This is a genomic window from Aeromonas sp. XH (assembly GCF_033348475.1).
Taxonomy (GTDB): Bacteria; Pseudomonadota; Gammaproteobacteria; order Enterobacterales; family Aeromonadaceae; genus Aeromonas; species Aeromonas sanarellii.
The window spans coordinates 3,650,001-3,872,301 of the sequence record NZ_CP137630.1 but is presented as its reverse complement, the minus strand read 5'-3'; the positions used below and the strand labels follow the sequence as shown (position 1 = coordinate 3,872,301).

The following is a 222,301-nucleotide window of genomic DNA, read 5'->3' as shown; positions in this document are numbered from 1 at the left end:
GCCTCATCACCAGGCACCAGATGTGCCTGGCCATGGGGCTGACCGCCCTGGCGGCCGTGGTGAGCGGGCTCACCCTGCTGGCCTGCGCCTTCGGGGAGGCGTGGCAGCAGATCCTGACCTTCATCCTGCTGGGAGGCGCCGCCATCGTCGCGGCCATCACCTACACGGTGGGCAAGACTCCATACGGCTATCGCGGCTTCGGGGATATCTCGGTGTTCCTGTTCTTCGGCCTGCTGGGGGTGCTCGGCTCCTACTACCTGTTCACCCACACCCTGCAGTGGGATCTGCTGCTGCCCGCCACCGCCTGCGGCCTGCTGGCGACCGCCGTGCTCAACATCAACAACGTGCGCGACATAGAGACGGACGCCGCCAGCGGCAAGATCACCCTGGCGGTGCGGCTCGGCCGCAACCGCGCCATCGCCTATCACTGGGGGCTGCTGGGGGCGGCGCTGCTGGCCACCGTCGCCTTTCTGCTGACCCAGCCCGCGAGCCTCTGGCCCTGGATCTTCCTGCCCGCCATGAAGCCCCTCGCCGATGCCGCCCGCACCCTGCGCCAGAGCTTCGATGGGGAGGTGTTGACCGGCGCCCTCAAGAAGACCGCCATCAGCGCCTTCCTCTACAGCCTGCTGCTATCCATCGGCCTCGCCCTCTCCTGAGGGCTGCCTGAAGGGCCCCGCAAGGGGCCTTTTTTGTGGGGCCATCGCCAGTTTTTCCTGCCAATTCAATCCCATCCATGTCGCCTCTCCCCACAGGGCCGTGATCCGTCCGGCAATATTGAGAAATTCCCGGGGCAGGCTTCCGAGTTGTGACGGGCTCCGATTGTGGCGCCTGCCTGATTGCTATAGAGATGTAACCGTACTTGGTTGCACATGTAAAAATCGACGGCAGGGACACACTTATGGACAAGTTAGGGAAACACCTGGGATGGGGGCTGCTGGCGCTGCTGGGCGCAGGCTCCCTCGGTTACATCGCCCTCAACCGGGGTGAACAGATCAACGCGCTCTGGATAGTGGTGGCGGCGGTGTGCGTCTATCTGATCGCCTATCGCTACTACGGCCTCTACATCGCCAGCCGGGTGCTGGCGGTGGACGGCAGCCGCATGACCCCGGCGGTGCGCCACAACGACGGCCTGGACTATGTGCCGACCGACAAGAAGGTGCTGTTCGGCCACCACTTCGCCGCCATCGCCGGTGCCGGCCCCCTGGTGGGCCCCGTGCTGGCGGCCCAGATGGGCTATCTGCCCGGCATGCTCTGGCTGCTGGCGGGGGTGGTGCTGGCGGGGGCGGTGCAGGACTTCATGGTGCTGTTCGTCTCCACCCGCCGCGACGGTCGCTCTCTCGGCGAGCTGATCAAGTCGGAGATGGGCCCCGTCGCCGGGGTCATCGCCCTGGTGGCCACCTTCATGATCATGGTGATCATCCTGGCGGTGCTGGCGATGATAGTGGTCAAGGCGCTCACCCACAGCCCCTGGGGCACCTACACGGTCGCCTTCACCATACCGCTCGCCATCTTCATGGGGATCTACACCCGCTACCTGAGGCCGGGCCGCATCGGCGAGGTCTCCATCATCGGCCTGGTGTGCCTCGTCTTCGCCATCGTCTCCGGTGGCTGGGTGGCCGGGAGCGAGACCTGGGCGCCCTACTTCGATTTCGACGGGGTGCAGCTGACCTGGATGCTGGTGGGCTATGGCTTCGTCGCCTCCGTGCTGCCGGTCTGGCTGCTGCTGGCGCCACGGGACTACCTCTCCACCTTCCTCAAGATCGGCACCATAGTCGGCCTGGCCATCGGCATTCTGGTGACCCAGCCGACCCTGCAGATGCCGGCGCTGACCCAGTTCGTGGACGGCACGGGTCCGGTCTGGGCCGGGGATCTCTTCCCCTTCCTGTTCATCACCATCGCCTGCGGCGCCGTCTCCGGCTTCCACGCGCTCATCTCCTCCGGCACCACCCCCAAGATGCTGGCCAACGAGAACCAGGCCTGCTTCATCGGCTACGGCGGCATGCTGATGGAGTCCTTCGTCGCCATCATGGCCCTGGTCTCCGCCTGCGTCATCGATCCGGGCGTCTACTTCGCCATGAACAGCCCCCTGGCGGTGCTGGCGCCGGCGGGCACCGCCGACGTGGTGGCCTCCGCCGCCGCCGTGGTGAGCGGCTGGGGCTTCCAGATCACCCCGGAGACCCTGACCCGCATCGCCGGCGAGGTGGGCGAGCAGAGCATCATCGCCCGCGCCGGCGGCGCCCCGACCCTGGCGGTGGGCATGGCCTACATACTGCACGGCGCCCTCGGTGGCCTGATGAACGTCGCCTTCTGGTATCACTTCGCCATCCTGTTCGAGGCGCTCTTCATTCTCACCGCGGTGGACGCCGGCACCCGGGCCGCGCGCTTCATGCTGCAGGATCTGATGGGGGTCATCTCCCCGTCCCTGAAACGCACCGACTCCCTGCCGGCCAACCTGCTCGCCACCGCCCTGTGCGTGCTGGCCTGGGGCTACTTCCTCCATCAGGGGGTGGTGGACCCCCTCGGCGGCATCAACACCCTGTGGCCGCTGTTTGGCATCGCGAACCAGATGCTGGCTGGCATGGCGCTGATGCTGTGCGCCGTGGTGCTGTTCAAGATGAAGCGTCAGGCCTACGCCTGGGTGGCCCTGCTGCCCACCAGCTGGCTGCTGATCTGCACCCTGTCGGCGGGCTGGGAGAAGACCTTCAGCGACAATCCCAAGCTCGGCTTCCTGGCCATCGCGAACAAGTTCCAGGCCATGATCGACAGCGGCACCATACCGGCCCAGTACACCGAGTCCCAGCTGGCCCAGCTGGTGTTCAACAACCGGCTGGATGCGGGGCTGACCATCTTCTTCATGGCGGTGGTGGTGGTGCTCGCCTTCTTCTCCCTGAAGACGGCCCTCAAGGCGCTGCAAAATCCGCAGCCGACCGCGAACGAAACCCCTTATCAGCCGATGCCGGCGGGCAAGGCGGCTCAGCCCGACGCTGATGACGACGGCGATCTGGCCCCCAGCCTGAAGTAAGTCAGCAGGCCGGCACCCCGGGGTGCCGGCCCCTCATCGACGGCGAACGAGGAGCAAGCATGTTCGATACCCTGGCCAAGGCGGGCAAGTATCTGGGACAGACCGCCAGACTCATGGTGGGCGTGCCCGATTACGACAACTATGTGCAGCACATGCGGCTGACCCATCCTGAGCAGACCCCCATGAGCCACGACGAGTTCTTTCGCGAACGCCAGGATGCCCGCTATGGCGGCAAGAATGGCGGGCGTTGCTGCTAGGTTTCACATCACAGGACTCCAACATGACACAGGCTGTAGCTGTCACTCTTTATTGAACGGTTTTCTCGGTTTTGGCGAGAGATACGATCCCCATCTCACAGGATTTCCAACATGACACAAGCTGTAGCTGTCACCCTTTACTGAGAGGTTTTCTCGGTGCCAGCGAGCGATAGCGGGCACTGCAATTCATTCCCTTACTATAGGACTCCCATCATGACGCAAGCTGTAGCGGTCACCTTGCTGACCGGTTTTCTCGGCGCCGGCAAGACCACCCTGCTCAACCACTTCCTGCGCCACCATGGCGACGCCTCGGTGGCCATTCTCGAGAACGAGTTTGGCGCCGCCAATATCGACGGCTCCCTGCTGGAGGGAGGCGCCGGGGTCAGCGTGGTGGAGCTCAGCAACGGCTGCGTCTGCTGCAGCGTACGCGGGGAGTTCGGCGCTGCCCTGAGGGATCTGCTGGCACGGCGGGCGACGGGGGAGTTGCAGTTCGAGCGGCTGATCGTCGAAACCACGGGGCTCGCCGATCCCGCCCCCATCATTCAGACCTTCTTCGTTGAAGAGGCGCTGCGGGATGCCCTGCGCCTGGATGCCGTCATCACCCTGGCCGACTGTGAACATATCGGCCGTCAGCTGGATGAGCATCCGGTGGCGGCGGCCCAGCTCGGCTTCGCCGACCGTATCCTGCTCACCAAGACCGACAGGGTGGACGAGACGACGCGGGAAGCCGCCATCGCCCGGCTCCACAAGATCAATCCCAGGGCCCAGATCCTCGACATAGTGCGGGGGGAGTGCCCGGCCGCGCTCTGGCTGGATCTCGATGCCTTCACCCTGAGCGACGAGCTGAGCCTGAGCCAGGGCATCAGGATAGTGCGCGGTGGCGACCTGGGCCTGGAGGCATTTGGTCCCCTCTCGGCCCGTCCCCGCTCCTGGCACGACGCCATCTCGGCCCAGCTGTTCGAGGGGGGCGAGCTGGACTTGAAGAAGATAGGCGCCTTCATGGAATCCTGCATCGAGCGGCATGGCAACGACATGCTGCGCTACAAGGGGGTGCTGGCCATCGCGGGTGAGCCGCGCCGCCTGATCGTGCAGGGGGTGCACAGGGTGGCGGGGTTCGATTACGGCTCCCCCTGGGGGGATGAGACGCCCCGGTCGCGTCTGGTGATCATCGGCCGCTACCTGCCCGTCGAGGCGCTGCGGGCAGACTTTCTGCAGACACAGGAGTGAGGGAGAGCCGCCGATGCGCGCATCGCTGAGAGAGAAGATGATCCAGGTTTGCCAGAAGAAAATCGCGCAGAAGGGGGAGGAGGTCGGCGTCTCCTTCTACGCGTTTTTCGCCAACAGGAATGATGATCCCGATCTGCTGATGGAGGCCGCGACCTGGTGGATCCAGACCCATCGACTAGACCACTTCGAGAAGGCGAGGAAGATAATCAGGCTGGTTGAGAGCATGGAATGACGGTGCTATGAGACAGGAAGGGCTGCTGACAAGAAGCCCTTCCTTCGTCAGTCCCGGCGTCTGGCCTCACTCGGCCTGCGCCAGTTCCCTCGAGCGGCGGGAGAAGATCAGGCTGTCCAGCAGCCAGATGACCACCATGGAGGCACCGACCAGGGGGAAGGCGGCTCCGAGCAGCACCTGCACGGCGATGGCACCGCGCATGGGGGGCAGCCTGGCGGGCAGGGGGGGCGCGGCGAGCCGGCCTGTCGGGCGGCGGCGCCACCAGATCCAGAGCCCGCTTGCCGAGCTTGCCAGGATCATCAGGCAGATGAGGAGCATGACGAGCTGGTGAGGCCAGCCATACATCTTGCCCATGTGCAGCATGACGCCGGTCTCCACCGTCTTGGCGATCGGGCCGTAATCCTGCCAGCGCACGTCCGCCAGCACCTTGCCGCTGTACTGATCGATGTGCAGGGTGGCGTCGTTGCGGGGATCGTCGGCAAAGACAGCGATGGTGTAAACGCCGTGCTCGCCGGTCGGCGGTGTGATGCTGTAGCCCGGGGTGACCCTGCGCTCCCTGGCGATCTCCACCACCTGCTGCAGCGGGATGCGGTGGCTGGCCATCACCATGCCCTCGTGGCCGCCGCCATGGTTCATGGCGCCGTGGTCGTGGTTCTCGGTGACAGGCTGCGAGCTCGGCATGGGCAGGGTCTCTGCCCCCCAGGGCACGGTCTGCTCATGGGCATGGTTGAGGCTGCGGGTCAGGGGGGCGGATTTGGGCACCTCGTTCCACATGGCTGCGGGGAAGCGGTTCCAGAGGTTGGCGAACTGATCCCCCCAGAAGCCGGTCCAGGTCATGCCGCTCAAGAGCAGCAGCAACAGGAAGCCCGCCCCCCAGAAGCCGACCACGGCGTGCAGATCGCGCCACCAGAGGCGTCCCTTCTGGTTCGCCCTGGGCCAGAGGATGCCGCCCACCCCGGGACCCTTGCGCGGCCACCAGAGATAGAGACCGCTGACGAGCAACACTATTCCCCAGCCGGCGGCCAGCTCTATCAGGCGATCCCCCGTGGTGCCGATCAGCAGATCGGCGTGCAGGGCCCGCGCCACCGCCTGCAGGTTCCACAGGTTATTCTGGGTGCCGAGCAGGGCGCCGCTGGCGGGATCCATGAACAGGGTGAACTCATGACCCTGCTGGCGGACGATAAACTGGGCGCTCTGGTCCGGGGCCGCGGGGGGCAGGTACTTGCTCAGGCTGGCGTCCGGCATGGCCATCATCGCCTTGACCAGCAGCTGGTCGGCGCTCAGGGTCTGAGTGCTGGGGGCCACCTTCATCAGCTCGGGGTACATCAGATTGTCGAGCTGGGGCTTGAACAGATACACCATGCCGGTGAGGGAGAGCAGGATCAGAAAGGGGGAGACGAAGAGCCCGGCATAGAAGTGCCAGCGCCAGATCCTCTGGTAGTGGTTCGCATCTCGGGTTTTCATCTCGGATCCTTGCGGCAAGGGCAAACATTGCGGTTGGTGGAAGGTTTGTCGGCGCGGATGATAGCAGCAACGTTTTGTTAACTGCAACAGAACATGGCACGGGCGTCGCCGGGGGGCAGAAAGGCGAAACACATGGGGTATTGCGGCCGGGTGGGTGTGGTCGAGAGCGCGGGACAGCCGCCGCCAAAATGGACTTTCTGCAGATAAATCCTTACCTTGTTGCAACATGCCACCCTCTGGGTGAAGTCGGGAAGGATCCAAGGAAGGAGACTGGCGTGACGTTGAAACCACACGGCCATTTCGAGATGCAGCGACGGGGGCAGGTGCTGATCTGCCGTCCGAGCGGCCCCTTCAATCTGGCGGGGGCCATGGCCTATGAGGCGCAGTTCAGCCAGCAGATCGCCAGCCTGCATGCCGCGCCCTGGGGCATAGTCGAGGTGGCGACCGAGTTCGAGGCAGCCGGGCCCGAGGTGCTGGCGCGCTTTCGCCGCCAGTTTGGCTGGTGTGCCACCCACGGCTGTGCCTTTCTGGCGGTGGTGGTGACGGGCGGGTTCAAGCGCTATCTGGCGGATCGGGTCTTTCACGAGTTGCCGTTTCAGGGGATCCGCTACTTCGAGCAGACTGATGAGGCGCTGCTCTGGCTGGAACAGCAGCTGGCCGAGGTTGTCTGAACGACATCAAGGGAGTGGCGGTCGAGCGCCCTTCAGCGGATTAACTCAACGTGATAAACCACTTGTCCCGTTCGTCGAGACAGTCGGGCTCACCCATCTCGAATTCGCGGCAGATCAGCGGGCATACCTCATGGATGCTGCACATCATTGCGGGGAGTGGCGGTCGAGCGCCCTTCAGCAGATTAACTCAACGTGATAAACCACTTGTCCCGTTCGTCGAGACAGTCGGGCTCACCCATCTCGAATTCGCGGCAGATCAGCGGGCGTACCTCATGGATGCGGCACATCATCGCGGGGAGTGGCGGTCGAGCGCCCTTCAGCAGATTAACTCAACGTGATAAACCACTTGTCCCGTTCGTCGAGACAGTCGGGCTCACCCATCTCGAATTCGCGGCAGATCAGTGGGCGTACCTCGTAGATGCGGCACATCATGGTGTTCCGGTCGAGCGCCGCGCACCAGCCATCTTCCAGCCGGTGCATCACGGGCACCTCGCCTTCCCGCTCTTCGACATAGCGGTCCGGCACGCCGGTATCGGTAAACAGCATCACCTCGAGACGGCAGCAGCACGCCTCGCAGTTCTGGCAGCTTACTTCGGGAGTTGTCCGGGTCATGGCACCTGCCTCGCCGTCATGGGCACGGAAGAATAGGAGACAGGCGCCGGTGCGGCGCCTGTGGTCTGAACCTTAGCCCAGTTTGCGGGCACGGTAGCTGCGCCCCTTGATCTTGCCTTCCTGCAGTCGCTTGAGCGCCGCCTTGGCCGCGCCCTGTCTGACCGCGACGTAGGAGTACTGCTCGGCGATCTGGATCTTGCCGACGTCGGCCCCGGCAATGCCGCCTTCGCCGGTCAGGGCACCCAGGATGTCGCCGGCCCGCACCTTGCTCTTGCGGCCCGCGTCGATGGAGAGGGTCACCATCTGCGGCGCGATCGGCTTGATCTCGCGGCCTATCCCGTCGAGATCGCCAAGCGGCATCGGCGCTTTCTGGTACTCCTCGATAAAGTTGACGCGCTGGGCCTCGTTGGGCTGGTAGAGGCTCAGGGCCAGGCCCTGCTGACCGGCGCGACCGGTGCGGCCGATGCGGTGCACATGCACTTCCGGGTCGTAGGTCAGCTCGTAGTTGATGACGGCGCCCAGCTCCTTGATGTCCAGCCCGCGGGCGGCCACGTCGGTGGCCACCAGTATGGTGGCGCTGCCGTTGGCGAAGCGCACCAGCACCTGATCCCGCTCGCGCTGCTCCAGATCGCCGTTCAGCGCCAGGGCCGAGAAGCCCTTGGCGGCCAGATGGTCGGCCACCTCGTTGCAGGCGCGCTTGGTGTTGCAGAACACCACGCAGGAGCCCGGCTGATAGTGGCTCAGCAGCCAGGTGAGCGCGTCCAGGCGTTGGCCGGCCGGCACTTCGTACAGCGTCTGCGCGATGGCGCTCTCTTCATGGAGCGACTCCACGCTCACCTCGACCGGGTTGCGCTGCACGCCGCGGCTCATCCGGGCGATCCCCTCCGGATAGGTGGCGGAGAACAGCAGGGTCTGACGCTCGTGCGGGGCATAGCTGATGACACGGTTGATGTCCTCGCCAAAGCCCATGTCCAGCATGCGATCCGCCTCGTCCAGCACCAGGGTCTGGAGGCCGTCGAGCACGAGCGTGCCCTGCTCCAGGTGCTTGAGGATCCGGCCCGGGGTGCCGACGGCGATGTGGGCACCGAAGCCCAGGGTGGCCGATTGCGGGGCGGTCGGGGTGCCGCCGCACAGTGTCACCAGCTTGACGTTGGGCAGGGTGCGGGCGAGACGGCGGATCTCGGTGGCTACCTGATCCGCCAGTTCGCGGGTCGGGCAGAGCACCAGGGCCTGTACCTCGAGCCGGTTGACGTCGAGGCGGGAGAGCAGGCCGAGGCCGAAGGCGGCTGTCTTGCCGCTGCCGGTTTTTGCCTTGGCGATCAAGTCTTTGCCATCGAGTACCAGGGGCAGGCTCTGGGCCTGGATCGGGGTCATCTGCAGATAGCCCAGGCTGACGAGGTTCTCTTGCAGGGCGGGGGAGAGGGTGAGGCTGCTAAATTCGCTGTTGTTCACAAAAGGACTCTATATCGGAGAAAACGGGCTGCGCCGGGCGCAGGGGCGCGCATTGTACCAGAATCCCCCGCCGGATGTGGCGCAAATTTGAGCGACAGTGCGGGTGCCTGCCTTCCCGCCCCGGCAGGGGAGTCTGGGCGGCCAGCCGGGCAGGGATCATGTGAGTCACCGTTCCGCAGTCGTGGAAATAGGTTGATGGCGTCGCCATCATTCATTGCAAATAAGATAAACGTTTGTCATTTCGCCTTGATTAAATAAACCGGCCGTAAATTTGACAGGTTGGCTCCGACACCACTGTGCGAATTTTAAAGGGATGTAATGCGGCTGTGAAAATAAGCCTTTAAAGTGAAATGGACTATCATTAAGTGATTGTTTTATAATGATTTAATTGTTTATTTAACTGCAGTTTGATTTCGGCGAAATTGTTTAATTAATTTAAAAACGTTTGTATTATCCTGCATGCATATTTTTGCCGCGGATTGTGATGGCTATCAGATTTTTAAATGTGCAAATGTCTATGATGGCGCCGGTCAAAAATTACAATTCACTCAGGTGCTACAGGTATGGAATACGTTCACTTTGTGCTCGGACTCGTGATGGTCCTGGCTCTGGCGTTGCTGGCAAACCGCCGCAACTGGAAACAGATCAAGCCGCGCTACATCGGTCAACTGCTGGTGGTCGAGCTGGCGCTCGCCTGGTTCATGCTGAACTCCGAAGTGGGTCTGGCCGTCATCGGCGGGTTCGCCGCCGGTTTCACCAAGCTGATGGAGTTTGCCAAGCAGGGGACCGACTTCGTGTTCGGCGGCCTGATGAACGAGGGGGCCTTCTCCTTCTTCCTGATGGTGCTGATGCCCATCGTCTTCATCTCAGTGCTGATCGGCATCCTGCAGTACATCCGCCTGCTGCCCATCGTCATTCGCGGCATCGGCACCGTGCTGGCCAAGATCAACGGCATGGGCAAGCTGGAGTCCTTCAACGCCATCAGCTCCATGATCGTCGGCCAGTCCGAGAACTTCATCGCGCTGAAAAACGTGCTGCCGCACCTGAACGAGAAGCAGATGTACACCCTGGCGGCGACCGCCATGTCCACCGTCTCCATGTCCATCGTCGGCGCCTACATGCAGATGATCGAGCCGCGCTACGTGGTGGCGGCCCTGGTGCTCAACATGTTCAGCACCTTCATCGTGCTGTCGCTGATCAACCCCTACGAGCCGGACAATACCGTGACCGACGCCAAGGCGCTGGCCGAGGGTGACGAGCACCACACCCCGAAGCAGGAGAACTTCTTCGAGATGCTGGGCGAGTACATCATGGCCGGTTTCACCGTGGCGGTCATCGTCGGTGCCATGCTGGTGGGCTTCATCGCCCTGATCGCCCTCATCAACTTCCTGTTCGAGGCGGCATTTGGGGTCAACTTCCAGCACGTCATGGGCTACATCTTCTACCCCATCGCCTGGATCCTGGGCATCCCGAGCGGTGAGGCGCTGCAGGCCGGCTCCATCATGGCGACCAAGCTGGTGACCAACGAGTTCGTGGCCATGATGGATCTCGGCAAGATCGCCGCCGAGCTCTCCCCGCGTACTGTCGGCATGCTCTCCATCTTCATGGTGTCGTTCGCCAACTTCAGCTCCATCGGCATCATCGCCGGTGCAGTGAAGGCGCTGAACGAAGAGAAGGGCAACATGGTCTCCCGCTTCGGCCTGAAGCTGGTCTACGGCTCCACCCTGGTGAGCCTGCTCTCCGCCGTCATCGCCGGCGTAATGCTCTAACTCATCCCTCCGCGCTCGCGCTGACAACCCCCTGCCCCGGCAGGGGGTTGTTTTTTCTGTACCGGGTGTTTCTATTGTTTGTTCCGTCCCGTCTGAATTAAGAAGAGAGGGGGAGGATACGGTGACGATATGCTGGCCCTGGACATCGCCAGTGCCGCGGACGGCTGTGTCGCCAAAGGAGGATGCGCTGGCTGCGTGTGCTGGGCCGACGATGAGCCAGTCGCCTTGGCCAAGGTGCGGGCCGGACCGTGACGCAGTCGCGTTGTGAACCCTGGATGACAGAAGGGCCGCCCGGCAGGGTGGCCCTTCTGTTTTGGAAAGGGAGCCAGTCGTCGACTCCCGAGTTTCTCCTCAAGGGCAGGTAATGCTGTTGCTGGTCACGCCATTGAGGCTGGCCTGGTAAGTCACCGACTGGGTCAGCAACAGTATGTCGGTGTTGTTCAGGGTGACCCCGATGACCACGCCGTTCTTGCTCCAGGTCACGCTGTTGCTGACATCCAGGGTGCTGGAGTCCGAGAAGGTGGCGACGGCCTTGCGTGTCACTAGGTTGGCGACCGGGATACCGAGTGCCCCCAGCTGGACCTGTGTGGTGCAGCTGACAGCCAGGCTACCCAGAGTCGCTGCCGTGACGGTGACGGGCTTGCTGTCAGTGCCGGTCAGGAAGCTGGCACCGATGTTGGCCGTGCCTGCCGCAACCCCATATGCCAGCCCGCTGCCGGAGACGGTCACCACCCCGGTGTTGTCACTCTGCCAATTGACCAGGCCGGTGACATTCTGGCTGGTCAGGTCGCTGAAGGTGGCCGTTGCCTTGAGCTGCACCTGGTTTCCGCTCGCGAGGTTGGGGATGGGATCTATGGTGAGCCCGGTCAGGGTGGCAGCCGTCGCCGCAATGTTGATGTTGGCGGTGGCGCCTCCCAGGCTGCCACTGATGGTGGCGGAGCCCACGGTCAGCGCCTTGATCTGGCCGCTGGCATCGACGCTGACCAAGGCGGGGGCGCTGCTGCTCCAGCCGACCTGGCTGGTGACATCGAGCACCGTATTGTCGGAGTAGGTCGCAATCGCCTTGAGTTGGCCATTGGTTCCCAGTGCCAGCGACGTCAGGGGAGTGCTGATCTGGATGGCACTCACCGTTGCCGCCGTGACCGTGATGGTCAGGGTGCTGGTTTGCCCGCCGAAGCTGCCGGTGATGGTCGCGGTTCCCGGAGCAACGGCGGTGATCTGGCCGTTGGTATCCACGGTGGCGACGCCGCTGTCACTGCTGCTCCAGGATACCAGGCCGGTAATATCCTGGCTGGAGCCATCGGAATAGGTGGCGATGGCGGTCAGCTGGGTCTTGGTTCCCGCCGCCAGGGTGGATGCCGTTGCCGACAGGTCGATCTGGCTCACGCTGGCATTGGTCACGGTCAGGCTGACCCCGTTGCTGCTGACGCCACTCTGGCTGGCGGTCAGGGTTGCGCTGCCATTGCTGACGGCACTGACTTCGCCGGACTGGTTGATGGTGGCGACGGCGATATTCGAGCTGTTCCAGACGACCTGGCTTGAAACGTCCTGGGTCGTGCCATCGCTATAGGTGGCGGCTGCCGTCAATTTACCCTTGGTTCCTTTGGCCAGTGAAAGGCTGGGTGGAGTGATCTGGATCTGGCTGATGGTGGCATTGGTGACCGTCAGCAGGGTGCCGGCACTGGTCACGCCGTTCAGGCTGGCGCTGATGGTGCTTGAACCAGCAGCAACCCCTGTCGCAAGCCCTTGAGCATTAATGGTGACCTTGGTCTGATCGCTGCTGAACCATGCTGCCTGGTTGGATATATTCAGCGTACTCCCGTCACTCAACACGGCTTGCGCCTTGAACTGGACCGAACTGCCCTTGGCCAGGGTGCCACTGCCGCCGTTCAAGACGATCTGGATGCTGTCTATGGTGGCATTGGTGACCACCAGCGTCACGGTATTGCTGGTAACCCCCTGGAATCTGGCCGAAATGTTCGAGCTGCCTTCACTGAAGGCGGTCGCCTCACCGTTCAGGTCCATGGTGGCCACGCTGATATCCGAACTGTCCCAATCCACCTGACTGGTCACATCCTGCGACGAGTTGTCGCTGAAGGTGGCGATGGCCTGGAATTGCAGCTTAGTGCCCTTGGGCAAGGAGGCGGCAGGCGGGATGACCTGTAGCGACGTCGTAATGGCATCAGTGACCGTCAGTGTTGCACTGCGACTGATGACACCCAGGGTCGCGGTGATGAGCGCCTGACCTATGCCCTGACCCGTGACCAGACCGAGGCTGTCGACACTCGCAACAACGGGGTCGCTGCTGCTCCATTGGACCTGACTAGACACATCCTGGGTGGAACCATCGGCAAAGGTCGCGATGGCCTGCAATTGGTTCTTGGTGCCGATGGCCAGGGTGCCCACGGCTGGGATTACCTGCAAGGATGTGGCGCTGGTATTGTTGACCTGAATACTGGTGCTGGCCGTGACGCCCAGCAGACTGGCTGATAGGGTGACAGAACCGGCTGCGATGCCGCTGACCAGGCCGGTGTTGTCCACGGTGGCGACAGCCGTATTGCTGCTCAGCCATGCCACCTGGGAAGAGACGTCCTGAGTGCTCTGGTCGGCAAAGGTGGCGACGGCGGTGAGCCTTGTCTTGGTGCCAATGGCCAGTTGCACCGTGGCCGGAATGATCTGGATCTGGTTGATCGCCAAATTGACCGCCGAGACGCTGACCTGGCCGGAAACGCCCTGCAAGGTGGCAGTCACTGTGGCGTCCCCCAGTTCGAGTGCGGTGATTTTTCCCTTGGGATCGACACTCAATGCGGTCGGGTTGCTGCTCTGCCAGGTGGCCTGGGTCGACACATCCCTGGTGCTGTCGTCAGAGAGGGTAGCGATGGCCTGCAGTTGCAGAGTCAGCCCCTTGGCCAACCTGGTCGTCGGAGGAATGACGGAGATCTTGGTGGTGATCGCATCCGTGATGGTCAGGGTGGACGTGTTGCTGGTCACCCCCGCATAGCTGGCCGAGATCTGGGTACTGCTGAGCTTTAGTGCCTTGACCAAGCCCTTCTCGTTGACAGTTGCAACGCTGGGATCGGCGCTGCTCCAGGTGGCCAGATCGGTAATATCGGACGTGCTGTTGTCACTGTAGGTGGCGATGGCCAGATACTGGGTGCTGAGACCAAGGGGAATTCTGGGATTGACCTCAGCCCTGGCCTGGGTGCCGGCAGTGTCGGCAGAGATGTCTATCCTGGTCAACGTCTTGGCCGAGGGATTGGTGGGAGTGGTTGGCTTGGTGCCCCCTCCTCCGCCCCCTCCACCGCAGCTGAATAAGAAGAAGGTCAGGAAAAGCGAGAGAAATACGTTTATCGACTTGCTCATGGATATTCCCCTTTTATCTCTGTGCTTAATATGGGATCTGGATTGCCCTGTTTCGGGGATGACAAACCCCACAGAGACGACAGTCTCTGCTATGAAGCCTTTTTGGTTTTCATATACTCTATTGATATTTAATGATTTTATGTTCTCTCATTATTGTTGTGCATATATTTTTAGGCATTTTTGTTTGTTCTTAAAATGCCACAAAAACACTAATGATATTTTTGTTATATTGTGTTTTTAATATGTCTAGGTGAGGGTAATGGTTATTGCAACTCTACTGACAAAAGTAATGTTATCGTCCGGCGAAAAGGCTAGAGGTGACCTTTATATCGGGATTTCCAGTTGACTGAGGTGGTTGGGGCTAGGTGATGGGGATGGCTGAGGCTCTCTTTATGCCCGGAGCATGTATGCCGGAGTCGGTTTCAGAAGTGGGGCAGACGGGGCAGGCAGAGAGGATGGTGTTTGCCGACGGCAGGATGATGGGGGCGCGCATGCTGCGCCTCCACACCTCTTTGTCTGCGTCGCGCGTTTGTGTTCGAGTGCTGGCTATGCGAGCTTGCCCCTGACCAGCCACTTGTCCAGCGCATTGGCGAAGCGCTGCTTGTCGGCGGCGTTGAGGGGGGCGGGGCCGCCGGTCTGAACCCCGGCTGAGCGCAGTTCTTCCATGAAGTTGCGCATGCCGAGGCGCGCCTTGATAGTTTCGCGGGTGTAGATCTCGCCGCGGGGGTTGAGCGCCTCGCCCCCGGCATCGATCACCCAGGAGGCGAGGGGGATGTCGCCGGTGATCACCAGATCGCCGGGTTTGACCTGCTGGGCGATGACATGATCCGCCACATCGAACCCCTTCTCCACCTGCTGGGTCTTGATGAAGGGGGAGGGGGGCACCCGCAACCCCTGATTCGCCACCAGGGTGGTGACGACCTGGGCGCGGTGGGCGGCGCGGTAGAGGATCTCCTTGATTGGGAGCGGGCAGGCATCGGCATCAACCCAGATGGGCATGGCATGGTTTCCTGTGTCTGAGGCGAGGCGGCATCTTAGCACGGCCGGTGCGGGGCGGCTGCCCCGGGGCTGAGTCGGGACCGGCTTTGGTGTAAGCTGGGCCGATGACCATGAGCGAGAAGGACGTGTGGATGGATCGGGTGCCCAGTGACGTGATTTATGGCCTGACCCTGGATGGCAAGGGGGGCATGCAGCCGCTGGCGGCGGGCAGCGAGATTCCGGCAGCCCAGCCCGGCTGGCTGCATCTGGATTACGGCAACCCGGAGGCCGCGCGCTGGCTGCTGCAGACCCCCTTGCTGGGGGAGGCGGCGCGCGAGGCCCTGCTCGGCCAGAGCAACAGGCCCAAGCTGGTGCGGATGGGGGAGACGGTGCTGCTGATCCTGCGAGGTATCAACCACAACAAGGATCACAGGCCCGAAGAGATGGTGGCACTGCGCATCTACATCACGCCGGATCTCATCATCAGCAGTCGCCGCCGTCCGCTGCTCTCCGAGAAGGACGTGTTCGAGCAGTTGACGCTGGGGGGAGGCGCCGACTCCCCCGCCGACTGGCTGGTGGAGATCTGCGATGCCCTGACCGACAGGGCCGGGGAGTTCGTCGAGGAGCTGCACGATCAGATCCTGGATCTGGAGGAGATGGTGCTGATGCGCGATCTGCCCCCCAATGGCCGGTTGGCACGGATCCGCAAGCAGCTCATCATGATCCGCCGCTACCTCTCCCCCCAGCGGGATCTGGTGGCGCGTCTGGCCAACGAGAAGATCAGCTGGCTGGACGAGGACGACAGGCGCCGTCTGCTCGACATCGCCGATCGGTTGCGGCGCTGGCTTGATGATCTGGATGCCGGCGTGGCGCGCACCGCCGTGCTGGCGGACGAGATCAACAACCTGATGGCGGAGGCGACCAACCGCCGCGCCTACCAGATGTCGGTGATGGCGCTGCTGTTCCTGCCCGCCAGCTTCCTGACCGGCCTGTTCGGCATCAACCTGGGGGGTATGCCGGGGGCCGAGAACCCGACCGCCTTCTGGGTCTTCTGTGGTTCCCTGCTGGCGCTGGCGACCGGACTCGCGGTCTGGCTCAAGCACAGGCGCTGGTGGTAAGGAGTGAACATGACGACATGGGAATCTTTTGGCTGGACCCTGCTGTTGCTGCTGGGTCACACCCTGATCCGCGGCCTCATCCACAAGAGCCTGATGGCCCTTGGCCAGAGCCGGCAGGTGAGCGAGAACCGGGTGATCTACGTGGAACACGTGTTCCACTTCCTGCTCGGCTGCGCCACCCTGCTGATCCTGGCGGGGGTCTGGGGGCTCGACTTCTCCCGGCTGGTGGTGCTCGCCTCCTCCTTCTTCGCGGTGCTCGGCGTCGCCATGGTGGCCCAGTGGTCGATCCTCTCCAACATCACCGCCAGCATCACCATCTTCTTCGCCTTCCCCTACAAGATCGGCGACCGGATCCGCATCCTGGACAAGGACGATTCCGTCACCGGCGTCATCACCGAGATCGGCCTCTTCTATGTGCGGGTGCGGGATGACAACGGCGATCTGGTCACCTACCCGGCCAACCTTATCCTGCAAAAGCCGGTCAGGCGGCTGGAGGGCAAGGAGGTTGAACCCCTGCAACCGGAATGAAGAAGGCTCCCGCGGGAGCCTTCTTGCTGGTCGGGGGTTCAACGCTCGAAGAAGCGGTAGAGGTGTTCGACCTGGATGGGGCAATCGGCCACCAGATGGATGTGGTCGCGAGCCTCCTCGGTGGAGGAGAAGTTCATGGGACACCCCAGGGTATCCGTCATCACATAGAGATGACCGTCCTGCCCCCGAAACTCCACGATCCAGCCGGGCGCGATGATGTCGTGCATGATCTCCGCCTCCCTGAACCTGTGCTGCTGGTGAAGCGCACGCAATTCGCTGACTGTCATGACATCCTCCTGTGACTCATGGCGCCACCCACAAGTCTAGCTCGCAGCCAAGGATGCGGCCCCTTCATCCCGCCTCCCTGGGCGGTTGCAGGGCGATCAGCAGCTCCCCTGCCAGGGGGGCGACGGGGCCGGTGACGACCCTGGGCCTGCCCCTGGGATCCAGCACGAACAGGGGGATGGCGCCCGGATTGGCGTCCTGGTACTGGCCCCAGTCAAAGGCGTCGCTCAGCCTGGTGGCCCTGATCTGGCCGCTCCGGCTCAGCAGGCCGCTCAGGCGGGCGAAATTGACGTCGGGGCCGAACAGGTGTTGGCGGGCGCGGAAGGTGGCGCTCTCCCGGTTCGCCTTGCCATGCTGCTCGCTGGAGCGCAGGGAGTGGACCTTCTCCTCCCCGTAGAGGTGGGCAAAATGCAGCACGCCGAGGGCGTTGTTGTGGCGGTTGGGGGAGAGGGCGAGCACCGTATTGATGCTGGTGAGGGGCAGGTGCAGCTCGGCGTGCTCCGACTGCGGGTTGCCGAAATAGCAGGGCAGACCGCTCATGCGGGCCAGCTTGCAGTGCTCCCAGGCCGGATCCGAGAGATGGACGGGGATGCCCTGATCCGCCAGCGCCCGGCCTATGGCCCGCGCCACCGAGTTGGCGCCGATCAGCAGCCAGATGTTGGGCGCGCTCTGGCGCATGCCGAGCAGCCGGGCCAGGGGGGTGGCCGTCAGGCTCTGCAACACCACGGTGAAGATGATGACGGCAAACACCAGGGGCACCAGCTTGTCGGCATCCGCGATGCCGGCCTGGTGCAGGCTGATGGCGAAGGAGGCGCTGACCGCCGCCGCCACTATGCCGCGGGGCGCTATCCAGCCGAGCAGGGCCCGCGCCCGCCAGGGGAGATCCGAGCCCCAGGTCGAGACCAGGATGCAGAGCGGGCGGGCGACGAACTGCACCACGCACAGCAGCGCCAGCACCATGGGGCCGAGCTGCCAGAGCTGGGCCAGATCGAGGCGGGCCGCCAGCAGGATGAAGAGGGAGGAGATGAGGATGACGGCGAGGTCCTCCTTGAAGGCCAGCACCTCCTCCAGATCCAGCCCCTCCTGATTGGCGAGCCAGATGCCGAACACGGTCACCGCCAGCAGGCCGGACTCGTGGCTGAGCCAGTCAGACAGGGTGAAGGTGACCAGCACCAGCGCCAGCACACCGAACTTGTGCAGGCTGACCGGCAACCAGTCCTTGCGGATCAGCAGGGTAGTGAGCCAGCCGGCGGCCGCCCCCATCAGGGAGCCGACCCCCACCGTCTTGGCCAGCGCCAGCAGGGTGTGGCTGAACACGTCGCTCTGGCTGCCGAGGCGCACCGCCTCGAACACCAGCACCGCGAACAGGGCGCCGATGGGGTCGATGACGATCCCCTCCCAGCGCAGGATCTTGTCCACCTCCCGCACCGGCCGGATCACGTTGAGCATGGGGGCGACCACAGTGGGGCCGGTGACCACCAGCACGGCGCCGAGCACCATGGCGACCCGCCAGTCCAGCCCGAGCAGGAAGTAGCTGGCGACACCGATGACGGCGAAGCTGGCCAGCATGCCCACCGAACAGAGGTTGCGCACCACCTTGCCGATCCCCTTGAGTTCCGCCAGATGCAGGGTCAGCGCCCCTTCGAACAGGATGATGGCGACCGAGAGGGAGACCAGGGGAAACAGCAGCTCCCCCAGCAACAGATCCGGGTCGAGCACGCCCGTGATCGGACCGAGCAGCAGGCCGCTCAGCAGCAGGAACAGGATGGCGGGGACGCGCAGCGACCAGGCGAGCCATTGGGCCAGCAGGGAGATCAGGGCGATCCCGGCGAGGGAGAGTGCAATCATGCCAACCTCGGGCAGATGATGGGGTTGGACCTAGTGTAGCGGGGAGGGAGGGCAAATTGACACCCTGTGGGTGGGCCCTCAGCGGACGGTCCCGATCAGATGGGACTCTCTTTGTGGAGCTCGGTGACACAGTCGGTCACCGCCAGCACCAGGGCCGAGCGCACCATCTGATCGAGCCGGTTGAGCTGCATCTGGTAGAGGGGCCAGTCCTCCTCGTTGGCCGGCGGATCCTGCGGCATCATGCTGCCCTGATTGATGCCATGGAGGCGAGCCAGCAGATCCCGGATCGGCTTGTCGCTGAAGCGGTAATCCTTGGGATCGCGCACCAGAAAATCGCGGATCTTCAGGTAGGCCTCGAGATCCTGATAGCGCTCGAGGGAGATGAGGCCGAGGGCGAAGATGAGCTTGAGGCGCACCTCCAGCTGGCCGAGGGGGCCGCTCTGGTTGAGCAGGGGCTCGATGGCGTATTTGACGGCATACTCCTCCTGGCGAAAGGCTCGCCGCATCAGGGAGTCGACCGCCTCTTCCAGGATGGTCACGACCTCGAGAAAGAAGCCGCGGGGGCCGTCCTGCTCGTTCAGTCGCTCCAGTACATCATCTTCCTGGTGTGTGGTCATAGGTCTCTAGGGTCCGGCTGACAGGGGGGAGAGCCAGGCTCCTCCCCGGTGTTATCGTATGGGGTGCCTCACTGGCCGGTCTGCGCTGACCAGCGGCGGTGAAGGCACCCCATAGGGTCACTTCAAGTTGTTGTAGCGGGCGACTATAGTGCGCACGACATCGCTGTTTTCATCCAGGCCGGTCACCCTGGCCAGGGCACGGGCCGGGCCCAGCTCCGCGAGCAGGGACTGGAGCTCCACCGCCTGGGGATCGTCGGCATTGTGGTAGTGCAGCGCCGCCGCGATGCCTTCCTGCAGGTGATCGCTCGGCAGGCCGTACTCCAGGGTGCCGAGCAGCGGCTTCACCAGCCTGTCCCCCGCCGACAGCTTGCGCAGTGGCTGGCGGCCGACCCGGTCGATCTCGTCCACCAGATAGGGATTGGCGAAGCGGGCCAGGATCTTCTCGATATAGGCGGCGTGCAGGCGCGGGTCGAAACCGTATCGCTTCACCAGTACGGCTCCGCTCTCCTCCATGGCGCGGCGCACCTTGCTGCGGATCAGCGGATCCTCGATCGCCTCGCGGATGGTGCCATAGCCCCTGAGCTTGCCGAGGTAGGCGGTGACGATGTGGCCGGTATTGAGGGTGAACAGCTTGCGCTCGACGAAGGCCATCAGGTTGTCGGTGGGCTCCATGCCCGCCACCTGAGGCAGCTCCCCCTTGAACTGGGTCTGGTCGACGATCCACTCGCTGAAACTCTCCACCGTCACTTCCAGGGGATCGTCGTTCGCCGCCGCCGGCGGGACTATGCGATCCACCGCCGAGTCGACGAAGCCGACACAGTTTTCGAGGGTGGCATGATACGCGACCGGCAGATACTTGAGTACCTCCTGCTTGAGGTGGCTGGTGCCGCGCACCATGTTCTCGCAGGCTATGACGTTGAGCGGGGTCAGGTTGCCGGCATCGAAGCGGGCCTGCAGCCCCTTGGCCAGGGTGCTGGCAATCTTGTCCAGGATGTTGGGGCCGACCGCGGTGGTCACCAGATCGGCGGTGATGATGCGGGCGATCACCTCGTGGCCGGCGGAACTGACCGCCGCCACGTTGCGCACCACGTCCAGCTTCTGATCCGTGCCCACCACGTGCACCTTGTACTCCTGGCGGTGGTTGAGCTGATCGATCAGGGTCTCGTTGACGTCGGCGAAGGTGACCTGGTGGCTGGCGTCCGCCAGCAGTTTTCCGATGAAGCCACGACCTATATTGCCGGCACCAAAATGCAATGTTTTCATGATATTAACCTCTATAACCAAAGACGATGACGGATGATCAGGCAGCCTGTTCGGCGCCCAGCAAGTCCAGGAACTCCTTAGGATCCTGGGTACTGGCCAGACGGTCGACGAGACCGGGTTCGTCCAGTGCATTGGTCAGGCGGGTTATGACCTGAATGTGTTCATCGTTGCGGGCGGCGATGCCGATAACCAGGCGCGCCACCTCGTCGGCGCCCTCGCCGAAGGCGACCCCGGCCGGGTACTGGCAGATGACGATGCCGGTGCGCTTGACGTGCTCTTTGGCGGCTATGGTGCCGTGGGGCACGGCGATGGACTCGCCGAGGTAGGTGGAGACCAGCTTCTCCCGCTCCAGCATGGCGTCGACATAGTCCGGTGCCACGTAGCCGCGCTCGGCCAGCAACCTGCCGGCGGCCAGGATGGCGGCCTCCTTGTTGTCGGCCTTGAGGCCCAGATGCACGTCCTGCAGGCTCAGGGTGAAGACCTCGCTGGCTTGCGGCTCGTAGCTGTCGTCGTTGGCCGCCACCAGCAGCTGCGGGTTGGCCACGTCGTCGTTGGCCGCGTTGGCCAGGGTGAGGTTCTGCACCAGCTCCTGATAGAGGGCATTGTCGAGGAAGTTGGAGAGGGAGATGTGACGGGCGTGCGGCGCGTGGCGACGGGCACGGTCGGTCAGATCCTTGTGGGTGATGACCAGATCCACCTGATCGTCCAGGTTGTTGATGGCACGGTTGGTGACACTGATGTCGAGGCCGGCGGCCTGCACCCGCTTGCGCAGCATGCCGGCACCCATGGCGCTGGAACCCATGCCCGCATCGCAGGCAACGACGATGTTGCGCACCGCAGTGAGCTCGGCACCCGGCTTCTTGGCCGCGGTGGTCTCGGGCTTGGCACCCTTCATGGCCTTCATCTTGCGGGTGGCTTCACCCAGGGCATCGGCCTCGTCGGCCTCCGGCTGCTGGGCACGGACGAACACGGCGGCGACCAGGAAGGAGACGGTGGCGGCGGCGATGATGGAGAGCAGCACCCCGATCAGGGAGGCTTTCGGCGTCATCAGCAACACGGCGAAGATGGAGCCCGGCGAGGCGGGGGAGACCAGGCCTGCGTTGAACAGGGTCAGGGTGAAGACCCCGGTCATGCCGCCGGCGATCACCGCCAGGATGAGGCGCGGGTTCATCAGCACGTAGGGGAAGTAGATCTCGTGGATGCCGCCGAAGAAGTGGATGATGGAGGCTCCGGCAGCGGACTGCTTGGCGGCACCGCGACCGAACACCATGTAGGCCAGCAGCACGCCGAGGCCCGGGCCCGGGTTGGCTTCAATCAGGAAGAAGATGGAGCGGCCCTGTTCGGTGGCCTGCTGGATGCCCAGTGGCGAGAAGATGCCGTGGTTGATGGCGTTGTTCAGGAACAGGATCTTGGCCGGCTCGACGAAGATGGAGGTGAGCGGCAGCAGGCCGTGGGCGACCAGGAAGTCGACGCCGCCGGCCAGGGCACCGGAGAGCACCTTGACGAAGGGACCGATCACGAAGAAGGCGAGGATGGCCAGCAGCATGCCGATGATGCCGGCGGAGAAGTTGTTCACCAGCATCTCGAAGCCGCTCTTGACGCGACCCTCCATCGCCTTGTCGAAGCGCTTGATGGCCCAGCCACCGAGCGGGCCGACCATCATGGCGCCCATGAACATGGGGATGTCGGTCCCCACGATGACGCCCATGGTGGTGATGGCGCCGACCACGGCACCCCGGTCACCCCCGATCAGCTTGCCGCCGGTGTAGCCGATGAGCAGGGGCAGCAGGTAGGTGATCATGGGGCCGACCAGCTTGGCCAGCGTCTCGTTCGGCAGCCAGCCGGTGGGGATGAAGAGGGCGGTGATGAAGCCCCAGGCGATGAAGGCGCCTATGTTGGGCATGACCATATTGGACAGGAAGCGTCCAAAATTCTGTATCTTGACTTTGGTATCCGGTGATAACATGTCGGGACCCCGTTTTAAGCCTGTGTGATTAAGGGTGGTAGTGGGGATGGTCGGTTTTGCAGAACCCCATCCCTGTCGTCTAAGCAACTTCAATCTACCAGCTTGTAATCAAATTAGGCTGAAAACGGGGGGTATTGTGACCCGCATCTCAAATACCCCGGCCTCCCCCCTCCATACACAGTGATGTTGATCACAATCATTCGCCGTATTTCGGTTACATTTCGATCTCCTCGCCTTTTCTCCCCGATTTTTTGTGATGTGAATCTCGTTTTGTTGTTTGCGCAAACCATGTGTCAACGTGATTATCGTCACATAATGGTGATTTGTACTCGATTGAAGCATGGCTTGTGTCATCCAATTGACAAGCTGCAACGATTGATCAGGCTCCATCACCCATTATTTATCGATGAATCAGTGATTCTGTAACCCACTTTCAGTTTTCGCCGCCGGGGGGATCGCCTCCGGCATGACTCATCCTGTTTCCTTCCTCTGTGCTTCCCGATGCTTCCTGTGGCTGCCATTCCCTTCCTGGCGGCATGGCAAAATGCGGGCGTTCGGCTGCGCCTTCCATCCCGCTGTGGTCCGCCTCTGCGGCGCGTCCATGAAAAAGCCCGCGGGAAGCGGGCTTTTTCGGGACAAGGCTGGCTGCGGGTTTATTCCGCCTTGGGTGCCTCGGCGGTCGGCGCCGCCTCTGCTTCGCTGGCCAGTGCCACCGGCGCCGGGCCCGGCACCAGATCCACAGCCGGCTTGGCGATGAGGGAGCGGGTCTCTTCCACCGCCTCGGTCAGCTTCACCTCGATGATCTGGCCGAGCTCGTAGACCACCTCGGTCTTGTCCAGATAGACGCGGCCGTTGTCCCAGTTGCACTCCAGCCTGTCCTTGTTGTCCAGGATATGGCGGGCGGGCATGAAGACCACGGCGCCGTTCTCCTGCAGGCGCAGCTTGAGGCCGGCGCGCATCACGTCGATGATCTCGGCGTTGAACACCTTGTCGGTGCCCGCATCGGCCTTGAGGTAGCGGACATAGAGCCAGTCGCCGATGTCGCGCTCCACCATGCGGTGCAGGCGGCGGCAGGCGGTCAGGTGCTCGGTCAGCTCCAGGCTTGGGCGCTCACCCGGGGTCTTGCCGGCGATGACGGCCTTGAGCAGGCGATGGTTGACCATGTCGCCGTATTTGCGGATGGGGGAGGTCCAGGTGGCGTAGGCGTCCAGCCCCAGGCCGTAGTGGGCACCGGGCTCGGCAGACATCAGCGCATAGCTCTGGAAGCGGCGGATCTTGCCGTCCAGCCAGCGGGTGTCCAGGCCGTCGATCCAGCGGCGCAGGGCGCAGAAACCGGAGAGGCTGGCGATATCGATCTTCTCGAACGGGGCCTCTGCGGTCTTCAGCAGCTCGATGGCGCCATCCAGGGACTCCTCGTCGAAGCCGGTGTGGACGTTGAAGATGCCGTAGCCCACCTGCTTGCCGAGCACGCGACCGGCGCAGATGTTGGCGGCGATCATCGACTCTTCCACCATGCGGTTCGCGATGCGGCGCGGCTCCACGTGGATCGCCAGCACCTCGCCGTCCTGACCCAGCTCGAAGTCGTAGTCGGGCCTGTCCGGGAACACCAGGGCGTGCTCGGTGCGCCACTTGATGCGCGCCTCCGTCATCGCCTTCATCAGGGGCAGCTGGGCCAGCACACCTGCGTCGATGGCCAGCTCCTTGCCGTGTTCGGCCCAGTCGGAGACGTCGTCATAGCTGAGACGGGCGTGGGAGACGATGCGGGCGGCGAAGAACTCGGTCTCCTCCAGCAGCAGGCCGTCCTCGGCGATGAGCAGACGGGCGCACAGGGTGTTGCGCTCCTCGCCCTCCTTCAGGGAGCAGAGCTCGTCGGAGAGGGTGCGCGGGATCATCGGCACGTTGCGCCCCGGCATGTAGACGGTGAAGGCGCGCTGGGCGGCCTCCTTGTCCAGCTCGCTGCCTTCGGCCACGTAAGCGGTCGGGTCGGCGATGGCCACCAGCAGCTCCCAGCCGTTCTCCAGCTTGGTGATGGCCAGGGCATCGTCCATGTCCTTGGTCTTGGCGCCGTCGATGGTGAAGAAGGGGACCTGGGTCAGATCGCGGCGAGGCAGCTCTTCCTCTTCGATCACCTTCCACTCCGGCAGGTCGGCCGGTTCAATCTGGGCCAGGTTGTGGCGCGCCAGCACTACCCACCAGGGCACGTTGTGATCTTCCTGGGTGGCGATGAGCTGGGTGATCTCGGCGGAGAAGTTGCCGTCCGAGAGGGCGTGGCGCTTGAGGGTGGCGACCACCCAGTCCCCTTCCTTGAAGGACTTCTCGTCCAGCCCCTTCTTGGCGCGGGCCTTGATGGCGTCCTTGATGAGGGGGTGGTCGGGCACCACGTTGAGGCGGTCGCGGAACATCTTCACGCGGCCGACGAAGCGGGTCACCGCCTGCTCCAGCAGGGCGTCGGGCTCCGCCACTTCCTTCTCTTTTTCGGTACGGATCAGGGCGCTCACCCGGTCGCCGTGCATCACCTTCTTCATGTAGGGAGGCGGCACGAAATAGCTGGTCTTCTCATCGACCTCCAGGAAGCCGAAGCCCCGATCGGAGGCGCGGATCACACCCTCTTTCTTGGGGATGTTTTCGCGGATTTGTTGCTTGAGCTGGGCCAGCAGCGGATTGTCTTGGAACATAAATGGGGAACCTGAGTGGAGACCTGATGGTTAATCGCCCAGCACTATACGTTTTTACCCCTCCAAAGCCAAGGTGAATGGCCCCCTCAGCGCGGTTGCAGTGCCCGGCGCCCCTGCTGGATCAGGCGTAGGGAGATCTGCTTGTGCAGCCCCCGTTCCAGCACCCAGCGGTGCCAGTAGAGTCGCTCTATCAGGTGGTGCTCCGGGCTGAGATCGAGCAGGCTGCCCTCGGCCAGCTGGCGGCGGATCTGCAGCTCCGGGATGAGGCAACAGGCCAGCCCCTGCTCGGCCATGGCGACGAAGGCCTCGGAGGATCGCACCGTGTGGCAGGGGTAGCCGCCGGGGGCGAGTGCAAAGTGACGGGCCATGAAGCTCACATGCATGTCGTCTCGTTGATCGAAGGCCACCGCCGGCGCCTTGGCGAGCGCCTCCGGGGTCAGGCCGCGGGGAAAGTGGCGGGCGACGAAGGCGGGGCTGGCGGTGAGCAGATAACGCATCTCGCCGAGCTCGTCGACGCAGCAGCCAGCCAGGGGCTGGGGTTGCAGGCTGACGGCGCCGAACGCCTGCCCCTCGCGCACCCGGTCCAGGGTGCGGCTCTCGTCGTCCACCAGCAGGTTCAGCTCTATGGGGTGCTGCTCCAGCAGAGGCGCCAGGGCGGGCAGGAACCAGGTGGCCAGGCTGTCGGCGTTGACGGCGATGCTGACCCGGATCGGCGCCTGGGGCTCGGCGGGGGAGAGCTCGCCTGCCAGCTCCAGCTCCAGCTGGCGCACCTGGCGGTAGTGGGCCAGCAGCTTCTGGCCGAGCGCGGTGGCCTGCAGCGGCTGGCTGCGGATGAGCAGCGGCTCGGCAAACTGCTGCTCCAGCTGCTTGATGCGCTGGGAGATGGCGGACTGGGTGATGTGCAGGCGCTGGGCGGCCCGCTCGAAGTTCTGCTCTTCCATCACCGCATCCAGCGCCAGCAGCAGCTTGTAGTCCAACGCCTTCATCAGCATTCCTTATAACAAGAGGATTGAGCAAGAATGCTACTGGAGCGACGGCGGGAGGACAACCCGGCCGCGGATCGGGTGGTGGGGAGGGACTGCCACTGTGAGATGTGACAGTAGAGACAAGGTGAGATTCATTAGATACTCATCCTGTCCGTTTTTGCATGGGGTGGAAACGGGCCATAGCGAACGTCTTGGTCCCGGGCACTGTCCCGGGACTTTTTTATGGGGTCAGGTCGTCGCGATCAGGGCGTCCGCAGGCCTGTATTCTCCCTGCAGGGGGCGGTGAACGGCGCGCTCGAAGCGCTCGTCCAGATGAAAACGGATCCCCACTCCGCGCACGGCACCCAGATCCACCGCCTGGCGGTGACCGAGCCGCTCGATGGGCAGACCGAGGCGGCGGAAGATGCGCTCCACCGGCAGGCTGACCACGGCCACCAGCTCGCGGATCTCCTGTTCCCTGGCGAAGGCCAGGACCTCGCGAAAGAGGACGCAGGTCAGCTCGCTGATGCCGTTGTCCAGGCGGGGAGCCCGGTCGGCGTCGATGGCGAGCCGGGTCAGCTCCCAGACATCGGCACCGCGCGGAGGCAGTTCACCCGCGAGGGCGATGGGGAAGATGCGGGGCAGCATATAGTCCTGGGCACAGCTGAGCAGGCGGATGCAGCCACACAACCCCTCTTCATCTTCAATCAGCACCCAGTGGGTATCGGGTTTGTCGAAATTGTCCCGCTCCAGCCCCCGGTGGGATTCCACATCCCAACCGAGTCGATCGGAGAAGACGTGCTTGCGAAAGCGATAAAGCTCGTTTTCGACCTCCCATCTGGGGTGTTCTCTCAGTTTTCCTTTGAAAACAAGCATTCATGTCTCTCCATTTCATGGTTAGGCGCTATAATCCAAGGCCTTGGCCAGGGGGGGCTAGCCTATGACACGCGACCAACTGCTTGAGTATCTGGAACATTTCACCCTGGTGACCGATGGCAACCGGCTGGCGGAGCTGATCGGCCGCTTCACCCTGGGAATGGGCTACGACTACTATAGGTTTGCGCTCATCCTGCCCATGTCGATGCAGAGGCCCAAGGTGGTGTTGTTCAACCAGTGCCCCGACTCCTGGGTACAGGCCTACACGGTGAACAACATGCTGGCCTGCGATCCCATCATCCAGCTTGCCCGCAGGCAGACCCTGCCCATCTACTGGAACCGGCTGGACGAGAGGGCGCGCTTCCTGCAAGAGGGGAGCATGGATGTGATGGGGCTGGCGGCGGAGTTCGGGTTGCGCAACGGCATCTCGTTCCCGTTGCACGGGGCGGCGGGGGAAAACGGCATACTGTCGTTTATCACCCGGGAGCGGGCGTCGAGCGATCTGCTGCTGGAGTCCTCGCCCATCCTCTCCTGGATGTCCAGCTACATCTTCGAGGCGGCGATCCGGGTGGTGCGCAGCGGCATGAGGGAGGATGCCCCCCAGGAGGCGTTGACGGAGCGGGAGACAGAGTGTCTGTTCTGGGCGAGCGAAGGGAAGACCTCGAGCGAGATCGCCTGCATCCTGGGGATCACCGAGCGCACCGTGAACTACCACCTCAATCAGGTGACCCGCAAGACGGGATCGATGAACCGTTATCAAGCCATCGCCAAGGGGGTGAGCAGCGGCATCCTGCTGCCGAACCTGGAGCAGGTGGTGGTCACCAACTTCCCCAAGCTGCTGCAGTGAGCCTCGACCGGGCGGCATTGCTCCGTCGCCCGGCATCTCCCCTGTCGCCATCGCCCGCTGTCCTGCGCCGCTCCCTCATCCCGCCGATTCTCGGGGTGGTGACCGGGGCCCCACAATTGTCAGATCCTGCAATTGACAACCTTCTTTGTGTGGTTTCGGCGCGAATATCATCAGTTTTATGAATGCATCAGAAAATGAATGAATTTCTCTGATTGCCTGCACCCCCTTATAGTGCGTCCAACTCTTTCACAGGAACGCATCCCATGTTTGCCACCACCCTGCAAGGCTTCACCCTCGGCCTCGCCATGATCATCCCCATCGGGGCCCAGAATGCCTTCGTGCTGAGTCGGGGCATTCACCGCAACCACCACCTGCTGACAGCGACCCTCTGCTGCCTGTGCGATCTCGTGCTGATCGGCATAGGTGTGTTCGGCGGTGCCAACCTGCTGGCGGCCAGTCCAGTGGGGCTGGCGCTGCTGACCTGGGGCGGCGTGCTCTTCCTCGGCTGGTTCGGTATGCGCTCCCTGCGCAGTGCCTGGCGCGGGCAGGGGGCTGCCCTGGCGGATTCCCCCCAGCTGATGGGGGTCAAGGGGGTATTGGCCATGACGCTCGGGGTGACCCTGCTCAACCCCCACGTCTATCTGGATACCCTGATGCTGCTCGGCTCCTTCGGCAGCCAGTTTGCCGAGGATCTGCGGCCCGCCTTCGCGGCTGGGGCCATGCTGGCCTCCCTGGTCTGGTTTTACGGATTGGCGTTCGGGGCGGCGGCGCTTTCCCCCTGGCTTTCTCGGGGGCGGGTACAGCAAGCCATTGATCTTGTTGTTGGTCTCATCATGCTGGTGCTGGCGGTCAAGCTGGCCAGCGGGGCACTGATGGCCTCATAAGGCTATTTTTGTGCCGCGCTTCATAAAAATGAGTCCCGGCTTCATATGCTGACATATTCGTCTGTTAAATTCCCAGCGCTGGTAAAGCGTTACTCATAATAAAAGGGAAAATACAGTGAAAAACACCATGAAGCTGGGGGCCATCGCCACCATAGTGCTGCTGTCTGCCTGCAGCAACGAAAACGACAGCAAGGCACAGCCGGGGACTGTCTCCCTGCGTCTGATCCAGACCTCCGACATCCACTCCAACGTGCTGGGGTATGACTACTACCAGGACAAGGAGGACCGCAAGTTTGGCCTCTCCCGCACCGCCCTGCTGATCCGCGCCGCCCGCGCCGAGAACCCCAACAACCTGCTGCTCGACAACGGCGACCTGATCCAGGGCACGCCGCTGGCGGACTACATCTTCGAGCAGTCCGGCGCCGGCTACCTGGAGAAGCAGGCCCACCCGGTGTTCAAGGCGATGAACGAGCTGGACTATGACGCCGGCAACCTGGGCAACCACGAGTTCAACTACGGTCTGGATTACCTCGGCAAGGTGCTGGCGGGGGCCGAGTTCCCCTATGTGAACGCCAACGTGTTCGAGGCGGCCGCCTTCAAGCGCGATGCGAAGGGGCAAGTAGACTGGAGCGGCAACAAGTTCACCCCCTACCTGCTGCTGGATCGCCAGGTGACCGATGACAAGGGCCAGCTGCAGACCGTCAAGGTGGGCATCCTGGGCCTGACCCCGCCCCAGGTGCTGCAGTGGGACAAGCGCCATCTGGAGGGCAAGGTGGTGGTGGCCGATATGGTCGAGACCGCCAACCACTATGTGCCCGAGCTGCGCGCCAAGGGTGCCGACGTGGTGGTGGTGGTGGCCCATACCGGCATCAATGCCAGCAGCTACGAGGCCATGATGGAGAACTCTGCCTGGCACCTGGCCAAGGTGAAGGGGGTGGATGCCCTGATGCTGGGCCACGCCCACAAGAACTTCCCCGGGGACTTCCCGGACCTGCCGGAGGTGGACAACCAGGCGGGCACCCTCGGCGGCATCCCGACCGTGATGCCCGGCTACTGGGGCAACCACCTCGGTATCATAGACCTCAAGCTGGAGCAGGTGGATGGCCGGTGGCGGGTGAAGCAGAGCCAGGCCAGCCTGCGCAAGATCGACTCCAGCGAGGGCAGCGCCGTGGATCAGCGGGTGGTGGACCTGGTGCAGGCGGACCACGACGCCACCAACCAGTGGCTGGACGAGCCCCTCGGCAAGATCACTTCCCCCATCCACAGCTTCTTCGCCCTGGTGCAGGACGACCCCTCGGTCCAGCTGGTGAGCGATGCCCAGCGCCGTCACGCCGAGCAGTTGCAACAAGACGGCCTGCTCAAGGAGCCGTATCCGATCCTGTCGGTGGCGGCCCCCTTCCGCGGTGGTCGCAACGGCATCAACGACTTCACCTACGTGGCCCAGGGTGACATCTCCCTGCGCAACGTCTCCGACCTCTACATCTATCCGAACACCCTGCAGGTGGTCGAGGTGAACGGGGCCACCGTCAAGGAGTGGCTGGAGATGAGTGCCGGCCAGTTCAACCGGATCGATGCCAGCAAGACAGAGGTGCAGTGGCTGGTGAACGAGAACTTCCCCACCTACAACTTCGACGTCATCGACGGGGTGAGCTACGAGGTGGACATCACCCAGCCGGCCCGCTACGGCAAGGACGGGACCAAGGTGAGCGACGGCCAGCGCATCAGCAACCTCACCTTCAACGGCCAGCCCGTCGATCCGGCCCAGAAGTTCTACGTGGTGACCAACAACTACCGCGCCAGCGGCGGTGGCCACTTCCCGGGTATCGACGGCAGCAACATAGTCCACGAAGACCCCTCCGAGACGCGGGAGATCATCGCCCAGTACCTGAAGGCCCAGTCTGCGGATAACCCGGCCGGCTTCAGCCCGGCGGCCAACAACAACTGGCACATGAAGGCGCTGCCCGCCAACGTGGACGTGCGACTCTACTCCTCGCCGACGGACGAGGCCAAGGCCCTGGCGGGGGCGGATCTGGCGTACCAGTCCACCCTGCCGATGGACGATGCCAAGCACCCCGGCTACGCCATCTACCGCCTGATCCGCCAGTAAGGCGGGCTCGGGCAGACAACAAAAAGCCCTCGCAGTGCGAGGGCTTTCTCATTGGGGCCGGTTGCTCAATCCCATCGGCAGCAGCCCGGATCCTCCGGGTCGAAGCGGGTCTTGGGTAGGTGATGAATGTCTCCCAGTAGTAACCGGCATCCTCCGGGTCGGAGCGGGTCTTGGGGAGGTGATGAATGTCTCCCAGTAGTAACCGGTATCCTCCGGGTCGAAGCGAGTCTTGAAGCAGCGGTGAATGCCTCTATCAGTAGTAACTGGGATCTTCCGGGCTGGGACGGGTCTTGAAGCGGCGGTGCAGCCACATGTACTGCTCCGGGGCCTTGCGCACGGCGGCCTCGATCTCGCGGTTGGCGCGGCTGGCGTCGGCCAGATCGTCGCCGCTCGGGTAGCCTTCCAGCGGCGCCCCTATATGCAGGGTGTAGCCCTCCTTGGTGCGGATGTTGTAGCAGGGCAGGGTGACGGTGTTCTTGACCCGCGCCAGGGTGGCGGTCCCCGTGATGGTGGCGGCCTGCTCGACCGCGAAGTAGGGCACGAAGACGCTGGCATGGCTGCCGTAGTCGTGATCCGGCGCGTACCAGAGGGCATCGCCGTTACGCAGCGCCTTGATCATGCCCTTCACGTCCATGCGGTCTACCAGGTACTTGTTGGAGGCGCAGCGGCCGTGGTACTGGGCGTACTCCAGCACCGGGTTGGTGTTGGGGCGATAGACGCCGACCCCGGGCCGCACCAGGCCGAAGCAGCGCGCGTTGAGTTCCAGGGTGAGGAAGTGGCAGGAGAGCAGCAGCATGCCCTGGCCTTGCTCAACGGCCCGGATAACATGCTCTTCCCCCTCCACCTTCATGAGGCGGCGCATCCGCCAGTCCGGCCAGAACCAGGCGATCCCCACCTCGAAGATGGCGCAGCCCACGCTCTCGAAGTTTTGCACCAGCAGGGCCTCGCGCTCATCCCGGCTCAGCTCCGGCATGGCCAGCTCCAGGTTGCGGCGCGCTATCTTGACGCGGGATTTCAGCACCTTGCGGGCCAGGGTCCCGAGCTGGCGGCCCAGCCACATCTGGCTGCGCCAGGGCAGCAACACCAGCAGCCAGAGCAGGCCGAGGCCGAACCAGCTGCCCCAGTAACGGGGATGGAACAGACGGGGTTCGAGGCGGGGAGCATGTTCTTGGGCCATGAAGAGTCTCTTGTTCACAAACGCAAAATAGGGGAGTCCAGCCGAACGGGGACGAGCCGTGCTTGTGCCTGGCCGTGCGGATGGCGCCACTCGCAATCTGGGGATTCTATCCGAAAAACAGGGGCGGGTGCGAATCAGCGTCGCCTGGTCAGAGGGGGCGGCAGGGGCGGATGGCGGTGGGCGGGGCCGCGCTTTTTTCACGCCGGGGAAAAGAGTGTGGTAAAATCGCCCGCTGAATTTTTCAGGTTTTGAGAGCCGATACAGATGAAGATCACCCTGCCCGAGTTTGAAAAAGCCCGCGTTCTGGTCGTTGGCGATGTCATGTTGGATCGCTACTGGCACGGCCCCACCGGCCGCATCTCCCCCGAGGCACCGGTGCCCGTGGTCAAGGTCGAACACATAGAGGAGCGCCCGGGTGGCGCCGCCAACGTGGCCCTGAACTCCGCCGCCCTGGGTGCCCAGGCCGTGCTGCTGGGGCTGACCGGCCAGGATGAGGCCGCCGACGCGCTGGCCGGCCAGATGGCGGGGGTCAAGGTCGCCTGTGATTTCGTTCGCCTGACCGACTACCCGACCATCACCAAGCTGCGGGTGCTCTCCCGCAACCAGCAGCTGCTGCGCCTCGACTTCGAGGAGGCCTTCCACGACGTGGACGCCAGCCTGCTGATGGGCAAGGTGGAGCAGGCGCTGCCCGAGGCGGACGTGATGATCCTCTCCGACTACGGCAAGGGCGCCCTGAACGACGTGCCGGGCATGATCCGCCGCGCCCGCGTCGCCGGCATTCCCGTGCTGGTGGATCCCAAGGGGACCGACTTCGAGAAGTACCGCGGTGCCACCCTGCTGACCCCCAACATGTCCGAGTTCGAGGCCGTGGTGGGCAAGGTGAAGGGGGAGGAGGATCTGGTCGCCAAGGGACTGGATCTGGTCAAGCGCTTCGAGCTGGACGCCCTGCTGGTGACCCGCTCCGAGAACGGCATGACCCTGATCCGCGAAGGCCAGCCCGAGCTGCACCTGCCGGCCCAGGCCCACGAGGTCTATGACGTGACCGGTGCCGGTGACACCGTCATCTCCACCCTGGCGACCTCCCTGGCCGCAGGCATGAGCCTGGACGAGGCCTGCGCCCTGGCCAACACCGCCGCCGGCATCGTCGTCGGCAAGCTGGGGACCTCCACCGTCAGCCCGGTGGAGCTGGCCAATGCGCTCTACACCGAGCAGGAGACCGGCTTTGGCGTCATGTCCGAGGCCCAGCTCAAGGTCGCCGTCCAGGCCGCCCGCCTGCGGGGCGAGAAGGTGGTGATGACCAACGGCTGCTTCGACATCCTGCACGCGGGCCATGTTTCCTATCTGGCCAATGCCGGCAAGCTGGGGGATCGCCTGATCGTGGCGGTCAACACCGACGAGTCCGTGCGCCGCCTCAAGGGGCCGGGTCGCCCGGTGAATCCGACCGAACGCCGCATGACGGTGCTGGCGGCCCTGGGCGCCGTGGACTGGGTGGTTCCCTTCTCCGAGGACACTCCCCAGCGCCTGATCGCCGAGATCCTGCCGGACCTGCTGGTCAAGGGTGGCGACTACAAGCCCGAAGAGATCGCCGGTTACGCCGAGGTGACCGCCAACGGCGGCGAGGTGCGGGTGCTGAACTTCGAGGACGGCTGCTCCACCAGCGACATCATCAAGACCATCCGCGAGCGCGGCTAAACCCATCCTATTAGGCTATTGTATTCGCCATTTTGAACCCGGGCAGTGCTCGCTTATGTGAAACCAAGGGCTCACGTACTCCAGTACGCTCCGGTTTCTGTGTGCTGTCCTGACTCAAACTGCCTTCAACAACGACGCCTACCGGGATAGGTTGGAAGTGAGCGGTTTGACTACTGTGCAGACATAAAAAAGGCGACCCCGGGGTCGCCTTTTCTCATGGTGTGCGCCTGGCTCAGGACTGCTTGGTGACCTGGGCCGCGGGCATCAGCCCCTGGTTGACCTCCTCCAGATCCTTCTGCTCCAGGATGCCGGCGGCCTGCTTCAGGGAGAGGATGCTGAGGATGTAGTTGTAGCGGGCCTCGGAGAGCTTCTGCTTGGCCTGATACAGCTTGCGGGTGGCGTCCAGCACGTCGACTATGGTGCGGGTGCCCACTTCGTACCCGGCCTCGGTCGCCTTCAGGGCGCTGTCGGCGGAGATGACGGACTGGCTGTAGGCGCGCACCGAGCCGATGCTGGCGTTCACGTTGTTGTAGGAGGAGCGGACCGTGCTCTGCACCGAGCGGAAGCTGCGCTCCAGCTGTTCGCTGGCGGCCACGTAGTTGAACTGCGCCTGCTTGACCTGGGAGGTGGTGGCCCCGCCGGTGTAGAGCGGCAGGTTGAAGTTCAGGCCGATATTGCCCTGGTTGCTGTTGCTCTCGGGGTTGCGGATCTCGTCCTTGTAATCGTTGTAACCGGCGCTGAGCCCGGCGCCGAGATCCAGGGTCGGCTCGTGGCCTGTCTTGGCCAGATCGATCTGCTCCTTGGCGATGTCCTTGCCGATGCGGGCGCTGTGCAGCTCCAGGTTCTTGTCCAGGGCCAGCTCCAGCCACTTGTCGGAGTTGAAGGCCGTCTTCTGCGGACTGAAGCGCTCGGTGTTGAGCACGTCCAGCTGACGGTGATCGATGCCGGTCAGCTCGCGCAGGCTCTCGTAGCTGTTGTCCAGGGTGTTCTCGGCATTGATCTCGTCCGCCAGCGCCTGGTCGCGCTCGGCCTCGGCCTCATGCACGTCGGTGATGGCGGTCAGGCCCACTTCGAAGCGCTGCTGGGTCTGTTCCAGCTGACGTTCCACCGCGGTCTTGTTGGCGCGCACGAATTCCAGGGTATCCATCGCCTTGAGCACGTCGAAATAGGCCTGGGCGGTACGCAGCATCAGGTTCTGGTACTCAAGGTTGTAGGCCACGTCGGACTGGGTGGCGCTCTTCTCGGTCAGGTCCAGGTTGACCCAGTTGCTGCGGCGGTAGATGGACTGATCCAGCGTCACTGAGCCGGTGGCGCCCGTGTTGGTCTGGGTATCGTCCTTGTTCTGCAGGTAGTTGAGGCCGGCACCCAGGTTGATCTGGGGCAGCAGGGCTGCGCGGGATTCGTTGATCTTCTCGAAGGCTTGGTCCCGTTTGGCCTTGGATTCCAACAGCTGGGTATCCTTGATCTGGGCTTGTTGGTAAATTTCGAGCAGGTTTTCGGCATGAGCGGCGCCGCTCACACCCAGCATCACCATGACTGACAAGAGTGTTCTTTTCATATGATATTTTTAACCTTATGTATCAACCCAAAGCTGTCCGCTGGATGAAGGGGGGGATTGTCACCGACCAAGCTTGATTTCAGCTTAACCACTCTACTATAAGCAGATTTCATTGCGAACTGTCTCTTTTCCAGTAACGGAAACGTCAAGAGGCAGGGCAGGTTTTCTCGGCAACCCGCCTAGCCAAATGTCCTGTGGCTGCTAAAATCCTTCCCTCATCATCGGCGAGAGCAAATGAATGAATGTTCATTCATGCCCCCGAATATTATGGTCAAACCAGGCCAAGTCAAGCTGGTAGGAGTCTCATATGTCACAGCAAGCCTTGCCTCAAACCCGTCACTACTCCGGCGATGATGTGAAAATCATCGGTAAATCAGCCGGATATAACGGCTTCTTCAAGGTGAACGTCTACCGCCTGCAGCACAGGCTGTTTGCCGGTGGCTGGAATGAGCCCATAGTGCGGGAACTGTTCGAGCGCGGCCATGCTGCCGCCCTGCTGCCATATGATCCGGTACGGGATGAGATCGTGCTGGTGGAGCAGTTTCGCATCGGCGCCATGGAGACCAGCGCCACCCCCTGGTTGCTCGAACTGGTGGCCGGCATCATAGATGAAGGGGAGACCGCCGAGGCCGTGGTGCGGCGCGAAGCGGTGGAAGAGGCGGGGATCGAGGTGGGCCGCTGTGAACACGCCATCAGCTATCTGGTGAGCCCGGGTGGCAGCACAGAGCGCATCGAAGTCTACGTTGGCGAGGTGGATGCGAGCCGGGCCGCGGGGATCCACGGTCTGGCGGAGGAAGGTGAAGACATCCGGGTGCACGTGGTGAGCCGCGAGCAGGCCTATGCCTGGTTGAAGGAGGGGCGCATCGACAACGCCGCCTCCGTCATCGCCCTGCAGTGGCTGGCCCTCAACCACGGCGAACTGCGGGCCCGCTGGCTGGCGGGGCGCTGAGGTGGCACTCGTTCAGGCCAGGGTCAGGTGCCCTGTGTCCGACTTGATCACCATGCAGCGGGTCCACCCTTCATGGACCCTGATTGATGGAGCCGCAACATGCCATTAGTTCAGAGCCCGATGAAGCGGTATGTGCCCGATCTGATGTCCTTGCAGCGCACCTGCGAGGTGAACTACCCATGGACCCTGATTGATGGAGCCGCGATATGCCATTAGTCCAGAGCCCGATGAAGCGCTATGTGCCCGACCTGATGTCCTTGCAGCGTACCTGCGAGGTGAACTATATGGCCTTGATGAAGCTGCTGCCCCCCGGCGGCTCCGTGGGGGCCGAGCGCCGCTATCAGGTGGGCAACGGCCTGCAGTTCCAGCTCACCGTCACCGAGGAGAGCCGCTTCACCAGCCAGGTGATCCTGGCCCAGCACAACCCGGAATTGCCGAGCTACTTGCAGGCTCGCATAGAGATTCGTTTGTATCACGATGTGCGGATGGCGGAAGTGTGTGCGGCGCAACAGATTTCGATGTTGCAACCACGTTATGATTATCCCAATCAAAAAATGCATCACAGGGATGAAAAAGAGCAGGTAAATCTATTCCTGGCCGATTGGTTAAGATTTTGTCTCAAACACGGCATCAGCCTGATCAACATCCTCTAGTTGAACCCATAAAAAAGAAGCGTGATTTTGGAAACAGAGCTACCTCAGGCGCCGGACGGCAGTGTGCGCCTGTTACAGATTACCGACACCCACCTCTTCGCGAGCGCCGAGGGGCGGCTGCTGGCCGTGCCCACGGCGCAGAGCCTGGCCGCCGTGCTGGAACAGGTGCAGGCCAATGACCACCCGTTCGATCTCATCCTCGCCACTGGGGATCTCTCCCAGGATCACAGCCCGGAGTCCTACCAGCGCTTCGCCTCCATGATGGCGCCGCTTGCTCGCCCCATCTACTGGCTGCCCGGCAACCACGACGACGGCCCCCTGATGACCGAATACCTGCATGCGGCCGGCATCAGCGAGGCCAAGCAACTGGTGGGGGAGCACTGGCAGATCATCCTGCTGGACACCCAGGTGCGTGGCAAACCCCACGGCGTGCTGGGGGATCACCAGCTGGCGGCCCTGGATCAGGCCCTGCGCCAGCACCCCGAGCGCCATGCCCTCATCGCCCTGCACCATCAGGCGGTGCCGGTGGGCTGCGCCTGGCTGGATCAGCACAACCTCAAGAATGCCGACGACCTGTTTGCCGTGCTGGCCCGCCACCCGCAGCAGAAGACCATACTGTTCGGCCACGTCCACCAGGAGTTTGACGAGGTGCATCGCGGCGTGCGGCTGATCGCCAGCCCCTCCACCTGCATTCAGTTCAAGCCGCTCTCCGACGGCTTCGCCCTGGACGAGTCCGGCCCGGGCTGGCGCTATCTCACCCTGCATCCGGACGGCAGGGTCGCGAGCCAGGTGTGGCGCCTGCCGATGGGGCAGTTCGTGCCCGACCCCGATGCCACCGGTTATTGAGGAGGCCTGCATGACCTCCGTTCTGCTCTACCTGCACGGTTTCAACTCCTCCCCCGGCTCGGTCAAGGCGCAACAGATGGCGGCCTGGGTGGCCGAGCACAGACCCGACATCGAGGTGGTGATCCCGGCCCAGCCCAATACGCCAGCGGCGGCCTGGTCCGCCATCGAGCAGGCCATCGCCGGCCTGAAAGCCCGTCACGGCAGTGCGTTCAAGCTCGGCGCCGTGGGCAGCTCCCTCGGCGGTTTTATGGCGACCAGGGTGAGCGAGCTGCATGGTTGCCGCGCCGCCCTCATCAACCCGGCGGTGCGCCCTCACGAACTGCTCTGCGACTACCTCGGTCCCCAGACCAACCCCTACAACGGCGAACGCTACGAGCTGCTGCCGGCGCACATGGATGAGCTGCGGGCGTTGGCGGTGCCGGTGACGGCCCCCGAGCGGCTCTGGATCCTGCAGCAGCAGGAGGATGAAGTGCTCGACTATCGCAAGGCGCTGGACGAATACCGCTTTGCCCGCCTGTCGCTGGAGTGCGGTGGCAACCACGCCTTCACAGGCTTCGAGCGCTACCCCGCCCAGATCGTCCGCTTCCTCGGGCTCTAGCCATGCAGCTGCCACTGGCCGCCTTCCTCGAACAGGTGCTGGCCACGGCGCAGGCCGGGCTTACCTACTCGAAAGATCCCTTCGATATAGCCCGCTTCGAGGCGCTGCGAGCCGCCACTGTGGCGCTCATCGCCAGCCAGAGCGAGCTGGCACCGGAAGCCATCGGCGACTGGATCGCCCTGGATAGTGGTTATCCCACCCCCAAGCTGGATGTGCGAGCCTTCATCCAGAACGATGCGGGCCATCTCCTGCTGGTGCAGGAGCGTTGCGACGGGCTCTGGACCCTGCCGGGGGGCTGGTGCGACATCGGCGACTCGCCGGCGGGGGCCGTGGTGCGCGAGGTGGTGGAGGAGACCGGCCTCGCCTGCCGGGCCGTGCAACTGCTGGCGCTGTTCGACAAGCTCAAGCATCCCCATCCCCCGCAACTGCCCCATGCCCACAAGGCTTTCTTCCTGTGCGAGGTGACGGGGGGCGCGCTACTCACCGAGACTAATGAGACCCAGGGCGCGGCGTACTTCCCCATCGACGACTTGCCCCCGCTTTCCCGCCATCGGGTGGTGGCATCCCAGTTGCGCACCCTGCACGCCCATCTGCGCGAGGGTCGGCGGGATACCCTGTTCGATTGAGGCGACGACGAGGGGAAGGAGTCACCCGCTTCTGTCGCCGCCGCCGGCTGTGTTAACCTTGGCGCACCCCTTCCTCCGCCCACAGGGAGCCCGTCATTGCCTATCTCTTCCGCTTTGCCCGACCTTGTCCTTGGCGCCTCTCTCTACTTTCCTCCCCTGTTCAAGGCCGTGCTGCTCGGCCTGCTGGGCTGGCTGCCCGTGCACCACCTGCTGCGTGACTGGCTCTACGGCGGGGATGTCTGGCACCCCCTGCTGATGGATCTCTCCCTGTTTATCCTCGCCGTCAGCGGCGCCCTATGGATATTGCTACATGGCTAAATCACCCCTCGCGACCCTCAAATACTTCTCTACCCTGCTGGTCTGCGCGCTGGCGCTGGCGGCGGGCTGGTGGCTGTGGAACTACTACATGCAGGGGCCCTGGACCCGGGATGGCAAGGTGCGGGCCGAGCTGGTCAGCGTCACCCCCGAGGTGTCGGGCAAGATCATCAAGATAGCGGTGAAAGACAACCAGCTGGTGAAGGCGGGGGAGGAGATCTTTACCCTGGATCCCGAGCCCTACCGGATCGCGCTGGACAACGCCCAGGCGGCGCTGGCCAAGGCCAAATCGGATCTCGACAAGGCGGAGCACGAGGCGAGCCGGCGCAGCGGCCTGTCGCGCAGCGTCATCTCCGCCGAGGCGGTGGACGAGGCCCGCCTCAACGCCCAGGCGATGAAGGCGGCCTACCAGGTGGCGCAGGCCAATCTGGAGCAGGCCAGATGGTCGCTGGCCAAGACCCGGGTTCATGCCGCGAGCGACGGCTACATCACCAACCTGCAGACCCGGGTCGGCAACTATGCCAGCGCCGGGGTGCCGCTGGTGGCACTGGTGGACATCCACTCCTTCTACGTGCAGGGCTACTTCGAGGAGACCAAGCTCAGGCACATAGCGCCGGGCAAACCGGCAGAGGTGGTGCTCTACAGCGGGGAGCAGCGGCTGCACGGCGAAGTGGAGAGCATAGGGCGCGCCATCCACGATCAGAGCGTGGAGGGGGCCGACAACCTGCTGCTGGACGTCAAACCCAACGTGCCCTGGGTGCGGCTGGCCCAGCGGGTGCCGGTGCGGATCAAGCTGCTGGAGGTGCCGCCCGGGCTGACGCTGATTGCAGGCACCACCTGCACCATCACCATAGGGGAGTAAGGTGGCCGCCTCGCTCTGGCGCCAGACCCCCTGGGGCAAGGCCAATGGCGGCCAGTGGCGCTACGCCCTGCGCAACAGCCTGGCCATGTGCCTGTCGCTCTGGCTGGCCTTCGTGCTGGAGCTGGACTCCCCCTACTGGGCGATGACCTCAGCCGCCGTGGTGAGCTTTCCCACCGTGGGCGGCGTCATCAGCAAGAGTCTGGGGCGGGTAGTGGGCAGCCTCATCGGCGCCATGGCGGCTGTGGTGATCACCGGCCTTGGCATCAGCGATCCCTGGCTGTTCAGCTTCCTCATCGCACTCTGGCTGGCGCTCTGTACTTACATCTCCAACCACCATCAGAACAACGTCTCCTACGCCTTTGCGCTGGCGGGCTACACCGCCGCCATCATCGCCTTCTCCTGCGTCAACCTGACCGACCCGCAGCACATCTTCGACATCGCCCAGGCGCGGGTGAGCGAGGTGATCATCGGCATCCTCTGCGGCGGCCTGTTGATGATGATCCTGCCCAGCACCTCGGATGGCGAGACCCTGCTGCAGTCGCTGAACAAGACCCAGGCCCGCCTGCTGGAGCATGCCCAGCTGCTCTGGCTGGGGGAGGCGAGCCCGGAGGTGCGCACCGCCCACGAGGGGTTGATCGGCCAGATCCTCACCATGAACGTGCTGCGTATCCAGGCGGTCTGGAGCCACCATCGGCTGCGCCGCCACAACCGGCTGCTCAACTTCCTGCTGCACCGCCAGCTGCGGCTCATCAGCCTCATCTCCAGCCAGCGCCGCATGCTGCACAACTGGCCGACGCAACCGGAGGGGCTGCAGGCGTTGCTGGAGCGCCTGCTGGTCGAGCTGGGCCAGCCCGGCTGTGACAAGTACCGCATCGCCCGGCTGCTGGCCCCCTTGGTGCCGACGGCAGCCAGCGACTACCGGCTGCACACCTTCTGGCGGCGGCTGCGCCACTTCTGCTGGAGCTATCTGGAGTGTCAGCGCTGGCTGGATCGGCTGGCCCGTTACGACGATCAGGAGTGGCCGGCGCCGCCGCGCCACTCTTCGCTCACCAGCCACACCGACACGCTGGAGGCGGCCTACAACGGCGGGCGCACCTTCCTCTGCGTGCTGCTGGGCTGCGCCTTCTGGATCCACAGCCAGTGGGATGCGGGCAGCTCGGCGTTGACCCTGCTCTCCATCTGCTGCGTGCTCTACTCGGCCACCCCGGCGCCCGCCAAGGGGGCCAACACCATGCTCAAGGCGATCCTGCTGCTCAGCCTCATCTGCTTCGCGGTCAAGTTCGGCCTGATGATCCGCCTCGACGACTTCTGGCTCTTCTGCGCCCTGCTGTTCCCCGCGCTCATCACCATGCAGCTGTTCAAGCAGCAACAACCCAGGCAGGCGGTGCTGTGGGGCCAGCTCATCGTGCTGCTCGGCTCCTTTCTCGCCATCACCAATCCGCCGAGCTACGACTACCTGCAGTACATCAACGGCAGCCTGGGACAGGCGCTGGGGGTGATGAGCGCCGGACTGGCGTTCCAGCTGCTGCGACCGAGCTCGGATCGGCGCAAGAGCCGCCGCCTCATCCGCTCCCTGCGCCGCCACTTCATGGATCAGCTGGCGCCGGCCCCGCGCCAGAGCGAGAGCCAGTTCGAATCCCTCATCTACCACTGCATCAGCCAGCTCAGCCAGAGCCAGGATCAGACCGCCCGCCTCTGGGTGCTGCGCTGGGGCGTGGTGCTGCTCAACTGCAGCCACATCGTCTGGCAGCTGCGCCAGTGGCGTGACGAGGATCAGCCCCTCTACCTGGTGCGCGACGCCTGTATCCGATCTCTGCAGGGGATCCTCACCGAGCAGGGGGTGCAGCACGCCTCCCTGGATCGCACCCTGGCCGAGCTGCAGCGGATCTGCGGGGCTCTGGCCAACCACAGGGAGCCGGCGGCGCGGGAGCTGGCCGGCATGGTGTGGCGGCTGCACAGCGCCCTCTCCCAGTTGCAGCAGGCGCTGCCGGTGGCGGTCGAGGCGAGCTGAACGGGGCGGGGGCGGCGGCTTATCCGGTCGGGATCAAGCTTTGCCGCCGACGGGTTTGTCCAATACCCTCCCAGCGAGTAAGATTCCCCCCAAACGTCAATTCGCAAGGCCCTCCATGTCTACTCAATACAATGCGGATGCCATTGAGGTCCTCAATGGCCTTGAACCGGTGCGTCGCCGCCCCGGCATGTATACCGACACCACCCGGCCCAACCACCTCGGCCAGGAGGTCATCGACAACAGCGTCGACGAGGCGCTGGCGGGCCATGCCCGCAATCTGGAGGTGATCCTGCACGAGGATCAATCCCTTGAGGTGATCGATGACGGTCGCGGCATGCCGGTGGACATTCACCCGGAGGAAGGGGTCTCCGGCGTGGAGCTGATCCTCTGCAAGCTGCACGCGGGGGGCAAGTTCTCCAACAAGAACTACCAGTTCTCCGGCGGTCTGCACGGGGTGGGCATCTCGGTGGTGAACGCCCTCTCCGATAGGGTCGAGGTGACGGTGCGCCGGGACGGCCAGGTCTATGACATCGCCTTCGAGCGGGGCGAGAAGGTGCAGGAGCTCACCATCACCGGCACCTGCGGGCGCCGCAACACAGGCACCCGGGTGCGCTTCTGGCCCCAGCCGAGCTATTTCGACTCGCCGCGCTTCTCGGTCTCGAAACTCGAGCACCTGCTCAAGGCCAAGGCGGTGCTCTGCCCCGGCCTCACCATCAAGTTTCTCGACAAGAACACCGGCATCCGGCTTGAGTGGTGCTACGAAGACGGCCTTAAGGACTACCTCATCGATGCGGTCAAGCAATTCACCTGCCTGCCGGAGCAGCCCTTCGTCGGCAGCTTCAGCACCGAGCAGTCGGCGGTGGACTGGGCCCTGTGCTGGTTGCCGGAAGGGGGCGAGTGCCTCGCCGAATCCTATGTGAACCTGATCCCTACGGCGCTGGGTGGCACCCACGTCAACGGCCTGCGTCAGGGCCTGCTGGACGCCATGCGCGAGTTCTGCGAGTTCCGCAACCTGCTGCCGCGCGGGGTCAAGCTGACCCCGGAAGATATCTGGGATCGCTGCGCCTACATCCTCTCGGTCAAGATGCAGGACCCCCAGTTCGCCGGCCAGACCAAGGAGCGGCTCTCGTCCCGCCAGAGCTCGGCCTTCGTCTCCGGCGTGGTGAAGGATGCCTTCAGTCTCTACCTCAACAGCAACACCGAGCTCGCCGAACAGCTGGCGGAGCTCTGCATCTCCAGCGCCCAGCGCCGGATGCGCGCCGCCAAGACGGTGGTGCGCAAGAAGATAACCCAGGGCCCGGCGCTGCCCGGCAAGCTCACCGACTGCGGCTGCGCCGATCCCATGCAGGGGGAGCTGTTCCTGGTGGAGGGTGACTCCGCGGGCGGCAGTGCCAAGCAGGCGCGGGATCGGGAGTTTCAGGCCATCATGCCGCTGCGCGGCAAGATCCTGAACACCTGGGAGGTGGAGGCCGGTCAGGTGCTCGCCTCCCAGGAGGTGCACGACATCTCGGTCGCCATCGGGCTCGACCCCGACTCCAACGACCTCAGTGGCCTGCGCTACGGCAAGGTGTGCATCCTGGCGGATGCGGACTCGGACGGTCTGCACATCGCCACCCTGCTCTGCGCGCTCTTTGTGAAGCACTTCCGCGCGCTGGTGGAGAAGGGGCACGTCTATGTGGCCATGCCGCCGCTCTACCGGATCGACATCGGCAAGGAGGTCTACTACGCCCTCGACGAAGACGAGAAGAACGGTGTGCTGGAGCGGGTCGAAGCCGAGAAGAAGAAGGGCAAGGTGATGGTGACCCGATTCAAGGGCCTGGGTGAGATGAACCCCAAGCAGTTGCGGGAAACCACCATGGATCCCAACACCCGCCGCCTGGTGCAACTCACCATGGGCGAGGAAGGGGAGGAGGGGGACGAGACCCTGCAGCTGATGGACATGCTGCTGGCCAAGAAGCGCGCCGGTGATCGCCGCGAGTGGCTGGAAGAGAAGGGCAACCTCGCCATCATCTAAGCCGTTGGCCGGCCCTGTCGGGGCCGGCAAGCATTTAGCCGGAGTCGCCTTGTGGCGGCTCCCGAACCGGAAGAGAATTTCACATGAGTGATGCTATCGAGCTCAGTCTGGACGGGGTCGAGCGCCAGCCAATGCGCACCTTTACCGAGCAGGCTTACTTGAACTACTCCATGTACGTCATCATGGATCGGGCCCTGCCGCACATCGGCGACGGCCTCAAACCGGTGCAGCGGCGCATCATCTACGCCATGAGCGAGCTGGGTCTGTCGGCGCTGTCCAAGCACAAGAAATCCGCCCGTACAGTGGGTGACGTGCTGGGTAAATATCACCCCCACGGCGACAGCGCCTGTTACGAAGCCATGGTGCTGATGGCCCAGCCCTTCTCCTACCGCTACCCGCTGGTGGATGGTCAGGGCAACTGGGGTGCGCCGGACGATCCCAAATCCTTCGCCGCCATGCGTTATACCGAGGCGCGGCTCTCCCGCTTCTCCGAGCTGCTGCTCTCCGAGCTGGGCCAGGGCACGGTGGAGTGGACGCCGAACTTCGACGGCACCATGAAAGAGCCGGTCGTGCTGCCCGCCCGCCTGCCCCACATCCTGCTCAACGGGGTGACCGGCATCGCGGTGGGGATGGCGACCGATATCCCGCCCCACAACGCGCGGGAAGTGGCCCACGCCTGCGTGGCGCTGCTGGACAACCCCAATGCCGGCCTGGATGCGCTGATGGCCCATGTGCAGGGGCCGGACTACCCGACCAATGCCGAGATCATCACGCCCCGGGACGACATCCGCAAAATCTACGAGACCGGCAAGGGCTCCATCAAGCAGCGGGCGGTGTGGAGCGAAGAGGATGGCGACATCGTCATCACGGCGCTGCCCCATCAGGCTTCAGGCGCCAAGATCATGGAGCAGATCGCCGCCCAGATGGTGGCCAAAAAGCTGCCCATGGTCACCGATCTGCGCGATGAGTCGGACCACGAAAACCCGACCCGTCTGGTCATAGTGCCGCGCTCCAACCGGGTGGATGTGGAGGGGCTGATGGCCCACCTGTTCGCCACCACGGACCTGGAGAAGAACTACAGGGTCAACCTCAACATCCTGGGTCTGGACAACCGACCCCAGGTCAAAGACCTCAAGACCATCCTCACCGAGTGGCTGAGCTTCCGTCGCGAGACGGTGCGCCGCCGCCTGCAGTATCGCCTCGACAAGGTGCTGGCCCGCCTGCACATCCTCGAAGGCTTGCTCATTGCCTACCTCAATATCGACGAGGTGATCGAGATCATCCGCACCGAGGAGGAGCCGGGCCGGGTGATGATGGAGCGTTTCAACATCAGCGAGACCCAGGCCGAGGCGATCCTCGAGCTCAAACTGCGCCACTTGGCGAAACTCGAAGAGTTCAAGCTGCGAGCCGAGCAGAACGAACTGGCGGAAGAGCGCGACAAGCTGGAGCTGATCCTGGGCTCCGAGCGCCGTCTCAGCACCTTGCTGAAGAAAGAGATCCTGGCGGACGCCGAGAAGTACGGCGACGATCGCCGCACCCCGCTGGTGGAGCGCGCCACCGCCGTGGCCCTGACCGAGAAGGAGCTCACCCCGAGCGAGCCGGTCACCGTGATCCTCTCTGACAAGGGCTGGGTGCGTGCCGCCAAGGGCCACGACGTGGATGTGGCGGGCCTCTCCTACAAGGCGGGGGATGGTTACCTCGCCCACGCCCATGGCCGCAGCAACCAGCAGGCGGTGTTCCTCTCCACCCTGGGGAGAACCTACTCCCTGGAGGCGCACACCCTGCCGTCGGCCCGCAGCCAGGGCGAGCCGCTCACCGGCCGCTTCGCGCTCGGGGCCGGGGAAGAGGTGCGCCATCTGGTGATGGGTAACGAGGGCGAGCCGTACCTGATCGCGAGCGACGCCGGCTACGGCTTCGTCTGCAACTACGACGACCTGACGGCCAAGAACAAGAACGGCAAGGCACTGCTCACCGTGCCGGAAGGGGGCCTGGTGATGGCGCCGCAGAAGATAGGCGCGCCGGACACCGATCTCTGCATGGCCATCTCCAACGAGGGGCGCATGCTGCTGTTCCCGCTCAGCACCCTGCCGGTACTCGGCAAGGGCAAGGGCAACAAGCTCATCAGCATCCCGTCAGCCCGCGTGAAGGCGCGGGAGGAGTTTATGGTGATGGCCGCCATCATCCCGCAAGGCCAGTCGGTCACCCTGTTCGCCGGCAAGCGCAAGCTCACGCTCAAGCCGTCCGATCTCGACTACTACCGTGGCGAGCGCGGCCGCCGTGGCGCCAAGCTGCCCCGCGGCTTGCAGCGAGTCGATCGCATCGAGATTGAACCCGTCGCCGGCGCAGAACCGGTAGCCGGGGAAAATCAGGAAGGGTGATAAACAAAGAGGGAGCAATTAATTGCTCCCTCTTTGTTACTAATAAACGTGTGAGGATTTATTCTATTTTATCCCACAACTCTGTTGCCGCAATTTCTATTTCTTTGTATGACTTTGGCACCAAAGGTGACCTAATTGGTGCTTTAGTTTTATCCCACTCTAAAATTGCCCCGCCTTTATCTTTTCGTTTTAATTTGGCCCCACCACCTAAACTCATAGAGAACAGATCAAGAAATCGACGTGGACCAATGCCAATAAATGGTTCAAAGGCTACAGTTTCTTTATTGTCTAGAGTGGATTCTTCAAGTTCAGACTTCAATGTAATCGACTCTGAATGAAAGTCTAAAGCTCGGCTTTTGGGATATGGCTCTACATAAACAACCCGCTCTACGCCACTGGCTATAATATGTTTTGCGCAGTTATGACATGGAAACGTAGTACAGTAAATAGTGGAGCCACTTGTAGGAATACCTGCTCTACCACAAGAAAGTAAAGCATCCATTTCTGCATGGACAACACGTCCAAACTCAGTGAGGTCAGAAATTTTGCTATCTTTTAGTATTTTAATTATTTCTAATTGACGCTCTTCTTTAAATAGACCGCTACCTAGAAGATTATTAGCGATTTCTTCTATGATCTCTGCTTGTGCTTGTTTATTAGAGTCTCGCTCTCGAGTGTAATCTTTTCCATCTGGATGATCTTCTACCTTTCCTGTTTTTTTGTCTACTTCTGCCCAATATAGTCCCCCACCAGATTTTGGTACATCATTAGCGCCAGTTGCAATTATTTGCTTTTCTCTACTAATTACAGCACCGACTTGACGTGATAAGTCACCAGAGCGAACGGAGCTGTTAAACGCCATGAACATTGCAAACTCGTCAAAGGTGGGGTTTTTATATGGATGAGAGAAAATTAATTCCAGAAAACGTTGTAGTCCATTTTTAACTTGATCGCTATTGCTACCAAAATTAAGGAAAAAATCAGAAAGATGGTAAGTGTCACGAGTTTTTTGACCATGATCTACGCTTTCATCTTCATCGATTTTAATTAACTCGTTGGCCTCGACTTGAGTCAATCCCTTGTCTTCGCATAGGTGCTGTCTTCGTCTTTTTTCATCAGCATGGATGCCAATTAAATAAAACCCATCACCATAAATCTTTCGTAAAAGCTCGACTTCACTCGGATGCTTTAATGAATTAACTATATATGCTGTTTTGAGAGTTCCAGTAGTTCTCGAGTTAGAGATTTCTTTAGCTACACCGGCAGATAAAATTGCATTATTTCCACTTTTATTTCTAAGAGCATCTCCAGCATTCATGTAATGCTTTATTCTTTCGTATTCATTTTTTCCATTGTATTTTGGTAGTATACTCGAGACACGGATCTCTTTAACTGTATAACCAAATCCTTGTAGCTTGTCAGTTAATGGCTCTGTTACTCTTTTGTATTCCGTCCCGACGGAACTGACAATTCCAATTATTAACTCACTTTCATTTATTCCTGTTGTTAAATATTGTAGCTCTAAAGATAATGGATTGTCCTGTTGAGACTTTTTCTCATTTTGTTCGCTGCCGGCGAATGTATCCATAGAGATACTATTGGTTTCTTTTAATTGTTGAGGTTCACTCGGGTATAAAAGTTTTGGTACTTCTGTCTCTAGTTTAAGTTTGTCGGGATCCTTGCCTTGAAAATTTATAGAGCCAGTGCTCTCAAACCAGTTCATGACGCCATGACCTAACCTCAATACTTTCTTATTAGGCTGGTTATTATCCCAAGCTCCACCTAAGGAAGCTAGCCGGCTTTCCAAGTCATCAAAAGTACCAGTGAACTTCAATGCCATGTTGTTTACCTCGCAAGTCCTATTTTAGGATTAAAACATAACCGGTATGTTCATAAAATTTACTCATCAGTATATCTGTAGAAAGGCTTTGTCCGAAGCCTTTGAAGTTAGAGGTGTGAGCATTATCTGTTTTATTGCTCATCGCTGTGTCCCCTCAATAAGGGCCGCAGGTTTGATTAGCGAAGAGTAATCGGACGTTCGCGCAAGCCGATTGCCGCTGTTATGTAGCTACCCAACTGCTTTTTCTTTTCTTTAATCGCCAAGGCCACTGGCACGGACATTCAGACCCCGCCCATGGTCCCCGCTCGCTAAGCTTAAAGGGAGCAGCACAGTGCCAGGAGGCCAATCATGGAGATCGACAAAGCCATCGGACTGATCGAGGCCCACGGGGCCTTTCACGGGGATCACTACAGCTTCAACAGCGACGAGTTCGTGCAGTGGTGCGAGCAGGATGCCCACCAGACCCTCAGCCTGGATCAGGCCAATCACGAGTTGGCGCCCTTCTGCATCCGGGTCGGCTACGCCGAGCCGGTCCGGTTGTGGCGCTACTATCTCACCTGACGCGGGCGGAGGGGCGCAACCGCCTCGCCTGCCATCTGCGGGGAGCATCGAAAAAGGAGCCGGCGAGGCTCCTTTCTTGTGATGATGAGGCGGGCGACCCCCTCAACGATTGAAATCCCACGCGATGGGCAGCTCGATATCGAAGAGAAGCGCATCCTCTTCGAGGCGAAAGGGCAGGTCGGTCTGGTGCTGTGAATATCTGTCGACGATAAGGCAACCCTCGAAGAAGTTGGATTCGTAGCCGAGGCGGACCAGCCCCCGGGTGCCGTCTCGCTCGAGTTCGATGCCCAGCACCCGGGGCGGGTGCTCCTGGCTCAGGTGGACGCCGGGATTGCCCTCATCCACCAGCCGCTCCAGCAGGGGGAAGAAGTCTGGCCTGTGGGCCTCTATCGTCCGGGCGATGGCCTGCTCCTGCTCGGCGCGGGTGGCAAAAGGGCCACCGAGGGGGTAGCGGGTCTGGATCCTCTCCTGGTTCATGGTCTGCTCCTTGATGCTATTGCCTGCCGGGGGTATCGCATCCTTGATGGGCGCTCAGGCGGGGATGCGGCCGTTCTTCACCAGCGCCCGGCGGATGTTCCTGCACATCTTGCCAAAACTATAGAGCTCGTCGAAGGTGGGCGGGATGCCGCGCTGGATCTGGTATTGCCAGTAGCAGAGCTCGCTGTCGACCATCTCCATCAGCTTCTTGGGGCAGCCGATGCAGCTGTTGTCAGGCCCGCACCTGAAGGTATCCGGCTGATAGAGCGGAAATTCCGCCTTCACGGCGTCGATGATCTGCTGCATCGCGGTAATGCGGTCCGGCTTTCTGCTCACGGCCTTGCTCCCCTGCGGCTTGTATGGGGGAGTCATTATATCCCTGACAAAATGTGGGACAATGACGCTTAGGGGGTAGTCAGGCCTGAATGGATAGCACAACGCCCGGCAAGCCGGGCGTTGGAATTCGGTGAAGGGGAGAGATCCGTCATCAGAAGTCGTGATAGAGCGGCCAGCCGAGCAGGGGGTGCTTGAGACCGGCGCGCATCTCCATGTTGTCGAGCTTCTCCGGCGAGGCGTCCTCTTTTTGCAGCTGCTGGTACTGGCGCACAAAGCCGAGGGTATGCAGCAGGTTCGGCACAAAGCCCGGGCTCAGCTCCTGGCGCAGGGCCGCGGCCATGTCTGCGGGCAGTTCGTTCAGCATCAGGGCGAGCTGGGCGGCGAGATAGTCGGTATCGTACCAGGCCTCGTCGAGCGCAATCTCCCGCGCCAGCTTGCGCTTGAGATCCTGCTTCACCTTGAGCGGGGCTGCGCCAGTGCCTTTGCCGCAGAGGATGCGGTAGAGCAGGGCCTCGGCCAGCTTGTCCTCCATGGTGGGGTGGTCGCTCTCGCAGGCAAAGTAGTGCTGATCGATGAGCGCCATCAGGCGGCTCTTGTTGTGCTCGGCCAGCGCCTTCTCGTACTCCTGCCACCCTTGCCATTCCTCGATATCGGGGGGGCTGGAGATCTTGTCCAGCAGCCGCGCATCCACGTCACCGTAGAGGCTGTTGCCAGCCTGCTTGGGGCTGACGGTGATGAGCATGGACCAGCCCTTCTGGAACGGCTTGATGGGGCCTTCCGGTGCCTGCAACAGGGCCAGCGCCTTGGCCGGATCCCGCTGGGATAGCTCCTGCAACCCTAAGCTCACCACGCCGATGACGTCGTGGGCGGCCTGCTCCAGCAGGTGCATCTTGTACTTGTTGTAGTACTTGTCGGCGAATTTGAGGCTCATCAGCACCGCCTTGCCCTTGATGGCGGCCAGCTGTTGCTCGCTCAGCCGTTCATTGTCGCGGCCAAAGCGCAGCACCTGGGTCAGAAAGGGGCCCTGGTTGGCATCGCGAATGACTAACTGCATGAATGGGCTCCTTAATCCAGAAAGCTGAACATGTCGTCGACGTCGCCGTACTCGTCTTCCTCGACCTTGTTCTTCTCTTTGGCCTGCATCACCAGCTCGGCGGCAAACTTGTTGATGATGCCGTCCCAGGTCGAGTGTTCGCTCCGTAGCAGCGACTTGATGGATTTTTCCACCTCGGGGGCCAGCTCGCGAATAAGCATCAAGAGGCTGCGCGGGTCGTCCAGGGCGTAGTCGTGGCTGTCTTCGGCCTGCTGGCGCTCGCTGTAGCGCAGGGACTCTTCGAGATCCTCCTCCTCGGCGTGCAGCACGTCGCGATAGCCTTCGTCCTCTTCATAGCGATCGCCGCGATAGAACTCGATAAAGGGGATGGCGAGGTAGAAGAGGCCTGCCGGGTCTTCGGCCACGCATTCGAGGATCTCCCGCTGCTTGGCTTCGCTATCCTGGGTGCGGATCAGGTAGTTGAGGAAGTCGAAGGTGTGCTGCTGCAGCTCGTCGGCGTTGTTCTTGATCGCCTCTTCCCAGTAGAGCGGCTGCTGGCAGACGATGTCGCGGATCCGCTCCGGGGTCATCAGCTCGGAGATGATGGAGGGGAAGGAGATGTCGTGCTGGCCGTTGATCTGGGTCAGGGTAACGATATCAATATTTTCAATCACTTCTGCCAGCTGGTCGTCAGACATGGTTTTGGCGATCAGCTCGAACTTCTCGCTGGCCTGCTTCGGCTCGATAACGGCCAGCTCTTTGATCTCGATGGCGGTAATTTCTATCAGACTGTTGCTCATGCCTTGCCCCAATTAGAAACGGACTTCGTCGTACATGTCCTGATCGTCTTCTTCGCCCTGACCGCCATGATAGTCGGCGTCGGCATCTTCCCCGTCATCTTCGTCCTCGTCCCGCAGCTCATAGTCGTCATCGGCACTGTGGCTGCCGCGGGGCTGCGGGTTATCGAGCAGAAACAGCACGGCGCAGGCTTCCATCAGCTGATCTTCGCTCTGGGCCCGTACCGCCTTGACCAGCGGCAGGGCGGCGTTGTTGAAGCCGACGCTCACCTTGAACTCGTCCCAGGAGGGCTGCTCGCCGCTGGCGAGCCACTTGTTCCACTGCCCCTTGGCCTTGGGGGGGAACTGCACCCGGCCATAGAGGGCGAGCGGCAGGTATTCGGGCATGAACTCCAGCATGCTCATGTCGGCCAGCAGCAGGGCCTTCATCTGGTCGGTGAACTGCTCGAGCCCCTTGGGGTCGTCCTGATCCCGGTAGGATTCGATATTCTCGCTGGCATCGCTTTGCAGGGCCTTGAGCCGTGCCTGGTCCCATTTTTTTTGCATAGTCGCTCTTCTTGCCTGGTGGCTCAGGGGTAGAACTGGTCCCACATCTCCTGCATGGCAGCAGCGGGATCGGTCACGATGACGTTGTTGAAATCCTTGATAAAGGCGGCCCGCTGTTTCGGATCGGACAGCACTTCATAAGCCTGCTTTACCTGGTGCAGCCTGAGAGCTGCCTGCTCTTTCTCTTCTTCGCTCGCCCCGTGCAGCTTGTCGGGATGGTACTGGTTCGACAGCCGACGATAGGCTTTTTTGATGTCGTTTTCACTGGCGTTGGACTTGACGCCCAGCACCCGGAAGTAGTTGTTCATGACGGATCCTGCCTCACTGGCATGGTGGAATTCATCCTGTGTCGGCCTGGTGGCGGAACGTCGGCAAACCAGGCTCGGCAAAAACCGGAGATTTTAACGGAAACCGCCCTCCATCGCCATGAATAGGAAGAAAAGTAACCAGAGGAATGCGCGGCGGGTGCGCCTTGGGATCCACCTCCCGGTGGGTGACCGTCTCGGGGCTACACTACAGGAGGCGTCGGGTCGTCCCGGGGAGCGGGGCCCGGCTCGGACCATCACAAGGAGTAGACAGCCATGTTCAAACAGTATCTTCTGTCCCTGGCGTTGTTGAGCGGCGCCGCCCTGGCCGCCGAGGATCCCCTCGACGAGCCCATGATGTTCATGAAGGGGGATATTACCAAGGCCCAGTTCATGGAAAGAGCCGAGCAGCGTTTCGCCCGGCAGGACACCGACAAGGATGGCACCCTGTCGGTGGCCGAGAGAGAGGCCGCCATGGCCAGGATGCACGAGGCTATGCAGCAGTCCGGCAAGGCCATGCCGGGCAAGATGGGGAACATGGGAAACATGAGGCCGATGCAGGACACCACCAAGGCACAGTTCATGGAGCGTCATGAGGCCGTCTTCACCAAGATGGACAAGAATGGCGATGGTGTGCTCGACGAGGCCGAGCGGGCCAGCGCCAGGGGGAGGCTCGGGCAGGGGATGATGGCGCCCGCGCAACAATAGGCTTGCCAGCCTCAAGATGGAAAAAGAGCCCGGTAGCGATACCGGGCTCTTTGCATTCCTTGCGTGGCGACGGCTTACCAGCGAGCCCACAGCAGCCGCAGCTTGAGCCCCCAGCGGCTGCTCCAGCCCGTGGTGCTGCTCACCAGCTTCCCATCCCTGATGATGAGAAAGCTGGGGGTGACTCCCACCTGCCAGCGGGCAGCCAGATCCCCCGACTCGTCGTTGTGGGTCGGGAAGGTCAGCCCCTTCTTGTCCATCCCCTGGCTCAGCTGTTCAGCGTTGCCGGAGCGCAGGGCCACCGTCAGCACGTTCTCGCCTTCCTGCCAGAGCTGCTCCACCGTGGGGGTGGTGAAGCGGCACACGCCGCACCAGCTGGCCCAGTAGTAGACCAGCAGCGCCCTGCCGCGGCTCTGTTCGGCTAGGTTGGTGATGGTGCCATCCTGCAGGGTGATGGGGGCCTCCATGGCCCCCGCCGGCAGGCTGGGGCCGCGCCACAGATCCAGCAGGGTGGAGACGACCAGCGCCATCAGCAGCAGCCAGAGCGCCTCCTTGCCCCAGCGTCGCCAGCGCGGTGCCTTTACAGCGACATCCTCAACCATGATTTAGCTCCGCCTGGCCAGCTCGGCTTTCACCAGCCGTTCCAGCTCGTCATAGGGGAGGGCGCCAGGCACCAGCTGGTTGCCGATAAGCGTCGCCGGGGTGCCCTGCACGCCCAGCAGGGTGCCGATGCGAAGTCGGTGTGGTCGCAGCTCCATCCATGGCCTCCTCATGCCCGTTTGGCCAGCTCGGCTTTCACCAGCTGCTCCAGCTCGTCATAGGGAATGGCACCCGGCACCAGCTGGTTGCCGATAAGCGTAGCCGGAGTGCCCTGCACGCCAAGAAGAGTGCCGATGCGCAGGCTGTTGCGCAGCTCCTCGGTGGCCTTGCCTTCCGGCTTGAGGGTCAGGTTGTCGGTGGCAGCCAGCGCCTTGTTGATGTCCGCCTCGGTCAGCATCCCCTGCTTGCTCATCAGCTTGTCGTGCAGGGGGAGGAAGCGGGCCGGATCCTGCTGCCACAGGGTGAGGCTGTACTGGGCCGCCTTGGCGGAGGTCTGCCCCTTGAACGGCAGCAGCTTGATCACCAGCCCCAGATCGTCGGGATAGGCCTCGAGCAGCCGGGTCAGCTGGGGATCGAACTGCTTGCAGTAGGGGCAGTTGTAATCGGTGAACAGCACCAGGGTCAGTTTGGGGTTCCTGGCCCCGAGGCGCGGGCTGGTGGCGCTGTTGAACAGCACCTCCTGGTTGCTCTTGATGAAGTCGCCGAGCTGGGCCTCCTGGGCGGCGGCGTTCTGCTTCTCCCAGGACTCGGCGGCCTCGTCCAGGATCTTCGGGTTCTGCACCAGAGTCTCGCGAATGAGCTCCTTGATGCGGGCCTCCTGCTCCGGGGTGAAGGGGGCGGCGTGCAGCAGTGGGGCGCTCAGGCCGCCGGCAACCAGGGCGGTACACAGGGTCAGGGTACGCAGGTTCATGGCATTCTCCTTAGAAATGGGGGCCGGGCTGGATGAGGCCGGCCTTGTTCAAGACGTTGAGCAGCTCGGCCTTGTCCAGCAGGGGGGAGAGGCTCTCCCCTTCGGGCAGGCCGGGCCCGTAGATCTGGTTGAAGGGGACGGCGGCGGCGCCGCGCTGGCGCAGGAAGGCGGCGATGGCATCGCTCGGCCTGCTCCAGTCGCCGCGCAGGGCCACCACGTCCGGGGCGGACAGGGCCTCCTGCACCTCGCCCTGCAGCAGCACGTTGTATTTGTTGGCCTTGCAGGTGACGCACCAGTCGGCGGTGACGTCCACGAAGACCCGCTTGTGCTGGGCCAGCGCATCGACGATGGCCTGTTCAGAGAGCGGCTGCCAGGCCACCCGGTCGACGCTGCCCGATCCTTGCGCCGTGAGGGCGCCCCCCAGCAGCAGGGCGCCGCCGATGAGGGCCGAGAGGGAGAGGGCCAGGGTGAAGCCGCGCATGCCGTAACGCCAGAGGATGCCCACCAGCAGCGCCAGCACCATGGCCACCATCAGCCAGCCGGTGGTCGTGCTGCCCAGATGGTTGCCGAGCAGGCTCGCCAGCCAGAGGCTGGAGCCCAGCATCATCAGCCCGAGCAGGATGCGCAGGTGCCCCATCCAGCGGCCCGGCTTCGGCAGCCAGAGGGCGAGGCGCGGCAGGGCCGCCACCAGCAGCCAGGGCAGGCTCATGCCAATCCCGAGGGCCGTGAAGATGAGCCAGAGCTGGCCGAGGGGGGCCGCCAGCGCGAACGCCACCGCGGTGCCGAGGAAGGGGGCCGAGCAGGGGGTCGCCAGCAGGGTGGCGAAGCTCCCCTGCAGGAAGTGGCCACAGAGACCCTTGCCGCCGCGGGTGGCGAGACGAGTGCTGAGATTGCTGGGCAGGCGGATTTCGAACAGCCCCAGCAGGTTGGCGCAAAACAGCAGGGTCACCGCCACCATGAAGCCGATGAAGCCGGCGCTCTGGAACTGGATCCCCCAGCCGACCGCCCCCTGGGTCGCGCGCAGCAGGCTGCTCATGGCCGCCAGCACCCAGAAGGAGGCGAGGATGCCGGCGCTGGCGGCCAGGAACTGCCTGCGCACCCGGCGCTGTTCGCTCTCCTGCTGTTGCAGCACAGAGCCGAGCTTCAGGGCCAGCACCGGCAGCACGCAGGGCATCAGGTTGAGGATGAGGCCGCCGAGCAGCGCCGCCCCCAGCAGCCAGAGAAGGGGCTGGTGCTGGGTCGGCAGGGCGATGGGCCCGGCGATGGGGGCGCGGGTCTGCCAGGCCTGATCGCCGCTGGTGAGTAGCAGGCCGAGGGACTGACCGCGCAAGTCGGGTGCATCCCCCTGCCAGCCGTCGCTCACCGGCACCCGGGCGATCAGGACATTGCCGTTCACCTCGAGCGCGGGCTTGCCGAACTCGGCCCCCTCCAGCGCATCGATGAAGAGGGCGGGCGACTGCCAGCCCTCTGCCCGCTCGGCGCGCAGCTGCAGCTGGTTGTGCTGGTAGCCGAGCTCGACCCGGGTGTCGGCGGGCAGGGGCTGGGGCAGGGTGCTCATGGCCCGGGCCCAGGCGAAGTCGAAACCGGCCGGCGCCTGCCCATCCGCCGCCAGGGTGAAGGGGTAGTCGGTCAGGATGCAGACATTGCTGCAGGTGGAGAGACGCAAGGTGCCCTTGAGCGGCTGCCCGGCCGGGTAGTCGAGGCTCAGGGGGAAGCGCACCTGCTCCTGATAGCCCTGGGTGCTGAGCCCGGCCACCTCGAAGGGGCGCGGCGTGGGCCAGTGCCACTGGAAGTCGCCGACCGGCTGATCCCACAGGATCTGGGGCGCTATGCCCCCTTCACCCGGGCTGTGCCAGTAGGTTTTCCAGCCGGATTCGAGGGCCACCTCGAGCAGGATGCGGGTGTGGTCAGGGGCGCTGCGGTCGGCCTGCAGCCTGACCCTGGCGTGATCGTTCCGGGGGCTGGTGAGCCACCCCGTATCGCTGGCCAATCCACTGGATTGCCACAGCAGGCTGCCCAGTAGCAGGACCGCCTTGAAGAGAGTTGACATGTTTTTGGTCTCGCAAAAAATGAGTGACAGCTAACGAAACAACGCGGCTGAACTCATTCCCGCCAGACACAGAGGGTGAGGTGGAGTCGTCGTTCCGGGGGCGAGACGGCCCGTGGCGGCGGCAGTGGCGGCGTGTAGCGCCAGAGCGGCGCCAGCAGGGCGATGAGCAGCGCCACCGCGAAGAACAGCTGCTCGACGCAGAGCAGGCTGGCGGCGCTCAGCCACTTGCCGTTGAGCTGGCAACCGTTGGGCTGGGGGCTGGAGGTGCTGGCCTTGTCGGCCTGGTCGTCGGGAGTCACGGAGGAGGGCAGGGCCTGGCAGCTGATGGCGTGATCGAGCAGGGCGAGTCGGGCCAGCGGCTGGGCCGCGCAATTGAGCACCAGCAGGCAGACCAGCAGCAGGAGTCGTGTCGCCCAGCGTTGTTGGTGAATCATGCTCGCCCCGTTCATCAAGATGGGCACATCCTAACGACCAACGGCGGGTGGGGCAAGCCGGAAGGCGAGGGGGACGTGCGAGGCTGGTCGGTTCTGTCTGGCGAACGCTTGTTCGCTAAAAGGGGGACCAGTATACTGCGCCGAGTCAAATTCCGAGGTGTTCGATGCTCAAACTTGCCCGTGTGCTGCTGCTGGCCCTGCTGCTCGTCTTCTGGTTCGTCTTCGGCCTGTTGCTCTGCCTGGTGCGCCCGCGCCACCCCAACAACGTCTATGTCTTCGCCCGCATGTACCACGCGGTCTGCCCGCTGATCGGGCTCAAGGTACGGGTGATCATTCCGGAGGAGGTCAAGTCGGTGGGCCCGGCCGTCTACGTCTGCAACCACCAGAGCAACTACGACATCTTCACCGTGACCGGTGCCGTGCGCCCCGGCGTGGTGGCGGTGGGCAAGAAGAGCCTGCTGTGGCTGCCTTTCTTCGGCCTCATCTTCTGGCTCTCCGGCAACGTGCTGATCGACAGATCCAACCGCTCCCGCGCCATCGGCACCATAGGCCAGGTGGTGGATCGCATCAAGCATCGCGGCACCTCCATCTGGATGTTCCCGGAAGGGACCCGCTCCCAGGGGCGCGGCCTGCTGCCGTTCAAGGCAGGGGCCTTCCATACCGCAGTGCAGGCCGAGGTGCCCGTGGTGCCCATCGTCTGCTCCAGCTACTTCGGTCAGATCGATCTGAACCGCTGGGACAACGGCGAGGTGCTGCTGGAGATGCTGCCCCCCCTGTGCAGTAAGGAGCACGGCGCCGCCGGGATCCGCGAGTTGTCCGACACCTGCCGGGAGAAGATGGAAGCCAAGCTGGTGGAGCTGGATGGCAAGCTGGGCCATAGGCCGGCGGCCTGAGCCGTTTGACTGCAAGGAGGGAGCCGCTGGCTCCCTTTTTTATTGGTGAAAATCACCATGTAGTTGGCTTTTTTCGCCACATGGCGTCCCTTCAATTCTCGTCATCAAGAGTCATCTATATGTAATAAAAGGAAAAAATATTCTGGCACGGCTCTTGTAATGTCATGGGAAGAGAGTGACATCCCATCAACAAGGAGCCAGACCATGAGCGTATTCAGCCGCCTGACCGACGTGATCAATGCCAACCTGCACAGCCTGCTCGACAAGAGCGAAGAGCCGGAGAAGATGCTGCGCCTGATGATCGAGGAGATGGAGCAGGTCCAGGTCGAGATGAGGACCCAGGCCGCCCGCGTCATCGCCGAACAGAAACAGCTGGAGCGCCATCAGCAGGCGCTGCGCCACCGGATCCAGGAGTGGACAGCCAAGGCCGAACTCGCCATCCAGAAGGGCCGCGAGGATCTCGCCCGTGCAGCCCTCACCGAGAAGCTGGCGGAGATGAAGCAGTGCGAGCGGCTGGAAGAGGACAAGGCGCGGGTGGCCGAGGTGCTGGCCCAGCTCACCGCCGACAGCGAGCGGCTGGCGGGCAAGCTGGCCGAGGCGCGGGAGAAGCAGAAGATGCTGACCCTGCGCGAGCAGACCGCCCATAGCCGCATTCGTGCCCGTGCCCAGGTGGACAACCAGCGCATGCACGAGCTGGTGGCCCGCTTCGATGGCTTCCAGAACCGGGTGGATCAGCTGGAAGCCCAACTGGAGGCGGCGACCCTGGGGCAGAATCCCTCCCTCGAGGCCCAGTTCCGCGAGCTGGAGCTGAACGACGAGATTGAGCGGGAGCTGGCCCGTCTGAAAGGCCACAAGGCGGAGGCCTAACCATGACACCCTGGCCCAAGGATCTCGCCCATCGCAAGCTGACCGGGGTCTGCGCCGGTCTTGCCAAGGGGCTGGGGGTGTCCAGGGTGACGGTGCGGGTCGCGGCCCTGCTGACGCTGATCCTGATGCCGCCCCTGGCGCTGGCCGCCTATCTGCTGGCGGTGCTGATCATGCCGCCCCGCCGTGAATTGAAGCGCTGGCTGGATTGACCCTGGTCACTCAGCGGCATTAACCCAGTGAGGAGCACAACATGCTGGAATTTATTGTCTTGATCCTGGTGCTGATCGGCATGGCGCTGACCGGATTCACCGTGTTGGCCATGCTGCTGGTGAGCGGGGTCTTTGTGCTGTTTGGCGCCCTGGCCGGCATGTTTGCCCTCATCATCAAGCTGGCGCCCTGGTTGCTGCTGGTGCTGGTGGTGTGCTGGCTGCTTGGCAACAGGCGCAGGCAGTCGAACACCTACCGTTAAGCCTCCCTGATCTCGCATCCTTCCTTGGCCACTGCTTGCAGTGGCCCTTTTTATGGGCGCGACACGGGTTCGGTGTGCGGGGTGGCAAGTCAGGAAAGGCTCCAGTCGTGCCACAGCGCCGGCTCTTGCACCAGACGCTCCTTGAACGCCTTGCTCTGCTGCTTGAGGCGGTACTCGAGGCGCAGCGCCTCGCGTTTGCCGGGAACCTCCTGCTGCCACGCCAGGGTCAGGGGCCCCTTGCCGCGCAGGGCTCTGGCCCCCTTGCCGCTCTGGTGCTGACGCAGGCGCCGCTCGGGATCCGTGCTGATCCCCGCATAGAGTGCCCCGGCGCCGGTGCGCACCAGATAGACAAACCAGGGGGAGGGCGTGCCGGTGGCGAGGGTCACGAGGTGCGCCACCTTGCCCGCCGACCCCCGAGCCGGTGCAGGGGCAGCAGGCTCACCAGCAGGCCGGCCCAGACGAAGGCGAAGCCAACGGATTTCACCGGATCCGGTATCTCGCCAAACCAGAAGAGGGCGAGCAGGAAGGCGAGGCTGGGCTCTATGTATTGCAACAGGCCCACGGTGCTCATGGGGGTGCGCGCCACCGCGTAGCAGAACAGCCCCACCGGCAGCAGGGTGGCGGGCGCACTGCCCATCAGCAGCAGGCGATCGCTCCAGTCACCGGCCATAAACTGGCTGGTGCCCTGCAAGGTCAGCCAGCCGATGACGAGCAGGGCGACGGGCAACTGCACCAGGGACTCCAGATAGAGGCTGGTGCCGGCGTCCAGTCTCACCTTCTTCTTGATGAGGCCGTAGAGGGCAAAGTTGGCCCCCATCACGAGGGAGAACCAGGGCAGCTCGCCGTAGGAGAAGAGCATGTAGGCGAGCCCCGCCAGGGCGAGCGCCACCGCCAGGTGTTTCTGCGGGGTGAGCCTCTCTTTCAGGAAGAGCACCGCAAAAGCGATGTTGAACAGCGGGGTCATGAAGAAGGCGAGGCTGGTGGCCAGCACCTGACCCGTGGTCAGGCACCAGGTGAACATGCACCAGCTGATGGACATCACGGGGCCCGCCAGCAGCACGAGACCGAGCTGACGGGGATCGCCGCGCAGGGCCCCCCAGGGCACCCGATGGCCGAGCAGCAGCAACAGGCCTCCCAGCAGCACCACGGACCAGAGCACCCGGTGGGAGAGCAGTTCCCACATGTTGATCTCGGGCATGAACTGGTAATAGAGGGGCAGCATGCCCCACAGCACGAATGAGAGGGCCGCGCTGCCGGTGCCCATCCAGTTCTTCATCTCTCTCCGTTTATTAAACTAAACAATGGCGGCTGCATGATAAGTATCCGCCGCCACTTTCACAAGCGGGAGCGGGGAGAAAACTCTGGTACTATCGGGTCCATGAACCGACTCGATATCCTGTTTGAACAGATCCGGGCCTGCCGCCTGTGCGAGGCCCACCTGCCGCTCGGCCCAAGGCCGGTGATCCGCGGCAACGAGCACGCCCGTCTGCTCATCATCGGCCAGGCGCCGGGGACCCGGGTGCACGCCAGCGGCATCCCCTGGGACGACCCCTCAGGCGATCGGCTGCGCCAGTGGCTCGGGGTGGACAAGAGCGTCTTCTACGACGAATCCCGCATCGCCATCATGCCCATGGGGCTCTGTTACCCGGGCCGGGGCAAGTCGGGGGATCTGCCCCCCAGGCCGGAGTGCGCCCCCACCTGGCACGACAAGGTGCTGATGCTGCTGCCCAACATCGAGCTGACCCTGCTGATCGGCCAGTATGCACAGGCTTACTACCTGCGGGAGGCGGCGAAAGGATCCCTCACCGAGACGGTGCGACACTGGGCGGACTATGGCCCGGCCTGGTTGCCGCTGCCGCACCCGTCCCCGCGCAACACCCTCTGGCTCAGGAAGAACCCCTGGTTCGAACAGGCCGTGATCCCCCATCTGCAGCAGAGGGTCGCCCCCCTGCTTGCCCCTGCCGGCTAGAGCGCCGGCTCGGCCTGGGGCTTGGGCTTGCTGCGGGCCATGGCGACCAGCGGCAGTATGATACACAGGCACCCCAGCAGCAGCGGCAGCCCTGGCTGCTCGTCAAACAGCCAGACCCCGATGGCGACTGCCATCAGCAGCCCGGTGTACTCCGCCGAGGCGATCTTGCTCGCCTCCGCCTTGCGATAGGCCATCACGCACAGCCCCGCATAGACCATGATGAGCGCCGAGGAGCCGAAGGCGGGCCACCACATCTGCCACTGCCACTCGCCCCCTTCCCACCAGGCCAGTGCCAGGATGAAGGGCATGCTCAGCACGTTGGTGAAGAACAGGGTCTGGGCGATGGGCTGCTGGAGCGGGATCCGCTTGATCAGCAGATTGTTGACCGCCAGGGAGAGCGCCACCCCCAGGGCCGCAAGGGCGGCCCAGTTCACCTCGGTGGGGCGCAGCACGATGAGCACGCCGACGAAGCCGAGCAGCGCAGTCAGCACCTTCTGGCGCGACAGCGCTTCCCCCGCCAGCCAGACTGCGAGCGGCACCATCAGGAGCGGCGCCGCATAGAAGAGGGCGTTGGCGGTGGCGAGCGGCAACCGGGTGAGGGCGACCACCATCAGGCAGACGCCGATGGCCCAGATGTGGGCCCGCAGCAGGTGCCACTTGAGCGCCACCGGCGGGTTGCGCCGCCATGACCAGAGCAGCCAGGGGGCGAGCAGCAGGGCGGCGGAGAGCTGGCGGAAGAAGACGAACTGGAAGAGGGGCTGGTCCGGCTCCAGCACCTTGACCAGGGCATCGGAGAAGACCGCCACCATGTTGCCCAGCACCAGATAGAGGATGCCTATTCCGACTGCATTCATACCACCTCCAGATTCAGATGAGGGGAGGGTAGCCCGCGGTCAGTTATCCAGTAAAATGATAAAAAGTCACCATGCATGAGAATTTTGGATAATGAAGCTGCCCCCCCTGCGCGCCGTTCAATATTTCGAGGTGGTGGCTCGCCTGCTGAGCTTTTCCCGTGCGGCCCTGGAGCTCAATGTCAGCCAGAGCGCGGTCAGCCACCAGATCCGCCTGCTGGAGGATTTTCTGGGGGAGCGGCTGCTGCTGCGCCAGGGTCGACTGCTCTCCCTGACGCCCCAGGGGGAGACCTATTTCGAGGGGATCTCCGCCGGGCTGGTCCAGATAGCCCAGAGCAGCGAGCAGCTGCGCGGCGGCGGCGAGATGCGGGTGCGGCTAGCTGTCTACAGCTCCTTTGCGGTGAAATGGCTGATCCCCCGCCTGGCCGGGCTGCGCCAGCTCCATCCCGAGCTGGATCTCAGTCTGGAGATGGTGGCGGAAGACCCCGAGCTCTCCGACAGGGTGGCGGACGGCTTCATCACCGTCTCCCCCGAGGGGCCCGGGTACCTGCACGATCTGCTCTATCGGGAGCGGCTGATGCCCGTCTGCAGCCGGCGCCTGTGGCAGCAGGTGGAGGGGGAGTGGCCCGCGACCCTGTGGCAGTTGCCGCTGCTCTCCATCCAGGCGATCTACAAGGAGAAGGGGGAGGACTGGCGGCGCTGGGCCGAGGTGGGGGGCCTGACCATTCCCCCCGAGGCGAGGGTGCACCATTTCAGCCATATCCTGCTGGCGCTGGAGGCGGCGAACTGGGACCAGGGGATGGCGCTCATCAACGACTACATGCTGCAGCCGGAGGACCCTCGCCTGGTGCGGCTGCCGCTGCACGCCCTCGAGACCGGCGACAACTTCTATTTCGTCTGCAAGCGCTCGCGCGCCCATGAACCCGCCATCAGTCGGCTGCGCCAGTGGCTGTGGCAGGAGTCGCAGGCGAGCCTGAGGCCTGGGGAAAACGAGCCCCTCAGGCGCGTCTGAACCGACTTAGTACGAAGAGGCTGGCGGCGCAGACCACGACGGACTGGCCTGGATTGCGGGGGCTGATGGCGCTGGCGAGACCAACGCCATCGATCTTCACGTTCGCTTGAACTGGCTCAGTACAAACAAGGTGGTGGCGCAAACTACCACAGATGGACCCGCCGGGGTGTCCTGATACCAGGAGAGGGTCAGCCCGCCGAGTACGGCGAGGCAGCCGATCAGCGCCGCAAGGCCGGCCATCTGCTCCGGGGTCTGGCTGAAGCGGCGGGCGGTGGCGGCGGGGATGATCAGCAGGGAGGTGATGATGAGCGCGCCGACGAACTTCATCGCCACGGCGATCACCAATCCGATCAACAGCATCAGCACGCAGCGCAGCACATCCACCCGCACCCCTTCCACCCGGGCCAGCTCTTCCGAGATGGTCATGGAGAGCAGCGGGTCCCAGAGCCGCCACAGGGTGAGCAGCACCAGGGCGCCGCCGCCGTAGATCCAGAGCAGGTCCATGGGCTGCACCGAGAGCAGGTCGCCGAACAGGTAGGCCATCAGATCCACCCGCACATTGTCCATGAAGCTCAGGGTGACCAGGCCGAGCGACAGGGCGCTGTGGGCCAGGATGCCGAGCAGGGTGTCGGTGGCCACCTGCTGGTTGCGGCTCATGATCACCAGCAACATGGCCATGGCGAGGCAGCAGACCACCACCGCCAGGGTTAGGTCCACCTGCAGCAGGATGCCGAGGGCGATGCCGAAGAGGCAGGCGTGGGAGAGGGTGTCGCCAAAATAGGCCATCTTGCGCCACACCACGAAACTGCCGAGGGGGCCGGCCAGCACGGCGATGCCGAACCCGGCCGCGAGGGCGTATAACAGAAAGCTGTCCACTTGATGATCCTGTTGCGTGCGTTACGGGTTGCGGGAGGGCAGGCGGATGACGGGAGCCTGCGGTTCATGGTGGTGATGCTCGCCATCGCAGTGGTGATGGTGGGTGTAGACCGCCAGCACCTCCTGCTCCGGCCGCCCGAACAGGCGGGCAAATTCCGGGTGGCGTGCCACGCTCTCCGGCTCGCCGTGACAGCAGACGTGGCGATTGAGGCAGATCACCTCGTGGGTGCTGGCCATCACCAGATGCAGGTCGTGGGAGACCATCAGCACGGCGCAGTGGAATTCGGCGGCGAGCTGGCCGATGAGGGCGTAGAGCTCGATCTGGCCCGTGATGTCTACTCCCTGCACCGGTTCGTCCAGCACCAGCAGCTCGGGCTTGACCAGCAGGGCGCGGGCCAGCAGCACCCGCTGCATCTCGCCGCCGGAGAGCTTCTGCATCCGGTTGTCCAGCAACTCCTGGGCGCCGACCCGCGCCAGGGCCTCCTCGATGGAGAGGCGGCCGTTCTTGCCGAGCTGCAGGAAGCGGCGCACCGTCAGCGGCAGCGTGGGGTCCAGGTAGAGGCGCTGCGGCACATAACCGACCCGCAAATCGCGGCGGCGAATGATTTCGCCCGAGTCCGGATTGAGCAAGCCCAGCACCAGCTTGCTCAGGGTGCTCTTGCCCGCTCCGTTGGGGCCGACCAGGGTGGTGATTTTGCCTTTGTTCAGGGTAAAGGAGACCTTGTCGAGCACGAGTCGTCCGTCAAATGAGAGACAGACCTCTTTCAGCTCCACCAGTTGGGTCATGACAGCTCCGGGGTTTACAGCCAGTGAGAGTTATAATATAACAGCGACGTTGGTTTGTTATATTATCACACACACACTCCCTGACGAGACCTCTATGCGAATTCTTGCCCTGATCACTGCCCTGCTGGCGGTGAGTCTGCCTGTCCGTGCCCTCGAGGTGCTGACCACCATCAAACCCCTTGGCTTCATCGCGGCGGCCATCACGGAGGGAGTGAGCGAACCCAAGGTATTGCTGCCGACGGGGGCTTCCCCCCACGACTATTCCCTGCGCCCCTCCGATATGCGCAGCATCAACGAGGCCGATCTGGTTGTCTGGGTAGGCCCCGAGCTGGAAAGCTTCATGGCAAAGCCGCTTGCAAAGCATCCCCATGCACTGACCCTGACTCTGGTGCCGGGCATGCCCTTGTTCAACTACGAAACCCAGGCGAGCCACGACGACCACGATCATGAACACGAGGCCCACGAGCACGGTGATCAGGATGATGGTCATGAAGGGCACCATCACGAAGGTGTGGATCCCCATCTCTGGCTGGGCCCGGCCCAGGCCAAGGCGATCGCCACCGCGATCGCGACCGAGCTTGGCAAGCAGGATCCGGCCAACCAGGCGCGTTATGCCGCCAACCTTGCTGTTTTCAAGGGCAAGGTCGATGCCCGGGACAAGGTGATCGCCGAGCAGATGAAGGCGGTGAACGAGAAGGGCTACTTCGTGTTCCACGAGGCTTATGGCTACTGGGAGCGTCACTACGGCATGAGTTCCAGGGGACACTTCACCGTGAGCCCTGAGCGTCGTCCCGGCGCCAAGACCCTGGTGGAGATCCGCAAGGCGCTGGAAGAGAAGCAGGCGAGCTGCATCTATGCCGAGCCGCAATTCTCGCCAGCGGTGATCGAGTCGGTTGCCCGCAACACCGGGGCCAGGGTGCTGCTGCTGGATGAGGTCGGCGAGCAGGTGCCGCTCGGCCCGGATGCCTATCTGCAATTCATGCAGCAACTGGCCGAGGCCTTTGCCCAGTGCCGTTGAGCTCTTCCCGGCTTTTCCGATGGGGCTGGCAGCGCCAACTATACTGACCTCCAGCATCTGATATGGAGTGTCTGCCATGAAATGGTTGTTCGCCCCCATCTGCATGCTGGCCCTATCCGGGGTCGGCGTGCAGGCGTCCCGCCTCTCTGAACACATCGCCAGCCCCGATCTGAGGGCAAAAATGCAGGCTGTCTACGGTGCCAGGGCGATCCAGCGCGCCGAGGCCTTTTCCCGCCTGCTCACCCCGAGGGCCGGCACGACGGATCAGCAGAAGCTGGAGCTGGTCAACAACTACTTCAACAATCTGACTTACAGCGAGGATCCCAGACTCTGGGGTGACGAGGATTACTGGGCCAATCCCCTGGAATTCATCGGGGCCCGGGGCGGGGATTGCGAGGATTACAGCATCTCCAAGTACTACACCCTGATGGAGCTCGGCGTCGACGAGAAGAAACTGCGGCTGGCCTATGTGAAGGCGATCCGCTACAACCAGTTTCACATGGTGACGCTCTATTTCCCGAGCACCAAGTCAGATCCCCTGGTGCTCGACAACATCAATGGCCGCATCCTGCCGGGCAGCCAGCGCAATGATCTGCAACCCGTTTACAGTTTCGATGCCAAGAGCATCTGGGTCATGAAGTCGCGTCGCGAGGGAACCCTGGCGGGGAGCGCCGATCGCCTGACCCAGTGGACCTCGATGCAGAGCCGCTTCTCCAGCGAGCACCTGCGCGCCCCCCGCCGCCAGCTATAGCTTGCCCGCGCTTTTCAACTCTTCGAAGTATCTTGCCGCCCCCGGGTGCTGCGGGACGCTCAGCACCGGGCCCGTCTTGTTGCGCGCCTTGTGGAACAGGTTGGCATAGCCATATGTCTGTTCGTTGAAACCGGTCTGCTGGCTCAGCATCGCTTTGGTCAGACGATAGACGTCTTCGTCTGGTGTAGCGGCATTGGTCACCAGAGTGGCGGCAATGGCGAAGGTCGGTGTCGCCTTGAGGTTGCCGGGATAGATACGAGCGGGTACCTGGCTGCGCTGATAATACTTGACCCCCTTGAGCAGTCGCTCCCGCGTCTCCCCCTCGATCGGCAGGAAGCGGATGGCGCAGCGCTTCGCCGTGGCCAGCACGATCCGGTTGGGGTGGCCCATCACCAGGCCATAGGCATCGATCTGCTTGCTGCACAGCGCCTCGGAGAGATTGGCCACGCTCTTCAGGTCGAGGTCCTGCTCTCTGGTGCCCAGTGCGTGGAACAGGGCCAATGCCGTCTGGCGGGTGCCCGAGTGCTTCAACCCCATGTCGATGGGGGACAGCTTGAGTTGCGCCAGGGTGGTGATGTCGCCATCGGCTCGCACCACTATGGTGAAAGGTTCCGCATGGGTGGCGAAGAGGGTTCTCAGCTCGGGTTGGGGTTGCTTGGCGAACGGCCCGATCCCCTGGCTGGCCTGATAGAGCCAGTCGGACTGGACGAGGGCATAAGGGGTCTCCCCTGCCTGCAGCATGCGCAGATTCTCGATGGAACCTGAACTGGCTTGCGGCTTGCATGACAACGTGGGGTCACTCTTGTTGGCCAGCCGGCAGAACTCCTTGATGACCTGGTAATAGATGCCCTGCTCACCGCCCGTGCTGATGGCCAGGGAGGCGGCGTGTGGAGCGGGTTGCCACAACAGGGCAAGCAACAACAGCGGGGTTCTCATGATGCCTCCTGAGTGGCGTAGCCATCGATGCCCCAGTTGCGCAGGGTGTCTACGTCGCTCACCTCGCTGGCTTCGGCCAGCAGGGTGTAGCCGGAAGCATGGAGGCACTGGGAAAGCAGATTCCAATAGAGGGGAGCCTGGGTCAGCTGGCAGCTGATGAAGACAGGCCTGATGGGATCGAGCCTGGCCAGGTTGTCGTTGTTCATCGGGACATTGCTGAACGCCATCTCGATCCCCTGGGTCTGAAGCGCCGTCAGCCGCTCTTCGGCGAGGGGGGGCAGGCTGGCCAGATCCCAGCGCCAGTCCAGGGTCTTGCCTCTGGCATTGGCCAGAGAGGGGGCGAACTGTGCCCAGTCGGGATGGTTCAGCAGGCTGAGGGGCAGCTGAAGCCCTTCCGCTTTCTCGACAAGAAAGTCGTTGAACAGGGCCCTGATCTCATCGGGCGAACTGTCCGTGGTGGGGGGGTGCTTGGGCAAGAGCCGGCTGTAGAGTCTGATGTTGCCCTGAGTGGAGACGAAATGCTGCAGGTACATGTCACCTGCGGTATCGGTCAATCCCGTCAGCTTCTGGTGAGCCAGGGGGACGTCGAGCCTGCCGAGCTGGGTGATTTTGAGCCGTTGCTGCAGCAGATCCCGCTTGCGTTCGGACACCAGTTGATTGATGGAGGTGGCGACCTCCTGCAACTCGCGAAGCCAGGGGAGAGGCAGGTTGCCGCTGAACTGACGTTTGCGGATCTGGGTCAGTTGCTGGCTGATCTGTTCAAGCGGACGCAGCAGGCGACGGCATACCCAGGTGATGACCAGAGTAAAGACCAGTAGTCCGGCGAGCAGGGCAAGCCCGGTACGGCTGATGGCGTTCCACAGGTGCTGGTAGGCATACCCCTCGTGCCCTTCCAGCGTGAGAGTCCCAAGGATGCGCCAGCCATCGGTCAACTCCTGCTCAATCTTGACCGGGGGCATGTCGATAACCGAGGGAAGCCAGGTGGGGACGTTTTGTTGTGCGGTGTGGAAGACCTTCTGGAACAGCAGTTGACCGTCCGGATCCAGCAAGACCACCGAGCTGACGAAGCCGCCGTCGAACATGGCATTGACGATGGTTTCCGCGAGAACCTTGTCATCATTGAGCAGGGTGCCCTGGAGTACCAGACCCAGGGCAGTGATGGCGGTCTCAAGATTGGCCGACATCTGGTCGAGAATGGATTGTCGTACCGTGGTGATCTCCAGCATGAGCAGCAGGACGGCACCGATGGCGAACAGGATTAGGATGATCACATTTAACAATTTTGCCAATGACATACCCACTCCATGGTGATGTTTTTGCAACATTTGCGGATCCGGAGCGCCAAACAACCGGACTAGGTTCTTAAAAATAGAAAAAAATGGCTAAAAACGACGATCATTTCTGCCCATGCTGGAAGGTTATGCATAAAATGTGAGTTTCGTGCATGTAGCTATGAACTTTTTGTAAGTATTTAGGTCTAAAAGCCAGATATTCGGTTTTCATAATAAAAAATCATAAAAACAGACCCACAAACACCACCCTTAGATCTAATAACAGGATAGCGGATGAAACGTCTCCGTCCCTTGGTAGCACAGGCTGCCAATTGGGAACCCCCGGTTCCCCGCAAACACTTTTACGCCATGCTATTGCTCACGGCCATGACGCTGTCAGCGGTAGCCGTATTGCCAGCCCCGGGTGACATCCTGGAGCGGCCACTGCGTCTGGAGTTGCCGATCGCCACCACGGGCACCGCAACCAACGAAGACAATACCGACTTCAACGACATCCCGGATCACGAGCTGGTGGAGGCCGCAGCTCCGGAGGACGACATTCCGGCCGATCCCACGCCCCAATGGCAGGACTACCGGGTACGCAACGGCGAAAACCTGACCACCATCTTCAACACCCTGGGCCTGTCCACCACCACCCTCTACAAGGTGCTGGATGCGGACACCAAGAACCATCTGGCCCGCCTCAAGCCCGGCCAGACCATAGAGCTGCTGATCGATCAGGACAACATACTGCAGCAACTGAAGATCCGTCTGAACATCAAGCAGACCCTGGTACTGGAGCGCACCGATGACACCTACAGTGCCAACATGCTCAACGAAGAGGTGGAGTGGCAGAAGAAGAGTTATGAAGGCGTCATCAACGGCAGCTTCTACGTCAGCGCCCGCAACGCGGGGATCCCGGCGAACCACATCCAGAAGATTGCCAACCTGTTTCAGTGGCGCCTGAACTTCGCTAAGGATCTGAAAAAAGGGGATAAATTCAAGGTATTGGTGCGCCAGGAGACGGTAGAGGGCAAGAGCACGGGCAACACCCAGCTGCTCGGGGTCGAAGTCTTCAGCCAGGGCAAGGCGGCGTCGGCCTGGTTGTCTGAGGATGGCAACTACTATGACGGCCAGGCGAACAGCCTGGAGCGGGGTTTCCGCCGTTACCCGACCCACAGCCGCTATCGGGTCAGTTCCAACTTCAACCCGGCACGGCGTCATCCCATCACGGGCCAGGTGCGTCCCCACGAGGGCACCGACTTCGCGCTGCCGGTCGGGACGGCCGTCATGGCCACCGGGGACGGCGTGGTGCTCAAGGCCACCCGCCACCCGCTGGCCGGTACCTATGTGGTGATCAAGCACGGCCGGACCCTGACGACCCGTTACCTGCACCTGAGCAAGCTGCTGGTGAAACCGGGCCAGAAGGTGAAGATGGGGGACAAGATAGCGCTCTCCGGCAACACGGGCCGCTCCACCGGTGCCCACCTGCACTACGAGGTGCGGATCAACAACCGGCCGGTCGATGCCATGAAGGTCAAGCTGCCGATGGCGGAGCCCCTGAGCGGCAAGGAGAAGCGCCAGTTCCTCGCCAAGGTGAAGAGTTACCGCAAAGAGATGGAGGCGGGTTGATCCTCCCTCTTTCCCAGATAGCAAAAGGCCCCGCCATGATGGCGGGGCCTTTTTCATGGACCGGGCTCAGTAACCCTTGTCGAAGTCAATCCGGCCATCGAGCTGCTGGCCGTCGATGAAGCGGATGTAGTTGCGGATGAAGATCTGGGCCACATCTTCCGGGAAGCTGTAGGCGCTGTTGTGGGGGGTGATGACGAGATTGGGTTGATGCCAGAGCGGGCTGTCGGCGGGCAGGGGCTCCTGCTCGAACACGTCCAGCACCGCAGTGCCCAGCTTGCCGCTGCGCAATGCCACCAGCAGGTCGCCTTCGTGCACGGCATTGCCCCGGCCGACGTTGAAGAAGATAGCCCCCGGCTTGCAGTGGTTGAAGCGATCGGCGGTGAACAGGTGACGGGTCTCGCGGGTTGCCGGCAGCACGCTGACGACGACATCGGCCTGGGCCAGCATCTTGTTGAGTGCGGGCAGTTGATACACCTGATCGAACCCTGCGCGTTCGCGGCCGCTGTGGCTGATGCCGAGCACCGTCATGCCGAAGTGCTTGCCGGTGTGGGCGATGTGCTGGCCTATGCTGCCGGTGCCGAGCAGCAGCAGGGTCTTGCCCTTGAGCCCCTGATAGGGGTGGCTCTGCCACAGCGTCTGCTGCTGTTGCTCCCGATAGAGCGGCAGCTGGCGGCTGAGGCTGAGCAGGTGGCCGAACACGTATTCGCTCATCAGCGGGCCGAAGATGCCGCGGACATTGGTCAGCAGGTAGTCGCGACGGCAGCTGGCATCCAGCAGCACGTCGACTCCGGCATAGGTGGATTGCAGCCAGACGAGCTTGCCAGCCTTGGCCAGCAGCGGCCTGGCGCGGGCCGGTTCGGCCATCAGGATGTGCGCCTCGCCGATCAGTTTCTCGGCCTCGTTCTGGTTGTCGGCCCGCAGTATGTGCAGATGGGGGAGGTGGGCCGCCTTGAGCAGGCGTTCATAGTGATTGTTGTCCTGGCTGAGCAGAAGCAGGGTACGTTGGCTCATACTCTTGTTCCTTATCGTGTTTACGGCAGGGCTAAGGGGGTACTCTCCCCATCTTACCCCAGTTGATCTGGCAAGAAAGTCGAGTGGGGCGCTTTTTCATTTTCGCCACGCCCCTCGTGGGCTACAATCTGCCCCACATTTTGCAAAGGACCCGACTCCAGTGTTTGGTGACAAGTTTTATAAGCGACTGGCCGAGCTGCAGCCCTGGCAGCAGACGGTCTACACCCTGGCGCTGGCAGAGCGCATGTACCCCAACTATGCGCTGTTTACCCAGGCCGCCGGCTTCGGGGATGCGAAGGCGTTTCGCCACGCCCTGGATCAGATGTGGAACTACCTGACGGTGAAGGGATCCCGCGTCAATCTGGGCGCCATTCTGGAGGCGTTTGAAGTCTATATTCCCGATCCCCGCAAGTTTGAATCCTACGGCGCCTATCCGGCACTGGATGCCTGCGTGGCGCTGGGCTGCGCCTACAACTCGGTGATCTGCCGGGTGGGCGAGGAGGCGAACGATGCCAGCCACGCGTCCGTGGGGACGGTGGCAGGGTTCATCGACATGCTGGAAGGTCGTGAGCTGAGCGACGAGGAGCTCTACGAGCACGAATACATGGAGGCCGAGCTGGAGTTCCAGGTCGAGTTGCTCAAGCGGGTGGCTCATGAGCGAGACAGCGATCGGATCCTTGCCATCCGCACCTTTGCGGCCCAGGACGGGGTCTCCAACATCGGCATCAGCCTGGAAGAGTGAGCCTTTCGCTCGATTCCCATAAAAAAAGCTCCCAATGGGAGCTTTTTTTATGCCTGGCGATCAGGCCCGCTCTTCGGTCAGGGGGCGGACGCTCAGCACGGGGGCGGCATCGATGCCGTCGGCGTTCATCATGGCCGAAATGCGCTGCAGGGAGGAGAGCAACAACCCCTGCTCCCAGTTTTCCAGGGCCTGGAAGCGCTGGATGAAGCTCTCCTGCAGCGGAGTGGGGGCCTGGGCCAGCAGGGCGCGTCCCGCGTCGGTGAGTGTCGCATGGACCTTGCGTTTGTCGGTTTCGCTGCGAATGCGCTGCACCAGTTGGCGGCTCTCCAGCCGGTCCATGATGGTGGTCGCGGTGGCCTGGCTCATGTTGGTGTGATCCGCCAGCTGGCGCATGGAGATCTGGCCCAGTTCGTCTATCCCCTTGAGCAGCAGGAGCTGCGGCGACGTCAGTCCGGCCTCCTTGATCAGGCGCTTGGAGTGCATGTCGATGGCACGGATGATCTGGCGCAGGGCGATCAGCACTTCATCATGTTTTTCCATGGGGTCTGGGTCATCGCAGGGCAGTGGAGAGGCGCAAAATTCTCCGCCTAATTCACCACCAGGTCAATATGGTTTTCACTGTAATGATTTCTGCTCTAATGAATTTTGTGATAGGTTATTGGGCAATAGCCCCATTAAAACCCGATATTTGAGGAGTGACATCATGAATGACGACCTGGATATCAAGTCCCTGGTTGCCGACCTTCGCGTGGTCAGAGTGCGCTATGAACTGCCTGATACCTCGGCTTTCGTGCGTTATCAACCCGCCTATGACGAGGACCCCAACAACCTCAAGGTACATCACTACGATGGGGAGTTGCCCCTCTCCTGCAGCAACACAGGTTCTTTCAGTCTAAAGGAGTTGGTCAATGAGTTGCGCTACGCCTATGTGCTGGTGCACCTCTTCCCCGACGAGAGTGCCATGCACTTCTACCTCGCCGGCCTCGACAACGGCCTGGCCCAGCTGGAGTTCATCGGCGGTTCCTACGACTTCAACCGCCTCTGGATCACCAGCGGTGTCTCAGGTCTGGGAGTGCCCATGGCCATCTTCCTCGGCAAGCGCCATGCGGTGAACGGCCAGCCTTCGGTCAGCCTGGTGGATCACCGTGAGCAGGCCGCCGGTCGCCTGGTCTATCGCGCCATCGGCGGCGCCGGCGATCACGTGGGCGAAGACTTCTTCAACAACGACTAAAAGGAGGCCAGATGAGAGCAACCAAAGGGCTTTTGAAAGGCCTCAATCCCACCATGGCCATGACGGCCCTCACCGTCGTGACCCTCTTCCTGCTGTTCGGCGTCTTTGATCCGGATACGGCGGGCACCTGGTTTACCGGGGCCAAGGACCACATCATTGCGGGTTTCAAGTGGTACTACATCCTGGTGGTCGCCCTGTTCCTGTTCTTCGCCGTCTACCTGATGTTCAGCCGCTTTGGCAGCATCCGGCTGGGCGACGACGACCAGGTACCGGAGTTTGGCTACTTTGCCTGGTTCTCCATGCTGTTCAGTGCGGGCATGGGCATAGGCCTGGTGTTCTGGAGCATCGCCGAGCCGATGAACCACCTGCAGGGCAACCCCTTCGTCACCGAAGGCATGACGCCGGAAGCGGCCCAGATCGCCATGCGCCTCACCTTCTTCCACTGGGGTCTGCACCCCTGGGCCATCTATGTGATCGTCGGCCTGTCGCTGGCCTTCTTCAGCTACCGGCGCAAGTTGCCACTGGCCATCCGCTCCGTGCTTTATCCCATCCTCGGGGATCGCATCTACGGCTTCTGGGGCCATGCCGCCGACGTGCTGGCGGTGTTCGGCACCGTGTTCGGGGTGGCGACCTCCCTCGGCCTCGGGGTCTCCCAGATGAACACCGGCCTGAACCAGATGTTCGGGATGGAGGTATCCCAGGTGAACCAGCTCTGGCTCATCGGCGGCATCAGCCTGATCGCCACCCTGTCGGCCATCTCCGGTGTCGGGCGCGGGGTGAAGATCCTCTCCGAGCTCAATATCTGGCTCAGCGTCTTCGTGCTCGCGCTCTTCCTGGCGCTGGGGCCCACCACTTACATCCTCAACGCCTATGTGCAGAACATAGGTGACTACCTGCAGAACATCGTCCGTCTGAGTTTCTGGACCAACACAGAGGCCAACGGCACCTCGGCCTGGCAGTCGAGCTGGACGGCGTTTTACTGGGGCTGGTGGATCGCCTGGGCACCCTTTGTCGGCATGTTCATCGCCCGCATCTCCAAGGGGCGCACCATCCGCGAATTCGTGCTCGGTGTCCTGCTGGTGCCCTCCCTGCTCGGCATGCTCTGGCTCACCGTGTTCGGCGGGACTGCCATGAACCTGGAGCTGTTCGGTGGCGGCGGCGTGGTGGAAGCGGTCAACCAGGACGTTACCCTGGCGCTCTACAAGACGGTGGAGCTGCTGCATTGGGAGACCTTCGGCTGGATTGCCAAGGGGGTGCTGACCCTGCTCATCTGCACCTACTTCATCACCTCCAGCGACTCGGGCACGCTGGTGATTACGACGCTGCTCTCCATCGGCGATCAGGATCCTCCCGTGCTGCACCGCGCCATCTGGGGGCTGGGCCAGGGGCTGGTGGCGGCCATCCTGCTGGTCTCCGGCGGCCTGGCCGCCCTGCAGGCCGCCAGCATCATAGCCGCGCTGCCCTTCTCGGTGATCATGCTGGCCATGTGCTACTCCCTGATGCTGGGTCTGAAGCAGGAGAGCCGGCGCCAGTTCGAGTACCGGCAGAACCTCAAGCGCCACGACGGTTCAACCCACATGAGCCTGCTGGAACGCATAGGGCCGGCCTGACGGGTCACGCGCGCCATGTGCAACGAAAAGGGGAACCTCGCGGTTCCCCTTTTTGCATGTCTGAGCGACGGTCGGTGCTTACAGCATCTGCTTCAGGCGATAGAGCAGGTCGAGCGCCTGCCGCGGGCTGAGCTCGTCGGGGCGCACCGCTTCCAGCTCATCGACTACCGGATGGCTCTGGGGCGCCATGGCCACCGGGGCCGGGCGAGATTCGCCGGCGGGGGCCGGGTTGGTGCTTTCCAACTCCGCCAGCTTGTGGCGGGCCTGCTGGATCACCGATTTCGGCACCCCCGCCAGCGCCGCCACCTGCAGGCCATAGGAGCGGCTGGCCGCCCCCTCCTGCACCGCGTGCATAAAGGCGATGGTGTCGCCGTGCTCCACCGCATCGAGGTGGACGTTGGCCAGCCCTTCCATCAGCTCCGGCAGCCGGGTCAGTTCGAAGTAGTGGGTGGCGAACAGGGTATAGGCGCCGATCTTGCTCGCCAGCTGCTCGGCGCAGGCCCACGCCAGCGAGAGGCCGTCGTAGGTGCTGGTGCCGCGGCCGATCTCGTCCATCAGCACCAGGCTCTGGGCGGTGGCGTTGTTGAGTATGTTGGCGGTCTCGGTCATCTCCACCATGAAGGTGGATCTTCCCGATGCCAGGTCATCCGACGCCCCGATGCGGGTGAAGATGCGGTCGATGGGGCCGATGCGGGCGCTGTCGGCGGGCACGAAGGCGCCGATATGGGCCAGCAGCACGATGAGCGCGGTCTGGCGCATGTAGGTGGATTTACCGCCCATGTTGGGGCCCGTGATGATCAGCATCCGCCGATCCCGCTCAAGCCGGATGGGGTTGGCAATGAAGGGGTCTGTCATCACCTGCTCCACCACCGGATGGCGCCCCGCCTCGATCAGGATCTGATCCTCGTCGATGAGGGTCGGGCAACGGTAGTCGAGGGTCTCGGCCCGCTCGGCCAGGTTCGCCAGCACGTCCAGCTCCGCCAGGGCGGCGGCGGACTCCTGCAACTCGCCAAGGTGGGGCAGCAGGGCATCGAGCAGCTCCTCGTAGAGGCGCTTCTCCAGCGCCAGCGCCTGGGCCTGGGCGGTGAGCACCTTGTCCTCGTATTTCTTGAGCTCATCGATGATGTAGCGTTCGTTGTTCTTGAGGGTCTGGCGGCGGATGTAGTGGGCCGGCACCAGGTGGCTGTTGGCGCGGCTCACCTCGATGTAGAAACCGTGCACCTTGTTGTAGCCCACCTTGAGGGTGTTGATGCCGGTCAGCAGCCGCTCGCGCTCCTCGATGCGGGCCAGGCTGGCGGTGGCGCCGTTGGCCAGATCCCGCAGCTCGTCCAGCTCGGCGTTGAACCCTTCGCGGATGACGCCGCCATCGCGGATCAGCACGGGCGGCACCTCCATCACGGCGCGCTCCAGCAGGTCATGCAGCTCGGGGAAGGTGCTGGCCCGCTCGCGCAGTTGCTGCACCGCCTCGTGCTCGCTGCCCGCCAGCAGGCTCTGCAGCTCCGGCAACTGGGCGAAGGCCTGACGCAGACGAGTCAGATCGCGCGGGCGGGCGGAGCGCAGGGCCAGGCGCGCCAACACCCGCTCCACGTCGCCGACCTGGCGCAGCAATCCGCCCAGCTCGTCGTAGAGGTTCTGCTCGATAAGCTCCTTGATGGTGCTCTGGCGGCCTTTGAGGATCACCCGATCGCGGATCGGCTGGTGGATCCAGCGCTTGAGCAGTCGGCTGCCCATGGGGGTGGCGGTGCAGTCGAGCACGGCGGAGAGGGTGTTGTCGTGACCGCCGGCCAGATTCTGGGTCAGCTCCAGATTGCGGCGGGTGGCGGCATCCATGATGACCGCATGATCGGGCTGCTCGAGGCGCACGCCGCGGATGTGGGGCAGGGCGGTGCGCTGGGTATCTTTCACGTACTGCATCAGGCAGCCGGCGGCGCACAGGGCGGTCTCGCTCTGCTCGACGCCAAAGCCCACCAGATCCTGGGTGCCGAACTGCTGGCAGAGCAGCTTGCGGGCGGTGCCAAGCTCAAACTCCCACTCCGGGCGGCGGCGCAGACCGCGGCGACCCTCGACATGGTGCAGGAAGGCGAAGGATTCGGGGTAGAGGAGCTCGGCCGGATTGGTGCGTTGCAGCTCGGCCAGCAGGGTCTCTTCCTTCTCGAACTGGTTGATGAAGAAGCGGCCGGAGCCGATATCCAGGGTGCCGTAACCGAAGCGGCGGCCATCGTGGTAGACGGCGGCGATCAGGTTGTCCTGCCGCTCGCTGAGCAGCGCCTCGTCGGAGACGGTGCCCGGGGTGATGATGCGAATGACCTTGCGCTCCACCGGCCCCTTGCTGGTGGCGGGATCCCCCACCTGTTCGCAGATGGCGGCAGATTCACCGAGCTGCACCAGCTTGGCCAGATAACCCTCGATGGCGTGATAGGGCACCCCGGCCATGGGGATGGGGCTGCCGGCCGACTGGCCGCGCTTGGTCAGGGAGATGTCGAGCAGCTGGGAGGCCTTGCGGGCATCGTCATAAAACAGCTCGTAGAAGTCGCCCATCCGGTAGAACAGCAGGATCTCCGGATTCTCGGCCTTGAGGGTCAGGTACTGCTGCATCATGGGGGTGTGGGCGCTGAGGGCTGCGCCTGGCGCCTGGTATTGTGCTGTCATGTGCTATTCCAGAAGGTGTTCTTGCGGGCAAGCCTGTGCCGCAATGGTCTGAATCTGGGGGCCATTCTACATGGTCGGGCCGGGATGGTGAGGGGTTATCTCGGTTTTGGGGGGCGGATTTTGCGACATGCCGGGTGCCGTGAAGAAGGGATCTGATGAGGCGCCGGGGGATGCGGTCAAGAGTGTGCGGGTCATGGAAGAAAGCAAAATCCCCGCCTTGACGCGGGGATTCTGGTCAGGGCAAGGACTCAGTACATGGCCTCGCTGCCGGTCAGCATCTCGTGCAGCTTGGCTTTCTGCTCGGCGGTCAGCACCTTGCTCACCTCGAACAGGTAGTGGGCGCGGTAGTAGCGGGCCTGCGCCTGTACGTCGCTGATGGTCTGCAACTGCTTCTTGGCCGCCGCCTCGTCCCACTTGCCGGACTTGATCATGTTGACGATCACGTCCTGGCCGATGGCGTCGAGCTTGACCGAACTCAGCTCCTTGGTCGCCTGTTCGCGCAGTCCCTTGATCTGTTCCACCTGGGCGCTGGACAGGTTCAGCTCCTGTGCCAGGGTGGTTTCGCTCTGCAGCTCGGCGTTGCTCTCGGTGGCGAAGGCACTGGTGGCGATGCACATTGCCAGGGCTGTCATGGCGACTCTGAACGGATGCTTCATCTGACTTTCTCCTTGTTCTCATCGGATAGAAACCGCACGCATGGCGGTGCCTGCTGATTATAGGGAGCCCCCATGTACTGGAGCTTAAGCGGTGACAACTTGCTGACGCAGCCTGCCCCCCGGTCGGTTGCCCGGGGGGGCAGGGCAATTGCATAATGAGCGCCATATTTCGCCCGAGAGGGCCAGCGGAGGGCACTATGATGGGACTTGAGACGGAGATAGCCCGGTTATCCCAGGAACTGGGGGACGCGCTGATGGCGCGAGGCTGGCTGGCCGCCACGGCGGAGTCCTGTACCGGGGGCGGCGTCGCCACTGCCATCACGGATATCGCCGGCAGCTCGGCCTGGTTCGATCGCGGCTTTGTGACTTACACCAACGAGGCCAAGCAGCAGATGCTGGGGGTCAGCATCGACAGCCTGCTGCGCCACGGCGCCGTCAGCGAGGCCGTGGTGCTGGAGATGACCCGGGGTTGTCTGGCCCGCTCGGATGCGGGGATCTGCGTGGCCGTCAGCGGCATCGCCGGGCCAGGTGGCGGCAGCGACGAGAAACCGGTCGGCACCGTCTGGTTCGCCTGGGCGGATCGCACCGGCCGTCACCACTCCCTGCTCGCCCGGTTCGACGGGGATCGCCATCAGGTTCGCCAACAGGCGGTCAGACAGGCCCTGTCCGGCCTCCTGGCCCTGCTCAAATAAATTGGGCTTGATACTGTATGCATAAACAGTATACTTAGCCCGACTTCACTTCTTACTCACGATTCCCAGCGGAGATTGGCATGGATCAGAACAAACAGAAGGCACTGGCGGCTGCGCTGGGCCAGATCGAAAAGCAGTTTGGCAAAGGCTCCATCATGCGTCTGGGCGACAGCAAGACCATGGACATCGAAGCCATCTCCACCGGCTCCCTCTCCCTGGACGTGGCGCTCGGGATCGGCGGTCTGCCGTGCGGTCGCATCGTCGAGATCTATGGCCCGGAATCCTCCGGCAAGACCACGCTGACCCTGCAGGTGATCGCCGAGGCCCAGCGCAAGGGCAAGACCTGCGCCTTCGTCGATGCGGAGCACGCGCTGGATCCCATCTATGCCGCCAAGCTGGGCGTCAACGTCGATGACCTGCTGATCTCCCAGCCGGATACCGGCGAGCAGGCCCTGGAGATCTGCGACATGCTGGTGCGCTCCAACGCCGTCGACGTCATCATCGTCGACTCCGTGGCCGCCCTGACCCCGAAAGCGGAAATCGAGGGCGAGATGGGGGACTCCCACGTCGGCCTGCAGGCACGCCTGATGTCCCAGGCCCTGCGCAAGCTGACCGCCAACATCAAGAACGCGAACTGCCTGTGCATCTTCATCAACCAGATCCGGATGAAGATTGGCGTCATGTTCGGCAGCCCGGAGACCACCACGGGCGGTAACGCCCTCAAGTTCTATGCCTCCGTTCGCCTCGACATCCGCCGTACCGGCGCCATCAAGGAAGGGGACGAAGTGGTCGGCAACGAGACCCGCGTCAAGGTGGTCAAGAACAAGGTGGCCCCGCCCTTCAAGCAGGCCGAGTTCCAGATCTTCTACGGTGCCGGCATCTCCAAGGAAGGCGAACTGGTGGACCTGGGCGTCAAGCACAAGCTGATCGACAAAGCCGGTGCCTGGTACAGCTACAATGGCGAGAAGATCGGCCAGGGCAAGGCCAACGTGATGAAGCTGTTCTCTGAGAACAAGGCGCTGGCCGCCGAGGTTGAAGCCAAGCTGCGCGAGCTGCTGCTCTCCGGTGCCGCTCCTGTGGAAGAGAAGGCTCCCGCTGCCGAGTACGACGAGTACGAAGCCGAAAACGAACAAGAGTTCGAGTAAGGAACAGGAAAGGCCGGGTGGATACCCGGCCTTGTCATTTATGGTTGATGAATCCGTTACCGAGCCGGTCGAACCGACCTTTGAAGAGCAATTGGCGGCCGCCCGTGCCTATGCCATGCGCAGCCTGGCCCGACGGGAGAGCGCCGAGTCTGAACTGGCCAGGCGCCTGCGTCAGCAGGGCTACCAGGAGGAGGTGATCGAGGCGGTGCTCGACTACTGCCGCGGTTACAACTGGGTCAATGACGAGCGCTATGGCGCCATGGCGGTGCGGGCCGGTGCCGCCAAGGGACAGGGCCCCCTCAAGATCCGCTTCGACCTGCGCCGCAAGGGGCTGGACGATGGCCAGATCGATGCTGCCTTCGAGCAGCCCGAGCTGGACTGGTTCGAACTGGCGTTCGCCCTGCTCGAGCGGCGTGCCAGCGTCGCCGAACTGGATGACTTCAAGCTGCGGATGAAGTGGCTCAAGTATCTGCTTGGGCGGGGCTTTACCCAAGATCAGGCGCGTTATGCCATCTCTGCCATGCAGCAGGGGGGCGAATGAAGGGCTGGTCCTGGTCAGGGGGGAACCTGCGGCCCGTGAAGAAGGGAGAGGGCATTTTCCCTGTTTCATCCTGTCTCTGATGACAAGGGTGCCATGATCCGCCACCCAGCCGACTCCCCTCACCGCCTGCTCCTGTCTGGCGTGCTGCCGCAGCCCCTTTCCTTGGGGGCTTTTTCACCCGCGACGGGCCCGCGCGTTTTACTTTACCCGGCAGAAAACTTACATTAATGCGGTTAAAAGTCCGTATTCGAATCAAGCAGGATTTTCCATGTATATGTCCACGTCAGAGATACGCGCCGCGTTTCTCGAGTATTTCCGCACCCAGGGGCACCAGGTTGTCTCTTCCAGCTCGCTGGTACCGCACAATGACCCGACCCTGCTGTTCACCAACGCAGGGATGAACCAGTTCAAGGACGTGTTCCTTGGCGCCGACAAGCGTGCCTACAATCGCGCCACCACGGCCCAGCGCTGCGTGCGGGCCGGCGGCAAGCACAACGACCTGGAAAACGTCGGCTATACCGCGCGTCACCACACCTTCTTCGAAATGCTGGGCAACTTCAGCTTCGGTGACTACTTCAAGCAGGACGCCATTCGTTTTGCCTGGGAATTCCTGACCGGTACCCTCAAGCTGCCCAAAGAGCGCCTGCTGGTGACCGTGTATGAGACGGACGACGAAGCTTTCAACATCTGGGCCAACGAGATCGGCGTACCGACCGATCGCATCGTGCGCATCGGTGACAACAAGGGCGCCGCCTTTGCATCCGATAACTTCTGGCAGATGGGCGATACCGGTCCTTGCGGCCCCTGCACCGAGATCTTCTATGACCACGGTGACCACATCTGGGGCGGCCCTCCCGGTTCCCCGGAAGAGGATGGTGACCGTTATATCGAGATCTGGAACGTGGTCTTCATGCAGTTCAACCGTCAGGCTGACGGCACCATGGAGCCGCTGCCCCGTCCGTCCGTGGACACCGGCATGGGGCTGGAGCGTATCTCCGCCATCATGCAGGGGGTGCACTCCAACTACGAGATCGACATCTTCCAGGCGCTGATCAAGAAGGCGGCCGAGATCGTCGGCACCACGGATCTGAGCAACCAGTCCCTGCGCGTCATCGCGGACCACATCCGCTCCTGCGCCTTCTTGGTGGCGGACGGCGTCATGCCCTCCAACGAAGGCCGCGGCTACGTGCTGCGTCGCATCATCCGTCGCGCCGTGCGCCACGGTCGCAAGCTGGGGGCCACCGAGGTCTTCTTCTACAAGCTGGCCGCCGAGCTGGCGGTGCAGATGAAGGACGTGGCAGCCGAGCTGATCGCCCAGCTACCGCTGGTCGAGCGCGTGCTGCGCATCGAGGAAGAGCAGTTCGTCCGCACCCTGGACCGCGGTCTGCTGTTGCTGGAAGACGTGCTGGCCAACCTCGGCGATGCCAAGGTGATCCCGGGCGAGGTGGTCTTCAAGCTGTACGACACCTACGGCTTCCCGGCGGACCTGACCGCCGACGTGGTGCGTGAGCGCGAGATCGGTATCGACGAGGAGGGCTTCAAGGCGGAGATGGAGAAGCAGCGCGCCCGCGCGAAAGAGGCGTCCAGCTTCGGCGTGAACTACAACGACGTCCTGAAACTCGACTTCGAGACCCCCTTCACCGGCTACAAACAGCTGAGCCAAATGACCCAAGTGGTCGGCATCTACAAGGATGGCGTCGAGGTCAGCGGCCTGATCGCGGGCGAAGAGGCCGTGGTGGTGCTGGCAGAGACCCCCTTCTATGCCGAATCCGGCGGTCAGGTGGGTGACAGCGGCATCCTGAAAGTGGATGACGGCATCTTTGCGGTGACCGATACCCAGAAGGCGGGCAAGGCGATCATTCACAAGGGCTACCTGGAGCTGGGTACCCTGGAGAAGGGCGCCGAGGTCGAGGCCGTGGTCGATGGGGATCGCCGCCAGGCCGTGGCCCTGAACCACTCGGTCACTCACCTGCTGCACGCGGCCCTGCGCCAGGCGCTGGGTGAGCACGTGACCCAGAAGGGCTCGCTGGTGGGAGCCGAGCGCATGCGCTTTGACTTCTCCCACTTCGAAGGGCTGACCATGGCGACCATTCGCCGCATCGAAGAGCTGGTCAACGCCCAGATCCGTGCCAACCACGCCGTCAACACCGAGCTGATGAACCTGGATGCCGCCAAGGCGGCCGGCGCCATGGCCCTGTTCGGCGAGAAATACGAAGACGACGTGCGCGTGGTGCGCATGGGCGACTACTCCACCGAGCTGTGCGGCGGTACTCATGCCAAGCGCACCGGTGACATCGGCTTCTTCAAGATCATCGCCGAGAGCGGCATCGCCGCCGGCGTGCGCCGCATTGAGGCGGTGACCGGCAAGGGCGCCATCGACTTCATGCACCAGCTGGGCGAGCAGATCGAAGAGGCGGCCGCCCTGGTGAAGGGGGATCAATTCTCCATCGCTGACAAGGTGCGCCAGCTGATGGACAAGGCCAAGCTGATGGAGCGCGAGCTGGAGCAGCTCAAGGCCAAGCTGGCGGCCCAGGCCGGCAGCGATCTGCTGAGCCAGGTCATCGAGATCAAGGGCCAGAAGGTGCTGGTCGCGGCGCTGGAAGGGGCCGATCCCAAGTCCCTGCGCGGCATGCTGGACGAGCTGAAGAACCAGATGAAGTCCGGTGTCGTGCTGCTGGCAACCAGCAGCGATGACAAGGTTAACCTGATTGCCGGCGTCACCAACGATCTGACCGCCAAGGTCAAGGCCGGTGAGCTGGTCAACCTGGTGGCCCAGCAGGTGGGTGGCAAGGGCGGTGGTCGTCCCGACATGGCCCAGGCGGGGGGAACCCAGCCCGAGGCGGTGCCGGCGGCGCTGCAATCCGTTCACTCCTGGCTGGAAGAGCGCCTGTAAGCGGGCGAGGTGATCTGTGGCACTCTATGTACAGAAGTACGGCGGTACCTCGGTGGGTACGCTGGAGCGGATCGAGGCGGTCGCCGATCGTGTTCAGCTGACCCGGGCCCAGGGACATGACGTGGTGGTGGTCGTCTCCGCCATGTCGGGCGAAACCAACCGGTTGCTGGGCATGGCCCAGCAGCTGGATCAGGATGCCAATCGGCGCGAGATGGATGTGCTGATCTCGACCGGTGAGCAGGTCACCATAGCGCTGCTGGCGATCGCGCTGAACAAGCGCGGTTGCCCGGCGGTCTCGATGACTGGCGATCAGGTCCGTATCCACACAGATTCCGCCTATGGCAAGGCGCGCATCACCCACATCGACACCGAGCAGGTTCAGGCCGAACTCGGTGCGGGCAAGGTGGTGGTGATCGCCGGCTTCCAGGGACGTGACGAGCACAACGCCATCACGACTCTGGGCCGAGGCGGTTCGGATACCACGGCCGTGGCCGTGGCGGCGGCCATTAAGGCCGACGAATGCCAGATCTTTACCGATGTGGATGGTGTCTATACCACGGATCCGCGCATCGAGCCCAAGGCGCGTCGCCTCGATACCATCACCTTCGAGGAGATGCTGGAGATGGCGAGCCTGGGGGCCAAGGTGCTGCAGATCCGTTCGGTGGAATTCGCGGGCAAGTACCGCGTGCCGCTGCGGGTGCTGTCGAGTTTCGTCGACGGAGAGGGAACCTTAATCACATATGGAGGTGAGAGGATGGAAGCACCCCTGGTATCCGGCATTGCGTTCAATCGCAACGAGGCCAGTCTGACCATTCTGGGTGTGCCGGACAGGCCGACGGTGGCCGCACAGATCCTGAATCCGATCAGTGATGCCAACATCGATGTCGACATGATAGTGCAGAACACCATGGGGGATGGCACCGCCGATTTTACCTTCACGGTGAATCGGGATGACTATCGCCGGGCCCGCGCCCTGCTGGAGGAGACCGCCACCCTGCTGGGGGCCGCCTGCGTGCAGGGCAACGGGGAGATCGCCAAGGTCTCCATCGTCGGGGTCGGCATGTGGAATCACCCCGGCGTCGCTCGCACCATGTTCAAGGTATTGGGCGAGGAGGGGATCAACATGCAGCTGATCTCCACCTCTGAAATCAAGATATCCGTGGTGATTGACGAGAAGTACCTGGAGCTGGCCGTGCGCTCGTTGCATTCGGCCTTCGGGCTGGATAATGAGCCTCATGAGCAGCCCTTGGGGAACAATCCCTGATTGATTTAGTTTCAACCATTTACCATATCGGTATCTTTGTAAGATAATGGCGCATATCGATATAAATACAAAACAGGATACAGGAGCAAGCGAATGCTTATTTTGACTCGTCGTGTAGGGGAAACCCTGATGATCGGTGACGAAGTGACCGTGACCGTACTGGGCGTGAAGGGCAACCAGGTCCGCATCGGCGTGAACGCGCCGAAAGAGGTCTCCGTGCATCGCGAAGAGATCTATATGCGGATACAGGCCGAGAAAGTCCCGGGCCAACCAAATTTCTAAGCCGTCTGATCGACAGCTGCCAAGGCGACATCCTAGGTGTCGCCTTTTGTTTTTCCGGGCCTTGCCAATGGGCCTGCAGGGCGCGGCCGTACTGGGTAAGTGTTGATATTGCTTGAATATTCCACGCTTTGACCAAATGCTGAGCGAACACGCTGTTTTCTCCAAAAAAGTGTTTGACTAAAAATCCCTGTGAAGTATTATCAGCCCCGCAAACGGAGAGGTGGCCGAGAGGCTGAAGGCGCTCCCCTGCTAAGGGAGTATGCGGCTTATACCCGCATCGGGGGTTCGAATCCCCCCTTCTCCGCCATTAGCGCCCGTAGCTCAGCTGGATAGAGTACCTGGCTACGAACCAGGTGGTCAGAGGTTCGAATCCTCTCGGGCGCACCATATTTGACTCTTGGAGTCATGTGTTGACCATCAGCAAGTCGGCACTAAAGAAGGCTTACTGTTGAGTAAGCTTTTTTTATCGTTTGAAAACAGGGCGCCCGTAGCTCAGCTGGATAGAGTACCTGGCTACGAACCAGGTGGTCAGAGGTTCGAATCCTCTCGGGCGCACCATTTCAAGCGAATACAATGATTTATGAGCGCCCGTAGCTCAGCTGGATAGAGTACCTGGCTACGAACCAGGTGGTCAGAGGTTCGAATCCTCTCGGGCGCACCATGTTTCAAGCAGTGCAACAAGTTGTGAGCGCCCGTAGCTCAGCTGGATAGAGTACCTGGCTACGAACCAGGTGGTCAGAGGTTCGAATCCTCTCGGGCGCACCATATATCAAGCAGTGCAACAAGTTATGAGCGCCCGTAGCTCAGCTGGATAGAGTACCTGGCTACGAACCAGGTGGTCAGAGGTTCGAATCCTCTCGGGCGCACCATACAGACAGCCTCGACTTAGGTCGGGGCTGTTTTTTTATGGGCCGGATCCACACTGTATCCATTTCCACCTCATTCCTGCCTCACCCTCCTTATCCCGTGCCGCATCAGCGCCTTGCAGGCCACTCACCATAGAGCACATGCGGCTCGTCACCATAACCGCGCTGGCAGCCGTCAGTTGCCCTTCGGCGGCCAATAAAAAAGGATGCCGCAGCATCCTTTCAGGTCTTGATGGGACGAACTCAGCTCTTCAGCCACTTGCGGATACGGTTGGCGTCGCCGACCGGGGTGCGCTTGCCCACCGAGTTGAGCAGTACGATGGCGAGCTCCTGGCGGTCCGGCTTGGCGCGCATCAGCAGGCAGCGGCCCGCCTCGTCGGTGTAGCCGGTCTTGGAGAGGCGCACGTCCCAGTCCGGGTTCTTCACCAGCGGGTTGGTGTTGTTGAACATCAGGCTGTAGGCAGGCTTGGTGAAGCGCATCTCCTTGCTGGTGTCCTGGGTGAATTGGCGGATCAGCGGCTGGCGATAGGCGGCGGCGATAAGCTTGGCCAGATCCCGGGCGGTGGAGACGTTGCGGGTCGACAGGCCGGTGGAGTCATAGAAACGGCTGTTGCGCATGCCGAGCTGTTTGGCCTTGTTGTTCATGGCGCGGATGAAGGCGGAGCGGCCACCCGGATAGTGTCGGGCCAGCGCCGAGGCCATGCGGTTCTCGGAGGACATCAGCGCCAGATGCAGGGCGTCGCGGCGGGTCACCTTGGTGCCCATGCGCACCCGGGAGTAGGTGTGCTTGATGTTGTCCCTGTCGTTCTGATCTATGGTCAGGGTCTGATTCAGGTTCTGGCGGGCATCCAGCACCACCAGGGCCGTCATCAGCTTGGTGAGGGAGGCGATGGGCCTGACCTGGGCAGGGTTCTTCTGGTAGAGCGTCTTGCCGGTGTTGATGTCCATGACCAGGGCGCTGCCCGACTTGAGCTGCAGCTTGGCCGGGTTGGGGGCCGCCATGGCTGCGGGCAGCCCCTGCATTCCGATCAAGCCACACAACAGCGCGATTGCGCGAATCCAACACCTCATACAACCGACTCCATCCACAGCGAAAAAAGGCGCTAGATTCACTCATTTTTGCCCCCGCTTTACAAGAGCGGCCTGGCGGAATTCGTCACTATTTCCATAAAAAAGGGCCGCCTGACGGCGACCCTCCTCTTGGTCTCACTCTCTGGAGACGCTGGCCCTGCGTTTGCTCCACCAGCGCCAGACCAGGGCGATGAGGCCGCCCACCAGCAACACCACGGGCAGATAGAGGATGATGCTGAGAAACTGGGACTCATACTGCGCGGCCAGCTTGGTGTGGCTCAGGTAGTAACCCAGCCCGACCAGGGGGCAGATCCACATGATGGAGCTGATGAGGTTGACCACCAGGAAACGCCCTTGCGGGATCTCGTTGGCACCCACGATATAGGGGTAGGCGGTACGCACGAAGGCGATGTAGCGGGCGGTGATCAGGGTGATGATGCCGTACTTGTTGAGCAGGTAGTGCACCTTCTCCTTGTGCTTGTCATCCAGGTGGGACATCAGCCTGTGGTACATCTGGGTATGACCGAGGAAGCGCCCCTGCATGTAGCCAAGCCAGGTGCCGAAGAAGGTGGCCAGGATCAGCAGCGGTACGACCGCCAGCGGCAGCACCCCCTGATAGATCAGCACGCCGGTCAGGATCAGCAGGGTGTCCCCTGGCAGGAAGGCGGTCGGGATAAAGCCATTTTCCAGCACCAGAAAAGTCAGCAGGACGACATAGACCATGAAGACCATATTGGGATTGGAAAGGGTCGCCAGATCCTGATTAATGAAGGCGTGAGCCAGGTGGTAAAACTGCTCCATACATGCAAACTCCGCAGGTTAGCTGGGTTGGTCGGTCAAGGGCATGGCAAGCACCTTGTCGATGCGCAGGCCGTCCATATCCACTATTTCCAGTTGCCACTGTTCCAGGGTGACCAGGTCTCCGGTCTGGGGAAGGCGGCCAAGGAGCAGCATGATAAGCCCTCCGAGGGTGTGATAGTGATGTTTTTCTTCTTCCGGCAGTCGAACCAGCTCCAGGCAGTCCTTCAATTCGGGCAGCGGGATCAGGCCGTCGAGCAGCCAGCTGCCGTCGGCGCGCCGGAAGGCCCAGTTGTCCTCGCCGCCTTCCTGCTGGAAGTCGCCGGCCAGGGTTTCCAGCAGATCCTGCTGGGTGACCAGCCCCTGCAGCTCGCCATATTCGTCCACCACCAGCACCATGTGCTCGGCGTGGGTACGGAAATGGTTGAGCAGCTCCAGGCCGTTCAGGGTCTCCGGCAGCAGGCTGCCATCCTGGGTCAGGGCCGCGAGATCGATGGGCTCCCCCTTGATGTAGGCGTGCAGCACCTTGCCGACGTTGAGGATGCCCACCAGATCCGACAGGCTGCCGTCACAGACCGGGAAGAAGCTGTGGCGATACTCCACCAGGCGCTGCAGGTTGGTCTCCAGCGGCAGGGAGAGATCCAGATAGCGGATGTCGCTGCGCGGCACCATCAGGGAGGCCAGGCTGCGCTCGTCGAGGCGGAACACGTTCCGTAACATAGTGTGCTCGTGATCCTCGATCACCCCGGCCTCTGAGCCCTCCACCAGCATGGCGTGGATCTCCTCCTGGGTGACGTTGGCACCGCTGCTCTGATCGACCCGCATCAGGCGCAGGCTGGCGTTGGTAGAGGCCGAGAGCAGCCAGACGAAGGGGCGGGTCAGGGTCGCCAGCCACAGCATGGGACGGGCCACCAGGCAGGCGATGCGCTCGGCGCTGAGCTGGCCGAGGCGCTTGGGCACCAGCTCCCCCACGACGATGGAGAGATAGGTGACCAGCACCACGACGATGACGGTGGCGAGCAGGCTGCTGCTTTTGGGGGAGAGCCCCCACTCCTGCAGCCAGAGGGCGAAGGGTTGCGCCAGCAGGGATTCGCCGTAGATACCGTTGAGCAGGCCTATGCTGGTGATGCCGATCTGGACGGCAGAGAGGAAATGGGTCGGATCCTCGCCCAGCTTGAGGGCGATGGCGGCACCGCCGCTGCCCTCGCTGGCCATCTTGGCAAGACGCGCCTTGCGGGCGGTGACGATGGCGATTTCCGACATGGCAAAGACACCATTGAGCAAAATCAATCCAAGCAGGATCAATATTTCCATACTGCAGCAGCACTCCCGGTAGAAAAGGTCGCTGGCAGTGTAATGAATTTGCGGGCGATGCGCTTGTGAAAGGAAGTGATTTGGCTCGTGAATTTTTCAATACGCCTCCCGGGTTGGCGGCGTTGCTCCGCGAGGGGGCTTCCCCCGGTTGCGGCAGCGGGACAGGGCCAGGCCCGCTTCGGTGGGGGCCGGACAAGAAAAAGCCCCCGATGGACGGGGGCTTGTGATGGGGAGGGGCCGCTTAGAGCGCCGCGATCTCGGCCTGCTGGGCCTCCAGCTTGGTCAGCTGGAGACGGTAATCGTCCAGCTTCTCGCGCTCCTTGGCGATGACCGCTTCCGGCGCCTTGGCGACGAAGGCTTCGTTGCCGAGCTTGCCTTCGATGCGGCCGCACTCGCCGACCAGACGGGCCACCTCTTTGGCCAGACGGGCCAGTTCGGCATCCTTGTCGATGAGACCGGCCATGGGGATCAGCAGCTCGGTGGCACCGATCAGCTTCTTCACCGACAGGGGGGCGGTTTCACCTTCGCCAAGCACGCGGATGGACTCCAGACGGGCCAGCGACTTGAGGAAGGCCTCGTTGCCCTGGGCGCGCTCGGCATCCTTGGCATCGCACTGGAGCAGCACGTTGAGGGGCACACTCGGCGCCACGTTCATCTCGGCGCGGATGTTGCGGATGCTGACGATGAACTCCTTCACCCACTCCTGATCCGCCATCGCGGCTTCGTCCACCTTGGCGGCGTCGAATTCCGGGAAAGCCTGAATCATGATGGTGTCGGCGTTGACACCGGCCAGCGGAGCGACCGATTTCCAGATGGTCTCGGTGATGAAGGGGATGATCGGGTGCGCCAGACGCAGCAGGGTTTCCAGCACGGTCACCAGGGTGTGGCGGGCAGCGCGCTGCTCGGCCTCGGAGCCCTTGGTCAGCACCGGCTTGGTCAGCTCCAGATACCAGTCACAGAACTGGTTCCAGATAAATTCGTACAGGACGCCTGCCGCGATGTCGAAGCGGTAGGTATCGAGCGCGGTGCGGAAGTCGCGGATGGCCACTTGCAGCTGGGACTGGATCCAGCGATCCGCCAGGCTGAACTGCATCTCGCCACCGGCAAAGCCGCAATCCTGATCTTCGGTGTTCATCAGCACATAGCGGGAGGCGTTCCACAACTTGTTGCAGAAGTTGTTGTAGCCGTCCAGGCGCTTCATGTCCCAGTTGATGTCACGACCGGTAGAGGCCAGCGCCGCCAGGGTGAAGCGCAGGGCGTCGGTACCGTGGGCATTGATCCCTTCCGGGAACTGCTTGGCGGTGCGCTTGGCGATCTTCTCGGCCATCTGGGGCTGCATCATGTTGCCGGTGCGCTTCTCCAGCAGATCTTCCAGGGAGATGCCGTCGATCATGTCGAGGGGGTCCAGCACGTTGCCCTTGGACTTGGACATCTTCTGGCCTTCTTCGTCGCGAATGAGGCCTGTGATGTAGACGGTCTTGAACGGGACTTGCGGCTGACCGTTCTCGTCCTTGATGAAGTGCATGGTCATCATGATCATCCGGGCGATCCAGAAGAAGATGATGTCGAAGCCGCTCATCAGCACGTCGGTGGGGTGGAAGGTCTTGAGCGCCTCGGTGTTGTTCGGCCAGCCCAGGGTGGAGAAGGTCCAGAGGGCGGAGCTGAACCAGGTGTCGAGCACGTCTTCGTCCTGACGCAGTACGGTCACGGACGGGATGCTGTGCTTGGCGCGCACTTCGTCCTCGTTGCGACCCACGTAGACGTTGCCGGCGTCGTCATACCAGGCAGGGATGCGGTGACCCCACCACAGCTGACGGGAGACGCACCAGTCCTGGATGTCGCGCATCCAGGAGAAGTACATGTTTTCGTACTGCTTGGGCACGAACTGGATGCGGCCATCTTCGACGGCTTCGATGGCGGTCTTGGCCATGGGGGCCACGCGCACGTACCACTGGTCGGTCAGCATGGGCTCGATGGGCACGCCACCGCGATCGCCGTAGGGCTGCTGCAGCACGTGATCCTTGATCTCGGCCAAGAGGCCCAGCTCGTCCAGCTTGGCGACGATGGCCTTGCGGGCGGCGAAGCGCTCCATCCCGGCGAACTCGGTCGGCAGGGTGGCGTCATAGGCGGTGCTGGGATTGCCGTTGGTGTCGACCACTTCGGCCTCGGCACGCACGTGGGCGTCCAGGGTGAAGATGTTGATCATCGGCAGGTTGTGGCGCTTGCCCACCTCGTTGTCGTTGAAGTCGTGGGCCGGGGTGATCTTCACACAGCCGGTGCCCTTCTCCATGTCGGCGTGTTCGTCGGCGACGATGGGGATCAGACGGTTCACCAGCGGCAGCAGGATGTGCTGGCCGATCAGCGCCTTGTAGCGGGGGTCTTCCGGGTTTACCGCGACCGCGGTATCACCCAGCATGGTCTCGGGGCGGGTGGTGGCGACGATCAGGTGATCCTGGCCCTCGGCAGTCTTGACGCCGTTGGCCAGCGGGTAGCGCAGGTGCCACATGTGGCCCTTGATCTCGCGATTTTCCACTTCCAGGTCGGAGATGGCGGTGTTGAGCTTGGGATCCCAGTTCACCAGACGCTTGCCACGGTACATCAGGCCATCTTCATAGAGACGGACGAACACTTCCTGCACGGCGGCGGAGAGGCCTTCATCCATGGTGAAGCGCTCGCGCTCCCAGTCCACGGAGTCGCCGAGGCGGCGCATCTGGCGGGTGATGGTGCCGCCGGACTCTTCCTTCCACTGCCAGATCTTGTCGATGAAGGCTTCCCGACCGTAATCGTGGCGGGTCTTGCCCTCTTCGGCGGCGATCTTGCGCTCCACCACCATCTGGGTGGCGATACCGGCGTGGTCGGTGCCCGCCTGCCACAGGGTGTTCTTGCCCTGCATGCGGTTGTAGCGGATCAGGGTGTCCATCAGGGTCTGCTGGAAGGCGTGACCCATGTGCAGGCTGCCGGTGACGTTCGGCGGCGGGATCATGATGCAGAAGGAGTCTTTGCTGGTGTCGCCGTGGGGCTTGAAGTAACCCTGGGCTTCCCAGTGCTGATAGAGCGCCTGTTCGATGGCGTTGTGATTAAAAGTCTTTTCCATGGTCTCGCCGTATTCTGGATGGATGGATTCTGGTGTTGATTCGTCGTGGATCGAGGGTGGCGCAGTCAGGGCTGCGCCGGATCCGGTGCGGCAAGGACGGGCTGATCCCTCATCTCGAGGGTGTGGCCCGCCTGGCGATAGTGCTTGTAGCGCTCGCGGGCTTGCTGCTTTTGCGTTTCGTCAGTGGGGACAAAATCTACCACTTGAGCGAAGTGTCCTGCAAACAAAGGTGTCTGCCGGGCCAGGTTGATGAGGCAGGCATAACGCCGCTTCGGCGGCTGATGGCCGATCTCCACCGGGGCCTGACCGCTCTCCCCCTGCAACTGGTGCGGCACGAAACGATCCGGCGGCAGCTGCCACAGCAGCTCGTCCAGGCGCAGGGCCTGGGCCTCGTCGTCACAGAACAGATAGAGGTGGCCGCCACTCCAGCCATCGGCCGCGAGCTGGCAGACGAGGCGCTCGACGGCGGAGGCATCCGCATCATCGGGCTGGCTCATCAGGTAAAAGGTCACTTGGCTCATCAGGTGGGTCCCGTTTGGCTGTGACGGACAGCGATTGGCCGTCTGCTGGGGCGCCGTGCGGTGCGCGGTATCCCAATGTTCTCAATGAAACAAGGAAGAGGCGAGCCTCTTCCTTGTGATACAGGGTAACGCCTTCTCGCATCGCTCATCGAGTCGATGGGGAAGGGTATCGCTCCTTGTCTTCGACGTCCGCCACGCCGGCTCGATTGGGCAGGAAGATGCTGGCTCGGCAGGGGCAACGGGCTGTCGGGCAAGGATGGTTTTACTCTTTATCCTCAACGTCTGCCACGCCGGCTCGATTGAGCAGGAACTGGGTCAGCAGGGGCACAGGACGACCGGTGGAGCCCTTCTCCTTGCCGCTCTTCCAGGCGGTCCCGGCAATATCCAGGTGGGCCCAGTTGTACTTCTTGGTGAAACGCGACAGGAAGGCGGCAGCGGTGATGGTGCCGGCCGGGCGACCGCCTATGTTGGCCATGTCCGCAAACGGGCTCTCCAGCTGCTCCTGATACTCGTCGAACAGCGGCAGGCGCCAGGCGCGATCCCCGGCCTGTTCGGAGGCGTTCAGCAGCTCGTGGGCCAGGGGGTTGTGGTTCGCCAGCAGGCCAGAGGTGTGGTGGCCCAGGGCGATGATGCAGGCCCCGGTCAGGGTCGCCACGTCGATCACGGTCTCGGGATCGTAACGGTCCACATAGGTGAGGGCATCGCACAGCACCAGGCGGCCTTCGGCGTCGGTGTTGAGCACCTCGACGGTCTGGCCGGACATGGTGGTGAGGATGTCACCGGGGCGGTAGGCGTTGCCCCCCGGCATGTTCTCGCAGCCCGCCAGCACGCCGATGACGTTGATGGGCAGTTGCAACTGGGCCAGGGCGTGCATGGTGCCAAGCACGGAGGCGGCGCCACCCATGTCGTACTTCATCTCGTCCATGCCGTCTGCCGGCTTGATGGAGATGCCGCCGGAGTCGAAGGTCAGCCCCTTGCCCACCAGCACGATGGGCTTGGCGTCGGCGTTGCCCTTGTACTCGATGATGGCCATCATGGCCTCGTTCTCGGAGCCGCGGGCCACCGCCAAGTAGGAGTTCATGCCGAGCTCGGCCATCTCCTGCTCGCCGATCACCTTGGTGGTGATGTTGTCATAGGCATCCGCCAGACGACGGGCCTGGGAGGCGAGGTAGGCCGGGTTGCAGACGTTGGGCGGCATGTTTGCCACGTCGCGGCAGACGCGCACCCCCTTCGCCACGGCCAGGCCGTGGGTGATGGCTCGCTCGCCTATGGTCAGTTCCCGACGCGTCGGCACGTTGAACACCAGCTTGCGCAGCGGGCGGCGCGGTTCGGCCTTGTTGGTCTTGAACTGATCGAAGCTGTAGAGGCCCGCCTTGGTGGTTTCCACCGCCTGACGCACCTTCCAGTAGGTATCCCGTCCCTTGACGTGCAGTTCGGTCAGGAAGCAGACCGCTTCCATGGAGCCGGTCTCGTTCAGGGTGGTGATGGTCTTGTTGATGATCTGCTTGTACTGGCGTTCGTCGAGTTCCCGCTCCTTGCCGCACCCGACCAGCAGCACGCGCTCGCTGAGCACGCCCGGTACTTGGTGCAGCAGCAGCATCTGGCCTGGTTTGCCTTCCAGATCGCCGCGGCGCAGCAGCGAGCTGAGGTAGCCGTCGCTGATCTTGTCCAGCTGTTCGGCAACCGGAGAGAGGCGGCGAGGCTCAAAAACGCCGACCACGACGCAGGCGCTGCGTTGCTTCTCAGGACTGCCACTCTTTACACTGAACTCCATGGAATCTCCTACATCCTAAAGACAAAAGGCACCATTTATTGAATAATGCGGTGCTTGTTGGGGTATCAGAGGCGGAGCGAACAGCCACAGGCTCCGCAGTTCAAACTGGTAAAAATCCAATATAGGGCCCTATTTTTCAGGCATTCGACTAAAAACACAAGTTTACTTGGGAATGACTGTGATCGTTTTCCGATATTTGTTCAGGGAGACCCTGAAAACCCAGCTGGCGGTGCTCTTCGTGCTGCTGCTTATCTTCGTCAGCCAGCAATTTATCCAGATCATCGGCGACGCCGCCGATGGCGAGGTGCCGACGCGCCTGGTTTCCACCCTGCTGCTGCTCAACCTGCCGAATATGGCGCTGTTGATGCTGCCTATCAGTCTGTTTTTAGCCATTCTGTTTGCTCACGGCCGTTTGTATGCGGAAAGCGAGATGACGGTGATGCACGCGGTGGGATTCAGCCACCGTTTCATCATGGGCAGCGCCATGGTGCTGGCCCTGCTGACGGCGGCCGTCGCGGCGTTCAACACCGGCTGGATCGCCCCCCAGGCCAAGGAGCGCGAGTATCAGGTGATCGACGAGTTCAAGGCCGATCCGGGCATCTCCTTCCTGCAGGCCGGTCGTTTCATGGAGCTCGACAAGGGGCGTCTGGTCGCCTACATCCAGGATCTCAACGACAAGGGGTCCGAGCTGCAGAAGATCTTCGTGCTGCAACGGGCCGAGGGCACCTCGCCGCCCTCGGTGGTGGTGGCGACGGAAGGGGTGGTCACGGTCGACAACAACGGGCTGCAGTGGCTGACCCTGAAGGACGGTTCCCGCTACGAGGGGCACTTCAATACCCGCCAGTTCCAGATCTCCCAGTTCGACGAATACAGCCTGGTGATCCGCCAGCAGGAGATGGAGCGCTCCAACCGCAAGGCGGCGGCCAAGCCGACCATGGCGCTGCTCGGCACTCAGGACAACCAGCTGATGGCGGAGCTGCAGTGGCGCCTGTCGCTGCCGCTGTCCATCCTGGTGCTCACCTTCCTGGTGGTGCCGATGGCGCGGGTCAACCCCCGTCAGGGGCGCTACGCCAAGCTGCTGCCGGCCATCCTGCTCTACCTCTCCTACTTCCTGCTGCTCAGCGCCGCCCGGTCGGCCATCGACAGCGGGCGTCTGCCCCACTGGCCCGGCATGTTCTTGGTGCCCCTGGTCTATCTGCTGCTGATCGGCCTGCCGCTCAACCTGCAGGGCACCAGCTGGTGGAACGGGATGAAGGGGCACTTCTTCCGGAGAAAGTCAGCATGATGCTGCAACCTAGGAGTTTCTGCTGATGTTCGGCATTCTCGATAGATACATAGGCAGGGTCATCTTCATGTCGATCCTGCTGTGCGAGCTGACCCTGGTGGGGCTGGCGGCGCTCATCAAGTACGTGGAGCAGTTGAAGGCGGTCGGGGAAGGCAACTACGACATGCTCAATGCCCTCTACTTCGTGCTGCTCTCCATGCCGAAAGAGGCGGTGCTCTTCTTCCCGCTGGCGGCCCTGCTGGGCGGCCTCATCGGTCTAGGCCAGCTGGCGACCAGCTCCGAGCTGGTGGTGATGCAGGCGGCGGGCCGCTCCAAGATCAGCATCGTCATGGCGGCGCTCAAGACGGCGATCCCCCTGATGTTGCTGGTGGGGCTGATGGGAGAGTATGTGGCCCCGGCTGCCAAGCGGATGGCGGACGACATCAAGGCGGGCGCCATGTCGGAAGGGCGGCTGACCGTCTCGGCCTATGGGGTCTGGGCCCGCGACGGCAACAACTTCGTCAGCATCAACGGGGTGCGCAACGACGGCGCCCTGACCGGTATCACCCTCTACCGCTTCACGCCGTCCCGCAACCTGATCGACGTGGTCCAGGCGCAGGAGGGGGTGTTCGAGCAGCATCACTGGCTGCTCAAGGGGGTGCATGTCACCCGCTTTGACGACCCCACCCGAGTCCTTGATGAAAAGCATGCCCAGATGGAGTGGCAGTCCGAGCTGACTCCCAAGCAGCTCGGGGTGGTCAGCATAGACCCCGAGAACCTCCCCATCTCGGGACTGCGGGACTACATCGGCTATCTGGACGCCAACAAGCAGGACGCCGGTCGTTACAAGCTGGAGATGTGGCGCAAGCTGCTGTCGCCGCTCTCCGTGGTGGCCATGATACTGCTCGCCTCCTCCTTCATCTTCGGCCCGCTGCGCTCGGTGAGCATGGGGGCGCGGATGCTGATGGGGATCATGACCGGCTTCGCCGTCTACGTCAGCGATCGGGTCTTTGGCCCCGTCAGCCTGGTCTATGCGGTGCCCCCCATACTGGCGGCCATCGCGCCCAGCCTACTATTTGGCGGCATCTCCTTCTACATCCTGAGCCGCAAGCAGTAGCGGTCTGAGGGGCGGTGGCGTCGCTGGCAAAAGGCGGCCATCGCTCCCGATGTGCTGCTGTCTGGTGGCGTCTCCTTGTATATCCTGAGTCGCAAGCAGTAGCGGTCTGAGGGGCGGTAGCGTCGCTGGAAAAAGGCGGCCATCGCTCCCGATGTGCTGCTGTCTGGCGACATCTCCTTGTATATCCTGAGCCGCAAGCCGGCGTGGTCTGAGGCGACAAGATGCAAAGAGGGCACCCATGGGTGCCCTCTTTCTATTGCGTCAGGTGCGTCGGTCACTTGTTCAGCTGTTCCAGATTCTCTTCTTTGCTCAGTACCACGACCTCGCACTCGGCCCAGATATCCTGGAAGGCGCGCGGCCGCTCGCGGTTGAACACGCAGAGCAAGTTGCCGAGGCCGAAGGCCGAGGTCGCGAGCCGGATCAGTGCCTGAGTGATACGGATATTGCTGCCGTCCACATTCTGGATGCGCAGCCGCCAGGCTCGCATGCCGATGGTCTGGCCGGCACGGGTCCAGAACCAGGTGTAGAAGCCGCAGATCACCAGAGCCAGCCAGGCGCTGTAGAGGGGGCTGGTGAGCAGCCAGGCCGCATCCTTGCCTTCGGGCACGGTCGCCATGCCGGTGGCCAGCAGCAGGTGCGCCACCCCCATGCCGATGAAGCCGGCGATGATCAGCAGGGCGATGACCACCAGATAGTCATAGAGCAGGGCTCCCAGGCGCCGCAGCAGACCGGCTGACGGGTGTCGATGCTGGGGGGCGGGGGGCTGAAGGGAGGAGGGGGTCTTGCGCTTGGCCATGGTGATTATTCCATTAATATGATGCGGGCATTCTATGTAACTGATCCTGCATCGGCAAGGCGTTGAATAAATGAGCAAACGACGGTGGGTGAAAGAAAAACACCTTGCATGCCCAAACGCCATTCGTATAATCCCTCGCAGCTGCCCGGGTGGCGAAATCGGTAGACGCAGCGGATTCAAAATCCGCCGTAGCAATACGTGTCGGTTCGAGTCCGACCCCGGGCACCATCAGATTCCAAAACAAAAGGCCATCCTCGCGGATGGCCTTTTGTTTTGCCGCGCATGCCCTTGTCAGTCGATATTCTGAGCGATCCGCCGCCGCCCCCCTGAGTGATCGCAGAGGCTGGGCGCCTTCATGTGACGGCCGGGGTCAAACCCGGTGATCCCGACGCCGTAGCGGCCTACGACCAGCCTCGCCCCTTCTCCCCGCACGGGGCACAAAACACATCTGCGTTCTTCATGGCGCCGGCCTTTTCATTCGTTTCGCAAATGTCTTGGCGAGGGGCACAGGCTCCCTGTCACCCCGTGCACGGCATGCCATTGAGCCATCCTGGTGCAGGTGTCCGGCGCTGCACAGCCGAAGTGCGAATTCCCACCCGTCGCGGGGCGTCATGCTCCAATATGGTGCAATGCCGATGGGGGGTGATGGTAACCAGTTGAAAATAATAAATTATATTTTCTGGCCTGCTTTATGCTTTACATCTTCCATGTCGCCATGAGGAGCCCGTGACATCGTCTCCTGATGGCGGCGAGGATGCGGGCAGTGAGCAGGTTTGAGATTCATATCAGGAAATGGACCCGGATGCCGGGACGACAAGGAGAGGGCTGTATGTTCAAGAGACTCGTAATGACTGGCCTGCTGGCGTTGAGCGCTACCATGGCCGCCCCTGGCTGGGCCGAAGAGGTGGCCGCACAGGCGGATGTGGTACAGGCTGCCGCGACCGTGACGATCAACAAGGGGGACAACACCTGGCTGATGGTGGCGTCGGCCCTGGTGATCCTGATGTCCATCCCGGGGCTCGCCCTGTTCTACGGTGGTCTGGTGCGCGCCAAGAACATGCTGAGCGTGCTGATGCAGGTGTTCACCCTGTTCTGTCTCATCACCGTGCTCTGGGTGGTTTACGGCTATTCGCTGACCTTCACCGAGGGGGGCGCCTTCTACGGTTCGTTTGACAAGGTGCTGCTGGCCGGGGTGACGCCGGATTCCATCGCCGCCACCTTCAACAAGGGGGTGGGGATCAGCGAGTTCATCTATGTGGTGTTCCAGGGGGCCTTTGCCGCCATAACCTGCGGGCTCATCGTCGGCGGTTTCGCCGAGCGGATGAAGTTCTCGGCCGTGCTGCTGTTCGCGGTGATCTGGTTCACCTTCGCCTACATTCCGATGGCGCACATGGTATGGTACTGGGCCGGCCCGGATGCCTATACGGATGCTGCAGCCGCCGAGGCGGCCGGTGCCACCGCGGGCTATCTGTTCCAGCATGGCGCCCTTGATTTCGCCGGCGGTACCGTGGTGCACATCAATGCGGCGGTTGCCGGTCTGGTCGGTGCCTTCATGGTCGGCAAGCGGGTCGGGTACGGCCGGGATCCCATGACCCCCCACAGCCTGACCATGACCATGATTGGTGGCGCCCTGCTGTGGTTCGGCTGGTTCGGCTTCAACGCCGGCTCCTCCCTGGAAGCCAACGGCACGGCGGCCCTGGCCTTCGCCAACACCTGGCTGGCGCCAGCCGGTGCCGCCCTCTCCTGGACCTTCGCCGAGTGGGCGATGAAGGGACGTCCCTCCCTGCTGGGTGCCGTGTCCGGTGCCGTGGCGGGCCTGGTGGCCATCACCCCTGCCGCCGGTTTCGTCGGCGTGGGCGGCGCCCTCGTCATCGGCCTGCTGAGCGGTGTGGCCGGTCTGTGGGGCGTACACGGTCTCAAGCGCCTGCTGGGAGCCGATGACAGCCTGGACGTGTTCGGCCTGCACGGGGTGTGCGGGATCCTGGGGGCCGTGCTGACCGGCGTGTTTGCCAGCCCGGATCTGGGCGGCACCGGGGTCTGGGACTATGTGACCAACCAGGTGGCCGAGGGCTACTCCATCCTGGCCCAGGTGAAGGTGCAGGTGATCGGCGTGGGGGTGACCGTGGTCTGGACCGCCCTGGTCTCCGCCGTGGCCTACAAGCTGGTGGACCTGCTGATCGGCTTGCGGGTGAAGGAAGATGCGGAGCGGGAGGGTCTGGACGTGACCAGCCACGGCGAGAAAGCCTACAGCCTGTGATCCCCTTCCCCTGACTCGAGACCGCCGGCATTGCCCGGCGGTTTTTTTATGGCGCCACGGGGCGGGGAAGGGGCCCCGTCGTTATTTGCATGAAGAGGCGGTTTAGTGCCTGCATTTTGGGCGGATCTTCGCTAAACTCTGCCACCCTTTATTCGGGGTCGCCGGGTCAGCCCCGCCGCCACCCTTTCTTCTACGCCTTCGGAGCAGCTCATGCCGTTAGTGGGACACCAACATCGGATCGATATTCTGGAACTGACCGACAAGGGGGATGGCAAGGGTCGCCTGTTCGATCGCCCCCTCTTTGTCGAGGGTCTGCTGCCCGGTGAGCAGGCGTTGGTCGAGTTGACCGAGGTCAAGCCCAACTACCTGCACGGCAAGCTGGTCGAGCTGACCGGGCCCTCTGCCGATCGGGTGCCCGATTTCTGCCCCAACACAGAGTGCGGTGGCTGCCAGGTGCGCCCGCTGGCCTACCCGGCCCAGCTCGCTCTCAAGCAGACTCTAGTGCAGAGCACGCTGGAACAGGTGGGGCTGGGCGAGACCATCGTCAATCCCATCCTCGGTATGGACAGCCCCTTCGCCTATCGCAACAAGGCGCAGTATGCCGTGCGCGGCAGCGAGGCGGGGGCCGAGATCGGCTTCTATCGCAAGCACTCCCACGATCTCATCACCGCCGACGATTGCGCGGTGCAGGACTCGCTCCACGTCGAGCTCAACGCCCGGGTGCGCCAGTGGATGCGCGAGCACGAGGTCGCGGCCTACGACGAGGTGGCCCACACCGGCTGCGTACGCAACCTGATGACCCGCAAGGGCTTCAAGAGCGGCGAACTGATGGTGGTGCTGGTAACCCTGGGCGAGGAGCTGCCGTTCGAGGCCGAGTTGCTGGCGTGCTTAAGCGATCTGCCCATCACTACCCTGGTGCAGAACATCAATGGCGAACGCACCAACCGCATCCTGGGCGACAAGAACCGGGTGCTGCTGGGTAGCGGGGTGATCCGCGACAAGATCCACGAGCTCGAGTTCGAGATCTCGCCCCTCTCCTTCTTCCAGAACAATCCGGGCCAGACCGACGTGCTCTACTCCAAGGCGCTGGAGTATTGCGAGCTGACCGGCAGCGAGACGGTGTTCGACATCTATTGCGGCATCGGCACCATCTCCCTGTTCCTGGCGGGCAAGGCCGCCAGGGTGGTGGGGATAGAGTCGGTGGAGAGCGCCATCAGCGACGCCCGCCGCAACGCGGCCCTGAACGGCATCGAGCACGCCGAATTCCACGTGGGCAAGGCGGAGCAGCTGATGCCCGTGCTGCATGCCGACGGCGTGACCGCCGACGTGGTGGTGATGGACCCCCCCCGCAAGGGTTGTGACAAGGCGGTGCTGCAGACCCTGGTCGCCATGGCCCCGCGCCGGTTGGTCTATGTCTCCTGCAACCCGCAGACCCTGGCCCGGGATCTCGCCTGGCTGGTCAAGCAGGGCTTCGTGCTGGACGAGGTGCAGCCGGTGGACATGTTCCCGCACTCCATGCACGTCGAAGCGGTCGCTCGTCTGAGCCTGCCGGCCAAGGCCTGAATTGAATTAGCCAGATGGCTCTGATAAAAACGACTCCAAATGGAGTCGTTTTTTTATGGCCGTGGACCGGTGTAACCACCAGGCAGGGAGATCGGGGGTGATGATTCGTCTGGCGGGGGTGGAGGATGCAGCGGCGCTGGATCACTTCTTTGGGCAACTGGACAGGGAGACCCGTTTCATGCTGTATGAGGCGGGGGAGCGCCCCTCGGATATCGAGGGGCAGCGCCAGCGGCTCGAGGCCATGGCGGCGGCCCCCAATCAGGCCATGTGGCTGCTGGTGCTGGCCGGGGAGGTGCAAGGGTTTGCCGTGCTCATCGGCGGCGGCCTGGCGCGCAACCGCCACTGCGCCCTGGTGGTGATGGGGCTGCGGTCGAGTGTTCGCGGGCTGGGATGGGGTGAGCGGTTACTGCGCACCCTGATTGCGGCCGCCGGCGAGCTCGGGATCCAGCGGTTGGAGCTGGGGGTAATGGCCCACAACGAGGTGGCCCACGCCCTCTATCGCAAGTGCGGCTTCCGGGACGAGGGGTTGCGGCGGCGGGCCTATCGGCTGGATGAGGGTTATGTGGACGAGATCAGCATGGGGTTGCTGCTGTCGCCCGGAGCGCAATGACTTGGCTGACCTGGAGGGGGAGGCGACAGAGTGTCCGACGGCTTGATGAAGGGAGGAACGCGCTGATGAAAGGTATCTTGTTACGCTGGCTCGCTCGCTACGACGCCTGGTGCCAGGAGTGGGGGCTCACCCCGGAGAACCGGCGCTGTTGCGCGCCGGTGCGCCATGACGAAGACGAGGATGCGCCAGAAACGCGCGACGACGCCCTCAATGATAATTGCGCGTCACGGCGCCGGTGACGCTGTTGTAGTCGAACGAGAGCCCCTCCGGATACGCCGGAAAGCGGCCGATGGAGTCGCGCAGGATATAGCGGCAGTTGTCGTGGCGCAGATTGCCTTCGAGTTGATCATTGGCCGGGATCAGCCGTGAGATATAGTCGCTTTTTGAATCTGTATGGCGTTCATCGGCTGCCGTCAGGTCGGTGTCGAGCAGGGCGCCGAACAGGCTCTCGCAATCGTCCCGGCTGCTGACGGAGATCTGATCGCTGTCGCCACCGGGGAAGATTGTATCGGGGCCCTGACCCCCCTGATCCTCCTTGGTCCCCACCGGCCAGCCATGGCGGTTGATGTCGAGATCCTGCTTGCCCATGCCGCTAAAGTTGTAGAGTGCCAGCGGCTCCCCCTTCACCTTGACCGCCCAGCCAGCGTGGGCGAGCTGCACGGCGCTGGCAAAACTGCCCGCCGTCGCCGAGACGCTGCTCTTGAGCGCATCGTCCTGGATGTTGATGAAACGGGGCAGGGCGGTGACGGCCAGGATCCCCAGCACGACGATGACCAGCACCAGTTCTAGCAGGGTAAAGCCGCGGGAAACGCGTGTTGACATGAGATGAACCCAGTGAGTACGACAAACAGGTAGGCGCGATATGGAACTGATAGACACCCACTGCCACCTGGACTTTCCCGTCTTCGATGCCGAGCGGGAGGCCCTGCTGGTCCAGTGGCGCCAGTTGGGCGTGGGCGAGTATATCATCCCCGCCGTGGGAGAGGTGAACTGGGGACGGATCAGGACGCTGGCCGAGCGCCACGGCGACATTCGCTATGGGCTGGGGATCCATCCCTGGTATGTGGGGGCCCAGACGGAGGGGGTGCTGGCTAGGCTGGAGTCCCTGCTGGCGTGCCGGCCCTCTGGGCTGGTAGCGGTCGGGGAGTGCGGGCTGGATCTGCGCACCCAGGTGTCCCAGGAGGGGCAGATCGAGATGTTCGAGGCGCAAGTAAGGCTGGCCATGACTTACGATCTGCCCCTCATCGTCCACTCGGTGCGAGCCAATGACACCGTCGCCAAGATACTGCGGCGCTTCAAGCCGGCGAGAGGGGGGGTCATCCACGCCTTCAGCGGATCTCAGCACCAGGCAGAGGCGTTCTGGCAGCTGGGGTTCAGGCTGGGGATAGGGGGCGTCATCAGCTATGAGCGGGCCAACAAGACCCGGGAGGCGATCAGAGCCATGCCGCTGGAAGCCCTGGTGCTGGAAACCGATGCCCCCGACATGCCGTTGCAGGGGCGACAGGGGGAGATCAATACCCCGGGGAGCCTGCCGGTGATCGCCGACATGCTGGCACAATTGCGCCAGCAGCCGCTGGAGGATGTTATTTCGGTGTTACATGAATCCACCCGGCAACTTTTCCCACTGGGAAAATGAAAGTGAAACATTTTGTTAACGACTGATGCCGATGTGATAAAAAACAGCGTCCATAAAAATCGTTTTCGGTCTAATTAAACGATGTTCAGCCCGTTTCTGGCTTATAAAATGTGACCAGTATTCTATTTTGTCGCACCGTAATTAGTATAATGCGCACCCTTGATTAGCGGCTTTAATACACAAATCGTTAACAAGCTGGCTGGTGCTACTAAAGAGGAAGTCTGAATAATGAATCTGATAATGGGTCTGGTAGGGATGGCAACGCTCGTCCTTATCGCGGTGCTATTTTCCAGTAATCGCAAAGCAATAAGAGTGCGTACCGTCGCCGGTGCCTTTGCAATCCAAGCCGGCCTGGGTGCCTTCGTGCTGTACGTCCCGGTTGGCCGCGACATCCTGGTGGGCGTATCCGATGCCGTTTCCAGCGTCATCGGTTATGGTCAGAACGGCATCGAATTCCTGTTCGGTGGTCTGGTCGGCAACAAGATGTTCGAAGTGTTCGGTGGTGGCGGCTTCATCTTCGCCTTCCGCGTGCTGCCGGTCATCATCTTCTTCTCCTCCCTGATCGCCGTGCTCTATTACCTCGGCATTATGCAGTGGGTCATCAAACTGCTGGGTGGTGGCCTGCAGAAAGTACTGGGCACCTCCCGTACCGAATCCCTGTCCGCCACTGCCAACATCTTCGTCGGCCAGACTGAAGCCCCGCTGGTGGTACGTCCCTTCATCTCCAAGATGACCGACTCCGAGCTGTTCGCCGTCATGTGTGGTGGCCTGGCGTCCGTGGCCGGTTCCGTGCTGGCAGGTTACGCCTCCATGGGCGTCAAGATGGAATACCTGATTGCCGCCTCCTTCATGGCCGCCCCGGGTGGTCTGCTGTTCGCCAAGCTGCTGGTACCGGAAACCGAGACCCCCAGCTACGACGAGAATACCGCCGAGGGCGAGCTGGACGACAAGCCGGCCAACGTGATCGATGCCGCCGCCGCCGGTGCTTCCGCCGGTCTGCAACTGGCTCTGAACGTCGGCGCCATGCTGCTGGCCTTCATCGGCCTCATCGCCATGATCAACGGCATCTTCTCCGGCGTGGGTGGTTGGTTCGGCTATCCGCAGCTCTCCCTGGAACTGCTGCTGGGCTGGCTGTTCTCCCCGCTGGCCTTCCTGATCGGCGTGCCCTGGAGCGAAGCCGTGGTCGCCGGCTCCTTCATCGGTCAGAAGCTGGTGGTGAACGAGTTCGTGGCCTACCTGAACTTCGCCCCCTACCTGAAGGATGAAGTGCTGATCAACGGCGTGGCCATGTCCGAGCACACCAAGGCCATCATCTCCTTCGCCCTGTGCGGCTTCGCCAACCTGTCCTCCGTCGCCATCCTGCTGGGTGGTCTGGGCTCCATGGCACCGAACCGTCGCGGCACCATCGCCAAGTTCGGTCTGAAGGCCGTGCTGGCAGGTTCTCTGTCCAACCTGATGTCTGCCACCATCGCAGGCTTCTTCCTGGCGCTGTCCGGCATGTAATACTGCCTGACCGTGAGGGTAAAGACGAACGCCACAGCGACTTGCTGTGGCGTTCTCGTTTGGAGCGGTGACAACCGTTTTCCTTTCTAGACTAATAATAAAATGAGTCAAATCGGAGGTTCTATGAATGAAGTGCTACTGGCAATGGCGGCCGGCTTTATCGTTGGGGTGTTGTTTTCTTTCCTCAAGTTGCCGATCCCGGCGCCTCCCGTACTGTCCGGGGTAATGGGGATTGTGGGGGTGTATCTGGGAGGGATTGCCTACTCCTGGATCCTGACCCGCTTCTTCTCCTAAAGCACCTTACAGTGCTGGATTTGCCGGATGTGAGGTACCTCTGAAATTGGCAAATCCGGCTTGCAAACACGGGGTATCTCGGCTGAAATAGGCGATGCCAGCAGGGTGCTGGCATTGACTAATGCCCGATGAATTCGGGTGTTGGCGGTCAAATGGAATTGATTGGGAAGTCGGGTCAGACCTTGTCTGCCTTTCTCAAGTCTTCATGGAACCAAGTCCGCACTTTTGTAAGAAAGTGACAGGGCTCTTGCCTTATTTGCAGCCGTATTGCCTGTGCATTTGCGCTGCAATTCCATATCCCGTTGCTCCGGGAGCGTCTCTTGCCGACCCTCAGTGTCCGGTGACGGCCGTTCGCGGGTGATGGGGCTTATCAAGACTTTGGAGACATAGCATGACTGATCTGAAACTGGCCGCCCAACGTGCCCTGAACCTGATGGACCTGACCACCCTGAACGATGACGACACCGATCAGAAGGTGATCGATCTGTGCCGCAAGGCCAAGTCCCCGGCCGGCCTCACCGCCGCCGTCTGCATCTATCCCCGTTTCATCCCCATCGCGCGCAAGACCCTGCGTGAGATCGGCGCCGCCGACGTGCGCATCGCGACCGTGACCAACTTCCCCCACGGCAACGACGACATCGAGATCGCCGTGGCCGAGACCCGTGCCGCTGTCGCCTACGGTGCCGACGAAGTGGACGTGGTCTTCCCGTACCGTGCCTTCATGGCTGGCAATGAACAGGTCGGCTTCGATCTGGTCAAAGCTTGTAAGGAAGCCTGTGGCGCCACGGTGCTGCTGAAGGTGATCATCGAGACCGGCGAGCTGAAAGAAGAAGCGCTGATCCGCCGTGCCTCCGAGATCTCCATCGACGCCGGTGCTGACTTCATCAAGACCTCCACCGGCAAGGTGCCGGTGAACGCGACCCCGGAAGCGGCCAGAATCATGATGGAAGTGATCAAGGCCAAGAACCCGAGCGTCGGCTTCAAGCCCGCAGGTGGCGTGAAAGACGCCGCCGTTGCTGGCCAGTATCTGGCCATGGCCGAAGAGATCCTGGGCAAAGACTGGGTATCCGCCCGCACCTTCCGCTTCGGCGCCTCCAGCCTGCTGGCCAGCCTGCTGGCAACCCTGGGGCACGGCGACAAGCCGGCCAACACCAGCGGTTACTAAGCGACGGCAGGGGGCGGTGTGCCGCCCCCTCTCCGGATCCTGTTCGGTTTGTGTTCGTGCGTGACGCACGGAGGGAATGAAAGATGTTTTTGCCTCAAGAAATCATTCGCAAGAAGCGCAACGGTGAAGCGCTCAGTACCCAAGAGATTCAATTCTTCATTCAGGGCATTACCAACAACACCATCGGCGAAGGCCAGATCGCGGCGCTCGCCATGGCGGTCTACTTCAAGGACATGACCATGGACGAGCGGGTCGCCCTGACCTGTGCCATGCGCGACTCCGGCATGGTGCTGACCTGGGACCACCTCAATCTGGGTGGCCCCATCGTCGACAAGCACTCCACCGGTGGCGTGGGCGACGTCGTCTCCCTGATGCTGGGCCCCATGGTCGCGGCCTGCGGTGGCTTCGTGCCTATGATCTCCGGCCGTGGCCTGGGTCACACCGGCGGTACCCTCGACAAGCTGGATGCCATTCCCGGCTACCAGACCTCGGTGGACAACGATCGCTTCCTGAAGGTGGTGAAGGAGGCCGGGGTCGCCATCATCGGCCAGACCGGCGATCTCGCCCCGGCCGACAAGCGCATCTACGCGGTGCGCGACATCACGGCCACCGTGGAATCTATCGCCATGATCACCGGCTCCATCCTCTCCAAGAAGCTCGCCTCCGGCCTGGAAGCGCTGGTGATGGACGTGAAAGTGGGCTCCGGCGCCTTTATGCCGACCTTTGAAGCATCTGAAGAGCTGGCCAAGAGCATAGTCGCGGTGGCCAACGGCGCCGGCTGCCGTACTTCTGCCTTGCTGACCGACATGAACCAGGTGCTGGCCTCCAGCGCCGGCAACGCAGTGGAAGTGCGCGAAGCGGTGCGCTATCTGACCGGTGAATACCGCAACCCGCGTATCCACGAAGTGACCATGGCGCTCTGTGCCGAGATGCTGATCTCCGCTGGTCTGGCCCGTGATGAGCAAGAGGCCCGTGCCAAGCTGCAGGCCGTGCTGGACAACGGCAAGGCCGCCGAGATCTTTGGCCGCATGGTGACCGGCCTCGGTGGCCCCGCCGACTTCATGGAGCGCTACGACGCCTATCTGCCCAAGGCCGCCATAGTGCGCCCCGTCTATGCCGCCAGAAGCGGTTTCGTGACCGCCATGGATACCCGCGAACTGGGTCTGGCCGTGGTCGCCATGGGCGGTGGCCGTCGCGCCGCCGGTGACAAGCTCGACTACGCAGTCGGTCTGACCGACTTTATCCGCCGGGGGCAGAGCGTCGAGGCTGACAAGCCGCTCGCCCTGATCCACGCTCAGACAGAAGCTCAATTTGCCGAGGCAGCCCGCATGGTGCAGGCTGCCGTCAAGATCGGCGACACCCGACCCCAGGCGCTGCCCGAGGTTTACCGTCGCATCGGTCTGGCTGATTTGTAACAAGGGGAAGTCCCATGAAACGTACCTTTATTCTGATGATGGACTCTTTCGGTATCGGTGCCGCCGCCGATGCCGACAAGTTCGGTGATGTGGGCGCCAACACCCTTGGCCATATCGCCAAGGCCTGCGCCTCCGGTGAGATCGAGGGCCGCGGCCCTCTCAATCTGCCGAACCTCAACAAGCTGGGTCTGGGTCACGCGGGGGAACTCGCGAGCGGCATCTTCCCGGCCGGGTTGAAGAAGGATGTCGAGGTGATCGGCGCCTACGGCTTCGCCCAGGAGCTTTCCTCCGGCAAGGACACCCCATCCGGTCACTGGGAGATCGCCGGCGTGCCCGTGTTGTTCGAGTGGGGCTATTTCCACGATCATCACAACAGCTTCCCGCAGGAGCTGCTGGACGCCATCGTCGAGAAGGCCGGCCTGCCGGGCTACCTCGGCAACTGCCACGCCTCCGGCACCCAGGTGCTGGACGATCTGGGCGAAGAGCATATGCGCACCGGCAAGCCGATCCTCTACACCTCTGCCGACTCCGTGTTCCAGATCGCCTGCCACGAAGAGACCTACGGCCTCGAGAAGCTCTATGAGCTGTGCCACATAGTGCGCGAGCTGCTGGAGCCCTACAACATCGGCCGCGTCATCGCGCGTCCGTTCGTGGGCAGCGGCAAGGGCAACTTCAAGCGCACCGGCAATCGCCACGACTACTCCGTGCTGCCGCCGGCGCCGACCGTGCTGGACTACATGAAGGAGGCGGGCGGCCAGGTGGTTTCCATCGGCAAGATCGCCGACATCTATGCCCAGCAGGGCATCACCAAGCAGGTGAAGGGCACCGGCCTGACAGAGCTGTGGGACCGAACCCTGGAAGAGGTGAAGGCCGCCGGTGACAACACCATCGTCTTCACCAACTTCGTGGACTTCGACTCCTCCTACGGTCACCGCCGCGACGTGAAGGGCTACGCCGATGCGCTGGAGTACTTCGACTCCCGTCTGCCCGAGCTGTTCGCGCTGATGCAGGATGGCGACGTGGTGGTGCTGACCGCCGACCACGGCTGCGATCCGACCTGGAGCGGCACCGATCACACCCGCGAATACATCCCTGTGCTGTTCTACGGCAAGCCGGTCAAGGCGGGTTCCGTCGGCCGTCGCGAGACCTTTGCCGACATCGGCCAGAGCATCGCGGCCTACCACGGTCTGCCCAAGCTGCAATACGGCACCAGCTTCCTGTGATGCCGACCCGGGGCGGACCTGTCCCGGAGGCAAAGGGGATCTGTTTCCTGTAATGTACCGGCCCGTCGCCGCGAGGTGGCGGGCAACACAATAAAGACAATAAAACTCAACCTAGTGTGAAGGAATAAAGAGAATGGCAACTCCTCATATCAATGCGAAAGATGGCGCCTTTGCTGATACCGTGCTGATGCCGGGCGACCCCCTGCGTGCCAAGTATATCGCCGAGACCTTCCTGGAGAACGTCGAGCAGGTGTGCGACGTGCGTAACATGTTCGGTTTCACCGGCACCTACAAGGGCCGTCGCATCTCCGTCATGGGCCACGGCATGGGCATCCCGTCCTGCTCCATCTACGCAAAAGAGCTGATCACCGACTACGGCGTGAAGACCCTGATCCGCGTGGGCTCCTGCGGTGCCGTGCGTGAAGACGTGAAACTGCGTGACGTGGTGATCGGCATGGGCGCCTGCACCGACTCCAAGGTGAACCGTCTGCGCTTCAAGGATCACGACTTCGCCGCCATCGCCGACTTCGATCTGGTTGCCAATGCCGTGCAAGCCGCCAAGAACAAGGGCGTGGCCGTGCGCGTGGGCAACATCTTCTCCGCCGACCTGTTCTACACCCCTGATCCCTCCATGTTCGACGTCATGGAAAAGTACGGCATCCTGGGTGTCGAGATGGAAGCCGCCGGTATCTACGGCGTGGCCGCCGAGTACGGTGCCAAGGCGCTGACCATCTGCACCGTTTCCGATCACATCCGTACCGGCGAGCAGACCACCTCCGAAGAGCGTCAGCTGACCTTCAACGACATGATCGAAATCGCGCTGGACTCCGTGCTGCTGGGCGATTGATCCCCGGCTTCGGCTCCATACAAAACGGCGACCTGGGGTCGCCGTTTTTTTATGTCTCATTGGGGATGCAAGCCTAGAGGGCTGGTTGTGCCACCTAGGTTTCCTGGCCTCAATCAAGAGAGTAAGGCCATGAAATGAAAGCATATGCTTACCCAATCGATCTTCATGCTGCTCCCAAGCATCGGGTGGGTCAGCGAGGGACCGACCGGCCCCGCGTCATCTTCTGTGATCTCCATGACGCTGCTCTCGGCCCATGTTAGCTGCCAAGCTCCTAGGGTAGATAAAGTGCCCTAATCCCCCTCAGCGCTAACCACCAGCGACCAGCTCTTGTCGGGATCGAACAGCTGGATCGCCTCGACGGCGGTGGCCGTATCGGCCCCGAGATCCTTTTGATAGACCCGTCCCTCGTGATTCACCATGAAGGTCATCACCCCGCTGGTGGCATAATCGGCAGGCCAGGCGAGCAGGGCGACACCGTCTCTTAACTGCCCTTCGACAAAGTACTCTTTCTGCCCCCCATTGGCAGCGGCTCCCTGGGCATACAGGATACGGTAGTAGTAGCCATGATAGGGGGTGCGTTGACCGACCACGGCCCTGTAGCCCTCGGCCGCGGCACGGACGACCTCCTCTCCGGCCGGGCTGGCTGGTTCACCCTCGCCAACGGGCCAATAGAGCCCATTGTGCTGTCCTGGATCACTGCGCAGTTTTGCCGCAAAGAGTCCCGCAGGTTGGCCATCATGCCCCAGGGCGGCGTACTCCAGCTGTGCGTCGATAAAGCCACGGCACACCGCAATGGCCCCCAGCTCATTGCGACCGATGCGGCGATAGACGATCTCTTTGGCTCCGGCGGCGCCATCGAGATACCACTTGCCATTTTCGGCCACGAGGGGGATGGGCAGTGGCCAATCCGACTCCCCCACGACCAGGATCATTTTATCCCTGCCTTCGGCCACCAGTTGGTGCTTGCTCTTGAAGCTCGCGACGAAGGCGGAGCGATCATTGGCATCGGCTACCTCATCCCCCGAAGTGACGGCCTCCTCACTATTTTCACCGAGCAACAGCGTCAGTGCGGCGACGTCGTTCTGCTCCAGGGCCGTGATCAGGGCCTGCACCGCCTCATCCGGGGTCGCGAAGGTGCGCTGCGCCATGGCGCTTGCGTCGCAGGCAACGGTCAGGGCGAACAGGGCCAACCCCCATGAGGGGGCCCAACTCCATTTCAACAAACGCTTCATCATCGCGTACTCCGTCTGGGTTGAGTGTTGCGCCCTGTACGCGCGCTACTGGCCACGCTTTCGCGGCCACGTTGGCTGGCGGCGCGCTCGGTTCTGCCCGAACTCTGTACCCCTTGGAAGGCACTCCTTGAGGTTGAGGCCGAGGCCACAGGGGCTCTGCGCGTCGCCGTCTGTGTCGCGCTCTTGGTGTGAGTGGTGCGTGGTTGGACATAGCCGCGGTCACGCGCTCCTGCGGTTTGTGGCGTGATTTGCTGCCGCTTGACCCTGTCTCCTACGTAGTCGCCCTGGCGCGGCGTGCGCTGGGCCACATTCGCCTCCCTGTTCGCCTGTCTGGCGTCGCGCGTCACCTTGGCATTGTCGCCTTGGGGTTGGCGGTTGGCTCCCGCATAGCTTCCCTTCGGGGCGGTTGCGCGAGCCTCCCGGTTCACCTCATTGACCGCGCGCGGTGCGCCGGCGTATTCGCCTTTAGGCTGGCGATCGGCCCCCGCATAAGTCCCCTTGGGGGCTGCATCTCGTTGGACCGCCCCTGCCGCGTTATTCAGTGGGCGCTGTGCCAGAGTCGCCAGCTCAGGGCGGTTGGGGCGCGCCGCCGTGATGGGGCTGTCGGCCTGGCGCAGGTAGTTGTTGGGGCCGCGCTCAAACTTGTTGAAGTAATCGTCCCCCTTGGCGTTGATATAAATATTGTTGTTGGAGCCCCGCTGATAGTTGACCGGACGGTTGTAGCCACTGGTGGGACGAAAACCGTTGCCATAGTTGGGGTTGTAACGATAGGGGACGTAACCGCTGGGATAACCTGCTCCCCACCTAGGGTAATAGGGGTGATAGTCGTCCTCATAGTCATCGTCGTTGAAGACTTCGTTGACCAGCATGCCCGCACCAAAGGCGAGCAAGCCCGTCAGGACCATATCATCGCGGTCATATTCATCATCGTCATCGCTGTCATGGTCGTGATCGTCATGCTCCACCACCGTCGTAGTCGTTGTCGCAGGCACGGTCGTTGTCGTGGTCTCTGTGGTCACCGGTGCCGGCCCGGCAGCCGGCGCGCTATAGACGGCGGTTGGGTCGTATTGCGGGGCATAAATGACGTCAGGGTTGGCAGGGGCAATGGTGACGATCTGCTGATTGTTCTGTTCATCTTTGGCGACGTCCATCTGCTCGGAGTCTTTCAGGTTGCCCACCGCCATCGCTTGCTGGCGCAGGCGCTGAACGGCAGCCAGAACGCCCGGCTCATCGGCCAGGAAGGCACTGCCCAGCTCGGTCGTCCACTCCATCTTCAAGCACATCATGTCCATGACGGTCGGGAAGTGCATCAGCGACATGGTTGGCGGCGTAAAGCCCAGCGGCGCAATGGCGGCTGTCAGCTCCTTCCCCTTGAGACTGGGGTGGGCGACCAGCCAGTTGCCGGCATCGAGCACCTCTTGCGGATTGGTGGCGCTGGCCAGCACCTGAGCCAATAACGCATCCGGGTAGAGCGCTACGGGTGCAAGCAGGGTCTCAAGCGCCTCTGGGGTATATTTCGATGCTTGTGCGTTAACGGGCTGCCCTTGCGGTGCGACCGCTGCACTGGTTGTGCTGGCGGCCGAGACCACGTTGGGCTGAACACTTTGCGCGACGGAAGGCGGCTCCTCTTTGCAGGCAGCCAATCCCGTGCTGAGGGCGAGCATGGCTGCCAACACGCTCCGGCGAAATAGGGGTTGCTTCATGATCGTGCTTCCTTCTGCTGGAGTGGCTGATGCACCCCTTGCCTGATGATTTGCATAAATGTGGTATCTCATCGCATTCAAGGCGGGCGTTTCATACCGAAAACATAAACCACGAATCGAGATCACACCCAACGCCGGCAGGAAAGGCGTGAAAAATTCAAGTGCGCCTGTCTCAGGCTATGCCCGGTACCTTAAGGTGAGCAGAATCAGATGGGCAGACAGTTGAACGCCGGTGCAGCGCTGATGGCGGGATAGCCTGGTCAGGCAACGGCGGCATGAGGTGAGCGAGGAGAGGTCACTTCGTTGACGGACGTTTCGGCGACGACGGCGGTGCCAGGCGCCTCGATACTCCGCTCGATAGTCATCTCGAGCAGTTGAGGGGGACGGGTATCGCGAGCAGTACCTTATTCGATGCCAGGCGGTGGGGCATTGTCGCCTGTCTGGGGCGGTGCCGGGCGCTTCTTGTGCTTGCGCACCCGCACGTAGTTGCGGCGCACCCCGTAGGAGATGAGCAGGCCGGCCAGCAGCATCACCAGCAGCATCAGCCGCTGCTTCTCCTGGCTTATCTTGAGCTGGGTGTCCTGCGCGGCCAGCAGCTTCTGCTCCTCCAGAGTGATCCTCAGGTAGCCCAGGGTCAGGTTCCCCTCCTGGATCTCCTGGACGAACTGGATGCGCCCCTTGCCCTGCTCCGGCAGGGACTTGTTGTCGGTGCCGATGGGCAGCAGGCTGTCCAGCGGCACCGCCTGATCCGACTGGGCGAGGGGGATGCCGCGGGCGTCGTAGAGGGTGACATCCAGGATGTCGGGGTCGGCGGCGAGATCCTGCGCCAGCCGCTCCAGCTCGCTCTCCTTGTCTTCCTTGATCCAGCGCCCCATGTCCCGGGCGGCATAGGCGACCAGCGCCTGGGCCCTGTCCCGTGCCGCACTGTGCAGCGCGGCCTGGCTCTCTCCCTGCATGTGGATGAGCAGCACCAGCACCCAGAGGCCGAGCAGGATCCCTGCCGCCAGGCTGATGACTCGTTTGATGGGAAGGTGACGCACAGCACAGAGCCTCTGGTGGTGAATGAAGGAGGGGCCGGGTTTCTGGTGGCCCCTCGGCGGGGCCGGGAGGGGCCTGCGGCACCGCAGGCGGGATCTTGGCGCTTGCCTGTACAAAAAGCAATACGCTACTCTGGGCCGGCATGATGAACCCCATGATTTCCAAGGAAGGCGTCTCTCTTATGTTGTTGTCCCAACTCCCCCGCTCCCTGCACGACTGGTCCAGTGCCCTGTGCAGCGCGCCCTGCTGGCAGCTCACTCCCGAAGCCCTGCTGCCTGCGTCCCGTGCCCACGATGGCGCCTGGCTCGTCCTGTTTGGCAGGGCGCTGGACGCCGGCCATCTGGGGCGGCTGGCCAGGCTGCTGGCCAGCCACGAGGTGGAGGCCAGTCTCTATCCCGTGGGGGAGCAGGCCGGCATCCCCCTGCTGCTGCTCGGGGCGAGCCGCTTCTCCCCTGAACTGGTGCAGGAACTGAAAGCCCAGGAGTGGGACATCGATCTGTGCCACCTGCCGACCCTGCCCACCCTGGGGGAACCCGGTTTGCTGGTGATGGACATGGACTCCACCGCGATCCGGATCGAGTGCATCGACGAGATAGCGCGGCTGGCGGGCGTGGGCGAACAGGTGGCGGCCGTCACGGCGGCGGCCATGCAGGGCAAGCTGGAGTTTGCCGACAGCCTGAGGGCCAGGGTGGCCCTGCTGGAAGGGGCGCCGGTCACCATCCTCGACGAGGTGGCGGCGAACATGCCCTGGATGCCCGGCTTGCCACTCATGGTCGATACCCTCAAACAGGCGGGCTGGAAGGTGGCGATCGCCTCGGGCGGTTTTACCCGGTTCGCCGGTCAATTGCAGCGGGAGCTTGGACTGGACGCCGTCTTCGCCAACGAGCTGGCGGTGGAGGGGGGTCTGCTGACCGGCAAGGTGAGCGGCCCCATAGTGGATGCCGCCGTCAAGGCCGAGGTGCTGCAGCGGCTCGCGGCGGAGCACGGCATCGCCGCCAGCCAGACGGTGGCTGTCGGCGATGGGGCCAACGATCTCAGGATGATGGGGGTGGCCGGGCTCGGCATCGCCATCCACGCCAAGCCACTGGTGCGTGCCCAGGCGGCGGCCACCCTCAACCACCACGATCTGGAAGGGGTGCTCTGCCTGCTCGGCGCGCTGGCCTGTCGCGACCGGCGCTGGGGCTGAGCAGGCTCAAGGAGGAGCTGAAAGCAAGATGGAACTGTTGCAACAATCCCTGTTTGTCCCCTGCGGCGAGCATCGACTGCACGTACGCCACATCCAGCCCGGTGTCGCGGTGCATGCGGATCCCATCCTGATGGTGCACGGCGCCATCGAGAACGGCCGCATCTTCTACACCGAATCCGGCAAGGGGCTGGCCTGTTTCCTGGCACGGCACGGCTATCAGGTGTATGTGGCGGATCTGCGGGGGCGGGGGCTCAGCACCCCGGCCATCGCCGAACGGGCCGGTCACGGCCAGCATGAGCTGATCACCGAGGATCTGCCCGCCCTGCAACGCTGGGTCGCCGCTCGCCATGCCGGTGCCAGGGTGCACTGGATGGCGCACTCCTGGGGGGGCGTCATCATGGCCTCGACCCTGGTGCGCTTCCCCGCGCTGGCCGACCAGATAGCCAGCCTGGTGTTCTTCGGCACCAAGCGGGGGGTCTCGGTGCAGAACCCCGAGCGCTGGTTGAAGGTGGATCTGATCTGGAACCGGCTGGCCCCCTGGTTGGCGCGCCATCGCGGTTTTCTGGCCGCGCGCCGGTTGCGGATAGGGGCGGACGATGAGCCGCTGCGCTACCTGCAGGAGACCATCCCCTGGGTGAAGTGCGGCCCCTGGCAGGATCCGTTCGATGGCTTTGCCTACGGGGAGGCGGCAGCCAGGGTCAACTGGCCGCCGCTCTGGATGATCTCGGCCAAGGCCGACAAGGTGCTGGGTCACCCGACCGACGTGCGCCGTTTCAGCGACGAGATGGGCTCGGCCACCCGTCACACCCGCCTCGGGCGGGACAACGGCAACCGGCTCGACTACGACCACATCAACATGCTGACGGCGCCCCAGGCCCAGGAGGATCACTTCCCCGAGATCCTGGCCTGGCTGCGCAACCCGCAGGCGGCCTGAGACGGACAAGGGCGGCCCCGGGGCCGCCCTTGTCGTGAATGGCGCTCGCCCCGCCAGGGTCAGTGCGCGGCGATGCCGAGCCGGAACAGGGTGGCCTGGGTGGTATCGGTCAGCTCGCCCACCCCCACCACGCTCCACAGCTCCTCTTCCAGCTTCTTGGCCTTGTGAATGGCGAACTTGGCGATGTAGTCCAGCTCGTTGGCGATGAAGCTGGTGTCCGGCCGGCCGGTGCGGGAGATGCCGACCAGCACCGAATAGAACTCACCCTGCTGCCGGGCCGACTCGATGAAGCGGCGCTTCTGCTCCACCGATGCAAAGCTGCTGGCAAGCTGGCTGCGAAACAGGGGCGCTCCCCCCTTGGTGTGCAGGCCGGCGATATAGACCTCATCCTCCTCCGGCTTGTCTTCCCGAAGGATGGCGCGCAGAGGGGCGAGCAGCAGGGTCTTGAGCAGGGAGCCCTGCAGCAGGGGGTAGAGGTTCGCCTGCCCCTCCCGCTCGGCGCAAGCCTGCAACAGGCCGGCGAGACTGCGCGGCCTGGGGGCCAGCCCCAGGGCGGCGGGGCGGGGCGGCCCGTTGAGCTTGTTCACGTAGACAGGGGTGTTGAACAGGTGGTGGGTATAGAGGTTGCGCAGCGCCCTGGCCATGCCACGGTAGCGCTTGTGCTCCCGGGTGGTCTTGAGCTTGTTCTGGTTGCTCTCTATCAGCAGGCTGAAGAACTGGTGGCCGATGTGGCGCTCCGCCACCCCCTCGATGCACAGGTGCAACACGGTTCGACTCTGGTTGAGGCTGACCAGCCGGTAGGGGAGACGCTGCAGATCCATGTTCCTGGCGAGATCCTGCAGGCGGGGCAGGGCGACCTGGAGTATGTCCCCCTTCTCGCCGGCAAACGCCTCCTCCAGCTCGATCTGCATGCCGTGGGCCGAGATGTCGCGGGTCCAGCCGAGCCAGGCGCGATCCTGGTGGCGGACCACGATGGCCGTCTTGTGGACGTAGCGGGCCTCCTTGCGCAGTTGCACATAGTGCAGCGTCTCTATTTCGAAGGGGACCGAATGAATGTCGTGGCCGAAGCGCTGCAAGTCGTTGGCGTTGTGCGCCTGGCGGCTGTCGAACCGGAATTCCTCGCGCTGATTGTCGAGCCCTATCTCCTGCAGCATGCCCACGTAACCCAGCTGGTCTAGCCGCTCGCGCAGCAGCCTGTCCTGCAGCTGGTGTGCCCCTCCCGGCTGGTTGTCGAGATCGGCCTCGGCCAGGGTGCAGGCCTCCAGGCTGAACTTGTAGACGCGCCAGCTGGGGCGGCGGGCGCCTACCTGGAAGAACAGGGTGGTCAGCCCGCTCTGCTCCAGCTCTTCCCGGGTGGCGGAGAAGAAGTAGAGGTGGCTGCGTACCGAGTGGGTGAAGCTGTAGATCAGGGTCTCTCGCAGCCCCCCCCTGTCCGGCAGCAGGGAGGGCATCCGCGCCGCCGTGAAGAGGGTGGCGAGCATGTCGCGGTTCTTGGCGTCGCGCCAGTACTCCAGGATGTGCTGGTTGTTTTCGGTCCGCAGGGCGATCTCGAGGGCCGGGGCACTGCCCTTGCCGAAGAAGAGCGGCATGCCCGTCATGCGCGGCAGGTAGAACTGTTCATACCCCTTGATGATGGCGGCCGACAGCAGGTAGTCGACGCTGACCCGGTAGCGGTTGCGGTTGTGTTCGATGAAGTCGCGCAGGAAGCTGTCGAAGGCGGGGTGCTCGCCGCTCTTCACCAGGCGGAGCCAGTATTTCCCCTCTTTCTGCTCCTCCCCCAGGATCTGGTAGACGATCGACTGGCGCAGCACGGGGTGAGGGTGTTCGCGCTCCAGGCCGGTGAAGAAGACCTCGATCTGCTCGCCGGTCTGATACTCGGGCAGGTAGGGCACCGAGACCCGGATCCCGCCGAGGGAGATATCCGAGCTCTTGACCTGCAGTTTCTCCCCGCTCGCCAGGTGCAGCACCATGGGCGAGCTGAAGTGCATCCGCTCCTCCTGCCTGCCGTAGTGGCTGGCGAAGGGGATGGCGTTGACCTCGAAGGGCTGAAACGGATTGAGCGGCAGGGAGAGGTGCTCGCTGCGCCCCTGATTGAGCCTGTACCAGGCTTGCAGCGCCTCGTAGACCCCCAGGGTATAGGCGTCCCTGTAGAGGTAGCACTGGGATTGAAACAGCTCGATGGCCTCGGCGGGCATGAAGTGGGTGACCCCCTCGAACTCGTATACCTGGCAGAGGGCGCCGAGCTCGTTGCGCATGTCGATCACGCGTCGGCAGGGGGTGCACTTGCGCTTGAGCTCCATCTTCAGCAGGAAACGGCCGTTGGTATTCTCGTTCTGGGTCAAGCGGTTGAAGATGTCGTCGAAGTCCTTTTCCCGAAGCAGGGGGACAAGCTGTTCTATCAGGTGTAGGGGCTGTTCTGAATCCATGTATTCCTGCCGCGGAAAGTCACTTTTCCGATTCTGGGTTTGATCTGTCGGTCGCAAACCAGTATATCAAGCAGGAATTCATCCTGTCCCCGAGTTATCCATGGCCAAAAACAAAACCGCCTATGTTTGTTCCGAATGTGGAGCCGACTTCACCCGCTGGCAAGGTCAGTGCAGCGAGTGCAAGGAGTGGAACACCATCACCGAGGTGAGGCTGGGGGTCGCGACGCCCGGCAAGAGCGCCCGCTACACAGGTTATGCCGGTGCCGTCGGCAGCCAGGTGCAGACCCTGGCGGAGATCGCCACCACCGAGATCCCCCGTTTCAGCTCCGGCTTCAAGGAGCTGGACCGGGTGCTCGGCGGCGGCGTGGTGCCCGGCTCGGCCATCCTCATCGGCGGCAATCCGGGGGCGGGCAAGTCGACCCTGCTGCTGCAGACCATGTGTGGCCTGGCGCAGCGGATGAAGACCCTCTACGTGACCGGGGAGGAGTCCCTGCAGCAGGTGGCGATGCGGGCCGGCCGGCTGGGCCTGCCCACCGATCGGCTGCGCATGCTGTCCGAGACCAGCGTCGAGCAGATCTGCCTCATCGCCCAGCAGGAGCAGCCGCAGATCATGGTCATCGACTCCATCCAGGTGATGCACGTGGCGGACGTGCAGTCCGCGCCGGGCTCCGTCTCCCAGGTGCGCGAGTCCGCGGCCCTGCTCACCCGCTACGCCAAGCAGAACCACGTGGCCATCTTCATGGTGGGCCACGTCACCAAGGACGGCACCCTGGCCGGCCCCAAGGTGCTGGAGCACTGCATCGACTGCTCCGTGCTGCTGGACGGGGGTCATGACTCCCGGTTCCGTACCCTGCGCTCCCACAAGAACCGCTTCGGGGCGGTCAACGAGCTCGGCGTGTTCGCCATGACGGGGCAGGGGATGAAGGAGGTGAGCAACCCCTCTGCCATCTTCCTCAGCCGGGGCGAGGAGCAGGCCCCCGGCTCCATCGTCATGGTGATCTGGGAGGGCACCCGCCCGCTCTTGGTGGAACTGCAGGCGCTGGTGGACTATTCCCAGCTCTCCAACCCGCGCCGGGTGGCGGTGGGCATGGATCACAACCGCCTCGCCATGTTGCTGGCGGTGCTGCACCGTCACGGGGGGCTGCAGATGGCGGATCAGGACGTCTTCATCAACGTGGTCGGTGGCGTCAAGGTGGAGGAGACCAGCGCGGATCTGGCGCTGCTGCTGGCCATGGTCTCCAGCTTCAGGGATCAGGCCCTGCCCAAGGATCTGGTGGTGTTCGGCGAGGTGGGGCTCTCCGGCGAGATAAGGCCCGTGCCCTCCGGTCAGGAGCGGCTGCAGGAGGCGGCCAAGCACGGTTTCCGCCGCGCCATCGTGCCCCACGCCAATGCCCCCAAACACCCCATTGAGGGGATGGAGGTGGTGCCGGTGAAGAAACTCTCCGATGCCCTCGAGGCCCTGTAGCCGATGGCGGTCGACAGACAATGAAAAGGAGCGCCTCGGCGCTCCTTTGTGTATCCGCGCCTCTCAGGGCGTCGTCGGCGGGACGTGCTCCCTGTGTTCTTGCAGCAACTGCTCGAGCTCGCGATGGAGCAGCTGCTCTTCCCCGATGTTCAGCTCGATCATCCGCTTGAGGTGGGTGGCGCTGTCGATGTCGATGTGGTGGCAATAGAAGCCCAGCTTCTTGCTGGCCTCGTGGGTCAGCTCGACCTGCATCTTGATCTCGATGTCGCTGCCCCCCAGCACGAAGCAGATCTCGTACTCCTTGTCGTCGCTGGCGACCCAGTCCTCGGGCCTGAGCAGCAGGGCTCCCTGCAGGGAGACATCGACCAGCTGGGTGCGCCACTGGTGTTCACCCTGGGTGAGCCTGGCGGCGGTCAAATAGAAAATGCGTGTGAAGTGGCGGCGCTCGGCCATGGTCGTCTCCGGTCTGCGTGCGAGCACAGTGCTCATCGTTCATGTTCCAGAGTGTAATGTAGCTGGCGCATCAGGATGTTGAACTGGCTCCGGTATTGGATATCAGACCCGCTGATGGCTGAGGGATTCCACCACCTGCAGCGCCTTGACCAGGCGGTCTTCCTGCTTGAACCTGTCTTCCAGCACGGGGCCCAGCTGGTTCAGATCCTCGTCGAGTTGCAACAGCTGTGCCTCGTCGGCATTGCTGTACTTGTCGTTGAACTCCAGCGCGAACTCGGTACAGGCCCGGATGTGGGGGTAGATGCGTTTGGCCAGCTCCAGCTTGTCGCCGCTGGCCTGCTCGAAGGCGGTGACCACGTGGTTGTAGATCTCGAAGTGGCCGGCGCTGACGTAGTCGACCAGCTGTTCGCAGAAGCGTTGCAGCTCGATGTGACCGGGAAGGGATCGCTGCTTGGACTTGGTGGGCATGAGCCCGGCCAGTCGCATGTACTCGACCAGCAACGCCTGTCTGGCATCGAGCCAGTCGTCTATCGCTCTGTGCTTTCCTGCCAGTGCGCGCTTGGTGTTTTCCAGTTCAGTTAACATAGTCCCTCCATGGGCATGGCATGCGGCACTCTGGTCGCACACCTCCGGTCATTCTCATCGACTGACGACACTCCTATAACTAGGGAAAATCCTGTTGACCGTCAATAGGAGTGTAGGGATATTGTTACATCAGGCTGGGGGCTGCATACAAGTCTCCGCCGGTTTCGCGCGCCGTGTCGCCCATCTGGGTGACAAAGGGGCGAGATATGTGACTATTTCCGCAGATCTTGATGAAAACCCCAGCATTCAAACCAATCCGGCTGATAAAGCCTTTGCCTGAGTGTTTTTTTTTGAATAGAGTGGCCCGGTGCTAAATGCCCGATCATAAAGGAAATGTTATGAACAAAGCTCAACTTGTCGATGCAATTGCCGCCAAAGCAGACCTGAGCAAAGCTCAGGCCAAAGTCGCTCTGGAAGAGATCATCAATGGTATTACCCAGAGCCTGAAAGAGGGCGATGCCGTTCAGTTGGTGGGTTTTGGTACCTTCAAGGTCAACCATCGCGCAGGCCGCACCGGTCGCAACCCGCAGACTGGCAAAGAGATCCAGATTGCAGCCGCCAATGTGCCGTCCTTTGTGGCAGGCAAGGCGCTGAAAGACGCCGTCAAGTAATCGCGTAAAGTAATCAAATGAAACCCGGCTCATGCCGGGTTTTTTCTTGCCATCTTCGTTAGAATTTGTTTCAGATACACTCAGGATATGGCATGCGCTGTAGTGAGGTGGATATGGAACAGAAGAATGCCATTCGGCAGGTGGCCGTACCCTGGGCCCCCTCTCGTCAACTCCCCCCCGGCCTGGTGGTGGCCGAGCTGCATCAGGACATCTGGAGCGACACCCTGACCATCATGCTGGGCCGTGCCCGCAGCATAGACCTGCCGCCGCAGCCCCTCTGCCGGGTCAATTTCCGCCACATCTTCGCGGTGCGGGTGATGGAAGACTGCGATCTGGCGGAAGGGCGCGACAGCCACGTCATCGAGGAGCAGATCCAGCTGATCATTCCGTCCCGCTTCGCCAGCTGGTTCCATCAGGAGTCCGATGGCCTGCATCTGGACGAGGACTTGCAGCATTACCGCATCTCGACCTGGGATTACTGCGCCGACGTGCTGACCTCGTCCCCCCCCGAGCTGCAGTTCGTGGCGCCGGAGGAGTGAATCGGCCCCCCATTCCCGTCAAGGAAACAAAAAAAGCCGGCGCATCGCAGCGCCGGCTTTCCTGTCTGGGGTGTCAGCCCAGCAGCTGATCCCGGTGCAGGCCCAGCACGATCAGCAGCCCGATGAAATAGAAGGCGCTGAGCTTGATGCCCAGGATGGCGAGCAGGCCGGCGCAGAGGCGCACCAAGGCCTTGTGCAGCCAGGAGCCGGTGAAGCGATACATGGTTACTCCACCGACTCGGCGCTGGCGAATTCCGGCACCTTGGCCACGGCGTCCAGCACCACCTGGATGCCGGCGCCCGGCTTGCAGGCATTCTCGCTCAGGTGACGACGCCAGGCGCGCGCTCCCTGCATGTTCTGGAACAGACCCAGCATGTGGCGGGTCATGTGGGAGAGGTAGTTGCCCTTGGCCAGCTCCTGTTCGATGTAGGGCAGCATCATCCGCACCACCTCGTGGCGGCTCGGCACCTCGCCCGCCAGGCCGAAGATCCGGTTGTCGACCTCGGCCAGGAGGTAGGGGTTCTGGTAGGCCTCGCGCCCCATCATGACACCGTCGAGGTGTTGCAGGTGTTCGAGGGACTGCTCCAGGCTGGTGACCCCGCCGTTGATGGCGATGGTCAGATCCGGATAATCCTGCTTGACCCGGTAGACGCGGGGGTAGTCCAGCGGCGGGATCTCGCGGTTCTCTTTCGGGCTCAGGCCGCTCAGCCAGGCCTTGCGGGCGTGGACGATGAAGGTGTCGCAGCCGGCGTCGCGCACCTGCTCGATGAAGGTCTGCAAAAACTCGTAGGAGTCCTGCTCGTCGATGCCGATGCGGGTCTTCACGGTTACCGGGATCTTGACCACGTCGCGCATTGCCTTGACGCAGTCGGCCACCAGGGCGGGCTCGCCCATCAGGCAGGCGCCGAAGCGGCCGTTCTGGACACGATCCGACGGGCAGCCCACGTTGAGGTTGATCTCGTCATAGCCGCGCTCCTCGGCGAGTTTGGCACAGCGGGCCAGATCCGCCGGGTTGCTGCCTCCCAGCTGCAGGGCTAGGGGGTGTTCCTGCTCGCTGTAGCCCAGATAGTCCCCCTTGCCGTGGATGATGGCGCCCGTGGTCACCATCTCGGTATACAGCAGGGTCTGGCGGGTCATCAGACGGTGGAAGTATCGGCAATGCCGATCGGTCCAGTCCAGCATGGGGGCGATGGAAAAGCGCTGCGCCTGCATAAAAATCATCCGGGTTGGCCAAACAAGGGGGCGGATTCTACCACAACGTGAGACAGGCTCCGAAAATGAATTTTGTCGCCGCGCCGGGTAGGCCCTGTGATAGTATCCGGCTAATTGACAGGGTATCTGCGTGATCATGAATCAAGACCAACTTCTACAACGAGCGGAGCGCCTCTGCGAGCAGCGCGGGATCCGCTTCACCCCCACCCGGCGCCAGGTGTTCCGACTGCTTGCCGCTCATGGCAATGCTATCAGCGCCTACGATCTGCTGGCCCAGTTGCAGCGGACCGAGGCCCATGCCAAGCCCCCCACCGTCTACCGGGCGCTCGACTTCCTGCTCGAGCAGGGGTTTGCCCACAAGGTGGAGTCGCTCAACGCCTTCATCTTCTGCTGCCATTTCGACCATGCCCATCCGATGCAATTGTTGATCTGCGACCGCTGCAAGGAGGTGGTGGAGCTGCACGATCCGGCCATCGACGGCGCCTTTTCCGAGCAGGCTCGCCAGCATGGTTTTACTATTACCAACAAGACCATAGAAGCTCATGGCCAATGCGCTAGCTGCTCTGCCATCCTAGGAAGTCAAGATGAAGGCTGATTTTGTAAACCCGTTCCTGCTCTCCCTGCTCAACGTGCTCTCCACCATGGCGCAGCTGGAGCTCAAACCTGGCGCTCCCAAGCGCAAGACGGACGAGCTGGCACGGGGAGACGTCTCCGGCCTCATCGGCATGGTGGGTCCGCAGACCCGGGGCTCCCTCTCCATCAGCTTCGAGAAAGGGCTGGCCCTTGAGATCATGCGCCGCATGCTGGGGGAGGCGCCGGCCACCCTCAACGAGGAGGTGACCGACATGGTGGGCGAGATCACCAACATGGTGACGGGCGGCGCCAAGCGCATGCTGGGAGAGAAGGGCTATGAGTTCGACATGGCGACCCCCATCATCGTCTCCGGCCCCAATCACACCATTACCCACAGGGCCGACGGCGCCAAGATCATGATGCCGTTCGATTCTGAATATGGCCGCGCCACCATAGAGATCTGCTTCGAGTAATCGCCATGTGGAAGATGCTGAAATGGAGTGTCATCGGAGGGGTTGTGCTGCTCATCCTGTCGGATATCGAGATCCGCACCTCCCTCTACAAGTACGAGGACAACAGCGTGCAGATCAGTTTCCCGCGCTGGCAGGCCGAACAGCCCTGGGGCACCCTGCGCTGGCACGCAGGTCGGCTCGAACATCACTGGTACGGCCTGGCAGGCAAGCCCAAGCCTGCTCCCGTGCTCTGAGCGAGTGACCATTTCGCACCCACCAACACCAATGAAAGAGGCCAGCAGATGCTGGCCTCTTTTTTATCTAGCGATGGCGCCGGGGTGACGGTCAGGCGGCTTCGGCAGCCAGCTTGTCGGCACCGCGTACCATGACACCCAGGCCGCAGGCCAGCAGGGTCGGCAGCAACCAGGCCAGGCCCTTGTCGAACAGCGGCAGGAAGGCGAACGCATCCATCTTCATGCCGGCGGCGCCCAGGCCGTCCAGGCAGCCGAACAGGAAGGCGACCAGCAGCACGGAGCGGAACACCAGGCGGGGGCGACCGAAGTAACCCTTCAGGAAGGTGACCAGCACCAGCGCCACGGCCACCGGGTAGATGGCGACCAGGACAGGGATGGAGAGGCTGATGAGCTGGCTCAGACCCACGTTGGCTACCACGGCGCAGATGACGCCCAGCAGCACCACCAGCTTCTTGTAGCTCATGCCGGTGAGGTTGTGGAAGAAGTCGGAGCAGGCGGAGATCAGACCCACTGCGGTAGTGAAGCAGGCCAGGGTGATGATGGCCGCCAGGATGAACTGACCCGGCTGGCCGAACAGGCTCAGCACATAGGCGTTGACGATGGCACCGCCGTTGCTGACGTCGGTGGCGACGCCGGCCGCGGTGTTGCCGAGCTGGAACAGGGAGACATAGACCACGGACAGGCCGATGGCGGAGATGATGCCCGCGATGGCCAGGTACTTGAACTGGCTCTGGTAGTCGTTGATGCCCTTCTGGCGCAGCAGATCGACGATCAGGGCGCCAAACATCAGGGACGCCAGGGTGTCCATGGTGTTGTAGCCCTCCAGGATCCCTTTCACGAAGGGGGTGTTCTGGTAGTCACCGGAAGCGGCAGGCATGGTGCCCTGGGGCGCGATGAAAACACCGACGGCCAGGGTCAGCAGCAGCAGCATCAGCACCGGGGTCAGGTACTTGCCGATGGCGTCCATCAGCTTGCCCTGATTCATGGAGACCAGGATGGAGATGCCAAAGAAGACGACAGTGTAGGCGATCAGCCCGGCCTGGCCCATATCACCGATAAAGGGCTTGAGGCCCATCTCGTAGGCTACCAGGCCGGTACGGGGAGCGGCGAAGGCCGGGCCGATGATGATGTAGATGGCGACGGCCAGGGCGGTGGCCACGCCAGCCGGCAGCAGCTTGGTCATGCCGGCCCAGCCGTTGCCCGCCTTGGCGACGGCGATGATGGTGATCAGGGGCAGACCCACGGCGGTGACCAGGAAGCCCAGCATGGCCAGGGAGAGGTGCTCGCCCGCCATGAAGCCGGCCAGGGGCGGGAAGATGATGTTGCCTGCGCCCAGATAGAAGGCGAAGGTCATGAAGCCCAATCCGAGTACGTCGGACAATGTGAGTGATTTCGTCAAGTTCAACCTCGTCTGTCTTGTAAACTATTGCTTGTTATAGTTTTTTATTGGTCGGTGACCGGCGTTGTTCAGGGGTAAAAAAAAGAGCCCCGCTGATTTTTTCATCGCGACCAGTGGTTTGAACTGGTCTGGAGCGGGCGCTCATTTAGCAGTCAGCATAATGATGTGAAAAAATAGTTCAAGGCAAAATTTACATCTTCAAATAGAAGGGGCTGGTGAGTTGGATATATCTGTCGGAATAGCCGCCGGTAGCAGAATGGATGACAATTTCACCCCTGTTGCACTTGTTTAATCCTCTGCCAAGTAGCAATAAAACACGATTTGCCTCTTTCCCCTCCCTGGTGATAACAGCCAGATAACAACTCGCATGCAGATCATAACTCGACGAAATGCATAAAATTTCATCCGCCATCGCCGTCGGCAGCACCAGGGCCAGCTGTCCATGCCGGTTCAGCAGACGGTTGCTTGCGGCCAGCAATCCGTGGGGATCGAGCGCTCCCGTGTGACGGGCCAGGGCCCTGGCCGGATCGCGAAATGGCTGGCCTGCCACGAAGTAAGGAGGGTTGGAGACGATCAGATCATAGGGTTCGGCGTGATAATCCTGAATGGCGCTCTCTATGACGGTGACCCGGCTGTGCCAGGGGGAGGCGGCGACATTCTCCCTGGCCTGATCGGCTGCATCCTTATCCAGCTCCACCCCGTCGATCCGGCAGTCGTTCGTGCTGCGCTGGGCCAGCATGAGGGCGATGAGACCGCTGCCGGTGCCGATGTCCAGCACCCGATGGGCGCCGGTGACCGGTGCCCAGGCCCCCAGCAGGATGCCGTCCGTGCCCACCTTCATGGCGCAACGGTCGTGGTCGACGTGAAATTGCTTGAAGGTAAAACCGCTGCTTCGTCCCATCCGGCTCCCGTCCTGTACCTGCCCGTTGAAAATGGTTGGCGATTATAGCGGCTAAGCCACAGTCACCATAGGAGCCGGCGGCATAATCGCCTATAATCTGCCGTTTCCTTAATGACCGAGTATTGCCATGAGCCAGTCCTTTGATGATTTCGACCTGAATCCAGCCCTCAGCCGGGCCTTGGCCGAGATGGGATTCACCCGCCCCACCACCATTCAGCAGATGGTGCTGGAGCCAGCCCTGGACGGCCGCGATATTCTGGCATCCGCCCCGACAGGTACCGGCAAGACAGCCGCCTTCCTGTTGCCGGCCATGCAGCACCTGCTGGATTTCCCGCGCCGCAAGCCGGGGCCTTGCCGCATGCTGATCCTGACTCCGACCCGCGAGCTGGCCCTGCAGGTCAGCGCCCATGCCAAGGCGCTGGCGGTGCACACCCATCTGAGCATCGAGACCATCATCGGCGGCGTGAGCCACGAGGAGCAACTGCCCGCCCTGACCAAGACTACCGACATCGTGGTCGCCACCCCGGGCCGTCTGCTCGAGTACATCGAGAAAGAGGAGTTCGAGAGCCACGACATCGAGGTGCTGGTGCTGGATGAAGCGGACCGCATGCTGGACATGGGCTTCATCAAGGACGTGAACCGCATCGTGGAAGAGGCGCGCTACCGCAAGCACACCATGCTCTTCTCCGCCACCCTGGAAGGCGCCGGCCTCGAGAAGTTTGCAAGCGAGATCCTCAAAGACCCGGTTGAGCTGCACGCCGAGCCGCCCCGCAGCGAGCGCCGCCCCATCACCCAGTGGATCCACCTGGCGGACGATGCCGCCCACAAGCTGGCTCTGCTGGTGCATATCCTGAAAAACCCGGAGACCCAGAAGGCGATTATTTTCGTCAAGACCCGTGAGCGATTGGCGGAGCTTTCCGGCCAGTTGCAGGCGGCAGGCGTGCCCTGTGCCTGGATCCGTGGCGAGATGGAGCAGGCCAAGCGCATCGAGTCGATCCGCAAGTTCCACGAAGGGGAGGTGCCCTTCCTGATTGCCACCGACGTGGCCGCCCGCGGTATCGACCTGCCGAACGTCAGCCATGTCATCAACTACGACATGCCCTACGGCGCCGATGTCTACGTGCACCGCATCGGCCGCACCGGCCGCGCCGGCAACCGTGGCTGTGCCATCAGCCTGGTGGAGGCCCACGACATGGCCATGGTGGCCAAGATCGAGCGTTACACCGAGGAGCGCCTCAAGCGCCGGGTGATCGACGAGCTGCGCCCCAGGCACAAGGAGGCGCGGGTACCGGTGAAGAAGAAAAAGCCGAAGGATGCCAAGAAGTCGGCCAAGAAGAAAAAGAAGTAAGCCTGCCCGCCAGAACGGCCATCCCCGGATGGCCGTTCTGCTGTCCGGCGCCTGCCGAGGGGTGGAAAAGAAAAAAGCCGACGCATGAACGTCGGCCAACAAAAAGTGCTTACAACAGAGGATTCACAGAGTCAGACCCGAGGATCCCTGACTTGGTTCCCTGCTGGGTGTAATTAATTTTCAGCGCGCTTGAACATCAGGGTGTTGGCATCGGACTCTTCCGGTACGAAGTAGTAGCCGTCGGCGTTGAAGCCGGTCAGCTGCTCCACCCTGGTGAGGCGGTGCTTGATGATGTGGCGGGCCATCATGCCGCGCGCCTTCTTGGCGTAGAAGCTGATGATCTTGAACTGGCCGTTCTTCTCGTCCTTGAACACCGGCGTGACGATGCGCCCCCGCAGGGCCTTGGGGCGCACCGACTTGAAATATTCGTCGGAAGCCAGGTTGATCAGCTCCTCGTCCCCCTGGGCGGCCAGCGCCTGGTTCAGGTGTTCCGTGATGATGTCGCCCCAGAACTGGTAGAGATCCTTGCCGCGCGCGTTGTCCAGGCGAATGCCCATCTCCAGCCGGTAGGGCATCATCAGATCCAGCGGGCGCAGCACCCCGTAGAGGCCGGAGAGCATGCGCAGGTGCTCCTGGGCGAAGTCGAGATCCCCGTCGTCGAAGTCGTCCGCCGCCAGCCCCGTGTAGACGTCCCCCTTGAATGCCAGCAAGGCCTGGCGGGCGTTGGCCGGGCTGAAGTCGGGTTGCCACTGGGCAAAGCGGGCGGCGTTGAGGCCGGCCAGCTTGTCGCTGATCTTCATCAGGCTGGCGATCTGATCCGGGCTCAGCTGGCGGGCCCGGCCGATCAGCTCGGCGGAGTGGTCCAGCAGCTCGGGTTGGGTGAAACGGGACGTCACCAGGGGCGACTCGTAATCCAGCGTCTTGGCCGGGGAAACCACAATCAGCATAACGATCCTTTATAGCGGTGACGCACGCCCCTCATTCATCCAGGGTGACGTTGTCGAGAGTACCTGCACCCAGCTGCTCGCGCCCCGACAGCTTGATCAGCAGTCGCAGGTCGTTGGCGGAGTCGGCATGGGCAAGGGCCTCACTGTAGCCAATTTGGCCGGCGCAGAACAGGGTGAACAGCGCCTGATCGAAGGTCTGCATGCCGAGCTCGGTGGACTTGGTCATCACCTCCTTGAGCCGATGCATCTCCCCCTTGCGGACGATGTCGGTGATGAGGGGGGTGTTGAGCAGGATCTCGAAGGCGGCGAAGCGGCGACTCCCGTCGATGCTCGGCAGCAGTTGTTGTGCGACGATGGCGCGCAGGTTGAAGGAGAGATCGAACAGGAACTGGCGGTGCTTCTCCTGGGGAACCAGGTGGAGGATGCGATCCAGCGCCTGGTTGGCATTGTTGGCGTGCAGGGTGGCGAGGCAGAGGTGGCCCGTCTCGGCAAACTGGATGGCGAACTCCATGGTCTCCTGGTTGCGGATCTCGCCGATCAAGATGACGTCCGGTGCCTGGCGCAGGGAGTTTCTGAGCGCCACGTCGAAGGAGCCGGTGTCGATGCCGACCTCCCGCTGGGTCACCAGGCAGCGACCGTGCTGGTGGACGAACTCCACCGGGTCTTCCACCGTCAGGATGTGGCCGTCGCCATGCTGGTTGCGATAGCCGAGCATGGCCGCCTGGGTGGTGGATTTGCCGGCGCCCGTGGCCCCGACGAACAGCACCAGGCCGCGCTTGGCCATGGCGACGTCCTGCAATATCGGGGGCAGCACCAGCTCGTCGAAGGTGGGAATGCGGGTCTCGATGCGGCGCAGCACCATGCCCGGCAGGTCCTGTTGCCAGAAGGCGCTGACCCGAAAGCGCCCAAGCCCCTCGCGATGGATGGCGTAGTTGGCCTCCCGGGTGTGCTGGTAGCGTTCGAAATGCTCGGCATCCAGGCTGCTCTTGACCAGGGCCAGCGCGGTCTGTCTGTCCAGCGGGGTTTCTCCGAGCGGCACCAGGCGCCCATTCACCTTGAGAGTGGGGGGGGCATCGACCGTGATGAAGAGGTCCGAGCCCTTTTGTTCAACCAGTGCTGCGAGCAGAACATCCATGTCCATGGCATCTCCTTGGGTGTGCAAGCTTAAATGGTGTTGGGGTCGACCGCCTTGGCCTTGGCGTCGAGGGCGGCGACGATCCCCCGGTTGACCAGCTGCTTGAGGCTCTGGTCCATGGTCTGCATGCCGTGGGTCATCCCGGTCTGGATGACGGAATAGAGCTGGGCCACCTTGTCCTCCCGGATGAGGTTGCGCACGGCGGGAATGCCCATCATGATCTCGTGGGCCGCCACCCGGCCACCCCCGATCCGCTTGAGCAGGGTCTGGGAGATGACCGCCCGCAGGGATTCGGACAGCATGGAACGCACCATGTCCTTCTCCGAGCCGGGGAAGACGTCGATGATACGGTCTATGGTCTTGGCCGCCGACGAGGTGTGCAGGGTGCCAAACACCAGGTGGCCGGTCTCGGCCGCCGTCATGGCGAGGCGGATGGTCTCGAGGTCGCGCATCTCCCCCACCAGTATGATGTCCGGGTCTTCCCGCAGGGCCGAGCGCAGGGCGTTGCTGAAGCTCTTGGTGTCGCGGTGCACCTCCCGCTGGTTGACTAGGCAGCGCTTGTTCTCGTGCACGAATTCGATGGGATCCTCGATGGTGAGGATATGGTGGTGGAAGTTGTCGTTGATGTAGTCGACCATGGCCGCCAGGGTGGTGGACTTGCCCGAACCGGTCGGCCCTGTCACCAGCACTAGGCCGCGGGGAAACTCCGCTATCTTGCGAAATATCTCGGGTGCCGCCAGATCGTCCAGGGTCAGGACTGTGCTCGGAATGGTACGGAACACGGCGCCCGAGCCCCGCGCCTGCTGGAAGGCGTTGACCCGGAAGCGCGCCATGCCGGGCACCTCGAAGGAGAAGTCCACCTCGAAGTTCTCCTCCAGCTCCTTGCGCTGGTGGTCGTTCATGATGTCGTAGATGAGGGCGTGGACTTCCCGGTGATCCAGGGCGGGCAAATTGATCTTGCGAACCTCCCCGTCAACCCTGATCATCGGAGGGACCCCGGCGGAGAGGTGTAGATCCGAGGCCTTATGCTTTACACTGAATGCCAATAACTCTGTGATATCCATAGATTTGTTATTCTCCCATCACAAGATCACGAACGAAATATGAGCCAGATTGCCCAGCACCTGCTTCAGGTAAAGGAACGTATTGTAGAGGCTGCACGACGCGTCGGCCGTGGCGCCGATCATATCCAGTTGCTGGCGGTCAGCAAGACCAAGCCGCTGGTGGACATCCAGGCCGCCTATGCCGCCGGTCAGCGGCGCTTCGGCGAATCCTACGCCCAGGAGGCGGCCCTCAAGATAGATGCCCTGCGTGAGCAGGCCGCCTGCACAGACATAGAGTGGCACTTTATCGGCCCGCTGCAATCGAACAAGTCCAAACTGGTGGCGGAGCGGTTCGACTGGGTGCAAAGCGTCGATCGCGACAAGCTCATCGAGCGTCTCAACAACCAGCGTCCTGCCGGGTTGGCGCCGCTAAATATCTGTCTGCAAATCAATATTAGCGGAGAGAGCAGCAAATCCGGTACGTCGGAGCAAGAGATTTTCCGCCTGGCCGCTCTGGTGGCCCGGAGTGAACGCCTGGTGCTGCGCGGCCTGATGGCGATCCCCGAGCACACCCGTGACGAGGCGGTGCTGGCCGCCCAGATGGCACGCATGCAGGCTCTGTTCACCGAGCTTGCGCAACAATACCCGAGTGTCGATACCCTCTCGATGGGCATGACCGAGGATCTCGAGCCCGCCATCGCCCATGGCAGCACCATGGTGCGGGTCGGTACCGCCATCTTCGGTGCCCGCGACTATTCATGAGCAGGCCCCCGCGATGTCAGGCGGGGCTTGCGCTTTTTTCAGGCAACAGGAGCGTTTGATGCCATTGCCGGCCCAGGGCGGTCAGAACGGGCATCCGCAGCGCTGTCAGCAACAGGAGTGTTTGATGCAGCAGAGAACCCTCGTCTTTATCGGGGCGGGCATGCCGGGCTTCGCAGCCATTTCATCAGCAGGAGTCCAGGATGCAGCATAGAATTCTCGCCTTTATCGGCGCAGGCAACATGAGCCGCAGTATCATTGCCGGCCTCGTCCAGGCCGGCTACCCGGCCGATCGTATCATCGCCGCCAACCCCAGCCGTCCCAAGCTGGACGAGCTGGCCAGCCGGTTTGGCATTCGCGTCACCCAGGACAATGCCGAGGCGGCCCGTGAGGCCGAGGTGATCGTGCTGGCGGTCAAGCCCCAGCTGATGGCGGGCATGCTGACGACGCTGGTGGCCGAACTCGGGTCGCTGGCGGGCAAGCTGCTCGTCTCCATCGCCGCCGGCATCAGGGTGGCGCGTTTGCAGGAGATGGCGGGAGGCCATGGCCGCATCATCCGCACCATGCCCAACACCCCCTCCCTGCTGGGGCTGGGGATGACGGGGCTCTACGCGCCGCCCGGCATCGAGCAGGCCGATCGCGACTTCGCCGAGCAGATGATGCAGGCGGTGGGCAAGACCCTCTGGGTGGAGCAGGAGTCCGGCATCAACGGCGTCATCGCGGCGGCGGGCAGTGCCCCGGCCTACTTCTTCCTGTTCATGCAGGCGATTGCCGAAGAGGCGGAGGCCATGGGCTTCTCCCCCGAACAGGCCAGGCTGCTGGTGCAGCAGACGGCGCTGGGCGCCGCCGCCATGGTGGAGCAGAACCCGGCTCTCTCCCTGCAGACCCTGCGGGAGCAGGTGACCAGCAAGGGGGGGACCACGGCCGAGGCCGTCAAGACCTTCCAGGAGCAGGGGCTGATGGCGCTGACCGCGCGAGCCATGCAGGCGGCCGTTACCCGGGCCGGCGAGATGGAAACCCTTTTTTGAACCCTCTTTTAGTAAGGAGCCCGGATGAACACGGCTTACTTTTTGATTAACACGGTTTTTGATCTCTACCTCATGGTGGTACTGCTGCGGGTCTGGCTGCAGTGGGCCCGCGCCGACTTCTACAACCCCATGAGCCAGATGGTGGTCAAGCTGACCAATCCCCTGGTGGTGCCCCTGCGCCGCGTCATTCCCGGCTTTGGCGGGCTGGACATGGCCTCGGTGCTGCTGGCGCTGCTCATCGCCTTCGCCAAGCTGGCGCTGCTCAAGAGCATGAACGTGCTGCTGACAGACTGGCTGACCCTCAGCCTGTTTGCACTGCTCACCGTGCTGAAGAAGGCGGGCTCCATGATCTTCTGGATCCTGCTGATCCGCGCCATCCTGAGCTGGGTCAGCCAGGGTCGCAACCCCATCGAATACGTGATGCACCAGCTGACCGAGCCTTTCCTGGCACCGATCCGCCGCATCCTGCCCGCCCTGGGAGGGCTGGATCTCTCCGTGCTGGTCGCCTTCATCGCGCTGCAGGCCATAAACTATCTGTTGGGGGATCTGTTTGGTCAGCTGTGGTGGATGATCTGATGCCCGCCGTCCTGCTGGAAGGGGACGAGCTGGTATTGCATCTGATGATCCAGCCCAAGGCGAGCCGGGATCAGATCGTCGGTTTGCACGGGGACGAGTTGAAAGTGGCCATCACGGCGCCGCCGGTGGATGGCCAGGCCAACAGTCACCTGATCAGGTATCTGGCCAAGCAGTGCAAGGTGGCCAAGGGGCAGGTTCGCATCGTGCGGGGAGAGCTGGGTCGCCACAAGACGGTTGCCATCGAGGCGCCGAAGCAGATCCCCGCCGAGATCGCCGCCCTGCTGGAGAGTGGAACACGAGAAGGATGACATCATGAAAACAGTCTGGATGAGCTGCCTGCTGGCGCTCTTGATGACGTTGCCACTGCGGGCCGAACAGATGAAGGAGCTGGGCCCCTGGCAGGTGCACTACAGCGCCTTCAACTCCAGCTTCCTCACCCCCGAGGTGGCCAAGGCCTATGGTCTGGAGCGCAGCCGTTACAACGGCATCGTCAACATCGCGGTGCAGAACAAGCAGGGGGTGGCGCAGGCAGTGGGGATCAGCGGGGAGGCCAAGAACCTCACCGGCACCATCCGTACCCTGAGCTTCCAGGAGGTGAAGGAGGGGGATTCCATCTACTACCTGGCAGTGTTGCCCTACCGCAACGAGGACACCTACCAGTTCACCCTGACGATCATGGGGGAGGGGCAGCAGCAGACGCTGAGCTTCCAGCAGACCTTCTATGTGGACTAGCACTTTGGTGCTGACAAGCAGCCCCGCACCTCCCGGTGCGGGGCATTTTTTTATCCGCTGGGCGCCGTTCCCCAAGGCTTAGCGGCTGGCCAGCGGATAGGTGAACAGGGCCAGGTGGGCGAAGTTGAACAGGAAGTGCAGCAGGATGGCGACGCCGAGCCGCCCGCTCAGGTGGAACGCCAGGCCGTAGCAGGCGCCCGCCAGGGTGGCGAACAACACCAGCAGCGGGCCGCCGGCCAGGTGTGCCACCCCGAACAGCAGGCTGGCGATGAGAATGCCCAGCCAGACCCGGGTGCGCCGGGTGATGGCCTGCTGGAGAAAGCCCCGGAACAGCGCCTCCTCCGCCACGCAGGTGAACAGCAGGTTGTTGAGGGCGAACAGCCACCACCAGTGAGGCAGACCCACCTCGGGTTTCAGGGCCCCCAGTTGCCAGGCGGTGATGAGCAGGGCCGACAGCGGCAACAGCAGCAGGGCCAGCGGGCGCCAGCGCAGGGGACCACCCGGACCCGGCAGCGCGGGCCAGGCCAGCAACAGGCCGAAGAAGATCAGCGGCTTGTCGAGATTGAGGTACATGTTGAACGGCACGCTGGCGGGGCCGGCCCGCACCTGGTCCAGCACCTTCAGATTGCTGAACCCCGGGACGAGATGCAGGGTCAGGGCTACGGCCCCGAGCAGCACCAGGGCGAGGGCCATCGGGCGCCAGGGTGGCGGCAGGCTGGGAGTCTGCCAGGCCAGCAGCAGTCCGGTGAGGCTGATTAGCAGGGCCGGAGGCGTGATGCGGCCAAGGGCAAGGGCACCGAGCAGGGCGATGCCCAGCAGGATAAGGCCGGGTGTGCGTTGGCGGGCGAGGCAGAGCAGTACGGCCAGGGCAAGGGCGGCCCAGATCAGGGCATCGGGAAGTGGCAGCATTGAGTCTCCTTGTTGGTTCCAAGGGGCGCACCTTAACGAGCTGCTTCCTCTTGCACAAGGCGCAATGGACTGGTCGGAGCCCTGGATGCACTATCTTGCCGAGGGTTCTGACCGGCTTGGACAATAAAAAGCCGGAGCTGAGGCTCCGGCTTTGGGGAGAGGTGGTGGCCAGGCTGACGGGGCCCAAGCCAGATTAACGGCCGGATTCGGCGATGACCCGGGCGATGATGTCGGCACGCTTGCTCGCTTCCAGCTCGCCCAGGGCGATGAGTCCGGCCTTGAAGATCACGTTCTTCGGCAGGCTGACGTCGTCCAGGGTGGTGATGGCCTCCACGTGCATGCCGTTCAGGCGGCTGGCGTCTCGGGGGCTCAGGTTGACCTGGGTGTTCAGCACCTGCTTGCCCTTCTTCTTGGGCTGGGCGGCTTTCTTCGGTTGATCCTGTTCGTCTTCCGGCAGTTCGTCATCAAAATCGTAAATAGACATAGTCAATCCTGTTGGGTTGCAATGGGCATGCTCGCCCGAAATATGAGAGATCAGCCCATATCCTCGTTGCGGATAAAGGCGCGCCAGGAGACAAGCACCTGGGCAAAGTCTTCCAGCCCGCACATGGCCAGCTGTTCATCATCGTAGTAGGCGAGATCGTCGAGATCCTCGTCCTGCTCGATATTGAGGACATTGGCCTTCACCTCGGCCTCCTCGTGGGTCAGCAGCAGGGAGTAGTCGCCGCCGAGCAGCCGATATTCGGTGCGGGTCCGGCCGGAGAGCTGGTCGATGATGGCGAACAGCTCGTCGAGCTTCTCCTCGTCCTTGCCCACTTCGTCGATCAGCCACTGGCCTATGGCCTCGTGGCCCATGGAGAACCGGGCGCGATAGCCACCGAACGGGTCGCGGCGAAATTCATAATCCATAGCGGAGTCCATACCGGATGGGTGGAGCCACCCTGCCACGGTGCGGCATGACGCCGGATCCCTGATCCAGGGCGGGGCACAGATGGCGTAAAGTGGCCTATTCTAGCGATCCCCCCCGCACTTGTCTTGAAGATGTGGGATCTTTGCCCCGGCGCCGGCACTTTACAACCAGCCCGGCCCCCGTGTTGGAGATGTTATGCAGTTAAACGAGACCCTGGCCCGGCAGATAGTGAGCAGGGCGATGAAGATACTATCGTTCTCGGTCAACGTGATGGACGAGCGGGGCCTGATCATCGCCTCCGGCAACCCGGAGCGGCTGCACCAGCGCCACGAGGGGGCCGTGCTGGCCCTGACCGAGAACCGGGTGGTGGAGATAAGCGACGCCACCGCCCGGCAGCTCAAGGGGGTGAGGCCCGGCATCAACCTGCCCATCGCCTATCAGGGGGAGCTGCTCGGGGTCATCGGCATCTCGGGGGATCCGGACATCGTTCGTGCTTACGCCGAGCTGGTGCGCATGACCGCCGAGCTTATCCTGGAGCAGGCGGCGCTCACCGAGCAGTTGCAGTGGGACAAGCGCCACAAGGAGGAGCTGGTGCTGCAGCTCATTCGCGGCGAGGGGCGGGCCGATCAGTTGCAGCAGGCGGCCCGCTTCCTCGAGCTGGATCTGGCCCAGCCCAGGGTGGTGGCCGTGCTGGCGCTGGAGGAGGCGGAGCCCGCCCGTCTGCGGGAACTGGTGCATCTGCTGGAGAATCCGGAGCGGGACAACCTGGTGGCTATCAACGGCCTGGACGAGATAGTGGTGCTCAAACCGGCCCAGCTCAGTGACGGCGTCTGGCAGTCGGCGCAGGAGCGCAGCCGCATCAGGCAGTTGCTGACCCGTATCCCCCACTTTCGGGTGCGCATCGGGGTGGGTGATTACTTCGCCGGGATCGAAGGGCTGGCGCTCTCCTACCAGACGGCGCGGGACACCTTGCGCCGGGGCATGCGCCAGGCGCCGCGCAAGCAGGTCTACTTCTTCGAGGATTACCGGCTGCCGGTGCTGCTCGGCAGCCTGGCGGACTCCTGGCAGGCGGATCAGCTGCGCGCCCCCCTGCTCAGGCTGGCAAGGGAGGACGCCAAGGGGGTACTGCAGAAGACGCTGCGCCAGTATTTCTTGCAGGATTGTGATCTGCATCCCTGTGCCGAAGCCCTGTTCATCCATCCCAACACCCTGCGCTACCGGCTGACCCGGATAGAGCAGATAACAGGCTTGAGTTTCAACAAGTTAGACGACAAATTCCTGCTCTATCTCGGCCTGAATCTCGACGGCTGATTTGTTCGATTGAACAAAAACAATCGGGATGGCAGCGAAAAGTTTGGCTTTCTGACCAAAGCATTCCGGCCCGGGATCCCCATAATGGCGGCCACTCATTACAACAAAAGGTGCCCGTCATGATCCCTGTATCCGCGCTCGGCGCTCTCGCCGCGCTCTCCATCGCCATCTTCCTCATCCTGAAGAAGGTGCCGCCCGCCTACGGCATGATAGTCGGCGCCCTGGCCGGCGGCCTGATCGGCGGGGCCGATCTGACCCAGACCGTCGCCCTGATGATCGGCGGCGCCCAGGGGATCACCACGGCGGTGATGCGGATCCTGGCGGCGGGGGTACTGGCGGGCGTGCTCATCGAATCGGGCGCCGCCACCACCATCGCCGAGACCATAGTCAAGAAGCTCGGCGAGACCCGGGCCCTGCTGGCGCTGGCGCTGGCCACCCTGATCCTGACCGCGGTCGGTGTCTTCGTGGACGTGGCCGTCATCACGGTCGCCCCCATAGCGCTCGCCATCGCCCGCCGTGCCGATCTCTCCAAGGCGGCCATCCTGCTGGCCATGATAGGCGGCGGCAAGGCGGGCAACGTCATGTCTCCCAATCCCAACGCCATCGCCGCGTCCGACGCCTTCCACCTGCCCCTCACCTCTGTGATGGCAGCCGGCATCATCCCGGGTCTGTTCGGCCTGGTGATGGCCTACTGGCTCGCCAAGCGCCTGAACAACAGGGGCAGCAAGGTCGCGGCCGACGAGGTGGTGAGCTTCGATGGCAGCAAGCTGCCCGGCTTTGCCGCCGCCATCAGCGCCCCCCTGGTCGCCATCCTGTTGCTGGCCCTGCGTCCTGTGGCCGGTATCGTCGTGGATCCGCTGATCGCGCTGCCCCTCGGCGGTCTGGTGGGCGCCCTGATGATGGGCAAGTTCGGCAAGGTGAACCAGTTTGCGGTCTCGGGCCTGGCCCGCATGGCGCCGGTCGCCATCATGCTGCTGGGTACCGGTACCCTGGCGGGCATCATCGCCAACTCCGGTCTCAAGGACGTGCTCATCAGCGGCCTGACCGCCTCCGGTCTGCCTTCCTACCTGCTGGCCCCCATCTCCGGTGCCCTGATGTCGCTCGCCACCGCCTCGACCACCGCCGGTACCGTCGTCGCCTCCAACGTGTTCAGCTCCACCCTGATCGAGCTCGGCATCAGCAGCCTGGCGGGGGCCGCCATGATCCACGCCGGGGCCACCGTGTTCGACCACATGCCCCACGGCTCCTTCTTCCACGCCACCGGGGGCAGCGTCCACATGGGCGTGAGCGAGCGGCTCAAGCTCATCCCCTACGAAACCGCCGTCGGCCTGACCATAGCCGCGGTCTCCACCCTGATGTTTGGCGTGTTCGGTCTCGCCTAAGGAACTGATATGAAAATTGTGATCGCCCCGGATTCATTCAAGGAGAGCCTCAGTGCCATGGCGGTGGCCGATGCCATCGAGGCCGGTTTCAAGCAGGTGCTGCCGGATGCCACCTACGTCAAGCTGCCCATGGCGGATGGCGGCGAGGGGACGGTGCAGTCCCTGGTGGACGCCACCGGCGGCCGCATCCTGCCGGTGGAGGTGACCGCCCCCCTCGGCAACCGGGTGCAGGGCTTCGTCGGTCTGCTGGGGGATGGCGAGCGGGCCGTCATCGAGATGGCGGCCGCCTCCGGCCTGCATCTGGTGGAACCCGAGCGGCGCAATCCCCTGCATACCTCGAGCTTTGGCACCGGCGAGCTCATCCTGGCGGCGCTGGAGATGGGGGTGACTCACCTTATCCTCGGCATTGGCGGCAGCGCCACCAACGACGGCGGCGCCGGCATGATCCAGGCCCTCGGCGGCAAGTTGCTCAAGGACGATGGCTCTGCCATCGAGTCGGGGGGCGCCGGTCTGGCTGAGCTGGCGACCATAGACCTGAGCGGACTGGATCCTCGCCTGGCCGGGCTCCACATCGAGGTGGCCTGCGACGTGGACAATCCGCTCTGCGGTCCGAAAGGGGCCTCTGCGGTGTTTGGCCCGCAGAAGGGGGCGACCCCCGGGATGGTGGCGCAGCTGGACGCCAACCTGGCCCGCTACGCCGATTGCATCGAGCAGGCGCTCGGCAAGCAGGTCAGGGAGATCCCGGGGGCGGGGGCCGCCGGTGGCATGGGCGCCGCCCTGGTGGGCCTGCTCGGCGCCGAGCTCAAGCCCGGCATCCAGATCGTCATCGAAGCCCTGAAACTGGCCGAGGCAGTGGCCGACGCGGATCTCGTCATCACCGGCGAGGGGCGCATCGACAGCCAGAGCATCCACGGCAAGACGCCCATCGGGGTGGCCCGCTGTGCCAAGCGGTTCGGCAAACCGGTGATCGGCATCGCCGGCTGCCTCACCGATGATTGCGGCGTGGTGCATGAGCACGGGCTCGATGCGGTGTTCGCCGTGGTCAACCGCGCCATGTCCCTGCCGGAGGCGCTGGCCACCGCCAACACCAACCTGCAGCTCACGGCCCGCAACGTGGCCGCCCTCTATCTATTGCGCAAATAGCCCCTCTCCTGGCCGGCGCGACGCGCCGGCCACACCCAGCCCCGTGTAGCGGATGTGGCTGCCTCGCGGCAGACCTTCTGACGCACCTTGCCGATCCCAGGATCGGCTTTTTTATTATCCCGCTGTCTTTTATATGGTTTTTGTATTCTGGCGAGGGGCTTTGCGGCATAGTGATCTCATTATTGCGAGGAGCCATCTTTGAGGAACAACCCATGATCCTGCTGACCCTGGGGGTAGTGTTGTTTGCCCTGACGCACCTCTATCCCTGTTTCGCCGCGACCCATCGCGCCCGTCTGCGTGAGCGGCTGGGGGAGAACCGCTACAAGGGGCTCTTCTCGCTGCTGGTGTTTGTCGCCATCGGCTGCATCCTCGCCGGCTGGCGCAGCGCCAGCCCGTTGCCGCTCTATTTCCTGCCTCCCTGGGGGCCGACTCTGGTGATGGCGGCCATGCCCGTCTCGCTGATCCTGCTGTGCGCAGGCCAGGGCGCGAACCATTTCCGGCGCTGGCTGGTGCATCCCCAACTGCTCGGGGTGCTGCTCTGGTCGGGGGCCCATCTGGCGGTCAACAGCGAGGCCCGCTCCCTGGTGCTGTTCGGCGGTATCGGCCTCTGGGCGCTGGTCAGCATCGTCTGGATTTCGGTGCGGGACTGGCAGCAGAAGCCGCGGCCCGAGGCGAGCTGGCAGGGGACCGGGATCAGCCTGGGGGCGGGACTGGCCCTCACGGCCCTGCTCATCTTCTGGGGCCACGGCTGGCTGACCGGGATCCCGCTGCACTGATCCCTGAACCAGGTTCGGGGATCTTGCGTATGATGGAGAAAACGCGAGGAGTCACGTCGATGAAATGGTTCACCCTGCTGTTGTTGCTCGGCTCGGGCGCGGCGTCCGCCGCCTGCCCCGACTACTTCAACGTGGAGATGCGGGAGCTCAACAGCACCCAGCGCCACAACCTCTGCCGGCTGACCGAGGGCAAGGTGGTGCTGGTGGTCAACACCGCCTCCTACTGCGGGTACAGCGGCCAGTTCCGGGATCTGGAGGCGCTCTACCAGGGTTACAAGGAGAAGGGGCTGATGGTGCTGGGCTTCCCCTCCAACGACTTCTGGCAGGAGGCGGGCAACGAGAACAAGACCGCCGATGTGTGCCGGCGCGACTACGGGGTGACTTTCCCCATGTTCAACCGGGTGGCGGTGCGGGGCTCGGATGCGGTGCCCCTGTTCAAGGGGCTGGCGGCCGCCGCCGACGGTGACGCCCCCAACTGGAACTTCCACAAATACCTGGTGGACCGCGATGGCAAGCTGATTGCGAGCTATGGCGCCAACCAGAATCCGGCCGACGACCCTCTCAAGCGGCAGATCCTCGAGGCGCTCGGGCGCTGACCCTATCCCACGGCGGGCGGCTCTGGAATAATGGGGCCCCGCCATCCACCCTGGTTATGCCGTGCTGCAACGTCTTCCCCAAATGGTGATCTTCGACGCCCTGGTCCGCGAGCAGGGTATCTCGGCGGCCGCACGCCGGCTCGGGGTCTCCAAGTCCCACATCAGCAAGCAGCTCGCCCTGCTGGAAACGGCGCTCGGGGCCCAGCTGGTGCAGCGCACCACCCGCCGCTTCGCGCTCACCGAACTGGGTCAGGAGTATGCCCGCCACTGCCGCGCTCTGGTGGCGGTGGCGCTGGAGGCGGAATCCATGGTGGCGGAGCGCCGCGGCAAGGTGAGCGGCGTGCTCCACCTGGGGGTGGGCCAGTCCTTCGGCCGACTGCACGTGATCCCGCGGCTCAAGGCGTTTCAGGCGCGCTACCCGGATCTGGAGTTGGAGGTGTCCCTGTTCGATCACCGCACCAACCTGGTGGACGAGGGGCTGGATCTCTGGATCACCACCTACGAGGACAAGCCTGAGGCCCTGGTGGGGCAGCGGTTGGCGGACATCGGCTTCGTGCTGGTGGCCTCGCCGGACTATCTGCTGAGTCACGGCACGCCACTGCATCCCAGGGATCTGGCCCGCCACAACTGCATCACCTACCAGAGCCGGGAGCGGCGCTACCACGAGTGGTCGTTTCGCCAGGGCAAGGAGCGGCAGACGGTGCAGGTGGCGGGCAACTACCGGGTGGATCTGGCGGAGGCGGTGCGGGACGCCGCCCTGGCCGGGCTCGGCATCGCCTATGTGGCCAACTACCTGCTGGACAAGGAGTTGCAGTCCGGCCAGCTCATCCCCCTGCTTCCCCAGTGGCAACCGAACCAGAAGATGGCGGTGCACGCCGTCTATGCCAGGCGGGAGCATCTGGACCCCAAGATCCGCCTCTTCATCGACTTCCTCAAGGAGTGCTTCGGACCCGAGCCCTACTGGGCGCAGCGGTTGGCCCCCTGGCTCGGGGGCAAATTGTCCGGCCTGGAGGAATGATCGTTTCCATGCAAGAACGCTGGCTTGAGTCCGGCTTCAAAGTCGAGTCAAATCAATCAGTTGACGCAACCGATATCGTGCAAACGTTTTTGCTAACAGGGTTGTAACCAGGCGGGCTTGCAGTGGCGAGGGCAGGGGAGCAGAATCCGCGCCCATCTTTTGCCCCACTGGATGGAATCCCCATGATCGCCCTGCTTGGTATCCTGAGCATCCTGGCCCTGGCCGCACTCTGCTCCGATAATCGTCGTCGTATCCCGTTGCGAACAGTAGGCTTCGCCCTCTGCCTGCAAGTGCTCTTCGCCGCCCTGGTGCTCTGGCTGCCCGCCGGCCAGCAGGCGCTCAACGGCGTCAGCGAAAGCGTCAGCAGCGTGATCGGTTACGGCCAGGAGGGGATCGCCTTCCTGTTCGGGGATCTGGCCAAGTTCAAGCTGGGCTTCATCTTCGCCTTCAACGTGCTGCCGGTGATCATCTTCTTCTCTGCCGTGATCGCCATCCTCTACCACATCGGCCTGATGCCCAAAGTCATCGCCCTGCTTGGCGGCGGCCTGCAGAAATTGCTGGGTACCGGCCGCGCCGAGAGCCTCTCCGCCACCGCCAACATCTTCGTCGGCATGGTGGAGGCGCCCCTGGTGGTCAAGCCCTATCTCTCCAGGATGTCCGACTCCCAGTTCTTCGCCGTGATGAGCTGCGGCCTGGCCTCGGTGGCCGGTGGCACCCTGGTGGGGTACGCCAGCATCGGGGTCGAGCTGAAGTATCTGATCGCCGCCGCCTTCATGTCCGCGCCTGCGGGGCTCGCCATGGCCAAGATCCTGGTGCCGCCCGCTGCCGAAGAGGTGGATCATCACGAGGACGTGGAGATCCCCCGCGCCACCAACGTCATTGAAGCGGCCGCCGATGGCGCCATGGCGGGTCTCAACATCGCGGTTGCCGTGGGGGCCACCCTGCTGGCCTTCGTCGGGGTGATCGCCCTGCTCAACGGCCTGCTGGGCTGGGCCGGTGACCTGGTGGGGCTGGAGTTGAGCTTCCAGATCATCCTGGGCTGGCTGTTTGCCCCCGTCTCCTGGCTCATCGGGGTGCCCTGGGAGCAGGCCCAGGCGGCTGGTGCGCTTATCGGCACCAAGATCGTCATCAACGAGTTCGTCGCCTTCATCGCCCTAGTACAGGATCAGACACTGAACGAGTCGAGCAAGGCCATCGTCACCTTCGCCCTGTGCGGTTTTGCCAACATCTCCTCCATGGCGATCCTCATCGGCGGCCTGGGGGCCATGGTGCCGGAGCGCAAGTCCTTCATCGCCCGCTACGGCATGCGCGCCATCCTGGCGGGGGTGCTGGCGAACCTGATGAGCGCCTCCCTGGCGGGGTTGTTCCTCGCGCTCTGAGGCTAACGCATCGGATAGGAGCCCGCTTCGGCGGGCTTTTTTGTGGCCGGACGACGGACAAAAAAAGCGCCTCTGGGGAGGCGCGGGGAAAAAGACAGATTGGAAGCGTCACATGGGTGCCACCTGGATGAGGGATGAGCCGTGCCATCCAAGTGTGACGCCATGATGCCTGACGGTGTCTGAAGCCCTTCTGAGGCGATTCTTCATACTCTGTTCATTTTGGAAATGCTGCCTGATGCCTGTGTGGTGCAGGACTCATGCTGCATTCATTCAAATGACTAGCGTTTTATCTTGCCTCCTCGCAAGGGGCTTATCCCCGGCAGTCGGCGCCTGGTGCTGTCAGTATCCATCGCCTGTGCATCCGCGGGTCTGGGCGTCCGCGCGACGTCGCCGGCGGCTTGCTGCGCCAGCGCCAGCAACCAACGCTTGATGGGATGCCGCCTGATGGTCAGGGGGTCAGCGTGAAGTTGTCGGCAGTCTGTTGCTCCAGCGCCAGCAGCCAGCGCTTGATGGGGATGCCGCCGGCATAACCGGTCAGTGCGCCGCTGCGACCGATCACCCGGTGGCAGGGCACTATGATGCTCAAGGGGTTGCGGCCGTTGGCGGCGCCCACGGCGCGCACCGCCTTGGGGTTGCCGATGGCCTGGGCAATCTCGAGGTAGTTGACGGTCTCGCCATAGGGGATGTCGCACAGGGCGTGCCACACCGACAGCTGGAACGGCGTTCCCCGGGCGGCGAGGGGCAGATCGAACTGGCGCAGCCGGCCGGCGAAGTAGGCGGCGAACTGCTCGACGAAGGGGGCCAGGGCCTGATCATCCCGTTGCCATTCCGCCGTCGGGGTGACCGGCTGCTCTCCCCGGACGAACTCTACATAACGCAGGCCATGCCGATCGATGGCGACGAGCAGGGGGCCGTGACGACTCTCGCAAAAACTGTATTGCATCCTCTTCTCCTCCGGAGAGCGGCAAGGCTGGTCACTCCAGCCCGGGTTTGCCGCGGGCGGACTTGATCTCGCTCTTGCGCTTCTTGGCCTCGACCCGCTTGCGCTGGGCGCTGCGGGTCGGCTTGGTGGCGTGACGCGCCTTGGGGCGCCAGGCGGCTTTTTTCAGCAGCTCGGTCAGGCGGCTCATGGCCTCCTTGCGGTTCATGTCCTGACTGCGGTGGGTCTCGACCCTGATCTGGATGAAGCCGTCGTGGACCCGGCTGTCGGCGAGCCTCTCCAGCCCCTCCTTGTAGAGGGGGGGCAGGCTGGGGGAGTCTCTGTAGTCGAAACGCAGCCAGACGGCGGAGTCGGTCTTGTTGACGTGCTGCCCCCCGGCCCCCTGGGCTCGCATGGTCTGGAACTGCAGCTCATGCCAGGGAATGATCACGCTCTGGGAGATGACTAACATGGGGCGATGCTCTCATTTGGTGCATCAAGGGAGTCTGGTGCAGCTTGGTGCCTCATTATGGGGCGAGATGCGCTTCCTTGGTGATCCTGAGCCGTAATGGCTCAAGGGTTGATGGCTATCTTAATGAAAATAAACAATAAAAATACTTGGCACAAGAATTGATGACCCATTCGTGACATACCATGGATTGGGAGCAACCAGATGAAGCTGATTACTGCGATTATCAAACCCTTCAAGTTGGACGACGTGCGCGAGGCCATCGCCAACCTGGGGGTGGAAGGCCTGACCGTCTCCGAGGTCAAGGGCTTCGGTCGCCAGAAGGGGCACACCGAATTATACCGGGGGGCCGAGTACCAGGTCGACTTCCTGCCGAAGGTAAAGCTGGAGATCGCCACCGCCGACGAGAACGTGGAAGGGGTGATCGAGGCCATCTGCAAGGCGGCCTACACCGGCAAGATAGGTGACGGCAAGATCTTCGTCTATGACCTGTTGCAGGCGGTGCGGATCCGCACCGGCGAGAGCGACGACGAGGCGCTCTGATACCCCGCGCCGCGGGGCCGTGAAGGTCAGGCTGCGACGCCTCAGCGGGGAGAGGCCGTCATCAAGGGACCGGATGAGACATCATCCGGTCCCTTTCATTTGTTCAATGGTTAAATATGTGATCCTACCTCCCTGAAGCGCCTTGATCCTGAGGCCGTGACTCGTGCAGAATGCAAACAAAAATGGTTATCAATCGATACGCACACAAGGAACGGACAATGAAAATGAAGATGCTGGCGCTGGCTCTCTCCACCCTGGCCGCCCAGTCGGCATTCGCCGCTGAAGTGAACGTCTACTCCACCCGTCAGGATGAGCTGATCAAGCCCATCATCCAGCAGTTCGAGAAGGAGACCGGGATCAAGGTCAACGTGGTGTTCGCCAAAGAGGGGCTGAACGAGCGTCTGGAGCGGGAAGGCAAGCTCTCCCCGGCGGATTTGATGCTGACCGTCGACATCAGCCGCCTGACCGACCTGGTGGACAAGGATCTGGTGCAGCCGGTGGACAGCAAGACCCTGCAGGAGAATATCCCCTCCATCTATCGGGATCCGGAGAACCGCTGGTTCGCCCTGACCACCCGGGTGCGCGCCATCTACTCCAGCAAGGAGCGCCTCGGCAAGCTCGCCACCATCAGCTACGAAGATCTGGCCAAGCCTGAATTCAAAGGAAAAATTTGTACCCGCAGCGGCAAGCACGAGTACAATGTGGCGCTGGTTTCCTCCATGATCGCCCATCACGGCATGGCGGATGCCAAAACTTGGCTGGAAGGGGTCAAGGCCAACCTGGCACGCAAGCCGCAGGGCAACGACCGGGATCAGGTCAAGGCGATCAAGGACGGCATCTGCGATGTCTCCCTGGGCAACAGCTACTACTTGGGCGCCATGCTGAAGGATCCGGCGCATAAGTCCTGGGCCGAGGCGGTCGAGATCAACTTCCCGAACCAGGGGGATCGCGGTGCCCACGTGAACGTGAGCGGCGTGGCCATGACCAAGTACGCCAAGAACAAGGAGGCGGCCCAGAAGCTGATGGAGTTCCTCTCTGGCGACACCGCCCAGCACATGTATGCGGACGTGAATGCCGAGTACCCGGTCAAGGCCGGGGTGGAACCCTCCGCCATGGTCAAGTCCTGGGGCAGTTTCAAGTCTGACTCCCTGCCGGTCAGCGACTACGCCAAGCATCGCAAGGACGCCTTGCAACTGCTTGATGAAGTGAAATTCGACTTGTAATCAGATGGGGCCGATGGCCCCATCAACATCTGTGGACTCATGAAACATTTTGGATGGATTGCCGGCAGCTGGGCCACCGCCCTGCTGCTGGGTTTGCCGGTACTTGCCCTCGTCTTCTCCGCCTTCTCGGCCGACGGGGATCTGTTTGCCCACCTTGCCGATACGGTACTGACCGATTACCTTCGCAACACCTCGGGCCTGGTGCTGGGGGTGGCGGCGCTCAGCCTGTTGTTCGGGGTGCCTACCGCCTGGCTGGTGGCCATGTGCCAGGTGCCGGGGCGCCGCGCCCTGCAGTGGGCGCTGATGCTGCCCATGGCCATGCCCTCCTACATAGTGGCCTACGTCTATACCGATCTGCTGGACTACTCGGGCCCGTTGCAGGCGGGGCTGCGCACCCTGTTTGGCTGGCAGAGCCCGGCCGACTACTGGTTCCCGGCCATCCGCTCCCTCGGCGGTGCCGCCTGGGTGCTGGCCCTGGTGCTCTTCCCCTATGTCTATCTGCTGGCGCGCGCCTCCTTCCTGGAGCAGTCGGTCAGCCTCATTCACTCCAGCCGGCTGCTCGGCTGCACCCCCTGGCAGAGCTTTCGCCGTCTCAGCCTGCCGCTGGCCCGCCCCGCCATCATGGTGGGGATATCCCTGGTGGCGATGGAAACCCTGGCCGACTTCGCCACCGTCCACTTCTTCGCCATCAACACCCTGACCACGGCGGTCTATGACACCTGGCTCGGTTACGGCAGCCTGGCCACCGCCGCCAAGCTCTCCTGCCTGATGCTGCTGGCGGTGGTGCTGCTCATCGCCATTGAGCGCCGCTCCCGCCAGCGCCAGCAGGTGTTCCAGAAATCCATGGGGTTCGAGCAGCCGATGCGCTATCCCCTCAAGGGAGGGCGCCGCGTGCTGGCCGCGATCTGGTGCTGGGGCCTGGTGCTGGCGGGCTTCGTCCTGCCGTTCGCTATCCTGCTGGACTACGGGGTGCGCTATTTCGCGCTGTCGTGGACGCCGGAGTTCGTTCGCTTCGCCGGCAACAGCCTGATGGTCTCGGCGTTGACCGCACTGCTCGCCATGGCCATCGCCCTGCTGCTCGGCTTCTTCCGCCGTCTCGATGGGGGCACCCGCAGCCTGCTGCCCCTGCGCATCGCCGCCATGGGCTACGCCATGCCGGGCACAGTGCTCGCCATCGGGGTGCTGGTACCGCTGACGGCGCTGGACTTTGGCATCAACGATCTGGCCGACTGGCTCGGGATGCAGGGGCCGGGTCTGCTCTTGACCGGCACCCTCACCGCCATCGTGTTTGGCTACCTGGTGCGCTTCGTGGCCATCGCCATCGGCTCGGTGGAGAGCAGCATGAACAAAGTCTCCCCCAGTCTCGACATGGCGGCCCGCTCCCTGGGGCAGGGGGCGGGCGGCATGCTGCGGCGTATCCACCTGCCGCTGGTGCGACGCGGCCTCTTTGCCGGCGCCATGCTGGTATTCATCGAATCCATGAAGGAGCTGCCTGCCGCCCTGTTGCTGCGGCCGTTCAACTTCGAGACCCTGGCGACCCACGTCTACCAGTTCGTCTCGGATGAGATGCTGGAGCGGGGAGCGCTCGGCGCCATCGTCATCGTGCTGGTGGGGCTGGTCCCCCTGGTCTGGATCAACCGCAGTCTGGACGGCCCGGGCCACTGAGCGCGTCTCCCGCCCGGCGTCAACACGCGAGAGGAAAAGTACCTTGTCCTGCCTGAATATCGAGAAGGTCAGCTGCCGCTACAACGGTCGCAATGTGCTGGAACAGCTATCCCTGACGGTGGCCGACAACGAGATCGTCTGCCTGCTGGGGGCGAGCGGCTGTGGCAAGACCACCTTGCTCAAGGCCGTCGCCGGCCTGTTGCCGCTGGCCGAAGGGGAGATCCGTCTCGGCGATATGCTGCTGGACGGAGAGGGCCAGAGCGTGCCGCCGGAGGCGCGCCACATCGGCATGATCTTCCAGGATTACGCCCTCTTCCCCCATCTGACGGTGGCACAGAACGTCGGCTTCGGGCTGATCCGGCTCGATCGCGGCAGCCGCCAGCAGCAGGTGGAAGAGGCGCTGGCGCTGGTCAATCTGCAGGGCCTGGGGGAGCGCTATCCCCATCAGCTCTCCGGCGGCCAGCAGCAGCGGGTGGCCATCGCCCGCGCCCTGGTCTGCAAGCCGAGGCTGATGCTGCTGGACGAGCCCTTCTCCAACATCGACACCCAGGTGCGGATGAAGCTGATCCTCGAGATCCGTACCCTGCTCAAGCAGCAGGGCATAGGGGCCATCTTCGTCAGCCATAGCAAGGAGGAGGCGTTCGCCTTCGCCGACCGGCTGGCGCTGTTTCGGGCCGGTCACATCGAGCAGGTGGGGCAGCCTGAGCAGCTCTATCGCCGCCCACAGAACCGCTTCGTGGCGGAGTTTCTCGGCGGGGTCAACTATCTGGCGGCCGAGGTGGTGGACAGCCACTGCGTGAAGACCATCCTGGGCACCATCTGTGGCCAGGAGCCCCATGGCCGTGCGGTCGGGGAGCGGCTGCAACTCATGCTCAGGCCCCAGCAACTGGCGCTGACGGCGGCGGCTGACGGCGAACTCGAGGTGCGGGAGCAGCACTTCCTGGGTCATCACTGCCGGGTGCTGCTGGATTGTGCCGGCCAGTCGCTGGAGGCCAGCATCGGCGAGCCCCTGGAAGGGAAGAGGGCGCGGGTGACCGTGGCCCCCCATGCCCTGGTGTTGTTTGACCCTTTGCCCTGATGGCGTGATATCGTCGTGAAATCAATGAACTGGGGTTGCACTGGTTTATAATCGCGCCACGCCTTTAGCCAATGTCTTTGGAGAGAGAAATGAAAGCCCAAGCCGGGATCTGCGCAGAGCCGAATCTGCATGCCCTCTATCTGATGTTCAATCGCACCGGGGACGGTGCCGCCCTGGCGGCCCGCCTGGCCAGCCTGCCGGCGCTGTGGGACGCGGTGAGCGCCGACTTCCCCGATGCCGCCTTCAGCGGTCTGGTGGCCGTGGGGGCCGAGGGCTGGGATGCCATCTATCCGGTGGCCCGTCCACCCCAGTTCCGCGGCTTTATGGCGCAGGAGGCCAATGGCAACAAGGCGCCGAACACTCCGTTCGATCTGTTCGTGCAGCTGAGGGCCGACCGGGTGGACGTGCTGCACCACGCCGGTCAGCGGGTGATGGCCCTGCTGGCCGGACTGGTGGTGCTGGCCGAAGAGGTGCGCGGTTTTCGCAACCTCGACTGCCGGGATCTGACCGGCTTCGTCGACGGCACCGAGAACCCGCAGGATGAGCACAGGGCCGAAGTGGCGCTGCTGGACGGCGGCGAGTTCGCCGGCGGCTCCTATCTCCACGTGCAGCGCTGGGTCCACGCCATGAGCGACTGGGAGAAGCTGGCCCTGAAGGAGCAGGAAGACATCATAGGCCGCACCAAGGTGGACAACATCGAATACGAGTCCGCCGACAAGCCGCTCACTTCCCACATCAAGCGGGTCAACCTCAAGACCCCGAAGGGGGAGTCCATGGAGATCCTGCGCCAGAGCATGCCCTGGGGCACCATGAGCGAGCAGGGGCTCTACTTCATCTCCTGCTGCCGCACGCCGCTGCACTTCAACGCCATGCTGGCCAGCATGTACAAGGGGGAGGGCAGTCACTTCGATCACCTGCTGCGCTTCACCCGGGCGGTGACCGGCGCGGCCTTCTTCGCCCCGTCCGTCGACTTCCTGGTGGCCCAGGGCCATTAAGCCTGTCTTACTCGCAGATAACAAAAATCCCGGCCTTGGCCGGGATTTTTCGTTCGGGATGCCGTCTCGACGACGGCTGCCCGATCAGGGGGTCTGCTCGAACAGTTCGAGGGCGGAGAGGTAGAGCTCCTCGATGTCGGTGTCGCTGGTCGGCGTGATGAAGATGGTGTCATCGCCGGCGATGGTGCCGAGGATCCCTTCGGCCTTGCCGAGGGAGTCGAGCAGGCGGGCGATGAGCTGGGCCGCCCCCGGGCTGGTGTGGATCACCACCAGTGCGCCGTTGTGGTCGACGTCAAGGACCAGATTCTTGAGGGGGCTGGAGGTGGTGGGGACACCCAGCTCCACCGGCAGGCAGTACACCATCTCCATCTTGGCGTTGCGGGTGCGGACGGCGCCGAAGCGGCTCAGCATGCGCGAGACCTTGGACTGGTTGATGTTCTCGAAGCCCATCTCTTGCAGGGCAGTCACTATCTCTGCCTGGGAGCCGAATCGCTCCTCTTTCAGCAAGGCTTTAAAGGCCTTGGCCAGTTTTTCTTGCTTGTCGTTATGTTTCATCTTGGACTCACGAATGAGGGGGGTGACCGCCTGTCACGCTCAGGCGGCAGATACGAACAGCGCTGCTATTTTGCATTCATATGCCTCTTTTGGCAAGGAAGCGGCGCTTGTTCTGCATATTGATTCAAATATAGCTTGCATCAATGTATGCCGGCGCTAGAATCAGGACGAAATTTTGAAAACTTATTCAATTGGGCTGTATGGGTATCGAATTAATCGGCGTCGAAAAATCCTGGCACAAGGTGCCGGTACTGCAACAGGTGAGCTTTCGGAGCGCTCCCGGCGAGACCCTGGTATTGCTGGGTCCGAGTGGTGCGGGCAAGAGCTCCCTGCTGCGCATGATGAACCTGCTGGACACCCCGGACGCCGGTGTGCTGCGCATCGCCGGCAGTGAATTTTCTTTCCCGTCCAGCCTCTCCGCCGCCGAGTTCAACCGTCAGGCTCAGGCCTTGCGCCGCAAGGTGGGCATGGTGTTCCAGCAGTACAATCTGTGGCCCCACCTCACTGTGATGGAGAACCTGATCGAGGCCCCGGTCAAGGTGCTCGGCATGAGCCGCGAGGCGGCCATCGACAAGGGAGCCTACCTGCTGGCCCAGTTGCAGCTGGCCGACAAGCGCGATGCCTGGCCGGCACGCCTCTCCGGTGGCCAGCAGCAGCGGGTGGCCATCGCCCGTACCCTGATGATGGATCCCCAGGTGCTGCTGTTTGACGAGCCGACCGCGGCCCTGGACCCCGAAATTACCAAAGAGGTGGCGGAGATCATCCGCACCCTGAGCCAGACCGGCATCACCCAGGTGGTGGTGACCCACGAGGTGGAGTTCGCCCGCAAGGTGGCCAGTCAGGTGATCTACCTGGAGAAGGGGCGGATCATCGAATCCGGCACCGCCGCCATCTTCCAGGCCCCGCAAACCAGCCGGTTTGCCGAATTCTTGATGCATTGATATTGAGTCGATAAGGAAGCTGTCATGAAAAAGAGTCTGTTGCTGGTCGCCGCCATGGGCCTGCTGAGTACCTCGGTGCTGGCGAAAGAGATCAAGTTCGCCACCGAGGCCACCTATGCGCCGTTCGAATACCTGGACGACAAGAACGAGTTCCAGGGCTTTGACATCGATCTGGCCCGCGCCGTCTGCGCCCAAGTCAAGCTGGAGTGCAGCTTCCACAACCAGGCCTTCGACAGCCTGATCCCCAGCCTCAAGTTCCGCCGCTATGACGCCGCCATCGCCGCCATGGACGTGACGCCGGAGCGGGCCGCCCAGGTCGACTTCTCCGACATCTATTACGAGAACTCCGCCGTCTTCGTCGCCAAGAAGGACGCCTTCAAGGGGCCGGAAGATCTGGTGGACAAGACAGTCGGCGTGCAGAACGGCACCTCCCACCAGTCCTATCTGGTGGACAACTGGGTGAGCAAGGGTCTGCTGACCGTGCCCTACGCCAGCTACCAGAGCGCCTTCCTCGACATGATGAACGGCCGCACCGACGGCGTGTTTGCCGATACCGCTGTGGCCGCCGACTGGCTCAAGCAGCACAAGGAGTATGCGGTGGTGGGGACGCCAGTGACCGACGCCAAGTACTTCGGTACCGGCTTCGGTATCGCGGTGGCCAAGGGCAACCAGGAGCTGCTGACCCAGCTGAACAAGGGGCTGGCCGAGATCAAGGCCAACGGCACCTATCAGAAGATCTATGACAAGTACTTCGCGCAGTAAGCCATGTTGAGCCTGTTGTTGGATGCAGCCTGGATGACCCTCGGGCTGGCCCTGGCATCCCTGGTCGGGGGTATGGCGCTGGCGCTGGCGTTCAGTGCGGCTGAGCTCAGCAAGCGCAGCTGGTTGGTGTGGCCCGTGGCCACCCTGACCACCCTGATCCGCGGTCTGCCCGAGCTGCTGGTGGTGCTCTTCATCTACTTCGGCTCGACCCAGGTGCTGTTCCTCATCACCGGGGAGTACGTGGAGTTCAGCCCGTTCGCCTGCGGCGTGCTGGCGCTCTCCCTGCTGTTCGCGAGCTATGCCACCCAGACCCTGCGGGCCGCGCTCAATGCGGTGCCTGCCGGGCAGCGGCTGGCCGCGCTGGCGCTCGGCCTTGGCAAGGGGCACACCTTCTTCCGCATTGTGCTGCCCCAGGCCTGGCGCCACGCCCTGCCGGGGCTGGGCAACCAGTGGTTGGTGCTGCTCAAGGACACCGCCCTGGTCTCCCTCATCGGGGTGAACGAGATGATGCGCCAGGCGCAGATGGCGTCGGCCAGCACCTATGAACCCTTCACCTGGTACGCCGCCGCAGCCCTCATCTACCTGGCCATCAGCCTGGTGAGCGAGTTCGGCCTCAAGCAGGCGGCTCGTTATACTCGACGCTACGGAGGCTGAGCATGCAGGACTATCTCATGACCCTGCTTGGGGGGCTGGCCATTACCTTGCAGCTCACCGCGTTCAGCCTGCTGCTCGGGGTGTTGCTGGCGATCGGCATGACCTGGGTGCTGGAGCGCCGCCTGCCGGTGGCGACCCAGCTGGTGCAGCTCTGGGTGCTGATCTTCACCGGCACGCCGCTGCTCATCCAGATCTTCCTCATCTACTACGGGCCTGGCCAGTTCGAGTGGCTCAAGGCGAGCCCGCTCTGGCCGCTGCTCAAACAGCCCTGGTTCTGCGCCGTGCTGGCGCTCGGCTTCAACACCGCCGCCTACTCCACCCGGCTGTTCAAGGGGGCCCTCGACGCCATCCCCGCCGGCGAGGTGGAGGCCTGTCGGGCGCTCGGCTTCTCGGCCGGCCAGACCCTCTGGATGAAGACCCGCCACGCCGCCCGCCGGCTGGTGCCCGCCTATTCCAACGAGGTGATCCTGGTGCTCAAGGGGAGTTCACTCGCCAGTACCATCACCATCATGGACATCATGGGGCTGGCCCAGCGCCTCAACGCCCAGACCTATGACACCCTGGCGGTGTTCACCGTGGCCGGGGCCCTCTACCTGACCATGAATGGATTGTTAACAATTGGTTTCCGCTGGTGTGAGCGCAGAGCGCTGGCATTCCAGTCCTGAAGCAGTCTGATTTACCTCTTAATGGTGAGGTGGGCACAGGAAATCTGTGCTTATCCTCCCATTTATCGCATATTCCTCTCCGCTTTCGTCGCCGCTTGTTCCCTGGCTCACAGAACCCGTGATTACAACTGTTATCAGATTGTTTTTTGGGAGGGGATCCTTTAAGGTGAGGCGCACAATAAGAATCAGCGTTAACCCAACTAGAAACAACCTTAAACCTACGCTTAGACATGGAGTTGATCATGAAAGTTGCCGTTCTGGGTGCCGCCGGTGGCATCGGCCAAGCCCTCGCTCTGCTGTTGAAAAATCGCCTTCCTGCCGGTTCCGAACTGAGCCTGTATGACATCGCACCGGTCACCCCGGGCGTGGCGGCGGACCTGAGCCATATCCCGACTGACGTGAAAGTAAAAGGTTTCTGCGGTGAAGATCCGAGCCCGGCTCTGGTCGGCGCCGATGTCGTGCTGATCTCCGCTGGCGTGGCCCGCAAGCCCGGCATGGATCGTTCCGACCTGTTCAACATCAACGCCGGCATCGTCAAGAATCTGGTGGAGAAGTGTGCCGCCTCCTGCCCGAAAGCGCTGATCGGCATCATCACCAACCCGGTCAACACCACGGTCGCCATCGCCGCCGAAGTGCTGAAGAAGGCCGGTGTCTATGACAAGCGCCGCCTGTTCGGCGTTACCACCCTGGACGTGATCCGTGGCGAGACCTTCGTGGCCGAAGCCAAGGGGCTGAACGTCGACAAGGTGCGCGTCAACGTCATCGGCGGCCACAGTGGCGTGACCATTCTGCCGCTGCTCTCTCAGGTTGAAGGCGCGTCTTTCACTGCTGAAGAAGTCGCCGCCATGACCAAGCGCATCCAGAATGCCGGTACCGAGGTTGTGGAAGCCAAGGCCGGTGGCGGTTCCGCCACCCTCTCCATGGGCCAGGCAGCCTGCCGCTTCGGTCTGTCGCTCATCAAGGGTCTGCAAGGGGAAGCCAACGTCATCGAGTGCGCCTATGTGGAAGGCAACGGCGAGCACGCCACCTTCTTCGCGCAGCCGGTACTGCTCGGCAAGAACGGCGTCGAGTCCGTGCTGGACTACGGCAAGCTGAGCGCCTTCGAGCAAGAGGCGATGGACAGCATGCTGGCCACCCTGAAGGCTGATATACAGCTGGGTGTCGACTTCGTCAAATAAGTCGCCGCGTCGATCGCAAGGGGAGCCCAGGCTCCCCTTTGTCATTTTCGGGGGTTGGTGTGGCGGGCTAAGGAGATGGTCCCGGCTGCCGATAACAGAGGGCAGCAGGAGATCCCTAATGATGAAACCCAGTATCCTCATCGGCCTCGTCGGTTTGTGCAGCCTCCCCTTGCAGGGGGCCGAGCCGGCATCGGCCGCCATACCAACCCAGACTGCGGCGACCGCGTCTCCCCCGGCCACCGTTGCGTCGTCACCTGAACGTTCGACCATTGCCGCGCCTGCCGCATCCGCTGCGGCCTCGACAGCCCCGGCGGCGGCACCCTTGCCCAAGGCGGCAAGCGCAGTCTCCGCGGCGGCGGGGGAACTGCAGGCGGTGCCGCTCTATCGGCAGGACGAGCTGCTCAACTGGATAGAGCAGGGGCGCCATCTGGCCAGGGTGAAGCAGGACAGGTGCCAGTTGACTCAGGACATAGAGGCGCGGGCCTCGGTGATGAAGATCCCCGCTTATCAGTTCCTCTGGGGAGACATGCTCGCCTGGGGCGTCTGCATCAAGCCGGACGCCCAGATGGGGGTGCAATACATGTGGGAGGCGGCGAACCAGGGGCTGGCACCCGCACTGGAGCAGCTCGGCCGCTATTACTGGAAGGGCATCCTGGTCCAGAAGGATCTGGTGCGGGCTGAGACCCTGATGCGGGAGGCCGCCAGCCTCGGCTTCCTGCGGGCCCAGATGGAGTGGGTCGAGATGCTGTTGCAGGGCATGGGGAGCCCGCTGGATTACGAGGAGGCCTATCACTGGCTGCACGGCGCCGTCATCGGTGACAAGGCCACCCACCAGAAGGCGGCGAGCCTGCTCAGCCGGCTCGGCAACCGCATGCCCGCCAACGCCATCGCCCGCGCCAAGGCGATGCGCTGATCACTGGCGGCCAGACACCATGAAGAAGGCCCGGACACCTGGGTGTCCGGGCCTTGTCAGCTGTGCGCGGCGGTGAGGCGGGATCAGATCTCCTGATGGGGGCCGAAGATCTCGTAGTGCATGCGGTCGGCAGGCACGCCCAAACCGACCAGTTGACCCTTCACCGCCTTCATAAAGCCAAGGGGGCCGCAGAAATAGTAGTGGGCGTTGGCCGGGATGAGGTCGGTGACCTGCTCCAGCGCCAGGGGGCCGACGAAGTCGTAATCCTCACCCTGGACATCCTGCTCTCCCGGCTCTCGATACCAAGTGCGGCTCTGCAATCTGGGGTGCTGCCGGCTTTTCTCCCGGATCTCCTCTCTGAACGCGTGCTGGGCACCGCGCTCGCAGGCGTGCAGCCAGCGGATCTCGGTATCCTGGCCGCTCGCCAGCAAGTGGTTGAGCATGCTCAGCACGGGGGTGAGTCCCACCCCGGCGGAGAGCAGCACCACTGGGGTGGCTGTCTCCTCTTGCAGGAAGAAGTCGCCTGCCGGTGGCATCACTGCCACCTCGTCACCGACGTGCAGCTTGTCGTGCAGCAGGTTGGAAGCCTGACCCTGGGGCTCGCGCTTGACGCTGATGCGGTAGTCGCGGCCATTGGGCGCATCGGAGAGAGAGTACTGGCGGATCTCCTGGTGTTCGAGCTCGGGATGAACCAGCTTGATGCTGAGATATTGACCCGGCTTGAAGCGCAGCACGGGCTTGCCGTCGACGGGGGCCAGCACGAAGGAGGTGACGAGTTCGCTCTCCTGGCGCTTCTCCCTGATGATGAAGGAACGGGTACCCTGCCAGCCCCCCTCCTGGCTTGCCTGCTCCCGGTAGAGCTCGCCCTCCCGGCCGATGAAGATGTCGGCCAGCACGCCATATGCCTTGCCCCAGGCCGCCAGCACCTCCTCTGTCACCGCATTACCACCCATTTCTTTGAGCGTGGCCAAGAGATGACTACCCACAATGTGATATTGTTCCGGCTGGATGAGGAAACCCGTGTGCTTGTGGGCGATGCGTTCCACGGCCCCTGCCAGGGCGCCCAGGTTGTCGATGTTCCTGGCATAGGCCGCCACCGCACTGAACAGTGCCAGTGGCTGACCGCCGCTGCGCTGGTGAGCCAGATTGAATACATCCTTCAATTCCGGATGGTGGCTGAACAGGCGCTGGTAGAAGTGCTGGGTGAGGGCTGGCCCCGCCGATTCGAGCAAAGGAATGGTGCTCTTGATGACGGCGATGGTGGCTTGGTCTAACATAGGAGGTCCTTTCTAATTGAACATCTGGAATGTCACTTAATAAGTTGCATCCTAAATGTTTAATTGATCTGGATCAATCATCAATTCTTTGCGCTATGCGCCGCAGGCACTATGAGACTGACTAGCTATACCGATTTTGGATTGAGAGCCCTGCTCTATCTGGCCACCCTGCCGGAAGGCGAACTGTCGAGCGTGGCCAAGGTGTCCGCCCTGTACGACGTCTCCCGCAACCACATGGTGAAGGTGGTAAACCAGCTGGTGAAGCTGGGCTACCTGCAATCCCAACGCGGCAAGAATGGCGGGATCCGCATGGCCTGCTCCCCCGAGAGCGTGAACATAGGCCAGGTGATCCGGGCGCTGGAAGGCAATCTGGACGGCATCGACTGCGGTTCCCCCGTCTGCCATATCGTCTCTGTCTGCCTGCTAAAGAGCGCGTTGAAGGAGGCGATGAACGCCTTCTTGGCGGTGATGGACGGCTATACGCTGCAAGATCTGCTGGCCAACCGTGACGAGCTGCAGCAGGTGTTCGGCGAGTTGATCCCAACCCTGGTGCTGGAGCCGGAGCCGGATGACGAGAGCGAGTGAAACGAAAAGGCTGCCATCGGCAGCCTTTTTTCAATCCTCGTACCCTGAATCATTACGGTACAGGTGTGGCATGATCCTCGCCATCTTCACCATGTTGTTCTCCACCTCGAGGATCTCGATGGGGTAGCCCGCCAGCCTGACGCTGATGTTGGGCTGGGGGATCTCCTCCAGATACTCTAGGATCACGCCGTTGAGAGTGCGCGGGCCATCGGTGGGGAGGTGCCAGTCCATCTCCTTGTTCAGCTCGCGGATGCTGGCGGAGCCCTCGACCAGGAAGGAGCCGTCCGGCTGGGGGTGGATCTCGTCGCTCGGGGTCGGCGTCATGGAGGTGGTGAAGTCGCCGACTATCTCTTCCAGTATGTCGTCCAGGGTGATCAACCCCTGAATGTCGCCATATTCGTCGACAATCAGCCCGATCCTCTCCTTGTTGCGCTGGAATTTGGCCAGCTGCACGTTGAGCGGCGTCCCCTGGGGGATGAAGTAGATGGGGTCGACCTCCCGCAGCAGACTGGACTTGCTGAACTGATCCCGTGCGACCAGCCTCAGGGCGTCACGTGCGTGCAGGAAGCCAACCACATCGTCGATGTTGTCGCGATAGAGCAGGATCTTGGTGTGGGCGCAGTGGGCCAGCTGGCGCAGGATGAGCTTCCAGTCGTCGTTGATGTCGATGGCGGAGATCTCGCTGCGCGGCACCATGATGTTCTCCACCGTCATCTTGTCCAGATCCAGGATGCTGATCAGCATCTCCTGATGGCGCTGGGGAATCAGGCTGCCCGCCTCGTTGACTATGGTGCGCAGCTCCTCGGTGTTGAGGGCGTCATCCTTGCGGTGTTCGAGGCGCAAGAGCTTGAGCAGCAGGTTGGTGATGCTGTTGATGAGCCAGACCAGGGGCGAGAAGGGTACCATCAATCCCTTGAGGACCCAGGAGGCGGGGTAGGCAATGCGCTCGGGGAACATGGCGGCCAGGGTCTTGGGGGTGACCTCCCCGAACACCAGCACCACCAGGGTGAGGCCGAAGGTGGCGATGGCGACGCCGAGATCCCCGAACAGCCGGATGCAGACGATAGTGGCGATGGCGGAAGCCAGGATGTTGACCAGGTTGTTGCCGATGAGAATGAGGCCGAGCAGCCTGTCCGGTCTAGCCAGCAGTTTTTCGACCCGGCGGGCGGCCTTGTGCTTGGTCTGGGCCAGATGCCGCAACTTGTAGCGGTTGAGGGACATCAGACCGGTTTCGGAACTGGAGAAGAAGGCTGACAAGAGGATCAAGATAACGAGCACAATCAGCAATGTACTCGTTGAGATACTGTCCAAGCAGGGCTCCTGTGTCTGTGGTTGAGGGGCGGGCTGGTCGTCAGCTCAGCAGCACTTCCTTGACGAAGCGACTGCCAAAGTAGGCCAGGGTCAGGATGATGCTGCCGACCAGGCTCAGCATGATGACTTTGCGACCCCGCCAGCCACGGGTGTGATGGCCCCACAGCAGCAGGGCGTAGACGCACCAGGCCAGGATCGAGAGGATGGCCTTGTGGGACTTGCCCTGGGCGAACATGTCTTCCAGGAAGAACAGGCCGGAGGCGATGGAGAGGGTCAGCAACAGCAGCCCCGCCGAGATCAGCTGGAACAGGCGCTTCTCCACCGTCATCAGGGGCGGCATGGCAGGCAGATGACTGATTTTTCTCGATTTCAGCTGCCTGTCCAGACAGGCAAGCTGGAGGGCAAACAGGCAGGCGATCATCAGCACCGAATAGGCCAGCAAGGCGAGCCCGATGTGCAGCAACAGCTGGGGATGGGCCTCCAGATGGGTGATGTAGCGCCCGGGAATGAGGGCGCTGGCCGCCAGCAGCAGGGCCGAGAAGCTGTAGACGACGGGCAGCAGGATCCAGCCGTTGAAGCGGCGGGTGACGCAGGTCATGAAGCTGCTGATGATCAGGCTGACCAGGGAGGCCACGTTCAGCATGCTGAGGTTCTGGCCGGAGTGGGTGGCCAGCACCTCGCTGCCCACGGCCACCCCATGGGCGGTCAGGGCAAGGCCGATGCAGGCAAACAGCGACGCTTGCCCGACAGGCTTGGCGCTGAGCAGCAGGTGCAGTGAGGCGATGATGGCCAGCAGGTAAAACGCCAGGGCCAGAACAGAGATCACGATCATAACCAGGTCGTTGTCAAACAAGCTTTAGGGATAAGAGGGGCAGTATACCTTGCACAAGATATGCTCGCCAGTTGTGCCAGGGGCCAACTGCCCACATATAAGTAGAAGCGCTCCATGCGGCGAATAATCGTCCTCCTGCGTTGACTGGGGTATACTGCCCGCCATTTGTTGACCTGCTCGTTCATGGCAGGCTGCCGCAAGCGGCGAGTCATCGTCCCTGCAGTGCGGACTGGGGTATAATGCCCCTCATTTGTTAGCCTGCCCGTTCGAAGGCTGGCTGCCGCCACAAGCGGCGAGTAATCGTCCCCACAGTGCTGACCGGGGTATAATGTCCCCATTGTCACGCCAAGAACCGGAAAGCGTCATGTTTGAGAATTTGACTGAACGACTCTCGCGCACCCTGCGCAACGTCAGCGGCCGCGGTCGCCTGACGGAAGAGAACATCAAGGATACCCTGCGCGAAGTGCGCATGGCGCTGCTCGAGGCGGACGTCGCCCTGCCGGTGGTGCGCGATTTCGTGGCCCGCGTCAAGGAGCGGGCGGTGGGTCAGGAAGTGGCCAAGTCCCTGAGCCCGGGCCAGGCCTTCATCAAGATAGTGCACGGCGAACTGGTCACCGTGATGGGGGAGGCCAACGAGCAGCTCAACCTGGCGGCCCAGCCGCCGGCCATCATCCTGATGGCGGGTCTGCAGGGGGCCGGTAAGACCACCACGGTCGGCAAGCTGGCCAAGCTGCTCAAGGAGCGAAGCAAGAAGAAGGTGCTGGTGGTCAGTGCCGACGTCTACCGCCCGGCGGCCATCAAGCAGCTGGAGACCCTGGCCGGCGACATCGGCGTCGACTTCTTCCCGAGCGATGCCAGCCAGAAACCCGTCGCCATCGCCACCGCGGCCATCGATCAGGCGCGCAAGAAGTTCTATGACGTGGTGATCGTCGATACCGCCGGTCGTTTGCACGTCGATGGCGAGATGATGGCGGAGATCCAGGATCTGCACGCCACCATCAAGCCGGTGGAGACCCTGTTCGTGGTGGATGCCATGACGGGTCAGGATGCCGCCAACACCGCCAAGGCATTCAACGAGGCGCTGCCGCTCACCGGCGTGATCCTCACCAAGGCGGACGGCGATGCCCGCGGTGGTGCCGCCCTGTCGGTGCGCCACATCACCGGCAAGCCGGTCAAGTTCATCGGCATGGGTGAGAAGACGGATGCGTTGGAGCCCTTCCACCCGGATCGTCTGGCCTCCCGCATCCTCGGCATGGGCGACGTGCTGTCGCTCATCGAAGAGGTGGAGCGCAACGTCGACAAGGAGAAGGCGGCCAAGCTGGCCAGCAAGGTCAAGAGCGGCAAGGGCTTCGATCTGGAAGACTTCCGCGAGCAGCTGGCCCAGATGCGCAACATGGGCGGCATGATGGGCATGCTCGACAAGTTGCCCGGCATGTCCGGGCTGCCGGACAACATCAAGGATCAGATGGATGACAAGCTCACCGTGCGGATGGAGGCCATCATCAGCTCCATGACGCCCAAGGAGCGTGCCCATCCCGATCTCATCAAGGGCTCCCGCAAGCGCCGGATTGCCGCAGGCTCCGGCATGCAGGTGCAGGACGTGAACAAGCTGCTCAAGCAGTTCACCGAGATGCAGCGCATGATGAAGAAGATGTCCGGCAAGGGCGGCATGCGCAAGATGATGGGCCAGATGAAGAACATGCTGCCCCCCGGCTTCGGTGGCGGCCGCGGCCCCTTCTGATCCGACCCGGATCGCTGATCGAGGGTCTGCCCATGGCAGGCCCTTTTCATTGCCGCTCTGCGCAAAAAATGGCTGGCTTGGTTGCAATTATTACGAATCCAAGTAGAATTACGCGGCTTATTTTAAGCTAGGGTCCGCGTGTTTGCGGGCCTTGTTCATTAGATGTTAATGAGGACGATATGGTAACCATTCGTTTACAACGTGGTGGCGCGAAAAAGCGTCCGTTCTACCAGGTAGTAGTTGCTGACAGCCGTAACGCCCGTGACGGTCGTTTCATCGAGCGCGTCGGTTTCTTCAACCCGGTTGCTGCTGGTAACGCTGAAAAGCTGAATCTGGACCTGGCTCGTATCGAGCATTGGGTTGCTACTGGTGCCGCTGTTTCTGACCGCGTTGCCAAGCTGATCAAAGACGCTGCCAAAGCTGCTTAATCAGCCAAACGGTAGGGAGTTAAGGTGGAAAAACCTGTAGTTCTGGGCACCCTGGGCACCGTTTACGGGATCAAGGGCTGGCTTAAAGTGAACTCCTTCACCGATGTTGCCGAAGCGATTTTCGATTACAACCCCTGGCTGATCAATCAGAACGGGGCGTGGCGTGAGATTCGGGTTTCGGCCTGGAAGCGTCACAACAAGGGTCTGATCTGCAAACTCGATGGTATCGACGTGCGCGAGGATGCCCTGGCATTGACCAATGTCGAGATTGGCGTCCCCGCCGATCTGTTGCCCGCGTTGCCAGAAGGGGAGTTCTACTGGCGTGACCTCATCGGTTGCACCGTAGTGACCACCAAGGGATACGACCTGGGCAAGGTGACCGAATTGATGGAAACCGGCTCCAACGATGTGTTGGTGGTTGAGGCCAATGTAAAAGATGCCTTTGGTGCAAAGGAGCGGTTGATTCCGTTCCTGGAAGAGCAGGTGATCAAGAACATTGATCTGACTGCTCGAACAATCGAAGTTGATTGGGATCCTGGTTTCTAGTTTCCCGCGCTGATACGGGAGCCGGAGGTTTCTTATGTGGATTGGGGTGATCAGCCTCTTCCCTGAAATGTTCCGAGCCATTACCGAGCACGGGGTAACGGGTCGGGCCGTCAAGAGTGGCCTGCTGCAGATTGAGTGCTGGAACCCCCGGGACTTTACCCACGACAAACACCGTACGGTCGATGATCGTCCTTATGGTGGTGGGCCCGGCATGTTGATGATGGTTCAGCCGCTGCGTGATGCCATTCATGCAGCCAAGCAAGCGGCGGGAGACGGGGCGAAAGTCATCTATCTCTCCCCTCAGGGACGCAAGCTGACTCAAGCGGGCGTAACCGAGCTGGCGACGAATCAGAAACTGATTCTGGTAGCCGGTCGATACGAAGGTATCGATGAACGCGTGATACAAACCGAAGTCGACGAAGAGTGGTCTATCGGGGATTACGTGTTAAGTGGTGGCGAACTGCCTGCCATGACCCTGATCGATGCGGTTTCGCGTCTGGTCCCGGGGGTTTTGGGCGATCAGGCCAGTGCCGAGCAGGACTCCTTCACGGATGGCCTGCTGGATCATCCCCACTATACTCGGCCGGAGGTGTTGGATGGGCTGACGGTGCCCGAGGCGCTGACAAGCGGCAATCACGAAGTGATTCGGCGCTGGCGTCTCAAGCAATCGCTCGGACGAACCTGGCAGAGAAGGCCGGAACTTATTAACAACCTAGCTCTGACTGACGAGCAAGAATCACTTCTTGCCGAGTATGTCCGCGAAGTGCGTGACAACGTTTAGTAGAGTTTTCAGTTTATCCTAGGTAAGGAAAGACAATGAGCAAGATTATTCAGCAGCTTGAACAAGAGCAACTGCGTACCGACATCCCGGCTTTTGCCCAGGGCGACACCGTACGTGTTCAAGTTCGTGTTAAAGAAGGTGGTAAAGAGCGTCTGCAGGCTTTCGAAGGCATCGTGATTGCCAAGCGTAACCGCGGTCTGCACTCTGCTTTCACCGTTCGCAAGATCTCCAACGGCGAAGGTGTTGAGCGTGTATTCCAGACTCACTCTCCGCTGATCCACAGCGTAGAACTGAAGCGTCGTGGTGATGTTCGCCGCGCCAAACTGTACTACCTGCGCAACCTGTCCGGCAAAGCTGCTCGTATCAAAGAGAAGCTCAACTAATTCGATTCGAATTGGTGTCGGTATGTCGGCGAAAAGCTCGACAGGTAGTGAAAAGGCTCGCCAATGGCGAGCCTTTTTTGTATCCGCAATTCACACCGCTCAGCCTGATTGGCTGACCCGCACCACCGAGTTGTCCCGTCCGAAGGGGCCGGGCACATAGTCATCCGCTTCCCAGTCGTTGTCGTAGAAGGTCTCGCCATTCGGTTGCACCAGCTGGTAGCAATACTCGAAATGGGCGGGGCCGTCGGTGGGAAGGTTGAGCGTCGCCTTGAACTCCCCGCTCTTCATCCTTTTCAGTTCGATGGGTTGCCACTGGCTGAATTCACCCAGCAGCAAGACCTGTTCGGCGTCGCCGGCGGCCTCCTTTTCCACTGCAAAGGTCACCTTGACCTCGGGACGGGACTTGAGAAATTGCTTGTTGATCGGCATATGGACTCCTTGTCACTGGCTGCGAAGAAAGCATTGCTGGTCATTTTTATATCACTCTATGACAAGGATGTTGATAACACAGATCAAAGGGGCAGGGCAAAGTGGCGCTGCAGCAACTGGTGGGTGAACGGGATCTTGAGGTAGAACCCCCGTGGCAGGGTCTGGATCGGTTGGCCGTTGCGACCGATGGCGCGGGTCAGGGCCTTGCTGTTGGCCGCCTTGGGGCGCAGCTGCATCACCTGGCCGTGGCGGGCGCTGATCTGCTCCACTTCCCCCAGCACTATCATGTCCATCAGCTCCTCCCAGTCCTGACGCAGCAGCTCATCCTCTTCCTCGCTCGGGCTCCACAGCAGCGGCATGCCGACCCGGCGTTCACCGACCGGGATTTCGCGGCTCCCCTCCACCGGGATCCAGAGCACCCGCGACAGCTTGTTGCGCACGTTCGACTCTTCCCAGCGCTGGCCGCTGATCCCGATGAGGGGGGCCACGCAGACGAAGGTGGTCTCGAGCGGTCGGCCTTGAGGATCGACGGGGATCGTCTTGAGCTCGATGCCGAGATCCGGGAAATCCTGCTCGGGCCTGCTGCCGGCGCTGGCCCCCAGATGCCATTCGATCAATTGCCCCGTCCAGCCCTTGTCACGCCTGAGATCCCGTGGCACCGGGATCCCGGCGGTGGCGGCGAGCTGGGCCAGGGTGAGGCCCGCCATGGCATAGGCGCGGGTCAGCAGCTCCTGTTCTGACTGGGGATTGGCGGGCATGAGGGCTCCTGTGAGAGGGAATGGGTTGGGCATGGTGGATCCTCGAAGGGATAGCTGATTTTATAACCGATCCTTGCCCGGCTATACACAGGGGGGGCAAGATTGCCGGTTATTATCTATCGTAATGATTTTAAAGAGTTTTGGTGTTTTTCTCCAGCCCGGAGAGGAGAAGGATCCCTGCTGAAGCGAGTTGTCCAAGGGTTTGGACGAGCTGTTTCACATAGTTATCCACAGAAATCTTGGATAACTGAGATGAAGTGGTGATGCAGCCCCCCGCATCAGAAATAAATGTGAGAGCCCGCCGATTTTTCTCGCCATTTCGGTGCAGATAATGCGCCATATCTGTGGATAAATAAGCCTTGGTGGATCTTTGAACAGCCGAACTTGTTCACAATTGACGGTGAGGATCCTTGGGCGCAAAAGACATGGATCTTGATCCAGCACTTAAAGTGTAACTTTATGTATTTAAATGGATATTATGTTTAGTTGTGAATCGGGTATGATGTGGTGCCGTGAGACACCACAGTATAAAACTACTGTATATACCTGCTTGATCACAGGCTTATGCACAGTCTGGGTGGGCAACTTGGGCAGCTAGAATGTCCAATTTGTTTATAACTTTTCTTGAAAAGCCAAGTTATTCATGAATGGAAGATGACAGTCCCTGTTTGCCGCCACGGGGTGAATGTGGAACAATCTCGTTATAGATTCAGCCTTTATAAGGTGATCACGTGATAGATGGCGACGGATTTCGTCCCAATGTCGGCATCGTGATCTGTAACCGTGACGGACAAGTATTGTGGGCTAAGCGCTATGGGCAGCACTCCTGGCAGTTTCCGCAGGGGGGGGTTGATGATGGTGAATCGCCGGAACAGGCCATGTATCGTGAGCTGTATGAGGAGATAGGCCTCAAGCCGGACGATGTGACCATCTTGGCGACCAGTCGCAACTGGTTGAAATATCGCTTACCCAAACGGCTCGTTCGCTGGGACAGTTCACCGGTCTGTATTGGCCAGAAGCAGAAGTGGTTTTTGTTGCAGCTCGATCCCGGCAAAGAGTCCAGGATCCAGTTTGGCTGCCATGGTCACCCGGAATTTGATGATTGGCGTTGGGTCAGCTTCTGGTACCCGGTGCGTCAGGTCGTCTCCTTCAAGCGGGAGGTTTACCGCCGGGTGATGAAGGAGTTTGCCCCGCTGGCCATGCCAGCGCCCGTGGTGCAGGCTAATCGAAAGGATGGGCGGCGCAACCGCTCGCGCTAAGGAGCACAACTAGTTGCTGACGGAACTCAGACGCATCGTGGAAAGCATGGCCGAGGCCAACACCCTCGAACAGGCCCTGCATGCATTGGTGAGCCAGACCCGGCTCGCCATGACGGTGGACTGCTGCTCCGTCTATGTCGCCGAGCCAGAGATGCGCCGCTACCGGCTGGCGGCCACCGACGGCCTGGCCGAATCGGCCGTGGGCAAGGCGACACTGCCCTTCGAGCAGGGCATCGTCGGTCTGGTGGGTCAGCGTGAAGAGCTGATCAACCTAGCCGATGCCCCGGCCCACCCCAGTTTCAAGTTCCTGCCCGACGTGGCCGAGGAGGCGTTTCGCTCCTTCCTCGGTGCCCCCATCATGCATCAGCGCCAGGTGGTGGGCATTCTGGTGGTGCAGCAGAAAGAGAGTCGGTTGTTCGATGAAGGGGAAGAGTCCTTCATGGTCACCCTGGCGGCCCAGCTGGCGGCTCGTATCGCCCAGGCCCAGGCCAAGGGGTGGTTGCAGAAGACCGACTGGAGCAAGCCTCTGCGCGGCATCGCCGGGGCCAGCGGCATCGCCATCGCCAAGGCCTGGGTGTGGCGCCCGCGCAAGGCGCTCAACACCATCACGCCGCGCAAGGACGAGGACCACGGCAAGCAGCTGGCCCGCCTCGAGCTGGCGGTGGAGGAGGTGCGCCACGATCTGGAGAGCCTGGCGCTGCGCTTTCGCGAGAGTTACAGCCAGGACTCGGTCGCGATCTTCGACATCTATCTGCACCTGCTGGACGACCCTGGCTACATCAAGCCGATCCGCAACAAGGTCAGCAAGGAGCACTGGACCGCGATCTCCGCGGTCAAGCTCATCAGCGATCGCCTGATCGAACAGTTCAAGGGGATGAAGGATCCCTACCTGAGAGAGCGCTCCACCGATGTGAAGGACATCGCCCAGAGGCTCATCAGCCGCCTGGTGCAGGACGAGCCCGAGCAGCTCACCATAGGGGAGCCCGTGGTACTGGTGGCCGACGAGGTGACCGCCACCATACTCGCCGAGATCCCGCGGGAATTCCTGAGCGGCGTGGTGTCCCTCAAGGGGGGGACCAACTCCCACGCCGCCATCCTGGCCCGTGCCATGGGGGTGGCTGCCATCATGGGGGTGGATCTGCCCCTTGGCGACATCGGCGGGCGCACCCTGGTCATCGATGGCTACAGCGGCGATCTCTTCATCGAACCCAACCAGGTGATCCTGACCGAGTACCGGCAACTGCTGAGCGAGGAGCGGGCGCTGGATACCCTGGTGCGCAGCGTCGACAACCAGCCCTCCGAGACCGCCGACGGCACGCCTGTGTCCCTGCTGCTCAATGCCGGCCTCAGCGCCGATACCGAGATCTCCCTCAACCATCTGGCGGACGGCGTCGGACTCTATCGCACCGAGATCCCCTTCATGCTGCAGGACAGCTTCCCCTCGGAGTGGGAGCAGACGGCGCGCTATCGCGGGATCCTGGAGACCTACCGGGACAGACCGGTCTGCATGCGCACCCTGGACGTGGGAGGGGACAAGCAGCTGCCCTACTTCCCCATCGTGGAGGAAAATCCCTTCCTTGGCTGGCGGGGGATCCGGCTCACCCTGGATCACCCCGAGCTCTTCCTGGTTCAGCTCAAGGCCATGCTGCGGGCCAGCGAAGGGCTGGACAATCTGGCCATCATGCTGCCGATGATCAGTAGCGTCAGTGAGATCAAGGCCTCCCGCCGGTTGCTGGATCAGGCCTGGCGCGAGGTGTCGGAGGAGGCGGCGAGCCGCGATGCGGTGATCCGCTACCCCAGCCTCGGGGTGATGATTGAAGTCCCCTCCGCCCTCTATATCCTGCCTGAGATGGCACCCCTCATCGACTTCTGGTCGGTGGGCAGCAACGACCTGACCCAGTATCTGCTGGCTGTGGACCGTAACAACGCCCGGGTCGCCAGCATCTACGACGCCTTCCACCCCGCGGTGATCCGCGCCCTGCAGCTGCTGGTCGATGCCTCTCAGCGCTACCACAAGCCGGTCTCGGTCTGTGGCGAGCTGGCCGGCGATCCGGTCGGCGTGCTGCTGCTGCTGGCCATGGGCTATCGCCGCTTCAGCATGAATACCCACAATATTTCGCGCATCAAGTACGTGCTGCGTCAATCCGACCTCGGGGAGCTGAAGACGCTGCTGGCCGATGGCCTCAAGCACGACAATCCCCACGTGCTGCGCGGTCTGTTTGCCCGCTACCTGGAGGAACACGGGCTGGGCGGCTTGTTGCGGGCGGGCCACAAGGTCAGGCTGCCAGATTGATATTCAGTCTTGTTCCTGCTGGCGAATGATCGGAGAATGCGGCTTTTCCTATGACTGGGGCCGCTTATGCAGCACGACGGATATTGGATTTTCTCGCAGATTGATCCCGTAGCATTCAGTTTGGGACCACTATCGGTTCGCTGGTATGGTCTCATGTACCTGTTCGGCTTCGCCTTCGCCATGTGGCTGGCGGGCCGTCGCGCCGATGCGCCGAACAGCGGCTGGACCCGCAACGAGGTCTCCGACCTGCTGTTCTATGGCTTCCTCGGGGTGATCCTGGGTGGCCGCATCGGCTACGTGCTGTTCTACAACTTCGATCTCTTCCTCGCCGACCCGACCTACCTGTTCAAGATCTGGACCGGGGGCATGTCGTTCCACGGTGGTCTCATCGGGGTCATCACCGCCATGATCTGGTTTGCCCACAAGACCCAGCGCCACTTCTTCACCGTGGCCGACTTCGTGGCGCCGCTCATCCCCTTTGGCCTCGGCGTCGGTCGCATCGGCAACTTCATGAATGGCGAGCTGTGGGGGCGGGTCACCGATGTGCCCTGGGCCATCATCTTCCCGGAGGCGGGCCCCGAGCCGCGCCATCCGTCCCAGCTCTACCAGTTCGCCCTGGAAGGGGTGGTGCTCTTCATCATCTTGAACCTGTTCTGGCGCAAGCATCCACCCCGCGGCGCCATCTCCGGCCTGTTCCTGCTGTTCTACGGCCTGTTCCGCTTCCTGGTGGAGTTCGTCCGTCAGCCGGACAGCCAGCTGGGCCTCTACTTCAACGAGATCAGCATGGGTCAGATCCTCTCCACCCCGATGATAGTGGCGGGTGCGCTCATGGTCTGGGCCGCCTATAAACAGCCCCGTCTGTTCGGCAATGCGCCCAAGGAGGTCAAGTAATGCGTGCCTATCTCGATCTGATGCAGAAAATTCTGGACGAAGGGGCAGTCAAATCCGATCGCACCGGTACCGGTACCCTCTCCCTGTTCGGCCATCAGATGCGCTTCAATCTGGCGGAAGGATTCCCGCTGGTGACTACCAAGAAGTGTCACCTGCGCTCCATCATTCACGAGCTGCTCTGGTTCCTGAACGGTGACACCAATATCGCCTATCTGAAAGAGAACGGCGTCAGCATCTGGGACGAGTGGGCTGACGAGCACGGCGATCTGGGGCCCGTCTACGGTGCCCAGTGGCGTTCCTGGCCGACCGCGGACGGTGGCGTGGTGGATCAGATCCAGAAGGCGGTGGACGACATCAGGCAAAACCCGGATTCTCGCCGCATCATCGTCTCCGCCTGGAACGTGGGCGAGTTGGACAAGATGGCGCTCGCCCCCTGCCACGCCTTCTTCCAGTTCTACGTGGCGGACGGCAAGCTCTCCTGCCAGCTCTACCAGCGCAGTTGTGATGTCTTCCTCGGCCTGCCGTTCAACATCGCGAGCTACGCCCTGCTGACCCACATGATGGCCCAGCAGTGTGACCTCGAGGTGGGGGACTTCGTCTGGACCGGGGGCGACGTGCATCTCTATGCCAACCACATGGAGCAGACGGCGCTGCAGCTCAGCCGTGAGCCGCGGCCCTTGCCGCAGCTGGTGATCAAGCGCAAGCCGGACTCCATCTTCGACTACAGGTTCGAGGACTTCGAGATCCAGGGCTATGATCCCCATCCCGGCATCAAGGCCCCCGTCGCCATCTGAGGGGCCCCTTGCCCCCGGAGACGGACAGTGAAGACGGTTCGACACTCCTGTTCCATTGGCGCCTGCGGGCGCCTTTTTCATGCCTAATGTGAATTGTTATGCAGTTTTTGGCGTGAGGAACTGGGGGGGAAGGGGAGGGGAAAACGGTGCTTATAGCAGACACAATCCATTTTGCCTTCGGTTTTCTCGTTGTTACTGGCTGTTAGAAACGATTTTTCATTGAACTACTCGACCCCTAGACTGAAAAGATGCAATTTTACGGGTAGTTAGACATGAGCGATGTATTCAAGCGTTTTCTCAAACTGGAGTCCGCTTCCGGAATAATTCTGATCCTGGCCGCCTTGTTGGCCATGGGCCTGGCGAACTCGGCCCTGGCGCAGCACTATCAGAGCTTCCTCAATACCGAGGTGCAGGTTCGCATCGCGGCGCTCGACATCAACAAGCCGCTGCTGCTCTGGATCAACGACGGCTTCATGGCGATCTTCTTCCTGCTGGTCGGCCTCGAAGTGAAGCGCGAGATGCTGGAGGGGGCGCTCTCCTCCCGGGTGCAGGCCACCTTCCCGGCCATAGCCGCCGTGGGCGGCATGCTGGCCCCCGCGCTCATCTACAGCCTCTTCAACTACGGGGACGAGGCCACCCGGGCTGGCTGGGCCATCCCGGCCGCGACCGACATCGCCTTCGCCCTCGGGGTGATGGCATTGCTGGGCAAGCGGGTACCGACCAGCCTCAAGGTCTTCCTGCTGGCCTTGGCCATCATGGATGACCTGGGGGTCATCATCATCATCGCCTTGTTCTATACCCAGCAGTTGTCGCTGACCGCGCTGGCGATAGGCGTGGTGGCCACCTTGACCCTGCTGTGGATGAACCGCCGTGGTGAGGACAGAATTGGCCTCTACATGCTGGTGGGGCTGGTGCTCTGGGTCGCGGTGCTCAAGTCCGGCGTCCACGCGACCCTGGCCGGTGTGGTGGTGGGCTTTATGATCCCGCTGAACGGCAAGCGCTATGCGTCACCGCTCAAGCATCTGGAGCATGTGCTGCACCCCTGGAGCGCCTTCCTGATCCTGCCGCTGTTCGCCTTTGCGAATGCGGGAGTCTCTCTGGAGGGGATCTATCTCTCGGCCCTGCTCAACCCGCTTCCCATGGGCATCATACTGGGCCTCTTCGTCGGCAAGCCGCTCGGGATCTTCACCATCAGCTGGCTGGCGGTGAAAACCGGTGTCGCCCAGCTGCCGCAAGGAGTGAACTTCAGACAAATCTTTGCCGTCAGCATCCTGTGTGGCATCGGCTTCACCATGTCGATGTTCATCGCGTCGCTGGCGTTCGAGCATGGCGGACTGGACTACGGCAACTACTCGCGCCTCGGGATCCTGGCGGGGTCCACCCTGGCGGCCGTGACCGGTTATATCGCCCTGCGGATGGCGCTGCCCAATCGGGAGGCGAATCAAAGTACGGAGGGGTTATGAAACGACTCGGATGGTTAGTCATGCTGGCGAGTCCTGTGGTCTGGGGAAACGGGCTGGCCGATTGCCAGCAGGATGCGGCCTCGGCCGGTTGTTCGGCCTATCTCAACGGGGTGGTCGACAGCGCCCTGATGCTGGGGGACAAGCAGGCCAAGGCCCGGTTTGGCGAGACCTTCGCCGAGCGGGCCCTGAGCAGCCGGGCCGGCGAGCGGGTCAAGCAGTCCAACAGGCGCTACTGCTCCGAGCGGATGCCGGATCCCGTTCGTCTCAAGGCCCATCTGCAGGCGCAGTTCGACGCGAACAAGGTTGACTCGATCAGCGACATGTATGACATTCTGGCGGTTGAACTCAGCTGCTACCGGAGCCCGCGCAGCGCGGGAACCCCATCGGATGTCACACCTTAACTACAACCACCTCTACTATTTTTGGATGACGCAGAAGAAGGGCTCCGTCACGCAGGCGGCGGAAGCCCTCTTCCTGACCCCCCAGACCGTCACCGGCCAGATAAAGCTGCTCGAGCAGCGCCTCGGCGGCAAGTTGTTGATCAGAAAAGGGAGATCTCTCGAAGCCACCGAGCTTGGCCAGCTGGTGTTCCGCTATGCCGACAAGATGTTCAGCCTCTCCTACGAGATGCTGGATATCGTCAACTACCGCAAGGAGAGCCAGGTCCTGTTCGACGTCGGCATCGCCGATGCGCTCTCCAAGCGCCTCGCCAGCCGGGTGCTGCTCTCCGTCATCCCGAACGACGGCTCCATCCACCTGCGTTGCTTCGAGTCGACCCACGAGCTGTTGCTGGAGCAGTTGAGCGAGCACAAGCTCGACATGATCCTCTCCGACTGCCCGGTGGACTCCAGCCAGCATGCCGGGCTGCTCTCCAAGCGGCTCGGAGGCTGTGGCGTCAGCTTCTTCTGCAAGGCGCCGCTGCCTGAAAAGCCTTTTCCCGCCTGTCTGGAGGAGCGCAAGCTGCTCATTCCCGGTCGCCGTACCGCCATGGGTCGCCAGTTGACCCAATGGTTCGAGCAACAGGGCATCTCTCCCAGCATCCTGGGGGAGTTCGATGATGCGGCCCTGATGAAGGCGTTCGGCTTCTTCAATCAGGGCATCTTCATGGCACCGACCATCTACCGGGAGGAGATCCTGGAGGGGGAGGAGGTGATGCTGCTGGGAGAGACCCAGGATCTGATGGAGGAGTACTACGTCATCTTCGCCGAGCGGATGATCCAGCATCCGGCGGTGAAACGGGTGTGCGAGAGTGACTTCTCCTTCCTCTTTGCCGGGCAGGAGGATTTCACCGCCATTCAACCGGCGAGCCTGTCTTTTTAAATCGTCGAGGTCGGGGTTATGATGGCTGTCTTGCAGGAGAGGGGATGAGATGCAGTTGGAAGAGATGGAGGCGAATGCCGGGCGTGCCGTCACCCTGCTCAAGGCGCTGGCCAACGAGCGGCGACTGTTCATTCTGTGTCAGTTGCTGGAGCGGGAGTTGTCGGTGGGGGAACTCAATGAGCGGCTGGGACTGAGTCAGTCGGCCCTGTCACAACATCTGGCCGTGTTGAGGCGCGATGAGCTGGTGGCGACGAGGAAGGAGGCCCAGACGGTCTACTATTCCCTGCGCAGCCTTGAGGTACGCGAGATGATCGGATTGTTGCACAGGCTGTATTGCAGCGAGCCCAAATAAAAAACCGGCACTAAGGCCGGTTTTTTCAGCTTTCATCAGCGGATGCTGATTAAGCCATGGCTTTGATCTGGGCAGACAGGCGGCTCTTGTGACGAGCAGCTTTGTTCTTGTGGATCAGGCCTTTGGTCGCCATACGATCCATGATCGGCTGAGCAACAGCGAAAGCGGCAGTGGCAGCAGCCTTGTCGCCAGAGGCGATGGCAGCGATCACTTTCTTCAGGTAGGTACGGGTCATGGAACGACGGCTGGCGTTGTGCTGACGACGTTTCTCTGACTGAAGAGCACGCTTCTTAGCAGATTTGATGTTAGCCAAGGTAAAACTCCTAAAACTGTCTTAGCGAGTGTATTGAAAAGGCCCGGAAATATGCCTTCCCAACCACATATTGTCAAATGATTTGTGCAAATAAACACCGCCCCCCGGTGGTGTGTCAGATGGGAGACGGTTAAACTGTCGGCCGATTCTAACAGCATTCTTTTCTTTCCGACAGTTCCAGAGGCCTCGTCTTGAGTAAGAAATTGATCAAATCCGGCATGATAGTGTCCGGAATGACGCTGGCATCCCGTGTGATGGGCTTGGTGCGCGATGTGGTCATCGCGAATCTGCTCGGTGCCGGGGTGGCCGCAGACGTCTTCTTCTTCGCCAATCGCATTCCCAACTTCTTGCGCCGCCTGTTTGCCGAAGGGGCGTTCAACCAGGCCTTCGTCCCCGTGATGACGGAGTACAAGAAAAACGGTGACGAGCAGGCGCTGCGCGATCTGCTGGCCGCGGTGGCAGGTACCCTCGGCGGTATCGTCACCGTAGTGACCCTGCTCGGGGTGCTGGGTTCAGGCGTCCTGACGGCTCTGTTCGGCTGGGGCTGGTTCTGGGACTGGCTGCACGGTGGCCCGGCGGCGGAGAAGTTCGAGTTGGCCAGCCTGATGCTCAAGATCACCTTCCCCTATCTCTGGTTCATCACCTTTACCGCCATGGCGGGAGCCATCCTCAATACCTTCGGGCGCTTCGCGGTTTCGTCGTTCACGCCGGTGTTTCTCAACGTCACCATGATAGGGGCGGCATGGTGGATAGCGCCGTTGCTGGATCGCCCCGAGATCTCGCTGGCCATCGGTGTCTTCCTCGGCGGCCTGGTGCAGTTCCTGTTCCAGTACCCCTTCCTGCGCCAGCTCAACATGCTGGTCTGGCCCAAGTGGGGTTGGCACCATCCCGGGGTGGTGAAGATCCGCACCCTGATGATCCCCGCCCTGTTCGGTGTCTCGGTCAGCCAGATCAACCTGTTGATCAACACCATGCTGGCCTCCTTCCTGGCCACAGGTGCCATCAGCTACCTCTATTACTCGGACAGGCTGCTGGAGTTTCCCCTCGGCCTCTTTGCCGTGGCCATCAGCACCGTGATCCTGCCGGCCCTGGCCCGCAAGCATGTGGACGCGGATCCGGCGGATTTCTCCCGCACCATGGACTGGGGGGTGCGCATGGTGATGCTGCTGGGCCTGCCCGCCATGGTGGGGATCGCCGTGCTGCGCGAGCCCATACTGCGAGTGCTCTTCATGCGCGGCGAATTCGGCCTGCACGAGGTGAGCATGTCGAGCGCCAGCTTGCTGGCGTCCACCACAGGCCTGCTCTCCCTGATGCTGATCAAGGTGCTGGCACCGGGCTACTACGCCCGTCAGGACACCAAGACCCCGGTGCGCATCGGCATCATGGCCATGGTAGCCAACATGGTGTGCAACCTCCTCTTCATATATCCCCTGGGCTACGTGGGGCTGGCGCTGGCGACCGCCTGCTCCGGCACCCTGAACGCGGCCCTGCTGTTCAAGGGGCTCTATCAGCAGAACGTCTATCGCCCCTCCCGCAACACCGGGGTGTTCTGCCTCAAGCTGCTGGCCGCCACTGTGCTGATGGGGGGGCTGCTCGCCTATTTGTCGCCGGATCTCGCCCAGTGGGGCGCCTGGAGCATGGGCAAGGCCAGCCTGGAGTTGACCCTGCTGCTCTGCCTTGGCGGGACGCTTTACGGGATAGTCCTGCTGGCGCTGGGCATCCGGCCAAGACACCTGAAATCAGATCGCCAATAGGGAGCAACCCCGTCTCCATGGCGTCGGATAGCTGAAATCGGGTCAACGGCAGGGCTGACCCTGATTGCTGCCTGATATATAATCCGCCGATTTCCATGGCAGCAACGCACAAGGCACTGATGGAGCTCATTCGCGGCATTCACAATATCAAGCCCCGTCACCGGGGCTGTGTATTGACCATAGGCAACTTCGATGGGGTTCATCAGGGACACCATGCGGTGTTGGCCCGCTTGCAGGAGAAGGCCGCGCAGCTCGGCCTGCCGGCCTGCGTCATGCTGTTCGAGCCCCAGCCGCTGGAGTTGTTTGCCGGTGCCGCCGCGCCCGCCCGCCTCAGCCGCTGGCGGGAGAAGTACGAAGCCCTCAAGACCATGCAGATCGACCGCATGCTCTGCGTGCGCTTCACCCACCGTTTCGCCGAACAGGCGGCCAGCACCTTCATCGAGCAGCTGCTGGTGGAGAAGCTCGGGGTGCATTACCTGGTGGTGGGCGACGATTTTCGCTTCGGCAAGGGGCGGGAAGGGGACTTCCACCTGCTGGAAGAGGCGGGGCGACGCTTCGGGTTCGAGGTGATCAGCACCCAGAGCTTCCAGCTTTCCCGTCAGCGGGTCAGCAGCACCCTGGTGCGCGAGGCCCTCAGGGCCGGGCGCATGGCGGAGGTGGAGCTGATGCTCGGTCGCCCCTATGCCATCAGCGGTCGGGTGGCCCACGGCGACAAGCTGGGGCGCACCATAGGTTTTCCCACCGCCAATCTGGCCCTCAAACGCCAGGTTGTCCCGGTCGGTGGCGTGTTTGCGGTGGAAGTGATATGTTCCGGCAAGACCTTCCCCGGTGTCGCCAATGTGGGTGTACGGCCGACCTTGAGCGGTACACAAGCCAGATTGGAAGTACATCTATTTGATTTTTCTGGTGATCTATATGGTCAGCAGGTCAAGGTGCTGCTTCGCCACAAGCTGCGCGAAGAGCAGAAGTTTGACTCTTTCTCCGCCTTGGAAGAGCAGATCGAACGAGATGCCCTGGCGGCCCGAGCCTGGTTCGGGCTGCCACAATTTCATTTACCCAGCACTCTTTTAGAAAAGAAGGGAACCCAGGACTGATGAGCGACTATAAACACACCCTGAATCTGCCGGAAACCGAGTTTCCGATGCGTGGCGATCTGGCCAAGCGCGAACCCAACATGCTGAAACGTTGGTACGATCAGGATCTTTACGGCGCCATTCGCCGCGCCAAAGCGGGCAAGCCTTCTTTCATTCTGCACGATGGCCCCCCCTATGCGAACGGCAGCATTCACATCGGTCACTCGGTCAACAAGATCCTCAAAGATATCATCATCAAGTCCAAGGGCCTCTCCGGCTTTGATTCCCCCTATGTGCCGGGCTGGGATTGCCACGGTCTGCCCATCGAGCTGAAAGTGGAAGGCATGGTCGGCAAGCCGGGGGAGAAGGTTTCCGCCGCCGAGTTCCGCGCCGAGTGCCGCAAATACGCCAAGACCCAGATCGAAGCGCAGAAGACCGACTTCATCCGTCTGGGCGTGCTGGGTGACTGGGAACACCCCTACCTGACCATGGATTTCGGCACCGAAGCCAACATCATCCGCTCCATGGCGAAGATCGTGGCCAACGGCCACCTGCACAAGGGCTCAAAGCCGGTGCACTGGTGTACCGACTGCGGCTCCGCGCTGGCTGAGGCCGAAGTGGAGTACTACGACAAGAACTCCCCCTCCATCGACGTGCGCTTCAAGGCCGTCGACGAGGCTGCCGTCGCCGCCAAGTTTGACTGCGCCGAAGGCCACACCGGCAAGGGCGTGATCTCTGCCGTGATCTGGACCACCACCCCCTGGACCCTGCCGGCCAACCGCGCCATCGCCATGCACGCCGATCTGGACTACGCCCTGGTGCAGGTGGAGGGCGAGCATCCCGAGCGCCTGATCCTGGCCGCCGAGCTGGTCAAGGACGTGATGGACAGGGCCGGCATCGAGAAGTTCCACAACCTGGGCTACGCCAAGGGCGCGGCGCTCGAGCTGCTGCGCTTCAACCACCCCTTCTACCACTTCGATGTGCCCGTGGTGCTGGGTGACCATGTCACCCTGGACGCCGGTACCGGCGCGGTGCACACCGCCCCTGGCCACGGTCAGGAAGACTTCGTGGTCGGTCAGAAGTACGGCCTGGAAGTGGCCAACCCGGTTGGCAGCAACGGCGTCTATCTGCCGGATACCGAGCTGTTTGCCGGCCAGCACGTGTTTAAGGCCAACGCCTCCGTGGTCGAGGTGCTGACCGAGCGCGGCGCCCTGCTTCACCACAAGGTGTTCAACCACTCCTACCCGCACTGCTGGCGGCACAAGACCCCGATCATCTTCCGTGCCACCCCCCAGTGGTTCATCAGCATGGAGCAGAAGGGTCTGCGCAAGCGTGCCCTCGAAGAGATCGAGCGCATCGAGAAAGAGGGCATTGCCCAGCACGGCCAGAGCGGCTGGGTGCCGGCCTGGGGCAAGAACCGCATTCAGGCCATGGTCGAGAATCGTCCCGACTGGTGCATCTCCCGTCAGCGTACCTGGGGCGTGCCCATCTCCCTGTTCGTTCACAAGGATACCCAGGAGCTGCACCCGGATTCCGTCCGCCTGATGGAAGAGGTGGCCAAGCGGGTCGAGCAGTCCGGCATCCAGGCCTGGTGGGATCTGGACAAGGCCGAACTGCTGGGAGCCGACGCCGACAACTACGAGAAGGTGTCCGACACCCTGGACGTCTGGTTCGACTCCGGCTCCACCCATGCCTCCGTGGTCGATGCCCGTCCCGAATTCAACGGCAAGCCAGCCGACATGTATCTGGAAGGTTCCGACCAGCACCGTGGCTGGTTCATGTCGTCGCTCATGATCGGCGTGGCCATGAAAGACAAGGCCCCCTACAACCAGGTGCTGACTCACGGTTTCACCGTGGATGGCCAGGGTCGCAAGATGTCCAAGTCCATCGGCAACGTGGTCAGCCCGCAGGACGTGATGAACAAGCTGGGTGCCGACATCCTGCGTCTGTGGGTCGCCAGCACCGACTACACCGGCGAGATGACCGTCTCCGACGAGATCCTCAAGCGCTCGGCCGACGCCTATCGTCGCATCCGCAACACCGCCCGCTTCCTGCTGGCCAACCTGAACGGCTTCAATCCGGCGACCGACATGGTGGCGCCTGCCGACATGGTGGTGGTGGATCGCTGGGCCGTGGGCCGTGCCAAGGCGGTACAGGCCGAGATCGTGACTGCGTTCGACGAGTACAACTTCCACGGCGTGACCCAGAAGCTGATGCAGTTCTGCTCCATCGAGATGGGTTCCTTCTATCTGGACGTCATCAAGGACCGTCAGTACACCGCCAAGGCTGACAGCCTGGCCCGTCGCTCCTGCCAGACCGCCCTGTATCATATCGCCGAGGCCATGGTGCGCTGGATGGCGCCCATCATGAGCTTCACCGCCGACGAGATCTGGGCTCTGCTGCCAGGTGAGCGTGGCGAATTCGTCTTCACCGAGGAGTGGTACGACGGCCTGTTCGGGCTGGAAGCGGGCGAAGTGCTGAACGACGAGTTCTGGGCCGAGATCCTCGCCGTGCGCGGTGAAGTGAACAAGGCGCTGGAAGTGGCGCGTGGCGAGAAGCGCATCGGTGGCTCCTTGCAGGCCGAACTGACCCTGTTCGCCAAGCCCGAGCTGGCGCAGCGCCTGAACGCTCTGGCCGATGAGCTGCGCTTCGTGCTGCTCACCTCCAAGGCCAAGGTGGTGGTGGCAGAGTCCGCGCCGGAAGGTGCGGTCACCACCGAACGCGACGACCTGTGGCTGAGTGTTGCCCAGTCAGCCGCCGCCAAGTGCGACCGCTGCTGGCACCATGTGGAAGACGTGGGTACCATAGCCGGTCACGAAGAGATCTGTGGCCGCTGTGTCACCAACGTCGAGGGTGACGGCGAAACGCGTCAATTTGCCTGATGAACATGACTCAGAACGAGATGAACAACAAAACCGGCCTGCGTTGGCTGTGGCTGGCGGTGCTGGCCTTCGTACTGGACCAGGCGAGCAAGCTCGCCGTGGTCAAGCTGCTGCCGTTTGGCTATCCGGGGGTGGAGATCACCCCCTTCTTCAACCTGGTCCACGTCTACAACAAGGGGGCTGCTTTCAGCTTCCTGGCCGATCAGGGCGGCTGGCAGCGCTGGTTCTTCGCCCTGCTGGCGTTTGCCATCTGCGGTCTGCTGATCCACTGGTTGCGCAAGCAGTCGGTGACCCAGCGCTGGAGCGGTATCGCCTACAGCCTGATCATCGGAGGGGCGCTCGGCAACGTGTTTGACCGGCTGGTGCTGGGCCATGTGGTCGACTTCCTCGACTTCTACTGGCAGCGTGCCCATTGGCCGGCGTTCAACCTGGCGGACAGCTTCATCTTCATCGGTGCCGCCATGATCGTGCTGGACGGCTTCCGTGGCGAGAAAAAACAGGACGCGACCTCATGAGCCAGTCGATTGCTGCGGACAGCAGCGTGCTGTTCCACTTCTCTATCAAACTGGAAGACGGCTCGGTGGCCGACAGCACGGCGCTGCACGGCAAGCCGGCCCGTCTGCGGATGGGAGACGGCAGTCTGACGCCGAGCTTCGAGCAATGCCTGCTGGGGCTGCGAGCAGGGGAGAGCAAGAGCTTCACCCTGGTGCCGGAAGAGGCCTTTGGCCTTTCCAACCCCGATAACATCTACCATCTCGACCGCGCCAAGTTCGGTGCCGATGTAGAGCCCAAGGTAGGTACCATCATACTGTTCGACCAGCCCAACGGCAGCGAGCTGCCCGGGATCATCCGGGCGGTGGAAGGGATGTCGGTCACGGTCGATTTCAACCACCCCCTGGCCGGTCACACCGTCACCTTCGAGGTGGAGATCCTGGGGGTTGATGACGAGGAGAAGGTTCACTGATGGATATTCTGCTGGCTAACCCCCGTGGCTTCTGCGCCGGTGTCGACCGGGCCATCAGCATCGTCGAGAGCGCGCTGGAGAAGTTCGGTGCCCCCATCTATGTCCGCCACGAGGTGGTGCACAACCGCTACGTGGTGAACAAGCTGAAGGAGGCGGGCGCCGTCTTCGTCGAGGAGCTGGACGAGGTGCCGGACGACAGCATCGTCATCTTCTCCGCCCACGGCGTGGCCAAGACGGTGCGCGAGATGGCCAAGTCCCGCGCCCTCAAGGTGTTCGATGCCACCTGTCCGCTGGTGACCAAGGTGCACATGGAGGTCCATCGCGCCAGTCGCAAGGGCTCCGAGGCCGTGCTCATCGGCCATGCCGGCCACCCCGAGGTGATCGGTACCATGGGCCAGTACGAAAATCCCGAGGGGGGCATGTATCTGGTGGAGACGCCGGAGGATGTGGCGAAACTCCGGGTGAAGAATCCGGATGATCTCTGCTTCGTCACCCAGACCACCCTCAGCGTGGATGAGACTTCTGACGTCATCGATGCGCTGCGCCAGCACTTCCCGAAGATCCAGGGGCCGCGCAAGGACGACATCTGCTACGCCACCCAGAACCGTCAGGACGCGGTGCGGGAGATGGCCGGGCTGGTGGATGCCATGCTGGTGGTGGGGTCGCGCAACTCCTCCAACTCCAATCGCCTGCGGGAGCTGGCCGAGAAGGTAGGTGCCAAGGCTTACCTCATCGATGATGCCTCCATGATTGAGACACAGTGGCTGGACGGTGTGGAACGTATCGGGGTGACGGCAGGGGCTTCTGCACCCGATGTGCTGGTACAGAACGTCATCGGTCGCCTGCGCGAGCTGGGTGGCAAGATAGTGACCGAACATCCGGGTCGCGAGGAAAACGTGGTGTTTGAGGTCCCCCCCGAGCTGCGGATCCTGTAATAACGACGATGCCGACTAATGTCGGCATCGTGCTTTTTGTCCCCGCATTACCTACTTCCAGCACTCTGCTGGTGTCTTCTCATCGGTCTTGTCGATATACATATTGGCGCAACCAGTGTCGCCGCTCTGGGCTCCTTTGGCCTGCGCTATCAGTTTGTAGGTTACAGTGTTAGTTGATGCCGAAACAACGTCAAAACTGTAGTAGGCGCTGGAGGGACTGCCAAGGTCCGCAGGGTTGGTACTGTAGGCTGCGCTGGTGATGCGGTATTCTTCCTGCTTTAGCTGCATAGTCAGCAGTCCCTTGATGGCCTCGGCTCTACGCGATTTGCGCAAACCATCCATAAAGCTGGGGTAGGCCACGGCGGCGATGATGGCCACGATGGCGACCACGACCATCAGTTCAATCAGCGTAATTCCTCTTGCGAAGCGTAGTGGCATCGGCATGGTTCCATAAGTGAGTTGAGACTATCATAGGATAGTACTCGCCGGCCCGAGAACGGGCTATAGACAGGAGTCTGGGCAAACATGGAAATGCGGATCAGGCCGGTGTCCGGCTTTACCCTGATAGAACTGATACTTGCCTTGGTACTGGTGGCGATCCTGGTTGCCGTTGCGCTCCCCAGCTATCGTTCGCTGCGCCAGGAGCAGATGGTCAGGGCTGCCACCCAGGCCATCTATACCGATGTCATGCTGCTAAAGTCCGAGGCAGTTAAACGCAATCAGGCGATGAATCTCCTGCTCTTCAATAGTGGCGCCAGTAACTGGTGCTACCGCGTTCATATCGATGGTAGCTGTAACAACTGTGCCGATGCCTGTTCCAGCATTGAGGGGCGGAAAGGGGTAAATGCCAGCGAATTCCCCGGTATCACCCTAGTGGCGACTTACAGTGAGTCAGCGACCAACATCAGACCGCTCAATATTTCTCCCCGCAGAGGTACGTTAACTTCGGGTTATTTTGAGGTCTCATATGGGGGTTACTCCATGCGGGTCGTCACCAATAATATCGGGCGGGTGCGCACCTGTGCCGTCAGCAATGTGAGCGGGGTGCCGACATGTTGATGAGGCGACATTCAGGCTTTAGTCTGGTGGAGTTAATGGTCGCCATGGTGGCGGGCTTATTACTGGTGGCTGCTGTGACGACGCTATTTGCAACTATTCTCAGGGCAAACAGTACTGCCATGAAAGTGAGTCGACTTAATCAAGAAGTTCAGGCCATTACTGACATAATGGCCCGCGATATAGAACGAGCCGGCTATGATGCCAGCGCCGCTACGGCCACTCGGCTGGTCTCTGGTGCGGTCCCTTCCCCTTTCTATTTTGATGCCAACGTCGACTTATTGGATGAGACCGCGACGGGCTCCAAACTCTATCGCTGTATCCGAATCCGTTACGATAACGATGATGATGGTGTACTCGATAACCCCGACTCTTCTCCTTCCAAGTTGAATGAAACGCGAGTTTACAGCTACAGCAGTGCTAAAAAGGGGGTCAAGCTAGCGACAGGGGGGGCAGCCGCTTGTGATGAAACTGATCTTCTATCAACCGACAACACCATAGAAATTACTCAACTTACCTATAGCATGCTTGGGAGCAGCCAGGTGAGTGGTGCTAGGGCAATTCAACTCAACATTTCGGGCCGCTACAAGGACAATACTGAGCTGACCTTGAACTTGCAGCGTGATATCAAGTTGCGCAATGACGGATACTGATATGAGAATCCAGTCCGGTTTTACTACCTTCACTGTCACGCTGATCCTGTTACTGATCCTGCTGGCGGTCACTCTGCTGGTGGGCAAGTTGTTGGTAGCGGATCGCCGCATCACATTGAATGAAACTCTCTATCGTCAAGTGATGGCATTGGCAGAGCAGGGGCTCTCCTATGGTTTTGGCCGACTATCTGCTGAAGGGGCGTCTTGCCCCTCTTCTATCCCTGCCTGGTCAGGCAACTCGTTTTCTCCATCAGGTGCGGGTGGGAGTTATACCCTGACGGTTGAATGCATAACTCCCTTTCCCGTGGTGGCTGGGAGTACCACGCCCATTGCTCCTATCCTGGTTCGTTCAGTGGCTAGCCTGAGCAACAGCCAGGCGCAGGCGGCAGTTGAGGCTCGGTATGTGCAGAGCAATGTGTTGGCTGGGACACCTGCCGCGCCTTTGACTGTTGCAGGGGGAATGGCGGTAGGAGGCAACTTCACCGTTGTTGCCAATCCCAATGGGGGGGGGCCCGGAGTACCACTTTCCATCTGGACCAATGATTATGTAGATCTGAATACGGGGTCCGGCCAGACCTGCCATCAGGGGGATTACGCTGGTGGTTGCAGTGCCAACATCAGCCAGCCGGGCAATAAACAGTCGGATATCAAGGATAGTGATCCCGATTTTCCAACCGACTTGGTGTGGTATTTGTTCAATGAGAATGATGATGCCGCTGGCTGGGCCAACATAGAGTCAAGAGCCAACCAGATAGTCAATAATTGCAATGGTCTGGGGCCGACGACGACGGGGCTTGTCATTGTCAATGGCGATTGTAATCCCGGTTCCAGTATTGGTACTCAATCCGCTCCAGTGGTATTGATCATCAAGGATGGCAGCCTGACCATTAATGGTAACCGTCAATTATATGGGCTGGTATTTGCGTACTCTTCAGATCCAGCTACAGCAACCACGGATATCAAGCTCACCGGTGGGGCCATAGTCAATGGTGCCTTGGTAGCCAACTTCAAGCTGGGCAAGGCAAATGGTACCTATGATGCCAAATATGATGAGGCCGCGCTGAGCAATATCAAGACGGGAGCCGCCTTCCAGACTCTTAAACAGGTGCCGGGCAGCTGGCGCGACTGGTAGAGGACAAGTAAATGAAACGGCAAAAAGGATTTGGCCTGTTTGAGATTCTGGTGACACTAGTTGTGCTGGGAGTGGGTGTCGTCGGCTTGGTGATCCTCTCGAAGTCGGCCCTGACGGCTTCCCAGGATGGGAAGCGTTATGAAGTGGCCATGCGGCTCGCAGAGTCCAAGATTGAGGAATTTCGTAACTTCAATAGTCTGGTGACGGCGACGGCCCCGCTCACTGCCTATGCATCCATCACGAGCGGTAATGCTACCAAAAGTCAGTCTGGCGACAGCTACACGCTGGCTTGGACTGTGACCAACCAATACTGGAACGGGAGCACCTCTGCATGGCAGAACACGGCTCCTGCGGGATATCTGCTGAACTACCCCGGGCGAAAGCAGATCAATACGACCGTGAGCTGGACCAACAGCGAAGGGGCGACGGCGTCGGTTGCACTCATTGGGTATGCCTCCCCTACGGAATCATTGACCGCAGAGCAGTTGAATGGGGGTCTGGATACCGCCAGGACAGGGCCGAAGATAAGTTATAACCCAGGCGTCGCACCAGATGTTATCTCCATCGATCTCGGTAATGGCAGCAGACAGGAGACCAGCAAGCCTTCTCCCACCGTGGTGGCCAAAAATAATACCGTCGGCAAGGAAGTGCAATTTGAAACGGTGACGTATCAGCCGGGAAATCAAGGTAATACACAGCAAATTCAACAGGATATAAGCTCTGTGAGTTGTGCCTGCACTTATGGTTCCACTTTGAATGCCTATCTGCCAGGTCAGGCCTACAGTACTGCCACCAACCAGTTGTATTGGAAAGTAGGAGTCTTGCAGAGCAAGCAGACCGGGACGGTCGGGAATAACCAGCCAGCACTCTGCACAAGCTGCTGCAAGGATCACTTCGATGGTTCGGGGGGGAGCTTTACAAGCTATTATGCGCCACTCAATACCAGCAGACAGCGCTATAACAGTTCCCTTTCTCTGGCCAGTAGCGGCAGTTACATTGATGCTTGTCGTTTCGCTCGACTGGACGGGTACTATCGCCCTCTACCAGATTGGAACCTGGTCAAGGTCATTGTTACCACCTCGGATTTCTTGGCCAAACCCGCGAATCAGGTCAGCTACCAGAATTACATACAATATGTGGTTAAAACCTATATCGATTGGCAGAAGCAGACTCTGAACTGGACATCAAGCACGACGGCGACGGCACCAACAATCAGCGAATTTGAGGCCTGGTTACAGACGCCAGCCAATGTTGCAGCCGGGGGGGATGCTAGCACGGGGATCACCGTGAGCACTGGGACGCGTCAGCTGATCGCTCGCGGCATCTATGTCGATATCCTGAATCCGGCTTATCTGACCGGGATCGATACCAGCGTGACCGGTTATCTGGCCAAGGTACCATTTCAGGACATCAACCTGACCATGCTGGCGGAGTGGTCCATGACGCCACTCAGCGGCCAGTTGACGGGAGCGGTTACCGACTATGCCACAATCAGCAATGAACCGGTCGATACCATAGTGGATCTCAACAACTACTACTTTGGCAGTTACAGCCGTGGTTATCTGGCAACCAAGAAATCCACCAAGGATGCCAGCCAGAACCTGCAGGCGGTGAAGGTGAAGGCCACCGTCTATCAGGGTAATTCGGGGATCACTGCTACGCTGATTTCACCACAGGATCAGAGCCAGGCTCTCAGCACCGAGTTGGCCGTCAAGATTGACTCCGGAACAGTCACGCAGCCTCTGCTGACGGTGACAGGCAAGGTGCAGTGCCTGGAGAAAACCAAGAACAATGATCCGACCCCCATTGCCTGCAAGAAGAATGTCTTCAATAACCTGTCGATGAATACCTCGACCTCCGGGGCTACTTGCCAGATAGACAAGCCGAGCAGCGACAACCAGACGGCTATCTATACCTGCACGGCGGCGCAGAACAGCACTCTGGTGGTGAACTTCTCCTACTCGGGCAATACGACCTTCCTGCTTAAGCCGAGTTCTTTGAGTATCCCCATGACTCCGCCAGCAAGCGGCCAAGTCATCAGTGGCCCCTGTACCTTGCTGGCCGACAACGGCGTCACCAATGCCGCCAACCTGACCTGCTCTCCCTGAGGCTTGCTGAGGGAGCCAAGGCGCTGGCACAGCCAGCGCCTTTTCTTTATCATTCCCCATCATTTTCGAATTCAAGATGCATCGCCATGGCAAAAGCCCTCTCTCTGATGCTTGCCCAGTTGAATCTGACGGTAGGCGCCATCGAAGATAACTGTGACAAGGTGTTGGCGGCCGCCGCCGAGGCTGACCAACAAGGTGCCGACCTGTTGGTCTGCTCCGAGCTGGCCCTGACCGGCTATCCGCCGGAGGATCTGCTGCTGCGCGCCGACCTGATGATCCGGGTAGAGGCGGCCCTGGCCCGCATCGCTGCATGGCAGGGGGCTTGCGCCATTCTGGTGGGCCACCCCTGGCGCGAAGGGGAGGCGCTCTACAATGCCGCCTCTCTCTATGCGCAGGGCAAGCTGGTGGCGCGCTACTTCAAGCAGGATCTGCCCAACTACGGGGTGTTCGACGAGAAGCGTTACTTCACGGCGGCGAGCGAGACCTGCGTGGTGCCGTTCCGTGGTCATCAGCTGGGCTTGCTCATCTGCGAGGACTTGTGGCAACCCGGCCCGGCGCTGGCCGCCAAGGCGGCGGGGGCCGATGTGCTGATCACCATCAACGCCTCTCCCTACGATCAGGAGAAACCCTGGATCCGCCGCGAGCTGATGACCGAGCGCTGCGATCAGACCGGGTTGCCGCTGGTCTACCTCAACCAGGTGTGCGGCCAGGACGAGCTGATTTTCGACGGCTGTTCCAAGGTGTTCAACAGCCGGGGTGAACTGACCCACAAGCTGGCCCCGTTTGCCGAAGAGATGGCGCTGGTGCGCTTTGCCGATGGTCAGCCGGTGAAGGAGCGTGAGCCGGCCGCGCCGCTCGAGCCGCTGGCCGAGACCTATCAGGCGCTGGTGCTGGCGGTGCGCGACTATGTCACCAAGAACGGTTTCCTGGGGGCTGTGCTGGGTCTCTCCGGCGGCATCGACTCGGCGTTGACCCTGGCCATTGCAGCCGATGCCATCGGGGCGGACAAGGTGCAGGCGGTGATGATGCCGTTCCGCTACACCGCCCAGATGAGCGTGGAAGACGCCAAGGAGCAGGCTGAGCGCATGGGGGTGGAGTTCAACATCATCTCCATCGAGCCCATGTTCGAAGGCTTTATGGCTCAGCTGGCGCCGCTGTTTGAAGGCACTGCCCGCGACACCACCGAAGAGAACCTGCAGGCGCGCTGCCGCGGTGTGCTCCTGATGGCACTCTCCAACAAGCGCCGCCGCATCGTGCTGACCACGGGCAACAAGAGCGAGATGGCGGTGGGTTATGCGACTCTCTATGGCGACATGGCCGGCGGTTTCGACGTGCTCAAGGATGTCCCCAAGACCCTGGTCTTCAAGCTGTGCGAGTATCGCAACAGCGTGGAATACGTGATCCCGCAGCGGGTCATCGATCGTCCCCCGTCGGCCGAATTGGCGCCGGATCAGGTGGATCAGGACAGCCTGCCTCCCTATGACGTCTTGGATGCCATCCTCAAGCGCTACGTTGAAGAGGATGCGTCCGTGGCCGACATGGTGGCCGAGGGCTTCGAAGAGGCGGTGGTCCGCAAGGTGGTCCGTCTGGTGGATCTCAACGAATACAAACGCCGTCAGGCGGCGGTCGGCCCCCGCATCACGGCCCGCAACTTTGGTAAGGATCGCCGTTACCCCATCACGTCCGGGTTCGGCAAACAGAACTGGTAAGGAGTCACCATGAAGAAGATTGAAGCCATCATCAAACCGTTCAAGCTGGACGATGTGCGCGAGGCCCTGGCCGAGATCGGCATCAACGGCATGACCGTCTCCGAGGTCAAGGGGTTCGGCCGCCAGAAGGGCCACACCGAACTGTATCGCGGCGCCGAGTACATGGTCGACTTCCTGCCCAAGGTGAAGGTGGAGCTGGTGGTGCAGGACGAGGATCTCGACGCCTGCCTGGAGGCGATCCAGAACACCGCCCGCACCGGCAAGATCGGGGATGGCAAGATCTTCGTCTGCGAGGTGGAGCGCGTCATTCGTATCCGCACTGGTGAAGAGAACGAAGACGCAATCTGATGTGGTGGATGTATCTCGTGATGACGAACGACGCTGAGGGCCTGTCCCTCTGATGACCCGGATGCGTTTCATGGTGGCGGCTGCTCTGTTGATGACGCTGAGCGCCTGCAGTACCCGGCCGCCCGCCCAGCCGGAGAACCTGTGCCAGATCTTTCGCGAAAAGCCGGACTGGCACAAGGCCGCGCTCAGGATGAACGAGCGGTGGGGCACGCCGGTGCACGTGGTGATGGCCATGATGTATCAGGAGTCCTCCTTCGTGCACGATGCCCAGCCGCCGATGCAGTACTTCCTCTTCATCCCGACCGGGCGGGCGAGTTCCGCCTACGGCTATGCCCAGGTGAAGGACGAAACCTGGGACGATTACCAGCGGGAAACCGGCAATGGCTGGAGTGATCGCGACGACTTTGCCGACGCCATCGATTTCATGGGCTGGTACACTCACAAGGCCCAGCGGCTCAACGGCACTTCCAAGTGGGATGCCTATGGCCAGTATCTCAATTATCACGAAGGCTGGGGTGGCTACCGGCGTGGCAGCTACCGCAGCAAGGGGTGGCTGATGAAGGTCTCCCGCAAGGTGGAGGCCCGCGCCCAGCGCTACGGTGCCCAATACAGACAATGCAAGGATCGGCTTCCCAGCGGGGGCTGGTTCTCCTAACCAATCAGGAGTCAGAAATGCCGTTATTGGACAGTTTTACCGTCGACCACACCCGCATGGCAGCCCCTGCAGTGCGGGTGGCCAAGACCATGCAGACCCCGAACAAGGACACCATCACGGTGTTCGACCTGCGTTTCTGCGTGCCGAACCAGGAGATCCTCTCCGAGCGTGGCATCCATACCCTCGAGCATCTGTTTGCGGGTTTCATGCGAGATCATCTGAACGGCAACGGGGTGGAGATCATCGACATCTCTCCCATGGGATGCCGGACCGGCTTCTACATGAGCCTGATCGGCGCGCCGGATGAGGCCCGTGTCGGTGCCGCCTGGCAGGCCGCCATGAGCGACGTGCTGGCCGTGCAGGAGCAGGGCAAGATCCCCGAGCTCAACGAATACCAGTGCGGCACCTACAGCATGCACTCCCTGGAAGAGGCGCACGCCATCGCCCGCCAGGTGCTGGAGCGCGGCATCGGCGTCAACCGCAACGACGAGCTGGCCCTGCCGGAAGAGAAGCTGAAAAGCCTCTAAGTCGAGATGGAAAAAGGAAGGCCGGTCATTGACCGGCCTTCTTGCGTTCTGGTGCCCTCAGGAGGGCAGGGGCATCACCCGGTTGCGCCCCAGCTCCTTGGCCTTGTAGAGCAGCTTGTCGGTTCGCTCTATCAGGGCATCCGCCGTCTCCTGGCCATTGTATTCCCCCACCCCGAACGAGGCGGTGATGTGATCGATGCGCCGGCCGGACTTGCGATCCAGAATCGACATCCGCTCGATGACGCGGCGCAGGCTCTCCGCCATCTGCCGGGTCAGTGCCAGGGCGCGGCTCGGCACCAGCAGGGCAAACTCCTCACCCCCCAGGCGATAGGCCGTGATGCCCTCCTTGCTGGCCTCCCGCAGCCGCTTGCCGACGATGCGCAGCACCTGGTCGCCGAGCAGGTGGCCATATTCGTCGTTGAAGTTCTTGAAGCGATCGATATCGGTCATGATCAGCGAGAAGGGTTGCTTGCTGCGGATCAGGCTCTCCATCTCCAAGTCGAAGGCGCGGCGGTTGAGCAGGGAGGTCAGGGGGTCCTCGGTCGCCATCTTGCGGGTCTCGCTCAACGCCTGCTTCAGCTCCTTGATCTCCTTCTCGGCGCTGCTGAGCTGGTTGCGAAAGTGAAGGGTGGACATGCGCACTTCCCTGGATTCGCGCACCAGTTCCCGCAGGATCCCCATGGTGTCTTCCAGGCTCAGCCCCTCGTCATCGATGAGGCTCAGCTTGTCGAAGCTCTTGTCGAGCATGGCCTGGAACTGGCCCGTATCCATCAGCGCGTCCTGCATGGAGTTGCCGAGCTCGTTGGCCATGGCCGCCAGATTGAGCTTCATCGCCTCGAGCTGCTGCTCGTCCTGGCTGGCGAGGTGTTGATGATAGAGGCGCTCACAGGTAGTGAGGGAGAAGGTGCCCTGCAGTTTTATCGCCTGATCGACGGCCTGATTCAGCTCCGGCATGCCTCCGGAGACGTAGCTGTACCAGAGGTGGTAATTGTTCGGTGTGGTGGGGATTTGATACTTGATCATCAGGGGGACCGCCTGTTTCAAATAGGCGGCCGATTGGGCGAACGAGTCCTTGCTCATGAGTTCCGAGTCTCACATACCTGCAAACTGTGGCCAGTATGACAGAGAGATTGGCCAAAAGGCAGTCGATGGATGCCATTAGCTCCCCCCTTCGATATAATGTCTGCGTTACTACCTACCCTAAGGCCTGCTTATGTCTCAAAAAGATCCTTTCCTCCAACGCGAGGCCGAAAAATACGAAAACCCCATTGCCAGCCGCGAGATGCTGCTGGAGCTCATCAAGGGCCATGAAAAACCCATGTCCCGTGAAGAGCTGGCCAAGGTCCTCAAGCTGACCGAAGAAGAGCCGTTGGAAGCCCTTCGCCGCCGCCTGCGCGCCATGGAGCGCGATGGACAGCTGGTATTCACGCGCAACCAATGTTACGCCCTGCCGGATCGCCTGAATCTGGTCAAAGGCTATGTGCTTGGCCACAAGGATGGATTCGGTTTTCTGCGCCCCGAAGGTGGTGGACCGGATCTGTTCCTGAACAACCGCGAGATGCAGCGCCTGATGCACGGCGACTATGCCCTGGTGCAGCCCACCGAGATCGACCGCAAGGGGCGCCAGGAGGCGCGCCTGGTGCGCCTGCTCAAGGCCCGCGAGGCGGACATCGTCGGCCGCTACTTCGTCGAGAACGGCGTCGGTTTCGTGGTGCCCGATGACAGCCGCATCGGCCAGGACATCATCATCCCGGAAGGGGAGAACAAGGGTGCTCGCCAGAGCCAGGTGGTGGTCGTGCGCATCAACCAGCGTGCCACCGCCCGCTTCAACGCGGTCGGTACAGTGCTGGAAGTGCTGGGCGAGAACATGGCGCCTGGCATGGAGATCGAGATCGCCCTGCGTACCCACGGCATCCCGCACACCTGGCCGGAGGAGGTGACCAAGGAGGTCGCCGGCCTGGGCGAACAGGTGCCGGAGAAGGCCAAAGAGGGGCGCATCGACCTGCGCGCCCTGCCGCTGGTGACCATCGACGGGGAAGACGCCCGCGACTTCGATGACGCCGTCTTCTGTGAAGCCAAGCGCGGCGGCGGCTGGCGTCTCTGGGTCGCCATCGCGGACGTCTCCGCCTATGTGAAACCGGGCACGGCCCTCGACACCGAAGCCTACCAGCGCGGCAACTCCGTCTATTTCCCCGAGTTCGTGGTGCCCATGCTGCCTGAGGTGCTCTCCAACGGCCTCTGCTCGCTCAATCCCCAGGTCGACCGCCTCTGCATGGTGTGCGAGATGACCATCTCGGCCGCCGGCCGCATGTCCGGCTACAAGTTCTACGAAGCCGTGATGAACTCCCACGCTCGCCTGACCTACACCAAGGTGGCCGCCATTCTGGACGGGGATCCCAAGCTGCGTCAGCAGTATGACCCCCTGGTGGGCCATATCGAGGAGCTCAACAACCTCTACAAGGCGCTCAAGCATGCCCGCCATCAGCGTGGCGCGGTGGAGTTCGAGAGCGAGGAGACCCGCTTCATTTTCAACGCCCAGCGCAAGATCGACCGCATCGTGCCGCTGGTGCGCAACGACGCCCACAAGATCATCGAAGAGTGCATGATCCAGGCGAACGTGGCTGCCGCCCGCTACATCGAGAAGAACGAAGCCTCAGCCTTGTTCCGGGTGCACGACCGTCCGGGTGAGGAGCGGTTGACCGGCTTCCGCGACTTCCTGGCCGAGCTGGGCCTGGAGCTCAAGGGCGGGCTCGAGCCCGAGCCGAAGGACTTCGCCGAGCTCGCCGCCAAGTTCGAAGGACGCCCGGATGCGGAGCTGCTCTCCACCATGCTGCTGCGCTCCATGCGTCAGGCCATCTATCAGGCCGACAACATAGGTCACTTCGGGCTGGCGCTGAAGTCCTATGCCCACTTCACCTCGCCAATCCGTCGCTACCCCGACCTCATCCTGCATCGCGCGATCAAGTACCAGACGGCCAAGGAGCAGCAGGGCAACCTGCGCCACAAGTGGACCCCGAGCGGTGGCTACCACTACCAGCTGGACGAAGTGGATCCCATGGGCGAACACTGCTCCATGACCGAGCGCCGGGCCGACGACGCCACCCGCGACGTGGCCGACTGGCTCAAGTGCGAGTACATGCTGGATCACGTAGGTGACGAGTTCGACGGCGTCATCGCCAGCGTCACTGGCTTCGGCTTCTTCGTGCGCCTGGCCGAGATCCACATCGACGGTCTGGTGCACGTCAGCACCCTCACCAACGACTACTACCAGTTCGACCCGCTGCACCAGCAACTGATCGGCGAGAACTTCCGCCGTCGCTACCGCCTGGGTGACAAGGTGAGGGTCAAGGTGATGGGCGTGAATCTGGATGATCGCAAGATCGACTTCGTGATGGTGGAAGAGCCCCTTCAGATCTCCGGCAAGAACGCCAAGCAGGCGGTGCGCAAGATGGCCGAGATCAAGAAGGAGAAGGCCAAGAGCGCCGAGCGCCACGAAAAACGCAAAGAGGACAAGGACCACGGTAAATCCGCCAAGGGCGGCCGTGCCAAGTCCAGCAACAGAAGACCGAGCAAGAAGGCTCGCGACAAGGCCAAGAGCACTAAATGAGTACTGAACTGATCTACGGCATTCACGCTGTCTCCGCGCTGCTGGAGCGCACCCCGGAGCGTTTCATCGAAGTGTGGGCCCTCAAGGGCCGCGAGGATGAGCGGCTGCAACCCGTGCTGGCGGAGCTGGAGGCCCTCGGCATCAGGGTGCAGAGCGTGAACCGCAAGACCCTTGACGACAAGGCAGAAGGCAACAATCACCAGGGCATCATGGCCAAGGTGATCGAAGCGCCCAAGCTGGCCGAGCACGACCTGGCCAGCCTGCTGGACGGCCTGGCCGAGCAGAAGGCTGAGCCTTTCCTGCTGGTGCTGGACGGGGTGACGGATCCGCACAACCTCGGCGCCTGCCTGCGCAGCGCCGATGCGGCCGGGGTGCACGGGGTGATAGTGCCGCGGGACAAGGCCACAGGCCTCACGTCCGTGGTGCGCAAGGTCGCCTGCGGCGCCGCCGAAGTGGTGCCGCTCATCCAGGTCACCAACCTGGCCCGCACCCTGCGCGAACTGCAGGAGCGCGGGGTCTGGATCGTCGGGACTGCCGGCGAGGCGGATCACGACCTCTATCAGGCGAAACTCACCGGCCCCCTGGCGCTGGTGATGGGGGCCGAGGGCAAGGGCATGCGCCGGCTGACCCGCGAGCACTGCGACGAGCTGGTGAGCATCCCCATGGCGGGGGCGGTCTCCAGCCTCAACGTCTCGGTGGCGAGCGGTGTCTGCCTGTTCGAAGCCGTGCGCCAGCGCCGCGGCTGACAAGGCGATGACCGACAGACCCCCCTTTGTCTGGGAACGGGTCACAGATGAGCAGGAGGCCGAGCGCCTCCTCTCTTTTGCCCGCTCATTGACCTTGCCCCCTCGCACCTGCCTCTGGCATGCCGGTGACAGTCCGGCGCTGCTGGTCAGGGTGGAGGAGGGGTTGCTGCGGGCCAAGGTGGTGCTGGCGGATGGCCGCGAGTACATCAAGGAGTTCTACTGGGAGGGGGACGAGTTTCTCGACTTCCACCACCTGCTCAGTGGGGAGCCCGCCCGCTACAGCGTGGAGGCGCTGGAGCCTTGCCGACTGCAGCTTTTCCCGCTGGTGGATCTGCGCCGTCTCCCTTGCTGGCCCGCCTGGTATCACCACCTCCTTGAAGTGCAGCTGCGTATCAAGGAGGAGAAAGAGTTGTTGCTGCTGACCGAGAGTCCGCAGGCCCGCTATCAGCACTTTTTGCGCAGTTTTCCCGCGCTGGAAGCCAGGGTGCCGGATCACCAGATCGCCGCCTACCTCGGCATCACCCCTATCAGCTTGAGCCGCATCCGCAGGCGATTGAAGGCGCGTGACCAGGGGTAATCCCTGCTCGAAGTGGCGCGTGCAGGCTGGCAGATGCAGAGCGTGATGCCGGCGCCAGGCTCTAGGTTCTGTGCACGCCTGTGCGCCAGCCTGAGCCGTATCTGCAGGCCGCTCAAGCCTCTCTTAACCAAGGTTAATGCCGGCGCCGGTTCGAGAGTCTATGCTGGCGGACCGGATCCATGAGGAGTGATCGATGAACTGGAGTCTCAAGCCCTGGTGTGAACTCACCACGGACGAATTGTATGAGCTGCTCGCCCTGCGCGCCGAGGTGTTCGTGGTGGAGCAGACCTGCCCCTTCCAGGATCTGGACGGGCTGGATCGCCGGGACGGCGTACTGCACCTGCTCGGTTATGAGGAGGAGCAGCTGGTGGCCTATGCCCGTATCATGGCCCCCGGCATAGGCGACGAGCAGGGCGCCGCCATCGGCCGGGTGGTCACTTCACCTCGGTCGCGAGGGGGCGGGCTGGGCCACAGGTTGCTCGATGAGGCGGTGACCGCCTGCACGGTCCGCTGGCCGGCGCACAGCATCTGGCTCGGCGCACAAGCTCACCTGCAGGGTTTCTACGGTCAGCACGGCTTCGTGGCCGAAGGGGAAGGGTATCTGGAAGATGACATCCCTCACATGGGGATGCGCAGACAGCCTGCCTGATCAGCCACATGGCCGGGGAAGCGGGCGGCCATGAGCGGGCTCTCGCACCACGGTGACTCAAACGGGTATGATGGCGCTCCCTTGCTGATCGGAATCCCGTCGTGACACTCTCCATCTTCGCCGCCATTCTGCTGGCCGCCCTGCTTCACGCCCTGTGGAATGCGCTGGCCAAGCGTCAGGCCGCGGGGCGGGTCAGCGTGCTGCTGGTCTCGCTCTGCTCCGGGTTGTTCTGCCTGCCCTTCCTGCCCCTGGTGGGGCTGCCCGCATCGGCCGAATATCCCTGGCTGGCGCTCTCCATTCTGCTGCACAGCGGATATTGTCTCTTCCTGGGCCGTGCCTATCGGCTGGGGGAGTTTGGCCAGGTCTATCCGCTGGCCCGGGGCTGTGCTCCCCTGATGACCCTGTTGTTCGGTGCCCTGCTGCTCGGCGAGGTGCCAGAGTGGGTGGCAGTGATCGGGGCTCTGGTGCTGGTGGGCGGAGTGCTGTTGATGGCGTGGCGAGGCGGCATCCGGCTGGCACCGGCCGCCCTGCAGGCGGTGCTCATCACGGCGCTGTTTACCGCCGCCTATACCCTGTCTGACGGCATGGGGGCCCGCTCGGCCGGGGAGCCGGTGCGCTACACCCTCTGGCTCTTTACCCTGACCGCGCTGGTGATGCCGCTGCTGATGAGATGGCAGAGCCGCACCGCCTTGCGCACCCTGACCCGGGCCGACTGGTACTCGGGGGCGTTGGGCGGCGCCCTCTCGCTGTTGGCGTACGGTATCGTCATCTGGGCCATGACCCGGGCCCCCATCGGACTGGTGGCGGCGCTGCGCGAGAGCAGCGTGTTGTTTGCGGTGCTGCTCTCCTGGGGCTGGCTGGGGGAGCGGTTGGGGCGGATCCGGCTGGTGGCCGCCCTGGTGATCCTCTGCGGCGTGCTGCTGATCCGCCTCGGCTAGGCGAGGCGGCAGCAGAGCGCAGGGCTCGGTGGGTCAGGGGCTGACCCGGGTGGTGAGGATGAACCCCTCTTCCCAGGGGGCCAGTTGCACCCGCACCCGGCCCAGTTCGGCCAGGCTGGCGGCATGGGTGCCGCCACAGGGGATGGTGATCTCCCGGCCGTCCAGGGTGCAGTGCCAGTAACGGGAGTCGATGATGGCCTCGCCGGCCCGGCTGCGGCGGATCTCGCCCCCTGCGGCCAGCCAGTCGGCCAGCTGCCGGTTGATCCGCTCTTCTACCTGCGCCAGTTCCGCCAGCAGGGCCTCGGCGTTCACTCCCTTCTTGCGCAGACTCTTGCCGATGCGGTACTGCTCCCGCGAACCACGGGGCTCGACCCGGGAGCGCTGGATGGCGAGGCGATCGAAGTCGGGCTGATCCAGGGCATCCCGCTCGCCGACCTCCTTGCGCCAGTAAGGCATCAACGTCCGGTTCAGGGCCAGGGCCACCAGATGGCAGGCGCTGTGACCCAGGCTCAGGGCGTGGCGCGCCTCGGCGTCCACCCTGAGCTCCACCGGCGTGCCCGCGGCCAGGTCAAACGCACCGGCGAGAGGATGGACCACCACGAAGGCCCAACCCTCGGCGCCTCGCTTGACCGGGATGGCCAGATCCACAAACAGCGCACCCTCCGGGCTGATGGCCCCCATGGCGCAGGGCCCGACGACCGCCTCGCCGCCCTCCCAGCGTACCCAGCCCACATCACCGGGCTGATCGGGCCAGAGGTGACTCTGGGGATGGAAGGGGGTGAGATCTGTGACCAGCAGGGTGGAGTCTCCCCGCTCGCAATAGAGGACGCTGGCCGCTTCCTGATGTTGGCCCAGCACGAAGCTGACCCGGGTATGTTCCATGGCAGGGCTCCTGCAACGAGAAAAGGAGAAGGAATAGCGGCAGCATACGCGAAAGTGCGAAGAGGCTCATCAACCTGGGTTAATGAGCCTCTCTGTTTTGTTGCGGCAGCTCGCTAGATCAAGGCGACCAGCAGGTAGGCGTTGAGGCCGATCACCAGGGCGACGATGAGGCGGCCGGCGGCCTGGGTCACGGGGTGGTTGCGATGCGCCCCCATCAGGGCGCGATCTCCGGTCAGCATCAGCAGGGGAATGAGCGCGAGCGCTATGCCAAAGCTCAGAATGACCTGACTCAGCACCAGGATCTCCGTGGTGTTGAGGCCCATGGCGATCACCACGAAGGCGGGGGCCATGGTGATGACCCGGCGCAGCCAGAGCGGAATGGTGAAGCGCACGAAGCCCTGCATCACCACTTGCCCGGCGAGGGTGCCCACCACGGTGGAGGAGATGCCGGAGGCGACCAGGGAGAGGCCGAACAGGGTGGCGGCCCCCTGGCCGAGCAAGGGAGTCAGGGTCTGGTAGGCCGACTCCAGCTCGGCCACCTGTGAGTTGCCGGTGCCGTGGAAGGCGGCCGCGGCCATGGCCATCATGGCCAGGTTGACGAAACCGGCGATGGTCATGGCGATGGCCACATCCACCCGGGTGCCGTGCAGCCGCTGGGACACTGTGCCCTGATCCTGGGTGTGCTGGGTCAGGGCCGAGTGCAGGTAGATGACGTGAGGCATCACGGTCGCCCCCAGCACGCCGGCAGCCAGGTAGACAGCATCGCCGTTGGGCAGACCGGGGAAGAGGGCACCCTCCAGCAGGCTCGGCAGGTGAGGGCGGGAGAACACCAGCTCGACGAGGTAGGCCGCCGCCACGAACAGCAGCAGGCCGCCCACCGCTAATTCCAGTGGCTTCTGGCCGCGGGATTGCAGCATGAGGATGCCCCAGGTGAGCACGGCAGTGATGCAGGCGCCTTCCAGCAGGGTGACCCCCAGCAGCAGCTTGAAGCCCACCGCCGCGCCGATAAATTCGGCGAGATCCGTGGCCATGGCGATGACCTCCGCCTGTACCCAGTAGGCACAGACCGCCGGCTTGGGCAGCTTGTCCCGGATATGTTCCGCCAGATTCTTGCCGGTGACGATGCCGAGCTTGGCGGACAGGGTCTGTACCAGCATGGCCATCAGGTTGGCCCAGACCACCACCCACAGCAGCTGGTAGCCGAAGGTGGAGCCCGCCTGGATATTGGTGGCGAAGTTGCCCGGATCTATGTAGCCGATGGCGGCGATGAAGGCGGGGCCGAGCAGGCTCAGCTTGAATTTGCGGGCCGGGATGGCCGTGGTCAGCGCGGGTTGCATGTCGTCATCCTCCATGGGGATATGACGAGAGCATAGATCTAAATGATAATTGTTATCAATTGTTGTTTTGTATCAAGCCCATCGACAAAAACATCTGCTGACGCCGGTTGCAGTGGCAGGGGGGATTTCGTACAATACGCCGCCCTAGAAAGCAGCGTCAAAACACCACTATGTTCCTTGCCTCCGAGGTCTGGCTGCACCTGGGCAGAGGCTGAATTAATCCGTAAGGAGCTAAAATGCGTCATTACGAAATCGTCTTCATGGTTCATCCGGACCAGAGCGAGCAAGTACCTGGCATGATCGAGCGTTACACCGGCGCTATCACCACCGCTGGTGGCACCATCCATCGCCTGGAAGATTGGGGCCGTCGTCAGCTGGCTTACCCGATCGACAAGCTGCACAAGGCTCACTACGTTCTGATGAACGTTGAAGCCGAGCAGGCCGTTATCGATGAGCTGGAAACCAACTTCCGCTTCAACGATGCCGTTATCCGCAACATGATCATGCGCACCAAGCACGCCGTGACTGAAGTTTCTCCGATGGCCAAGGCTAAGGAAGAGCGCTTCACCCGTCGTGACGACGAGCGCCGCGAAGATGCTGTTGAAGCGTCTTCCGAAGAGTAATTCTTAAGATCATTCCATAGAGGATAAAGGCCATGGCACGTTATTTCCGTCGTCGTAAGTTCTGCCGCTTCACCGCCGAGAACGTTACCGAGATCGACTACAAAGATATCGTTACTCTGAAAAACTACGTCACTGAATCTGGCAAGATCGTACCGAGCCGTATCACCGGTACCCGCGCCAAGTATCAGCGTCAGCTGGCACGCGCCATCAAGCGTGCTCGTTACCTGGCTCTGCTGCCGTACACCGATCTGCACAACAAGTAAGAATCGGTCCGGCGCTTACGCCTAACTCAACGAAATTTATAGAGGAAAGGTAATGCAAGTTATCCTGCTCGATAAGATCGCCAAACTGGGCGGTCTGGGTGACCAAGTTTCCGTTAAAGCTGGTTATGCCCGTAACTACCTGATCCCGCAAGGCAAAGCTGTGATGGCCACCAAGGCCAACATCGAAGCCTTCGGTGCTCGTCGCGCCGAACTGGAAGCCAAGCTGGCTGCCAACAAGGCCGCTGCCGAAGAGCGCGCCGCCAAGCTGGCCGAACTGGCTGCCGTGGTCATCGCCTCCAAGTCTGGCGACGAAGGCAAGCTGTTCGGTTCCATCGGTACCCGTGACGTGGCTGAAGCCATCACTGCTGCCGGCGTAGCCGTTGCCAAGAGCGAAGTCCGCATGGGCAACGTTCTGCGTAACACCGGTGAGTACGAAGTTGTTGTTCAGCTGCACGCTGACGTCAAGGCAACCGTACAAATCCAGGTTGTTGCTCTGTAATAGCGTTTCGCTTTGCAGAAAAAACCCGCGCACATGCGCGGGTTTTTTATTTTCAGATCAAGGGGTAAATTGAAGGTCTGTTCCTCTGGAGGAGAACCTTTATGGCTGCCTGGGTTGAAGGTCGGGTCATCGAGCGCATCGAGTGGACGCCCACTCTGCTCTCCCTGCGCGTGGAGGCGGAGCTTGCCCCCTACAAGGCGGGACAATTCACCAAGCTGGCCCTGCAACGGGGCGAACAGCGGATCCAGCGGGCCTACTCCTTCGTCAATCCTCCCGGCACGCCCTATCACGAATTCTATCTGGTCGAGATCCCGAACGGGGAGCTGAGTCCCTCCCTCGGCGCCCTGCGGCCCGGGGATGCCGTTCTGGTGCAGTCCCAGGCCACAGGTTTTCTGACCCTGGACGAAGTCCCGCCAGGACGGGATCTCTGGCTGCTCTCCACCGGCACCGCCATCGGTCCCTTCCTTGCCATGCTGGCGGAGGGCGAGGCTTTCGAGCGCTTCGAGACGCTGGTGCTGGTACACGGGGTGCGCAGGGGGGAAGAGCTGACTTATCAGGCCCTGATTACCAGCCTGGTCGAGCAGTATGGCCCCCGTTTTCACTATGTGCCCTTCGTCAGTCGCGAACCCTGGCCCGGCGCCATGGCCGGGCGGATCCCGGCCGCCATCGCCGGCGGCCAGCTGCAGGCGCGGGTGGGGCTCGCATTTTCACCCGAACACAGTCAGGTGATGATCTGCGGCAACCCGGCCATGGTGAAGGAGACCCAGCAGACCCTGCTGGAGCTGGGGCTGGCCAAGAACCTGCGCCGGGCCCCCGGCAACATCAGCATGGAGAATTACTGGTAAGCAGGGGGGAGGCTAGCGGCCGTCATCGCGCCGCTTGCCGTCATCCGATGGCGCCTCGTCATGGGGGACACCAGGGCGCGGCCATCCCGATGCCTGCACCGTTTGAGAAGCCGCTGCCTGACGATCCGTGCCGTTGTGGTGGGTAGGGGCGTCGAACGCGGCGCCACTGTTGAGCAGTCGGGAGAGCAAGTGGGAAACGGGTTTGTGCATGGGGGCCTCGATGACAGCAGGGCGCTCATTTTATGGTCGCCAGGCTGAACGAGAACGGAACCCCGGCGCCATTTCACCGACCTGGCTGTGGTCTACGCACCGGACTCGATCCTGTGGCTGACAGCCTGGCTGCGAGGGGAAAGGCGACCCGGATTGCCAGGGTGAGGTGCCATGCTCTGCTCTCCATTGTGCATGCTCCCCACTTGGGCCGAGACAATTCAGGGGCCCCTGGCCCCTGAATTGTCACTTGTTCTTGCCCTTCCCGTTGCCGTTTCCTTTCTCCTTGCTCTTGGCGTTGTCATTGTCCCAGCCGCCCTTGTCGTGGCCCTTGCCCGGGTTGTTGCCACTGTGAATGCTGCGGTTGTAGTGGTCGCGGTATTTGCCATCCATGTTGTCGCAGTTGAGCTGGATGCGGCTGGTCCGGGTGCTGACATCCAGGCAGTTGTCCTGCCACCATTCGTACTCCTTGTCGTCCCAGTCTAGGCTGATCTGGCCCCGGTCGGTGGAGATCTGGATGTCGTCGCTGTGCTTGGAAGGGGGCGCGGCGAAGGCCACCCCCTGCACCAGGAGCAGGGGGAGCAGCAGGAGGCCGCGGTGAGTCATGGTATTGCGCTTGGGATGGGTCATGGCAAGGATGCTCCTGTCGTGGTGGATTATTGCTCTGGTTGCGTGCGGATCTGGTTGGTGCTGGGAGGCTGGTTGCGGTGCACCTCCTCCTCCGGCTCGATATCGATGCCCTTGCAGTCGGCGGACATGCCCTCACCGACCCCCAGATCGAGACAGTGGTTCTGTGACCAGTCAAATTGGGTGTCATTCCAGTCCAGATTGAAGGTGACTTCATCGACGGAGAAGGTCTGCTCCCCCTCCTCCTGGGCCTCGGCGGTGGAGAGAGATGTGCCGGTAATCAGACAAAGAGAGAGCAGCAAAGCAGTCGTTCTGTTCATGATGGCCTCGAGTATGGCAATGGGAAACAGTGTAGTGCCGCGAGCTGAACCCGGGCATAACCGTGGATGTCCTTCAGGTCTGGGTGGATTGTAGTGTTTTTTTGCTGCCGATTTGCGCGTTTTGGTCGCACTCTGGGCAGCCGATCGCCCATCTGCAGGAATTCGGGGGATGGCCCTTCTCTCCGATGGCCCGGTGACTATAATCGGCAGCCAACTTTTCCTGCATATCACGCCCTCTTCATCATGACCACACAGGCTTTCGCCACATTGCGCTACCCCAAGGGGTGGTTCGCCCTGACCACGGTTTACAGTTTTACCGGGTTGGCCATCCTGGCGTCCATCGTCTTCTCCCTGCTGCTGTTTCTCTCCATCGACGAGAATCCCCTGATGAAGTGGCTGTTCGGCGGGCTCGCCATCATCTTCGAGCTGGGCAAGTTCTACGTCTGGTATGAATACGGGGAGTGCAAGGCACGCCGCGATCTGGCTGGCGCCTTCTGGTCGTTGCTGTTCTACGGCGTGCTGGCCGCCATCTCCATCGGCGGCAGCATAGGCGGCATCAACAGCGCCACCAATACCATCCTCAATCAGCAGGCACGCCATGAGCGGGAAATCGCCCGCTTCGACGAGCAGATCGCCAGCATAGAACGGCAGATCCAGCTCAACGAGGAGGCGGCCCGCAAGTACATCGAGATGGCGCGCATCTCCAGCGGCGTCAGCGGCCTGCAGCAGGCCAACACCAAGCTGAGGCTGCGCCAGGACGAGCTGCGTCAGGAGCGGGACGCCAGGCCCCTGGGGGAGCAGTCCTCCATGCTGGGGTTGATGAGCAGCCTGGCGGACGGGGTGGGGATGAGCATCGGCCAGGTGCAGTTCCTGCTGGTCTGCTTCCTCTCCGTGCTGCTCGATGCATTCGGCGCCTATTTCGTCAGCCTGATCGGCGAGGAGAACCGCTTTCGCCGCAGCTGGCAGTGGCAGCGGGAGAGGGAGCAGGCCGAGAGCGAGCGGGCCCAGCCAGCCCCGGCGCCCGCGGTAGCGAGCAGGCCGGAACCCGAGCCAGCGGTAGTGGCTCAGGTGCGCAGCGCACTGGAGCGCGGCGAGCTCAAGTGCAGCAAGCGCGGGGTGGCGGAGGCATTGTCACTGTCGCTGGAGGAGGTAGACCGGGTGTTCCAGCATCTGCTGGCCCAGGGGGTACTGGGGCAGGGCAGCAACCGCCACTACCATCTCAGCGCACAGGGGAATTGATCTTCAGGCCACCTCTGGGTGGCCTTTTTGTTGCCGGCAGCGTCAATGGGTGAGCACCATCATCAGGCTGAGGAAGGCGGCGATCCCGCCACCGATGCCGATGATCCAGTAAAACCCCTTGGCCCCCTGCTTGAGCGGGATGCGGAAGTAGAGCAGAAACGCCCACCACCCCAGGGCCAGCAACAGAGGAATAAGAAACATTCGAGCCATGGTGTCCTCGCTGTTATTCTGTTGACCCTTGATCAATCAACAGGATGGATTGTGCAATGACGCAGCTACAGATTACCGCATTCGGTGACCCCTCGGTACTTCGGCTCAACCCTTCCCAGGACAAGGTGCCCGCAGAGGGAGAGGTTCGGGTGCGCATCTGCTTTGCGGGGGTCAACCCCATCGATGCCAAGACCCGGGCCGGCCTCGGCTGGGCGGCGGCCCAGAACAAGGACAAGCTGCCCTGGACGCCGGGCTACGACGTGGCCGGGGTGGTGGAGAAGATAGGCCCCAATGTCACCTTGCTGGCCGAGGGGGACAGGGTATGCGGCATGGTGGGTTTCCCGCTCTCGGCTGGCGGCTATGGCGAAACCGTGGTGGTGGCCGAGGGAGAGCTGGTCAGGCTCGAAGGGATCGGCCTCAGACAGGGGGCGGCGCTGCCGCTGGCGGGGTTGACCGCCTGGCAGGGGCTGTTCGAGCACGGAGCCCTCGAGGCCGGGCAGCGGGTGCTGATCCTGGCCGCGGCTGGCGGGGTGGGCCACCTGGCGGTGCAGTTTGCCAGCGCCTATGGCGCCGAGGTGGTGGTCACGGCGAGTCGCGACAACCACAGCTTCCTGCACGGGCTGGGGGCCAGCCAGATGGTGGACTATCACGACGCCGACTGGCCTGCCCAGATCCTGGCTGAGGGCGGCCCGGTGGATCTGGTGCTGGATCTGGTGGGGGGCGAGAGCGGCAAGGCGGCGCTTGCCTGCGTCAGGCCCGGTGGCCGGCTGGTGACTGTCCCCACCATCACGGCCCAGCAGATCAAGGAGGCGGGGGCCGCGCTGGGGGTCGAGGTGCTCGGCATGCTGGTGCACCCCGATCACAAGCAGCTGACCCAGATGCTGATGCTGCTGCGTCAGGGGGAGGTGCAGATCACCGTCTCCGGCGAGTTCCCTCTGGCGGAAGGCGCCCTGGCCCACAGGGCCATCGAGGGCGGTCATGTGCGGGGCAAGCTGCTGCTGCGCATGCCCGCCGCCGATGGCCAGCCTGGATGAACGGCATCGCCGAGATGGGGCTCGGCTGGCTGTTTCTGAGCGCCTTCACCTCCGCCACCCTGCTGCCCGGCAGCTCCGAGGTGCTGCTGGGGGCCATGGCGACCCGGGGGGAGTGGAGCATGGCCAGCCTGTTGCTCTGGGCGACGCTCGGCAATACCCTGGGCTCCATGACCACCTGGTGGCTCGGCCGGCTCGCCACGCACAAGAAAAAACCGGAAGATTTTCAAGGCCGTGGGGAACAAAAGGCGCTCGCTTGGCTCAAACTCCATGGCCACTGGTGTCTGCTGCTCGCCTGGACGCCCGTGGTCGGCGATGGTCTCTGCCTGCTGGCCGGCTGGCTGCGCCTCTCCTTCTGGCGCTCCCTCATCTTGATCGGGCTCGGCAAATTGCTTCGTTATGCCCTGGTGTTTCTGCTGGCCAGTCAGATCTTCTAGCCTTTTTTGTCACTCACGAGGTAAGCGTGAACAAACTCATTCCATTCAGCCTTCTCCTGGGCTTCACCCTGCCCGCACTGGCGGCCCCGACCCTGGTGTCCGAGCAGGTCAGGCAGGAGGGCAAGCTCGGCATCCCCTACCAGATGTACAAGCTGGAGAACGGCCTGACCGTGATCCTGGCGCCCGACCGCTCCGATCCCGTGGTGCACCTCGACGTGACCTATCACGTGGGGTCGTCCCGGGAGACGGTGGGCAAGTCCGGCTTCGCCCACTTCTTCGAGCACATGATGTTCCAGGGCTCCAAGCACGTCGGCGATCAGCAGCACATGCGGATCATCAACGAGGCCGGTGGCGACATGAACGGCACCACCAACAAGGATCGCACCAACTACTACGAGACGGTGCCGGCCAACCAGCTGGAGAAGGTGCTCTGGCTGGAGGCGGATCGCATGGGCTTCCTGCTCGATGCGGTGAGCCAGAAGAAGTTCGAGATCCAGCGTGCCACCGTCAAGAACGAGCGGGCCCAGCGCATCGACAACCAGCCTTACGGCCTGTTGGGGGAGAAGGTGGGGGAGGCGCTCTATCCGCGCACCCATCCCTACTCCTGGCAGCCCATCGGCTATGTGGAGGATCTCGACCGGGTCGACGTGAACGACCTCAAGCAGTTCTTCCTGCGCTGGTACGGGCCGAACAACGCCACCCTGACCCTGGGGGGCGACTTCGACAGCAAGCAGGCGCTGGCCTGGATCGAGCAGTACTTCGGCCCCATCCCCCGCGGCCCCGAGGTCGCCGAGCCGACGCCGCAGCCCGCCACCCTGCCAGAGACCCGCTATGTGACGCTGGAGGACAAGGTCCATCTGCCGCTGCTCTACATCAGCTACCCCACCGTCTCCCTGGGGGATCCCCGGGAGCCGGCGCTGGACATCTTCGCCGACGTGCTCGGCGGCTCCGCCAGCTCCATGCTCTACCAGTCCCTGGTCAAGACCGGCAAGGCCATCGAGGTCGGCGCCTCCCACTCCTGTGAGGAGCTGGCCTGCACCCTGGCGGTCTATGCCTACCCGAATCCGGCGGTGGACGGCAGCCTCAAGACCCTCAAGGGCGAGGTGGACAAGGTGATCGCCGACTTCGCCAGCCGGGGCATCAAGCCCGCGGATCTGGAGAAGGCCATCAGCAGCTATCGCGCCGCCGCCATCTGGGGGCTCGACAGCATCGAGGGCAAGGTGAGCCAGCTCGCCATGGGCCAGGTGCTGGCCCGAGATCCCGACTATGTGTTCAAGAACCTGGATGCCATCGGCGCGGTCAAGGCGTCGGACGTCAAGGCCGCCTACGACCAGTTCATTGCGAACAAGCCTGCCGTGGTGCTGAGCGTGGTGCCCAAGGGCAAGGTGGACTGGCAGGCGGGCACACCGAACTTCACCCCCGCCGAGCGGGAGCTGCCGGACTACAGCAAGCACGGGGAGGTACTGGCCGAGCGACTGGTGAAAGACCACTTCGATCGCAGCGTGCAGCCCAAGTCCGGTGAGGCGGTCAGCGTCAAGGTGCCGGCCATCTGGCACGGCAAGCTGGACAAGGGGATCGAGATCATCGGCACCCACAGCGACGAGATCCCCGCGGTCTCCATCATGATCGCCCTGCCGGGCGGCATCCGTGCCGAAGGCAAGGGAGAGCTGGGGCTCGCCAGCCTCACCGCCGCCATGCTGGAACAGGGCACGGTGCGCCTCTCCGAGGCCGAGCTCAGCGACGAGCTGCAAAAACTCGGTGCCAGCATCAGCGTCTCCACCGCCCAGTACAACAACCTGATCACCATCAGCAGCCTGACCGACAAGCTGCCCCAGACCCTGGCGCTGGTGCGCGAGGTGTTGATGCGCCCCGGCCTGCGGGAGGCGGACTTCGAGCGGCTCAAGGCGCAGATGCTGCAAGGGATGAAGCAGAACGAGCAGCAGCCCGAGTGGCTGGCGGGTCAGGCGTTCCGTCAGCTGGTGTATGGCAAGGACAATCGCCTCGGCCAGCCCACCGACGGGGTGCTCACCGACGTGGAGAAGCTGACCCTGGCGGACGTGAAACGCTTCTACCAGGACTACTACAACCCGACCAATGCCAAGGTGGTGGTGGTGGGTGACGTGACCCAGGCCCAGGTGGAGGATCAGCTCGGCTTCCTGACCCAGTGGAAGGGCGCCGCCCCGACCCTGGGGGATCTCAAGCCCAGGGGGGATCAGGCCAAGCCGGGCATCTACCTGGTGGACAAGCCGGGGGCGCCCCAGTCGGTGATCCGCATCGGTCGGCGCGCCATGGCGTTCGACACCACGGGAGACTACTTCGTCGCCAACCTGATGAACTTCAACCTGGGGGGCAACTTCAACAGCCGCATCAACCTGAACCTGCGGGAAGACAAGGGCTACACCTATGGCGCCAGCTCGGGCTTCCAGGCCAACCGCGAGGCGGGCGTGTTCGCCACCGGCGCCAATGTGCGGGCCGATGCGACCGTGGACGCCATCCGCCAGTTCCTCAAGGAGATGGACGGCTACCGTGCGAGCGGACCGACCCCGGTGGAGCTGGTCTACATGCGCAGCGCCGTCTCCCAGCAGGATGCCCTCTCCTACGAGACCCTGGGGCAGAAGGCGGGCTTCCTGCTGCAGATGATCATGTACGACCTGAAGCCGGACTATGTGCAGGCCCAGAGCAACCTGATCAAGACGGTGTCGTCCGAGACGCTCAAGGCGAGCGCGGCCCGCTGGCTCGACCCGGCCGACATGGTGATTGTGGTGGTGGGGGACAAGCAAAAGCTTGAAAAACCCCTGAGCGAGCTTCATCTTCCCATCTATCCACTGCAACTGCCCTGAGGGGCGCTGCAAAAATGAGTGCCGCCCCAGGTGGGGCGGCCATACATGAGCCGTGAATATGACCACTACTAGCTTGTCGCTCACCGAGTTGCTGGCTGCGCTGGGAACCCCGGAGCGCGTGACAGCCCTCAAGGGGATCCGGCGCGGGATCGAGCGTGAATGTCTGCGCATCACCCCGCAAGGGACCCTGGCCCAGACCGATCACCCCAGAAGCCTGGGGTCGGCCCTGACCCATGCCAACATCACCACCGACTACGCCGAGAGCCTGCTGGAGTTCATCACCCCGGCCACCGACTCCATCGAGAGCCTGATCGAGCAGCTCGGAGACATCCACCGCCACACCATTCACCACCTGGGGGAGGAGCGGATCTGGCCGCTCTCCATGCCCTGCTTCGTCGGCGACGAGGAGAGCATCCGCCTGGCCCAGTACGGCAGCTCCAACATAGGCCGGATGAAGACCCTGTACCGTCAGGGGCTGAAGAACCGCTACGGCAGCCTGATGCAGGTGATCGCCGGGGTGCACTTCAACTTCTCCATGCCCGACAGCTTCTGGTGCGAGTGGCAGGATCTGGTGTGCGAGGGTTGCTGCAGCCAGCGTTTCATCTCCGACAAATACATGGGGCTGATCCGTAACGTCTACCGCTTCGGCTGGCTGGTGCCCTATCTGTTTGGCGCCTCGCCGGCCATCTGCGACTCCTTCCTCAAGGGGCGCAAGAGCGACCTGCCGTTCCAGAAGACCGGCAAGGGCACCCTCTACCTGCCCTATGCCACGGCGCTGCGGCTGTCCGATCTCGGTTACACCAACAGCGCCCAGGCGGGGCTCAAGATCAGCCACGACAACCTGCCGGCCTATGTCAGTAGCCTGCGCCGCGCCATCAACACCCATGACCCCGAGTTTGCCAAGATCGGCGTCAAGGTGAACGGCGAGTACCGCCAGCTCAACGACAATGTGCTGCAGCTGGAAAACGAGCTGTACGCCCCGATCCGGCCCAAGCGCACCCCACGCAGCGGCGAGAAGCCGTCGGATGCGCTGGAGCAGCGCGGCATCGAATACATAGAGCTGCGCACCGTGGATGTGAACCCCTTCACCCCGTTCGGCATCGAGGTGGATCAGATCCGCTTCTTCGATCTCTTCCTGGTCTGGTGCCTGCTGCGCCCGTCCCCCGTGCTGGGCGACGAGGAAATCGCCCGCAATCGCCGCAACCAGAACAAGGTGGTGCTGGAGGGGCGCCGCCCCGGCCTCGAGCTGGAGGACGAGCAGGGCAACCCCATCGGCCTCAAGGAGTACGGCCTCAAGCTGTTCGACGAGCTGGGCCAGGTGGCCGAGCTGCTGGATCGCTGCTGCGGTCGCAACCGCTACCGCGAGACGCTGGCCATGCACCGCGAGAAGCTGCTCGACCCCGAGCTGACCTACTCCGCCCGCCTGCTCAAGCAGTTGCTGGAAAGCGGTCAGGACAACGGCTGCTTCGGCGACGAGCTGGCGAGCCGCTACCGGGAAGAGATGCTGGCCGGCGAACTGCAGTACTGGGACCAGGCCTACTTCGCCGGCGAGGCGCGGGAGTCGCTGGCCAAGCAGCGGGAGCGTGAGCGCAGCGACAGCCTGTCGTTCGACGACTTCCTGGCCGACTATTTCGGTACCCGGCAGACCACCTGAGGATCCACCCCCCGTTGACGCGAGCCGCTCCCTTGAGCGGCTTTTTCATGGGCCATTCGCGGCAATCGGACATAAAAAAACGGCCCCGAAGGGCCGTTTTGCATGGGGCGTTTCCTCGGTCAGAGGATGAGGCCGCCGAAGAAGAAGCCGAGCGCCACTGCCATGGCGATGGTGGCCACACCCGGGATGAAGAAGGGGTGGTTGAACACGGCCTTGCCGATGCGGGTAGAGCCGGTGTCGTCCATCTCGACCGCGGCCAGCAGGGTCGGGTAGGTCGGCAGCACGAACAGGGCGCTCACGGCGGCGAAGGAGGCGATGGCGGCCAGCGGGCTGACGCCGAGCGCCAGGGCGGCGGGCATCAGCGCCTTGGTGGTGGCACCCTGGGAGTAGAGCAGCATGGAGGAGAAGAACAGCACCACGGCCAGCAGCCAGCTGTACTGGCTCAGCAGATCGCCGGCGAAGGCCTGGATCTCGACCATGTTGCCCTTCACGAATACGTTGCCGAGCCAGGCCACGCCCAGCACGCAGATACAGGCGGACATGCCGGACTTGAAGGTGGGCATGTTGGTGATCTGGGCGGCGTCCAGCTTGCAGAACAGCACCATCAGGGTGGCGGCGGCGAGCATGATGCCCATGATGGCGCCGTCACGGGGGATGGGCGGGCTGGTGATCAGGCCCACGTTGCCGGAGATGGCGGTGGCATAGGCCATCACGGCCACGATGGCGGCGACGAAGATGCCGACGGAGAGCTTGGCATAGGGCTTGATTTCAATCTGGCTGGTACCGCGCAGCTTGATCAGACCCTTGGCCTTGCGCTCCAGATAGACCTCGTCCTGCTCCAGCGGCTTGCCCAGCAGGTTGGCGATGAAGGCCCCCAGCAGACAGGCGATGAAGCTGGACGGGATGCAGATGGCCAGCAGGGTCAGGTAATCCACCCCGAGCGGCTCCAGCATGCCGGAGAAGGCGACCACGGCCGCCGAGATGGGGGAGGCGGTGATGGCGATCTGGGAGGCGACGACCGCGATGGAGAGCGGACGGGAGGGGCGTATGCCCTGCTCCTTGGCCACCTCGGCGATCACCGGCAGGGTGGAGAAGGCGGTGTGACCGGTACCGGCCAGCATGGTCATCAGATAGGTGACGACCGGGGCGGCGAAGGTGATGTGCTTGGGATTCTTGCGCAGGGCCTTCTCGGCCAGGTGCACCAGATAGTCCATCCCGCCGGCCAGCTGCATGCAGGCGATGGCGCAGATGACGGACGCGATGATCATGATCACGTCCCAGGGCACATAGGTCACCAGCTGATCGCTCGGGATGGGCATGCCCAGCCCCCAGGTCAGCACCAATACCCCCAGACCACCGGCGAAGCCGATGCCTATGCTGCCTATCCGGGCCCCCAGATAGATAGCGGCGAGCACCACAAGTAACTCGATTCCAATCATAACGAACACTCCATTTTCCAGTTTTTTTAGGTTTTATTGGGCTGAAAAGCCAATTCCCGATGGGGCTTGCAGGAGGCCGCTCGGGAATTGACTCTATGGGCCGGGATGACCCCGGCCCATCTGCTCGCTTATACGGTGGCTTCGCGGGTGTAACGCTTGGCCTTGTATTGCGGGTTCATCAGGTTCTCGATGGAGAGGATCTCGTCCAGCTGTTCGGCGGTCAGCAGGCCGCGTTCCAGCACGACTTCGCGGACGTTCTTGCCGGTCTGGGCGCAGATCTTGCCGACGATGTCCCCTTCATGGTGGCCGATGAAGGGGTTCAGGTAGGTCACGATGCCGATGGAGTTCAGCACGTGGTTCATGCAGATTTCCGGGTTGGCGGTGATCCCTTCCACGCACTTCTCGCGCAGGGAGATGCAGGCTTTTTCCATCAGGCTCAGGGATTCGAACATGGCCTGACCAATGACCGGCTCCATGACGTTCAGCTGCAGCTGACCGGCTTCGGCGGCGAAGGTGATGGTGACGTCGTTACCGAATACCTTGAAGCAGGACTGGTTGACCACTTCCGGAATGACCGGGTTGACCTTGGCCGGCATGATGGAGGAACCGGCCTGCATTTCCGGCAGGTTGATCTCTTTGAGCGCGGTGCGCGGACCGGAGGAGAGCAGACGCAGGTCGTTACAGATCTTGGAGAGCTTCATGGCCATGCGCTTGATGGCTCCGTGCAGCATCACGTAGGCGCCGCAGTCGGATGTGGCTTCGATCAGATCCTCGGCCGGTACGTAGGCACGACCGGTGATCTCGGCCAGGCGCTTGATGGCCAGGGCGGAGTACTCGGGCGGGGTGTTCAGACCGGTACCGATGGCGGTGGCGCCCAGGTTCACTTCCAGCAGCAGCTCCTGGCAGCGCTTGATGGACTTGATCTCCTCGCGCAGGGTGACGGCGAAGGCGTGGAACTCCTGGCCCAGGGTCATGGGCACGGCGTCCTGCAGCTGGGTACGGCCCATCTTCAGGATGCTCTTGAACTCCTTGGCCTTGACGTCGAAGGCGGCGATCAGCGCTTCCAGAGCGTGCAGGGTGGTGTCTGTGCTGTTGACCACGGCCACGCGGAAACCGGTGGGGTAGGCATCGTTGGTGGACTGGCACTTGTTGACGTGATCGTTCGGGTTGATGACGTCGTAGCGGCCCTTCTCCAGCCCCATCAGCTCGAGGGCGATGTTGGCAAGCACCTCGTTGGTGTTCATGTTGACGGAGGTGCCGGCACCGCCCTGGTAGACGTCGACCGGGAACTGGTCGAAGCATTTGCCGGTGTTCAGCATCAGGTCGCAGGCTTCGATGATCTTGTCGGCGATCTCGGGACGAATGGTCCCCAGCTCACCGTTGGCCAGTGCGGCGGCCTTCTTGGTCAGGACCATGCCACGGACGAATTCGGGAACGTCAGAAATCTTCTGAGTGCTGATCTTGAAGTTCTCGACGGCGCGCAGGGTGTGCACTCCGTAATAGAGGTCGTTGGAAACTTCTTTGGTGCCCAGCAGGTCTTCTTCAATGCGGACGTTCTTGATGTCGCTCATTGTAATGCCTCAGAAATCAGATAAATGGAAACGATCCTCACCGAGTGGTCGCGATTTCCCTACGCACATTTCATCCTGAAGCACCACACATCGGGTGGGGCAGTTGGGAGCCCGTGCTCCCTGTGCAATGACTGGTGTTAATCTTACCTCAATCGGGGTATCTGGTATTAGACCTGGATCACTAAATTTGAGGCGACCCCAAATTTCTTGTGGTCATTAAACAGATATTGCAATCGAGCGATTAACTGTGACAGAACAATCATTTCGATCCCAGTTGGCAAGGCAAATATTTTTCCGGATCCCGGGCGGTGAGGCGGGACGGGCTTGAAAAATGGCCAGATGTCCCCACCTTGATGTCAGGAGACCCGTTCCGCTGCCCCCACAGGAGCCCTGCTCCGCCGACGGCATCCGTTCGGGACCATTCATTCATTGCACTGAGGTTGCTATGGGCAAGTTGTTACTGTTGTTGGTTGGCCTAGTATTGCTGGAGCTCACCGTGATGATCGAGGTGGGGTCCGTGATCGGCGCCTTGCCGACCGTGGGCTTGCTGGTGCTGACCGCAGTGCTGGGCTCCTCCCTGGTGCGCAGCGAGGGGATCAAGACCCTGTTCAGCGCCCAGCAGAAGATGCAGCAGGGGGAGATGCCTGGCCGCGAGGTGATGGGCGGCATGATGCTGGCGCTGGCTGGCCTCTTGCTGATCATCCCGGGCTTCGTGACCGACTTCTTCGGCATACTGCTGTTGCAGCCCTGGCTGCGCAACCGCCTGGCCGACAAGCTGATCGGCAGCAACCAGTTCAGGATGCAGATGGGGGGCTTCCAGACCCGCCAGCAGCCGTTCGAGCCGGCGCCAGGGGATGACAGACCCGGACAGCCCCCGCGTGGCGGCAACACCATCGAAGGGGAGTTCGAGCGCAAGGAGTAAACCTCCCTCCACAGCGTCACCTCAGGGCGCCCCCTGATGACACAGTCGCTCGAACCGGCGGTGGGCATAGCCCCAGGCCAACAGGCCCGCCGCTAGGTTCGCCAGCAGTATCCCCAGATAGATCCCCTGTTCTCCCCCCAGCCTTGCCCCCAGCCAGGCCCCTGGCAGCAGGAAGCCAAACAACCTGATGCCGTTGATCAGCAGTGACACAGTGGAGGCCCTGACCCCGTTGAGCGCCGAGGCCAGCAGCATCACCATGCCCTGAAAACCGTAGCCGATGGGTACCAGATGCAGATAGAGCACGATGAGGCGCACGACTTGCGGATGATCGCTGAACAGCTCGGCGATGGTGGGGGCCAGCGGCCAGACGAGGCCGTAGACTCCGAGCTGGAACAGCAGGGCGAAGCGCATGCAGAGCAGCAGGGCCGCCTTGGCACGGGCCGGATTGCCCGCCCCGCAGTTCTGCGAGACGAAGGGGGCCAGCACGGAGGAGAGCGCCATCATCACGATCAGCAGCAGGGCCTCGACCCGGGATGCCGCGCCGTAGGCGGCCACCACCTCGGTACCCAGGCCGGCGAAGATCACCATCAGCACGGCGTTGGCCAGGGGATTGAGCATGTTGGTGAAGGAGGCCGGCACCGCCACCTGCAGCAGAGCCCGCCAGTGGGCCAGCAGTTGAGGGCGGGGGGAGAGGCGCCAGGTCAGCAGCTTCTCCCGCTTGCGCAGCAGATGGAGGCTGACCAGCATGGCCATCAACCAGGAGAGGGAGGTGGCGATGGCGGCCCCCCGTATGCCCCATTCGGGGAAAGGGCCGGGCCCGAAGATGAGCAGGGGATCCAGCACGCCGTTGACCAAGCCGGCCACCCCCATCACCAGGCTGGGGGTCTTGGTGTCCCCCGTGGTCCGGAGGGCGGCATTGCCGACCATGGGCACGACCAGCAGGGGGACGGTCAGGTACCAGATCAGCATGTAGTCGTGAATGAGGGAGATGAGCTCGGCACTGGCCCCCAGCAGGCTGAACAGCGGGGTAATGGTCAGCGCCCCCAGCAGGGCGAGCAGGGTCACCAGCACGACGGCGAGGAACAGGCAGTCTGTGGTGATGCGGGCCGCCTCGTCGTGGCGACCCTGGCCCAGGGCATGGCCGAGCAGGGCGCACAGGCCCGCCCCCAGCCCCATGGTTAGCGACGTCACCACGAAGGTGACCGGGAAGGTGAAACTGATGGCCGCCAGCGCCTGGGTACCCAGCATGCCGATGAAGAAGGTATCGACCAGGTTGAAGGCCAGGATGGCGATGATGCCGAGGATCATGGGGCCCGTCATGCGCAGCAGCACTGGCGTCATGGGGGCGATCAGCATGGGATTGGGTCGGCTCAAGGCAATGTCTCTACGTGCTTTGGGCCTGAATGCTGGCCGTGTCCATCCGCCTTCCTGATTGGGGGTGGGTGATCAATCAAAGGCGTTCATAGTACGTGAAAATATTTTTTTTGTATTTGCCCTTGAAGGGCTAACCAGATTGCCCCAGATCAGGGGCATAACAAATTTGGCCGACTGCGGCCATTCCTCAAGCAACACAGAGACTCATTTTGGGAGAGTTATCGATGAAAATTCGTCCACTGCACGACCGCGTCATCATCAAGCGCATCGAAGCTGAAGCCAAATCCGCTGGCGGTATCGTCTTGACTGGCACTGCGGCCCAGAAGTCCACCCGTGGTGAAGTTCTTGCCGTGGGGACTGGTCGAATTCTGGACAATGGGGATGTCAAGGCCCTTGCCGTCAAGGTGGGTGACAAGGTGATCTTCAACGAAGGCTACGGCGTGAAGACCGAGAAGCTGGATGGCCAGGACGTGCTGATCCTGTCCGAGACCGACATCCTGGCGATTGTCGAAGAGTAATCACTCCCCTTTTCCCGAATTGATTTAAGGATTGAAGAACATGGCAGCTAAAGAAGTTAAGTTTGGCAACGAAGCCCGCATCAAGATGCTGGAAGGCGTGAACATCCTGGCCGATGCCGTCAAGGTGACCCTGGGCCCGAAAGGCCGCAACGTGGTACTGGACAAGTCCTTCGGCGCCCCGACCATCACCAAGGATGGCGTCTCCGTTGCCCGCGAAATCGAACTGGAAGACAAGTTCCAGAACATGGGCGCCCAGATGGTCAAGGAAGTCGCTTCCAAGGCCAACGATGCCGCCGGTGACGGTACCACTACCGCCACCGTACTGGCTCAGGCCATCGTCAACGAAGGCCTGAAGGCCGTTGCCGCCGGCATGAACCCCATGGATCTGAAGCGCGGCATCGACAAGGCCGTGACCGCCGCCGTCGCCGAGCTGCAGGCGCTGTCCACCCCTTGTGCCGACAACAACGCCATCGCCCAGGTCGGGACCATCTCCGCCAACTCCGACGAAAAGGTGGGCGCCCTGATCGCCGAAGCCATGGACAAGGTCGGCCGTGACGGCGTGATCACCGTCGAAGATGGCCAGGGTCTGGAAGATGAGCTGGCAGTCGTTGAAGGCATGCAGTTCGACCGCGGCTACCTCTCCCCCTACTTCGTCAACAAGCCGGAAACCGGTGCCGTTGAGCTGGATGACCCCTTCATCCTGCTGGTGGACAAGAAGGTCTCCAACATCCGCGAAATGCTGCCGGTGCTGGAAGGCGTGGCCAAGGCGGGCAAACCGCTGATCATCGTGGCCGAAGACGTGGAAGGCGAAGCGCTGGCGACCCTGGTGGTCAACACCATGCGCGGCATCGTGAAAGTGGCCGCCGTCAAGGCACCGGGCTTTGGCGATCGTCGCAAGGCCATGCTGCAAGATATCGCCATCCTGACCGGCGGTACCGTGATCTCCGAAGAAGTGGGCATGGAGCTGGAAAAAGCGACCCTGGAAGACCTGGGCCGTGCCAAGCGCATCGTCATCACCAAAGAGAACACCACCATCATCGATGGCGTGGGTGATGCTGCCCTGATCGAGAGCCGCGTGGCCCAGATCCGTCAGCAGATCGAAGAGACCTCTTCCGACTACGATCGCGAGAAGCTGCAAGAGCGCGTGGCCAAGCTGGCCGGCGGTGTTGCCGTGATCAAGGTGGGTGCCGCCACCGAAGTCGAGATGAAAGAGAAGAAAGCCCGTGTCGACGACGCCCTGCACGCGACCCGTGCCGCCGTTGAAGAGGGTGTGGTTGCCGGTGGTGGTGTGGCGCTGGTGCGCGTTGCCGCCAAGCTGGCCTCCCTGCGCGGTGACAACGAAGACCAGAACGTGGGTATCAAGGTCGCCCTGCGCGCCATGGAAGCCCCGCTGCGTCAGATCGTCATCAACGCCGGTGAGGAAGCCTCCGTCATCGCCAATGCCGTGAAGAACGGCGAAGGCAACTTCGGCTACAACGCTTACACCGAACAGTATGGCGACATGCTGGCCATGGGTATCCTGGATCCGACCAAGGTCACCCGTTCCGCCCTGCAGTTCGCCTCTTCCGTTGCCGGCCTGATGATCACCACAGAGTGCATGATCTCCGAGCTGCCTAAGAAAGATGCCCCTGCCATGCCTGATATGGGTGGCATGGGTGGCATGGGTATGATGTAATCCTGCCTGCCATAGTTATCAAACGGCTCGCTTTTGCGGGCCGTTTTTTTTAGTGCTACTAAGCTGAAGTTATTGATAGTGAAATGATTGAGGTGAACATGCGATATTTAGGTCTGTTGCCGTTACTCTTCGCCCTTGTCGTGCCTGGGGTGACCCTGGCCGCCCCGCAGGGGCCGGTGATCCTCAAGGTGACGGGGAATCTGGATCCCTCCAACCCGGCGGATGGGGAGGTGCTGCTCGACATGGCGATGATCCAGGCGCTGCCACAGCACGAGATAGTGACGAGCAATCCCTGGGTGGACAAGCCGCACAAGTACGTGGGGCCCAGGTTGGCGGATGTATTGACGGCCGTGAAGGCCAATGGCAAGAGCATCACGCTCACCGCCCTGAACAGTTTCCAGATACGGATCAACTGGGATAAGGTCAGGCAATACGATCCCATCCTGGCCTGGCAGGACGACGGGGTGACCATGCGGGTACGTGACAAGGGGCCACTCTGGTTTATCCTGCCACTGGATCAGCATCCCGAACTCAGGCGTTCCGAGTTCACAGACATGATGATCTGGCAACTGAGTGCGATCGATATTCAGCAGTAGAGACGGTGGTTTACGGGAGTCATGGGTGAAAGCGAAGACCAGGGCCTGGCCCTTACTCGGCGTTCTTTATCTATCCATTCTGTTGTTCACGGGTAGCACTCTGTATTGCCTGGTGCAGATACAGAATGCGACCCGGGTGATGGAAAAGTACACCTATGACGTCTCCTGGGCCCTGATGCAGCTGCAGCTGGAGCTGGGCCGATTTCTCAATGCCGTCGAGATTTACCACTATGGCGGACTCGATCACGAGTCCCTGCTGCTGCGCTATGACATCCTGTGGAGCCGAACCCCCATTCTGCTGGGCGGGCAACTGCGCAAGAGCCTGGGGGACAATCCGAAGACGCTGCGGCTGGTGCAGCTGACCGAGAGCAGCATCCGCAAGCTGGAGCCTGAGCTGACCAGGCTGAAGCCGGGGACGCCGGACTACCAGCAGATCATGATGACCCTTGCGCCCTTGCAGGAGCCGCTCTCCTACTCTCTTGCCTCCATGATGCAGAAGAACATCAACGTCTATTCGGGCAATGACAAGCGCTTCGGCCAGCTGCGCGATGCGCTGTTGTTCATGGTGCTGGGCCTGGTGATCTCCGTCATTCTGCTCAGCGGTCTGCTGGTGCGGGAGGCGAGGCGCCATTTCCGGACGGCCCGGGTCGACGCACTGACCGGATTGCCGAATCGGCTGGCCCTGCTGGAGAAGATGGAATCCTATGTCACCCGCGATACCTCCTTCGGTCTGGTGCTGGTCGACATCAACGATTTTCGGGACATCAACAGCAAGTTCGGCTACAACACCGGGGACATCCTGCTGCAAGAGCTGGCGAAGCGGCTGCGAGCCCTGTGCGAGAACGGCGAGTGGGTGGCGCGTCTCGGGGGCGATCAGCTTGCCATGCTGCAACGGGAGGGCAGCGATCTGCGCCAGGTCAGGGAGCTGGTGGCCAGAGTGCTCCACTCCATCAAGCAAGACATCATCATCGACAACTATCCCTTCCGGCTGGAGGTGGGCATAGGCATCGCCTTCTTCCCCACGGACAGCAACCAGACCCAGGAACTGCTGAGCCGGGCGGAGCAGGCCCTGTCCCACAGTCGCAAGACCCATGTCCCCTACGTCATTTACGACAGCTCGCTGCTCAACGAGACGGCCAGACGCAAGCACCTGGCCTCCGATATGGTGATGGCGCTCGAGCACAATGCCCTCGAGCTCTATTACCAGCCCATCGTCAATCTGGAGAGCGGACGCTGCGAGGCCGTCGAGGCGCTGCTGCGCTGGCGCCACCCCGAACTGGGCTTCATCCCCCCCAACGAGGTGATCCAGGTGGCGGAGGAGTTCCAACTGGCCGAGAAGCTGGGGAGCTGGATCCTGAACACGGCGTGCGAGCAGCTCCATCAGTGGCAGCACTTGGGGCTGGTGGATCTGCAGATGTGCGTCAACATCTCTCCCGGCATGTACCAGCGCAACCTGCTGAAGCTGGTGGCCCGGGCCCTGATGGAACACCACATCCCCGCTGCCAGCCTGGTGCTGGAGGTGACGGAAGACACCACCATGCGCGAGGTGAAGAACTCCCTGCAGTTGATGCAGGACCTCAGCCAGCAGGGGGTGCACTTGGCGCTGGACGACTTCGGAACTGGCTACTCCTCCCTCAGCTACCTGCAGAAGCTGCCGGTGAGCAAGGTGAAGATAGACAGATCCTTCATCCAGGGCATCGATACCTCCATCGAGGCGGCCGAGTTGGTGGCCAACATCTGTCGGATGGGCTCCATGCTGGGCAAGAAGCTGGTGTGTGAAGGGATCGAGACCCAGGGTCAGCTCGACGTGCTGCGCTCCCTGACCGACATCCACCTGTACGGCCAAGGTTATCTGTTCAGCCGCCCGGAGCATGCTGAAAAGGCCTATCAGACCTTGCTGGAGATGGAGGAGCGCTGGCTGGCCCGGCGCTCGCCGGACAAGGCATATCTGCGCTGAGCGATATGGCTCATGTCTCACCGGGCCCGGCCGATAGTCTCTTGGCAGGAGGTACACAATGGATATTTCTAGCTCTGCAAATGCGTCGTTCGGTTCTGCTCTGATGGTGGCCAGCCTGGCCAAGAAGCAGCAGACCCAGGAGGGCGAATCCGCACTGAAACTGCTGGAAACGGCAGCGCAATCCGCACCGGCAGTGCCGACATCGGCCAGCGCTTCCCTCGGAAGCAGGATCGACATTCGCGTCTGATCTGAACGAAAAAGCCCCCATCTCTCGATGGGGGCTTTCTTTTTTTATTGGGCTTTACCAGACGATTTCCCTGAGTCGGTCGATGTTCAGACCGGGAAGGGAGCCGGCGCCTCGAAGGTCATCCGCTCGCCGCTGCGGGGGTGGCTGATGGTCAGACTGGCCGCATGCAGATAAAGGTGCGGTGCCGCCGCCAGCGCATCCGGGTTGGCGTAGAGGTTATCGCCGAGGATGGGGTGACCCAGCTCCAGCATATGAACCCGCAGCTGATGGGAGCGACCGGTAATCGGGGTCAGCTTGATCAGGCTGTTGCCATTCTCCACCTTCAGCTTCTGCCACAGGGTCAGGGCATGGCGCCCCTCCTCGAAGTCCACCTTCTGCTTCGGCCGGTTGGGCCAGTCGACGCAGAGCGGCAGATCCACCTCACCCGCATCCTGTTCCGGTTCACCCCACACCCAGGCGAGGTAGTGCTTCTCGGTCTCCCGCTCGCGGAATTGCCGGCTCAGCTCACGGTGGGAGTTGGGGTTGAGGGGGATCACCAGCACGCCTGTGGTCGCCATGTCGAGACGATGGGCCGCCGCCGCCTTGGGGTGCTGCTGCTTGACCCGATGCAGGACGCTGTCTTCATTCTCGGGGCCGCGCCCGGGGACGCTCAGCAGGCCGGTGGGCTTGTTGACCACCATGATGTCCTTGTCCTTGAACAGGATATCGAGCCAGGGTTCCAGGGGCGGTGAGTATTCAAACATAAATGTCTCGCATCAGAAGGTGGGGGCAAGCCCCCATCAGTTATGGGTGACCACGATAAAGCGGATTGCATCCAGCTTGAGCTGGGTCTGGTCGTTAGCAACCAGATGATGCCAGCGCCGTTTTATCAGTTATGGGTAACCACGATAAAGCGAATGGCATCCAGCTTGAGCTGAGTCTGGTCGATCAGGTGGTGCAATTCTGCCTGCAGATTGCGCAGATAATCCAGCTCGCTGTCGCGCACATTCGGATTGACCGCCTTGAGCGCCTCCAGACGATCCAGATCCTGCAGCAGGGTCTGCGCCATCTGGGCACGGGCCTTGTCGACAATCCCGGCCTTCAGCCCTTCGGCAATGGCCTGACCCTGGCCGATGAGGCCGTGGATCACCGGCTGGGATGCGGTGACCAGCTTGCTGCCGAGGTGGCGGTTGACCGGCGTCAACTGGCGATTGAAGGCATCGAATGCCACCTTGTCGCCCAGGTTGTTGCCGCTCTTGTCCATCAGCAGCCGGATCGGGGTCGGCGGCATGAAGCGGTAAAGCTGGGGATGAGCCGCGGACTCGGCGACGAAGATGAGCTCCAGCAGGATGGAACCGACCGGCAGCGCCTTGTTCTTGAGCAGGGCCACCGAGGTGGCACCGATCTCGGAGCCCAGGATGAGGTCGATACCGCCGCGCATCATGGGGTGATCCCAGGAGAGCAGCGCCATGTCGTCCCGCGACAGCGCGGTGGGGCGATCGAAGGTGATGGTCATGCCGTCCTGGGGCAGCCCCGGGAAGCTCGGTACCAGCATGTGATCCCCCGGTGTCAGCACCAGGGCATTCTCGCCGCGATCGTCCTGGTTGACGCCGATCTCGTCGAACATCTTGAGGGCGAAGGAGATCATGGCGGTGTCGTCGTCTTCGGCAGCGAGCTTCTCGACCAGCTGCTGGGCGGCAGTCCCTCCGCAGGAGTGGATCTCCAGCAGGCGATCGCGGCCCTGTTCCAGCCTGGCCTTGAGCGGCTCGTGCAGTTCGCGGGTCTTGACCAGCAGGGCGTCGAGGGCTGCCTGATCGCCGGTGTTGGCGGCCAGCAGCTCGAACAGCTCGTCACGTACCGCCTCGAATACCGGGCGGGCGGTCGGGCAGGTCTGCTCGAACGCGTCCAGACCATCGTGATACCAGAGCTGCAGGGCGCGCTGGGCAGTCCC

The 222,301-nt window shown here is 62.4% G+C and carries 217 protein-coding genes, 7 tRNA genes and 1 pseudogene (2 of these 225 only partly in view); 142 read left to right on the top strand and 83 right to left on the bottom strand.

Annotation, left to right across the window (positions count from 1 at the left end):
• The 5 genes from R2B70_RS17870 to R2B70_RS17850 all read left to right on the top strand — a co-directional run.
• Positions 1-656: the 3' portion of a 1,4-dihydroxy-2-naphthoate polyprenyltransferase gene (locus tag R2B70_RS17870; RefSeq protein ID WP_318162122.1), read on the top strand. The gene continues 250 nt to the left of window position 1, outside the view; 656 of the gene's 906 nt are visible here — the last part of the coding sequence; the start codon falls outside the window, past its left edge; it ends in the stop codon at positions 654-656.
• 242 nt (positions 657-898) lie between these two features.
• Positions 899-3,022, top strand: a complete 2,124-nt coding sequence (gene cstA / locus R2B70_RS17865; protein WP_318162121.1) for a pyruvate/proton symporter CstA — start codon at positions 899-901, stop codon at positions 3,020-3,022.
• A 59-nt stretch (positions 3,023-3,081) separates the two neighbouring features.
• On the top strand, positions 3,082-3,279 hold the full coding sequence (locus R2B70_RS17860) for a YbdD/YjiX family protein (protein ID WP_025325546.1): 198 nt from the start codon (positions 3,082-3,084) through the stop codon (positions 3,277-3,279).
• Between the two features lie 213 nt (positions 3,280-3,492).
• On the top strand, positions 3,493-4,506 hold the full coding sequence (locus R2B70_RS17855; protein WP_318162120.1) for a CobW family GTP-binding protein: 1,014 nt from the start codon (positions 3,493-3,495) through the stop codon (positions 4,504-4,506).
• A gap of 13 nt (positions 4,507-4,519) precedes the next feature.
• Positions 4,520-4,738 (top strand): DUF6500 family protein, encoded by a 219-nt coding sequence (locus R2B70_RS17850; protein WP_042077569.1) that lies wholly within the window; start codon positions 4,520-4,522, stop codon positions 4,736-4,738.
• A gap of 66 nt (positions 4,739-4,804) precedes the next feature.
• Here the strand turns inward: R2B70_RS17850 and R2B70_RS17845 are convergent, their stop codons facing one another.
• On the bottom strand, positions 4,805-6,202 hold the full coding sequence (locus R2B70_RS17845; protein ID WP_318162119.1) for a PepSY domain-containing protein: 1,398 nt from the start codon (positions 6,200-6,202) through the stop codon (positions 4,805-4,807).
• A 275-nt stretch (positions 6,203-6,477) separates the two neighbouring features.
• On the opposite strand from R2B70_RS17845, the gene R2B70_RS17840 reads away from it, so the two are divergent.
• Positions 6,478-6,873 (top strand): hypothetical protein, encoded by a 396-nt coding sequence (locus R2B70_RS17840; RefSeq protein ID WP_216991135.1) that lies wholly within the window; start codon positions 6,478-6,480, stop codon positions 6,871-6,873.
• A gap of 324 nt (positions 6,874-7,197) precedes the next feature.
• Here the strand turns inward: R2B70_RS17840 and R2B70_RS17825 are convergent, their stop codons facing one another.
• Both R2B70_RS17825 and dbpA read right to left on the bottom strand, forming a co-directional pair.
• The gene (locus R2B70_RS17825) at positions 7,198-7,485 is read right to left on the bottom strand and encodes a YkgJ family cysteine cluster protein (protein WP_042077573.1); all 288 of its coding nucleotides are present in this window, start codon (positions 7,483-7,485) and stop codon (positions 7,198-7,200) included.
• 72 nt (positions 7,486-7,557) lie between these two features.
• Positions 7,558-8,937: an ATP-dependent RNA helicase DbpA gene (gene dbpA, locus R2B70_RS17820; protein WP_219143416.1), complete on the bottom strand. Its 1,380-nt coding sequence runs from the start codon at positions 8,935-8,937 to the stop codon at positions 7,558-7,560.
• Between the two features lie 563 nt (positions 8,938-9,500).
• Between dbpA and R2B70_RS17815 the strand changes: the two genes are divergently transcribed.
• On the top strand, positions 9,501-10,706 hold the full coding sequence (locus R2B70_RS17815) for a NupC/NupG family nucleoside CNT transporter (RefSeq protein WP_209793710.1): 1,206 nt from the start codon (positions 9,501-9,503) through the stop codon (positions 10,704-10,706).
• A 351-nt stretch (positions 10,707-11,057) separates the two neighbouring features.
• Here the strand turns inward: R2B70_RS17815 and R2B70_RS17810 are convergent, their stop codons facing one another.
• Complete coding sequence (locus tag R2B70_RS17810; RefSeq protein ID WP_318162118.1) at positions 11,058-13,946, bottom strand: beta strand repeat-containing protein; 2,889 nt, start codon at positions 13,944-13,946, stop codon at positions 11,058-11,060.
• 669 nt (positions 13,947-14,615) lie between these two features.
• On the bottom strand, positions 14,616-15,068 hold the full coding sequence (locus tag R2B70_RS17805; protein ID WP_318162117.1) for a YaiI/YqxD family protein: 453 nt from the start codon (positions 15,066-15,068) through the stop codon (positions 14,616-14,618).
• A gap of 104 nt (positions 15,069-15,172) precedes the next feature.
• Here R2B70_RS17805 and zntB point away from each other — a divergent pair, with 104 nt between their 5' ends.
• Positions 15,173-16,165: a zinc transporter ZntB gene (gene zntB, locus R2B70_RS17800; RefSeq protein WP_318162116.1), complete on the top strand. Its 993-nt coding sequence runs from the start codon at positions 15,173-15,175 to the stop codon at positions 16,163-16,165.
• A 9-nt stretch (positions 16,166-16,174) separates the two neighbouring features.
• The gene (locus R2B70_RS17795; protein ID WP_042077578.1) at positions 16,175-16,693 is read left to right on the top strand and encodes a mechanosensitive ion channel domain-containing protein; all 519 of its coding nucleotides are present in this window, start codon (positions 16,175-16,177) and stop codon (positions 16,691-16,693) included.
• A 38-nt stretch (positions 16,694-16,731) separates the two neighbouring features.
• Here the strand turns inward: R2B70_RS17795 and R2B70_RS17790 are convergent, their stop codons facing one another.
• From R2B70_RS17790 to R2B70_RS17755, 8 genes are all read right to left on the bottom strand, one after another.
• Positions 16,732-16,980, bottom strand: coding sequence for a hypothetical protein (locus R2B70_RS17790; RefSeq protein WP_318162113.1), 249 nt, complete (start codon positions 16,978-16,980; stop codon positions 16,732-16,734).
• Between the two features lie 64 nt (positions 16,981-17,044).
• A complete protein-coding gene (locus R2B70_RS17785) occupies positions 17,045-18,826 on the bottom strand; it encodes a sodium:proton antiporter (protein WP_318162111.1) in 1,782 nt (593 codons plus the stop codon).
• A gap of 95 nt (positions 18,827-18,921) precedes the next feature.
• Positions 18,922-19,443: an MltR family transcriptional regulator gene (locus R2B70_RS17780; protein WP_042077582.1), complete on the bottom strand. Its 522-nt coding sequence runs from the start codon at positions 19,441-19,443 to the stop codon at positions 18,922-18,924.
• 117 nt (positions 19,444-19,560) lie between these two features.
• Positions 19,561-20,706 carry a mannitol-1-phosphate 5-dehydrogenase gene (locus R2B70_RS17775; RefSeq protein ID WP_182935173.1) on the bottom strand — a complete coding sequence of 382 codons (1,146 nt, stop codon included), beginning with the start codon at positions 20,704-20,706 and terminating at the stop codon, positions 19,561-19,563.
• A gap of 37 nt (positions 20,707-20,743) precedes the next feature.
• Entirely contained in the window at positions 20,744-22,672 is a 1,929-nt protein-coding gene (locus tag R2B70_RS17770; protein ID WP_318162108.1) for a PTS mannitol transporter subunit IICBA, read from the bottom strand.
• Positions 22,673-23,325: 653 nt separating this feature from the next.
• Positions 23,326-25,347 (bottom strand): exoribonuclease II, encoded by a 2,022-nt coding sequence (locus R2B70_RS17765; RefSeq protein ID WP_318162107.1) that lies wholly within the window; start codon positions 25,345-25,347, stop codon positions 23,326-23,328.
• Between the two features lie 86 nt (positions 25,348-25,433).
• A complete protein-coding gene (locus tag R2B70_RS17760) occupies positions 25,434-26,333 on the bottom strand; it encodes a LysR family transcriptional regulator ArgP (protein ID WP_209793705.1) in 900 nt (299 codons plus the stop codon).
• A 228-nt stretch (positions 26,334-26,561) separates the two neighbouring features.
• Positions 26,562-27,188: an acyl-homoserine-lactone synthase gene (locus R2B70_RS17755; RefSeq protein WP_318162106.1), complete on the bottom strand. Its 627-nt coding sequence runs from the start codon at positions 27,186-27,188 to the stop codon at positions 26,562-26,564.
• Between the two features lie 64 nt (positions 27,189-27,252).
• Between R2B70_RS17755 and R2B70_RS17750 the strand changes: the two genes are divergently transcribed.
• The 3 genes from R2B70_RS17750 (at position 27,253) to R2B70_RS17740 (ending at position 31,026) form a co-directional block, all read left to right on the top strand.
• Positions 27,253-28,035 carry a LuxR family transcriptional regulator gene (locus tag R2B70_RS17750; protein ID WP_318162105.1) on the top strand — a complete coding sequence of 261 codons (783 nt, stop codon included), beginning with the start codon at positions 27,253-27,255 and terminating at the stop codon, positions 28,033-28,035.
• 263 nt (positions 28,036-28,298) lie between these two features.
• Positions 28,299-28,919, top strand: a complete 621-nt coding sequence (gene lysE, locus R2B70_RS17745; RefSeq protein ID WP_216991552.1) for an L-lysine exporter — start codon at positions 28,299-28,301, stop codon at positions 28,917-28,919.
• 127 nt (positions 28,920-29,046) lie between these two features.
• Entirely contained in the window at positions 29,047-31,026 is a 1,980-nt protein-coding gene (locus tag R2B70_RS17740; protein ID WP_318163375.1) for a bifunctional 2',3'-cyclic-nucleotide 2'-phosphodiesterase/3'-nucleotidase, read from the top strand.
• A gap of 253 nt (positions 31,027-31,279) precedes the next feature.
• Here the strand turns inward: R2B70_RS17740 and lpxL are convergent, their stop codons facing one another.
• Positions 31,280-32,203, bottom strand: a complete 924-nt coding sequence (lpxL, locus tag R2B70_RS17735) for an LpxL/LpxP family Kdo(2)-lipid IV(A) lauroyl/palmitoleoyl acyltransferase (RefSeq protein WP_209793703.1) — start codon at positions 32,201-32,203, stop codon at positions 31,280-31,282.
• Positions 32,204-32,467: 264 nt separating this feature from the next.
• Here lpxL and hldE point away from each other — a divergent pair, with 264 nt between their 5' ends.
• Entirely contained in the window at positions 32,468-33,895 is a 1,428-nt protein-coding gene (hldE, locus tag R2B70_RS17730; RefSeq protein ID WP_219142937.1) for a bifunctional D-glycero-beta-D-manno-heptose-7-phosphate kinase/D-glycero-beta-D-manno-heptose 1-phosphate adenylyltransferase HldE, read from the top strand.
• A 232-nt stretch (positions 33,896-34,127) separates the two neighbouring features.
• On the opposite strand, the gene tolC is transcribed toward hldE, so the two are convergent.
• Positions 34,128-35,453, bottom strand: a complete 1,326-nt coding sequence (tolC, locus tag R2B70_RS17725; protein WP_042076817.1) for an outer membrane channel protein TolC — start codon at positions 35,451-35,453, stop codon at positions 34,128-34,130.
• A 307-nt stretch (positions 35,454-35,760) separates the two neighbouring features.
• Between tolC and nudF the strand changes: the two genes are divergently transcribed.
• The 10 genes from nudF to parC all read left to right on the top strand — a co-directional run bounded on the left by nudF (position 35,761) and on the right by parC (position 46,705).
• Positions 35,761-36,402, top strand: coding sequence for an ADP-ribose diphosphatase (gene nudF, locus R2B70_RS17720; RefSeq protein WP_318162104.1), 642 nt, complete (start codon positions 35,761-35,763; stop codon positions 36,400-36,402).
• Positions 36,403-36,608: 206 nt separating this feature from the next.
• Positions 36,609-37,055, top strand: a complete 447-nt coding sequence (locus R2B70_RS17715; RefSeq protein ID WP_318162103.1) for a DUF1249 domain-containing protein — start codon at positions 36,609-36,611, stop codon at positions 37,053-37,055.
• A 27-nt stretch (positions 37,056-37,082) separates the two neighbouring features.
• On the top strand, positions 37,083-37,901 hold the full coding sequence (gene cpdA, locus R2B70_RS17710; RefSeq protein ID WP_042076814.1) for a 3',5'-cyclic-AMP phosphodiesterase: 819 nt from the start codon (positions 37,083-37,085) through the stop codon (positions 37,899-37,901).
• A 10-nt stretch (positions 37,902-37,911) separates the two neighbouring features.
• Positions 37,912-38,499: a YqiA/YcfP family alpha/beta fold hydrolase gene (locus R2B70_RS17705; RefSeq protein ID WP_042076813.1), complete on the top strand. Its 588-nt coding sequence runs from the start codon at positions 37,912-37,914 to the stop codon at positions 38,497-38,499.
• A gap of 2 nt (positions 38,500-38,501) precedes the next feature.
• Positions 38,502-39,125: an NUDIX hydrolase gene (locus tag R2B70_RS17700; protein WP_042076812.1), complete on the top strand. Its 624-nt coding sequence runs from the start codon at positions 38,502-38,504 to the stop codon at positions 39,123-39,125.
• Positions 39,126-39,221: 96 nt separating this feature from the next.
• The gene (locus tag R2B70_RS17695) at positions 39,222-39,443 is read left to right on the top strand and encodes a DUF1656 domain-containing protein (RefSeq protein ID WP_084202739.1); all 222 of its coding nucleotides are present in this window, start codon (positions 39,222-39,224) and stop codon (positions 39,441-39,443) included.
• Positions 39,436-40,302, top strand: coding sequence for an HlyD family secretion protein (locus R2B70_RS17690; RefSeq protein WP_209793701.1), 867 nt, complete (start codon positions 39,436-39,438; stop codon positions 40,300-40,302). The genes R2B70_RS17695 and R2B70_RS17690 overlap by 8 nt, the downstream gene beginning before the upstream one ends.
• 1 nt (position 40,303) lies before the next feature.
• Positions 40,304-42,313, top strand: coding sequence for an FUSC family protein (locus R2B70_RS17685; protein WP_318162102.1), 2,010 nt, complete (start codon positions 40,304-40,306; stop codon positions 42,311-42,313).
• Positions 42,314-42,428: 115 nt separating this feature from the next.
• A complete protein-coding gene (gene parE / locus R2B70_RS17680) occupies positions 42,429-44,327 on the top strand; it encodes a DNA topoisomerase IV subunit B (protein WP_318162101.1) in 1,899 nt (632 codons plus the stop codon).
• An 83-nt stretch (positions 44,328-44,410) separates the two neighbouring features.
• Complete coding sequence (parC, locus tag R2B70_RS17675) at positions 44,411-46,705, top strand: DNA topoisomerase IV subunit A (RefSeq protein ID WP_318162100.1); 2,295 nt, start codon at positions 44,411-44,413, stop codon at positions 46,703-46,705.
• Between the two features lie 58 nt (positions 46,706-46,763).
• Here the strand turns inward: parC and R2B70_RS17670 are convergent, their stop codons facing one another.
• A complete protein-coding gene (locus R2B70_RS17670) occupies positions 46,764-48,545 on the bottom strand; it encodes an anti-phage dCTP deaminase (RefSeq protein ID WP_318162099.1) in 1,782 nt (593 codons plus the stop codon).
• Positions 48,546-48,893: 348 nt separating this feature from the next.
• On the opposite strand from R2B70_RS17670, the gene R2B70_RS17665 reads away from it, so the two are divergent.
• Positions 48,894-49,106, top strand: a complete 213-nt coding sequence (locus R2B70_RS17665; RefSeq protein WP_318162098.1) for a hypothetical protein — start codon at positions 48,894-48,896, stop codon at positions 49,104-49,106.
• A gap of 102 nt (positions 49,107-49,208) precedes the next feature.
• Here R2B70_RS17665 and R2B70_RS17660 read toward each other — a convergent pair whose 3' ends face one another.
• From R2B70_RS17660 to R2B70_RS17635, 6 genes are all read right to left on the bottom strand, one after another.
• A complete protein-coding gene (locus tag R2B70_RS17660) occupies positions 49,209-49,583 on the bottom strand; it encodes a hypothetical protein (protein WP_318162097.1) in 375 nt (124 codons plus the stop codon).
• Between the two features lie 54 nt (positions 49,584-49,637).
• The gene (locus R2B70_RS17655; RefSeq protein ID WP_318163374.1) at positions 49,638-49,889 is read right to left on the bottom strand and encodes a hypothetical protein; all 252 of its coding nucleotides are present in this window, start codon (positions 49,887-49,889) and stop codon (positions 49,638-49,640) included.
• A 181-nt stretch (positions 49,890-50,070) separates the two neighbouring features.
• Positions 50,071-50,973 carry a cold adaptation protein AtcC gene (atcC, locus tag R2B70_RS17650; RefSeq protein ID WP_318162096.1) on the bottom strand — a complete coding sequence of 301 codons (903 nt, stop codon included), beginning with the start codon at positions 50,971-50,973 and terminating at the stop codon, positions 50,071-50,073.
• 11 nt (positions 50,974-50,984) lie between these two features.
• Positions 50,985-51,752 carry a cold adaptation protein AtcB gene (gene atcB, locus R2B70_RS17645; RefSeq protein WP_041216557.1) on the bottom strand — a complete coding sequence of 256 codons (768 nt, stop codon included), beginning with the start codon at positions 51,750-51,752 and terminating at the stop codon, positions 50,985-50,987.
• A gap of 12 nt (positions 51,753-51,764) precedes the next feature.
• On the bottom strand, positions 51,765-52,295 hold the full coding sequence (gene atcA / locus R2B70_RS17640; protein WP_216991568.1) for a cold adaptation protein AtcA: 531 nt from the start codon (positions 52,293-52,295) through the stop codon (positions 51,765-51,767).
• A 23-nt stretch (positions 52,296-52,318) separates the two neighbouring features.
• The gene (locus R2B70_RS17635; protein ID WP_042079392.1) at positions 52,319-52,603 is read right to left on the bottom strand and encodes a DnaJ domain-containing protein; all 285 of its coding nucleotides are present in this window, start codon (positions 52,601-52,603) and stop codon (positions 52,319-52,321) included.
• 273 nt (positions 52,604-52,876) lie between these two features.
• On the opposite strand from R2B70_RS17635, the gene R2B70_RS17630 reads away from it, so the two are divergent.
• Complete coding sequence (locus R2B70_RS17630) at positions 52,877-53,308, top strand: EF-hand domain-containing protein (RefSeq protein WP_318162095.1); 432 nt, start codon at positions 52,877-52,879, stop codon at positions 53,306-53,308.
• Positions 53,309-53,382: 74 nt separating this feature from the next.
• Here the strand turns inward: R2B70_RS17630 and R2B70_RS17625 are convergent, their stop codons facing one another.
• From R2B70_RS17625 to R2B70_RS17605, 5 genes and pseudogenes are all read right to left on the bottom strand, one after another.
• Positions 53,383-53,907, bottom strand: coding sequence for a protein disulfide oxidoreductase (locus R2B70_RS17625; protein ID WP_318162094.1), 525 nt, complete (start codon positions 53,905-53,907; stop codon positions 53,383-53,385).
• Between the two features lie 3 nt (positions 53,908-53,910).
• Positions 53,911-54,042, bottom strand: a pseudogene (locus R2B70_RS17620) (DsbA family protein); the annotation flags it as partial.
• 32 nt (positions 54,043-54,074) lie between these two features.
• Positions 54,075-54,815: a DsbA family protein gene (locus R2B70_RS17615; RefSeq protein WP_318162093.1), complete on the bottom strand. Its 741-nt coding sequence runs from the start codon at positions 54,813-54,815 to the stop codon at positions 54,075-54,077.
• 10 nt (positions 54,816-54,825) lie between these two features.
• Positions 54,826-56,865: a protein-disulfide reductase DsbD family protein gene (locus R2B70_RS17610; RefSeq protein ID WP_318162092.1), complete on the bottom strand. Its 2,040-nt coding sequence runs from the start codon at positions 56,863-56,865 to the stop codon at positions 54,826-54,828.
• Positions 56,866-56,918: 53 nt separating this feature from the next.
• The gene (locus tag R2B70_RS17605) at positions 56,919-57,299 is read right to left on the bottom strand and encodes a hypothetical protein (protein WP_210599882.1); all 381 of its coding nucleotides are present in this window, start codon (positions 57,297-57,299) and stop codon (positions 56,919-56,921) included.
• A gap of 164 nt (positions 57,300-57,463) precedes the next feature.
• On the opposite strand from R2B70_RS17605, the gene R2B70_RS17600 reads away from it, so the two are divergent.
• From R2B70_RS17600 to pspG, 4 genes are all read left to right on the top strand, one after another.
• Complete coding sequence (locus R2B70_RS17600) at positions 57,464-58,192, top strand: 1-acylglycerol-3-phosphate O-acyltransferase (protein WP_119197261.1); 729 nt, start codon at positions 57,464-57,466, stop codon at positions 58,190-58,192.
• A gap of 204 nt (positions 58,193-58,396) precedes the next feature.
• Positions 58,397-59,059 carry a phage shock protein PspA gene (pspA, locus tag R2B70_RS17595; protein WP_209793687.1) on the top strand — a complete coding sequence of 221 codons (663 nt, stop codon included), beginning with the start codon at positions 58,397-58,399 and terminating at the stop codon, positions 59,057-59,059.
• A gap of 2 nt (positions 59,060-59,061) precedes the next feature.
• On the top strand, positions 59,062-59,268 hold the full coding sequence (locus R2B70_RS17590; RefSeq protein WP_318162091.1) for a PspC domain-containing protein: 207 nt from the start codon (positions 59,062-59,064) through the stop codon (positions 59,266-59,268).
• 41 nt (positions 59,269-59,309) lie between these two features.
• On the top strand, positions 59,310-59,528 hold the full coding sequence (pspG, locus tag R2B70_RS17585; protein WP_042079384.1) for an envelope stress response protein PspG: 219 nt from the start codon (positions 59,310-59,312) through the stop codon (positions 59,526-59,528).
• A gap of 89 nt (positions 59,529-59,617) precedes the next feature.
• Here pspG and R2B70_RS17580 read toward each other — a convergent pair whose 3' ends face one another.
• Both R2B70_RS17580 and rarD read right to left on the bottom strand, forming a co-directional pair.
• Positions 59,618-59,914, bottom strand: coding sequence for a GIY-YIG nuclease family protein (locus R2B70_RS17580; protein ID WP_412055151.1), 297 nt, complete (start codon positions 59,912-59,914; stop codon positions 59,618-59,620).
• Positions 59,911-60,804 (bottom strand): EamA family transporter RarD, encoded by an 894-nt coding sequence (gene rarD / locus R2B70_RS17575; RefSeq protein WP_318162090.1) that lies wholly within the window; start codon positions 60,802-60,804, stop codon positions 59,911-59,913. The genes R2B70_RS17580 and rarD overlap by 4 nt, the downstream gene beginning before the upstream one ends.
• A 102-nt stretch (positions 60,805-60,906) precedes the next feature.
• Here rarD and R2B70_RS17570 point away from each other — a divergent pair, with 102 nt between their 5' ends.
• On the top strand, positions 60,907-61,497 hold the full coding sequence (locus R2B70_RS17570; RefSeq protein WP_318162089.1) for a uracil-DNA glycosylase family protein: 591 nt from the start codon (positions 60,907-60,909) through the stop codon (positions 61,495-61,497).
• Here the strand turns inward: R2B70_RS17570 and R2B70_RS17565 are convergent.
• Complete coding sequence (locus R2B70_RS17565; RefSeq protein WP_216991580.1) at positions 61,494-62,351, bottom strand: DMT family transporter; 858 nt, start codon at positions 62,349-62,351, stop codon at positions 61,494-61,496. The genes R2B70_RS17570 and R2B70_RS17565 overlap by 4 nt on opposite strands.
• Before the next feature lie 91 nt (positions 62,352-62,442).
• Between R2B70_RS17565 and R2B70_RS17560 the strand changes: the two genes are divergently transcribed.
• Complete coding sequence (locus tag R2B70_RS17560) at positions 62,443-63,360, top strand: LysR substrate-binding domain-containing protein (protein ID WP_042079379.1); 918 nt, start codon at positions 62,443-62,445, stop codon at positions 63,358-63,360.
• 96 nt (positions 63,361-63,456) lie between these two features.
• Here R2B70_RS17560 and znuB read toward each other — a convergent pair whose 3' ends face one another.
• Both znuB and znuC read right to left on the bottom strand, forming a co-directional pair.
• The gene (gene znuB / locus R2B70_RS17555; protein WP_318162088.1) at positions 63,457-64,236 is read right to left on the bottom strand and encodes a zinc ABC transporter permease subunit ZnuB; all 780 of its coding nucleotides are present in this window, start codon (positions 64,234-64,236) and stop codon (positions 63,457-63,459) included.
• A gap of 21 nt (positions 64,237-64,257) precedes the next feature.
• Entirely contained in the window at positions 64,258-65,022 is a 765-nt protein-coding gene (gene znuC, locus R2B70_RS17550; protein WP_042079377.1) for a zinc ABC transporter ATP-binding protein ZnuC, read from the bottom strand.
• Between the two features lie 94 nt (positions 65,023-65,116).
• Between znuC and znuA the strand changes: the two genes are divergently transcribed.
• The gene (gene znuA / locus R2B70_RS17545; RefSeq protein ID WP_318162087.1) at positions 65,117-66,040 is read left to right on the top strand and encodes a zinc ABC transporter substrate-binding protein ZnuA; all 924 of its coding nucleotides are present in this window, start codon (positions 65,117-65,119) and stop codon (positions 66,038-66,040) included.
• A gap of 76 nt (positions 66,041-66,116) precedes the next feature.
• The gene (locus R2B70_RS17540; protein ID WP_052814386.1) at positions 66,117-66,791 is read left to right on the top strand and encodes a transglutaminase-like cysteine peptidase; all 675 of its coding nucleotides are present in this window, start codon (positions 66,117-66,119) and stop codon (positions 66,789-66,791) included.
• On the opposite strand, the gene R2B70_RS17535 is transcribed toward R2B70_RS17540, so the two are convergent.
• Together R2B70_RS17535 and R2B70_RS17530 are read right to left on the bottom strand one after the other, a co-directional pair.
• Complete coding sequence (locus R2B70_RS17535) at positions 66,786-67,727, bottom strand: TAXI family TRAP transporter solute-binding subunit (protein WP_318162086.1); 942 nt, start codon at positions 67,725-67,727, stop codon at positions 66,786-66,788. The genes R2B70_RS17540 and R2B70_RS17535 overlap by 6 nt on opposite strands.
• On the bottom strand, positions 67,724-69,022 hold the full coding sequence (locus R2B70_RS17530; RefSeq protein WP_042079372.1) for a LapD/MoxY N-terminal periplasmic domain-containing protein: 1,299 nt from the start codon (positions 69,020-69,022) through the stop codon (positions 67,724-67,726). The genes R2B70_RS17535 and R2B70_RS17530 overlap by 4 nt, the downstream gene beginning before the upstream one ends.
• A 270-nt stretch (positions 69,023-69,292) precedes the next feature.
• On the opposite strand from R2B70_RS17530, the gene mepM reads away from it, so the two are divergent.
• Positions 69,293-70,630: a murein DD-endopeptidase MepM gene (mepM, locus tag R2B70_RS17525; protein WP_042079371.1), complete on the top strand. Its 1,338-nt coding sequence runs from the start codon at positions 69,293-69,295 to the stop codon at positions 70,628-70,630.
• A 66-nt stretch (positions 70,631-70,696) separates the two neighbouring features.
• On the opposite strand, the gene R2B70_RS17520 is transcribed toward mepM, so the two are convergent.
• On the bottom strand, positions 70,697-71,641 hold the full coding sequence (locus R2B70_RS17520; RefSeq protein WP_318162085.1) for a D-2-hydroxyacid dehydrogenase: 945 nt from the start codon (positions 71,639-71,641) through the stop codon (positions 70,697-70,699).
• A 160-nt stretch (positions 71,642-71,801) separates the two neighbouring features.
• On the opposite strand from R2B70_RS17520, the gene R2B70_RS17515 reads away from it, so the two are divergent.
• Positions 71,802-72,383, top strand: coding sequence for a YjaG family protein (locus R2B70_RS17515; RefSeq protein ID WP_042079369.1), 582 nt, complete (start codon positions 71,802-71,804; stop codon positions 72,381-72,383).
• Between the two features lie 60 nt (positions 72,384-72,443).
• On the opposite strand, the gene R2B70_RS17510 is transcribed toward R2B70_RS17515, so the two are convergent.
• Positions 72,444-72,923, bottom strand: a complete 480-nt coding sequence (locus tag R2B70_RS17510; RefSeq protein WP_041212322.1) for a MarR family winged helix-turn-helix transcriptional regulator — start codon at positions 72,921-72,923, stop codon at positions 72,444-72,446.
• A 163-nt stretch (positions 72,924-73,086) separates the two neighbouring features.
• On the opposite strand from R2B70_RS17510, the gene R2B70_RS17505 reads away from it, so the two are divergent.
• Positions 73,087-73,614 carry a hypothetical protein gene (locus R2B70_RS17505; protein ID WP_209793677.1) on the top strand — a complete coding sequence of 176 codons (528 nt, stop codon included), beginning with the start codon at positions 73,087-73,089 and terminating at the stop codon, positions 73,612-73,614.
• A gap of 11 nt (positions 73,615-73,625) precedes the next feature.
• Positions 73,626-75,224 (top strand): BCCT family transporter, encoded by a 1,599-nt coding sequence (locus R2B70_RS17500; protein ID WP_209793676.1) that lies wholly within the window; start codon positions 73,626-73,628, stop codon positions 75,222-75,224.
• Between the two features lie 78 nt (positions 75,225-75,302).
• Here the strand turns inward: R2B70_RS17500 and mutS are convergent, their stop codons facing one another.
• Complete coding sequence (gene mutS / locus R2B70_RS17495) at positions 75,303-77,873, bottom strand: DNA mismatch repair protein MutS (protein WP_318162084.1); 2,571 nt, start codon at positions 77,871-77,873, stop codon at positions 75,303-75,305.
• A 248-nt stretch (positions 77,874-78,121) separates the two neighbouring features.
• A complete protein-coding gene (locus R2B70_RS17490) occupies positions 78,122-78,529 on the bottom strand; it encodes a Spy/CpxP family protein refolding chaperone (RefSeq protein WP_279987015.1) in 408 nt (135 codons plus the stop codon).
• A 200-nt stretch (positions 78,530-78,729) separates the two neighbouring features.
• Between R2B70_RS17490 and pncC the strand changes: the two genes are divergently transcribed.
• The 12 genes from pncC to R2B70_RS17430 all read left to right on the top strand — a co-directional run bounded on the left by pncC (position 78,730) and on the right by R2B70_RS17430 (position 86,215).
• Entirely contained in the window at positions 78,730-79,221 is a 492-nt protein-coding gene (gene pncC / locus R2B70_RS17485) for a nicotinamide-nucleotide amidase (RefSeq protein WP_209793823.1), read from the top strand.
• An 80-nt stretch (positions 79,222-79,301) separates the two neighbouring features.
• Positions 79,302-80,366, top strand: coding sequence for a recombinase RecA (gene recA, locus R2B70_RS17480; protein ID WP_042079364.1), 1,065 nt, complete (start codon positions 79,302-79,304; stop codon positions 80,364-80,366).
• A 40-nt stretch (positions 80,367-80,406) separates the two neighbouring features.
• Positions 80,407-80,907, top strand: coding sequence for a regulatory protein RecX (locus R2B70_RS17475; protein WP_318163373.1), 501 nt, complete (start codon positions 80,407-80,409; stop codon positions 80,905-80,907).
• Between the two features lie 268 nt (positions 80,908-81,175).
• Positions 81,176-83,800, top strand: coding sequence for an alanine--tRNA ligase (gene alaS / locus R2B70_RS17470; protein ID WP_042079362.1), 2,625 nt, complete (start codon positions 81,176-81,178; stop codon positions 83,798-83,800).
• A 16-nt stretch (positions 83,801-83,816) separates the two neighbouring features.
• The gene (locus R2B70_RS17465) at positions 83,817-85,064 is read left to right on the top strand and encodes an aspartate kinase (protein WP_042079361.1); all 1,248 of its coding nucleotides are present in this window, start codon (positions 83,817-83,819) and stop codon (positions 85,062-85,064) included.
• Between the two features lie 93 nt (positions 85,065-85,157).
• Positions 85,158-85,346: a carbon storage regulator CsrA gene (csrA, locus tag R2B70_RS17460; RefSeq protein WP_005315760.1), complete on the top strand. Its 189-nt coding sequence runs from the start codon at positions 85,158-85,160 to the stop codon at positions 85,344-85,346.
• Positions 85,347-85,560: 214 nt separating this feature from the next.
• A tRNA-Ser gene (locus R2B70_RS17455) sits at positions 85,561-85,653 on the top strand.
• 3 nt (positions 85,654-85,656) lie between these two features.
• Positions 85,657-85,733, top strand: a tRNA-Arg gene (locus tag R2B70_RS17450).
• 94 nt (positions 85,734-85,827) lie between these two features.
• Positions 85,828-85,904: transfer RNA gene (locus tag R2B70_RS17445), tRNA-Arg, on the top strand.
• 26 nt (positions 85,905-85,930) lie between these two features.
• A tRNA-Arg gene (locus R2B70_RS17440) sits at positions 85,931-86,007 on the top strand.
• 27 nt (positions 86,008-86,034) lie between these two features.
• A tRNA-Arg gene (locus tag R2B70_RS17435) sits at positions 86,035-86,111 on the top strand.
• A gap of 27 nt (positions 86,112-86,138) precedes the next feature.
• A tRNA-Arg gene (locus tag R2B70_RS17430) sits at positions 86,139-86,215 on the top strand.
• Between the two features lie 240 nt (positions 86,216-86,455).
• On the opposite strand, the gene pbpG is transcribed toward R2B70_RS17430, so the two are convergent.
• The 6 genes from pbpG to pepA form a co-directional block, all read right to left on the bottom strand.
• On the bottom strand, positions 86,456-87,283 hold the full coding sequence (gene pbpG, locus R2B70_RS17425; RefSeq protein WP_216991589.1) for a D-alanyl-D-alanine endopeptidase: 828 nt from the start codon (positions 87,281-87,283) through the stop codon (positions 86,456-86,458).
• A gap of 135 nt (positions 87,284-87,418) precedes the next feature.
• Positions 87,419-88,084 carry a DedA family protein gene (locus tag R2B70_RS17420; protein WP_042079359.1) on the bottom strand — a complete coding sequence of 222 codons (666 nt, stop codon included), beginning with the start codon at positions 88,082-88,084 and terminating at the stop codon, positions 87,419-87,421.
• 18 nt (positions 88,085-88,102) lie between these two features.
• Positions 88,103-89,395, bottom strand: a complete 1,293-nt coding sequence (locus tag R2B70_RS17415) for a hemolysin family protein (protein WP_042079358.1) — start codon at positions 89,393-89,395, stop codon at positions 88,103-88,105.
• A 241-nt stretch (positions 89,396-89,636) separates the two neighbouring features.
• Positions 89,637-92,489 carry a valine--tRNA ligase gene (locus tag R2B70_RS17410; protein ID WP_318162083.1) on the bottom strand — a complete coding sequence of 951 codons (2,853 nt, stop codon included), beginning with the start codon at positions 92,487-92,489 and terminating at the stop codon, positions 89,637-89,639.
• Positions 92,490-92,554: 65 nt separating this feature from the next.
• Positions 92,555-93,010 carry a DNA polymerase III subunit chi gene (locus R2B70_RS17405; RefSeq protein WP_219142899.1) on the bottom strand — a complete coding sequence of 152 codons (456 nt, stop codon included), beginning with the start codon at positions 93,008-93,010 and terminating at the stop codon, positions 92,555-92,557.
• 262 nt (positions 93,011-93,272) lie between these two features.
• Positions 93,273-94,784, bottom strand: a complete 1,512-nt coding sequence (pepA, locus tag R2B70_RS17400; RefSeq protein WP_209793669.1) for a leucyl aminopeptidase — start codon at positions 94,782-94,784, stop codon at positions 93,273-93,275.
• Positions 94,785-94,956: 172 nt separating this feature from the next.
• Here pepA and lptF point away from each other — a divergent pair, with 172 nt between their 5' ends.
• Together lptF and lptG are read left to right on the top strand one after the other, a co-directional pair.
• On the top strand, positions 94,957-96,069 hold the full coding sequence (gene lptF / locus R2B70_RS17395) for an LPS export ABC transporter permease LptF (RefSeq protein ID WP_216991593.1): 1,113 nt from the start codon (positions 94,957-94,959) through the stop codon (positions 96,067-96,069).
• Between the two features lie 25 nt (positions 96,070-96,094).
• Positions 96,095-97,165 carry an LPS export ABC transporter permease LptG gene (lptG, locus tag R2B70_RS17390; protein WP_318162082.1) on the top strand — a complete coding sequence of 357 codons (1,071 nt, stop codon included), beginning with the start codon at positions 96,095-96,097 and terminating at the stop codon, positions 97,163-97,165.
• Positions 97,166-97,439: 274 nt separating this feature from the next.
• Here lptG and R2B70_RS17385 read toward each other — a convergent pair whose 3' ends face one another.
• Entirely contained in the window at positions 97,440-97,961 is a 522-nt protein-coding gene (locus R2B70_RS17385) for an RDD family protein (protein WP_042079352.1), read from the bottom strand.
• Between the two features lie 143 nt (positions 97,962-98,104).
• Here R2B70_RS17385 and R2B70_RS17380 point away from each other — a divergent pair.
• The 4 genes from R2B70_RS17380 (at position 98,105) to R2B70_RS17365 (ending at position 102,391) form a co-directional block, all read left to right on the top strand.
• A tRNA-Leu gene (locus R2B70_RS17380) sits at positions 98,105-98,189 on the top strand.
• 601 nt (positions 98,190-98,790) lie between these two features.
• The gene (amt, locus tag R2B70_RS17375) at positions 98,791-100,218 is read left to right on the top strand and encodes an ammonium transporter (protein ID WP_042079351.1); all 1,428 of its coding nucleotides are present in this window, start codon (positions 98,791-98,793) and stop codon (positions 100,216-100,218) included.
• A gap of 210 nt (positions 100,219-100,428) precedes the next feature.
• A complete protein-coding gene (gene rlmD, locus R2B70_RS17370; RefSeq protein WP_318162081.1) occupies positions 100,429-101,781 on the top strand; it encodes a 23S rRNA (uracil(1939)-C(5))-methyltransferase RlmD in 1,353 nt (450 codons plus the stop codon).
• A gap of 100 nt (positions 101,782-101,881) precedes the next feature.
• Entirely contained in the window at positions 101,882-102,391 is a 510-nt protein-coding gene (locus R2B70_RS17365) for a GNAT family N-acetyltransferase (protein WP_216991775.1), read from the top strand.
• Positions 102,392-102,598: 207 nt separating this feature from the next.
• Here R2B70_RS17365 and tppF read toward each other — a convergent pair whose 3' ends face one another.
• A complete protein-coding gene (tppF, locus tag R2B70_RS17360) occupies positions 102,599-103,213 on the bottom strand; it encodes a type IVa pilus pseudopilin TppF (protein ID WP_318162080.1) in 615 nt (204 codons plus the stop codon).
• Positions 103,214-103,253: 40 nt separating this feature from the next.
• On the opposite strand from tppF, the gene R2B70_RS17355 reads away from it, so the two are divergent.
• From R2B70_RS17355 to deoD, 7 genes are all read left to right on the top strand, one after another.
• A complete protein-coding gene (locus tag R2B70_RS17355; RefSeq protein WP_318162079.1) occupies positions 103,254-104,027 on the top strand; it encodes a TatD family hydrolase in 774 nt (257 codons plus the stop codon).
• A 228-nt stretch (positions 104,028-104,255) separates the two neighbouring features.
• On the top strand, positions 104,256-105,530 hold the full coding sequence (locus tag R2B70_RS17350; RefSeq protein ID WP_209793664.1) for a NupC/NupG family nucleoside CNT transporter: 1,275 nt from the start codon (positions 104,256-104,258) through the stop codon (positions 105,528-105,530).
• Positions 105,531-105,653: 123 nt separating this feature from the next.
• Positions 105,654-105,824, top strand: a complete 171-nt coding sequence (locus R2B70_RS17345; RefSeq protein WP_010673027.1) for a XapX domain-containing protein — start codon at positions 105,654-105,656, stop codon at positions 105,822-105,824.
• Between the two features lie 391 nt (positions 105,825-106,215).
• Entirely contained in the window at positions 106,216-106,989 is a 774-nt protein-coding gene (gene deoC, locus R2B70_RS17340; protein ID WP_318162078.1) for a deoxyribose-phosphate aldolase, read from the top strand.
• An 83-nt stretch (positions 106,990-107,072) separates the two neighbouring features.
• Positions 107,073-108,404, top strand: coding sequence for a thymidine phosphorylase (gene deoA / locus R2B70_RS17335; RefSeq protein ID WP_318162077.1), 1,332 nt, complete (start codon positions 107,073-107,075; stop codon positions 108,402-108,404).
• Positions 108,405-108,418: 14 nt separating this feature from the next.
• Positions 108,419-109,627, top strand: a complete 1,209-nt coding sequence (locus tag R2B70_RS17330; RefSeq protein ID WP_318162076.1) for a phosphopentomutase — start codon at positions 108,419-108,421, stop codon at positions 109,625-109,627.
• Positions 109,628-109,760: 133 nt separating this feature from the next.
• Positions 109,761-110,474 (top strand): purine-nucleoside phosphorylase, encoded by a 714-nt coding sequence (gene deoD / locus R2B70_RS17325; RefSeq protein WP_039039949.1) that lies wholly within the window; start codon positions 109,761-109,763, stop codon positions 110,472-110,474.
• 290 nt (positions 110,475-110,764) lie between these two features.
• Here deoD and R2B70_RS17320 read toward each other — a convergent pair whose 3' ends face one another.
• The 3 genes from R2B70_RS17320 to R2B70_RS17310 form a co-directional block, all read right to left on the bottom strand.
• Positions 110,765-111,709, bottom strand: coding sequence for a DUF2950 domain-containing protein (locus tag R2B70_RS17320; RefSeq protein ID WP_318162075.1), 945 nt, complete (start codon positions 111,707-111,709; stop codon positions 110,765-110,767).
• Positions 111,706-113,409, bottom strand: a complete 1,704-nt coding sequence (locus R2B70_RS17315; protein ID WP_318162074.1) for a DUF3300 domain-containing protein — start codon at positions 113,407-113,409, stop codon at positions 111,706-111,708. The genes R2B70_RS17320 and R2B70_RS17315 overlap by 4 nt, the downstream gene beginning before the upstream one ends.
• A 404-nt stretch (positions 113,410-113,813) precedes the next feature.
• Positions 113,814-114,449 carry an AhpA/YtjB family protein gene (locus tag R2B70_RS17310; protein ID WP_318162073.1) on the bottom strand — a complete coding sequence of 212 codons (636 nt, stop codon included), beginning with the start codon at positions 114,447-114,449 and terminating at the stop codon, positions 113,814-113,816.
• Positions 114,450-114,628: 179 nt separating this feature from the next.
• Between R2B70_RS17310 and serB the strand changes: the two genes are divergently transcribed.
• Together serB and R2B70_RS17300 are read left to right on the top strand one after the other, a co-directional pair.
• Complete coding sequence (gene serB, locus R2B70_RS17305; RefSeq protein WP_318162072.1) at positions 114,629-115,633, top strand: phosphoserine phosphatase SerB; 1,005 nt, start codon at positions 114,629-114,631, stop codon at positions 115,631-115,633.
• 28 nt (positions 115,634-115,661) lie between these two features.
• Positions 115,662-116,567: an alpha/beta fold hydrolase gene (locus R2B70_RS17300; protein ID WP_209793657.1), complete on the top strand. Its 906-nt coding sequence runs from the start codon at positions 115,662-115,664 to the stop codon at positions 116,565-116,567.
• A 59-nt stretch (positions 116,568-116,626) separates the two neighbouring features.
• On the opposite strand, the gene R2B70_RS17295 is transcribed toward R2B70_RS17300, so the two are convergent.
• A complete protein-coding gene (locus R2B70_RS17295; RefSeq protein WP_318162071.1) occupies positions 116,627-118,993 on the bottom strand; it encodes a PilZ domain-containing protein in 2,367 nt (788 codons plus the stop codon).
• A gap of 100 nt (positions 118,994-119,093) precedes the next feature.
• Here R2B70_RS17295 and radA point away from each other — a divergent pair, with 100 nt between their 5' ends.
• Positions 119,094-120,458 carry a DNA repair protein RadA gene (radA, locus tag R2B70_RS17290; protein ID WP_042079338.1) on the top strand — a complete coding sequence of 455 codons (1,365 nt, stop codon included), beginning with the start codon at positions 119,094-119,096 and terminating at the stop codon, positions 120,456-120,458.
• 63 nt (positions 120,459-120,521) lie between these two features.
• Here the strand turns inward: radA and R2B70_RS17285 are convergent, their stop codons facing one another.
• Both R2B70_RS17285 and R2B70_RS17280 read right to left on the bottom strand, forming a co-directional pair.
• The gene (locus R2B70_RS17285) at positions 120,522-120,911 is read right to left on the bottom strand and encodes a PilZ domain-containing protein (RefSeq protein ID WP_219144410.1); all 390 of its coding nucleotides are present in this window, start codon (positions 120,909-120,911) and stop codon (positions 120,522-120,524) included.
• A gap of 102 nt (positions 120,912-121,013) precedes the next feature.
• The gene (locus R2B70_RS17280; RefSeq protein ID WP_042079336.1) at positions 121,014-121,496 is read right to left on the bottom strand and encodes an Rsd/AlgQ family anti-sigma factor; all 483 of its coding nucleotides are present in this window, start codon (positions 121,494-121,496) and stop codon (positions 121,014-121,016) included.
• 338 nt (positions 121,497-121,834) lie between these two features.
• Here R2B70_RS17280 and hupA point away from each other — a divergent pair, with 338 nt between their 5' ends.
• Both hupA and R2B70_RS17270 read left to right on the top strand, forming a co-directional pair.
• A complete protein-coding gene (gene hupA / locus R2B70_RS17275; protein WP_005305063.1) occupies positions 121,835-122,107 on the top strand; it encodes a nucleoid-associated protein HU-alpha in 273 nt (90 codons plus the stop codon).
• Between the two features lie 113 nt (positions 122,108-122,220).
• Positions 122,221-122,646, top strand: a complete 426-nt coding sequence (locus R2B70_RS17270) for a hypothetical protein (protein WP_042079335.1) — start codon at positions 122,221-122,223, stop codon at positions 122,644-122,646.
• Between the two features lie 73 nt (positions 122,647-122,719).
• On the opposite strand, the gene R2B70_RS17265 is transcribed toward R2B70_RS17270, so the two are convergent.
• Both R2B70_RS17265 and dusA read right to left on the bottom strand, forming a co-directional pair.
• On the bottom strand, positions 122,720-122,869 hold the full coding sequence (locus tag R2B70_RS17265) for a hypothetical protein (RefSeq protein ID WP_084203124.1): 150 nt from the start codon (positions 122,867-122,869) through the stop codon (positions 122,720-122,722).
• A gap of 2 nt (positions 122,870-122,871) precedes the next feature.
• Entirely contained in the window at positions 122,872-123,858 is a 987-nt protein-coding gene (gene dusA / locus R2B70_RS17260) for a tRNA dihydrouridine(20/20a) synthase DusA (protein WP_318162070.1), read from the bottom strand.
• Positions 123,859-123,994: 136 nt separating this feature from the next.
• Here dusA and zur point away from each other — a divergent pair, with 136 nt between their 5' ends.
• The 3 genes from zur to R2B70_RS17245 are packed head-to-tail and all read left to right on the top strand — an operon-like array spanning position 123,995 to position 125,137.
• Complete coding sequence (gene zur, locus R2B70_RS17255; RefSeq protein WP_209793651.1) at positions 123,995-124,453, top strand: zinc uptake transcriptional repressor Zur; 459 nt, start codon at positions 123,995-123,997, stop codon at positions 124,451-124,453.
• Positions 124,443-124,904, top strand: a complete 462-nt coding sequence (locus R2B70_RS17250; protein WP_042079333.1) for a chemotaxis protein CheX — start codon at positions 124,443-124,445, stop codon at positions 124,902-124,904. The genes zur and R2B70_RS17250 overlap by 11 nt, the downstream gene beginning before the upstream one ends.
• 5 nt (positions 124,905-124,909) lie before the next feature.
• Entirely contained in the window at positions 124,910-125,137 is a 228-nt protein-coding gene (locus tag R2B70_RS17245; RefSeq protein WP_042079332.1) for a hypothetical protein, read from the top strand.
• Positions 125,138-125,228: 91 nt separating this feature from the next.
• On the opposite strand, the gene brnQ is transcribed toward R2B70_RS17245, so the two are convergent.
• Positions 125,229-126,491, bottom strand: a complete 1,263-nt coding sequence (gene brnQ, locus R2B70_RS17240) for a branched-chain amino acid transport system II carrier protein (protein ID WP_042079405.1) — start codon at positions 126,489-126,491, stop codon at positions 125,229-125,231.
• A 235-nt stretch (positions 126,492-126,726) separates the two neighbouring features.
• The gene (locus R2B70_RS17235) at positions 126,727-127,437 is read right to left on the bottom strand and encodes a tRNA1(Val) (adenine(37)-N6)-methyltransferase (RefSeq protein ID WP_318162069.1); all 711 of its coding nucleotides are present in this window, start codon (positions 127,435-127,437) and stop codon (positions 126,727-126,729) included.
• 127 nt (positions 127,438-127,564) lie between these two features.
• On the opposite strand from R2B70_RS17235, the gene srmB reads away from it, so the two are divergent.
• Complete coding sequence (gene srmB / locus R2B70_RS17230) at positions 127,565-128,785, top strand: ATP-dependent RNA helicase SrmB (protein WP_041210934.1); 1,221 nt, start codon at positions 127,565-127,567, stop codon at positions 128,783-128,785.
• Positions 128,786-128,958: 173 nt separating this feature from the next.
• Here srmB and yaaA read toward each other — a convergent pair whose 3' ends face one another.
• From yaaA to tapT, 3 genes are read right to left on the bottom strand one after another with little or no spacing between them, the layout of a single operon-like run.
• Positions 128,959-129,732, bottom strand: a complete 774-nt coding sequence (gene yaaA, locus R2B70_RS17225; protein ID WP_318162068.1) for a peroxide stress protein YaaA — start codon at positions 129,730-129,732, stop codon at positions 128,959-128,961.
• A 31-nt stretch (positions 129,733-129,763) separates the two neighbouring features.
• Complete coding sequence (locus tag R2B70_RS17220; protein ID WP_042079328.1) at positions 129,764-130,873, bottom strand: PilT/PilU family type 4a pilus ATPase; 1,110 nt, start codon at positions 130,871-130,873, stop codon at positions 129,764-129,766.
• Between the two features lie 23 nt (positions 130,874-130,896).
• Positions 130,897-131,931, bottom strand: coding sequence for a type IVa pilus ATPase TapT (gene tapT, locus R2B70_RS17215; RefSeq protein ID WP_042079327.1), 1,035 nt, complete (start codon positions 131,929-131,931; stop codon positions 130,897-130,899).
• Positions 131,932-131,970: 39 nt separating this feature from the next.
• Here tapT and R2B70_RS17210 point away from each other — a divergent pair, with 39 nt between their 5' ends.
• The 5 genes from R2B70_RS17210 (at position 131,971) to R2B70_RS17190 (ending at position 135,005) form a co-directional block, all read left to right on the top strand.
• Positions 131,971-132,672, top strand: coding sequence for a YggS family pyridoxal phosphate-dependent enzyme (locus R2B70_RS17210; RefSeq protein WP_042079326.1), 702 nt, complete (start codon positions 131,971-131,973; stop codon positions 132,670-132,672).
• 200 nt (positions 132,673-132,872) lie between these two features.
• Positions 132,873-133,697: a pyrroline-5-carboxylate reductase gene (gene proC, locus R2B70_RS17205; RefSeq protein WP_318162067.1), complete on the top strand. Its 825-nt coding sequence runs from the start codon at positions 132,873-132,875 to the stop codon at positions 133,695-133,697.
• A gap of 24 nt (positions 133,698-133,721) precedes the next feature.
• The gene (locus R2B70_RS17200) at positions 133,722-134,273 is read left to right on the top strand and encodes a YggT family protein (RefSeq protein ID WP_209793643.1); all 552 of its coding nucleotides are present in this window, start codon (positions 133,722-133,724) and stop codon (positions 134,271-134,273) included.
• Positions 134,273-134,581, top strand: a complete 309-nt coding sequence (yggU, locus tag R2B70_RS17195; RefSeq protein ID WP_042079323.1) for a DUF167 family protein YggU — start codon at positions 134,273-134,275, stop codon at positions 134,579-134,581. Before R2B70_RS17200 ends, yggU begins: the two co-directional genes overlap by 1 nt.
• A 4-nt stretch (positions 134,582-134,585) precedes the next feature.
• Entirely contained in the window at positions 134,586-135,005 is a 420-nt protein-coding gene (locus R2B70_RS17190; RefSeq protein WP_042079322.1) for a DUF4426 domain-containing protein, read from the top strand.
• Positions 135,006-135,083: 78 nt separating this feature from the next.
• Here the strand turns inward: R2B70_RS17190 and R2B70_RS17185 are convergent, their stop codons facing one another.
• The 3 genes from R2B70_RS17185 to R2B70_RS17175 form a co-directional block, all read right to left on the bottom strand.
• A complete protein-coding gene (locus R2B70_RS17185; RefSeq protein ID WP_318162066.1) occupies positions 135,084-135,914 on the bottom strand; it encodes a CPBP family intramembrane glutamic endopeptidase in 831 nt (276 codons plus the stop codon).
• 193 nt (positions 135,915-136,107) lie between these two features.
• Positions 136,108-136,398 carry a hypothetical protein gene (locus tag R2B70_RS17180; RefSeq protein WP_042079320.1) on the bottom strand — a complete coding sequence of 97 codons (291 nt, stop codon included), beginning with the start codon at positions 136,396-136,398 and terminating at the stop codon, positions 136,108-136,110.
• Between the two features lie 50 nt (positions 136,399-136,448).
• Positions 136,449-136,823, bottom strand: coding sequence for a YacL family protein (locus R2B70_RS17175; RefSeq protein WP_209793640.1), 375 nt, complete (start codon positions 136,821-136,823; stop codon positions 136,449-136,451).
• 196 nt (positions 136,824-137,019) lie between these two features.
• Between R2B70_RS17175 and R2B70_RS17170 the strand changes: the two genes are divergently transcribed.
• The 7 genes from R2B70_RS17170 (at position 137,020) to R2B70_RS17140 (ending at position 144,429) form a co-directional block, all read left to right on the top strand.
• Complete coding sequence (locus R2B70_RS17170) at positions 137,020-138,135, top strand: sugar diacid recognition domain-containing protein (protein WP_318162065.1); 1,116 nt, start codon at positions 137,020-137,022, stop codon at positions 138,133-138,135.
• Positions 138,136-138,254: 119 nt separating this feature from the next.
• Positions 138,255-139,517, top strand: coding sequence for a GntP family permease (locus tag R2B70_RS17165; RefSeq protein ID WP_318162064.1), 1,263 nt, complete (start codon positions 138,255-138,257; stop codon positions 139,515-139,517).
• 9 nt (positions 139,518-139,526) lie between these two features.
• Positions 139,527-140,660 carry a glycerate kinase gene (locus R2B70_RS17160; RefSeq protein WP_318162063.1) on the top strand — a complete coding sequence of 378 codons (1,134 nt, stop codon included), beginning with the start codon at positions 139,527-139,529 and terminating at the stop codon, positions 140,658-140,660.
• Positions 140,661-140,872: 212 nt separating this feature from the next.
• A complete protein-coding gene (locus R2B70_RS17155) occupies positions 140,873-141,436 on the top strand; it encodes an NnrU family protein (protein WP_216991615.1) in 564 nt (187 codons plus the stop codon).
• Between the two features lie 59 nt (positions 141,437-141,495).
• Complete coding sequence (locus R2B70_RS17150) at positions 141,496-142,032, top strand: glutathione peroxidase (RefSeq protein ID WP_216991616.1); 537 nt, start codon at positions 141,496-141,498, stop codon at positions 142,030-142,032.
• A gap of 82 nt (positions 142,033-142,114) precedes the next feature.
• Complete coding sequence (locus tag R2B70_RS17145; protein WP_042079313.1) at positions 142,115-143,050, top strand: LysR family transcriptional regulator; 936 nt, start codon at positions 142,115-142,117, stop codon at positions 143,048-143,050.
• 182 nt (positions 143,051-143,232) lie between these two features.
• The gene (locus R2B70_RS17140; RefSeq protein ID WP_042079312.1) at positions 143,233-144,429 is read left to right on the top strand and encodes a NupC/NupG family nucleoside CNT transporter; all 1,197 of its coding nucleotides are present in this window, start codon (positions 143,233-143,235) and stop codon (positions 144,427-144,429) included.
• A gap of 448 nt (positions 144,430-144,877) precedes the next feature.
• On the opposite strand, the gene R2B70_RS17135 is transcribed toward R2B70_RS17140, so the two are convergent.
• Together R2B70_RS17135 and arfB are read right to left on the bottom strand one after the other, a co-directional pair.
• Positions 144,878-145,372 carry a methylated-DNA--[protein]-cysteine S-methyltransferase gene (locus R2B70_RS17135; protein ID WP_318162062.1) on the bottom strand — a complete coding sequence of 165 codons (495 nt, stop codon included), beginning with the start codon at positions 145,370-145,372 and terminating at the stop codon, positions 144,878-144,880.
• A gap of 31 nt (positions 145,373-145,403) precedes the next feature.
• Positions 145,404-145,820 carry an alternative ribosome rescue aminoacyl-tRNA hydrolase ArfB gene (gene arfB, locus R2B70_RS17130; protein ID WP_318162061.1) on the bottom strand — a complete coding sequence of 139 codons (417 nt, stop codon included), beginning with the start codon at positions 145,818-145,820 and terminating at the stop codon, positions 145,404-145,406.
• A 201-nt stretch (positions 145,821-146,021) separates the two neighbouring features.
• Here arfB and glnK point away from each other — a divergent pair, with 201 nt between their 5' ends.
• The 5 genes from glnK (at position 146,022) to R2B70_RS17105 (ending at position 151,321) form a co-directional block, all read left to right on the top strand.
• Positions 146,022-146,360 (top strand): P-II family nitrogen regulator, encoded by a 339-nt coding sequence (gene glnK / locus R2B70_RS17125; protein ID WP_005332325.1) that lies wholly within the window; start codon positions 146,022-146,024, stop codon positions 146,358-146,360.
• 218 nt (positions 146,361-146,578) lie between these two features.
• Positions 146,579-147,583, top strand: a complete 1,005-nt coding sequence (locus R2B70_RS17120) for a Fe(3+) ABC transporter substrate-binding protein (protein ID WP_318162060.1) — start codon at positions 146,579-146,581, stop codon at positions 147,581-147,583.
• A 39-nt stretch (positions 147,584-147,622) separates the two neighbouring features.
• Positions 147,623-149,248, top strand: coding sequence for an iron ABC transporter permease (locus R2B70_RS17115; RefSeq protein WP_318162059.1), 1,626 nt, complete (start codon positions 147,623-147,625; stop codon positions 149,246-149,248).
• A 43-nt stretch (positions 149,249-149,291) separates the two neighbouring features.
• Positions 149,292-150,326 (top strand): ABC transporter ATP-binding protein, encoded by a 1,035-nt coding sequence (locus R2B70_RS17110; RefSeq protein WP_209793631.1) that lies wholly within the window; start codon positions 149,292-149,294, stop codon positions 150,324-150,326.
• 89 nt (positions 150,327-150,415) lie between these two features.
• A complete protein-coding gene (locus tag R2B70_RS17105; protein WP_209793630.1) occupies positions 150,416-151,321 on the top strand; it encodes a Dyp-type peroxidase in 906 nt (301 codons plus the stop codon).
• 84 nt (positions 151,322-151,405) lie between these two features.
• Here R2B70_RS17105 and argR read toward each other — a convergent pair whose 3' ends face one another.
• Positions 151,406-151,876: a transcriptional regulator ArgR gene (argR, locus tag R2B70_RS17100; RefSeq protein WP_005308670.1), complete on the bottom strand. Its 471-nt coding sequence runs from the start codon at positions 151,874-151,876 to the stop codon at positions 151,406-151,408.
• Between the two features lie 200 nt (positions 151,877-152,076).
• Between argR and R2B70_RS17095 the strand changes: the two genes are divergently transcribed.
• The 6 genes from R2B70_RS17095 (at position 152,077) to R2B70_RS17070 (ending at position 156,989) form a co-directional block, all read left to right on the top strand.
• On the top strand, positions 152,077-152,817 hold the full coding sequence (locus tag R2B70_RS17095) for an ATP-binding cassette domain-containing protein (RefSeq protein ID WP_318162058.1): 741 nt from the start codon (positions 152,077-152,079) through the stop codon (positions 152,815-152,817).
• 24 nt (positions 152,818-152,841) lie between these two features.
• Positions 152,842-153,579, top strand: a complete 738-nt coding sequence (locus R2B70_RS17090; RefSeq protein WP_042079304.1) for a lysine/arginine/ornithine ABC transporter substrate-binding protein — start codon at positions 152,842-152,844, stop codon at positions 153,577-153,579.
• 3 nt (positions 153,580-153,582) lie between these two features.
• The gene (gene artQ, locus R2B70_RS17085) at positions 153,583-154,233 is read left to right on the top strand and encodes an arginine ABC transporter permease ArtQ (protein WP_201997025.1); all 651 of its coding nucleotides are present in this window, start codon (positions 153,583-153,585) and stop codon (positions 154,231-154,233) included.
• Positions 154,234-154,235: 2 nt separating this feature from the next.
• Complete coding sequence (artM, locus tag R2B70_RS17080; RefSeq protein ID WP_318162057.1) at positions 154,236-154,898, top strand: arginine ABC transporter permease ArtM; 663 nt, start codon at positions 154,236-154,238, stop codon at positions 154,896-154,898.
• Positions 154,899-155,140: 242 nt separating this feature from the next.
• Positions 155,141-156,076, top strand: a complete 936-nt coding sequence (gene mdh, locus R2B70_RS17075; RefSeq protein ID WP_042079301.1) for a malate dehydrogenase — start codon at positions 155,141-155,143, stop codon at positions 156,074-156,076.
• A 322-nt stretch (positions 156,077-156,398) separates the two neighbouring features.
• Positions 156,399-156,989 (top strand): flagellar protein MotX, encoded by a 591-nt coding sequence (locus tag R2B70_RS17070; protein ID WP_318163372.1) that lies wholly within the window; start codon positions 156,399-156,401, stop codon positions 156,987-156,989.
• Positions 156,990-157,072: 83 nt separating this feature from the next.
• On the opposite strand, the gene hmpA is transcribed toward R2B70_RS17070, so the two are convergent.
• The gene (gene hmpA, locus R2B70_RS17065) at positions 157,073-158,266 is read right to left on the bottom strand and encodes an NO-inducible flavohemoprotein (RefSeq protein ID WP_318162056.1); all 1,194 of its coding nucleotides are present in this window, start codon (positions 158,264-158,266) and stop codon (positions 157,073-157,075) included.
• Positions 158,267-158,377: 111 nt separating this feature from the next.
• On the opposite strand from hmpA, the gene R2B70_RS17060 reads away from it, so the two are divergent.
• Complete coding sequence (locus R2B70_RS17060; protein ID WP_318162055.1) at positions 158,378-158,851, top strand: Rrf2 family transcriptional regulator; 474 nt, start codon at positions 158,378-158,380, stop codon at positions 158,849-158,851.
• A 30-nt stretch (positions 158,852-158,881) separates the two neighbouring features.
• Here R2B70_RS17060 and R2B70_RS17055 read toward each other — a convergent pair whose 3' ends face one another.
• Together R2B70_RS17055 and R2B70_RS17050 are read right to left on the bottom strand one after the other, a co-directional pair.
• The gene (locus tag R2B70_RS17055; RefSeq protein ID WP_042079297.1) at positions 158,882-160,162 is read right to left on the bottom strand and encodes an HlyC/CorC family transporter; all 1,281 of its coding nucleotides are present in this window, start codon (positions 160,160-160,162) and stop codon (positions 158,882-158,884) included.
• Between the two features lie 40 nt (positions 160,163-160,202).
• A complete protein-coding gene (locus R2B70_RS17050) occupies positions 160,203-160,994 on the bottom strand; it encodes an inner membrane protein YpjD (protein WP_042079404.1) in 792 nt (263 codons plus the stop codon).
• Positions 160,995-161,358: 364 nt separating this feature from the next.
• Here R2B70_RS17050 and ffh point away from each other — a divergent pair, with 364 nt between their 5' ends.
• The 5 genes from ffh to rplS all read left to right on the top strand — a co-directional run bounded on the left by ffh (position 161,359) and on the right by rplS (position 164,873).
• Positions 161,359-162,735, top strand: a complete 1,377-nt coding sequence (gene ffh / locus R2B70_RS17045; protein WP_042079296.1) for a signal recognition particle protein — start codon at positions 161,359-161,361, stop codon at positions 162,733-162,735.
• Positions 162,736-162,914: 179 nt separating this feature from the next.
• Positions 162,915-163,163: a 30S ribosomal protein S16 gene (gene rpsP / locus R2B70_RS17040; RefSeq protein WP_010673084.1), complete on the top strand. Its 249-nt coding sequence runs from the start codon at positions 162,915-162,917 to the stop codon at positions 163,161-163,163.
• Between the two features lie 24 nt (positions 163,164-163,187).
• Complete coding sequence (rimM, locus tag R2B70_RS17035; RefSeq protein WP_040096753.1) at positions 163,188-163,709, top strand: ribosome maturation factor RimM; 522 nt, start codon at positions 163,188-163,190, stop codon at positions 163,707-163,709.
• 34 nt (positions 163,710-163,743) lie between these two features.
• Positions 163,744-164,490, top strand: a complete 747-nt coding sequence (gene trmD / locus R2B70_RS17030; RefSeq protein ID WP_216991625.1) for a tRNA (guanosine(37)-N1)-methyltransferase TrmD — start codon at positions 163,744-163,746, stop codon at positions 164,488-164,490.
• Positions 164,491-164,525: 35 nt separating this feature from the next.
• Positions 164,526-164,873, top strand: a complete 348-nt coding sequence (rplS, locus tag R2B70_RS17025; RefSeq protein ID WP_005313505.1) for a 50S ribosomal protein L19 — start codon at positions 164,526-164,528, stop codon at positions 164,871-164,873.
• A gap of 99 nt (positions 164,874-164,972) precedes the next feature.
• Here the strand turns inward: rplS and R2B70_RS17020 are convergent, their stop codons facing one another.
• On the bottom strand, positions 164,973-165,302 hold the full coding sequence (locus tag R2B70_RS17020) for an isoamylase early set domain-containing protein (protein WP_318162054.1): 330 nt from the start codon (positions 165,300-165,302) through the stop codon (positions 164,973-164,975).
• 83 nt (positions 165,303-165,385) lie between these two features.
• Positions 165,386-166,060 (bottom strand): DNA mismatch repair endonuclease MutH, encoded by a 675-nt coding sequence (mutH, locus tag R2B70_RS17015; RefSeq protein ID WP_209793625.1) that lies wholly within the window; start codon positions 166,058-166,060, stop codon positions 165,386-165,388.
• 731 nt (positions 166,061-166,791) lie between these two features.
• Here mutH and rppH point away from each other — a divergent pair.
• From rppH to R2B70_RS16975, 8 genes are all read left to right on the top strand, one after another.
• The gene (gene rppH / locus R2B70_RS17010) at positions 166,792-167,319 is read left to right on the top strand and encodes an RNA pyrophosphohydrolase (RefSeq protein WP_318162053.1); all 528 of its coding nucleotides are present in this window, start codon (positions 166,792-166,794) and stop codon (positions 167,317-167,319) included.
• A gap of 13 nt (positions 167,320-167,332) precedes the next feature.
• Positions 167,333-169,612, top strand: a complete 2,280-nt coding sequence (ptsP, locus tag R2B70_RS17005; protein ID WP_200164257.1) for a phosphoenolpyruvate--protein phosphotransferase — start codon at positions 167,333-167,335, stop codon at positions 169,610-169,612.
• 66 nt (positions 169,613-169,678) lie between these two features.
• Positions 169,679-170,503 (top strand): prolipoprotein diacylglyceryl transferase, encoded by an 825-nt coding sequence (gene lgt / locus R2B70_RS17000; RefSeq protein WP_216991627.1) that lies wholly within the window; start codon positions 169,679-169,681, stop codon positions 170,501-170,503.
• Complete coding sequence (gene thyA, locus R2B70_RS16995; protein WP_042079290.1) at positions 170,503-171,297, top strand: thymidylate synthase; 795 nt, start codon at positions 170,503-170,505, stop codon at positions 171,295-171,297. The genes lgt and thyA overlap by 1 nt, the downstream gene beginning before the upstream one ends.
• Positions 171,298-171,569: 272 nt before the next feature.
• On the top strand, positions 171,570-172,760 hold the full coding sequence (gene nhaA, locus R2B70_RS16990) for a Na+/H+ antiporter NhaA (protein WP_216991628.1): 1,191 nt from the start codon (positions 171,570-171,572) through the stop codon (positions 172,758-172,760).
• A complete protein-coding gene (locus R2B70_RS16985; RefSeq protein WP_412055150.1) occupies positions 172,757-173,161 on the top strand; it encodes a hypothetical protein in 405 nt (134 codons plus the stop codon). The genes nhaA and R2B70_RS16985 overlap by 4 nt, the downstream gene beginning before the upstream one ends.
• Positions 173,148-174,080: a transcriptional activator NhaR gene (gene nhaR, locus R2B70_RS16980; protein WP_042079287.1), complete on the top strand. Its 933-nt coding sequence runs from the start codon at positions 173,148-173,150 to the stop codon at positions 174,078-174,080. Before R2B70_RS16985 ends, nhaR begins: the two co-directional genes overlap by 14 nt.
• A gap of 49 nt (positions 174,081-174,129) precedes the next feature.
• Positions 174,130-174,432 (top strand): ArsR/SmtB family transcription factor, encoded by a 303-nt coding sequence (locus R2B70_RS16975; protein ID WP_042079286.1) that lies wholly within the window; start codon positions 174,130-174,132, stop codon positions 174,430-174,432.
• Between the two features lie 49 nt (positions 174,433-174,481).
• Here the strand turns inward: R2B70_RS16975 and rpsT are convergent, their stop codons facing one another.
• Positions 174,482-174,745 (bottom strand): 30S ribosomal protein S20, encoded by a 264-nt coding sequence (gene rpsT, locus R2B70_RS16970; protein WP_005308808.1) that lies wholly within the window; start codon positions 174,743-174,745, stop codon positions 174,482-174,484.
• A gap of 191 nt (positions 174,746-174,936) precedes the next feature.
• Between rpsT and murJ the strand changes: the two genes are divergently transcribed.
• The 6 genes from murJ (at position 174,937) to ispH (ending at position 182,353) form a co-directional block, all read left to right on the top strand.
• Positions 174,937-176,499: a murein biosynthesis integral membrane protein MurJ gene (murJ, locus tag R2B70_RS16965; RefSeq protein ID WP_318162052.1), complete on the top strand. Its 1,563-nt coding sequence runs from the start codon at positions 174,937-174,939 to the stop codon at positions 176,497-176,499.
• Positions 176,500-176,618: 119 nt separating this feature from the next.
• On the top strand, positions 176,619-177,593 hold the full coding sequence (gene ribF, locus R2B70_RS16960; protein ID WP_318163371.1) for a bifunctional riboflavin kinase/FAD synthetase: 975 nt from the start codon (positions 176,619-176,621) through the stop codon (positions 177,591-177,593).
• Entirely contained in the window at positions 177,593-180,454 is a 2,862-nt protein-coding gene (gene ileS / locus R2B70_RS16955; RefSeq protein ID WP_318162051.1) for an isoleucine--tRNA ligase, read from the top strand. The genes ribF and ileS overlap by 1 nt, the downstream gene beginning before the upstream one ends.
• The gene (gene lspA / locus R2B70_RS16950; protein ID WP_042079282.1) at positions 180,454-180,969 is read left to right on the top strand and encodes a signal peptidase II; all 516 of its coding nucleotides are present in this window, start codon (positions 180,454-180,456) and stop codon (positions 180,967-180,969) included. Before ileS ends, lspA begins: the two co-directional genes overlap by 1 nt.
• Positions 180,966-181,418: an FKBP-type peptidyl-prolyl cis-trans isomerase gene (fkpB, locus tag R2B70_RS16945; protein WP_042079281.1), complete on the top strand. Its 453-nt coding sequence runs from the start codon at positions 180,966-180,968 to the stop codon at positions 181,416-181,418. Before lspA ends, fkpB begins: the two co-directional genes overlap by 4 nt.
• Positions 181,418-182,353 carry a 4-hydroxy-3-methylbut-2-enyl diphosphate reductase gene (gene ispH / locus R2B70_RS16940; protein ID WP_318162050.1) on the top strand — a complete coding sequence of 312 codons (936 nt, stop codon included), beginning with the start codon at positions 181,418-181,420 and terminating at the stop codon, positions 182,351-182,353. Before fkpB ends, ispH begins: the two co-directional genes overlap by 1 nt.
• A 51-nt stretch (positions 182,354-182,404) precedes the next feature.
• Here the strand turns inward: ispH and R2B70_RS16935 are convergent, their stop codons facing one another.
• Entirely contained in the window at positions 182,405-182,791 is a 387-nt protein-coding gene (locus tag R2B70_RS16935; RefSeq protein WP_318162049.1) for a type IV pilin protein, read from the bottom strand.
• 87 nt (positions 182,792-182,878) lie between these two features.
• Between R2B70_RS16935 and R2B70_RS16930 the strand changes: the two genes are divergently transcribed.
• From R2B70_RS16930 to luxS, 8 genes are all read left to right on the top strand, one after another.
• Entirely contained in the window at positions 182,879-183,412 is a 534-nt protein-coding gene (locus tag R2B70_RS16930; protein ID WP_318162048.1) for a GspH/FimT family pseudopilin, read from the top strand.
• The gene (locus tag R2B70_RS16925; protein ID WP_412055149.1) at positions 183,406-184,062 is read left to right on the top strand and encodes a PilW family protein; all 657 of its coding nucleotides are present in this window, start codon (positions 183,406-183,408) and stop codon (positions 184,060-184,062) included. The genes R2B70_RS16930 and R2B70_RS16925 overlap by 7 nt, the downstream gene beginning before the upstream one ends.
• A gap of 1 nt (position 184,063) precedes the next feature.
• Positions 184,064-185,194, top strand: coding sequence for a PilX N-terminal domain-containing pilus assembly protein (locus tag R2B70_RS16920; RefSeq protein WP_318162047.1), 1,131 nt, complete (start codon positions 184,064-184,066; stop codon positions 185,192-185,194).
• 11 nt (positions 185,195-185,205) lie between these two features.
• Positions 185,206-187,302, top strand: coding sequence for a prepilin-type N-terminal cleavage/methylation domain-containing protein (locus tag R2B70_RS16915; protein ID WP_318162046.1), 2,097 nt, complete (start codon positions 185,206-185,208; stop codon positions 187,300-187,302).
• A gap of 86 nt (positions 187,303-187,388) precedes the next feature.
• Positions 187,389-189,011, top strand: coding sequence for an NAD+ synthase (locus R2B70_RS16910; protein WP_318162045.1), 1,623 nt, complete (start codon positions 187,389-187,391; stop codon positions 189,009-189,011).
• A 9-nt stretch (positions 189,012-189,020) separates the two neighbouring features.
• The gene (gene glnB / locus R2B70_RS16905; RefSeq protein WP_005308848.1) at positions 189,021-189,359 is read left to right on the top strand and encodes a nitrogen regulatory protein P-II; all 339 of its coding nucleotides are present in this window, start codon (positions 189,021-189,023) and stop codon (positions 189,357-189,359) included.
• 61 nt (positions 189,360-189,420) lie between these two features.
• A complete protein-coding gene (locus R2B70_RS16900; RefSeq protein ID WP_209793817.1) occupies positions 189,421-190,014 on the top strand; it encodes a hypothetical protein in 594 nt (197 codons plus the stop codon).
• 17 nt (positions 190,015-190,031) lie between these two features.
• Positions 190,032-190,541 carry an S-ribosylhomocysteine lyase gene (gene luxS, locus R2B70_RS16895; protein WP_042079274.1) on the top strand — a complete coding sequence of 170 codons (510 nt, stop codon included), beginning with the start codon at positions 190,032-190,034 and terminating at the stop codon, positions 190,539-190,541.
• Positions 190,542-190,598: 57 nt separating this feature from the next.
• On the opposite strand, the gene R2B70_RS16890 is transcribed toward luxS, so the two are convergent.
• Complete coding sequence (locus tag R2B70_RS16890; protein ID WP_042079273.1) at positions 190,599-191,621, bottom strand: GGDEF domain-containing protein; 1,023 nt, start codon at positions 191,619-191,621, stop codon at positions 190,599-190,601.
• A 133-nt stretch (positions 191,622-191,754) separates the two neighbouring features.
• Between R2B70_RS16890 and rnr the strand changes: the two genes are divergently transcribed.
• The 5 genes from rnr (at position 191,755) to R2B70_RS16865 (ending at position 197,058) form a co-directional block, all read left to right on the top strand.
• Positions 191,755-194,148: a ribonuclease R gene (gene rnr, locus R2B70_RS16885; RefSeq protein WP_042079272.1), complete on the top strand. Its 2,394-nt coding sequence runs from the start codon at positions 191,755-191,757 to the stop codon at positions 194,146-194,148.
• Positions 194,145-194,894 (top strand): 23S rRNA (guanosine(2251)-2'-O)-methyltransferase RlmB, encoded by a 750-nt coding sequence (rlmB, locus tag R2B70_RS16880; protein WP_219142846.1) that lies wholly within the window; start codon positions 194,145-194,147, stop codon positions 194,892-194,894. Before rnr ends, rlmB begins: the two co-directional genes overlap by 4 nt.
• Before the next feature lie 7 nt (positions 194,895-194,901).
• Positions 194,902-195,471, top strand: a complete 570-nt coding sequence (locus tag R2B70_RS16875) for a Crp/Fnr family transcriptional regulator (protein WP_318162044.1) — start codon at positions 194,902-194,904, stop codon at positions 195,469-195,471.
• Positions 195,472-195,664: 193 nt separating this feature from the next.
• The gene (locus tag R2B70_RS16870) at positions 195,665-196,120 is read left to right on the top strand and encodes a GNAT family N-acetyltransferase (RefSeq protein WP_318162043.1); all 456 of its coding nucleotides are present in this window, start codon (positions 195,665-195,667) and stop codon (positions 196,118-196,120) included.
• A 101-nt stretch (positions 196,121-196,221) separates the two neighbouring features.
• Positions 196,222-197,058 (top strand): DMT family transporter, encoded by an 837-nt coding sequence (locus R2B70_RS16865; protein WP_318162042.1) that lies wholly within the window; start codon positions 196,222-196,224, stop codon positions 197,056-197,058.
• Between the two features lie 33 nt (positions 197,059-197,091).
• On the opposite strand, the gene R2B70_RS16860 is transcribed toward R2B70_RS16865, so the two are convergent.
• Positions 197,092-197,940: a hypothetical protein gene (locus tag R2B70_RS16860; protein ID WP_318162041.1), complete on the bottom strand. Its 849-nt coding sequence runs from the start codon at positions 197,938-197,940 to the stop codon at positions 197,092-197,094.
• Positions 197,941-198,053: 113 nt separating this feature from the next.
• A complete protein-coding gene (locus R2B70_RS16855; protein ID WP_318162040.1) occupies positions 198,054-199,277 on the bottom strand; it encodes an Nramp family divalent metal transporter in 1,224 nt (407 codons plus the stop codon).
• A 236-nt stretch (positions 199,278-199,513) separates the two neighbouring features.
• Between R2B70_RS16855 and rpsF the strand changes: the two genes are divergently transcribed.
• From rpsF to R2B70_RS16835, 4 genes are all read left to right on the top strand, one after another.
• Positions 199,514-199,900 carry a 30S ribosomal protein S6 gene (rpsF, locus tag R2B70_RS16850; protein WP_005331771.1) on the top strand — a complete coding sequence of 129 codons (387 nt, stop codon included), beginning with the start codon at positions 199,514-199,516 and terminating at the stop codon, positions 199,898-199,900.
• Between the two features lie 32 nt (positions 199,901-199,932).
• Positions 199,933-200,163 (top strand): 30S ribosomal protein S18, encoded by a 231-nt coding sequence (gene rpsR / locus R2B70_RS16845; protein WP_005313392.1) that lies wholly within the window; start codon positions 199,933-199,935, stop codon positions 200,161-200,163.
• Between the two features lie 52 nt (positions 200,164-200,215).
• Positions 200,216-200,662: a 50S ribosomal protein L9 gene (gene rplI, locus R2B70_RS16840; protein WP_042079265.1), complete on the top strand. Its 447-nt coding sequence runs from the start codon at positions 200,216-200,218 to the stop codon at positions 200,660-200,662.
• 101 nt (positions 200,663-200,763) lie between these two features.
• Positions 200,764-201,507 carry a ferredoxin--NADP reductase gene (locus tag R2B70_RS16835; RefSeq protein WP_318162039.1) on the top strand — a complete coding sequence of 248 codons (744 nt, stop codon included), beginning with the start codon at positions 200,764-200,766 and terminating at the stop codon, positions 201,505-201,507.
• Between the two features lie 453 nt (positions 201,508-201,960).
• Here R2B70_RS16835 and R2B70_RS16830 read toward each other — a convergent pair whose 3' ends face one another.
• Positions 201,961-202,344, bottom strand: a complete 384-nt coding sequence (locus tag R2B70_RS16830) for a hypothetical protein (protein WP_042079263.1) — start codon at positions 202,342-202,344, stop codon at positions 201,961-201,963.
• A 26-nt stretch (positions 202,345-202,370) separates the two neighbouring features.
• Entirely contained in the window at positions 202,371-202,661 is a 291-nt protein-coding gene (locus R2B70_RS16825; protein WP_052447052.1) for a hypothetical protein, read from the bottom strand.
• Positions 202,662-202,904: 243 nt separating this feature from the next.
• Between R2B70_RS16825 and R2B70_RS16820 the strand changes: the two genes are divergently transcribed.
• The gene (locus R2B70_RS16820) at positions 202,905-203,900 is read left to right on the top strand and encodes a Preprotein translocase subunit SecY (protein WP_219142841.1); all 996 of its coding nucleotides are present in this window, start codon (positions 202,905-202,907) and stop codon (positions 203,898-203,900) included.
• A 42-nt stretch (positions 203,901-203,942) separates the two neighbouring features.
• Here R2B70_RS16820 and R2B70_RS16815 read toward each other — a convergent pair whose 3' ends face one another.
• Positions 203,943-204,101 (bottom strand): hypothetical protein, encoded by a 159-nt coding sequence (locus R2B70_RS16815; protein ID WP_167335723.1) that lies wholly within the window; start codon positions 204,099-204,101, stop codon positions 203,943-203,945.
• A gap of 65 nt (positions 204,102-204,166) precedes the next feature.
• On the opposite strand from R2B70_RS16815, the gene R2B70_RS16810 reads away from it, so the two are divergent.
• The 4 genes from R2B70_RS16810 to gshA are packed head-to-tail and all read left to right on the top strand — an operon-like array spanning position 204,167 to position 210,072.
• Positions 204,167-205,144 carry an NADP-dependent oxidoreductase gene (locus R2B70_RS16810; protein ID WP_318162038.1) on the top strand — a complete coding sequence of 326 codons (978 nt, stop codon included), beginning with the start codon at positions 204,167-204,169 and terminating at the stop codon, positions 205,142-205,144.
• Positions 205,141-205,578 carry a YqaA family protein gene (locus R2B70_RS16805; RefSeq protein ID WP_318162037.1) on the top strand — a complete coding sequence of 146 codons (438 nt, stop codon included), beginning with the start codon at positions 205,141-205,143 and terminating at the stop codon, positions 205,576-205,578. The genes R2B70_RS16810 and R2B70_RS16805 overlap by 4 nt, the downstream gene beginning before the upstream one ends.
• Positions 205,579-205,604: 26 nt before the next feature.
• Positions 205,605-208,418 carry a pitrilysin family protein gene (locus tag R2B70_RS16800; RefSeq protein WP_318162036.1) on the top strand — a complete coding sequence of 938 codons (2,814 nt, stop codon included), beginning with the start codon at positions 205,605-205,607 and terminating at the stop codon, positions 208,416-208,418.
• Between the two features lie 58 nt (positions 208,419-208,476).
• A complete protein-coding gene (gene gshA, locus R2B70_RS16795) occupies positions 208,477-210,072 on the top strand; it encodes a glutamate--cysteine ligase (protein WP_042079257.1) in 1,596 nt (531 codons plus the stop codon).
• Between the two features lie 119 nt (positions 210,073-210,191).
• On the opposite strand, the gene R2B70_RS16790 is transcribed toward gshA, so the two are convergent.
• A complete protein-coding gene (locus tag R2B70_RS16790) occupies positions 210,192-211,511 on the bottom strand; it encodes an anaerobic C4-dicarboxylate transporter (RefSeq protein ID WP_042079256.1) in 1,320 nt (439 codons plus the stop codon).
• Positions 211,512-211,639: 128 nt separating this feature from the next.
• Positions 211,640-213,082, bottom strand: a complete 1,443-nt coding sequence (gene aspA, locus R2B70_RS16785) for an aspartate ammonia-lyase (RefSeq protein WP_042079255.1) — start codon at positions 213,080-213,082, stop codon at positions 211,640-211,642.
• Positions 213,083-213,527: 445 nt separating this feature from the next.
• On the opposite strand from aspA, the gene R2B70_RS16780 reads away from it, so the two are divergent.
• A complete protein-coding gene (locus tag R2B70_RS16780; RefSeq protein ID WP_042079254.1) occupies positions 213,528-214,004 on the top strand; it encodes an FxsA family protein in 477 nt (158 codons plus the stop codon).
• 21 nt (positions 214,005-214,025) lie between these two features.
• Here R2B70_RS16780 and R2B70_RS16775 read toward each other — a convergent pair whose 3' ends face one another.
• On the bottom strand, positions 214,026-215,360 hold the full coding sequence (locus R2B70_RS16775) for an MATE family efflux transporter (protein ID WP_318163369.1): 1,335 nt from the start codon (positions 215,358-215,360) through the stop codon (positions 214,026-214,028).
• A gap of 242 nt (positions 215,361-215,602) precedes the next feature.
• On the opposite strand from R2B70_RS16775, the gene R2B70_RS16770 reads away from it, so the two are divergent.
• From R2B70_RS16770 to R2B70_RS16750, 5 genes are all read left to right on the top strand, one after another.
• Positions 215,603-215,896, top strand: a complete 294-nt coding sequence (locus R2B70_RS16770; RefSeq protein WP_005309514.1) for a co-chaperone GroES — start codon at positions 215,603-215,605, stop codon at positions 215,894-215,896.
• Positions 215,897-215,936: 40 nt separating this feature from the next.
• A complete protein-coding gene (gene groL, locus R2B70_RS16765; protein ID WP_042079252.1) occupies positions 215,937-217,571 on the top strand; it encodes a chaperonin GroEL in 1,635 nt (544 codons plus the stop codon).
• A gap of 98 nt (positions 217,572-217,669) precedes the next feature.
• The gene (locus R2B70_RS16760; protein WP_318162035.1) at positions 217,670-218,167 is read left to right on the top strand and encodes a molybdopterin-binding oxidoreductase; all 498 of its coding nucleotides are present in this window, start codon (positions 217,670-217,672) and stop codon (positions 218,165-218,167) included.
• Positions 218,168-218,192: 25 nt separating this feature from the next.
• Positions 218,193-220,124: a bifunctional diguanylate cyclase/phosphodiesterase gene (locus tag R2B70_RS16755; protein WP_318162034.1), complete on the top strand. Its 1,932-nt coding sequence runs from the start codon at positions 218,193-218,195 to the stop codon at positions 220,122-220,124.
• 58 nt (positions 220,125-220,182) lie between these two features.
• On the top strand, positions 220,183-220,371 hold the full coding sequence (locus R2B70_RS16750) for a hypothetical protein (protein ID WP_042079250.1): 189 nt from the start codon (positions 220,183-220,185) through the stop codon (positions 220,369-220,371).
• A gap of 86 nt (positions 220,372-220,457) precedes the next feature.
• Here R2B70_RS16750 and rluA read toward each other — a convergent pair whose 3' ends face one another.
• Both rluA and rapA read right to left on the bottom strand, forming a co-directional pair.
• Positions 220,458-221,114 (bottom strand): bifunctional tRNA pseudouridine(32) synthase/23S rRNA pseudouridine(746) synthase RluA, encoded by a 657-nt coding sequence (gene rluA, locus R2B70_RS16745; protein WP_318162033.1) that lies wholly within the window; start codon positions 221,112-221,114, stop codon positions 220,458-220,460.
• 125 nt (positions 221,115-221,239) lie between these two features.
• On the bottom strand, positions 221,240-222,301 hold the 3' end of the coding sequence (gene rapA, locus R2B70_RS16740) for an RNA polymerase-associated protein RapA (protein ID WP_318162032.1). 1,806 nt of this gene lie beyond the right edge of the window; the window shows 1,062 of its 2,868 coding nt (coding positions 1,807-2,868); the start codon falls outside the window, past its right edge; its stop codon occupies positions 221,240-221,242.

Bases quoted from the DNA above. Each gene is read 5' to 3' on its own strand.
- atcC (WP_318162096.1), bottom strand. From the start codon at position 50,973: ATGCAGTTAGTCATTCGCGATGCCAACCAGGGCCCCTTTCTGACCCAG.
- arfB (WP_318162061.1), bottom strand. From the start codon at position 145,820: ATGTTAGTCATCTCCCAGAGCGTGATCATTCCCTGGCATGAGCTGCAG.
- mdh (WP_042079301.1), top strand. From the start codon at position 155,141: ATGAAAGTTGCCGTTCTGGGTGCCGCCGGTGGCATCGGCCAAGCCCTC.
- R2B70_RS17355 (WP_318162079.1), top strand. From the start codon at position 103,254: ATGGAACTGATAGACACCCACTGCCACCTGGACTTTCCCGTCTTCGAT.
- R2B70_RS17405 (WP_219142899.1), bottom strand. From the start codon at position 93,010: ATGAGCCAAGTGACCTTTTACCTGATGAGCCAGCCCGATGATGCGGAT.
- ileS (WP_318162051.1), top strand. From the start codon at position 177,593: ATGAGCGACTATAAACACACCCTGAATCTGCCGGAAACCGAGTTTCCG.
- R2B70_RS17150 (WP_216991616.1), top strand. From the start codon at position 141,496: ATGAAATGGTTCACCCTGCTGTTGTTGCTCGGCTCGGGCGCGGCGTCC.
- R2B70_RS16890 (WP_042079273.1), bottom strand. From the start codon at position 191,621: ATGAGCAAGGACTCGTTCGCCCAATCGGCCGCCTATTTGAAACAGGCG.
- R2B70_RS16915 (WP_318162046.1), top strand. From the start codon at position 185,206: ATGAAACGGCAAAAAGGATTTGGCCTGTTTGAGATTCTGGTGACACTA.
- R2B70_RS17630 (WP_318162095.1), top strand. From the start codon at position 52,877: ATGTTCAAACAGTATCTTCTGTCCCTGGCGTTGTTGAGCGGCGCCGCC.
- cstA (WP_318162121.1), top strand. From the start codon at position 899: ATGGACAAGTTAGGGAAACACCTGGGATGGGGGCTGCTGGCGCTGCTG.
- gshA (WP_042079257.1), top strand. From the start codon at position 208,477: ATGACCACTACTAGCTTGTCGCTCACCGAGTTGCTGGCTGCGCTGGGA.
- R2B70_RS17300 (WP_209793657.1), top strand. From the start codon at position 115,662: ATGGAACTGTTGCAACAATCCCTGTTTGTCCCCTGCGGCGAGCATCGA.
- R2B70_RS17775 (WP_182935173.1), bottom strand. From the start codon at position 20,706: ATGAAAACATTGCATTTTGGTGCCGGCAATATAGGTCGTGGCTTCATC.
- R2B70_RS16925 (WP_412055149.1), top strand. From the start codon at position 183,406: ATGTTGATGAGGCGACATTCAGGCTTTAGTCTGGTGGAGTTAATGGTC.
- R2B70_RS17170 (WP_318162065.1), top strand. From the start codon at position 137,020: ATGCAGTTAAACGAGACCCTGGCCCGGCAGATAGTGAGCAGGGCGATG.
- mepM (WP_042079371.1), top strand. From the start codon at position 69,293: ATGAAACGTCTCCGTCCCTTGGTAGCACAGGCTGCCAATTGGGAACCC.
- ispH (WP_318162050.1), top strand. From the start codon at position 181,418: ATGGATATTCTGCTGGCTAACCCCCGTGGCTTCTGCGCCGGTGTCGAC.
- R2B70_RS17220 (WP_042079328.1), bottom strand. From the start codon at position 130,873: ATGGACATGGATGTTCTGCTCGCAGCACTGGTTGAACAAAAGGGCTCG.
- rnr (WP_042079272.1), top strand. From the start codon at position 191,755: ATGTCTCAAAAAGATCCTTTCCTCCAACGCGAGGCCGAAAAATACGAA.
- R2B70_RS17185 (WP_318162066.1), bottom strand. From the start codon at position 135,914: ATGCTGCCACTTCCCGATGCCCTGATCTGGGCCGCCCTTGCCCTGGCC.
- R2B70_RS17690 (WP_209793701.1), top strand. From the start codon at position 39,436: ATGGCTAAATCACCCCTCGCGACCCTCAAATACTTCTCTACCCTGCTG.
- R2B70_RS17160 (WP_318162063.1), top strand. From the start codon at position 139,527: ATGAAAATTGTGATCGCCCCGGATTCATTCAAGGAGAGCCTCAGTGCC.
- R2B70_RS17180 (WP_042079320.1), bottom strand. From the start codon at position 136,398: ATGTCTATTTACGATTTTGATGACGAACTGCCGGAAGACGAACAGGAT.
- mutH (WP_209793625.1), bottom strand. From the start codon at position 166,060: ATGCCCGCCAATCCCCAGTCAGAACAGGAGCTGCTGACCCGCGCCTAT.
- parC (WP_318162100.1), top strand. From the start codon at position 44,411: ATGAGTGATGCTATCGAGCTCAGTCTGGACGGGGTCGAGCGCCAGCCA.
- R2B70_RS16830 (WP_042079263.1), bottom strand. From the start codon at position 202,344: ATGACCCATCCCAAGCGCAATACCATGACTCACCGCGGCCTCCTGCTG.
- deoC (WP_318162078.1), top strand. From the start codon at position 106,216: ATGACTGATCTGAAACTGGCCGCCCAACGTGCCCTGAACCTGATGGAC.
- R2B70_RS17845 (WP_318162119.1), bottom strand. From the start codon at position 6,202: ATGAAAACCCGAGATGCGAACCACTACCAGAGGATCTGGCGCTGGCAC.
- R2B70_RS17500 (WP_209793676.1), top strand. From the start codon at position 73,626: ATGAGAGCAACCAAAGGGCTTTTGAAAGGCCTCAATCCCACCATGGCC.
- nudF (WP_318162104.1), top strand. From the start codon at position 35,761: ATGTCACAGCAAGCCTTGCCTCAAACCCGTCACTACTCCGGCGATGAT.
- R2B70_RS17475 (WP_318163373.1), top strand. From the start codon at position 80,407: ATGGTTGATGAATCCGTTACCGAGCCGGTCGAACCGACCTTTGAAGAG.
- tolC (WP_042076817.1), bottom strand. From the start codon at position 35,453: ATGAAAAGAACACTCTTGTCAGTCATGGTGATGCTGGGTGTGAGCGGC.
- pspA (WP_209793687.1), top strand. From the start codon at position 58,397: ATGAGCGTATTCAGCCGCCTGACCGACGTGATCAATGCCAACCTGCAC.
- rpsR (WP_005313392.1), top strand. From the start codon at position 199,933: ATGGCACGTTATTTCCGTCGTCGTAAGTTCTGCCGCTTCACCGCCGAG.
- R2B70_RS17805 (WP_318162117.1), bottom strand. From the start codon at position 15,068: ATGCCCATCTGGGTTGATGCCGATGCCTGCCCGCTCCCAATCAAGGAG.
- argR (WP_005308670.1), bottom strand. From the start codon at position 151,876: ATGAAACATAACGACAAGCAAGAAAAACTGGCCAAGGCCTTTAAAGCC.
- R2B70_RS17295 (WP_318162071.1), bottom strand. From the start codon at position 118,993: ATGGATTCAGAACAGCCCCTACACCTGATAGAACAGCTTGTCCCCCTG.
- R2B70_RS17250 (WP_042079333.1), top strand. From the start codon at position 124,443: ATGAAGGCTGATTTTGTAAACCCGTTCCTGCTCTCCCTGCTCAACGTG.
- amt (WP_042079351.1), top strand. From the start codon at position 98,791: ATGTTCAAGAGACTCGTAATGACTGGCCTGCTGGCGTTGAGCGCTACC.
- R2B70_RS17090 (WP_042079304.1), top strand. From the start codon at position 152,842: ATGAAAAAGAGTCTGTTGCTGGTCGCCGCCATGGGCCTGCTGAGTACC.
- znuC (WP_042079377.1), bottom strand. From the start codon at position 65,022: ATGACCCAACTGGTGGAGCTGAAAGAGGTCTGTCTCTCATTTGACGGA.
- R2B70_RS17635 (WP_042079392.1), bottom strand. From the start codon at position 52,603: ATGAACAACTACTTCCGGGTGCTGGGCGTCAAGTCCAACGCCAGTGAA.
- R2B70_RS17210 (WP_042079326.1), top strand. From the start codon at position 131,971: ATGAGCCAGATTGCCCAGCACCTGCTTCAGGTAAAGGAACGTATTGTA.
- R2B70_RS17415 (WP_042079358.1), bottom strand. From the start codon at position 89,395: ATGGAAATATTGATCCTGCTTGGATTGATTTTGCTCAATGGTGTCTTT.
- R2B70_RS17615 (WP_318162093.1), bottom strand. From the start codon at position 54,815: ATGAACCTGCGTACCCTGACCCTGTGTACCGCCCTGGTTGCCGGCGGC.
- R2B70_RS17115 (WP_318162059.1), top strand. From the start codon at position 147,623: ATGAAACATTTTGGATGGATTGCCGGCAGCTGGGCCACCGCCCTGCTG.
- R2B70_RS17790 (WP_318162113.1), bottom strand. From the start codon at position 16,980: ATGACAGTCAGCGAATTGCGTGCGCTTCACCAGCAGCACAGGTTCAGG.
- trmD (WP_216991625.1), top strand. From the start codon at position 163,744: ATGTGGATTGGGGTGATCAGCCTCTTCCCTGAAATGTTCCGAGCCATT.
- R2B70_RS16835 (WP_318162039.1), top strand. From the start codon at position 200,764: ATGGCTGCCTGGGTTGAAGGTCGGGTCATCGAGCGCATCGAGTGGACG.
- R2B70_RS16760 (WP_318162035.1), top strand. From the start codon at position 217,670: ATGCGATATTTAGGTCTGTTGCCGTTACTCTTCGCCCTTGTCGTGCCT.
- R2B70_RS17755 (WP_318162106.1), bottom strand. From the start codon at position 27,188: ATGCTTGTTTTCAAAGGAAAACTGAGAGAACACCCCAGATGGGAGGTC.
- brnQ (WP_042079405.1), bottom strand. From the start codon at position 126,491: ATGACCTTCGCCTTCTATCTGGGCGCAGGCAACATCATCTTCCCGCCC.
- R2B70_RS16775 (WP_318163369.1), bottom strand. From the start codon at position 215,360: ATGCTGATCGCCCCCATGACGCCAGTGCTGCTGCGCATGACGGGCCCC.
- zur (WP_209793651.1), top strand. From the start codon at position 123,995: ATGAATCAAGACCAACTTCTACAACGAGCGGAGCGCCTCTGCGAGCAG.
- R2B70_RS17280 (WP_042079336.1), bottom strand. From the start codon at position 121,496: ATGTTAACTGAACTGGAAAACACCAAGCGCGCACTGGCAGGAAAGCAC.
- hmpA (WP_318162056.1), bottom strand. From the start codon at position 158,266: ATGTTAGACCAAGCCACCATCGCCGTCATCAAGAGCACCATTCCTTTG.
- R2B70_RS17095 (WP_318162058.1), top strand. From the start codon at position 152,077: ATGGGTATCGAATTAATCGGCGTCGAAAAATCCTGGCACAAGGTGCCG.
- pspG (WP_042079384.1), top strand. From the start codon at position 59,310: ATGCTGGAATTTATTGTCTTGATCCTGGTGCTGATCGGCATGGCGCTG.
- glnK (WP_005332325.1), top strand. From the start codon at position 146,022: ATGAAGCTGATTACTGCGATTATCAAACCCTTCAAGTTGGACGACGTG.
- R2B70_RS16825 (WP_052447052.1), bottom strand. From the start codon at position 202,661: ATGAACAGAACGACTGCTTTGCTGCTCTCTCTTTGTCTGATTACCGGC.
- R2B70_RS17365 (WP_216991775.1), top strand. From the start codon at position 101,882: ATGATTCGTCTGGCGGGGGTGGAGGATGCAGCGGCGCTGGATCACTTC.
- R2B70_RS17270 (WP_042079335.1), top strand. From the start codon at position 122,221: ATGGAACAGAAGAATGCCATTCGGCAGGTGGCCGTACCCTGGGCCCCC.
- R2B70_RS17145 (WP_042079313.1), top strand. From the start codon at position 142,115: ATGGTGATCTTCGACGCCCTGGTCCGCGAGCAGGGTATCTCGGCGGCC.
- R2B70_RS17135 (WP_318162062.1), bottom strand. From the start codon at position 145,372: ATGCAATACAGTTTTTGCGAGAGTCGTCACGGCCCCCTGCTCGTCGCC.
- lgt (WP_216991627.1), top strand. From the start codon at position 169,679: ATGCAGCACGACGGATATTGGATTTTCTCGCAGATTGATCCCGTAGCA.
- ffh (WP_042079296.1), top strand. From the start codon at position 161,359: ATGTTTGAGAATTTGACTGAACGACTCTCGCGCACCCTGCGCAACGTC.
- R2B70_RS16975 (WP_042079286.1), top strand. From the start codon at position 174,130: ATGCAGTTGGAAGAGATGGAGGCGAATGCCGGGCGTGCCGTCACCCTG.
- R2B70_RS17320 (WP_318162075.1), bottom strand. From the start codon at position 111,709: ATGATGAAGCGTTTGTTGAAATGGAGTTGGGCCCCCTCATGGGGGTTG.
- R2B70_RS16875 (WP_318162044.1), top strand. From the start codon at position 194,902: ATGACCGACAGACCCCCCTTTGTCTGGGAACGGGTCACAGATGAGCAG.
- R2B70_RS17315 (WP_318162074.1), bottom strand. From the start codon at position 113,409: ATGAAGCAACCCCTATTTCGCCGGAGCGTGTTGGCAGCCATGCTCGCC.
- aspA (WP_042079255.1), bottom strand. From the start codon at position 213,082: ATGAGCGACATCAAGAACGTCCGCATTGAAGAAGACCTGCTGGGCACC.
- R2B70_RS17610 (WP_318162092.1), bottom strand. From the start codon at position 56,865: ATGTCAACTCTCTTCAAGGCGGTCCTGCTACTGGGCAGCCTGCTGTGG.
- R2B70_RS16820 (WP_219142841.1), top strand. From the start codon at position 202,905: ATGACCACACAGGCTTTCGCCACATTGCGCTACCCCAAGGGGTGGTTC.
- yggU (WP_042079323.1), top strand. From the start codon at position 134,273: ATGCCCGCCGTCCTGCTGGAAGGGGACGAGCTGGTATTGCATCTGATG.
- lptG (WP_318162082.1), top strand. From the start codon at position 96,095: ATGTTCGGCATTCTCGATAGATACATAGGCAGGGTCATCTTCATGTCG.
- pncC (WP_209793823.1), top strand. From the start codon at position 78,730: ATGGGACTTGAGACGGAGATAGCCCGGTTATCCCAGGAACTGGGGGAC.
- R2B70_RS17780 (WP_042077582.1), bottom strand. From the start codon at position 19,443: ATGACCACACACCAGGAAGATGATGTACTGGAGCGACTGAACGAGCAG.
- rluA (WP_318162033.1), bottom strand. From the start codon at position 221,114: ATGTTTGAATACTCACCGCCCCTGGAACCCTGGCTCGATATCCTGTTC.
- R2B70_RS17155 (WP_216991615.1), top strand. From the start codon at position 140,873: ATGATCCTGCTGACCCTGGGGGTAGTGTTGTTTGCCCTGACGCACCTC.
- R2B70_RS17705 (WP_042076813.1), top strand. From the start codon at position 37,912: ATGACCTCCGTTCTGCTCTACCTGCACGGTTTCAACTCCTCCCCCGGC.
- artM (WP_318162057.1), top strand. From the start codon at position 154,236: ATGCAGGACTATCTCATGACCCTGCTTGGGGGGCTGGCCATTACCTTG.
- proC (WP_318162067.1), top strand. From the start codon at position 132,873: ATGCAGCATAGAATTCTCGCCTTTATCGGCGCAGGCAACATGAGCCGC.
- R2B70_RS16900 (WP_209793817.1), top strand. From the start codon at position 189,421: ATGCGTTTCATGGTGGCGGCTGCTCTGTTGATGACGCTGAGCGCCTGC.
- deoD (WP_039039949.1), top strand. From the start codon at position 109,761: ATGGCAACTCCTCATATCAATGCGAAAGATGGCGCCTTTGCTGATACC.
- R2B70_RS16985 (WP_412055150.1), top strand. From the start codon at position 172,757: ATGAAACGACTCGGATGGTTAGTCATGCTGGCGAGTCCTGTGGTCTGG.
- R2B70_RS17535 (WP_318162086.1), bottom strand. From the start codon at position 67,727: ATGAGAACCCCGCTGTTGTTGCTTGCCCTGTTGTGGCAACCCGCTCCA.
- R2B70_RS16870 (WP_318162043.1), top strand. From the start codon at position 195,665: ATGAACTGGAGTCTCAAGCCCTGGTGTGAACTCACCACGGACGAATTG.
- R2B70_RS17765 (WP_318162107.1), bottom strand. From the start codon at position 25,347: ATGTTCCAAGACAATCCGCTGCTGGCCCAGCTCAAGCAACAAATCCGC.
- R2B70_RS16790 (WP_042079256.1), bottom strand. From the start codon at position 211,511: ATGATTGGAATCGAGTTACTTGTGGTGCTCGCCGCTATCTATCTGGGG.
- rpsF (WP_005331771.1), top strand. From the start codon at position 199,514: ATGCGTCATTACGAAATCGTCTTCATGGTTCATCCGGACCAGAGCGAG.
- R2B70_RS17665 (WP_318162098.1), top strand. From the start codon at position 48,894: ATGGAGATCGACAAAGCCATCGGACTGATCGAGGCCCACGGGGCCTTT.
- nhaR (WP_042079287.1), top strand. From the start codon at position 173,148: ATGTCACACCTTAACTACAACCACCTCTACTATTTTTGGATGACGCAG.
- yaaA (WP_318162068.1), bottom strand. From the start codon at position 129,732: ATGCTGATTGTGGTTTCCCCGGCCAAGACGCTGGATTACGAGTCGCCC.
- R2B70_RS17510 (WP_041212322.1), bottom strand. From the start codon at position 72,923: ATGGAAAAACATGATGAAGTGCTGATCGCCCTGCGCCAGATCATCCGT.
- deoA (WP_318162077.1), top strand. From the start codon at position 107,073: ATGTTTTTGCCTCAAGAAATCATTCGCAAGAAGCGCAACGGTGAAGCG.
- R2B70_RS16750 (WP_042079250.1), top strand. From the start codon at position 220,183: ATGGATATTTCTAGCTCTGCAAATGCGTCGTTCGGTTCTGCTCTGATG.
- R2B70_RS17815 (WP_209793710.1), top strand. From the start codon at position 9,501: ATGGAATACGTTCACTTTGTGCTCGGACTCGTGATGGTCCTGGCTCTG.
- luxS (WP_042079274.1), top strand. From the start codon at position 190,032: ATGCCGTTATTGGACAGTTTTACCGTCGACCACACCCGCATGGCAGCC.
- R2B70_RS17490 (WP_279987015.1), bottom strand. From the start codon at position 78,529: ATGAAGCATCCGTTCAGAGTCGCCATGACAGCCCTGGCAATGTGCATC.
- R2B70_RS17855 (WP_318162120.1), top strand. From the start codon at position 3,493: ATGACGCAAGCTGTAGCGGTCACCTTGCTGACCGGTTTTCTCGGCGCC.
- R2B70_RS17020 (WP_318162054.1), bottom strand. From the start codon at position 165,302: ATGCCGATCAACAAGCAATTTCTCAAGTCCCGTCCCGAGGTCAAGGTG.
- R2B70_RS17140 (WP_042079312.1), top strand. From the start codon at position 143,233: ATGATCGCCCTGCTTGGTATCCTGAGCATCCTGGCCCTGGCCGCACTC.
- R2B70_RS17385 (WP_042079352.1), bottom strand. From the start codon at position 97,961: ATGGCCAAGCGCAAGACCCCCTCCTCCCTTCAGCCCCCCGCCCCCCAG.
- R2B70_RS16815 (WP_167335723.1), bottom strand. From the start codon at position 204,101: ATGTTTCTTATTCCTCTGTTGCTGGCCCTGGGGTGGTGGGCGTTTCTG.
- R2B70_RS17060 (WP_318162055.1), top strand. From the start codon at position 158,378: ATGAGACTGACTAGCTATACCGATTTTGGATTGAGAGCCCTGCTCTAT.
- R2B70_RS17750 (WP_318162105.1), top strand. From the start codon at position 27,253: ATGACACGCGACCAACTGCTTGAGTATCTGGAACATTTCACCCTGGTG.
- R2B70_RS17600 (WP_119197261.1), top strand. From the start codon at position 57,464: ATGCTCAAACTTGCCCGTGTGCTGCTGCTGGCCCTGCTGCTCGTCTTC.
- recA (WP_042079364.1), top strand. From the start codon at position 79,302: ATGGATCAGAACAAACAGAAGGCACTGGCGGCTGCGCTGGGCCAGATC.
- R2B70_RS17660 (WP_318162097.1), bottom strand. From the start codon at position 49,583: ATGAACCAGGAGAGGATCCAGACCCGCTACCCCCTCGGTGGCCCTTTT.
- lysE (WP_216991552.1), top strand. From the start codon at position 28,299: ATGTTTGCCACCACCCTGCAAGGCTTCACCCTCGGCCTCGCCATGATC.
- R2B70_RS17265 (WP_084203124.1), bottom strand. From the start codon at position 122,869: ATGTATCGCTTCACCGGCTCCTGGCTGCACAAGGCCTTGGTGCGCCTC.
- R2B70_RS17625 (WP_318162094.1), bottom strand. From the start codon at position 53,907: ATGGTTGAGGATGTCGCTGTAAAGGCACCGCGCTGGCGACGCTGGGGC.
- R2B70_RS16935 (WP_318162049.1), bottom strand. From the start codon at position 182,791: ATGCCACTACGCTTCGCAAGAGGAATTACGCTGATTGAACTGATGGTC.
- R2B70_RS17860 (WP_025325546.1), top strand. From the start codon at position 3,082: ATGTTCGATACCCTGGCCAAGGCGGGCAAGTATCTGGGACAGACCGCC.
- serB (WP_318162072.1), top strand. From the start codon at position 114,629: ATGTTGTTGTCCCAACTCCCCCGCTCCCTGCACGACTGGTCCAGTGCC.
- lspA (WP_042079282.1), top strand. From the start codon at position 180,454: ATGAACATGACTCAGAACGAGATGAACAACAAAACCGGCCTGCGTTGG.
- R2B70_RS17165 (WP_318162064.1), top strand. From the start codon at position 138,255: ATGATCCCTGTATCCGCGCTCGGCGCTCTCGCCGCGCTCTCCATCGCC.
- atcB (WP_041216557.1), bottom strand. From the start codon at position 51,752: ATGAGCAACAGTCTGATAGAAATTACCGCCATCGAGATCAAAGAGCTG.
- R2B70_RS17175 (WP_209793640.1), bottom strand. From the start codon at position 136,823: ATGGATTATGAATTTCGCCGCGACCCGTTCGGTGGCTATCGCGCCCGG.
- R2B70_RS17605 (WP_210599882.1), bottom strand. From the start codon at position 57,299: ATGATTCACCAACAACGCTGGGCGACACGACTCCTGCTGCTGGTCTGC.
- zntB (WP_318162116.1), top strand. From the start codon at position 15,173: ATGACCATGAGCGAGAAGGACGTGTGGATGGATCGGGTGCCCAGTGAC.
- lptF (WP_216991593.1), top strand. From the start codon at position 94,957: ATGACTGTGATCGTTTTCCGATATTTGTTCAGGGAGACCCTGAAAACC.
- thyA (WP_042079290.1), top strand. From the start codon at position 170,503: ATGCGTGCCTATCTCGATCTGATGCAGAAAATTCTGGACGAAGGGGCA.
- rpsP (WP_010673084.1), top strand. From the start codon at position 162,915: ATGGTAACCATTCGTTTACAACGTGGTGGCGCGAAAAAGCGTCCGTTC.
- R2B70_RS17590 (WP_318162091.1), top strand. From the start codon at position 59,062: ATGACACCCTGGCCCAAGGATCTCGCCCATCGCAAGCTGACCGGGGTC.
- R2B70_RS17285 (WP_219144410.1), bottom strand. From the start codon at position 120,911: ATGGCCGAGCGCCGCCACTTCACACGCATTTTCTATTTGACCGCCGCC.
- R2B70_RS17410 (WP_318162083.1), bottom strand. From the start codon at position 92,489: ATGGAAAAGACTTTTAATCACAACGCCATCGAACAGGCGCTCTATCAG.
- R2B70_RS17825 (WP_042077573.1), bottom strand. From the start codon at position 7,485: ATGACCCGGACAACTCCCGAAGTAAGCTGCCAGAACTGCGAGGCGTGC.
- R2B70_RS17505 (WP_209793677.1), top strand. From the start codon at position 73,087: ATGAATGACGACCTGGATATCAAGTCCCTGGTTGCCGACCTTCGCGTG.
- R2B70_RS16930 (WP_318162048.1), top strand. From the start codon at position 182,879: ATGGAAATGCGGATCAGGCCGGTGTCCGGCTTTACCCTGATAGAACTG.
- R2B70_RS17715 (WP_318162103.1), top strand. From the start codon at position 36,609: ATGCCATTAGTCCAGAGCCCGATGAAGCGCTATGTGCCCGACCTGATG.
- nhaA (WP_216991628.1), top strand. From the start codon at position 171,570: ATGAGCGATGTATTCAAGCGTTTTCTCAAACTGGAGTCCGCTTCCGGA.
- ribF (WP_318163371.1), top strand. From the start codon at position 176,619: ATGGAGCTCATTCGCGGCATTCACAATATCAAGCCCCGTCACCGGGGC.
- R2B70_RS17760 (WP_209793705.1), bottom strand. From the start codon at position 26,333: ATGAAGGCGTTGGACTACAAGCTGCTGCTGGCGCTGGATGCGGTGATG.
- R2B70_RS17050 (WP_042079404.1), bottom strand. From the start codon at position 160,994: ATGATCGTGATCTCTGTTCTGGCCCTGGCGTTTTACCTGCTGGCCATC.
- R2B70_RS17530 (WP_042079372.1), bottom strand. From the start codon at position 69,022: ATGTCATTGGCAAAATTGTTAAATGTGATCATCCTAATCCTGTTCGCC.
- R2B70_RS17105 (WP_209793630.1), top strand. From the start codon at position 150,416: ATGAAAGCCCAAGCCGGGATCTGCGCAGAGCCGAATCTGCATGCCCTC.
- R2B70_RS17330 (WP_318162076.1), top strand. From the start codon at position 108,419: ATGAAACGTACCTTTATTCTGATGATGGACTCTTTCGGTATCGGTGCC.
- csrA (WP_005315760.1), top strand. From the start codon at position 85,158: ATGCTTATTTTGACTCGTCGTGTAGGGGAAACCCTGATGATCGGTGAC.
- R2B70_RS17560 (WP_042079379.1), top strand. From the start codon at position 62,443: ATGAAGCTGCCCCCCCTGCGCGCCGTTCAATATTTCGAGGTGGTGGCT.
- R2B70_RS17565 (WP_216991580.1), bottom strand. From the start codon at position 62,351: ATGAATGCAGTCGGAATAGGCATCCTCTATCTGGTGCTGGGCAACATG.
- R2B70_RS16810 (WP_318162038.1), top strand. From the start codon at position 204,167: ATGACGCAGCTACAGATTACCGCATTCGGTGACCCCTCGGTACTTCGG.
- fkpB (WP_042079281.1), top strand. From the start codon at position 180,966: ATGAGCCAGTCGATTGCTGCGGACAGCAGCGTGCTGTTCCACTTCTCT.
- R2B70_RS17350 (WP_209793664.1), top strand. From the start codon at position 104,256: ATGAATCTGATAATGGGTCTGGTAGGGATGGCAACGCTCGTCCTTATC.
- R2B70_RS16910 (WP_318162045.1), top strand. From the start codon at position 187,389: ATGGCAAAAGCCCTCTCTCTGATGCTTGCCCAGTTGAATCTGACGGTA.
- R2B70_RS17235 (WP_318162069.1), bottom strand. From the start codon at position 127,437: ATGGGACGAAGCAGCGGTTTTACCTTCAAGCAATTTCACGTCGACCAC.
- mutS (WP_318162084.1), bottom strand. From the start codon at position 77,873: ATGACAGCACAATACCAGGCGCCAGGCGCAGCCCTCAGCGCCCACACC.
- artQ (WP_201997025.1), top strand. From the start codon at position 153,583: ATGTTGAGCCTGTTGTTGGATGCAGCCTGGATGACCCTCGGGCTGGCC.
- dusA (WP_318162070.1), bottom strand. From the start codon at position 123,858: ATGCAGGCGCAGCGCTTTTCCATCGCCCCCATGCTGGACTGGACCGAT.
- glnB (WP_005308848.1), top strand. From the start codon at position 189,021: ATGAAGAAGATTGAAGCCATCATCAAACCGTTCAAGCTGGACGATGTG.
- R2B70_RS17520 (WP_318162085.1), bottom strand. From the start codon at position 71,641: ATGAGCCAACGTACCCTGCTTCTGCTCAGCCAGGACAACAATCACTAT.
- R2B70_RS17245 (WP_042079332.1), top strand. From the start codon at position 124,910: ATGTGGAAGATGCTGAAATGGAGTGTCATCGGAGGGGTTGTGCTGCTC.
- R2B70_RS17785 (WP_318162111.1), bottom strand. From the start codon at position 18,826: ATGATTGCACTCTCCCTCGCCGGGATCGCCCTGATCTCCCTGCTGGCC.
- lpxL (WP_209793703.1), bottom strand. From the start codon at position 32,203: ATGGCCCAAGAACATGCTCCCCGCCTCGAACCCCGTCTGTTCCATCCC.
- R2B70_RS17420 (WP_042079359.1), bottom strand. From the start codon at position 88,084: ATGGAGCAGTTTTACCACCTGGCTCACGCCTTCATTAATCAGGATCTG.
- rplI (WP_042079265.1), top strand. From the start codon at position 200,216: ATGCAAGTTATCCTGCTCGATAAGATCGCCAAACTGGGCGGTCTGGGT.
- R2B70_RS17700 (WP_042076812.1), top strand. From the start codon at position 38,502: ATGCAGCTGCCACTGGCCGCCTTCCTCGAACAGGTGCTGGCCACGGCG.
- R2B70_RS16780 (WP_042079254.1), top strand. From the start codon at position 213,528: ATGGGCAAGTTGTTACTGTTGTTGGTTGGCCTAGTATTGCTGGAGCTC.
- R2B70_RS17540 (WP_052814386.1), top strand. From the start codon at position 66,117: ATGAAATGGTTGTTCGCCCCCATCTGCATGCTGGCCCTATCCGGGGTC.
- tapT (WP_042079327.1), bottom strand. From the start codon at position 131,931: ATGGATATCACAGAGTTATTGGCATTCAGTGTAAAGCATAAGGCCTCG.
- radA (WP_042079338.1), top strand. From the start codon at position 119,094: ATGGCCAAAAACAAAACCGCCTATGTTTGTTCCGAATGTGGAGCCGAC.
- hupA (WP_005305063.1), top strand. From the start codon at position 121,835: ATGAACAAAGCTCAACTTGTCGATGCAATTGCCGCCAAAGCAGACCTG.
- R2B70_RS16805 (WP_318162037.1), top strand. From the start codon at position 205,141: ATGAACGGCATCGCCGAGATGGGGCTCGGCTGGCTGTTTCTGAGCGCC.
- R2B70_RS17655 (WP_318163374.1), bottom strand. From the start codon at position 49,889: ATGCAGCAGATCATCGACGCCGTGAAGGCGGAATTTCCGCTCTATCAG.
- rlmD (WP_318162081.1), top strand. From the start codon at position 100,429: ATGCCGTTAGTGGGACACCAACATCGGATCGATATTCTGGAACTGACC.
- srmB (WP_041210934.1), top strand. From the start codon at position 127,565: ATGAGCCAGTCCTTTGATGATTTCGACCTGAATCCAGCCCTCAGCCGG.
- R2B70_RS17795 (WP_042077578.1), top strand. From the start codon at position 16,175: ATGACGACATGGGAATCTTTTGGCTGGACCCTGCTGTTGCTGCTGGGT.
- R2B70_RS17190 (WP_042079322.1), top strand. From the start codon at position 134,586: ATGAAAACAGTCTGGATGAGCTGCCTGCTGGCGCTCTTGATGACGTTG.
- R2B70_RS17740 (WP_318163375.1), top strand. From the start codon at position 29,047: ATGAAGCTGGGGGCCATCGCCACCATAGTGCTGCTGTCTGCCTGCAGC.
- parE (WP_318162101.1), top strand. From the start codon at position 42,429: ATGTCTACTCAATACAATGCGGATGCCATTGAGGTCCTCAATGGCCTT.
- tppF (WP_318162080.1), bottom strand. From the start codon at position 103,213: ATGTCAACACGCGTTTCCCGCGGCTTTACCCTGCTAGAACTGGTGCTG.
- pbpG (WP_216991589.1), bottom strand. From the start codon at position 87,283: ATGAGGTGTTGGATTCGCGCAATCGCGCTGTTGTGTGGCTTGATCGGA.
- znuA (WP_318162087.1), top strand. From the start codon at position 65,117: ATGCGAATTCTTGCCCTGATCACTGCCCTGCTGGCGGTGAGTCTGCCT.
- R2B70_RS17770 (WP_318162108.1), bottom strand. From the start codon at position 22,672: ATGTTATCACCGGATACCAAAGTCAAGATACAGAATTTTGGACGCTTC.
- R2B70_RS17670 (WP_318162099.1), bottom strand. From the start codon at position 48,545: ATGGCATTGAAGTTCACTGGTACTTTTGATGACTTGGAAAGCCGGCTA.
- R2B70_RS16920 (WP_318162047.1), top strand. From the start codon at position 184,064: ATGAGAATCCAGTCCGGTTTTACTACCTTCACTGTCACGCTGATCCTG.
- R2B70_RS16770 (WP_005309514.1), top strand. From the start codon at position 215,603: ATGAAAATTCGTCCACTGCACGACCGCGTCATCATCAAGCGCATCGAA.
- R2B70_RS17570 (WP_318162089.1), top strand. From the start codon at position 60,907: ATGAACCGACTCGATATCCTGTTTGAACAGATCCGGGCCTGCCGCCTG.
- rplS (WP_005313505.1), top strand. From the start codon at position 164,526: ATGAGCAAGATTATTCAGCAGCTTGAACAAGAGCAACTGCGTACCGAC.
- hldE (WP_219142937.1), top strand. From the start codon at position 32,468: ATGAAGATCACCCTGCCCGAGTTTGAAAAAGCCCGCGTTCTGGTCGTT.
- groL (WP_042079252.1), top strand. From the start codon at position 215,937: ATGGCAGCTAAAGAAGTTAAGTTTGGCAACGAAGCCCGCATCAAGATG.
- atcA (WP_216991568.1), bottom strand. From the start codon at position 52,295: ATGCAAAAAAAATGGGACCAGGCACGGCTCAAGGCCCTGCAAAGCGAT.
- R2B70_RS17120 (WP_318162060.1), top strand. From the start codon at position 146,579: ATGAAAATGAAGATGCTGGCGCTGGCTCTCTCCACCCTGGCCGCCCAG.
- R2B70_RS16855 (WP_318162040.1), bottom strand. From the start codon at position 199,277: ATGCAACCCGCGCTGACCACGGCCATCCCGGCCCGCAAATTCAAGCTG.
- R2B70_RS16860 (WP_318162041.1), bottom strand. From the start codon at position 197,940: ATGGAACATACCCGGGTCAGCTTCGTGCTGGGCCAACATCAGGAAGCG.
- rlmB (WP_219142846.1), top strand. From the start codon at position 194,145: ATGAGTACTGAACTGATCTACGGCATTCACGCTGTCTCCGCGCTGCTG.
- R2B70_RS17345 (WP_010673027.1), top strand. From the start codon at position 105,654: ATGAATGAAGTGCTACTGGCAATGGCGGCCGGCTTTATCGTTGGGGTG.
- R2B70_RS17850 (WP_042077569.1), top strand. From the start codon at position 4,520: ATGCGCGCATCGCTGAGAGAGAAGATGATCCAGGTTTGCCAGAAGAAA.
- pepA (WP_209793669.1), bottom strand. From the start codon at position 94,784: ATGGAGTTCAGTGTAAAGAGTGGCAGTCCTGAGAAGCAACGCAGCGCC.
- R2B70_RS17200 (WP_209793643.1), top strand. From the start codon at position 133,722: ATGAACACGGCTTACTTTTTGATTAACACGGTTTTTGATCTCTACCTC.
- rarD (WP_318162090.1), bottom strand. From the start codon at position 60,804: ATGAAGAACTGGATGGGCACCGGCAGCGCGGCCCTCTCATTCGTGCTG.
- alaS (WP_042079362.1), top strand. From the start codon at position 81,176: ATGTATATGTCCACGTCAGAGATACGCGCCGCGTTTCTCGAGTATTTC.